This is a genomic window from Pantoea sp. FN0302 (genome assembly GCF_050113775.1).
GTDB lineage: Bacteria > Pseudomonadota > Gammaproteobacteria > Enterobacterales > Enterobacteriaceae > Mixta > Mixta alhagi.
Genome location: NZ_JBNJSM010000001.1, coordinates 1611936 through 1842621, shown reverse-complemented (window position 1 = coordinate 1842621; position 230686 = coordinate 1611936). Strand labels below are relative to the sequence as shown.

Genomic DNA, 230686 nt, shown 5'->3' with positions numbered 1-230686 from the left:
CGAACCAGTCGCGATCGTTACGACGCAGCGCAATATCCAGCGCCAGAATATCCTCGACTTCATCATGATGCGCCGCGTGATAGCGCACCGCCGCACCCGCTGCGGCAAAGCGATGCAGAAAGGCTTTCGAGCCCTCTTCATCGGTGCATTCAAAATAGTCGCCGCCGCCCTCGCGGAAAAAGTCCCTTAAAAACTGACGCGCCTCCTCCACGCCGTCGCCGGACATTTTCAGCATCAGATGATGCTCATAGCGGTCGCGCCAGATTTTCATCTTTTTCGGCAGGTGCGTCGGAAACAGCACGCTCAGCTTTTGCAGCATGCGGTCGGTAAAATGGGGGCGGAACAGCGGAATGTGGCTCAGCATCGCATCGATACGTCCCTTCAGGGTAAAGAAACGCGGCATCTTATCGGTGCCCAGCCGGTCGATCATAATAAAGGTATCTTTCCCATACTTTTCGGCGATGTCATACATATCGCGATGCATATATTCGCCCGCCACCGGCAGGTTTTTAAAATGGGCCAAAATATGGCGACGAATATCCTCCAGCGCCGCCGTATCGTTGCTGCCGATATAAAATACCTGCTGCTTTTTCTCCGCCTCGAAGGTATCCAGACGCACAGCGAACACCGCCAGCTTGCCGGCGCAGCCGGAGGCTTCATACAGGCGGCTGGCGTCGGCGTTAAAGCGCGACGGTGTGTCTGCCTCTACGTCGCGCACACGCTCGACGTAGTTGTGATCGGACGCCTGGCGCGCATCATGGCGCACATCGCTCTCGCGCCAGGTCTCATCATCCAGACGCCCCAGGATCTGCTCCGGCGTGCTGCCCAGTTCAATGCCGAGATGATTCACCAGCTTTAGCTGTCCCTGCTCATCCAGCTGAGCGTAAAGCGCCATTTCGGTATAGGCCGGGCCGCGTTTCACCAGCGCGCCGCCGGAGTTATTGCACACGCCGCCGAGAACAGAAGCGCCAATACAGGAGGAGCCGATCACTGAATGCGGCTCGCGTCCCAGCGGCTTAAGGATTTTCTCCAGCTGAAACAGCGTGCTGCCGGGAAACGCCAGCACCTGCTTGCCTTTATCCAGCAGCTGAATACGATCCATGCGCAGGGTGCTGATAATAATGATTTCGCGATCATAATCGTTGCCGTTGGGCGTTGAGCCTTCGGTCAGGCCGGTATTCGCCGCCTGCATCAGAATGATTTTATCCGCCGCGACCGCAGCCTTTAGCACACGCCACAGTTCCAGCAGCGAGCCGGGAAAAACCACCGCCAGCGCCTCGCCCTGACCAGAGCGGAAGCCTTTACGATAGCGTTCGGTTTTACGCGGATCGGTCAGCAGATGGCTACGGCCAACGATACGGCGCAGTTCATTAACCAGGGTTTGACTGGCAGATTGAGTATGAGGGTGCATATCCATTGTCCTGTTATGTGGGTCAAATTTACTGTAGCAGCTCCGACACAAAAGCGTTCAACGGCAAAACTACCTGCTATTCTCTTGCTGTTGCACGCTGTAGCTATCTTATTGCTGTAGCACTAATTACCCTTCATACTTCACGCTGCAGGTATGTTGGCTGCGCTCGCTTATCCCGGCCACTGATTTGCGTCAGCGCCCGGGGATTTACGCGCTGGCCGCCTTCCTGCAACGCCAACTATTTAGGGTACAAAACCCGTTCCGCGTTCTTGTTGAGAGCCCAATCTGATGAAATGGATTTACTCCCTGAGTCTCGCTGTTTCTCTGGCGGTGCAGCCCGCCTTCGCTGACGATCTTTTCGGTCCCCATCCTATGACGCCAGAAGCGCGCGATGCGTTTGTCACCGATCTGCTGGCGAAAATGACGCTGGATGAAAAAATTGGTCAGCTGCGGCTGATTAGCGTCGGACCGGACAACCCAAAAGAATCGATCCGCGACATGATCCAGAAAGGACAGGTCGGCGCGATATTTAATACCGTTACCCGTCCCGACATCCGCGTTATGCAGGATCAGGTAATGCAGCTTAGCCGCCTGAAAATCCCGTTATTCTTTGCCTATGACGTGGTGCATGGTCAACGCACCATTTTCCCGATTCCGTTAGGCCTGGCGGCCACCTGGGATCTGGATGCGGTCAGCCGCGTTGGTCGCGTCTCTGCCTGGGAGGCGGCAGATGATGGCCTGAATATGACCTGGGCACCGATGGTGGATGTCACGCGTGAACCGCGCTGGGGCCGTGGTTCAGAAGGCTTTGGCGAAGATACTTTCCTGACCTCTAAAATGGGCAGCACCATGGTTGAGGCGATGCAGGGTAAAAGCCCGGCGGATCGCTATTCCCTGATGACCAGCGTTAAGCATTTCGCGCTGTATGGCGCGATTGAAGGTGGCCGCGACTACAACACCGTGGATATGAGCCCGCAGCGCATGTTCCAGGACTATTTGCCGCCCTATAAGGCGTCGCTGGACGCCGGCAGCGGCGGGGTAATGGTGTCGCTGAACTCCATCAACGGCATGCCGGCCACCGCTAACCGCTGGCTGCTGAAAGATCTGCTGCGCGATCAATGGAAATTCAAAGGCATTACCATCAGCGATCATGGCGCAATTAAAGAGCTGATCAAGCATGGCGTCGCCAGCGATCCTGAAGATGCGGTACGGGTAGCGCTAAAAGCCGGTATCGATATGAGCATGGGTGATGTCTACTACAGCCAGTATCTGCCGGGGCTGGTGAAGCGCGGCGTGGTATCGCAGCAGGAGATCGACGATGCGGCGCGCCATGTGCTGAACGTGAAATATGACATGGGGCTGTTTAACGATCCCTACAGTCATTTAGGGCCGAAGGGCAGCGATCCGGCTGATACCAATGCGGAAAGCCGCCTGCATCGTGAAGATGCGCGTGAAGTGGCGCGTAAAAGTATGGTGCTGCTGAAAAACCGGCTGGAAACGCTGCCGCTGAAAAAGTCGGGCACCATTGCGCTGATCGGTCCGCTGGCGGACAGCCAGCGCGACATTATGGGCAGCTGGTCGGCAGCGGGCGTGGCGAAGCAGTCGGTAACGCTGCTGCAGGGGATGAAAAACGCCACCGCCGACAAGGCAACGCTGCTGTATGCCAAAGGCGCGAATATTACCGATCATAAAGGGATTCAGGATTTTCTGAACCTCTATGAGCAGGCGGTCAGCGTGGATAGCCGCACGCCGCAGCAGATGATTGACGAAGCGGTGGCCACGGCGAAAAAAGCGGATGTGGTGGTGGTGGCGCTGGGCGAGGCGCAGGGCATGGCGCATGAGGCCTCCAGCCGTACCGACCTGAGGCTGCCTGAGAGCCAGCAAAAGCTGCTGGCGGCGCTGAAAACCACCGGCAAACCGCTGGTGGTGGTACTGATGAACGGACGCGCGCTGGCGCTGGAGCGTGAAGATCAGCAGGCCGATGCGCTGCTGGAGACCTGGTTTAGCGGCACCGAAGGGGGCAACGCTATTGCCGACGTGCTGTTTGGCGACTATAACCCGTCAGGCAAGCTGCCGGTCTCCTTCCCGCGTTCGGTGGGGCAGATCCCGATTTATTACAATCACCTGCCAACCGGCCGTCCTTATAATTCAGCAAAACCGAACAAATATACTTCGCACTATTATGATGCGGTTAACGGGCCGCTCTATCCCTTTGGCTACGGTTTGAGCTATACCCGCTTCAGCGTCTCGCCGGTGAAGCTCTCCTCATCGACCATGCCGCATAATGGCAAGGTTGAAGCCAGCGTTACGGTAACCAATACCGGCAAACGCGACGGTGCAACGGTGGTGCAGCTCTATCTGAACGATGAAGTTGCCAGCATCAGCCGTCCGGTAAAAGAGCTGCGCGGCTTTAAGCGCATCATGTTGAAAGCAGGCGAGTCACAAACCGTGACCTTCCCGATTGATGTGGAAGCGCTGAAATTCTGGAACCAGCAGATGCAGTGGGTAGCGGAGCCAGGCAAGTTCAAAGTGATGATTGGCCTGGATTCGGTGAGAACGCAGAATGCGGAATTCACTTACCTGTAATGCAGCATCTCAGCGGTAGGGTGCTTGCAGCCTTACAGGCAACCAACGCCTGATGCAGGCATATGGCTCTGTTTAAAACCGACCCTTCAGGGTCGGTTTTTTTTACGTCTATTTGCCGCCCGCCATATCGAGAAAACTGCCGGTGACGTATGAGGCCTCATCGGACAGCAGCCAGGCGATCGCCTGCGCCACCTCTTCGGGCTGGCCGCCGCGCTTCATTGGCAAACTCTCCTTTACCCGATCAACACGCCCTGGCTCGCCGCCATCGGCGTGCATCCCGGTATAAATAAAACCAGGCCGCACGGCGTTTACCCGGATGCCCTGCGCCGCCACTTCCAGCGACAGGCCGCTGGTCAGTGTATCGATGGCGCCTTTTGAGGCGGCATAGTCGACATACTCATGGGGCGCGCCGAGCCGCGAGGCGGCAGAAGAGACGTTAACAATTGCGCCGCCCTGGCCGCCGTGACGCAGCGCCATGCGCTTTACCGCCTCGCGCGCGCAAATAAAACTGCCGCTGACGTTAGTGGCGAAAATAGAGGCGATGCGCTGCGCGTCCAGTTGCTCAATAGTGGCCTGCGGTTTGAGAATGCCGGCGTTGTTCACCAGGCCGGTCAGCATGCCAAGCTCGCGGTCAATCTGCTGAAACATCGCTACTACCTGCTCCTCGTCGGCAATATCCGCCTGAACCGCAATGGCATTGCCCCCGTCGCGCCGAATCAGCGCTACCACTTCTTCAGCCTGCGCCTGCTGGCTGCGATAGCCGATACAGATCGTGTGGCCTTTTTGCGCTAACAGCAGTGCGGTAGCGCGTCCAATACCACGATCGCCGCCGGTAATTAAAGTAATGTGTTTTTTCATTGGTTCTGTGCGATTCGCCTGTTTATCGATTCCCGGTGATAAACATCATTAATGTAATGTTCAAACTCAGCAAGGCGATAGCGATAAATATTATGACGAACGGTCTTGTCACTTCAGTTGAGTGTTGCTAACAGGGCGGTGCGGAGAGGCGCAGGCACAACGAATGAAAAAGGAATGAATGCGCATAGGACAGGATCACGATAACCGGCATAAAAAAACCGATCGGCAGCCAACCGATCGGCTTATCTGGTATCTATGCTCTGTTAAAAACGCCTAATGAGATCACTTCACGCTTAGCGCCGTCAGGCGGCGTGCTGATTAACCTGTTGTTCAGCCAGCATGGTGAGTTTTTCATCGGTCGCTTTTTCTTCATCCAGGGTATTTTTCAGGATAGAGACGACATTGTCGTAGCCCAGATTTTTCGCCAGCGCCATCAGCGAACCGTAGCTGGAGATTTCATAATGTTCGACTTTCTGAGCGGCGACAATCAGGCCTGCATCGCGCACCGGCCCTTCTTCCACTTCCTGAATAATCTCCTCGCCTTCTTTGATCAGCCCTTCCATTGCTACACAGGTAACATTTTCCATTTCCACATTGTCGAGAGACTGGATAACCTGATCAAGGCGTTCGATATGGCCTTTGGTCTCCTCGAGGTGTTGTCTAAAGCCTTCGACAAGTTGAGTTTCAGTGGCGGCCTCGGCCATTTTTGGCAGTGCCTTGGTTAACTGAACTTCAGCACTGTAAACATCGCTTAGAGTATGAACAAACAGATCGTTTAACGATTGCATAGTCATAACGCTTATCTCCCTATTAATTAGGTGTTGGTGTGCTGCGGTTGCCATAAAAGCCTGGTAGAAGGTGATAAAACAGGCAAATAATCTGCGCTTCGCTTACAAGCAGATGAAAGATAAGGATTTGTGCTCATTTGTACTTTGCTTATTAAATTTTTGGTTTATTAATCATGCGCTTGCCAGAGACGTAATTCTGCGTAAAAGAGTGTATTTGTTTATTGCAGAACGCACCGGCAGGTAAAGAAGTGATGGATATTTAATGGAATTATTACGCAGGCGCATTGAAAAGCAGGTTTTCCGGGTAAACGGCCTGTCACTTAACGAGTTCGATCTCTCTCAGCCGCCGGGCGATCCGGGGCTGTTTGGCCCTGATAGCCTGGTCTGGCCGGTGCATGGCGACTTCACCTCTATGCTGTGCGGTGGCATTGGCGCGTTGCTGTTACAGATGCTGCATCCTTCGGCGCTGGCAGGCGTCTGGGATCACTCATCCTTTCGTCAGGATATGCTGGGACGTTTGCGTCGTACCAGCCAGTTTGTCGCGGTCACTACCTTTGGCAACCGCGCCGATGCGCTTACCTTAATTGAACGGGTAAAGCGTATCCATCTACAGGTTAACGGCGTCGATGCTTACGGCAATCCTTATGCGGCCAGCGATCCTGAGCTGTTAACCTGGGTGCATGTTGCCGAGGCCAGCTGTTTTCTCGCGGGCCATCTGCGTTATAAAAACCCGGCGCTTAGCCTGACCGACCGCGATCTCTACTATGCACAGGCGGCGCGGGTTGCCGAGGCGCTGGGCGCGCAGCAGATGCCCAAAAGCGTACAGGCGGTAGAGGAGTACCTGCAGCGGATGCGCCCCCAGCTCTGCTGTGACGCGCGCACCCGCGAAGTTATCAGGCTGCTGCGCCAGGCTCCCGCGCCCAGCAGACCAGCAAAACTGGTTATGGGCACGCTGATGGAAGCGGGTATGGGTCTGCTGCCCGACTGGGCGCAGCAGATGAGCGATCTGACCCTGAGCGCGCGCCGTCAGGCCATTATCGATCGACGCATCCGCTTACTGGCACGCTTGCTACGCTGGTCGGTGCGTAACGGCGCGTTTCCGCGCGCAATGCGGCGCATGGGGCGTGATTTTTGAGATTATTACCCTTGCCGCTGTGTCGCAATAAGGGAGATCCTGCTCTATTCTCGGGGAAGCTGGATTCCTCCACGTTGCGTTGAGGCACTATGACATATTCGCAGTTGATTGCTGAGGTGACTAATCAGCAACAGACGTTAACCGCCATCATCGAACAGACCGAACGGGCCGCCTATTTTTATATCTGGCCCACCGAGCCGTTTCGCTCCCGCTTTGCGGTACGCGGCTGCTGGCTGCGTAACCTGCTGCCCGCGCCATTTGAAGAGGACAGCGCGGCCATAGAGCAGGGGATTGCGCCGCTGTTAAGCGCCGACTGTTGTCGCACGCTGGAGGCTGAGCCGCCGCTTGATCCGGCCGGTCTGCAAATCATTTGGGAACCGACCGATGATGGCGCGGCGGTCTGGTATCAGGGGCAACTGCTGGCGGTGATCCCGGGCTGGAGCCTGTATCAAAATAAACAGGTGAGTTTCTCGGCAGGCTGCATCAAGGAGAATCGCCTGACTGCGCCGCTGGGATCGGCATCAACCAACCACTATTACGCTCAGGCGCTGGCGCATCGCCAGTTCTGGCGCGACTGGCATGACGGGCATCTCTGGCAGCCGGTCGAGCACGATCTGCTGCAGTGCTACGAATCACACTACGGCCCGTCGCTTAAATATTATGCTATCGACCAGGGCAAGTGGCCGCCGATGGCGATTTCACAACATTATCATCAGGGCGTCTGGTATTTCTTCACGCTTGGTATGTGCATCCGTCCGATGCCGTGGGTAGATTTTCTCTATGAGGATCTGGCTCCGCAGTATCGCCGCACTGAACTGGCGATGGCGATCGATGCGGAAGTAATGACAGAGGATAATGCTATCCAGATGGCCAGCGCACTGGCGAATTATGCGCACTATCCCTGGAGCAGCCTGAACTGGCTGGGCGAAGGCCATACGCTGCCCTCTTCCGTTGCGCCGGTAGGCTTTGAAGGGTTTTTGCTCTCTGCCACGCTGGGTGCAGAAGGTGGACAGTTTGCCTTGCCAAAACGCGAAGGCGAGCGGGTAAATTTATTGTGGACCACGCCAGTGACGGCCGCCGAACAGGCCTTTGCTCAGGCGGATGACCAGGGCGGTATTCAACTGGTTACGCGTCTGTTGCAGTATGGCGCGAATCATATCTTCCGGCCGCGCCAGCAGGTGGTTGAACAGGAAACATGAGGGCTGCGTCTGTTGTGGTGATGCTCGCCACCGCTGGCTGTCACGACTTTCTTTGACCAGAGAGAAGATTTGTAAATTGTGATGGCGATCGCCTCAAGTAAAAAGGTTACATGCCGTTAACACGAGAAGGGCAATATGGCCCTTCCTGTTATGTGGTGTGAACATGATAAAAACAACGCAGGCACGCTTTACCGCGGCGATCGTGGCATTTTTTCTGTTATTGATGGCGATCACCGTGGTGGTCATCAATCTTTTTGTTGCTCCACAATTAAAAACCAATGAAGAGCGCCTGGTGCGCTACGAAGTTGATACGCTCGCCGCCCGGATTATCGAACAGATGAACCGGGTTCAGGCTCAGCAACGCACCATTACCGAAGCGGTTAGCGTACTGGATAGCGCCGCTATCGACAGCCTGCTGCCGGCGCTGGTTAATCAATATAATGACAGCAACGTCTTTGGCGGCGGTATCTGGCCGTTGCCGAACATGCGCGCCGCAGACCGGGAAAAATTCAGCACCTTCTTTGCCCGTGACGCCAGCAATCAGCTACAGGTAAACACCTTCTGGAACTCACCAGAGGCAGATCGCTACTATGAACAGTCGTGGTATAAAGCCGGTCTTGCTGCCAGCAAAGGAGAGTGCGCCTGGGCTAACGCCTATCAGGATGCCGCCAGCCCGCAGCCGCGTACCAACTGCGCCATGGCGATCTATCGCAACGGCGCAGCCTGGGGCGTTGCCACCATCGACGTGACGCTGGGGTTCTTTAACCATCTGGCGAAAGAGATGGGTGAGGCGATTCAAGGACGCGTACTGATCGTAGAGGCCGATGGCAAAGTCGTCGGCAACGCAGCGCTGGTTGAGGGGACGCCGAAACTGCAATATCTCAATGAGCTTTCCCTGCCAATGGCCGCGCCGCTGAAGACGCTGCTGGCCAATGCCGGGAAAGAGCCGATAGAGAGCCAGTATCAGAGCGAAGAGGGCGACCGCACACTGTTTGTTCAGCAGATCGCCGGCAGCCCCTGGTATCTGGCCAGCGATGTGCCGACCAGCCTGCTGACGCAGCAGACCCACTCAATGATGACGCGCCTGGGCATGGTTCAGATCCCGTTAGCTATTGTGCTGCTGCTGGTGCTGCTGGGCTTTATTCGCAGCATGATGAAGCGCCTGAGCCTGCTTAACGAAAATATCCTGGCCTTATCCACTGGCGGGGCGGATTTAACCCAGCGTCTGCCAGCCAGTAACAGCCCGGAATTTAACGCCGTTGCAGAGAGCTTTAACCAGTTTATTAGCTATCTGCAGGGGCTGATGCGACAGGTCGGCGACAGCGCGTTGGCTATTACTTCCGCCTCGCGCCAGATTGCCAGCGGCAACCTTGATCTCTCGGCACGTACGGAAGAGCAGTCCAGCTCTATTGTGCAAACTGCGGCGTCGATGGAAGAGTTAACCGGCACGGTGCGTCAGAATGCTGATAACGCCACCCACGCCAACCAGCTGGCGGGCGAAGCCGCGAAAGTGGCGGAGCGCGGTACCGGCGTGGTACGACAGGTGGTGACCACCATGGGCGAAATTGACGCATCCTCACGTAAGGTGGTGGATATTATCAGCGTGATTGACAGTATCGCCTTCCAGACCAATATCCTGGCGCTGAACGCAGCGGTAGAAGCGGCGCGAGCCGGTGAACAGGGGCGCGGCTTCGCGGTGGTTGCCAGCGAAGTACGTAATCTGGCGCAGCGTTCGGCCAACTCGGCGCGTGAGATTAAAAAGCTGATTGAAACGTCGGTGGCAAATATTGATGCGGGCAGCCAGCTGGTCAATGAAGCGGGCCGCACCATGGATGAACTGATGCAGGGTGTCAGCAGCGTGACGACCCTGATGAACGAAATCATGTCTTCCAGCCGTGAACAGAGCATGGGAATTGAACAGGTTAACGTGGCGATTAACCAACTGGATAACACCACGCAGCAGAACGCCTCCCTGGTTGAACAGGTTTCCGCCGCCGCTCAGGCAATGGAAGAGCAGAGCGTTCAGCTGGAGCAGGTAGTAACCCGTTTCAAACTGTAAGCGATAAATCCACAGGCTCCGCTGTGCAAGTGGGCAGCGGAGCGAAGGAGTAAGTCAGGTTACTTTTTTGTACATATTCTGATGAATACGCGGGACTTTTTTGCGGCTTAAGAGCGAGTGGTTATGCCACAATAGCTGGGATTAGTCTGAAGGAGCCCGTATGTCCGCTATTGAAGTTATTCTTGTTGATCCTCTTGATCGTCCTGTCGGCATAATGGAAAAACAGGAAGTGCATGAAAAAGGGTTACTGCATCGCGCGGTAACCGTTTATGTCTTTAACCATCAACATCAACTGTTGCTGCAACGCCGCGCCAGTGCTAAATATCACTGCGGCGGCCTGTGGAGCAATACCTGTTGCGGCCATCCTTATCCTTCGGAACCCACTCAGCATGCCGCCGAACGGCGTTTGCGGGAAGAGATGGGGCTTGATTTAACCCTGACGGCGATGTTTGAACTGAGCTATAACCTGCCGTTAAGTAACGGTTTGACCGAGCATGAATATGGGCATGTTTTTTTTGCCATTAGCGACGCCCAGCCACAGCTCAATCCTGAAGAGGCGGATGCCTGCCGCTGGCTTTCACTGGAGGCTATCCAACAGGAGATAACACACGATCCTGCCCGCTTTACTCCCTGGTTTTTATATACGTTCGCCCGCATTCCCGCGCAGCTAACGCGCTTTATTCAGCATGCGGGCCAGCTAAAGCCTGGCGCATCCAACGGATAGATCAGAGAAGCCCGTCGCCCGCACGCCGTTGCGCCATGTCAGGCCGTTTTATTTTCGCACTGCAAACATTTGCGCTACGCTTTGACAGACTCACTTTGCTGAAAAGGAAAACTGCCATGGCTTTTGCTACTGCGCGTCGCGGGATACTGCTCTTTGCCGCCCTGATGACGCTGGCTGGCACCGCACAGGCTGCCGATCCGCTGCGTGTCGGCTCGAAAATCGATACGGAAGGCTCGCTGTTGGGCAACATTATTTTGCAGGTGCTGAATAAGCATGGCGTGCCAACGGTAAATAAAATTCAGTTGGGCAATACGCAGGTGGTGCGCGGTGCGATAACCGCCGGCGAGCTGGATATTTATCCTGAATATACCGGCAACGGCGCGTTCTTTTTTAATCTGGCTGGCGATGCGGCATGGAAAAATGCGCAGGCGGGCTATGAAAAGGTCAGAGCGCTGGACGAGCAGAAAAATCAGTTGGTCTGGCTGACGCCCGCACCGGCTAACAATACCTGGACTATCGCGGTACGCGGCGATTTGGCGCAGAAAAACCAGCTTGTTTCGCTGGCCGATCTCAGCCGTTATCTTAAGCAGGGCGGCACCCTTAAGCTGGCTGCCTCTGCCGAATTTATCGAACGTGCCGATGCGCTGCCTGCTTTTGAAAAAGCGTATGGCTTTAAGCTCAGTCAGGACCAGCTACTGTCACTGGCGGGCGGCGATACGGCGGTCACCATCAAGGCGGCGGCGCAGCAAACTTCCGGCGTGAATGCGGCGATGGCCTACGGTACTGACGGACCGGTGGCGGCGTTGGGGCTGCAAACATTAAGCGATCCTCAAGGCGTCCAGCCAATCTACGCGCCCGCGCCGGTGATCCGTGCCGCAGCGCTGAAACAGTACCCGGAAATCGCCGCCTGGCTGAAACCGGTATTTAGCGCCCTGGATGAAAAAACCTTGCAGTCGCTGAACGCCAAAATTGCCGTTGAAGGGCAGGATGCGAAAAAGGTGGCCGCTGAATGGCTGCAACAGCAAAAACTGCTGTAATTCACAGCAACGAAACCATGCGGCGTTTGATCCCCCGTAATCGCGTACTGCTGCTGCTGACCGCGCTGCTGATTGCAGCGCTGTTTCTTTTACCCTTCGCCAGTTTTGCACCGAACCGGCTGGTATCGGGCCAGCCGGTGATGCTGACCGAACTGCTGCAGGGGGCGAGCTGGCTGATCCTGCTGATTCTTCCGCTTCTGTTGCTGCTGGTCTGGCAGTCGCTTAATCGTCCAACGCTGATCCTGACGCTGGCGCTGAGCGAAATTCTGCTCACCCTGCTGGTGGCGCTTGGCGGCCACGCGGCGCAAACGCTGGCCGGGCAGGGCAGCGCGCTGGCGCGTACCGGTTTCGGCAGCGGTCTGTGGGCGGCTATCGCGCTTTGCCTGCTGATTGCCGCAGACAGCGTGACGCGCCTGACGCGCAGCGTACCGTGGCGGCTGCTGTTGAATGCTCAGGTTTGGCTACCGTTGCTGGCGCTGCTGCTCGGCGGACAGCTCGATCAGCTCTCGTTGCTGAAAGAGTATGCCAACCGTCAGGAGGTGTTTGACCAGGCGCTGGCGCGTCACCTGTTGCTGCTGGCGGCGACGTTGTTGCCGGCGCTGCTTATCGGCATACCGCTGGGCCTGATCTGCTATCGCCGCGCACGCTGGCAGAGCGTGATTTTCTCCGTGCTGAATATTATCCAGACCGTGCCGTCGGTGGCGCTGTTCGGCTTGTTGATCGCGCCGCTGGCAGGGCTGGCGGCGCATTTTCCCTGGCTGGGGCGGCTTGGCGTTAGCGGCATCGGTCTTGCACCGGCGCTGATTGCGCTGGTGCTGTATGCGCTGCTGCCGCTGGTGCGTAGCCTGGTGGCGGGGCTGCAACAGGTGCCGGCGGGCGTGCGCGAAAGCGCTTGCGGCATGGGCATGTCGCAGGCGCAAATCTTCTGGCAGGTAGAGATCCCGCTGGCGTTGCCGGTGCTGCTTAGCGGCCTGCGTGTAGTGACCATTCAGACAGTTGGCCTGGCCGTTATCGCCGCCCTGATTGGCGCAGGCGGCTTCGGCGCAATTATTTTTCAGGGACTGCTCAGTAGCGCGCTGGAACTGGTGCTGCTGGGCGTGATCCCGGTTATCGCACTGGCGGTGCTGGTGGATACGCTGTTTAAAATTGTTATCTCCCTGCTGCAAAGGAACGCCTTATGATTCAGTTTAACCAGGTGAGCAAATACTTTGCCGGTAAGGCGGCGGTGGACGGCATCAATCTGCATATCGCCGCCGGAGAATTTACCGTGCTGATTGGCACCTCCGGCTCAGGTAAATCCACCACGCTGAAAATGATTAACCGGCTGATTGAGCATGATGAAGGGACAATTCTGTTTGCCGGCGAAGAGATCCGTAGCTTTAACCCGCAAACGCTGCGACGACGAATGGGGTATGCCATTCAGTCGATAGGGCTGTTTCCGCACTGGACGGTTGAAAAAAATATCGCCACCGTACCGGGATTGCTGAGGTGGCCGCAGGCGAAGAAACAGGCGCGAATAAGTGAGCTGCTGACGCTGCTTAACCTGGATGAGGGCTTGCGTCAGCGCTATCCGCATCAGCTTTCCGGTGGGCAGCAGCAGCGGGTGGGCGTAGCGCGGGCGCTGGCGGCCGATCCTGAGGTGTTACTGATGGATGAGCCGTTCGGCGCGCTTGATCCGGTCACGCGCGGCGCGCTGCAGCAGGAGATGCTGCGTATTCATCGGCTCTCCGGACGTACCATTGTGCTGGTAACGCACGATATTGATGAGGCGCTGGCGCTGGCGGATAACATTGTGCTGATGGATAACGGACGCATCGTACAGCAGGGCAGGCCGGTGGAGCTGTTAACCCGTCCCGCCAACGATTTTGTCCGTGACTTTTTTGGCCGCAGCGAGCTGGGCGTGCGCCTGCTCTCGTTGGGCAGCGCGGGCAGCGCGGCCAGGCGCGGCGAATGGCTGGAGGAGGAGTCGGTGTCGGCGGCGATCTCGTTACGTGAGGCACTCTCGCTGTTTATCGCCCGACAAACCGATAAGCTGCCGGTAACCGATGCGCAGGGCGTGCCGCTGGGCGTGCTGCACTTCAGCGATCTGTTGCGTCAGCGGGAGGGTGCATGAAACGACTAACGCGCGATCCGCTGCTGTGGCTGATTGCGCTTTTTATCGCGCTGCTGTTGCTGATGCCCTGGAGCGGGCCGCTTTTCGCCCACTGGTTCCCTGAGCTGGAGCGTCCGGTCTATCAGCAAGAGCGTTTTTTCCAGCTGGCGCTGGCGCATCTGCAACTGGTGGCGATCTCCAGCCTGGGCGCGGCGTTGACAGGGCTGGGCGCAGGCATTGCCGTGACGCGCCGTGGCGGACAGGAGTTTCGTCCGCTGGTGGAGACGCTGGCTGCCGCCGGGCAAACCTTTCCGCCAGTAGCGGTGCTGGCGGTGGCCGTGCCGGTAATCGGCTTTGGCGAGCAGCCAGCGATTATCGCGCTGATGCTGTATGGAATCTTACCCGTGCTGCAAGGCACCCTGGCCGGGATCGAATCAGTGCCCTCCAGCGTTAAAGAAGTGGCGCAGGGGGTCGGGATGAGCAACTGGCAGCGTTTAACCCGTGTAGAGCTGCCGCTGGCTGCGCCGGTAATTATCTCCGGGATGCGCACCTCGGTGATCATCAATATTGGCACCGCCGCCATCGCCTCTACGGTAGGCGCGAAAAGCCTGGGATCGCCGATTATTATCGGCCTGAGCGGGTTTAATACGGCGTATGTGATTCAGGGAGCGTTGCTGGTGGCGCTACTGGCGTTGGTGGTGGACCGGCTGTTTGAGCGCCTGCAGCGCTGCTTTAGCGGGAATGTAAGATAATGGTATAGCCCACCAGCATCAGGCCGCCGGTACCGCCGACTGCCATAATGAAAAAGAGGGTGCCAACCAGAAATTTTTGCCAGTTCATAATACTGCCTGTAACGATCAAACAAGAGAGCGGATCATAACCCGATCCGTGCCTGGCGACCAGGCAATTTACGCCATTTTTAACTCGGCCCGTGCAGGCTGATTGAGAAGCCCTGCTCATGCCAGTGAGTAAACTGCTCTGCTTGTCGGCGGGTCAGTTTTTTACCCGTCCAGACAAAAATTTGCTGACCCGGAAAGAGTTCCGGGCGGGGGTTATCCAGCGGTTCTGCCAGCACGTCGACACGCCAGCCCTGCTGGCACAAACGCCAGGCTTCCAGCCAGATACGGGTACGGTCTTCCACCCCCCAACCGAGCAGCAGCGCATCCTTTCCTGCCTTTTTACGTACGCTGCTCAGGTAAAAGGCGACATAATCGATCAGGGCGCCATCCAGCAGACTGCACATGGTTTTCGCCGTGTTTTGATCAAGCCCAAGCCGCTGACGAACCGGCACAAACACATGATCAATTAACGCATCTACAGAATGCTCACGACCGATATTGGCGATTTTAGCCCGTAGTTTCGCCGGACGAACGTGGCGTAGCACGCTCATTACCTCTTCCTGCAACGCCAGCCAGCCGTCGTGCGTATCAATATTTTCGCCTTCCAGCAGCGATTTGACTTTGCCTACCGGTACGCCGCTCTCTATCCAGCGCTTGATCTCTTCGATACGCTGAACATCTTCCTCATCAAACTGTCGATGCCCGCCTTCGGTGCGCTGTGGCTTAAGCAGCCCATAGCGACGCTGCCATGCGCGTAACGTTACAGGGTTTATACCACAGCGTTCGGCGACATCACCGATGCTGTACAGGGCCATTGACTGCCTCAACTTGCATTTTAAATACATTATCTGCGTTAACCTTAGCGGAGCTGAGTTAACGTGTACATAGTTTTTTTAGTTGTACAACTTGATCCAGACCGCAAAGCCGGTAACTCTCAGAGACACATTTCCTGTTTCTGAACGTTACGCGCCAGAGGCCAAACAGGCGCATCATTTACTGGTGGAGCAAAGATGATTGAATATCAAATTATTAATCGGCAGCAGGCGATAAACGAGCTGGAAGCATTAACCGATGTTCTGCAGGGGTGCGTCAACGCAGGTGCCAGCGTGGGATTTATCGATCCTGACGATCGACAAGTGATGAGAAATTTCTGGCAGGATAATTTTAATGGCCTCGAACAGGGCGATCGGCTGCTGCTGGTGGCGCGTCAGCAACAGCAGATTGTCGCCACGGTGATGGTGTTATGGAATATGATGCCCAACGGACGCCATCGCGCTGAAATCAGCAAGCTGCTGGTACATCCGGCGGCGCGGCGGCAGGGCATTGCGCGTGAGTTGATGGAGCGGGCGGAGCAACTGGTTAAACAGGCAGGGCGCAGCCTGATGGTGCTGGATACTCGCAGCGGCGATATCGCCAGTCTGCTTTACCTGTCGCTGGGCTGGGAAGTTGCCGGAGCTATTCCTTATTACGCGCAGTCAACGGAAGGCGCGATGGATGCCACCACCGTGATGTATAAGCGGCTGGCCTGATTTTACGCTTGGCGGCTGAACGCAACGCCGCTGCTGTGCAGCTATAAATGCCGGAAGCGCTCTTCCATATTCGCTGATAAGCGGCTGACGCCAGCGTCATACTGTGTAAAAATACAGGTTATCAACGCAGGAAGAGAGCAAGATGGCATTAACCGCAGCGTTAAAAGCGCAGATTGGCGAATGGTATAAAGCGCTGCAGCAGCAGGTTCCCGATTTTATTCCACGCGCGCCGCAGCGGCAGATGATTGCCGAAGTGGCAAAAACCCTGGCCGGTGACGATGGGCGTCATCTGGCGATCGAAGCGCCGACCGGGGTGGGCAAAACCCTTTCCTATTTGATCCCGGGCATTGCCGTTGGCCGTGCCGAAGAGAAACCGCTGGTGATCAGCACCGCGAACGTCGCGCTGCAGGATCAGATTTTTAGTAAAGATCTGCCGCTGCTGCGAAAAATAATCCCCGATCTAAAATTCACCGCCGCCTTTGGGCGCGGGCGCTATGTTTGCCCGCGTAACCTGAACGCGCTGGCGACCGACAGCGAAAAGCAGGGCGATCTGCTGCTGTTTCTCGATGACAATCTGGTGGCCAACAAAGATGAGCGCAAGCTCTGTACCAAACTGGAAAAGTCGCTGGATCGGCATCAGTGGGACGGCCTGCGCGATCACTGCGAAGAGGCGATCGACGATACGCTCTGGCAGCGCTTAAGCACCGATAAGGCTAACTGCCTGGCGCGCAACTGCCACTGGTATCGCGAATGTCCCTTTTTTGTCGCCCGGCGGGAGATCGAGCAGGCGGACGTGGTGGTGGCTAACCATGCGCTGGTGATGGCGGCGCTGGAGAGCGAATCGGTGCTGCCACCAGCGAAGCATTTGCTGCTGGTGCTGGATGAAGGCCACCATCTGCCGGAAGTAGCGCGCGATGCGCTGGAAACCAGCGCTGACATCACCGCCGCCTGGACCAGCCTGCAACTTGATCTGTTTGTGCGCCTGGTGGAAACCTGTATGGCGCAGTTTCGGCCAAAATCACCGCCGCCGCTGGCGAATCCCGAGCGGTTAAAAACCCACTGTGACGAATGGCGCGAACATCTCGCCAGCCTGACGCGTATTCTGGCGCTGTGGCTGCCGCCAGAGCCGCAGGAAGGTGAACATCGCTTTGAAATGGGGCAACTGCCGGAAGAGATGCAAACCTTATGCGCCCGCCTTTTCAAACTGAGCGACGGGCTGCGCGGGCTGGCGGAAGGGCTGTTAAACGATCTCAGCGAAAAGAGCGGACAATACGATGTGGTGCGCCTGCACCGTACGATGCTGCAGATGAACCGCGCTTTCGGCTGGTTTGAAAGCATCAGCAAACTGTGGCGGCTGGCGTCGATGGAGCAGGCCTCCGGCGCGCCGGTTTCGAAATGGGTCAGCCGCGAACTGCGGGAAGGCCAGCCACACCTCTTTTTCCACTGCGCCGGTATTCGCGTGAGTGAACAGCTGGAGAAGCTACTGTGGCGAAAAGTGCCGCATGTGGTGCTGACTTCGGCAACGCTGCAATCGCTGAACAGCTTTAACCGATTACAGGAACTTTCCGGGCTTAACGAAAAGGTGGGAGATCGCTTTGTGGCGCTCGGCTCGCCGTTTAATCATGTTGAGCAAGGCAAGCTGATTATCCCCCAGATGCGCTTTGAGCCGCTGATGGCAAATGAGGCGCAGCATATCGCTGAAATGGCTCATTTCTTTCGCCATCAGGTGAAAGCGGGCCAGCACAAAGGCATGCTGGTGCTGTTTGCCAGCAACCGCGCCATGCAGCAGTTTTTGACGCACCTGAGCGATCTGCGGCTGATGCTGCTGGTGCAGGGCGATCAGCCGCGCTACCGGCTGGTAGAGCTGCATCGCAAGCGGGTAGAGCAGGGCGAGGCGAGCGTGCTGGTGGGCCTGCAATCTTTTGCTGAAGGGCTGGATTTAAAAGGCGAGCTGCTTTCTCAGGTACATATTCACAAAATCGCTTTTCCACCGGTGGACAGTCCGGTAATTTTAACCGAAGGGGAGTGGCTGAAGAGCCTGAAGCGCTACCCGTTTGAGGTGCAAAGTCTGCCCAGCGCCTCATTTAGTCTGATCCAGCAGGTGGGGAGATTGATCCGAAGCCATCAGTGCTTTGGTGAAATTGTGATTTACGATCGGCGGCTGATCACCAAAGCATACGGTGCACGCCTGTTAAAAGCCCTGCCGGTTTTTCCCATAGAGCAGCCGCCGATGCCTGAAGGCACCATAGCACCGGTAAGCACCAGCAAACCCAGGCCCGTACCGGCGGCGCGGCGTCGAAAAAAGGAAAAGCATTAAATGTTGCAGTACAACAAACTGATTAAAGAAGTGGGCCGTGGCAAAAACCATGCGCGCGATCTGGATGAAGAGAGCGCGTATCAGCTTTATCGCGCCATGCTTAACGACGAAGTGCCGGATCTGGAGCTGGGTTCGCTGCTGATTGCGATGCGTATCAAAGGGGAAGGCGAGGCGGAAATGACCGGTTTCTATCGCGCCGTACAGGAGCGAGTGCTTTCGCTGACGCCACCGGCGGGCAAGCCGCTGCCCATCGTGATCCCCAGCTACAATGGCGCACGCCGTCAGGGCAATCTGACGCCGCTGCTGGCGCTGCTGCTCTCTCGTCTTGGCTTCCCGGTGGTGGTACATGGCGTCAGCGACGATGCCACGCGCGTGACCAGCGAGACCGTTTTCCAGGCGCTTGGCATTGCTGCCGTCAGCGATGCGCAAAACGCGCAGGCGAAACTGGAGCAGGGCGAGCCGGTGTTTATCACCGTAGACAATCTTTGTGCGCCGCTGGCCAAACAGCTGGGGCTGCGCTGGCGTCTGGGCGTGCGTAACAGCGCGCACACGCTGGCTAAGCTGATTACCCCTTTTGACGAGGCCGCAGCGCTGCGTTTCGCCAGCGTTTCCCATCCCGAATATATTCCACGCGTGGCAAAATTTTTCAGAGCGCAGGGCGGCAGGGCATTACTACTGAACGGCACGGAAGGGGAAGTTTACGCCAATCCGCTGCGCTGCCCCGCTATTAACCTGATCCACGGTGCGGCGGCGGAACCGCAAGAGCTGGTGGCGCGTCAGCCGGAGTGCACCTGCGATCTGCCGGAAAGCAAAGAGGCGACAGTCACTGCCGCCTGGATCCAGCAGGTGCTGGAAAAATCTCGTCCGGTACCGCAATCATTACGGCTGCAGATCGCCTGCTGCTATCTGGCCAGCGGTCGCAGCGCCTCGCTGGATGAGGGCCTGGCGGCGCTGGCAGCGGCGGGCTACTGAGCCGACGCTAGCGTTGATTTACCGGCAGCGGCAAATGGCTCTCAACCAGCCGCTGCCAGAAGGCGATAGCCGGTTCAATCAGCGCATCGTTAAAGTCATAGCTGGCGTTATGTAGCGCACGGGACGGCGTATCGCCATCGGCACCGATCCAGAAATAGGCGCCGGGGCAGGCTTCCAGCATGCAGGCGAAATCTTCTGACGCCATTGAGGGATCCACCTGCCAGCGTACCTGTTCCGCGCCGAACAACCCGATAGCCGCCTCGCGCACGCGTGCGGCGGGCAGAGCATGATTTTGTGTCACCGGATAGCCGGGATACCAGCAAATCGTTCCCTCAACTCCCAGCGGCTGCGGCAGAACCTCCACAAACGACCCGATAAGCCCGCGTACTTTCTCCCTGACCTCGCTTTGTAAACAGCGCACGGTACCGCGCAGCGTCACCGCCTCCGGGATCACATTAATGGCTTCTCCGCCCTGGATCTGGGTAACGCTGACCACGGACGAGGCCAGCGGTGACAGCCGGCGCGCAGGAATCGTTTGCAATGCCAGAATCAGCTGGGCCGCCGCTACAATGGGGTCGGCACCGCACTCCGGCATGGCGGCGTGACAGCTTTTGCCGGTAAGGGTTATTTCAAACGAATCGAGGGAGGCCATCATTGCGCCATCGTTGACCGCCAACGTGCCTAACGGCAGGCCAGGCCAGTTGTGCAACGCATAAACGGCGTCCATCGGAAAGCGCTGGAACAGCCCTTCCTCCACCATTTGACGTGCGCCGCCCAGATTCTCTTCGGCAGGCTGAAAAATAAAATGCACCGTGCCGCTGAAGCGGCGCGTCTGCGCCAGCCACCTCGCGCTGGCCAGCAAAATAGCGGTATGACCATCGTGACCGCAGGCGTGCATAGCGCCGGGGCGCTGCGATCGCCAGGGCTGCTCTCCTCGTTCCGTAATGGGTAAAGCATCCATATCGGCGCGCAGGCCAATCGTAGGGCCAGGACCACACTCCAGGGTGCCAATAACGCCGGTTTTGGCGATGCCGGTCGCCACTTGTAAGCCAAAACTGCGTAGCTGTTCGGCAACAAAATGGGCAGTATGCTGTTCCTGGTAGCCCAGCTCTGGCTGAGCGTGCAGCTGACGGCGCCATTGCACCGCCTCTTCAATTAACGCTGCGGGTAAACTCATAACGGTCCTCTCTTCGAGCCGCGCCTGTTTGCGCAGCGGAATAACTTCACTCTAGAAGAGAGAACCGGTGCAGTCTATCGGTTGCGACGTAAAACAGTCGTGGTTATTTAATGGCTAAATCGCGGCGCTGGGTAGTTACTTTTTGCGCGCGTCCGGGCGTTGCAGCTCAAAGCGCTGGGCTTCGCTGATGCCGTACCAGGCGCTGGGGCCACCGGCGCGCAGAACCGGTTGCGCTTTGCTGGTCTGATAAATGCCCTCTTCCAGCAGCGCATCATCAATATGTACCGCAACCACCTCGCCGAGGATCAGCCAGCTATCCAGCGGCGCGCCGTCGGCATTCTGTAACTGCAGATGCTGCGTCAGGCGGCATTCAAAGTTAACCGGACTTTCCGCCACCATCGGCGCCCTGACCAGATCGCCGCTGATGGGCGTCACGCCTGCTAACATAAACTCATCTACCTCCTGCGCCACCGAAGCGGAGCTTTCATTGGCCGCTTCCGCCAGCGGGCGCGTGACCAGATTCCAGACAAACTCTTTGGTTTCCAGAATATTGCGCAAGCTGTCTTTTTTACCGAGACTGGCGAAACCAATAATCGGCGGCTGATAGTTAAAGCTGTTAAAAAAGCTGTAGGGAGCCAGGTTGCGCACGCCAGAAGCGCTGAGTGAACTGATCCAGCCAATAGGACGCGGCGCAACGATCGCATTAAAGGGATCGTGCGGCAGACCGTGGCCCGCACGGGGTTGATAGGAGTAACGTTGACGAGACATAATTATCCTTAGAGTTAAGCGACAGCTTCATCTTAGCCGCTTCGGCGTGAAAAAATGCACGTCAATTGTTTACGGTTTTTTCCGGAGCGGGTATCTTACGCGCCGTTACCCAAGAGAGAGCCTGATGAAACAGCCCGCCACTAAAAACCAACTGCATCCCCGAAACCGTCATCGCGAGCGCTATGATTTTGCTGCGCTGAGCGCGGCCCATCCGCCGCTGCAGCCCTTTATTATCACCACGCCGCGCGGCGACAGCTCGATCGATTTTGCCGATCCGCAGGCGGTGAAAACGCTGAATCAGGCGCTGCTAAAACATTTTTATCAGATCCACAGCTGGGATATTCCGGATGGCTTTTTGTGTCCGCCGGTGCCGGGACGTGCAGATTATCTGCACTGGCTGGCCGATCTGCTGGCGCAGGATAATGCACAGCAGGTGCCGCGCGATATTAACGTGCTGGATATTGGTTGCGGCGCGAACTGCATCTATCCGCTGATTGGTTTCCGTGAGTATGGCTGGCGCTTTACCGGTTCTGAAGTGAACGCGCAGGCGATGAAGGCCGCCGGGGCGATCCTGGAAGCTAACCCAGCACTGCGTCGCGCCATTCGCCTGCGTCGTCAGCCAAACAGCGATCGGATGTTCCAGGGCATTATTCATAAAAATGAGTTCTATCACGCCGTGGTCTGTAATCCGCCGTTCCACGCCTCCAGCGAGCAGGCTGCGGAAGGCAGCGCCCGCAAGGTGCGTAATCTGGGCCTGGCGAAAGATGCGCCGCTCAATTTTGGCGGCCAGCAGGCGGAGCTGTGGTGCGAAGGCGGTGAAAAAGCCTTTATCGGTCAGATGATCAGCGAAAGCGTGAGTTATGCGCGCCAGGTAATATGGTTCACCTCACTGGTGTCACGCCGCGAGCATCTGCCTGCGCTGCGCCAGGCGTTAACCGACGCAGGCGCGCACGAGGTACGAATTGTTGATATGGCGCAGGGGCAGAAGCAGAGCCGCTTTATCGCCTGGACCTTTCAGGAGAGCGCGGCGCGGACGCGACTGATGAAGCCGCGTCCCTGAGGCACTTAGTCCGGTGCCGGCAGGCTTTTTATTGCCGCCGCGTCGGTGCTGTCGTCGCCGGATGGGACAACCTGTACCGTCTGGCGCGGCGCCTTAATGCCTGCCGCATCAAAATGTTTTTTCACCAGTTCATCCAGCGCAAAGCGCACCGTCCACTGCTTTAACGGCTGAGTGGTAATTGATACGCGCACGGTAAAGGCGCGCTCGGTTAGACCAACCAGCCCGGCAAAATTTGGCTCGCCAATAATAAAGGCGTGGATATCTTCACGCGCCATCAGTTCATTCACGGCGGAGCGCAGCGCGGCATTAGCGCGATCGCTATCTTCGCTGCGATCGACATCGTAATTCGCCACAAAGGAACCAATGCCACGGACAAAGTTGGCGAAGGTGGTGATCGAAGACCAGGGAATAATATGATACGCCCCGGTATCCTGGCGCACCCCAACCGAGCGGATCGACATACGTTCCACGGTGCCGGTTAGCGGCCCGATGGTAACCAGATCGCCGGTATTCATACCATTTTCAAACTGAATAAAAATCCCGGTAATAATATCTTTGACCAGCGTTTGCGAGCCAAAAGAGACCGCCAAACCCAGCGCGCCGGCCCCCGCCAGCAGCGGCGCGATATTAACGCCGATTTCCGATAACAATATCATGATGGTAATGGTGCTGATGACCACCGCCAGCGCGTTGCGAAACAGCGTGAGCAGCGTACGCGTGCGTGCGCTGGGCATCGGACGACCGTGAATATCAGAAGAGAGACGGCTTTCTATCAGGCTGGCCAGTAAGGTCCAGCCTACGGCAGAGAAGAGCAGGATCATAAATACCCGGATCAGCACATCCACCAGCTGTTCACCCGCGCCCACGGTAAGCCAGTACCAGAGGTCGAACAGCTGCCAGGCATTCAGCAGCAGCAACAGCACGGCGAAGACCGTGAGAATACGCGCGGCTTTCAGCATAAAGGAGATCCAGCTATTGACCCGTTTTTGTAGCTCTGGATAGTTGCGGCGCAGCTCAGGCGAAAGGGTAATGGTTTTACTGATCCAGCGCGTCAGCATGCCGGACACCACGGCACCCAGGCCGATAATTACCAGGCTGCGCAGCGTCGCCGACATCATGAATTTCAGGCTGCCGCCGGGGTTAAAGATGGAGAAGAAGAACAGCACAATAAAGTAGGCGCTGGCGATCCAGTGCCAGACAAAGGCGAAGGCGCGAATAAACAGCGTAAAAAAGGATAACGAGCGTTCGGAAAGCGCAATGAGTTCGCGCTGTATGCTGCGGCGGTTATGAAATATCAGCCACAGCGCCCAGCCGGTCATTAACCCCATAATAATGACGTTGACCAGCGCGCCGGTTTGCACATTGACCCGATTAGAGACAATCGGCACTACCACCAGTAAGCCATAGCCAATCACGCCGCTGAGCCAGCTAAGGCGGGTATGCCAGTAGCGTGCCCGCATATCGTTAAATGAAAACGGGCGTAGTTCAGGAAAGCGCGGACAGAAGATCATGCGCAGCACTGTCTTAAAGAATTCAATTAACGCAAAGGCATTCAGAAACAGGCCCTGCTGATAGGCAATGGTGCGGCTGCCCGCATTCAGATTGTTGCTAAGGATTTGTCCAACAAACAGCGCCAGCGCCAGCAGCAGCAGGTCAATCGCAAAGGCGCCGATAATGGTTAACGGCAGATGCAGCCAGCTGTCTGGCTGATTGCTTTTTTTGCGGCCCCAGCGGCCCATCTGGCGGTAAAGCGGCGTGACCAGCATGCGTATCGCCCAGTAAAAGGCGAACAGCGCCACGGCCAGCATCAGGAAGTGGTTAAACGCGTTAAAGAAGGTGGCCTTGTTAAAGGCTTTCTGCGGCGCGGAGAGGATATTGTTATAAAGACGAATAAAACTGCCGGCGAACTGTCCGCCATATTCGCGCGTGACGTCGGTAATGCTTTGCAGAACGGTTTTATCTTCCTGCTCTTCGGCGGCGTTCGGCGGCGTTAGCGCTGGCTCGTTAGTGGTGGAGGGGCTGGCGGCGGCTTCGCGCAGCTGTTTAATCAGCGCCTGACGCGACTCATCGTTTTCCAGAATGGTTGCCAGAGCAAGCCAGGCCGCTTTTTTCTCTTCGATGGTTGGTTCATGCGTTGCCGCTTCGCTGGCGGGTTTCTGAGCCTGCTGGCTGGCAACGGCGGCAGCGGGCAGCGACACGGCCTGTGCTGCCGATATCAGGCATAGCAGTAATACACACAGAACCCCCTGACGCAGACGACACCACACGACGTTTATTCCCAACATCTTTCTCCCCAATAGCAACCGGTACGGCAGAAGCGTCTGAAAAGTATAGACGCTGATGCTGAGGCAATAGTCTGAATCCTGAGGTCAGACTGGCGGAGAAAATGACTTTTATGGTTGCAGGGGAAGGGCATGCAGAGGGTTAATTCTCCCCTTTACACGGCTTAGTAGCCAGGGCAGAACCATCAGCAGATGAATTATGTAGGGTAATAACATCGTGCCTGCGCAGAGAGCCCAGGCCGATCGTAAAGACGCAAAAAACGTCATCCCTGACAGCTCGGCCCGCGCCATCCATGGCGCGGGACGCTTTACTCTTCTGCCTGGGCTCCCCGCGCCTCAGCTGCTCAGTTGTCTGACAGGCCAGACCAAGGGGGCGCTTAAGAAACGTGCTGTAAAAACTCGCGCAGACGTTCGCTGGGTGGATTAGAGATCAGCGTATCGGGCGGGCCATCTTCCGCAATGCGACCCTTATCAATAAAGATCAGTCGTGAAGCCACCTGTTGTGCAAAGCCCACTTCATGCGTCACGATAACCATCGTCATCCCTTCCTCAGCCAGATTCTGCATCACCTTTAACACCTCATGACGCAGCTCTGGATCGAGCGCTGAAGTCGGCTCATCAAACAGCATCATCTTGGGCTTAACCGCCAGCGCACGCGCAATAGCGACGCGCTGCTGCTGACCGCCCGATAGCTCGGAAGGATAGTGGTGAGCGCGCTCCGCCAGGCCAACCTTCGCCAGCAGCGTTTTCGCCAGCTGATGCGCCGCCTCTTTTTTGGTGCCGCGTACCCGGATTGGGCCGAAAGCGACATTTTCCAGTGCGGTCATCTGCGGAAACAGATGAAACTGCTGGAAAACCATGCCCGCTTCCTGACGAATCAGACGCTCATCCACTTTGGGATCGTTAACCTTTAAACCATCGACGATCAGCTCGCCGCTGGTGATCTCTTCCAGCTTGTTGATACAACGCAGCAGGGTAGACTTACCCGAGCCGGATGGGCCAATAATCACCACCACTTCGCCCTGATTAATCTTCAGATCGATATTGTGCAGCACCTGAGTTTGTCCAAAGTGCTTGGAAACGTTTTTAAATTCAATCACAGGATTTTCATCCTTTTTTCAAGGCGACGCAGCACGAAGCTCAACACCAGCGTAATAACCAAATAGATAATCGCCACCGCGCTCCAGATTTCCAGCGCGCGGAAGTTACCGGCAATAATTTCCTGCCCCTGACGGGTCAGCTCGGCAACGCCGATAACGATAAACAGCGAGGTATCCTTGATACTGACAATCCACTGATTGCCCAGCGGCGGCAGCATACGGCGCAGCGCCAGCGGCATAATCACATAGCGCAGGGTTTCCCGGCGCGACAGGCCAAGCGCCAGACCCGCTTCACGGAATCCTTTGTTAATCGACAGCACTGCGCCACGGGTAATTTCCGCAATATAGGCGCCGGAGTTGATGATAATCGTCACTACCGCCGCAGTGAAGGGATCAATACGCAGGTCAGGTATGGCCATTGGCAGGGCGAAATAGATAAACATCACCTGCACCACAATCGGCGTACCGCGAATCAGCTCAATGAAAACCAGCGCGATATTATTGGTCAGCCAGCCGCCGTAGGCGCGGGCGAAACCGGCGATAACGCCGATAACCAGGCCGCCAATCAGGCCAAGCACTGAGATCAGCAGGGTCATTTTGGCCCCTTCCAGCAGAAGGGGAATGGCTGGCCAGATCACGCTCCAGTCAAATTCCATGGTGTTTTCTCCGGAAAAAATCCGTCATTGTTGCAATAAAGAAACGCAGGGATGCGTAGGCATCCCTGACGTGGCTAACGCTTTCAGGCTTCAGGTTTATTTCGGCTCGCTGCCGAACCATTTTTTATAGATGGTATTGTAGGTGCCGTTGTCACGCAGCGTTTTCAGCGCGCCGTTAATCTTCTCGCGCAGTTCATCGCTTCCTTTCGGCAGGGCGATGCCATATTGCTGTGCTTCAAGAGAGTCGCCTACCGCTTTAAACTGTCCACGGCCTGCGGTGTTGATAAAATAGAGGATGTTTGGCGTATCGTGCAGCACGGCATCCGCACGGTTGGTGCCCAACTCCATGTAGGCGTTATCAATGTTCGGGAACTGGCGCAGATCTTTGGTTTTAATATGCTTTTTCGCATAGTCAACCGAGCCGGTACCGCTCTTCACGGCAACCACTTTGCCGTTAAGATCGTTGATGCCTTTTACTTCATCATTGTTGGCTTTCACCATCACCAGCAGACCGCTTTTGTAGTAGCCATCAGAAAAATCGATCGCTTTTTTACGCTCATCGGTAATGGTAATGCCCGCCAGTGCGAGATCGACATTACGCGTCTGCAGGGCAGGAATAATACCGCTGAAATCCATCGGCTTCAGGCTATAGGAAAGGTTGAGCTGTTTTGCGATGGCATCCCACAAATCAATGTCGAAACCGACATACTTGTCGCCCTGCTTAAACTCAAACGGGACGAACGCTGTATCGGTTGCGACAACCAGTTTTTTCTCCGCCGCGGTGGCGGAAACGGCAAACGTTAACGCTAAAGCAGCAAGGGAAAGCTTAAAAACAGACTTCATCATTTTATCCTTATTACCGATGCGGTACCTGTTGCACCGCTGTTGCTGATGGTCATATGAAAAATCTATGCCAACTTTACATAACTGGAAGAAACCAGTGCTTAACGGACAGGATAAGCCCAAAGATTCAGATAATTCTGCCAATGCACTAAAGTTGTGACCCTTTTTGGTGCATTGCCGTAATTTGGTGCAATGCCCTCAGGGATTGAGCCAGAAAAAGAGCGGAAGGTGAACCTTGAAGTGTTTATATTGTTAAATATGTCATAAATATATGTTAAAAATGCAAAAAAAAAGCGGATGGCAACCATCCGCTTCTTTGCTAAATCAATGTCAGATTATTCGATGTTTGATTCGATAAACCACAGGAATTTGTCCAGATCGCGTGACGCTGCGGTAAGAATATCCGCTGTGTCTTCATCTTTAACTTCGCCGATGGCTTTACGCACGTCGTTAGCTACCAGACCGTAGCGATCTGCCAGCGCTTTCAGATGATCCTGTACGCTATGAATATTCAGCGGGTAGCTCTGCAGCGGCGTCTTATCTACCACTACCTGTGCGGTACCCAACGCCACGCCGCCCAGCTGTACCACACGTTCTGCCATGGTATCCTGGTGGTCGGTGATCGTAGTACGGAAGCCGTCCAGCATCTCGTGTACGCCAATAAAGTTAGCGCCACGCATATTCCAGTGCGCCTGCTTAGTGATCAGCGACAGGTCGATGAATTCAACAACCAGACGATTAAGTACCTCGATGGTGGCTTTTTTCTCACTCTCTGCCACGTCATTACGGGTGTAGATCAGATCGGAAGATGTGTTTTTTACCAGTTTTGCGGTACTCATCATTAATATCCTCTAATGTCGTATGTCCTAATTAAGCACGGAATTAAGTATAGCACCGGATTTAGAGGCTGCAGGAAAGTTACTGCCTATTGAACAGATAGCGCTTATCAAACTGTTGGGTAAAGAAATTTTTTAGCGCTTTCGTCAGAGAACCAGCAAAGAAAATGGCGGGCACAAAAAGTTAATTATTTAAATTTATGAATTTAAATGTTTATTTTTCATTACTGTACAGATGGAAAATATTGATAATAAATTTTATGAAATATAACAAAATATAAACAAGCCAATATCATTACGGCGTTAAGAATATTACAAAATAATAAAAAAGCGCTTATTCAGCCTGTTAAGTCAGGCTGAATAAGAATATTCGTAATCACACTACTCTGTTATTTTTCCGCTTTCCGTTACCACGGCATGACGCGGGCGGCTGGTAATAGTAGAACCCGCCGAGGCAATGATAATTGCCAGTAACCCCATCCACTGCATCAGCGTCAGTAATTCGTTAAGAAACAGCATGCCGGAGATTGCTGCCATTGCTGGCTCCAGGCTCATCAGAGTACCGAAAGTGCGCGCAGGCAACCTTGTCAGCGCCACCATCTCCAGGGAATAGGGCAGGGCGCTGGAAAGTACCGCTACCGCAAACGCCATCGGCAGGATAGAGAGTTGCCAAATGGTGTCGGCGGCAAAGGTTAATCCCAGCGGAACAAAAATCAGCGAGCCAATAATCGATCCCATCGCCACCGTTGCCGGACCGTGATCTGCGCCAGCGCGCTGGCCAGCCAGAATATAAACTGCCCAGCAGGCGCCGGCAGCAATGGCCAGCGCTGCGCCGAGCGGATCAACATGGCTAAAGCTATGGCCCAGCGGCAGCAGCCACCAGAGCCCGAGCACTGCCAGCAAAATCCAGATAAAATCAGTCGCCCGGCGCGAACCAAACAGCGCCAGCGTCAGCGGACCGGTAAACTCCAGCGCAACCGCCACGCCAAGCGGAACAGTACGAATAGAGAGATAGAACAGATAGTTCATGGCACCCAGCGCAACGCCATACAAAATCAGCGCCTTGCGCTGCTGTGGGGAAAAGCGTAAACGCCAGGGTTTAAAGATCAGGCTAAGAATAAGCGTGCCGATACCCAGACGCAGCGCGGTAATACCGGTTGCGCCCGCGGTGGGAAACAGCGTCTTTGCCAGCGCCGCACCGCACTGTATAGAGATCATGGCGATCAGAATCACCATTATCGGCATGATAGTTTGTGAAGAAACAAGGTTTTTTTGCAAAGCGCGCAAAGACATCCTGTAATCCGCCTTAAATATCCATCAGATGTTAAAAGTCCACAGTGTACAGTCAGGCTAAAAAAAGTCATCGACGAGAGGAAATTTTGCGCTTTACGTCTAAAAGTAAGCGTGCGAAGCGGGTGATTGTTAACCAGAAAGGGCGTTTTTACGTAAAGAAACGTCAGGTTTATTTAAGAACAATCTTAATGAACCTTTTTTTGATCAGAGAATTCAGAGGGTTTTAAAGGTAAAATTCATAAGAAAAAAGAATGACATACGAAATTTCATTAACTTTCTGTTACACCAAACTATCGGTTAGACAACCATTTCGAGGCAGAGTTTCCCGCTAAGTTTTGTTATATTTTCAGCGTTGTCAGGAGAGAAGTACTATCACATTTGAGGTGGTTATGAAAAAAATTGCATGTCTTTCAGCACTGGCTTGTGTACTGGCTGTATCTGCCGGTTCCGCAATGGCTCAAAGCACCGTTACTGGCGGTTACGCTCAGAGCGATATGCAGGGCGTTGCTAATAAAGCTAACGGCTTCAACCTGAAATATCGTTACGAAGATGGCTCTAACCCGCTGGGTTGGATCGGTTCTTTCACCTACACCGAGAAAGACCGTAGCGAAGATGGCTTTTACAACAAAGGCCAGTACTACGGCATCACCGGTGGTCCGGCTTACCGTCTGAACGACTGGGCCAGCATCTACGGCGTAGTAGGTATCGGCTACGGTAAATTCCAGCAGAACGAACAGGCTGTACGTAACAAGTCCGACACCAGCGATGTTGGCTTCTCTTACGGTGCTGGTCTGCAGTTCAACCCGTATGAAAACTTCGCTATCGACGTAGGCTACGAGCAGAGCCGTATCCGCAACGTTGACGTTGGCACCTGGATCGCAGGCGTTGGCTACAGCTTCTAATCTTGCCGCTGGCAGGATAACAAAAACGGCCCTCTGAAGGGCCGTTTTTTTATGGCTGTTACCTACAGAAATATTCTTTTCAGATAAAGCCGGTATGTACAGCGAACCGCCGCGCGTTTAACCGCGCCAGATTAAACGTGGACAGTTAGCGCTTTGCGCGCATTCGCCTGTGAGACGTTCCAGCAGCATCAGGCGCAGACGAAAAGGCGATTGCGTCAGCAAGCAGAGAATACCTCTCCAGCTTATATTCGCCTGGTGCGTGCGCTGAACACACCTGCCACAGTCCAGACAGTGTTTTGTTGTGTTCATGGGAACCTCCCGATTAACGTCTGACAATTAAGAGACACAGCCCTGCGATAAACAGCAGAAAAATTAACAGCAACAGGTAAGGCTCGTTCATTTTGGCTCCTCCGCTGTTAATACTGGCTGACTACTTTATCTACAAATATAGCACTGGCTATATCCTTTAGCCAATGCTAATCAGCTAAAATTTGTGCTTCTTTGCTGATGGTTTACAATGATGCGCCAACACGCCGGCAGGGCCTGATAATGACCGGTTGAAGAATAAGAGGAAGCTGAATGAGTCGTCGCGCAAAGCCCGCTCCTGCCAGGATAAATGGGCCGTTAAAAGAAATTGAAGAACATGTCGAAGGGTTTCGACAGGTTCGCGAGGCGCATCGCCGTGAGTTGATTGATGACTATGTTGAGCTGATTTCAGATTTGATTCGCGAATTTGGCGAAGCGCGTCAGGTTGATATGGCGGCACGCCTGGGCGTATCGCAGCCTACCGTGGCGAAAATGCTGAAACGCCTCGGAAGCGTAGGCCTGGTAGAGCAGGTGCCCTATCGCGGTGTCTTTTTAACCAGCGAAGGGGAGAAGCTGGCTGAAGAGAGTCGGGCGCGTCATCATGTGGTTGAGACGTTTCTGCTGGCGTTGGGCATTAGCCCCGATACCGCACGACGCGACGCCGAAGGAATTGAACACCACGTCAGCGATGAAACCCTGACTATTTTTCGTGAGTTCTACGAGAGCCGTCAGTAACTTTCCTGCCAATACGACCAGCCAGGCGGCAATTTTCGTTGGTATCGCCTTATCCAGGGCCACCCTGACCGTATGCTTTTCTGCGGCGCGTTTTCAGCGCCGCGCTTCATTAGACGTTCCGCTACCTGTTTTTCTGCCGATCACTAATGCGGCTTCTTTCCTTTATCCCTGCCCATTTCCCACTACACTCAATTTGTCAATTAATCCTGGCATTTGTAATTTTTACTTCTACGGCTAATCTCAAATCGTAAGTTCAGGATTGGTACTGCAGGAAAATGGAACCTATGACTCATTCAAACGATACGCCGGGCAGTGATGATAAAACGCATCAGGACCCTGACGAAGGCCAGCAGGAACAAGAACAACCGCGTAAACGCCCTGGTAAAAAACCGCTGATTGTTTTAGGCGTGGTGGTCGTGGTGATGATTATCGTTGCGCTTTTCTTCTGGCTATCCACGCGAAATGAAGAGACCACAGACGATGCCTTTACCGAAGGCAATGCGGTCACCATTGCGGCCAAAACCTCCGGTTATGCGGTGAAACTGCTGGTTAACGATAACCAGCGGGTTAAAAAAGGCGATCTGCTGTTGTTGATTGACCCGCGTGATACGCAGGCGCAGCGCGATCAGGCAAAAGCACAGCTGGGACTGGCGCAGGCGCAGTTGCATCAGGCTGAAGCACAGCTGGCGCTGGCAAAAGTACAGTATCCGGCGCAGCGCGATCAGGCGCTGGCGCAGCAGGCGCAGGCCGAAGCCAATCTGCTCAATGCTCAGTCAGACTATCGTCGGTTGCGCGGCGTTGATCCACGGGCGACGTCACAACGTAATATTGATACCGCCAGCGCTCAGCTACGTTCTGCTCAGGCGCAGCTGCAAAGTGCGAAGGCACAGGTCGAAGTGGCTTCGCAGGTGGCATTACAGATTCGTCAGCAGGAGACCAATGTTGAAGCGCGACGTCGTCAGGTTGAGCAGGCACAGGCACAGCTCAATGTTGCCGAGCTGAATCTCTCTTATAGCGAAGTACGGGCGCCTTATGATGGCTTTGTGACCAAACGTAATGTACAGTCCGGATCGTTAGTGCAGGCGGGTAGCGCGCTCTTTTCACTGGTTTCGCCGGATATCTGGATAACCGCTAACTTTAAAGAGTCACAGCTTGAGCGCATGAAACCTGGTGACAGGGTCACTATTAGCGTGGATGCCTGGCCAGACATGGAGCTGGAAGGGCACGTAGACAGTATTCAGATGGGCTCCGGATCACGTTTCTCTACCTTCCCGGCGGAGAACGCCACCGGCAACTTCGTGAAAATCGTACAGCGCGTGCCGGTTAAGATTGTCATTGATAAAGGGCTTGATCCAAACAGGCCTCTGCCGCTGGGACTCTCCGTGGTGCCTAAGGTTACGGTGGAATGAGCCAGAGCCAAAGCTGGCAGCCGGCCAGTAATCCCTGGCTGGTGGCGGTAACGGTAACGCTGGCGGTATTCATGGAAATCCTGGATACCACCATCGTTAACGTGGCGCTGCCGCATATTGCCGGCACGCTCTCCTCCAGCTACGACGAATCAACCTGGGTACTCACCTCCTATCTGGTGGCCAACGGCATCGTGCTACCGATTTCCGCATTCTTTTCCCGCCTGTTTGGACGCAAACAATACTTTCTGATCTGTATTGTGATGTTCACCGTTTGCTCGTTTCTGTGCGGCATCGCCACGGAGCTGTGGCAAATTATTCTGTTCCGTATTCTGCAGGGCTTTTTTGGTGGCGGACTGCAGCCGGTACAGCAGTCGGTGCTGCTCGATTACTTTAAGGCGGAAGATCGCGGTAAGGCGTTCGGCCTCTCCTCCATTGCGATTATTGTGGCGCCGGTGATAGGGCCGACGCTGGGCGGCTGGATTACGGATAACTACAGCTGGCGCTGGGTCTTCTTTATTAACGTGCCGGTGGGCATCCTCGCTACGCTGGCGATCTATCAGCTGCTGGAAGATCCGCCGTGGGAGCGGCGCTGGGCCAAAGGTAAATTAACCATCGATTATATCGGCATCAGCCTGATTACATTGGGTCTCGGCTGCTTACAGGTCATGCTGGATCGCGGCGAGGATGAAGACTGGTTCGCCTCGCATTTTATTCAGTTTTTCGGCGTGATGACCCTGATTGGCCTGACCGGCGCGATTTACTGGCTGATGTATGCGCGTAAGCCGGTGGTGGAAATCGGTGTGTTACGCGATCGTAACTTCTGGGTTTCCGGCCTGCTGATGGCGGGTATGGCGATGATCCTGTATGGCAGCTCCGTGGTGCTGCCGCAGCTGGCGCAGCAGGATCTGGGCTATACCGCGACCTGGTCCGGTCTGGTGCTGTCGCCGGGCGCGATCCTGATCGTGCTCACCATTCCGCTGGTACTAAAGCTGATGCCGATAGTGCAAACGCGCTGGATTATCGCTTTCGGCTTTACCTGTCTGGCGGTGTCGATGTTCTACTCTTCTGGTTTAACGCCGCAGGTTGACTTCGCGACGCTGGTGCTGATGCGCAGCGCCCAGTCTATCGGCCTGGGGTTCCTGTTTGTGCCATTAACCACTATCGCCTTTGCCACCATTCCGCAGCGGCTGAATGCCGACGCCTCGGCGCTGTTCACCATGTTCCGCAACGTCGCTGGATCGATTGGCATCTCGCTCTCTACCGCAGCGATAACCGAGCGCGAACAGGTACGTAGCGCGCATCTGGTGCATAACATGACGCCACTGAATGAGCAGTTCAATATCACCGTTGAACGCTGGGCGCAGAGTATCCGCGACTTTACCTCGGCCGCTGGCGATCCGCTGACGCTGGCCACCGGTCAGCTCTATCAGGAAATGATTGTGCAGGCGCGTATCCTGGCCTATGTCGATGTATTTGTCGGGTTGGGTATTGTCGCGTTTATTTTGATTCCTTTATGTTTCCTGCTTTCGCCGGTCAAGAGCGAAGGCAGCGCAGGAGCACACTGACATGAACGTTACTCAGGGGATAATGCGTTCGCGCCCTGGCCTGCTGGCTTTATCATTGCTACTGGCGGGCTGCGCTGTGGGGCCCGATTACCAGCCGCCCCGGCCTCAAATGCCTGTGAGCTGGCGCGATCTCTCTTCAACGGCGGCGTCAAAGCCGCAGGCCCGCGCCATCGATCCCAGCTGGTGGCGCAGCTTTAACGATCCGCAGCTAAATAGCCTGATCGACCGTGCCATTGCCGGTAATCTCTCATTGCAGCAGGCGATACTGCGCATTGCCGGCGCACGCGAGCAGCTGGCGCAGGCGCGCGGCGCACTGTTGCCTGCCGTTAACGGCAATCTATCCGCAAGACGTCAGCAGCTGGGCGCGAAAGGCGTGCTGGAAGCCAACGGCGCATATGATCAGCTGGATGTGAACGCGCCGGAGTTGCGCTCCTCGCTGGATAGCCTGACGCAGCCGATTAATCTCTACCAGGGCAGTTTTGACGCCTCCTGGGAGCTGGATCTGTGGGGCAAAGTACGCCGACAGGCAGAAGCCGCCCGTGCGCAGCAGCAGGAGTCGATAGAGAGCCGCAACGATGCTCTGGTTTCGCTGCAGGCTGAAGTCGCGCGCGCTTATCTGCAGCTGCGCGGCGCTCAGTCGGTAACGCGCACGCTGCAAACCCAGATCGATGTGGCGCAGCAGACGCTGGAGCTGACGCAAAGCCAGCAGCGTAACGGCCTTGCGCCGCAGCTGGATGTGGAAAACGCCCGCGCGCAGCTTAGCTCGCTACGCGCTCAGCTGCCGCAGTATCAGGCGCAGGCGCGTCAGGCGATGAACGGGCTGGCGGTGCTGATGGGCAAACCGCCCGGCGCGCTGGATAGCGAGCTGAGCGCCGAAAAAGCGCTGCCCGCGCTGCCTGCTGCCGTGCCGGTAGGCATTCCCTCAACGCTGGCGCGTCGTCGTCCCGATATTCGTCAGGCGGAAGCTAACCTGCATGCCGCAACGGCAAATATCGGCGTGTCGGTTGCGCAGCTTTTCCCCAGCCTCTCATTAACCGGCCAGCTGGGCGTGCGCAATACGGACGCCAGCTATCTGGATAACTGGAGTAGCCACTTTTACAGCTATGGTCCGGCGCTGTCGATTCCCATCTTTCAGGGGGGCAGGCTGGTCTCCAGCGTGAAGCTTACCCGTGCCCAGCAGGCCAGCTCTGCATTAAATTATCGGCAAACGGTGCTAGCCGCGCTGCAGGATGTGGAAAATGCGCTGGTCAGCTACCGTACCGATCAGGAGCGGGCAATGCAAATGGATGAAACCGTTAGCGCCCTGCAGAGCAGCTTTGATCTGGCCAGCGACAGCTATAAAAAAGGTCTCTCTACCTTCCTTGAGGTGCTGGATGCGCAGCGTCAGCTGGCGCAGGCAAAACAGCAGGCGGAGCAGGCGCGCGTACAAAGCAGCCTGGATTTGGTCGCGCTCTATAAAGCGCTTGGCGGCGGCTGGGAAAATTATCAAAACGTCGCCTTGCCGCAATTTAACGTGTTTGGTCCGGCGACGCCCGCCGGTTAACCGCTTAACGCGCAGGGATAAAAACAAAGGGGTGTCGTCGCCTGCGTTATGCATCTCAAGCCGTCAGTACGCTACTGGCGGCTTTTTTTTTGCGCGGTTTGTACCTGGCCCGCCGCACAGCATAATTTAAAATAAAAATTTCCTTTTATTCTGAAAACGAAACGTATGCCGTTAACGCCTGTAATGGGTTTTGTGGCGATTTAACAACCATGCAAGCGGAATAGTGTGACCAGGATCAGCCTTCAGACCGAAGATTATGACTCTCTCCACAAAATTGATATTTCACTATTATTTTAAATGAAAAAAATAATCTATGTTGTGCTGTGAAAGGTTTGTGTTCTGTCAGCAGGGCGCAGATCGGATTTCCACTTCAACCAGGTTGCTGGAGTCACTATGCCAAAAGAACAATACATTACGCTGAGCAAAGCCTCCGGGCCAAACAGCAGCACGCCCGCTGAACCCTTCGTTAAAGTGATCGCGGTGGTCGCAACGCTGGGTGGATTGCTGTTTGGCTACGATACCGGGGTTATTTCGGGTGCGCTGCTGTTTATGGGCGATGAACTGCATCTCACGCCTTTCACCACCGGGCTGGTAACCAGTTCGCTGCTGTTCGGCGCCGCCTTTGGCGCGCTGCTGGCCGGGCATTTTGCCTCTGCCGCCGGACGCCGGAAAATCATTCTGGTGCTGGCCGTGATCTTCGCCATTGGCGCTCTGGGAACCTCGCTGGCACCAGACGTTAACTGGATGATCTTCTTCCGTCTGGTGCTGGGCGTTGCTGTCGGTGGCGCGGCGGCGACGGTGCCGGTTTATATTGCTGAAATCGCTCCGGCGAATAAGCGCGGTCAACTGGTAACCTTACAGGAACTGATGATCGTTTCCGGTCAGATGCTGGCCTATATCTCTAACGCCTCCTTTGACGCTATCTGGGGCGGGGCGGATACCTGGCGCTGGATGCTGGCTGTGGCTACCTTACCGGCGGTACTGCTGTGGTTCGGCATGATGTTTATGCCCGATACGCCGCGCTGGTATGCCATGAAAGGTCGCCTGGCGGAAGCGCGCCACGTGCTGGAGCGTACCCGTGCCAAAGAGGATGTTGAATGGGAACTCACCGAAATCGAGGAGACGCTACAGGAGCAGGAGAATCAGGGAAAACCACGGCTGCGCGAGCTTAAACAGCCCTGGCTGTTTAAGCTGTTTCTGATCGGTATCGGCGTGGCGGTGATCCAGCAGCTGACCGGCGTCAATACCATTATGTACTATGCGCCGACGGTATTAACCAGCGTCGGCATGAGCAACAGCGCCGCGCTGTTTGCCACTATCGCCAATGGCGTGATTTCGGTGTTGATGACTTTTGTCGGCATCTGGCTGCTGGGGAAAATCGGCCGTCGCACCATGACCATGATCGGACAGTTTGGCTGTACCGCCTGTCTGTTCTTTATCGGCGCGGTAAGCTGGCTGATGCCGGAAACCCTTAACGGCCAGCCCGATATGCTGCGTAGCTATATGGTGCTGCTGGGCATGCTGATGTTTCTTTGTTTCCAGCAGGGGGCACTGTCGCCGGTGACCTGGCTGCTGCTGTCAGAAATTTTCCCGACGCGCCTGCGCGGTATTTTTATGGGCGGCGCGGTATTCGCCATGTGGATCGCCAATTTCCTTATCTCGCTGATGTTCCCGGTGATGCTGGCATCGGTGGGGCTGGCAGGCGCTTTCTTTATCTTCGGCGCTATCGGCATCGGCGGCGCGATCTTTGTGCTTAACTGTATTCCGGAAACGCGCAACCGCAGCCTGGAGCAGATTGAGCACTATCTGCGCGACTGGCTTTCACCCGATCGTGAAACGCCTCCACTGCCTGCGCCGCTCAAACACAAGACGGAACAGCACGGTAGCTGATGGGGTTACGCAAGGCTGGCGGTATTCGCCAGCCTTTTTTTATGGCACAATGCCCGCCAAATTTCGTTATTCCCTGAAATAATTCAACAGCAGGCAGGCGACGAACCGGCGCATCTCAGGCACGGCCCGAGTCAGCGCATAGCGTTAACGCCCCTGTTATGTGAACTATAACGGGACTCTTCCCCGCATAAGTAAGGCAATCCCTGTGCTAGTTTCCAGCAACGTTACCATGCAGTTTGGCAGCAAACCGCTGTTTGAAAATATCTCCGTTAAGTTTGGCGGCGGCAACCGTTACGGTCTGATCGGCGCGAACGGTAGCGGTAAATCAACCTTTATGAAGATTCTGGGCGGCGACTTAATGCCGTCCGCCGGCAACGTCTCTTGTGACCCGAATGAGCGTATCGGTAAGCTGCGCCAGGACCAGTTCGCGTTTGAAAAATTCAGCGTGCTGGATACTGTGATTATGGGACACGATGAGCTGTGGCAGGTAAAGCAGGAGCGCGATCGTATCTATGCGCTGCCGGAAATGAGCGAAGAGGATGGCTATAAAGTCGCCGATCTGGAAGTGCTGTATGGCGAAATGGACGGATACACCGCCGAAGCGCGCGCCGGTGAGTTGCTGCTGGGCGTGGGGATCCCGCTTGAGCAGCATTACGGTCTGATGAGCGAAGTGGCACCGGGCTGGAAGCTGCGCGTACTGCTGGCGCAGGCGCTGTTCTCGAACCCGGATATTCTGCTGCTGGATGAGCCAACCAACAACCTGGATATCGATACCATCCGCTGGCTGGAGCAGGTGCTGAACGACCGCAACAGCACGATGATCATCATTTCGCATGACCGTCACTTCCTGAACATGGTCTGCACCCATATGGCGGATCTCGATTACGGCGAGCTGCGTATCTATCCTGGCAACTACGATGAATATATGACCGCCGCCACCCAGGCGCGTGAGCGTCTGCTGTCTGATAACGCCAAGAAAAAGGCGCAGATCGCCGAGCTGCAGTCATTTGTCAGCCGCTTTAGCGCCAACGCCTCTAAATCGCGTCAGGCTACTTCACGCGCCAAACAGATCGATAAAATCAAGCTGGACGAGGTCAAAGCCTCCAGCCGTCAGAACCCGTTTATCCGTTTTGAGCAGGATAAAAAGCTGTTCCGCAACGCGCTGGAAGTGGAAGCATTGACCAAAGGCTTCGACAACGGCCCGCTGTTCCGCGATCTGAATCTGCTGCTGGAAGTCGGCGAAAAGCTGGCGGTACTGGGCACCAACGGTGTGGGTAAAACCACGCTGCTGAAAACCCTGGTGGGCGATTTGCAGCCTGACAGCGGTACGGTGAAATGGTCTGAGAACGTGCGCATTGGTTATTACGCGCAGGATCACGCGGAAGAGTTTGATACCGATCTGAATGTATTTGACTGGATGAGCCAGTGGAAGCAGGAAGGCGACGATGAGCAGGCGGTGCGCAGCGTGCTGGGCCGTTTGCTCTTCGGTCAGGATGAGATCAAAAAGCCGGTGAAAGTGCTGTCGGGTGGTGAAAAGGGCCGTATGCTGTTTGGCAAGCTGATGATGGAACGCCCCAATATCCTGATTATGGATGAGCCGACTAACCACCTGGATATGGAATCGATCGAGTCGCTGAACATGGCGCTGGAGATCTATCCGGGCACGCTGATCTTTGTTTCTCACGACCGTGAATTTGTTAGCTCGCTGGCGACACGCGTGCTGGAAATTACGCCGGAGAAAGTCATCGACTTCAGCGGCAGCTATGAAGATTATCTGCGCAGCAAAGGCGTTCAGTAAGCGCTGACGCGCCAGCTGGTGTCAAAATGCCAACCCAGGGCCGCCGTAATGGCGGCCTTACTTTTATCCTGCCGTCGGCGGCATATTGCTCATCCAGACCCGGTTTTTCCCCCGACGTTTCGCCTGATAAAGGGCTTCGTCCGCCTTGTCGATAAATTCCGCAGGTAAAACCCCGGCGAACACCCGTGGCTGCCAGTGCATGCCAATGCTGATGGTGACGACCTTCTCCTCCACGCTGCTTGCCTGATGCGGCATCCTGAGCGACGCTACCGCACGCACCGCCTGCATTGCAATAAGATGTGCTTCCGGCTGTGTTTTATCCGTCAGTACCAGCATGAATTCTTCGCCACCGTAACGGGCAATCAGCTCATCATGACGCAGCGGCAGGCGGTTCAAACAATCGGCTACGTTACGCAGGCATGCATCGCCCGCCTGATGACCATAGGTATCGTTATAGGCCTTAAACGAATCGACATCGATAAGCACAATCGTTAACGGCGTATGCAGCTTTATCGCGCGCTCCATCGCTCTGGGGATAAACCAGTCCAGCTGACGGCGGTTTGCCAGCCCGGTGAGCCCATCCACCAGCGCCATGTTCTGTAGGGTGCGGTTCATATGGGTGAGCTGATCGTGCACCCGGGTTAACTCCATCTGGTTATGCAGGTTCAGGCGGATATGGTGCAGTACGATAAAGCCGAGCAGAAACAGCAACGCCAGCAGAACCAGGTTGAGCAAAACAAAGCCGATAGAATCCGCGATCCAGTCCTGTCGCACCTCCTGCAAATCGTAGCCTGCGGTCACGACCAGCGGATAATTGGTCAGCCGGGCATAGCCAAAAATGCGTGGCCTGCCGTCAACTGCCGCACGATAAATAGCGGCCCCGCTGGCGGTCGTGGTTAACAGCTGGGTAAACAACGGGCTAAGGGAAATATTGCGATTAATCAGCGCTTCGCTGTAGGGGCGAATATAGACCAGGTTAGCGTTTGCCTTCATGAGCGCCATCAGATCGCGTTCGCCCAGGTTGTAGTAATCATAAACCTGGCGGAAATAATCGAGGCGAATCGAGGCCATCACCACGCCGCGAAAGGTGCCGTCGGGATTACTCAGGCGTTCGGTCACCGGGATCACCATATTGCCGCTAACACGACTGCGCACCACGTCGCCGATATGCAGTTTGCTGTCGGGAGAACGTTGATGAAAGCGGAAATATTCCCGATCGGCGACGCTGGTTTTCGACAGCGTCGCCAGGGAGGAGGAGAGCGCGGGGTAGCCGGAAGCGTGATAAATGATAATGCTGTCCAGGGGAGGCAGAGCGGCTTTTCGCGCCATCAGCAGCTGATGCAGATTAGCGGCCTGTTGCTCAATCCCGTCCTGGTTAATGCGATCGCGCACATCCTGCAGGGTCAGGTCAATTTGCAGAAAGGTATCTTCTGCCTGACGTGCAAGCGACACCGACAGGTTACGTGCGTTTTCCTCGGTAAGGTGGAGCGTTCGTTGCCAGCTGCTCCACAGGCTCCAGCCGTTGATGGCGATTACCGCGCTGCTGATAACCAGCAGAAAGACCAGCATCATCTGACGCAGCACTGGTTTTGCAGCACGGCTTTCGCTGTCTGCTTTATTCAACGCCTGCGCCTGGGGCGCATTTCCATTTTCCATGTTTCAACTATAGCCAGGGAAAGGGAAGCTGCTGAATAACCAACTTTAATTAACCGGAAGCGGTGCCGCAAACTTCACAGGCAGGATCTTTGGCCACCTTCATTTCACGGAACTGCAGCGTCATGGCATCATACATCAGCAGCTTACCGGAGGCGGCCGCCCCGTAATGCGTTAGCAGACGAATCGCTTCCATCGCCTGCAGCGAACCGATTACGCCAACCAGCGGGGCCATCACCCCCGCTTCGACACAGCTCAGGGTATCGCTGCCGAACAGGCGACTGATACAGCGGTAGCAGGGCAGGGTTTCATCCTGCCAGCTAAAAACGCTGATCTGGCCTTCCATACGTATTGCGGCCCCCGACACCAGCGGGATCCGTCGCTGCCGACAGAGGCGATTCAGCTGTTCGCGCGTGGCGACGTTATCGCTACAGTCCAGCACTACCTGATGCTGCGCCACCAGCGCATCCAGTGCCGCATCATCCAGCCGGGCATTGACGGTGCGTAGCTGGGTCAGCGGATTAATTTGCGCCAGCCGCCGCCGGGCCGACTCGACTTTTACTTCGCCGATCTCTGCATCGCTGTGCAGCACCTGACGCTGCAGGTTAGAGAGGGAAACGACGTCAAAATCGAGCAGCGTCAGCGTGCCGATGCCCGCCGAGGCCAGATAAGGGCTGGCGGCGCAGCCCAGACCGCCCAGACCTACTACCAGCGCGCTCGATGCTTTCAGCCGCTCCTGTCCATCAAAGTCAAAGCCGCGCAGCACGATCTGCCGGTTATAACGCAGGGTTTCGCTATCGCTCAGCTCCGGCAGCATGTCAGCCTCTCAGCAGGTGATTAAATGGCTCGATCTCTACCCATTCGCCCGGCTCGACATGGCCGCGTTCGCGCTCCAGCACAATAAAGCAGTTGGCCTGGCTGAAAGAGCTGAATACGTGCGAGCCCTGATGACCGGTGGTGACCACCTGTAGTTCGCCATTTTCGCCACGGCTGACGATACCGCGCTGAAAGTCGAGGCGGCCAGGCGTTTTCTTCAGGCGCGTAGCGGCGCGAGCGCGCTGACGCGGCGGCAGAGCGGCGCGCTGCTGACCGCTCAGCTTCGCCAGCAGCGGCTGTACCAGCTGATAGAAGGTCACGGCGGCGGAAACCGGATTGCCTGGCAGGCCGCAGAACCAACTGTTGCTCAGCCGCCCAAAGGCGAAAGGTTTGCCTGGCTTAATCGCCAGCTTCCAGAAAGTGATAGCGCCCAGCTCGTCCAGCATCGCTTTGGTGTAATCTGCTTCACCTACCGAGACGCCGCCGCTGCTGATCACCACATCCGCCGCGCGATCGGCCTCGATAAAGGCGGCGCGCAGCGCCTGTGGATCGTCACGAATAATGCCGAGATCGATCACCTCGCACCCCAGCTGGTCCAGCATCAGCCGTACGGCAAAGCGGTTAGTGTCATATATTTGTCCGGCCGCCAGCGGCTGACCTGGCGGCTGTAGCTCATCGCCGGTAGAAAAAATGGCGACCCGCAGCCGACGCACCACCTCAACCTCGCCGATGCCCAGCGACGCGATCAGCGGCAGCTCCGCTGCGCCGAGGCGCACGCCCGCCGCCAGCACGCTGTCGCCCTGACGAATATCTTCTCCGGCGCGACGAATGTTTTGCCCCGCTTTAACCTCAGCGGTAAAGCGGATACGTTCGCCTTCCGTTGTGGTTTGTTCCTGCATGACCACCGCCTCCGTGCCTTCCGGCACCGGCGCGCCGGTCATAATGCGAATACAGCTGCCTGCGGGCCATTCGCCGCTAAAGGGAGCGCCGGCAAAGGCTTTGCCAGCCAGCGGCAGCGCTTCACCGCGTGCAATATCCGCCATACGCACCGCATAGCCATCCATCGCCGAGTTATCAAATGGCGGAACGTTGAGCGGTGAAATAACCGGAGCGGCGGTAATCCGCCCGGCAGCAGCGTAGACACTCAGGGTTTCGCTCTCGCTAAGCGGTGAGAGCCGATCCAGCATTTTTTGCCGGGCCTCTTCAAGGGAGATTAATCCCGCAGTAAAACTTTCCATTTGGCCTCCGGCCAGAACCTACAGATAGCGCCTATTATGGCGCGAAATGCCCTGACGATCACCCCGCCAGCGCACCAGAGGCTTATGATGTGCTTTTAGTTATGAGATATAACGCTTTGTTATTAAACCTTACCTGGCTTTACGCTTTACATCACCCCGGCGGCTACCTATAGTCAAAATTTGCCGAAAAATCATAACATCACATCCATTCAGCCGTTTCCGGCGGTTTCAGAACACAGGGTAAATAATGATGGGCAGAGCAGCCATTGCCATTCACGGCGGCGCGGGCGCGATTGCACGTTCGGCGCTGAGCGCGGAGCAGGAGCAGCGTTATCTCCAGGCGCTAAGCGAAATTGTTGCCAGCGGCCAGAGGATCCTTGCCGCTGGCGGCAGCGCGTTAGATGCGGTTACCGAAGCGGTGCGCCTGCTGGAAGAGTGTCCGCTGTTTAATGCCGGGAAAGGCAGCGTCTTTACCCATCAGGGCACGCATGAGCTGGACGCCTGCATCATGGACGGGCGCACTCAGGATGCCGGTGCAGTGGCTGGCGTAGCGCATATTCGTAATCCGATCCTGGCGGCGCGCGCGGTACTGGAGCACAGCCCGCATGTGTTGCTGTGCGGCAGCGGTGCAGAGCAGTTTGCCCAGGAACAGGGCCTGGCGCCGGTTGCGGCGGACTTCTTCTCCACGGATGAACGCTGGCAGCAGCTGGAGCGCGCCCGCGCCAGCCAGCAAACGCTGCTGGATCATGATGGAGCGGCGCAGGGATCCGCACCGCTGGATGCCGACCGCAAACTGGGTACGGTCGGCGCGGTAGCCTGCGACAGCGCGGGCAATCTCGCTGCCGCCACCTCAACCGGCGGCATGACCAATAAACGGGTCGGGCGCATTGGCGATTCGCCGTTACCGGGCGCAGGCTGTTTCAGCAATCGCCGCGTAGCGGTCTCCTGTACCGGCACCGGGGAAGTTTTTATCCGCACCCTGGCGGCTGGCGACGTCGCCGCGCTGATGGAGTATGGCGGGCTCAGCCTGCAGCAAGCCTGCGAACGGGTTATTTTCGATAAAATTCCAACGCTGGGCGGCAACGGCGGCCTGATTGCTGTCGACGCTGAGGGAAACATTGCGCTGCCGTTCAATACTGAAGGCATGTATCGCGGCTACGGTTACGCGGATCAAGGCCCGGTAGTCGCGATTTACCGGCAAGCTTAAGGAGCCAGCATGCAACAGTCATCCTCTTTACCGCTGGCCGAAGAGTGCGTGCTGGCGGTACGTAATCTTAGCGTCAGCTTTAACCAGCAGGGCCATATCATTCAGGCGGTACGTCAGCTCTCGCTGGAGGTCCGACGCGGTGAAACCCTGGCGTTGGTGGGCGAGTCCGGCTCAGGAAAATCGGTGACCTCGCTGGCGCTGATGCGTCTGATTGAGCAGAGCGGCGGCCGTCTGGATAGCGGTGAGCTGTGGCTGCGGCGGCGTGATAACGCGCTGGTGGATCTGGCGCAGCTGCGACAGTCGCAGATGCGTACCATTCGCGGCGCGGATATGGCGATGATTTTTCAGGAGCCGATGACCTCGCTGAATCCGGTGTTTACGGTTGGCGAGCAGATCGCTGAATCGGTGCGGCTTCATCAGGGCAAAAGCCACCAGCAGGCGCTGGCGGAGGCGCGGCGAATGCTCGATCTGGTACGCATTCCCGAAGCGCAAAATGTCATGACGCGCTATCCCCATCAGCTTTCCGGCGGCATGCGCCAGCGGGTGATGATCGCCATGGCGCTCTCCTGTCGTCCGGCGCTGCTGATTGCCGATGAGCCCACTACCGCACTGGATGTCACTATCCAGGCGCAGATTTTACAGCTGATCCGCGTGCTGCAAAAAGAGATGGCGATGGGGGTGATCTTTATTACCCATGACATGGGTGTAGTGGCGGAAATGGCCGACCGGGTGCAGGTCATGTACCGTGGCGCCGTGGTCGAAAGCGCCGATACCGCCACGCTGTTTAGCGCGCCGCAGCAGCCCTATACCCGTGCGCTGCTGGCAGCGGTGCCGCGTCTTGGCGCTATGCAGGGGCAGCCCCTGCCGCGTAAATTTCCGCTGCCGGGCGAGCAGGAGAACAGCGGGGCGCAGGTGGATACGGTAAAGCATCATGAAGCGCCGATCCTGGAAGTGCGTGATTTAGTCACGCGTTTTGATGTTCGCGCCGGTCTGTTGAACCGCGTGAAGTGGCGGGTGCATGCGGTAGAAAAGGTGAGCTTCAGCCTTTATGCCGGTGAAACGCTGGCGCTGGTGGGGGAGTCGGGCTGTGGTAAATCCACTACCGGCCGCTCGCTGCTGCGGCTGGTAGAGAGCCAGGGCGGCAGCATTACCTTTAACGGGCAGCGTATCGATCGGCTGAAGGCGCATCAGCTGGCGCATTTACGGCGCGATATTCAGTTTATTTTTCAGGATCCTTACGCTTCACTCGACCCGCGTCTCACCATTGGTTTTTCCATTATGGAGCCGCTGCTGATCCACAAGGTCATGTCACGCGCTGAAGCGGAAAAACGAGTCGCCTGGCTGCTGGAAAAAGTGGGGCTGCAGCCGGAACATGCTCAACGCTATCCGCATGAATTTTCCGGCGGCCAGCGCCAGCGCATCTGTATTGCCCGCGCGCTGGCACTGAATCCCAAAGTGGTGATTGCCGACGAATCGGTCTCGGCGCTGGATGTCTCTATTCAGGCGCAAATCATCAATCTGATGCTGGATTTGCAGCGCGAATTTGGTATCGCCTTTCTGTTTATTTCACACGATATGGCGGTGGTGGAACGCATCAGCCACCGTGTGGCGGTGATGTACCTGGGGCAGATTGTAGAAATCGGTCCGCGCCAGGCGGTATTTGAAAATCCCCAGCATCCCTATACGCGCAAACTGATGTCAGCGGTGCCGGTCGCCGATCCGGGCCACCGCCGCCGCGAGCGAGCGCTGCTGGCGGATGAGTTGCCCAGCCCGCTGCGCACGCCCGGCGATGAGCCGGTGGTTGCGCCATTAATCCAGGTTGGGGCAGATCATTACGTGGCCCGGCATATCATCAGCGGCGCCTGACGGCCCGGCTTTTGCATAACCCGCAAGGGACTAAGGAGAACAAGCATATGACCAAACTCACGACCCGCAGATGGCTGATAACCGCCGGCCTGCTTAGTAGTTTCGCCGCTGCGCCCGGCTGGGCAGCAAAGGATGCCGTGATCGCCGTAGGCTCTAACTTCACCACGCTCGACCCTTATGATGCCAATGACACCCTGTCGCAGGCGGTGGCGAAATCCTTCTACCAGGGGCTGTTCGGCTTTGATAAGGACATGAAGCTGGTAAACGTGCTGGCGGAAAGCTATCAGGCCAGCCCCGACGGCCTGACCTGGACCATCAAGCTACGCTCCGGTATTAAGTTTCAGGACGGCACCCTGTTCAACGCCGAGGCGGTAAAGGTGAATCTCGATCGCGCCAGCGACGAAGATAACCATCTGAAGCGTTATAACCTGTTTAAACATATCGCCACCACCGAGGTGCTCGATCCCACTACGGTGAAGATTACCCTGAAGCAGCCGTTCTCCGCCTTTATTAATATTCTGGCCCATCCGGCGGCGGCGATGATTTCCCCTACCGCGCTGAAAAAATATGGCAAAGAGATCGGCTTCCATCCGGTCGGCACCGGTCCTTATCAGTTTGTGACCTGGAACCAGACCGATTTTGTGAAGGTGAAAAAGTGGGACGGCTACTGGAAGCCGGGCTATCCGAAACTCGACAGCATCACCTGGCGACCCATCGTGGATAACAATACCCGCGCCGCGATGCTGCAAACCGGTGAAGCCAATTTTGCCTTCCCGATCCCTTATGAGCAGGCGAAACGGCTGGAGCAAAACAGCAAGCTCGATTTAGTCAGCACGCCGTCGATCATGCAGCGCTATATCAGTTTTAACGTCACGCAGAAGCCGTTCGATAACCCGAAAGTGCGCGAAGCGATTAACTACGCGATTAACCGCGAGGCGCTGAGCAAAGTCGCCTTTGCCGGTTACGCCACGCCAGCAACCGGCATCGTGCCGCCGTCGATTGCCTTTGCGCAAAGCTACCCGGCGATGGAGTACAATCCGGCGAAAGCGCGCCAGTTGCTAAAAGAGGCGGGCTACCCGGACGGTTTCAGCACCACGCTCTGGTCTTCTCACAACCACAGCACCGCGCAGAAAGTGCTGCAGTTTACTCAGCAGCAGCTGGCGCAGGTGGGCATTAAAGTCAAGGTCACGGCGATGGATGCCGGGCAGCGCGCGGCGGAAGTAGAAGGGAAAGGGCAAAAAGAGAGCGGTGTACGGATGTTCTATACCGGCTGGTCCGCCTCGACCGGTGAAGCTGACTGGGCGCTGACGCCGCTGTTTGCCACCGGCTCCTGGCCGCCAGCAATCTTTAACACCGCCTTTTACAGCAATGAACAGGTGGATAAAGATCTGAACGACGCGCTGAAAACCACCGATACGGCGAAAAAAGCGCAGCTGTATAAAGATGCGCAGGACCGTATCTGGAACGATCGCCCCTGGGCGCCGCTGGTGGTGGAAAAGCTGGTGTCGGCTCATAGCAAATCGCTGAGCGGTTTTTACATGATGCCTGACACCTCTTTTAATTTTGATGAAGCCGATCTGAAGTAATGTCCGCGCCGCCAGCCGCTGAGGCTGGCGTCTGCGACGCAGGGAAACGCATGCTGAACTATTTCCTTAAACGCCTGCTGGGATTGATACCTACGCTGCTGATCGTGGCGGTGCTGGTCTTTCTGTTTGTTCATTTACTGCCAGGGGATCCGGCGCGACTGGTGGCCGGGCCTGAAGCAGATGCCAGCGTGGTTGCGCTGGTGCGTCAGGATCTGGGACTGGATAAGCCGCTGCCGCAGCAGTTTTTGCATTTTATGGTCAACGCGCTCCAGGGGGATTTTGGCACGTCGATGGTATCGAAAAGGCCGGTATCGGAGGAGATCGCTTCACGCTTTCTGCCGACGCTGTGGCTGACATTGACCAGTATGATCTGGTCAGTAATTTTTGGCATGGGGATTGGGATTATCTCCGCCGTGTGGCGTAATCGCTGGCCGGATCGTATCGGCATGACGCTGGCGGTATCGGGCATCTCTTTTCCCGCTTTTGCGCTCGGCATGTTGCTGATGCAGGTTTTCTCCGTGGAGCTGGGCTGGCTACCGACCGTCGGCGCGGAGAGCTGGCAGCACTATATTTTGCCCTCTATTACGCTGGGCGCGGCGGTGGCGTCGATTATGGCGCGCTTTACCCGCGCCTCTTTTATTGAGGTGATGCAGGAAGACTATATGCGCACCGCACGTGCCAAAGGAGTGCGCGAGTCGAAGGTGCTGATTAAACATGGCTTGCGCAACGCCATGATTCCGGTAGTCACCATGATGGGCTTGCAGTTTGGCTTTCTGCTGGGCGGCTCGATTGTCGTGGAAGTGGTGTTTAACTGGCCAGGCCTGGGACGCCTGCTGGTGGATTCGGTGGAGATGCGCGACTATCCGGTGATACAGGCGGAGGTACTGCTGTTTTCACTGGAGTTTATCCTGATCAATCTGATCGTGGATATGTTGTATGCCGCCATTAACCCGGCGATACGGTACAAATAAGGAGCTGCGATGAAAAACTGGCGACGAGAGGCAGCTCTGAAGGCGATGCCCCTGCAACAGAGCGAGCGGGTACGTACGCCGTGGCGCGAATTCTGGCGACGCTTCCGCCATCAGCCTGTGGCGCTGGCGGCTGGCGTTTTTGTGTTATTGCTGATTGTGCTGGCAATATGCGCGCCGTGGATTGCGCCATTTGATGCTGAAAATTACTTTGATTATGACCGGCTGACAGAAGGCCCTTCCGCGATGCACTGGTTCGGCGTGGATTCCCTTGGCCGCGACATTTTTAGTCGGGTACTGGTGGGCACCCGCATTTCGCTGCTGGCGGGCTTTTTTTCCGTCGCTATCGGCGGAGCGATCGGCACCGCGCTTGGTCTGCTGGCAGGTTACTATGAGGGCTGGTGGGACCGTATTATTATGCGCATCTGCGATGTGCTGTTCGCCTTTCCGGGGATTTTGCTGGCGATTGCGGTCGTGGCGATCATGGGCAGCGGTATGTCCAACGTTATCGTGGCGGTAGCAATTTTCAGCGTGCCCGCCTTTGCCCGTCTGGTGCGCGGCAATACGCTGGTGCTGAAGCATCAAACCTTTATCGAGTCGGCACGTAGTATCGGCGCATCGGACTGGACTCTGATGGTGCGCCATATTCTGCCCGGCACGGTCTCATCGATTGTGGTCTATTTCACCATGCGCATTGGCACCTCGATTATCACCGCTGCCAGCCTGTCGTTTCTGGGGCTGGGCGCGCAGCCGCCTACGCCGGAGTGGGGCGCGATGCTCAACGAGGCGCGAGCAGATATGGTGATGACGCCGCACGTGGCGATTTTCCCCAGCCTGGCGATTTTTCTGACGGTGCTGGCCTTTAACCTGCTGGGCGATGGCCTGCGCGATGCGCTCGATCCGAAACTGAAAAGCTGAAAACTGCCCGCGACGGGCAAATTCACCCGTCGCGCCTTTCGCTGTCTACACTTACCCTTCGGACAGCAAAAAGAGAGGAAAAATGAAGCCGTTAACATGGGCAATTATTGGACCGGGCGCCATTGCGCATCAGTTTGCCGCCGCTCAGGGCGCAATGGGCAGGCAAATTTATGCGGTAGGCGCCAGAAGCCGCGAGAAAGGTGAAGCGTTTGCGCAACGCTACGGTATTGAGCGGGTATTTGATGATATTCCCCAAATGCTGGCCGATCCGCAAATAGACGCGGTCTATATCTCTACGCCACACGCCAGCCATTTCAGCTGGATGAAGCAGGCGCTGGAGCAGGGCAAGCATCTGCTGGTGGAAAAGGCGATAACCGTCAGCAGCGATGAGCTGAGTGAGATTAACCAGCTGGCGGCAGAGAAGAAGCTGATCGTAGCCGAGGCGATGACGCTGTTTCATATGCCACTGTTTCATCAGCTAAAAACGCTGATTGAAAGCGGAAAACTGGGCAAGCTGAAAATGATTCAGGTCTCTTTTGGCACCGTTAAAGAAGCCGATCCCAATAACCGTTTCTTTAATCCACAGCTGGCAGGCGGCGCGTTGCTGGATATCGGCACCTATGCGCTCTCGTTTGCCCGCTTTTTCCTGAGCGAGCAGCCGAACCAGCTGTTTACCACAGTGGCTAAATTCAGCACCGGCGTTGACGAACAGTGCGGCATTCTGCTGCAAAACAGCCAAAACGAAATGGCCACCATCTCGCTGGCGTTTCGCGCCAAAATGCCGAAGCGCGGCATTATCGCCTGCGAGCATGGTTTTATTACCGTTGATGATTTTCCGCGCGCGCAGCAGGCGCAGTTAAGCTGGGCGGATGGCACCACGGAAACCCTTGAAGCGGGGCAAAGCGGGCGTGCGCTACAGTATGAAATTCTGGCGCTGGAAAAATATGCCGCCGAAGGCGTGAATCCGCTGCACTATCTCACCAATGATGTGGTGGCCCTGATGACGGAGATTCGTCAGCGCTGGGGGATCTGTTACCCCTTTGAATCCTGATTACATTGCGGCACCGATTGAGGTAATCAAATGAAGTTAACCGCATTAGTACTGCTGTCGCTGACCTTTCCCGTGGTTGGCCTGGCGGCAGAGCCGGGCGAGGAGATTGATCAGCAGCTGTTGGCGTGTAAGCTGCATGCCAACAGCACGGCCGATAATGCGCAGTGCTACAGCAGTGCCATTCAGCAGTGGGATGGTGAGCTGAATAAGCAGTATCAGCTATTGCTTAACGCGCAGCCGCAGAGCGTCAGGCAGAAAATAACCGCAGCGCAGCGTAGCTGGTTGCACTATCGTGACAGCTATAACGCGGCGATTTCCGCCTATTATCAGCAGCAGCAGGGAACGGTATGGCCGCTGGTGGCGGCAGAATCAAAGTTAAAGGTGATCCGGGACAAAGCGATCGATTTATATAAATTGCGCGTGAGCACCGATTTAGCCGCAGAGCAGGAATAGAGCCGTTGCAGGATAAAAAAAAGCCCGCCAACAGGACGGGCCAAACACCAGGGAAACTAAATATTAACGTTAGTTAAAAGATTAGTTAACTTTGACTTTTTGGCGAATTTTTAGCTTTTTTAAGCGCCAAAGCGTGAAAATAATCACAGTTTACTCTCTGATTCCTGAAGGAGTGCATGATGTCTCGTCCATTAATCTCTCTGGTATTAAGCGGGGCGCTGCTGTTTTCAGCCTCCTCTCTGGCGGCGCAGGTTACGGTGCAGCAGCTGCAGGACAAACTCGATCACCCCTGGTCACTGGCTTTTTTACCCGATAATAAAACCATTCTGTTGACCGAGCGGTCAGGCTCACTACGCCTGTGGCAGCCGGAAAAAGGGCTGTCGCAGCCTGTTGAAGGCGTGCCGGAGGTATGGCATCAGCGTCAGGGCGGCCTGCTGGATGTGGCGCTGGCGCCCGATTTTGCTCAAAGCCGCCGCGTCTGGCTCAGCTATACCGAAGCGGATAAAAGCGGGCGCGCCGGAGCGGTGGTTGGTTACGGCAGGCTGAGCGAAGACGGGCGTCGGCTGGCGGATTTCAGGGTAGTGCTGCGTCAGCAGCCCAGGCTTTCCAGCGGTGCTAACCTTGGCACCCGTCTCGCCTTTGACCGCGAAGGGTATCTGTGGATCGCCTTTGGCGATAATTTCCAGAGCGCAACCGCGCAGGATCTGGATAAGCTCACCGGCAAGCTGGTGCGCCTGAAAGGCGATGGTACGGTACCGCAGGATAACCCTTTTGTTACGCGGCCCAATGCGCGCCCGGAAATCTGGGCCTATGGTCTGCGTAATCCACAGGGGCTGGCGCTTAACCCCTGGACGCAGGAGATGTGGGAAAGCGAGCATGGCCCTCGCGGCGGTGATGAGGTCAATATTCCGCGAAAAGGCAAAAACTATGGCTGGCCGCTGGCTACCTGGGGCGTTGACTATAGCGGCGATAAGGTGCCTGAATCAAAGGGCGGTGAAGCGCCGGGTACAGAACAGCCGGTTTACTGGTGGAAGAACTCACCCGCCATCAGCGGCATGGCCTTTTACAATAGCGCACGTTTTCAGCCCTGGAAAAATTCGCTGTTTATCGGCGCACTGAAAGAGAAAAATTTGATTCGTCTGAGTCTGAATGGCGACAAGGTGATTGAAGAAGAGCGTTTGTTGCAGGATCGCGGCGAGCGGATCCGTGATGTGCGTCAGGGACCGGACGGTTATCTCTATGTGTTGACCGATGAGAGCAATGGCAAGCTGCTGAAGGTGGGTTTGCAGCCCTGAGCCAACAGACGGGATCCAGCCTGACCCTGTGGCATGCGGGTCAGGCTGGCGGGATTATTTTTCCCAGTGTGTGACTTCCCAGCCGCGCTGCCGCGCTTCCTGCAATAGCTGAATATCAGGGTTGATAACGCAGGCGTGATCCGCCTGTTCCAGCAGCGGGAGATCGGTAATCGAATCGCTGTAGGCCCAGGTATGCTGAAAACGTTTCTCATGTTGCAGCGATCGCCAGTCAGCCAAATGAGGCGCTTTGCCTGCTCGCCCGTTTAGGGTGCTGCAAGGCTGGCCGCTGTAGCGATCGTTGATAATCTCCACGCCCACCGCCAGCGCGCCGTGTAGCCCAAGCCGCTGCGCTATGGGCGTTAACAGATGCTCGCCTCCGGCGGAGACCAGCATAATGGTGTCGCCGCGCTGCTGATGCCAGGCAAGCCGTTCACGGGCGGCGGGGTAGACGCGCGGCACAATATCACGCTGTATAAAGCGGCGAACCCAACCGCTGACGGTTAGCGTCGCCATCCCGGTTAACGGTGCCAGCGTCCTGTTCATATAGGTTTCCAGCGGGATCTCTCCCTGACGATACTGCGCCATTAATCTCTGCTCTTCAACAATTAAGCTTTCAGGCGCGTAGCCTTGCGATGCCAGCCAGCGCATCCACAGGCTGTTGCTGTTTGCACAAATCAGCGTTTCATCAAGATCGAAAAGCGCTAAATCCATGGTGATTCTCCTCGGAGCGGGTTTAATCAGATTAGCGGAATTTTGTGATCGTCTTACTTGATTTATGCAAAATCAGAATCAACCCTGGTCTGTGTGATTTGTGTTAAGGCACAGGATAAGGTTTATCTAATAAACTCTAAGAAACTTTACGATGCAGCCGTTTTAATCAGCGCGCCGACAGGTTAGCGTAAGACGCTGCGTTTCATATCCTAATGAAACTTATGATATTTTTTACAGGTTATCTGATTCCATCATGAAAAAATTGCGTCTTCACGCCGGCGTTGGTTCGCTGGCGCTCTGCGGCACGTTGTTGCTGCTTCCCGTTGTTGTTAATGCCGTACAGGCGCCTGCTGCGCCACAGGTTGAGGCTAAAGCCTGGGTACTGATGGATTACGCCAGCGGCCAGGTGCTGGCGGAGGCCAATGCCGATCAGCGTCTCGATCCCGCCAGCCTGACGAAAATTATGTCCAGCTATGTGATTGGTCAGGCGCTTAAAAGCGGCAAGATTACCCGCGACGATATGGTTACCGTAGGGCAGGATGCCTGGGCGACCGGTAATCCGGCTCTTAAGGGATCGTCGCTGATGTTTCTCAAGCCCGGCGACCGGATTCCGGTGTCGGAGCTGAATAAAGGCATAGTGATTCAGTCAGGTAACGATGCCAGTATTGCGCTGGCGGATTACGTGGCGGGCAGTCAGGATGCCTTTGTCGGGCTGATGAATAATTATGCTAACGCGCTGGGGCTGAAGAATACCCATTTCAAAACCGTTCACGGGCTGGATGCGGAAGGTCAGTACAGTACTGCGCGCGATATGGCGTTGCTGGGGCAGGCGCTGATTCGTGATGTACCGGAAGAGTATGCGTTGAATAAAGAGAAGTCGTTTACGTTCAATAACATTACCCAGCGTAACCGCAATCGTCTGCTGTGGAGCAGCAATTTGCATGTTGATGGGATTAAAACCGGTCATACGTCAGGCGCAGGCCATAATCTGGTGGCCTCGGCTACCGAAGGGGATATGCGTTTGATTTCCGTGGTTATGGGCGCGGAGACCGACAGTATCCGTTTTCGCGAAAGTGAAAAGCTGTTGACCTGGGGCTTCCGTTTTTATGAAACGGTCACGCCGGTTAAGGCCGATGCGCCTTTTACTCAGCAGCGCGTCTGGTTTGGCGATCGCAATGAGGTTGCGCTTGGCGTGGCAAAAGATGCTGCCCTGACTATCCCGAAAGGGCAAATGAAAGATTTGAAAGCCAGTTTTACCCTGAGTTCGCCGCAGCTGGAGGCACCGCTGAAAAAGCATCAGCAGGTGGGAACGATTAATTTCCAGCTGGATGGCAAGACGATTGCGCAACGGCCGCTGGTGGTACTGGAGCCGGTGCAGGAGGGCAGTTTTTTTAGCCGGATGTTTGATTTTGTGATGATGAAGCTGAACGGCTGGTTTGGTCAGTGGTTCTCGTAGGCGCGTTTGCCGCCGGCGAGAGAAGTTCAGGCCGTTCTGTGTCTGTTTGAAGTCTGAGTTTTCGGTGTCAGCACGGAAAGTCCAGATTGATAGACGCCTGCGTGAAAAGTTCAGGTCGATCGTAAAAACGCAAAATATGTCATCCCTGACAGCTCGACCCGCGCCGCCCATGGCGCGGGACGCTTTACTCTTCTGTCTGGACTTTCTGCGCCTTGTGCTCGCGATAGCTGTGGCCTGAACTTTCCACGCTTTGTGTTCCGGAGATAGTTGAGGCCTGGACTGCCGTAGAAAATAAGGAAGGCCAGCAGTGTGCTGGCCTGGCTTGTAGCGAATTAACCCAGAAGGGAAAAGACGATAGCGGAGATGGAGATCAGGCCAATAAGCGTGACAAAGATATTGCTCAGCGCACCGCTGTAGCGACGCATCGCCGGTACTTTATTGATAGCGTACATCGGCATCAGGAACAGCAGGACCGCAATAATCGGACCGCCCAGCGTTTCAATCATGCCAAGAATGCTGGGGTTCCAGGTCGCCACCAGCCAGGTGGTCAGCAGCATAAACAGGGCGGTAAAGCGGTTCAGCTTCTTCTCATCCATGCTTTTGCCGCGACTGCGCAGGCTTTTGATAATTAACCCATTGAAGCCTTCGCGCGCGCCAAGATAGTGGCCCAGAAACGATTTGGTGATCGCCACGATAGCCACAATCGGCGCCATCCACGCCATCATCGGCGTATTAAAGTGGTTAGCCAGATAGGAAAGAATCGAAATATTTTGCGCTTTGGCTTCCGCCAGGTTGGCTGGCGACAGTGACAGCACGCAGCTAAAGACGAAAAACATTACCGTCAGCACCATCATCATATGGCTGAGCGCCAGAATGCGTGAGCATTTTGCTTCAGCCTCTTCGCCATATTCCTGACGTTTAGCTACGGCAAAGGCGGAGATGATCGGCGAATGGTTAAAAGAGAAAACCATTACCGGCAGCGCCAGCCATAAGGTCATTCCCAGGCCGCTACCGCTGCCGCTTAATGAGGCGTGCTGGAAAATCGCTGTGCTCCAGTTAGGGATTAACCACAGCGCCAGCAGCATCAGCACTCCAACAAACGGGAATACCAGCATGCTCATGGTTTTCACAATCGCCTCTTTACCGAAGCGCACAATCATCATCAGGCCGACAATCAGCAGCAGAGCCAGCAGCGCGCGCGGCGGTGCCTGCATGTGCAGCTGGTGGGTCAGAAAGCTTTCTACGGTATTGGTGATCGCCACGCTGTAGACCAGCAGGATAGGGTAAATCGCGAAGAAGTAGAGCAGGGTAATGACTTTACCGGCGCCTACGCCGAAATGTTCTTCCACTACCTCGGTGATATCTTCGCCTGGCTTGCTGCCGGAAAGCACAAAGCGGCACAGGCCACGGTGCGCATAATAGGTCATTGGGAAGGCCAGCAGGGCCATGATGATCAGCGGAATTAGCCCACCAATGCCGGCATTAATCGGTAAAAAGAGGACACCCGCGCCAATGGCGGTGCCGTACAGTCCTAACATCCACATGGTATCGGTTTTACGCCAGCTGCTAACGCGTGCTGCCGTCCGCCCGTTCTGGATTGCGGTTTGCTGTGAAGCCATTACCATCTCCATGAGTAACGTATGAATATAAAACCGCCAGCGCTCAGTTAAATCCTGCGAAATTTCCGCCGTCGGCAAACAGAATGAATATTGGAATTCTCCATTTTCGCGGCACACTCTACCACCATCTAAATAAGTTAAAAGTGCCAGCAGAGCGCTATCAGGTGATAACGATCACAATACAAAGAATAAATTAGGCTTGATAAGCTGGTTGTTTAATTATTTTTAATTTAATTGTCTAAGTTTGTTGTGAAACATAGAGGATAAGGCTGAACTCTTATCTTTTTAGCGGTAGCAAATAGCGTCTCCTTTTGTCCGATTTTTAAGCGCTTAAGATTTTATTTCTATTTAAATCAATCAATTAAAATATCATTTGTTTAATATTTATCCCTTTTGCGCAACCTATTTAATTAGAAAAGGCATCTTTTGCGCAATAAGAACGGGCAAAGATACAACTGGCGATAAATAAAAAGAGATAAAAAAAGGCCTGTTAAACAGGCCTGTGAAAGAAGGTAAATTAATTGCGCACCCAGCCTTTTCTGATCGGCAGGGAAAAAAGCAGGCGATAAATCTGATGCAGTAATTTCATTAGCGGCTCGCCGTACCACGGCCAGGCCAGTTGCGAGAACAGGCAGCCCAGCAGGCCTACCAGCAGTCCGCCCAGCATATCCATCGGCCAGTGTACGCCCAGATAAATTCGTGACCAGGCGATAGCTAAGCCGATCGCCATCAGCACCATGCCAGACCAGATGCGATGCCAAAAGATAAAGGCCAGGGCAAAAGTAAAGATGGTGGTGCCGTGGTCGCTGGGGTAAGAGTCATCCGGCGCATGCGACAGAAATTGATGGCCCAGTCCAATGGCGAAAGGACGTGGATGCGGAAACAGCTGTCCCACGCACCAGGAGATCGCCAGCGCATAAAGCAGAGCGATACCGGTTTTCAATACCAATGTCCGAATGCCAAGGTGCGGCCCCCATAGCCACAGCACGGCGATCAGCAGCGGGACGATAGCGATTAAGTCTTTGGCGATAAAGATCGCCAGTTCCAGTAACCAGGCCGCTGACTGCGGCGTGGCGTTGATCCAGAGAAACAGCATCCGGTTCAACTCTTCCATCATTATTTCTTCCTCATCTTATTCATCAGGTACGTTACACACCCGTAAGTCAACAGCTGCGCCAGCCAAACCCACCAGCCTGCCCATAAATTATGAGTAAGGAAGTGCGCGCCGCGCATCATTTGCCCGTAACCCATCACTAAGCCCAGCACTACGGCTCCGCTCCAGCACAGCCAGGCAAGGCGTCGGCGCGTCGGCCAGTAAAGGAAAAACAGCGCCATTAAACTGAAGCCGCTTGAAGCATGACCACCCGGAAAACAGCGGCCAGGCCCGCTATCTGGCGGCACAACGCCAAACAGCGGCCAGGCAACGGCCTTGCCGCCGAACATCACCAGATCCCACGGACACGAATGCGCGCTGGTCGCTTTGAGCACGCCCACCACCAGCGGACCGATACCTGTCAGCAATGCCACCAGAATCCAGCGAGGCTGGCGACGCAGCAACCCGGCGATCAACAGCGTAACGCCGGTCGCGATCACCATATCCTTCAGCAGCCGGTGATTGATAAGATCCAGCCAGCGATTATCTTTCCATGGAAAGCGCTGCGTCAGTGGATCGAACCAGTAACCGGCTAGCGCATTGTCCAGAGTGCCGTCACGAGCGAGCCATAAAAACAGCAGGCCAAAAACTGCCAGTAAAACAGCGTGGATAGCGTAAAAGCGTGCGGATAAAGGGTAAAGCGCGTTAATCCTAATCGGGGGTAATGTTTCGTGTTGGTTTAACTTTGAAGAAAGTTGCATGACAGTGTCCATAGCTCATTACAGACAGGCTATAGTGCGCAGCGGCGCTTAGGAAAACATTAAGAGGCAGGGAAACAGCCATAAAAAAACCCGCTAATCATTGATTAACGGGCTCCACAATTTGGGATTTCAAAGAAAAGCAGTGGCACTTATTCAGACTGTCTCTCGCTAAAGAAGTTCGCAGCCGAATTCAAATATTTTTTAACCACCCAGCGCCGGCCAGATAATCACGATAAGCGTACCCGCCAGCGTCAGCAAAACGTTGGCGATGGCATAGGTGCCGGCATAGCCCAGCGCCGGTATATTACTGCGCGCCGTATCGCTGATGATCTCCATCGCCGGGGCACAGGTACGCGCGCCCATAATCGCTCCGAACAGCAGCGCGCGGTTCATGCGCAGCACGTAGGCACCAAACAGGTAGCAGAGCACCACCGGCAGCAGGCTGACCAGCAGCCCGCTCAGCAGCATCAGCAGACCGGTTTCGCCCAGCCCGTGGCCGAGACCGCTGCCAGCGCTCAGGCCGACGCCCGCCATAAATACCATCAGGCCAAACTCTTTAACCATGGTTAACGCGCCCTGCGGGATATAGCCGAAAGTAGGGTGGTTGGCGCGTAAAAAACCCAGCATGATGCCCGCAAACAGCAGACCGGCCGCGTTGCCAATGCCAAAGCTAAACGCACTGAATTGAAAGCTCACCATGCCAATCATCAGGCCGATAATAAAAAAGGCGCAGAAGGCCAGCAGATCGGTGACCTGACTGTGAATAGAGATAAAGCCGATGCGATCCGCCAGGCTTTTCACTCGACGGGCTTCGCCGCTTACCTGTAGCACGTCGCCTTTGTTCAGCATAATGCTTTCATCAATCGGCATTTCAATCTGGCTGCGAATAACACGGTTAAGAAAACAGCCGTGATCGGTGAGCTTCAAATGGCTCAGGCGTCGGTTCACCGCATTGTTATTCTTGACCACGATCTCTTCCGTTACGATGCGCATATCCAGCAGGTCACGATCGAAAACCTCTTTACCGTTACGGAAGCTGGGGTCGAGCCGCGCGTGGGCATCGGGATAGCCCACCAGGGAAATTTCGTCGCCCAGCTGCAGCACCGCATCGCCGTCAGGGCTGGCCAGGATACCGTTACGACGAATACGCTCAATATAGCAGCCGGTCTGACGGTAAATGCCCAGCTCACGCAGGTTTTTTCCATCCGCCCAGGCGACCAGCTCCGGACCTACGCGATAGGCGCGGATCACCGGCAGATAAACTTTGCGCTGGCTGTCGGTGTCCAGACCGCGCTCACGCGCGATTTGCTGGGCGCAGGTCGGCAGGTCCTGATGCTGCAGGCGCGGCAGATAGCGCGCGCCAAAAATCAGACTGACCAGGCCAACCAGGTAGGTCAGGGCGTAGCCAAGACTGAGGTGATCCTGCATCTGGTCAAGCAGATGGCTGTCGCTCATTGACTGTCGCAGCGTATCGCCCGCGCCCACCAGCACCGGGGTTGAGGTCATCGCGCCCGCCAGCATACCCGCCGTCAGGCCAATATCCCAGCCGAAGGCTTTGCCCAGCGCCAGCGCTAACAGCATGGCGCTGGACACCATCACCAATGCCAGCATCAGATAGTTTTTACCGTCGCGGAAAAAAATAGAAAAGAAATTGGGACCGGCTTCCACTCCCACGCAAAAAATAAAAAGCATAAAACCCAGGCTAAGCGCATCGGTATTAATTGAGAAATGCTGCTGGCCCAGTAATAGTGAAACCACTAAAACACCAATGGAATTACCCAGTTGCACTGACCCCAGGCGTAATTTGCCCAGGCACAGTCCTAAAGCCAGCACAACGAATAATAACAATATATCATTCCGACTTAACAAATCTGCGACGTTTATATTCACGTATTAACTTCTTGTTTACCAGTAACTTGTTGAAATTCATGGCATTCCAGGCTAACGTTTATTCCTGTGGCCGCTATGGTAAGCCAGACAGGTTAGCGTCTGGAAAACTGTATTCAGGAGTAAGTATAGAGTGGCATTCATTTTATTCATTTATTCAGCAGACCTCCAGCAGAAAGCCGCAGCAAAACAAAATATTTATTAACTTTTACTCGTTAATTTTTTAACAGCCTTTGGCGTGAATAGTTATTTTGACAATCCTGGTTCGCACAAATAAACGAGGAAAGATTATGCTGTTGTATAGCGTCCGTTGGCCGGGCGTCGTAATTTGTATGACGCTTTACTGCGCAACATTTTTCGTGACTCGTTATGGCGGCGCTGAAGAGACGCCAGGGCAAACCTCTGAGCAAACCGGTCTGCTGCTGTTTATGTTGCCAGGCCTGATTGCCGCGATGATCAATCGTCATACGCCGCTGGCACAGGCTTTAATGGCCGCGGTAGCCGCAACGCCCTTCTGCATGCTGATGGGCATCAGCGGCACCTTTATGCCTTTTCCGCTGCTGCAGGAGCTGGCATGGATGACCAGCGCCATCTTTTGGTGCGGCTTTGGCGCGCTGCTGGTGATGCTGTGGCGTACGCTGGCGGCTTCGCGCATTACACGCTAACCGCCATAAAAAAACCGACGCGCTCTGTAGCGGGCCGGTTTTTTTATGCCTGTAATTTACAGTGCGACGCCCAGGTTCGCTTTGCTCCAGGCGTTGAAGTCAGTGAAACCGCCGAGATGCTGCTGATCAACAAAAATCTGGGGGACGGTTTCTACCGGTTTGCCCACGGTTTTTTCCAGGTCCGCTTTGGTAATGCCTTCGGCCTGAATATCAACGTAGCGGAAATTAAAATCGTCACGCTCTGCGGTCAACTTCTCCGCCAGTTCTTTTGCACGCACACAGTAAGGGCAGCTGGGGCGACCAAAAATGACTGCAAGCATCGTTATCTCCTTTATGTCACATTTTTGTGTGAATTATGTCACACTTTTAAGCTCAGTAAACGCATCATGAACCGCAACCTTCACCATTGTAAAGAAGGCTCTGCCTGTTGGTACAATGTGCAGAGGCTATGCGCCAGAACGGGAATGACGTTTTACTATTAAGCCCCGTGCGCTTATTTTAAGCGTATCGTCCTGATGTGTCCGCCGCCATCGCGCTGATGCGCTGCCCTAAGCAGGCGATGGCGCCTGACGTTTTTGGCTGCAGTGGGGACGATACTTCATCAAAAAATTCCGGAGATTTACATGACGCCGACTATTGAACTGTTACGTACGCATCGTTCGATTCGTGCTTTTACCGATCAACCGATTAGCGATGAACAGCGTGAGGCGATTATCGCCGCTGCGCAGTCGGCTTCTACGTCCAGCTTTTTACAGTGCTCTTCTATTATCCGCATCACCGATAAAGCCTTACGGGAACAGATGGTGACGCTCAGCGGCGGTCAGCAATATGTGGCGCAGGCGGCGGAGTTTTGGGTTTTCTGCGCCGATTTCCAGCGCAATCTGCAAATTTGTCCCGAGGCGCAGCTGGGCCTGGCGGAGCAGCTATTGTTAGGCTGCGTTGATACCGCCATCATGGGCCAGAATGCGATGGTGGCCGCCGAGTCGCTGGGGCTGGGCGGCGTCTATATCGGCGGGATCCGTAATAACATTGAACAGGTCACAGAGTTGTTGGGCTTGCCGCAGCATGTGCTGCCGCTGTTTGGCATGTGTCTGGGTTGGCCGCAGCATGAACCCGATGTGAAACCGCGTATGCCCGCCACGATGCTGGTGCATGAAAACCGCTATCAGCCGCTGGATCGTCACCAGCTTGATGAGTACGATCGTCAGCTGGAGGCTTACTATCAGCAGCGTGACAGCAATCAACGCAGCGATAATTTCAGCAACCATATTCGACGCACTATCGTGCGTGAAAGCCGTCCTTTTATTCTGGATTACCTGCATAAGCAGGGTTGGGCAACGCGATAACTGGATGCGGAGACCGCTGGGTGAAAATTGCCATCCTTTCCCGTGATGCAACGCTTTACTCCTGTAAGCGGCTGCGCGAGGCCGCGCTGGCGCGCGGTCATCAGGTTGATACCATCGACCCGCTTTCCTGTTATATGAATATCAATCCCGCTTCGGCGGCGGTGCACTACCGTGGCGAACCGCTGCCGCATTACGATGCGGTGATCCCCCGTATCGGTCCGGCAACCACCTTTTACGGCACTGCGGTGCTGCGTCAGTTTGAAATGTGCGGCAGCTATCCGCTGAATGAATCGGTGGCGATTACCCGGGCGCGCGACAAGCTGCGTTCGCTGCAGCTGCTGGCGCGCCAGGGCATCGATATGCCGGTTACTGGTTTCGCCCATTCTCCCGACGATACCCACGATCTGATCGAGATGGTGGGCGGCGCGCCGCTGGTGGTAAAGCTGGTAGAGGGGACCCAGGGCATCGGCGTGGTGCTGGCAGAAACGCGTCAGGCGGCGGAAAGCGTGATTGACGCCTTTCGCGGTCTGAACGCGCATATTATGGTGCAGGAGTTTATTAAAGAGGCGCAGGGGCGTGATATTCGCTGCCTGGTGATCGGCGATGAAGTGGTGGCAGCCATTGAGCGCGAAGCGAAAGAGGGCGATTTCCGCTCTAATTTACATCGTGGCGGCCGCGCTCGCTGCGTCGAAATTACGCCGCGTGAACGGGAGATTGCGGTCAGGGCGGCGGCCACGCTTGGGCTGGACGTAGCGGGGGTGGATATTTTGCGCGCCCGGCGCGGCCCGCTGGTAATGGAAGTTAATGCCTCGCCGGGTCTGGAAGGCATTGAAAAAACTACCGGGTTGAATATCGCGGCGATGATGATTGACTGGATAGAGCAACATGCTCGCCCCGGTTTCAGTCTGAAAACCGGCGGGTAACCCGCCTTTTTGACCCTCGGACGTGGTTTTCAGGTTGCTTTTTCCGTAAGCTATTGCGCTTATTTCATCGCGGTATTATAGGGCAGTAGCATATGGATTCACTCGTCGTTCCAGACTTAGACGTATTACGACGTTGGCTGGATCAGCAGAGCATTACCTGGTTTGAATGTGACGCCTGTCAGGCGCTACATTTGCCGCACATGCAGAATTTTGATGGCGTTTTCGATGCCAAGATCGATCTGGTAGATAACGTCATTCTTTTCTCCGCCCTCGCCGAGGTTAAACCAACGGCGCTGATCCCGCTGGTAGGCGATCTTTCACAAATCAATGCCGCCTCGCTAACCGTAAAAGCCTTTCTTGATATTCAGGACGATAATTTACCCAAGCTGATTGTTTGCCAGTCGTTAATGACCAATGCGGGCATTACCTATGGCCAGTTTGTGCATTTCCTGCGCCAGAGCGAAGAGCAGATCTCAATGGTGATTATGGAAGCCTTCGCCAATAATCTGCTGATAAACGGCGAGGCTGAAGAAGACGATCTGGTGGTTCCCGGAAACCGCCTGCCGGTGCTGCACTGAGTTCTGTTCACACCCCACTTTCCCTTTTTGCACCGCTTCCCGATATTCTTACCGGGCAAGCGGCGCAATTCACATTTTTATTCTGCAGTTTGCCCTTTAATGCCAGATATTTATCGCCGTTTATGCCCTGTCTGGCGTATCACATAGATGAAACATGCATAAATAATCGATAAAAGGCGTTTTTTACTCTGAGGTATAGCCTGAAGGGCACGCTGCGGCTATGCTTGCGAGGCTGCATAAGAAGTCTCTTAAACCACACTGAGCAATACGCTTTTCCTGTTATGCCTGTGGTGAATAATGATTCATTCTCTGTTTTACACGCAGGAAGCCATCCGGTTTCTTTTGTTCTGCATCGTTGAGATTGACCCCGTTTCTGGAGGAAGGAAAACATGTTAAACAACCACAGCAAAAAATGGTTGTCTGGTGTGATAGCTGGTGCGCTGATGGCGGTTTCCGCCGGCACGATGGCGGAGCAGAAAACGCTGCATGTCTATAACTGGTCGGATTATATTTCGCCGGATACCGTACCGGGCTTTGAAAAGCAGACCGGAATTAAAGTGGTTTACGACGTTTTTGATTCCAACGAAGTGCTGGAAGGCAAACTGATGGCGGGCAGCACCGGCTATGATGTTGTGGTGCCGTCGTCCAGCTTCCTGGCGCGTCAGCTGCAGTCCGGCGTGTTTCAGGAGCTGGATAAAAGCAAACTGCCCAATTATAAAAACCTTGATCCTGAGCTGCTGAAAAAAGTTGAGCAGCATGATCCGGGCAATAAGTATGCGATCCCTTACCTCTGGGCAACCACCGGTATCGGCTACAATGTCGAAAAAGTGAAAGCGGCGCTGGGCAAAGATGCGCCAGTGGACAGCTGGGATCTGGTGCTGAAACCGGAAAATCTTGCGAAGCTGAAAAGCTGCGGCGTTTCTTTCCTGGATGCGCCAGAAGAGATTTTCGCTACCGTGCTGAACTACCTCGGCAAAGATCCCAACAGCAGCGATGCGAAAGATTATTCAGGTGCGGCGACCGATCTGCTGTTAAAGCTGCGACCCAACATCCGTTATTTCCACTCTTCTCAGTACATTAACGATCTGGCCAACGGCAATACCTGCGTGGCGATCGGCTGGGCCGGAGATATTCTGCAGGCGAAAGAGCGTGCGGCGGAAGCGAAGAACGGCGTCGATATCGCCTACAGCATTCCGAAAGAGGGCGCGCTGGCCTTCTTCGATATGATGGCGATTCCAAAAGATGCGAAAAACCTGGATGCCGCCTATCAATGGCTGAACTACATCATGGATCCGAAAGTGATTGCGCATATTTCCGACAAGATGTTCTACGCTAACGGTAACAAGGCCTCGCTGCCGCTGATTAGTGAAGAAATACGCAATAACCCAGGCATCTTCCCTGGACCGGAAACCATGTCCAAACTGTTCGTGCTGAAAGTACAGGAACCTAAACTTGATCGTGTGCGTACCCGTGCATGGACCAAAGTGAAAAGCGGTAAGTAATTCGACTAACAAGAATCATCATCGCAGGTTAACGACAACAGAGGCGCGGTATCGGCCTCTGTTGTCTCATTTGTGCGGCTGCGTGCCGCGAGTTTCCGCTAATTGCCGGAGAGAGATGTTAGTGAACGACGCGATCCCCCGTCATCCCCAAAAAACGGCAAAGGCCCTGACGCCGCTGCTGGAAATCCGTAATCTGACCAAGTCATTTGATGGACAGCACGCCGTAGACGATGTCAGTTTGACCATTTATAAAGGCGAGATTTTTGCGCTGCTTGGCGCATCAGGCTGTGGTAAATCCACCCTGCTGCGTATGCTGGCGGGATTTGAAGCACCGACTCAAGGGCAGATTCTGCTGGACGGTCAGGATCTCTCCCACGTGCCGCCTTATCAGCGCCCCATTAATATGATGTTTCAGTCCTATGCGCTCTTTCCGCATATGACGGTAGAGCAGAACATCGCCTTTGGTTTAAAGCAGGACAAGCTGTCGAAGAGCGATATCGCCGAGCGCGTGGCGGAGATGCTGGCGCTGGTGCATATGCAGGAATTCGCCAAACGCAAACCACACCAGCTTTCCGGCGGCCAGCGTCAGCGCGTGGCGCTGGCACGTAGCCTGGCAAAACGACCGAAGCTGCTGCTGCTGGATGAGCCGATGGGCGCGCTGGATAAAAAGCTGCGCGATCGTATGCAGCTTGAAGTAGTGGATATCCTGGAGCGTGTCGGCGCTACCTGCGTCATGGTAACGCACGACCAGGAAGAAGCGATGACCATGGCTGGCCGTATCGCCATTATGAATCGCGGCAAGTTTGTGCAAATCGGCGAGCCGGAAGAGATCTACGAGCATCCCACCAGTCGCTACAGCGCAGAATTTATTGGCTCCGTGAATGTGTTTGAAGGCCTGCTGCGCGAACGCCGCACGGACGGGCTGGTGATCGACAGTCCCGGACTGGTGCATCCGCTGAAAGTGGCTTCGGACGTCTCTGTGATGGATAACGTCCCGGTTTCCATCGCGCTGCGTCCGGAAAAGGTCATGCTGTGCGATCAGGTACCGGCGGACGGTTGCAACTTTGCCGTGGGTGAAGTGGTGCATATCGCCTATCTGGGCGATCTGTCGATTTATCATGTGCGGTTGCATAGCGGACAGATGATCAGCGCGCAGCTGCAAAACGCGCATCGTTTCCGCGAAGGCGCGCCGACCTGGGGCGATGAAGTGCGCCTTAGCTGGGACGCCAACAGCTGCGTCGTGCTGACAGTATAAGAGAGCCGATATGAAACAACCTGCTGCCGCTGCGCATTCCGGCAACCTGCGTCGTACGCTGACCCGGCTAAAAACCGCTCACGGGCGCAAACTGGCGATCGCGCTGCCTTATCTTTGGCTGACGCTGTTTTTCCTGCTGCCGTTTCTGATCGTATTGAAAATCAGCTTCGCTGAGATCGCGCGCGCGATCCCGCCCTACACCGAGCTGCTCTCCTGGGCGGACGATCAGCTGACGCTGGTGTTTAATCTGGCGAACTATCTGCAGCTGACGGACGATCCGCTCTATATCGAAGCCTATTTGCAGTCGCTGAAGGTGGCGGCGATCTCCACGCTAATCTGCCTGCTGGTGGGCTATCCGCTGGCCTGGGCGGTGGCGCACAGTAAACCTTCGGTGCGCAATATTTTGCTGCTGCTGGTGCTGCTGCCCTCCTGGACCTCCTTCCTGGTGCGCGTTTATGCCTGGATGGGGTTACTGAACAGCAACGGTATCCTTAACCGCTTTTTGCTGTGGCTGGGCGTGATCGATCATCCGCTGGCGATCCTCTATACCAATACCGCAGTCTATATCGGTATCGTTTACTGCTATCTGCCATTTATGGTGCTGCCGATCTACACCGCTTTGACGCGCATCGACTATTCGCTGGTTGAGGCGTCGCTCGATCTGGGCGCGCGCCCGTTAAAAACCTTTTTTAGCGTGATTGTGCCGCTGACCAAAAACGGCATCATTGCCGGTTCGATGCTGGTGTTTATTCCGGCGGTGGGGGAGTACGTGATCCCCGAACTGCTGGGCGGACCGGATAGCATCATGATTGGCCGGATCCTGTGGCAGGAGTTTTTCAATAACCGTGACTGGCCGGTCGCGTCGGCATTGGCGGTCATTATTTTGTTGATCCTGATCCTGCCGATTATCTGGTTCCATAAGCATCAAAATAAGACTCTGGGAGAAAAAGCATGAGTAATCTGCCCGCGGTTCGCTCTCCGTGGCGGCTGGTGATCCTGCTGCTCTGCTTCAGCTTCCTCTATGCGCCGATGCTGCTGCTGGTGATCTATTCCTTTAACAGTTCGCAGCTGGTTACCGTCTGGGAAAGCTTTTCGCTGCACTGGTATCAGGTGCTGTTTCAGGATAGCGCGATGATTAGCGCGGTCACGCTCAGCCTGACTATTGCTGCGCTCAGCGCCACCATGGCCGTGGTGCTGGGCACTATCGCGGCGGTGGTGATCGTGCGTTTTGGTCGTTTCAAAGGCTCAACCGGCTTCGCTTTTATGCTGACCGCGCCGCTGGTAATGCCGGATGTGATCACCGGCCTGTCTTTGCTGCTGCTGTTTGTGGCGATGGGGCATGCGATCGGCTGGCCCAGCGATCGCGGCATGCTTACCATCTGGCTGGCGCACGTCACTTTCTGTACCGCTTACGTTGCGGTGGTGATTAATTCGCGTCTGCGCGAGCTGGATCGCTCTATTGAGGAAGCGGCGATGGATCTTGGCGCAACGCCGCTGAAGGTATTTTTCGTGATCACCGTACCGATGATCGCGCCAGCGCTGGTAACCGGCTGGCTGCTGGCCTTTACGCTATCGCTGGATGACCTGGTGATTGCCAGCTTCGTTACCGGACCTGGCGCTACAACGTTGCCGATGGCGATTTTCGCTACCGTGCGGCGCGGGGTGAACCCGGAAATCAACGCGCTGGCGTCGCTGATTTTGTTTGTGGTCGGGCTGGTGGGCTTTATCGCCTGGCGCTTTATGGCCCATGAAGAAAAACAGCGGGTGCGGGATATTCAGAAAGCGAAACGTAGCTAAAATCCGAAACCTTTGCCACTATAACAACAGGCTGCACAGGCGGTTAGTCCGGTCCGGTTTTCTTTATGGAGCGGATTGCCGCCGTTTTAGTCGCCTTGTCGCAATGGGAGGAGTTCGGTGAATGTCGGAAGTGTTCAGATTCGGTAAGGCGGCAGTTCGCCCGCAGCAGGCACCGGTGCCGGTCATGATTGCCGGTCAGGCGATTATCGCCACTCGCTGTATTAGCGTGCTGTTGCTGGTTAATGAACTGGGGTATGACGGCATAGCCGATTTTATTCATCGTAGTGCCCAGGCCTGGGACTCCACGCTGATTTTTGTCGCCAGCCAGATGCTGTTTTTTATCGAACTGCGCTGCGCGCTGACGCTGATGCGTGGCTCGCGCCGTGGTCGCCTGCTCTATGCGCTCAGCCAGGCAGTTGTGCTGCTCTATTTGTGGGCCGCTTCTGTCGGCTGGATCTACCCAGAGATTTTCAGTATTAGCGGTGCCAGTAATGGAGAGATCTTTCATCGCCTGATTCTGCATAAGTCGCCCGATCTGCTGGTGCTGCTGCTGCTGTTTCTTCCCGCCAGCAGTCGGCAATTTTTCCAGCGCCGCTGAGCGCTGGGTGCTACAATCCAGCCCCGCAACTGGCACCACCATTCATTACAGGCTAAATCATGCATTGCGCACTTTACGATGCAGACCGCTGTCGTTCCTGTCAGTGGCTGACAACACCTTATTCTCAGCAGCTGCAAATGAAACAGACGCATTTGCAGGCGCTGCTGCAGGCATTTTCCGTTGACGACTGGCGGCCGCCGGTCGATTCCGCACAGCAGGCTTTTCGCAATAAAGCCAAAATGGTCGTGAGCGGCAGTGTGGAGCGTCCGGTGCTGGGCATTATGCAACCTGACGGGCCGGTGGATTTAACCGCCTGTCCGCTTTATCCCGCCAGCTTTGCTCCGGTTTTTGCGCTGTTGAAGCCGTTTATTGCGCGTGCTGGCCTGACGCCCTATAACGTGGCGCGCCGCCGTGGCGAGTTGAAATTTCTGTTGCTCAGCGAGAGTTCACTGGATGGCAAGCTGATGCTGCGCTTTGTGCTGCGTTCGACCGCCAAGCTGGAACAGCTGCGCGCGGCGCTGCCGTGGTTACAGCAACAGCTGCCGCAGCTGTCGGTGATTTCTGCTAATATCCAGCCGGTGCCAATGGCGATCCTCGAAGGAGAAGAGGAGATTGCGCTAACGGAAAATCAGCTACTGGCAGAACAACTTAATCATGTTCCGCTCTATATTCGACCGCGCAGCTTCTTTCAGACCAACCCCGGCGTAGCGGCGCGGCTGTATGATACCGCACGTCAGTGGGTCTGCGAGTTACAGGTCGCGTCGATGTGGGATCTCTTTTGCGGTGTGGGTGGCTTTGGCCTGCACTGCGCCACGCCAGAGATGCAGCTGACCGGCATTGAGATCAGCGCTGAGGCGATTGCCTGCGCACAGCGTTCAGCGCAGCAGATTGGGCTGGAAAAGGTACAGTTCGCGGCGCTGGATTCGACGCGCTTTGCCACAGGAGAAGGAGATGTGCCGGAGCTGGTGCTGGTGAATCCGCCGCGTCGTGGCATTGGCGCTGAGCTGTGTCTCTATCTGAACCGCATGGCGCCTTCATGGCTGCTCTATTCCAGCTGTAATGCCGAAAGCATGGCACAGGATATTGCGCGTCTTGAACATTACCAGATTCGGCGGATACAGCTGTTTGATATGTTTCCCCATACCGCGCATTACGAAGTGCTGACGCTGTTACAGCGGCGTCAGTAGCAGATCGGAGACGCTTTCCCGACTCCCGGGAGCGTGCAGAACCCACGGGAAAGAGCTCTCCGATCCGCATATTTTATGCTTACCGGGCAAACCACTTATCGTTAATTTTTTGCAGCGTGCCGTCTGCTTTCGCCTCTGACAGCGCGGCGTTCAGTTTGGACAGCAGCGCCTGGTTGTCGGGGCGCACCGCGATACCCAGGCCGGTACCGAAATAGTCCGGATCGGTGATGGCCTGGCCAACGGTACCCAGCTGTGGATTCGCTTTCAGCCACTCATTAACCACTGCCGTATCACCAAATACGCCGTCGAGACGGCCATTCTTCAAATCGAGAATGGCATTCTGATAGCTGTCGTAGGCCACGGTTTTTACCTCCGGATGCTTATCCTGAAGATAACGCTGATGCGTGGTACCGTTTTCCATACCGATGCGTTTCCCTTTCAGCGCCGTGATATCGGCATATTTTCCTTTCTCTGCGATCACTACCGCCGAGTTGGCATAGTAGGGCTGGGTAAAGGCGACCTGCTTGCTGCGCTCTGGCGTAATATCCATGCCGGAAATTACTGCATCATAGCGACGAAATTTCAACGCCGGGATCAGGCTATCGAAAGGGTTGTTGGTAAAAGTACACTCCGCTTTCATTTTTTCGCAGAGCGCCTGCGCCAAATCGATATCGAAGCCGACGATTTTGTTTTCGCTATTCAGGGACTCAAACGGCGGATAGGTGGCTGAAGAGGCGAAACGGATTTTTTCCGCTGCGCTTGCGTTAAGCGCTATGCCTGCCAGCGCGGCGGCCAGTAACCATTTTTTCATCGCAAATGCTCCTGTCTCTCATTATGATTTTGTGCCCAGCGGCGAGGAACAAGATGCCATTTAATGCATTGTTATGCAACATAAGTGGATAAATAATTAAAAGGTGGGTTTCCCCACCTTTTTTTATCCAGCATCGCGATGATCGGCTGTTAGTTTCGCCGCTCAAAGGCCAGCGCACGATGTTCAATCACACGCATCAGCAACGTGAGCAAACCGTTAACGCAGAGGTAAATCAGACCGGCGGCGGCAAAGACCATCACATCATAGGTGCGGCCATACAGCAGCTGCCCGTGGCCCATCACTTCCATTAGCGTAATGGTGTAAGCCAGTGAGGTGCTCTTAAATACCAACACGACCTCGTTGGAATAGGAGGAAAGGGCGCGCTTAAAGGCGTAGGGCAGCAGAATACGCAGGGTATCGCGTCGCGTCATGCCGAGCGCAGCACAGGATTGCCACTGACCAGCAGGAATAGCGCGTACCGCACCGTAAAACAGCTGGGTGGTATAGGCTGCGCTGTTTAACGACAGAGCCAGCAGGGCACAGAGCCAGGGCTCAGAAAGCAGCTGCCACAGCCAGTCAATTTTCTGCAATGCAGGAAATTGGCCTGGGCCGTAATAAATCAAAAAGATCTGCACCAGCAGCGGCGTACCGGTAAACAGCGTGATATACCCCTTCACCAGCTGGCTTACCACCGGCGTTTTCAGCGCCAGCACCATGGTAAACAACAGAGAAAGGAACAGCGCCGCCAACAGCGAAGCGATGGTCAGCGTCAGGCTGGTCTGTAGCCCTTTCAGCAGTTCTGGAAGATAGGCCAGCATCAGCTGTTCCCCCGTTCAAAACGTGTGGTGCGTAATTCGATACGCTTCAGCACCGCCTGGCTCAGCAGGGTAATAATCAGATAAATAGCCGCCGCCACCAGATACCAGGTGAATGGCTCCTGCGTGCGGGTCGCGATGCTGCGGGTTTGCAGCATCAGATCGTTGACGCTAATCAGCGAAACCAGCGCAGTATCTTTAAGCAGCACCAGCCACTGATTACCCAGCCCAGGCAGGGCGTGACGCCACATCTGCGGCATAATCAGGCGGAAGAAGATCGCTGATTTTTTCATCCCCAGCGCCTGACCCGATTCCCACTGGCCGACCGGCACCGCCTTAAGCGCGCCGCGCAGCGTTTGCGAAGCGTAGGCGGAGTAGAGGAACGACAGCGCAATCACGCCGCACAGGAAAGGGCTAACGTCAAAGTTATCGATCTGCATCTGTACCGGCAGTGATACCAGGCCCAGATTAATCACAAAGCCGTCGGAAAGCGTCAGCAGCAGTTGAGAGGCGCCGAAATAGATAAACAGCACCACCAAAATTTCCGGCAGACCACGGATCAGCGTCACCAGCGCCGTGCCAGCCCAGGCCAGCGGACGCCAGCGCACCGATTCCCAACCGGCAAACAGCATCGCCAGCACCAGGCCCACCAGTAACGCACAGACGGCAAGGCCGACGGTCATCCCGGCGGCGCTTGCAAGAGGAAAGAATTCGTTCATTTAATTACTGCTGGAACCATTTGCTGTAGATGGTTTGGTAGGTGCCGTCAGCTTTGACTTTATCCAGTGCGGCATTGAATTTTTGCTGCAGCGCGCTGTTGCCCTGACGCACTGCAATGCCCAGACCGGTGCCGAAATAGGCTTTATCTGTGACTTTCTCACCGACCGCCGTCAGGTTCTGGTTTTGTTTCAGCCACTCGTTCACCACGGCCGTGTCACCAAATACCGCATCGATACGACCATTCTTCAGGTCGAGAATCGCGTTTTGATAGCTGTCATAGGGCACAGTGGTAATTTCGCTGTGCTTGTCCATCAGGTATTTCTGGTGCGTGGTGCCATTCTGAACGCCAACGCGCTTGCCTTTCAGCGCCGCGACATCAGTAACCTTATCTTTCTGCGCAATAAACAGCGCCGAGTTATCATAGTAAGGCTTGCTGAACAGCACCTGTTTTTCACGTTCAGGGGTAATATCCATTCCGGCCATTACCGCATCGAAACGGCGGAATTTCAGGCTGGGGATCAGGCTATCAAACGCCTGATTGGTGAAGGTACAGGTGGCATTCATCTCTTTGCACAGCGCGTTAGCCAGATCGACATCAAAGCCCATAATTTTGTTGTTGCTATCGACAAACTCAAACGGAGGGTAAGAGGCTTCAGTAGCAAAGCGAATGGTTTCGGCGGCAGAGGCACTCAGGCTGATACCGGCTAACAGAGCAGCAAGAACGATTTTTTTCATCTTTATGGCCTTACTCAGTGCGAGAGATAATTTGCAAACGCCTCGGTTTGCGGCTGTGTAAATCGGCTGGCATCGCCCTGTTCAACAATATAGCCATTTTCCATATACACCACGCGGCTGGCGGTTTTACGCGCAACTTCAACCTCATGGGTAACAATGACCTGAGTGATTTTGGTTTGTGCCAGTTCACGAATAATGCTGACGATCTGTGCGGTGATTTCCGGGTCGAGCGCGGCGGTAGGTTCATCAAACAGCAGCACCGCCGGCTCCATCATCAGCGCGCGGGCAATGGCTACGCGCTGTTGCTGACCACCGGAAAGCTGCAGCGGAAAACGATCGGCGTGCGGCGTCAGGCGCAAACGCTCCAGCAGCTTATCGGCACGCTGGTGAGCCTGCTCTTTCGACAGCCCCAGCACGCGACAGGGCGCTTCGATCAGGTTCTGTTTAACCGTCAGGTGCGGCCAGAGATTATATTGCTGAAACACCATGCCCACGTTCTGTCGCAGCTCGCGGATTGCGTCATCGCCAGGCTTTTTGCTGAAATCAAAATCATGACCAGCGATGCTGAGCGTACCGGAACGCGGCATTTCAAGCAGATTAAGTACGCGCAGGAGCGAGCTTTTACCGGCGCCGCTGGGACCCAACAGCACCAGCGTTTCGCCTTCCGGACACGTTAGCTGGATATCGAACAGCGCCTGCTGGGCGCCATAAAAGCAATTTATACCGTTAAGTTGAATACTCATGCGCCAAAAATGAATAGCAATTGATGCGGCAAATATTAACGCTCACAGCATAGTTATGCAATCATTGTGCGTTAAAATTTATTAATGAATAGCGGAATGCCTAAAGCGTAGCACATGATCCTGGCATGTCGCGCAGAAGGGGTGAATAAGCAGGAAGTTTCTGGCCTGGTCGGATAACCATAGCACCGCATGCCTGCGGCGCTATGCATAAAGATTAATGATGATCGCCTGACGAGGCAGCTTTATTGTTCCAGTACCTGGCTTAAAGCACCACCGCCAGGACGCTGCCAGTTAGCCATGTAACGCACATCATCCACCGTCCAGCAGGTGCCTTCGCGTACCATCAAGATCTCATCCTGCCAGCTTACGCTTTTATCGCCTTCGCGCGTCAGCTCAACGCGTAGCGGAATATTGCGCGCATCGGTATTAGGGATGCGCGACGCGTCGGCCACTTCGGCGTGGTCAGGACCCTGTGCCAGGCTGGAAAAAAGATCGCCCTGACGCCATTCGGCTGGTTTATCGCTTTGCGCATTGGCTTTCAACAGGCTTTGATAAAGTTTTTCACTCAGGTAGGGGCGGTAGCGCGCCAGCAATTGCGTGTCCGGCAGACCCTGAGTGGGCTGAGCGGTACGGAGATCATAGAATTTTTGCGCTACCGTATCCGGTCCGCCATCCACACAAGCGGCTACGCGCGTACCGATATCTTTATAGGCAGGCTCTACGGTAGTACAGGCGCTCAGCAGCAGAACAGCCGGCAGCAGGGCGGCAAACGCTTTGTTTTTCATCTCATTTTCCTTATGGTCAACGGGTAACGCTTTGTTTTAGCATAAAGTATAGCCGTGCTTTTTAGCTGCACGGGCTAAACTATCGCTGAATCAGAAAAGGAGAAGAGCATGAAATTAACCACTACGCCAACGCTGGAAGGACAAACGATCACTGAGTATTGCGGCGTCGTCACCGGCGAGGCCATTCTTGGGGCGAATATTTTCCGCGATTTCTTTGCCGGCATCCGCGATATTGTCGGCGGTCGTTCCGGCGCATATGAAAAAGAGTTGCGTAAGGCGCGTGAGATTGCTTTTGCAGAACTGGAGGCGCAGGCGAAGGCGCTGGGTGCGAATGCGGTGGTGGGTATCGATATTGATTATGAAACCGTGGGCAAAGACAGCAGCATGCTGATGGTCAGCGTCAGCGGTACGGCGGTTAAAACGCGGTGAAAGCGTATTTAGCGCTGCTCCTGACGCTGCTGTTAGCTGGCTGTACATCGGGCCTTGAGCAGCGTCAGGGCTATAGCGTGGATACCCGGCTGGCGGCACAGGGTGCCCGGCCCCGTGTGAAGGCGATTGTGATTCATTATACGGCGGAGGATTTCTCTTCTTCGCTGACGACGCTTACTGATAAAGAGGTGAGCGTGCATTATCTGATCCCGGCTCAGCCGCCGCTGCATCGTGGTACACCGCTTATCTGGCAGCTGGTGCCGGAACATGAACTGGCGTGGCACGCAGGGCCAAGCTACTGGCGCGGCGCCACGCGTCTTAACGATACCTCTGTAGGCATTGAACTGGTCAATCCCGGTTACCGCCTGACGGCGCAGGGGCGGCAGTTTTATCCCTTTGCCCCCGCGCAAATTGCCGCGCTGCTGCCGCTGCTGCGCGATTTAATCAGTCGTTATCATATTCAGCCGCAAAACATTGTGGGACACAGCGATATTGCGCCGCAGCGCAAACAGGATCCGGGACCACGATTTCCCTGGGCGCAACTGGCCGCGCAGGGTATTGGTGCCTGGCCGGATCCGCAGCGGGTAGAAGCGCTCTTACAGGGGCACGAACGCTTGCAGCCGGTGGCGCAGGATAGGTTGCTTGGTTTGCTGGCGCGCTATGGCTATGAGGTTAACGCGGCGGTGACGCCGGCGCAGCAGCAAAAGCTGATCGCGGCATTTCAGATGCATTTCCGACCCGCCAGCTATTCCGGGCGGGCTGATGCAGAAACGTGGGCGATCGCCCAGGCGCTGGTAGAGAAATATGGGCGCTGAGGCGATCGTGGGTGACTGGCGCTTACCGGGCGACGAGAAAGGCTTTCCACTGTTTTACTACCTGTTGCAGGGCGGCGCGATCCACATCCAGGTGGGTAACCAGTCGCGTAACCGGCCCCGCCGACAGCAGAATATTGCGCGCCTGCATCCAGGCCTTTAACGGCGCAACCTGCTCTGGCGGCAGCTGTGCGAAAACCATATTGGTATGCTGGCTGACGTTAATATCCAGTTCGCCCAGCTGCTCCGCCAGCCAACGGGCGTTATCGTGATCCTCTTTAAGGCGCATCACATTATTTTCCAGCGCATAGAGTCCGGTCGCAGCCAAAATGCCCGCCTGGCGCATTCCGCCGCCGGTCATTTTACGCCAGCGCCGCGCCTGTTGAATATATTGCGCATCGCCGCACAGCAGCGAACCCACCGGTGCGCCTAATCCTTTCGACAGGCAGATCGTTAGCGTGTCGCAATAGCGGGCAAGGGATTCCAGCGGCAGATCAAGCGCCACGGCGGCATTGAAGATGCGGGCGCCATCAATGTGCAGCGCCAGCTGATGCTCGCGTGTAAAGCGCCATGCCTCGGCCAGATAACCCACGGGCAACACTTTGCCGCCAAAGGTATTTTCCAGGCTTAACAGGCGCGTGCGGGCAAAGTGAATGTCGTCAGGCTTAATAGCTGCCGCAACCTTCTCCAGCGGTAGCGAGCCATCTTCCGCGGCCTCCAGCGGCTGAGGCTGAATGCTGCCCAGTACCGCCGCGCCGCCTGCTTCATATTTATAGTTATGCGCCTGCTGACCAACAATATATTCGTCGCCGCGCTGGCAATGAGTAAGCAGGGCGACCAGATTGGCCTGCGTGCCGGTAGGCAAAAACAGTGCGGCCTGTTTGCCGCTCAGCTGTGCGGCTTCTGCCTCCAGCGCGTTTACGGTGGGGTCGTCACCGTAAACGTCGTCGCCGGTACGGGCAGAGACCATGGCCGACAGCATCGCTGGCGATGGGCGGGTAACGGTATCGCTACGTAGATCTATCACTAAGAGGCTCCTTAAAAAAACGGGCACCTGTGTGCCCGTAAAAAGTCATTAATGTTTTACCGTAGCCAGTTGGTTTTTGCCAGCTCGACGACTTCGTCGCCACGCCCGTTAATAATGGCGCGCAGCATATAGAGGCTAAAGCCTTTTGCCTGCTCCATTTTGATCTGCGGCGGCATCGCCAGCTCCTCTTTGGCAGTAATGACATCAAGCAGCACCGGACCATCATGGGCAAAGGCTTCTTCAATCGCGCTGTCCAGCTCCGAGGCTTTTTCCACCCGAATGCCTTTTACTCCACAGGCGTTGGCAATGGCGGCAAAATCGGGATTGTGCAAATCGGTGCCGTCGGTCAGGTAGCCGCCAGCCTTCATCTCCATTGCCACGAAGCCCAGCACGCTGTTATTAAATACCACCAGCTTAACCGGCAGTTTAAGCTGCGCGACGGAAATAAAGTCGCCCATTAACATACTGAAACCGCCATCGCCGCACATCGCTACCACCTGGCGCTTCCTGTCCAGCGCCTGAGCGCCCAGCGCCTGCGGCATGGCGTTAGCCATTGAGCCATGATTAAACGAGCCCAGCAGGCGGCGTTTGCCATTCATTGCCAGATAGCGTGCCGCCCATACCGTCGGCGTGCCCACATCGCAGGTAAAAATCGCATCCTCGCGTGCAAAATGGCTGAGTCGTTGCGCCAGATATTGCGGATGGATGGCCTGTTTATCATTGGGCTTCGCCAGATCGTCCAGATCTTTACGGGCGTTGGCGTAATGCTCCAGCGCGTTATCAAGAAAGGCGCAATCCTGTTTGTTTTGCAAACGCGGCAGCAGGGCTGACAGCGTCGCTTTCACGTCGCCAACCAACGCCATATCCACATGGGAGTGCGCGCCGATGCTGCCGGGATTAATATCCAGTTGAATAATCTGCGCTTTTTCAGGATAGAAGGCGCGATAGGGGAATTGTGTACCCAGCAGCAACAGCGTGTCGGCATTCATCATGGCGTGATAGCCCGATGAGAAGCCGATCAGCCCGGTCATGCCGACGCTGTAAGGGTTGTCATACTCAATATACTCTTTGCCGCGCAGGGCATGAACCACCGGCGCTTTTAGCGTAGCGGCCAATTCAACGATCTGTTGATGCGCGCCTGCGCAACCGCTGCCGCACATCAGCGTGATATTTTTTGCACTGTTTAGCAGGGCAGCCAGCTTATCCAGTTCGCGCTCTGCAGGCTGGATAACTGGCTGCTGAGGTGAATACCAGGCGGATGACGCCTGTTCCGGCGCGGGCTTCAGCGCGATATCGCCGGGCAGTACAATCACTGAAACGCCGCGATTAAGAATGGCCTTACGCATGGCGATGCCCAATACCTGCGGCAGCTGTTCCGGATTGGAGATCAGCTCGCAGTAATGGCTGCATTCCCGGAAAAGTTCCTGAGGGTGGGTTTCCTGAAAATAACCGCTGCCGATTTCGCTTGAAGGAATATGAGCGGCGATTGCCAGTACCGGCACATGATTGCGATGACAGTCAAACAGGCCGTTAATCAAATGCAGGTTGCCGGGCCCGCATGAGCCTGCGCAGACCGCCAGCTCGCCGCTGATTTGCGCCTCGGCGCCAGCGGCAAAAGCGGCCACCTCTTCATGACGTGTGGGCATCCATTCAATGGTGCCCATGCGATTCAGGCTGTCGCTCAGCCCGTTAAGGGAATCCCCGGTGACTCCCCAAATGCGTTTTACACCGGCGCTTTCCAGCGTTTTTGCCAGTAGCGCCGCAACGGTTTGCTTCATAGTGGTTCCTTACTGTGGTTGACCCATCATCCCGATGGGGAGATGTCAGACGATAAAAAGTCTAGTCAACGTCACGCAAAGCGGGGGAACCACGATGAAACCAGCTATTTCCGGGGTATCAGGCCAGCTCGATATTGCCCGCTGGCTGACAGCTACAGGCCAGTACGTAGCCTGCCGCGATCTCTTCTTCCGTCAGGCCAACCGTACTGCTGGTCTGATACTGGCCGCTGACCACGCGCGTTTTACAGCAGCCGCACACGCCAGCGCGGCAAACCGCCTCAACCGGCAGCTTATGCTGTTCCATTGCTGACAACAACGACCAGCCCGCCGGGAACGCCGCGTGCTGTAGCTGATGCGAAGCGCTGCTCAGGTGGTAACGTACGCCGTTATCCTCGACGTTATCAGGCGCGGCGGCGGTAAACTGCTCGCGCAATACATTGACTGCGCCCAGCGCGCGAGCGCTGTTTTCTGCCAGGTCCATATAGGGCTGCGGACCGCACATCATGACCGTACGCCGGGCAATATCCGGCACCTGCTGCGCCAGGATTTCTGCGGTTAGACGACCCTTCAGCATCTGCGCTTCCGGCTGCTGCTCAGCAATAATCGTCAGCTTCAGCCACGGGCGCAGCGCCTGCAGTTCAGCGGCAAAAATTACATCCTGCGGCGAACGGACGCTGTAGATCAGATGTACATCGGTTTCCGGGCGATGGCTGTGCAGCCAGCGCGCCATTGACATCACTGGCGTGATACCGCAGCCCGCTGCCAGCAGCAGATAGTGCGAAGCAGGATGCTGTTCGCAGCTGAAGCTGCCCTGCGGATCGGATAACCAGACATAGTCGCCTGGCTTCACCTGACGGGTAAGCCAGCCGGAACCTTTACCCTGCTCGATATAGCGAATCGTCAGGGTAATAAACTGGCTCTGGCCTGGGGTCGAAGACAGCGTATAAGCGCGGACTTCATCGCTGTTGCCGATGCGTACCAGCGCAAACTGGCCTGCCTGCCAGCGGTAAAAATCGTGATCGATCAGCGCCAGCGTCCAGACATCCGGCGTTTCCTGGGTAATATGGTGAACCTGCATGCGCCAGGGGCAAAGTGTGGTGGTGTTCATGGTTTACTCCTGTGGCGACAGAATTGCGGCAAGATCGTTTTCAACGGTGGTAACTGGCGTCATACCAAACTCTTTTTCCAGAATGGCAATCAGGTTATCGGTGAGAAACGCCGGTGCGGTCGGGCCGGTGCGGATATTTTTCACGCCGAGCGCCAGCAATGTCAGCAGCACCACAATCGCTTTTTGCTCGAACCAGGAGAGGATCAGCGACAGCGGCAGATCGTTAACCCCGCAGTTCAGTTTCTCCGCCAGCTTGACCGCCAGCACGATCGCGGCGTAGCTGTCATTACATTGACCCACATCCAGCAGGCGCGGCAGCCCCTCCAGCGTGCCGAAATCGAGCTTATTGAAGCGGTATTTACCACAGGCAAGCGTAAGGATCAGGCAGTCGTCCGGCACTGCCGTCGCCAAATCGGTATAGTAGCTGCGTTTGTCACGACTACCGTCACAGCCGCCAATCAGGAAGACGTGACGCAGTTTTTTCTGGGTAGCGAGTTCAATAATAGAATCACAGGCGTCCAGTAGCACGCGACGACCAAAGCCAACGGTAATTTCATGCGGAATTTCACTCCACGGGAAGCCTGCCATGGTTTGTGCCTGCGCAATCACCGGGGTGAAATCGTCGCCATCAAGATGGTTTACGCCCGGCCAGCCCACAATACTGCGCGTCCAGATACGCTGCTGATAATCACCCGGATTCGGATCGATAATACAGTTAGAGGTCATCACAATCGGGCCAGGGAAACGGGCAAACTCGCTTTGCTGGTTCTGCCAGCCGCTGCCGTAGTTACCCACCAGGTGAGGATATTTATTCAGCTCGGGATAGCCGTGCGCAGGCAGCATTTCGCCGTGGGTATAGACATTAATACCGGTGCCGACGGTTTGTTCCAGCAGCAGTTGCAGATCTTTCAGATCGTGGCCGGAAATCAGGATCGCCTTGCCCGCCACGGGACGCACGTTAACCTTAACCGGCTGCGGATCGCCGTAGGTGGTGGTTTGCGCTTCATCCAGCATCGCCATGATAGAGAAGTTCATTTTGCCGATATGCATCGCTTCCGCCAGCAGCGTCTCGATCTCGTTCGGACGCGTGCCGAGCCATGCCATGATCTGATGGTACTGATGATAGATTTCGTTATCGTAACGGCCATGCACGTGCGCATGTTCCATATAGGCGGCAGCGCCTTTCAGGCCATACAGGCAGAGCAGACGCAGGCCGACCACATCTTCATGATCGTCACCGGCATTCAGCGCAAACGCGTGAGCCTGCTGCTGTAAGACCTCGGCATCGCTGCCGTTCAGGCTCAGGTCACTTAGCGGATGCTGTGGTGCACCCAGACCCAGCACGGCACAGCGGGCTTTTAAATCATCGCGATAGCGTTGCGCCTGAATGGCGTAATCAATAATGCGACCGGAGTCAAAGTTAACGTTGGTCAGGGTGGAGAAAAAAGCGCGCGGCGCAAAACTGTCGATTTCATGATCGATAATGCTGTCGGTACGTGCGTGCAAAGCCCATGCGGAAAGGCTTTGTAACACGGCGATCAGCAAATCCTGTAAATCGGACGTTTGCGCAGTTTTACCACACATCCCCTGCGCCCAGGCGCAGCCGTTGCCCGCCGGAGTGCGAATCGTTTGCTCACATTGCACACAAAACATTCTGGTATCCCTTTATAAGATGTATTTTAAATACAACTTTAAAGAGAAGGGGCGCTGGCAGGCAAGTGCAGGCTGAAATAATTGAAGCACGATTGATCTAAAGCAAAAAGAAAAGGGGAGGCGGCCTGGTTTTATGCCGCCATTTTGCTATGCAGAAAAGAGGGCGATCAGCACTGGCGCAGCCAGGCTAAGAATGAAGCCGTGTACAATTGCCGCGGGCACAATTTCAACGCCGCCGGCACGCTGCAAAACGGGAAGGGTGAAGTCCATAGAGGTTGCACCGCACAGCCCCAGCGCGCTGGAACGATGTTGACGGATCAGCAGCGGGATCAGCATTATTGCCACCAGTTCGCGCAGCAGATCGTTAAAAAACGCCGCGCTGCCGATAACCGGTCCGAAGTTTTCCGTCATTAAAATGCCAGAGAGCGAATACCAACCGTAGCCGCTGGCCAGCGCCAGGCCGGTTGTTAAGGGCAGGCCGAGCAACAGCGCTGCCAGTATACCGCCAGCAAACGCGCTTACGCAGACCACTACCGCGACCATCATCCCGCGCCGGTTCAGCACAATTTGCCGTAGCGTCATGCCGCTGCCGCGCAGCTGCAGACCAACCAGAAACAGCAACAGCAACAGGGCATATTCACTCGCCTGAGCGGCATGATGTAAAAATGCCCAGCCCGACAGGCCCAGCAGGAAGCCCAACATCACAACGCCCAGTAGTTTCAGCGATTCCAGCGCCATGTGAAGGCGCGACGGCAGCGCCTGCTGCTGCTGATGATGATGCTGCCAGGGACGACGCTTTTCTAACAGGCGCAGCGCGATTAGATTACAGGCCAAAATAGCCATCACGCTGACGCTGGCGATACGTAAAATAGCCAGCAGGTTTGCAGCCAGATTATCTAAAAACGCCAGGCTGATGCCCATAAAAAACAGAATAACGTAGACCATCCAACTCAGCAGGTGGTTAACCAGGCGTTGCAGGGCGGGGGATTTAAGCGGTAACAAATAGCCAATAACCAGCGGCAAAAGAATAATCAGCAGTCCTGAATACATATCCTTTTAAAATCCATAAACAAATTTGAAGTACCTCACGCTAACCAAAAAAGGCAATAGGGTAAAGGCCGACGGGAAATTTGTTCGCTGCCGTTCTGACGAGCACACATCACGGGTAACGTTAAGCCATGTTTTTTCCCATAAGAGCTGTTTTATAACGTAAAAGCAAAATGGAGTGGCCTGGATTTAAAGTTGCATTTAAAATGCATCTTATAATTTCAGCAAAAGGTAAAAGCTATGTCGTTACGTACTACTTCTCTGGGCGAACTGGTTATTGCTATCCCAGGCTCAACCGCGCTGTTCCATAAATATCATCTCGATTTCTGCTGTGGCGGCAAACATACGCTGGAGGAGATGGCTGCCAAACGTCACCTGGATATTGAACAGCTTGAAACAGAATTACAGCAATTGATGCAGCAGGAAAGCAGCGAAGAAAACTGGCGTAACGCGCCGCTTGCCGACGTGATTAAACATATTATTGACCGTTACCACAACGTGCATCGTCAGCAGCTGCCCGATCTGATTATGATGGCGGAAAAGGTTGAGCGCGTGCATGGCGCAAAACCAGACTGTCCGCGTGGACTGGCCAGCACCCTGCAGGCGGTCTGGCAGCATCTCAGCGAGCATATGATGAAAGAAGAACGCGTGCTGTTTCCCATGATTGAGCAGGGAATGGGCGCGCATGCCGGCAACCCCATCGCCGTGATGGAGTTTGAACATAATGAAGCGGGCGAACAGCTGGAAATCATTAAATCTCTGACCAATAACCTCACTCCGCCCGAGGGTGCCTGCACCACCTGGCGCGCCCTGTATAGCGGCACAGACCAGTTTATTAAGGACCTGATGCAGCATATCCATCTGGAGAACAACCTGCTGTTCCCGCGGGCGCTGCGCGGCGAGTAAGGCCACACTGTCACCCGCTAAGGCCTGACGCAACGGCAGGCCTTTTCACGCTTTTTAACAGACAAACTAAAAAATTATGCGCTACAGCGGGTTAATGCCGCGAGGCACAAATGGTTTAGTGGGAAATTTTGCAGCCATTATTCTTGGCTGTGCGCTTCGGGCTACATCTGCGCCGCATTTCCTCTTTATGAGCGTTTAGCATGGTAAGCAGGGTTGAAAAATGCGTTGTCAGCCCCACCTGTATAAGGTGTCCAAAATGTTTAATAAAAATGCCAGCATCTGTCGCTGGCATTTTTTAGTCGGGTTGTACAGAATGTGTTAACACGGGTTCAGGCGTGGATACCTTCGACCGCCTCCACCGGAACAATAAGGCTGGCATGATTGCCTTTCGGTCCTTGATGAACGTCAAACTGCACCTGTTGCCCGGCTTTGAGCGTCCTGTATCCCTCCATCTGAATTGAGGAATAGTGGGCAAAGATATCATCGCCGCCGCCGATCGGGCAGATAAAGCCGAATCCTTTGGCATTGTTGAACCATTTAACGGTACCCTTCTCCATACTTCTGGTTCCCTCGCGAGACGTTTTTTTTACTAGGTAGGTGAGGTAAGGAAGCTGTAAGAGTTGTTTAAAACTCAATCAGCTTGTGCTTGTAGAATGTAGAGAAACAAGGGTAAGCGTCAAGCCATCGGCCGGTTCAGGCATTGATAAAATCGCTAAACTTTGAGGTAGTTAACGCTATTGCCAAATTTGTGATAGCGGTCGCGCCTGTAGCGCCGCGGAGAATTTTTACCCGCGCGAAGCCGGATGGCACGCGTGTTACACTGAATAATATGGCATGCGGCTTTCGTGCCAGTGCGCAACACAGATACGACGGAACATTATGGGAAACACTAACGACTGGCTTAACTTTGAACATCTTGCAGAAGAGAAACTGCGCGAAGGTCTCAAGCCGCCTTCGATGTATAAAGTTATACTCAACAATGACGATTACACTCCTATGGAATTTGTTATTGACGTTCTGCAAAAGTTCTTTTCTTATGATATTGAGCGTGCAACGCAACTGATGCTCAGAGTGCATTATCAGGGCAAAGCGATTTGCGGCGTGTTTACTGCCGAAGTGGCGGAAACCAAAGTGGCGCTGGTAAACCGCTATGCTAAAGAGCATGAGCATCCGTTGCTGTGTACGCTGGAAAAAGCCTGATCGGCGTTATGCTATTCCGGCATGAACCGTAGGGCGATAATTGGGGGAGGTGCCTAATGCTCAATCAAGAACTGGAACTCAGTTTAAACATGGCTTTCGCCAGAGCGCGTGAGCACCGTCATGAATTTATGACCGTCGAGCATCTGTTGCTGGCTTTGCTCAGCAACCCGTCGGCCAGAGAGGCACTGGAAGCCTGTACGGTGGATATAGTGGCTCTGCGCCAGGAGCTCGAAGCCTTCATCGAACAAACCACGCCGGTATTGCCGGTAACGGAAGAAGAGCGCGATACGCAACCGACGCTCAGCTTTCAACGTGTGTTGCAGCGTGCGGTTTTCCACGTTCAGTCGTCCGGACGCAGCGAAGTCTCGGGCGCAAACGTGCTGGTGGCCATTTTTAGCGAGCAGGAGTCCCAGGCGGCTTACCTGCTGCGCAAACATGAAGTCAGCCGTCTTGATGTGGTGAACTTTATTTCCCACGGGACGCGTAAAGATGAACCGGGCCAGGCGCAGGGGCCGGAGAATCAGATCAATGAAGAGCAGGCAGGCGGGGAGGAACGTATGGAAAACTTCACCACCAATCTTAACCAGCTTGCTCGCGTTGGCGGTATCGATCCGCTGATCGGCCGCGACAAGGAGCTGGAGCGTACCGTTCAGGTGCTCTGCCGTCGTCGGAAAAATAACCCGCTGCTGGTGGGTGAGTCGGGCGTGGGTAAAACCGCTATCGCTGAAGGCCTCGCCTGGCGCATCGTGCAGGGTGACGTGCCGGAAATCATCAAAGACTGCACCATCTATTCTCTGGATATTGGTTCGCTGCTGGCCGGGACGAAATACCGCGGTGATTTTGAAAAACGCTTTAAGGCGCTGCTCAAACAGCTGGAACAGGATGAAAGCAGTATTCTGTTTATCGATGAGATCCATACTATCATCGGCGCAGGTGCGGCTTCCGGCGGTCAGGTTGATGCGGCGAATTTGATCAAACCGTTGCTGTCGAGTGGACGGATCCGCGTGATGGGTTCTACAACCTATCAAGAATTCAGCAATATCTTTGAGAAAGATCGTGCGCTGGCGCGTCGTTTCCAGAAAATTGACGTTACCGAGCCGAGCGTGGATGAAACGGTGCAGATCCTTAACGGTCTGAAACCGAAGTATGAAGCGCATCACGATGTCCGTTACACCGCCAAAGCGGTACGTGCCGCCGTTGAGCTGGCTGTAAAATATATCAACGATCGTCACCTGCCGGATAAGGCAATTGATGTTATTGATGAAGCTGGCGCACGCAGCCGACTGATGCCGGTCAGCAAGCGTAAGAAAACCGTTAACGTGGCGGATATTGAGTCGGTAGTGGCGCGTATTGCCCGCATTCCGGAGAAAAGCGTTTCTGCAACCGATCGCGATACGCTGAGAAGCCTTGGCGAGCGGCTGAAAATGCTGGTGTTTGGCCAGGATAAAGCGATTGAAGCATTAACCGAGGCGATCAAAATGAGCCGCGCCGGGCTGGGACATGAACGTAAACCGGTGGGTTCATTCCTGTTTGCCGGCCCTACCGGGGTAGGTAAAACCGAAGTGACGGTGCAGCTGGCGAAGGCGCTGGGCATTGAACTGCTGCGCTTTGACATGTCCGAGTATATGGAACGTCATACCGTAAGCCGCCTGATCGGTGCGCCTCCGGGCTACGTTGGCTTTGATCAGGGTGGTTTGCTGACCGATGCGGTGATCAAGCATCCTCACGCCGTGGTGCTGTTGGATGAAATTGAGAAAGCGCATCCGGATGTCTTTAACCTGCTGCTGCAGGTAATGGACAACGGAATGCTGACCGATAACAATGGCCGCAAAGCGGATTTCCGCAACGTGGTTCTGGTAATGACCACCAACGCTGGCGTGCGTGAAACCGAGCGTAAATCCATTGGTCTTATCCATCAGGATAACAGTACCGATGCGATGGAAGAGATCAAAAAGATCTTTACGCCGGAGTTCCGTAACCGCCTTGATAACATTATCTGGTTTGATCACCTTTCTGCTGAAGTTATTCACCAGGTGGTGGACAAATTCATCGTGGAACTGCAGGCCCAGTTGGACGCCAAAGGCGTTTCACTGGAAGTCAGCGACGAAGCGCGTGAATGGCTGGCAGAGAAAGGTTATGACAAAGCGATGGGTGCACGTCCAATGGCGCGTACCGTGCAGGAAAACCTGAAAAAACCGTTGGCTAACGAACTGCTGTTTGGTTCGCTGGTGGATGGCGGATCGGTATCGGTCACGCTGGATAAAGAGAAAAATCAGCTGGCTTACCATTTTGTTAGCGCTGAGAAGCGCAAAACGGAAGGCTCAGTGCAATAAGCGCAGCAGAAAAGCAAAAGGCCGGATTAATCCGGCCTTTTTTATCAGCGTATCGTTATTAACAACAGAGCACGCATTGATGCATCGTAAAAGCAAAAGGCCACATTATCTGGCCTTTGTTAACAGTCAGGCGTTAATGTCAGATTAACGCAGAGCTTTATTAACGACTACGGAAGACAATGCGGCCTTTGCTCAGGTCGTACGGGGTCAGCTCAACAGTGACTTTGTCGCCCGTCAGAATGCGGATGTAGTTTTTGCGCATTTTACCGGAGATATGGGCGGTAACCACGTGTCCGTTTTCTAATTCCACGCGGAACATGGTGTTAGGTAACGTATCAAGTACGGTACCCTGCATTTCAATATTGTCTTCTTTGGCCATCGAATCCTCTGGGTGGACTTCCAAGTTTTGAACCGGCAAGATAATGCCGAATTCCACGAATTATGTAAAGAATTGTTGGTTATTATACCAACGCCCGCATGCACCTGTAGCGCAGCATACAAGCATAACTTTCGTCGTCTGATGACAGTGACGTTAGCGAGGGGGAATAGCGGCTAAGAATCCATTAACCGGCCACAGCCAGAAAACAGTTCTGAAGATGCGTGGTGATTCCCAGCCTGGTAATTCCGATGCGCTTACGCAATAAACGGACGACATACCAAACTTTCCTATTATACCACTATTCCTCACCGTTGCGTGTAAAACATCGGTTCAGGGGCAAAAAGCGTATCTGTACACCAGCAGGCCTCGTTCACCGACGCATTCCCCAGGCGACTCAGCGCCAGCAAATAATCGGTACGTGCAATCTCTGTAGCCCCAAGCGATGCGGTATGCGGATTTAATACCTGGCAATCGATCAGCTGGCCGCCATGTTGGGAAAAATGTTGGCAAAATACCAGCAGCGCGGTTTTTGATGCGTTTTCACTCCGGCTAAACATCGACTCGCCGCAAAAGAGCTGTCCCAGCGCCAGGCCATACATGCCGCCAACCAGTTCCCGATCGCACCAGACTTCGATCGAGTGTGCATGACCCAGATCGTACAGACGCCACCAGGCGCGTTTTACCTCCGGCGTGATCCAGGTTCCCTCGTTACGATCGCTGGCGCAACCTTCTACTACCTCAGCAAACGCACGGTTCATGGTGACGCGATAGGGCGAGCGTCGGTGAAAACGCTTCATGCTGCGGCTGCAATGAAACGCATCCGGGATTAATACCGCACGCGGATCGGGCGACCACCATAAAATAGGATCGCCTGGCGAAAACCAGGGGAAAATCCCCCGGTAGTAGGCATTGAGTAAACGTGCAGGGCTAAGGTCGCCGCCCATAGCCAGCAGGCCATTTGGTTCACGCAGCGCCATTTCCGGCGGCGGAAAGTTAAGCGATTCACGTGACAACTGAATCAGTCGCATTTCTCGAAAGCCCCGCAGTTTAAGAAGCTATGACTATAGCGTAAACCGCTGCTGAAAATGCCAGTAGCGTCCGCCTTTTGCAATTAATTCCACATGCGTTCCCTGCTCAATGATCTCACCCTGATCCATAACGTAAATCCGATCGACTTTGTCCAGCCCCTGCAGGCGATGGGTAACCATTATCACCGTTTTGTCGGCGGTAACCTGAGCCAGCAGGGCAAGAATATGCCGTTCTGTTTCCGCATCCAGACCTTCGGTGGGTTCATCAAGCAACATTATTGGCCCATTGTGCAGCAGCGCCCGGGCAATAGCCAGACGACGTAATTCACCGCCAGAAAGCTGTCGGCCGCCTTCGCCCAGCCAGGCGTTTAGCCCCTCGCCGTCCAGCAGCTTTTCCAGACCCACCTGTTCCAGTATGGCGCTCAGAGCCCGATCGCTGCTCTCCGGCGCAGCCAGTAATAAGTTATCGCGTAATGTCTGGTTAAACAGGTGAACCCGCTGACTGACCACGCTAACAGCGGCGCGTAAAGCTGGTTCGCTCCATTGACGTAGCGGGAGGCCCTGTAGCCAAATCTCACCCTGCTGCGCATCCCATGCTCGCGTTAACAGCTGTAGCAGCGTGCTTTTGCCGCAGCCGGTAGGGCCGAGCAGCGCAATGGTTTCACCGGCGTTAACCTGGAGCGACAGGCGCTGCAGGGCAGGGGAAACCGCATCCGGATATGAGAAGGTAACCTGTTCTAACGCCAGCGAGCCAGGCGCAGGAAGATCGTCGCGTTGCTCAGAGGGGAATTCCACGGCGGGCGAGCGATCGATAATCTGGCTGATACGCTCAGCAGAGGCAAAAACCTGCCCAAGATGTTGGAAGGCCATACCCACCGGTGCTAACGCTTCGAACGCCGCCAGAGTGCAAAAAACCAGCAGAGCAATCAAGGCGCCAGGCTGCGGCCAGTGGCCTACGCCGCCAGCGCTGAGCCAGAGCATCAACGTTACCGCCGCGCCGCTGATCAGCAGCAGCAGCGCTTGTGACAGGCCGGTCAGGCTGGCCTGCCTGCGCTGCGCCTGTTGCCAACGCTGTTCCACTAAATCCAGCTGCGCGCGCCAGGCTTCAACGCTGCCATACAGTGAAAGCTCTGCCTGCGCCTGCAGCCAGTGAGTCAGTTGCTGGCGATAACGTGCACGCTCGGCGGTAATGATCTCGCCGGCGGGACGTCCGGCGCGATAAAACAGCGGCGGCAGTAGCAGCAGCGTCAGCAGCATAATGGCACCCAGCGTCAACGCCAGCGAGACATCCAGCCAGCATAACCCCAGCGTCACCACGATAATCACTATCAGCGCGCCGCAGAGCGGCGAAATTAGCCTGAGATAGAGATGATCGAGCGTATCGACATCGGCAACAAAGCGGTTAAGTAAGTCGCCCTGGCGCAGGTGGGTAAGCCCTGCAGGCGAGAGCGGCATCAGTCGACGAAAAGTAAAAACACGCAGATGTTGTAGCACGCGAAATGTCCCGTCATGACTGACCAGACGTTCAAAATAGCGCGCAACGGTGCGGATGATAGCCGCGCCGCGTACGCCCGCAGCGGGCAGCATATAGTTAAAGCTGTAGAGCCCCGCCGTGCCTGCCAGCGATGAAGCCGCGAGAAACCATCCTGAAAGCGTGAGCAGTCCTGTGCTGGCTAATAACGTCACGATAGCTAATAACGCCCCCAACAACAGACGCCAGCAATGACGGCGATAGAGCCGCAGAAAAGGTTGTAGTTTCGCCATCAGGCTATATCTCCCTGACGATGGGTCAGCAGCGTGGCAAAGGGGCCCGGCTGACTGGTAAGCTGCTGCCAGCTGCCCTGTTGAATAAGTTGACCATCCCGCATCACCCAAATTTCATCCCACTGCGCCAGCTCATTTAGCTGATGCGTTACCAACAGGGTGGTTTGTTGCTGTGATGCGGCCAACAGCGCCCGCATGACATGCTGCTCACTACGCGCGTCCAGGCTGGCACCCGGTTCATCCAGCAATAACAGCTGACGAGGTTTTAGCAGCGCCCGCGCTACGGCAATCCGCTGCGCCTGTCCCACCGACAGGCCGGCAGCCTGATCGCCCATCTCGTGCTCCAGCCCCAGCGGCAGACGGCAAAGAAACTCATCAACACCAGCTAACGTCAGTATCTCCTGTAAACGTGCCGCCGATACTCTCTGACCGTTGATTATATTCTCACGAACCGTACGTTCCGGCAGATGAGGATTTTGACCTACCCAGGCCAGAAGCTGATGCCAGTCGCGACGTGGAAGATCCCGTAGCTCATAGCCGTTAATCCGTAAGGAGCCCTGATAAGGCAGGAAGCCCAGCAGCGCATTGATCAGCGAGCTTTTCCCCGCGCCGCTTTGACCCACCAGCGCTACACGTCTGCCTGGCGACAAAGAGAAATCGAGCGGGCCAGCGAGCAAGGTTCCGTTCGGGGCCATAATCATCAGCCCGCGGGCGTCGATTTGTAGCGGCCGATCGGGCGAAAATCCAGGTTTGCCCCTGGCTGACGTGACCTCTGGTTGGGAGGAGAGGAAAGCGTGCAGCGCATCGGCTGCACCCACCGCCTGAGCCTTGGCATGATAAAACGTGCCTAAATCGCGCAGCGGCTGAAAAAATTCCGGTGCCAGAATCAAGGCCAAAAAGCCGGCAAACAGAGTGATGCTGGTACCGTAGTGACCAAAATTCAGCTCGCCTAAATAGGAGAAGCCAAAATAGACGGCGACAATGGCAATAGAGACAGAAGCGAAAAATTCCAGCACCGCCGAAGAGAGAAAAGCCAGCCTGAGGACTTCCATAGTGCGCTGCCGAAAATCTTCGGAAGCGGCAGCAATGGCGCGCGTTTCCGCCGCGCCGCGATGAAACAGACGCAGCGTATCCAGGCCACGCAGCCGATCGAGAAAATCACCGCTAAGCCGCGCCAGCGCAAGAAAATTACGCCGATTTGCATCGGCGGCCCCCATTCCCACCAACGCCATAAACAGCGGAATGAGCGGAGCCGTGGCCAACAAAATCAGTCCGGCGGCCCAGTTCACCGGGAAAATCACCAGCAGGATCAGACCGGGAATAAGCACAGCTAACGTCATCTGCGGCAGATAACGCGCATAATAGTCCTGCATCTCTTCCGTCTGCTCCAGCAGCAGGCTGGCCCAGCTGCCGACCGGCTTCTCCTGTATCCAGGCGGGGCCTGACTGCTGTAAACGGTCAAGCACCTGTTTGCGCAGGGCACGTCGTATCTGTTCTCCCGCCCGATAGCCCGCCTGTTCGCGAAGCCAACTCAGCAAGGCGCGTACCGCGAAACAGAGCAGCAACAGAAATAGAGTGGAAAGCCATTGCGCACGCGGCTGCTGTTCGCTAATCAAATGATGCATCAGGGTGGCCAGCAGCCATGCCTGGGCGATGATCAGCAGGGCGCTTGCCAGGCCCAGCAGCGTAGAAAGGGTTGTCCAGGGGCGGGCACAGACACGCTGCTGGCGCAGCCAGCGGGTGAGTTGTTGTTGACGTTTCTTTTCCATCCGGGGCCGTTTCTCAAGAAGAACAGGCTGGCCGATATCGCCAGGGAATATGCCAGTAGAGGCGCAGGCAATGTAGCATGGCAGAAAGAAAAAAGGCGACAGTTGAACTGTCGCCTCAGAAAAATAAGATCAGTTAATTAACAACTTACTTATCGTTTTTAACCAGACCATCTAAATAACGTTCCGCATCCAGCGCTGCCATACAGCCCGTACCGGCAGAGGTAATTGCCTGACGATAGGTATGATCCATCACATCGCCAGCGGCAAATACGCCTGGGATGCTGGTCTGCGTGGCGTTGCCCTGCAAACCTGACTGCACTTTAATATAGCCATTTTCCAGCTCCAGCTGTCCGGCGAAAATAGCGGTATTCGGGCTGTGCCCGATAGCGATAAACAGGCCAGCGACATCCAGCTCTTCCGTGATTTCGCTGTTCTGCGCGCCACGCAGACGCACGCCGGTCACGCCCATTTGATCGCCCAGCACTTCGTCCAGCTCGCGATGGGTGTGCAGCACGATATTGCCGCTGCTGACTTTTTCCATCAGGCGATTGATCAAGATCTTCTCGGCGCGGAAAGTCTCGCGACGGTGAATCAAATGAACTTCAGAGGCGATATTAGAGAGATATAGCGCTTCTTCAACAGCGGTATTGCCGCCGCCCACGACGGCAACTTTCTGCTTACGATAGAAGAACCCGTCACAGGTCGCACAGGCGGAGACGCCTTTACCCTTGAACGCTTCTTCGGAAGGCAGGCCCAGATAACGGGCGGAAGCGCCGGTAGCGATGATCAGCGCATCGGCAGTATATTCGCCGCTGTCGCCAACCAGACGAAACGGACGATTTTGCAAATCAACCGTATGGATATGATCAAAGATGATTTCGGTATTAAATTTCAACGCATGCTCATGCATACGTTCCATTAACCGCGGACCAGTTAGATCCTCAGGATCGCCAGGCCAGTTCTCAACGTCGGTAGTGGTAGTTAGCTGGCCGCCTTTTTCCAGGCCGGTAATCATTACCGGATTCAGATTAGCGCGTGCAGCGTAGACGGCTGCGGTATAGCCCGCCGGACCAGAGCCCAGAATAAGCAATTTACTGTGTTTGGCCGTGCCCATGAGATCCTCATTAGTTAACTGGCAACATGGAGCCAGATTGTAGGGAATTTAATGACGCAAAAAAAGCGTTCTGCGATTTTGTTAACAATTGATGCAACAGGTTTCACCGATAACGCGGGGCAGGGAAGAAAGGCCGGCGTAAAAAAAGCTTCACAGCAAATAAATTGCAGGCAAAACGCCCAAAATATCCGGTTAAAAATGGCGGTACGCGCCACGGGCTGGCATGTTCTCCTGATTTTCAATGTTTTGCTTTGACAATCGCCTGCGCTTTTGCGAAAACATTGTGGGAAGCAGAGAATATTTGAGCTATGTAAACAGAGTTTCGTACCAGCTTTTGCGTACAACGCCGAATAAACTCAGTCTGTCATTCGTAATGACACATGGTGTGGACAGACAGCATGCGTCATGCGGATGGGCGCTGCAATAGCAACAGACTCTATGTCTTCACTGACGAAAGACCCTGTACATTGATTTCGTTCAGGGTATGGCAGGTAAAGGGAAGGAATGAAGAGAGACAATAATAATGGTAGACAATAAAAAACGCCCCGGAAAAGACCTCGACAGAATAGACAGAAATATCCTGAATGAACTGCAGAAGGATGGTCGTATTTCTAACGTGGAGCTTTCAAAACGCGTTGGCTTATCGCCCACGCCATGCCTTGAACGCGTACGCCGCCTGGAACGTCAGGGCTTTATTCTGGGCTATACCGCGTTGCTCAATCCTCACTATCTTGACGCATCATTGCTGGTTTTCGTTGAGATTACTCTGAATCGCGGTGCGCCGGATGTGTTTGAACAATTTAACGCCGCCGTGCAAAAACTTGAGGAAACTCAAGAGTGTCACCTTGTTTCCGGTGATTTTGACTACCTGCTGAAAACCCGCGTGCCGGACATGTCCGCCTACCGTAAACTGCTGGGTGAAACCCTGCTGCGCCTGCCGGGCGTTAACGATACGCGGACTTACGTGGTGATGGAAGAAGTCAAACAGAGTAACCGTTTGGTTATTAAGACGCGATAACACAGGACAGGTGCAAAACCTGGTGGTATTCGGTACACTCCTGTGAATTCATACAGGCACAGCGTCGGGTAGCCCGGCGCTGTTTCCTTCATAGTTTACAGGTACCTGGAGAGTTCTCTTGAGCCAGGAATATACAGAAGATAAAGAAGTGTCACTTAAGCCGCTTAGTAGTGGTCGCCGTCTGCTCGAAGCGTTGCTGATCCTTGTTGCGCTATTCGCTGTCTATTTGATGGTGGCGCTGGTTAGTTTTAATCCCTCCGATCCCAGTTGGTCTCAGACCGCCTGGCATGAACCTATCCATAATCTGGGCGGCAGCGTCGGCGCCTGGCTGGCCGATACGTTACTGTTTATTTTTGGAGTGATGGCGTACGCCATTCCGCCCGTGATCCTTGGTCTGTGCTGGATCACTTTTCAGCAGCGCGATCGCCAGGACTATATCGACTACTTTGCCGTGGGCCTGCGTCTGATAGGCGTGCTGGCGCTGGTGGTGACCACCTGTGGCCTTGCCGCGCTGAATGCTGATGACATTTGGTACTTTGCCTCCGGCGGGGTGATCGGCAGTCTGGTCAGTAACGCAATGGCGCCGTATTTGAGCGGCGCGGGCGGGACGCTGGCCTTGCTCTGCCTGTGGGCAGCGGGGTTAACCCTGTATACCGGTTGGTCCTGGCTGACGATTGCCGAGAAAATCGGTGCGGTGGTTATGGGCGTGCTGACCTTTGCCAGCAATCGCTCGCGCAATGACGAAGCCTGGCATGAAGAGGATGACTATCGTCCGGCACCCACGATTAAAAGCGCGGTTCAGCTGGATGAAGACGATGACATTCTGCTGTCGCCGCCGCGTAGATTGCACGCCGTGGAAGATGAGACGGAAGAAGAGGATCCCCTGTTTGCTAAAGCACCGGTCGCTAACAGCGCCGCGATGACCCAGGCGAACGCCGAAGCTTCTGCATCCGCTCAGCCGGTAGTTCATGCTCTGAATGAGCAGAACGATTCTGTGCCAACTCAGGCGGAACAATCAGGTCCGGCACAGCCGGTTGTGTCAGCGCGCGATAATGTCGCGCCTGTAAACGTATCTCCTGCGCCTGCCGCAGCGGCGCAAAGCGAGAGCGTAAGCGCTGCGCCGCCGCTTTATCGTTTTGAAATGCCTCAGCAGTCAATCGACGTCTTCACGCCGGGTGCAGAAGACGAGGGTCCGCAAATGGGTAACTGGCAAGAGGCGACAACCTCATCACCAGCGCCAGCTGCGGCCACAGCCGCCGCTACGCAAGCAGGCGCCGTTCCTTTTATGCCGGCCACTGCACCTGAAGAGATTAATCCGCAGATCAAACAGGGCATTGGTCCAGAGCTTCCGCGTCCGAAACCGGTTAAGTTGCCTACGCGCCGTGAACTCGCTTCCTTTGGCATTAAGCTGCCTTCCCAGCGTCTGGCAGAGGAAAAAGCGAAGCAGGAGGCCCAGCAACAGGCTCTGTCTCAGCCTGCCGATGCGCAGTCAATTGCCGAAGACGAACACCAGTTACGTGATGCGTTTATGGCACAGCAGCAGGCGCGCTATGGCGCAGACTATGCCTCTGACGAGGATGAGGGTGCATTGCAGCAAGAGGCGCTGGCGCAGCAGTTCGCGCAGCAACAGCAGCAACGTTACGCACAGCCTGAACCGGCGGTGCCTGAGGTTCAGCAAGAGGGTAACGTTCAGCAGCGATATGCGCAGCCAACGCAGCCCGATAGTACTTATCAGCCGCAGCCGCAGCAGAATACGCTACAGCCGCGCAGTGAACATCTGGCAGATACGCCTCCTCAGGAGGCTGCAACGCCGCCGCGCGATACGCCAGCCTTTACGATCGATCCTGCTGCCGCTTTCGATTTTTCACCAATGAAAGATCTGATTGATGATGGTCCAGGCGAGCCGCTGTTTACTATTGCCGCTACGCCTGAGCCAGAGACTCCGGCAGCGGAGCCACAGTGGCAGCAGCCGGCATCAGCAGAGCCGCGTTATGCCTCTCAGCCGACGGATGTCCCGGCACCGCAGGTGACGCAGCCGAGCGAACCGGTTCAGCGCCCCATTGAGCCGCCCGTTTCTCAATGGCAAAGCAGCGCGTCGTCAGCCTTTACGCCCGCGGCCGTGGAAGTAGCGCCACAGTCTGAAAGCCATGATTCGCTGACGGATAGCCTGATTCATCCTTTCCTGATGCGTCATGAGCAGCCAACCTATAAACCGACTACGCCATTGCCGACACTGGATCTGTTAACCTCGCCGCCGGCAGAAGAAGAACCGGTAGATATGTTTGCGCTGGAACAGACTGCCCGCCTGGTTGAAGCGCGGCTGGCTGACTATCGGGTAAAAGCGGAAGTGGTTGGCATTTCGCCAGGGCCGGTGATTACCCGCTTTGAACTGGATTTAGCCCCAGGCGTCAAGGCGGCACGCATTTCTAACCTGTCACGCGATCTGGCCCGTTCACTTTCTGCGGTGGCAGTGCGCGTGGTTGAGGTGATCCCGGGCAAACCTTATGTGGGTCTCGAACTGCCGAATAAGCATCGTCAGACCGTTTATCTGCGCGAAGTGCTCGACTGCGCCAGCTTCCGTGATAATCCTTCGCCGCTTTCTGTGGTACTGGGTAAAGATATTGCAGGCCAGCCGGTGGTGGCCGATCTGGCCAAAATGCCTCACCTGTTGGTGGCCGGTACTACCGGTTCTGGTAAATCGGTAGGCGTGAACGCGATGATCATCAGTATGCTTTATAAAGCGACGCCGGAGCAGGTGCGCTTTATTATGATCGATCCGAAAATGCTGGAGCTCTCGGTTTATGAAGGTATCCCACATCTGTTAACGGAAGTGGTCACCGACATGAAAGACGCGGCTAATGCGTTGCGCTGGAGCGTTGGCGAGATGGAGCGTCGCTATAAACTAATGTCTGCGCTTGGCGTACGAAATCTGGCGGGTTACAACGAGAAAATCGAGCAGGCGGAAGCGATGGGACGACCGATTCCGGATCCGTTCTGGAAGCCTGGCGACAGTATGGATACGCTGCCGCCGACGCTGGAAAAGCTGCCCTATATCGTGGTCATGGTGGATGAATTCGCCGACCTGATGATGGCGGTAGGCAAAAAAGTGGAAGAACTCATTGCGCGTCTGGCTCAGAAAGCGCGTGCAGCGGGGATTCATCTGGTGCTTGCTACGCAGCGTCCGTCGGTAGATGTGATTACCGGCCTGATTAAGGCTAATATTCCAACGCGTATCGCCTTTACCGTATCCAGTAAAATTGACTCCCGTACGATCCTTGATCAGGGCGGTGCGGAGTCCCTGCTGGGGATGGGCGATATGCTCTATATGCCGCCAAACTCCTCGATTCCGGTGCGTGTTCACGGCGCCTTTGTACGTGACCAGGAAGTGCATGCAGTGGTACAGGACTGGAAAGCGCGTGGTCGTCCGCAGTATATTGAAAGCATTACGGCGGGCGAAGAAGGCGACGGTGGCGGCCTGGGCTTAGATGGCGGCGACGAAGAGTTGGATCCGCTGTTCGATCAGGCAGTGGCCTTTGTGGTGGAAAAACGTCGGGCTTCGATTTCTGGCGTTCAGCGTCAGTTCCGTATTGGTTATAACCGCGCCGCGCGTATTATTGAGCAGATGGAGGTACAGGCTATCGTCTCTCCGCCTGGGCATAACGGTAACCGTGAGGTTCTTGCGCCGCCGCCGCACGAAATGTAATAAAACAGCGTTTGTGCTGTCAGACGCTATACGGGCCGGTAAAATCCGGCCCGTTGTTTATTTAAACATCAGAAACGGCTAACCGCGTCGCTTTCAGTATTTTCTCCTGTCAGGAAGCGAATTGTCAGTCTAATGTGTAATAAGGCCGCCTGATGCGGAATATAACGACTTAAAAAGGAATCGGTAGTCATGAAAAAATTAGTACTTGCTTGCGGTTTACTTTCAGCGTTGACCTCCGCCGGTGCGCTGGCCGATGCTTCCAGTGAATTACAGCAACGTCTGGATAAAGTCAGCAGCTTCCACGCCAGCTTTAGCCAAAAGGTTACCGACAGCAGCGGTTCGAATGTTCAGGAAGGTGAAGGGGAAATGTGGGTAAAACGTCCCAACCTGTTTAACTGGCATATGACCGCACCGGATGAGAGCGTTATTATTTCAGACGGTAAAACCCTGTGGTTTTACAATCCTTTCGTGGAGCAGGTCAGCGCTACCTGGCTGAACAGTGCCACCAGTAATACGCCGTTTATGCTGATTGCCCGTAATCAAAGCAGCGACTGGAAACAGTATAATGTGAAACAGCAGGGTGATAATTTTGAACTGACGCCGAAAACAGACGCCGGTAACCTCAAGCAGTTTATGATTAACGTTTCTGGTAACGGCACCATTAATCAGTTCAGCGCCATTGAGCAGGATGGACAGCGCAGCAGCTACGTGCTGAAAAGCCAAAATAATGGGCCGGTCAGCGCGGATAAATTTACCTTTACGCCACCGAAAGGGGTGACGGTAGACGATCAACGTCAGTGAGGTTGAGTTGAGTAATCTCTCCCTTGATTTTTCTTCCGAGCAGTTTCAACCGTTGGCCGCGCGTATGCGGCCAACCACGCTGCAACAGTATATCGGACAGCAGCATCTGTTGGCCCCGGATAAGCCGCTAACGCGCGCTATTGAAGCAGGCCATCTTCATTCAATGATCCTTTGGGGCCCGCCCGGCACCGGAAAAACCACGCTGGCTGAGCTGATTGGCCGTTACGGCAATGCCGACGTCGAACGGATTTCTGCCGTTACCTCCGGCATTAAAGAGATACGCGAAGCGATTGAACGCGCACGTCAGAATCGTCAGGCAGGGCGGCGCACCATTCTGTTTGTAGATGAGGTGCATCGGTTCAATAAAAGCCAGCAGGATGCGTTTTTACCCCATATAGAAGACGGCACCATTACCTTTATTGGCGCAACCACGGAAAATCCATCCTTTGAGTTGAATTCCGCGCTGTTATCGCGCGCGCGCGTTTATCTGCTGAAATCCCTGACGGTAGAGGATATCGAAACGGTATTGCAGCAGGCGCTAACCGATAAAGAGCGCGGGCTGGGCAAAGAGGATATCGTCCTGCCTGACTCAACCCGCCGGATGATTGCCGAACTGGTGAATGGCGATGCGCGCCGCGCGCTGAATACGCTGGAAATGATGGCGGATATGGCCGAAAGCGATGCGCAGGGCAAACGGGAATTAACGCCGCAGCTGTTAAATGAGGTATCCGGCGAACGCGCAGCGCGCTTTGATAATAAAGGCGATCGCTATTACGACCTGATTTCAGCGTTGCATAAATCAGTACGCGGCTCTGCTCCTGACGCTGCGCTCTACTGGTATGCCCGTATCATTACGGCGGGCGGCGATCCGCTCTACGTTGCGCGTCGTCTGCTGGCCATCGCTTCTGAAGATGTAGGAAATGCCGATCCACGAGCGATGCAGGTGGCGATTGCCGCATGGGATTGTTTTACCCGCGTCGGCCCGGCAGAAGGCGAACGCGCTATCGCCCAGGCGATTGTTTATCTGGCCTGCGCACCGAAAAGCAATGCGGTGTATACCGCCTTTAAGGCCGCGCTGCACGATGCGCGTGAAAAACCCGATTTTGATGTGCCGGAACATCTGCGTAATGCACCGACGAAATTAATGAAGGAGATGGGATTGGGCAAGGCGTATCGCTATGCGCACGATGAGCCGAACGCCTATGCCGCCGGCGAAGACTATTTCCCTGCTGAGATGGCGCAAACGCGTTACTACCAGCCCACCAGTCGCGGGCTGGAAGGTAAAATTGGCGAAAAGCTCGCCTGGCTTGCGGAACAGGATCAAAATAGCCCGACAAAACGCTACCGCTAACCCAGACGTTGCGGTAAGGTTAGCGCAATAGCCGGGTGGATCCTGAAGGAACGCTTTGGTTCAAAACCTTTTTTTAATCACAGTAAGCACAGGATAAGCATGCTCGATCCCAATCTGCTGCGTAACGAGCCAGACGCAGTCGCAGAAAAACTGGCACGCCGAGGATTTAAACTGGATGTGGAAACGCTGCTCTCTCTTGAAGAGCGCCGTAAAGTGTTGCAGGTAGAAACGGAAAACCTGCAGGCTGAGCGTAATGCGCGTTCCAAATCCATCGGGCAGGCTAAAGCGCGCGGGGAAGACATTGAGCCGCTGCGTCAGGAAGTTAACGCGCTGGGCGAGCGTCTGGATGCGGCTAAAGCCGAACTGGATATCTTGCAGCAACAAATCCGTGATTTTTCTCTCGCTTTACCGAATCTGCCTGCAGATGAGGTGCCGCTGGGCAAAGATGAGACTGAAAATCAGGAAATTCTGCGCTGGGGCGAGCCGCGCCAGTATGATTTCCCGGTACGTGACCACGTTGACCTTGGCGAAATGGCAAAAGGACTGGATTTCGCCGCTGCTGTTAAGCTGACCGGTTCCCGTTTTGTGGTCATGCAGGGGCAGATTGCGCGTCTGCATCGTGCGTTGGGTCAGTTCATGCTCGATCTGCATACGCAGCAGCATGGCTATACTGAAACCTATGTGCCTTATCTGGTTAACCATGCCACGTTGTTTGGTACCGGACAGCTGCCTAAATTTGGCGAAGACCTGTTTCATACCCGCCCGCTGGAAGAAGAATCAGACAGCAGCAACTATGCGCTGATCCCAACTGCCGAGGTGCCGCTGACCAACCTGGTCCGCGACGAGATCGTTGAGGAAGAGTCCCTGCCGATTAAACTCACCGCCCATACGCCTTGCTTCCGTGCTGAAGCTGGCTCCTATGGCCGTGATACGCGTGGACTGATCCGTATGCACCAGTTCGATAAAGTTGAGATGGTGCAGATTGTTCGTCCGGAAGACTCCATGCAGGCACTGGAAGAGCTGGTGGGCCATGCAGAAAAAGTGCTGCAGCTGTTGAATCTGCCTTACCGTAAAGTGCTGCTCTGCACCGGTGATATGGGTGCCAGCGCGGCGAAGACTTACGATCTGGAAGTCTGGCTGCCGGCGCAGGATACTTACCGCGAGATCTCTTCCTGCTCTAATATGTGGGATTTCCAGGCTCGCCGTATGCAGGCACGCTGCCGCAGTAAGAATGATAAGAAACCGCGTCTGGTTCACACGCTGAATGGCTCAGGCCTCGCAGTCGGTCGTACGCTGGTGGCGGTGCTGGAAAACTATCAGCAGGCTGATGGCCGTATCGAAGTACCAGAAGTGCTGCGCCCTTATATGGGCGGATTAACCATGATTGGTTAATACTTTTCGTGAACTATCAGGCCTGCCGCTAATTCCGGCGGGCTTTTTTTTATTAAAATAAATATATCGTTATCTTTTGCAGCAATAAATATAATTCCCTGATTTACAAGGGCGGCTTTCTTTTTCTGTATAAACTTTATTCTGCAAAAATCCTTTCAGGATAAAAATATTAAATCGGCCCAGGGCAAATTGTGCGGCGTGTAAATCGGGCTGATTGACTTTAAAAACAAGAGTGGCAATATTCGCGCACTTTCTCTTTTCTTCCCTGTGATTTAGCCAATGTTCACCTGGTCTCGTCCCGTTGTGCTGTTGCTCTGCGGCCTGCTGCTGCTGACAGTTTCTATTGCCGTACTTAATACTCTGGTGCCTTTGTGGCTGACACACGACAATCTGCCCACCTGGCAGGTAGGCATGGTTAGCTCATCTTATTACACAGGTAATCTTATCGGGACTTTACTGGCGGGCTGGCTGATTAAACACTATGGATTTAATCGCAGCTACTATTTTGCTTCGCTGGTTTTTGCTGTCGCCACGGTGGCGCTGGGGATGAATGAGGGCTTCTGGAGCTGGACGCTTTGGCGTCTGGTGGCAGGTATTGGCTGCGCCTGGATTTGGGTGGTAGTGGAAAGCGCATTGCTTTGTAGCGGCACGTTGCGTAATCGCGGTCAGCTGCTGGCTGCCTACATGATTGTTTACTACCTGGGCACGGTGGCCGGTCAGTTGCTGGTAAGTAAAGTCTCTACCGAATTGCTGAACGTCTTGCCCTGGATCACCGCCGTGATTGTCGCTGGCGTACTGCCGGTTATCTTTATGAAAATTACCGCTACCGCGAGTGAGGAAGATGGCGCCCCGGCCCGCATGTGGCCAATGCTCCGTCGCCGCAGTTCACGGCTTGGCATCAACGGTTGTATTATTTCCGGCATTGTACTTGGCTCGTTGTATGGCCTGATGCCGCTTTATCTTTCTCATCAGGGGATCAGCGACGCTAACGTCGGCTACTGGATGGCGTTACTGGTGAGCGCGGGCATCGTAGGGCAGTGGCCGGTAGGGCGTATGGCCGATCGTTACGGTCGTCTGCTGGTGCTGCGCGTGCAGGTGTTTATTGTGATCCTTGGCTCGATTGCCATGCTCAGCAATATGGCTATGGTTCCGGCACTGTTTATCCTGGGCGCTGCCGGTTTTACGCTTTATCCGGTAGCCATGTCATGGGCATGCGAGACGGTCAAGCACCATGAACTGGTGGCGATGAATCAGGCTCTGCTGCTGAGCTATACCATTGGCAGCCTGGCAGGGCCGAGTATGACGGCGATGCTGATGCAAAACTACTCCGATCGCTTACTGTTCGTGATGATAGCGGCCGTTGCGTTCATCTATCTGGTTATGCTGCTGCGTAAAGCAGACCATCATATTACACCTGTGGCGCAGGCATAATCAGCACAAAAAAGGGCGACGGTGAGGTCGCCCTTTTTAGTGGGTTACGGATTAATACATGACCTTATGACCGTACCCTTCCAGAATATGTTTGATGCGTTCCATCGTGTCAGCCCTGGGCGGTTTAACCCCGTCGAGCTTGTATTCTTCCCCCATGGCGATCCATTTATGCTTGCCTAACTCATGATAGGGAAGCAGTTCAATCTTCTCGACGTTTTGCATATCGCGCGTAAATTCGCCAAGGCGATGCGCGGAGTCGTCGTCATCGGTATAGCCCGGCACGATGACGTAGCGTATCCAGGTTCGGATGCCTTTTTTAGCAATATAGCGAGCAAAGTCCAGGGTGCGATGATTAGAGACGCCAACCAGAATCTGATGAACATCGTCATTAATCTGTTTCAAATCGAGCATCACCAGATCGGTCACTTCCAGCAGCTCATCAATTACCGGATCGTAACGACGTACAAAGCCGTTGGTATCAAGACAGGTATGAATGCCTTCCGCCTTACAGGCGCGGAACCAGTCGCGAACAAAAGCGGCCTGCAGTATCGCTTCACCACCTGAAGCGGTAACGCCGCCACCGGAGGCGTTAATGAAATGGCGATAAGAAAGAACATCTCTCATCAGCTCTTCTACCGTAACCTCTTTCCCGCCATGGGTATCCCAGGTATCGCGATTATGGCAGTAAAGGCAGCGCATCAGGCAGCCCTGAAAAAAAGTGATAAAGCGGATGCCTGGGCCATCAACGGTGCCACAGGATTCGAATGAGTGAATACGACCGACGGATGATGACATTGCGATGTGTTCTCCAAAGTGAACCTGCCTGGCAGGTGACGCAGTCTTTAATGGCTGCTGCGTTAAGTGAGTCTGTTTTGCCAGATGACCCCAGTATAGATCTCTGGCAAACCAGGCTGCTGGTAAAAAGGCTCCCGCAGGAGCCTTTTATTAGCACAAGGAGCGATTACAGCGACTGGGTGAAAGTACGTGTAATAACATCCTGTTGCTGTTCTTTAGTCAGCGAGTTGAAACGTACCGCATAACCTGAAACGCGAATGGTCAGCTGCGGATATTTTTCCGGATGCTCCATCGCGTCCATCAGCATTTCACGGTTCATAACGTTAACGTTAAGATGCTGACCGCCTTCAATTGCCGCTTCGTGATGGAAGTAACCATCCATCAGACCCGCCAGGTTAGTTTTACGCACATCGTCATCTTTACCCAGCGCGTTCGGTACGATAGAGAAGGTATAAGAGATACCATCTTTAGCGTAAGCAAACGGCAGCTTAGCGACAGAAGTTAGCGAGGCAACCGCGCCTTTCTGATCGCGACCATGCATTGGGTTAGCGCCAGGGCCAAAAGGTGCGCCAGCACGACGACCATCTGGAGTGTTACCGGTTTTCTTACCGTAAACCACGTTGGAAGTAATGGTCAGCACAGACTGAGTCGGTACGGCGTTGCGGTAGGTATTCAGTTTCTGAATTTTCTTCATGAAACGTTCAACCAGGTCGCAGGCCAGATCATCAACGCGCGGATCGTTGTTACCAAACTGCGGGTATTCACCTTCGATTTCAAAATCTGTTGCCAGACCATCTTCATCGCGAATCGGTTTTACTGTGGCATATTTGATAGCTGAAAGTGAGTCTGCCGCTACGGACAGGCCGGCAATACCACAGGCCATGGTGCGGTAAACGTCACGGTCATGCAGTGCCATCAGCGCAGCTTCATAGCTATATTTATCATGCATATAGTGAATGATATTCAGCGCGGTGACATACTGTTTAGCCAGCCAGTCCATAAAGTGGTCCAGACGAGCCATTACGGTATCGAAATCCAGCACATCGTCCATGATCGGCGCTTCTTTCGGGCCGACCTGCATTTTCATTTTTTCATCGACGCCGCCATTGATTGCGTACAGCAGCGTTTTGGCGAGGTTGGCGCGAGCACCGAAGAACTGCATCTGTTTACCGACAATCATCGGGCTTACACAGCAGGCGATGGCATAATCATCATTATCAAAGTCCGGACGCATCAGGTCGTCGTTTTCATACTGGACGGATGAGGTGTCGATAGAGACTTTAGCCGCATATTTTTTGAAGTTAATCGGCAGCTGTTCTGACCACAGAATGGTCATGTTCGGCTCCGGAGACGGCCCCATGGTGTACAGGGTGTTCAGGAAGCGGAAGGTGGTTTTTGTCACCAGCGTACGGCCATCCAGGCCCATACCTGCCAGGGATTCCGTTGCCCAAATCGGGTCGCCAGAGAAGAGCTCATCATATTCAGGTGTACGCAGGAAGCGCACCATACGCAGTTTCATTACCAGGTGGTCAATCAGCTCTTGTGCTTCCTGCTCGCTGAGTTTACCTGCCTGCATGTCGCGTTCGATAAAGACATCAAGGAAGGTTGAAACACGGCCAAAGGACATCGCTGCGCCGTTTTGTGATTTCACTGCAGCCAGATAGCCGAAGTAGGTCCACTGTACTGCTTCACGTGCATTGGTTGCCGGGCGAGAGATATCGCAGCCATAGCTTGCTGCCATCTCTTTCAGCTGGCCCAGCGCGCGATGCTGGTCGGCAATCTCTTCACGCAGACGAATAGTCGCTTCCAGATTAACGCCATTGATCAGATCGTCCTGCAGGGAGGTGAACTGCGCAAATTTATCCTGCATCAGATAATCGATACCGTACAGCGCGACACGACGGTAGTCGCCGATAATACGGCCACGACCATATGCGTCCGGCAGACCGGTCAGCACGCCAGATTTACGGCAGCGTAAAATTTCCGGAGTGTAAACGTCGAACACGCCCTGGTTATGGGTTTTACGGTATTCGGTAAAGATTTTTTTCAGCTGTGGGTCCAGCTCACGGTTATAGGCTTTGCAGGAACCTTCCACCATTTTGATCCCGCCAAAGGGGATAATGGCACGTTTCAGCGGAGCGTCAGTCTGTAAACCGACAATTTTTTCCAGGCTCTGATCGATATAGCCTGCATCATGTGAAGTGATGGTTGCTGCAACGCTGGTATCAAAATCAACCGGCGCATGGGTACGGTTTTCAATTTTGATGCCTTCCAGCACTTTGTTCCACAGCTGGGTAGTCGCATCGGTAGCACCGGCCAGGAAGGATTCATCTCCTTCATACGGCGTATAGTTTTTCTGAATAAAATCGCGAACGTTAACTGATTTCTGCCATTCACCTGCGGTAAAGCCTTCCCAGGCGGCAGCCAGTTTCTCATTGAGCTCGGTCATAATATACCTACCTTCTGATAAAAGTTCTTTTTTGGAGCCAACAGAAAATTCTCTGTCGGCTCGAATTCGTTATGCTGTTACTGCTAGTGCGCACCGTTGCCGCGCAGATAAATAACCCAGTAGGTTAGCCCTACCAGCAGCCCACCACCGATAATGTTGCCAATGGTGACGGGGATCAGGTTATCCATGATGAAATGGCTCAGCGTCAGGTTTGGAAACTGTGCAGCCGTTGCGCCCGTTGCCTGCCAAAACGCCGGTGATGCAAAATCATGAATAACGATTGCCATTGGAATCATGAACATATTGGCGATGCTGTGCTCGAAACCGCAGGCAACGAACATCGCGACGGGCAGGGCCATGGCAAGCATCTTGTCTGTCAGGCTGCGGCCTGAGTAGCTCATCCAGATGGCCAGGCAAACCATTAAGTTAGCCAGCGTACCGAGGCAGACAGCCTCAATGAAAGAGTGATGCATTTTATGGTCGGCGGTTTGTAAGACATTCAATCCCCACGCGCCGTTAGCCACTTCATGCTCGCCGGAAAACCAGATAAGGCCGACAAAAAACAGCGCGCCAAACAGGTTACCGATATAAACGTTTATCCAGTTGCGAGCCAGTTGACCCCAGCTAATGCGTCCGCTGGCTTTCGCCACAACAATTAAAACGGTTGAAGTAAACAGATCTGCACCGCACACCACGACCAGCATAAGCCCCAGCGAAAAACAGAGGCCGCCAACCAGTTTCGCCAGGCCATAAGGAATATCAGCCGTGCCTGTTGTTGCGGTAATATAAAAAACGAAGGCAATGGAAATAAATACGCCTGCGTTAATGGCCAAAAAAAAGGTAATTAAAGGATGTTTTGTGGCTTTATAAACGCCCGCTTCTTCAGCGACTTTCGCCATTGCCTGCGGCAATAATAAATTGAAAGGGTTGTCAGCATTCACACTAACGTACTCCCATGAAATATTGTCGTAGAGATACTAACAAAGGAGTATTTAGTGAAAATTGATTTAGATCATATTAGCCGAGTGGCTGAAAAGGATTAGTCGCAATAAATACGCGGTTTTTCTATCTATGTTGCTGATAATTAATAATAAAATTTATTTTAAATTATGCATTTAAAATTGAATTAGGCATTTAATGCACAATGCGAAATGGTTATATAAAAAAATATTACTCATTAAATGTTAGTAAGTTGAAATTTAAAATAACCGATTGGCAACATTGCGCTAACTAAAAAGCCAGCTGGGTTCATCAGCTGGCTTCGATTCCAGAAAAACAGGGCTATTTATTTCCAGTTATTACGCTTGGCCTGCTGCAACTTTTCATAAGCAGCCAGCAGAGCCTGATGAGCAGGGAACGCCTGCAGATCAAGATCAACAGGCTGCAGACCATAGAAAGGCATCTCACCGTTGATAGCGGCAGAAGCGGCTTCAACAGCCTCAGCACCATACATCCTGACAAAGGCATGATAATACTGGGTCGGGTCGCGCTCTTCTTCCTGGGAAAGCAGCAGGAGCGTTTGCAGGCAGCGATAGTAGTTAGCGCGTTCAGCAGAGAAGACTGAACCATTAAACTCCATTGTCCACTCAGTCCAGATTAACGCCTGATCAAGATCGCCGCCGGCCAGAGCCAGCATCGCTTTTAGCTCGCCGATACGCAGGGTATACCAACCATTATCTTTACCGGTAGCCAGGCCAAGCAGCTCACGGACGCGAGTAAAATCATCATGTCCTTCTTCATCTAACTGCTCGATCAGCGCCAGATAATCTGCTTGATCCCATTGACTGCCAGGCAACGCTAACACCGTTTCACGCAGGCCTGCGCCCATATTGTTATTTGCCAGCAGCAGATCTTCCGCCGGATAAATATCAGACATGCCCGGAACAATGATGCGACAGGCGTAAACATCCAGATGCTCATAATCCGCAATATAGACTTCTTTATCTTCAGCCTTGAAAATAGCCATCAGCGTCGCGAATTCTTGTTCTGTGCTGCCGTCAAAGCGCCAGTCTACAAACGGATAGTCAGACTCTTCTTTGAACAAATCCCATGAGATTGAACCGCTGGAATCGATAAAGTGCGTCTCCAGGTTGGCATGTTCCGCCACCTCTTCATCATCGAAAGTCGGCGGAGTAAAAACATCCAGATCCTTCAGGCTGCGACCCTGCAGCAGCTCTGTTACGGTACGCTCCAGCGCCACGCCAAAATCTGGATGAGCACCGAATGAAGCGAAGCAGGTGCCGTTGGTCGGATTAAATAACACAACACAAATAACCGGATATTTGCCGCCTAACGAGGCGTCATAAGCAAAAATTGGGAAACCTTCTGCTTCCAGACTATTGATGGCTTCAACAACGCCCGGATAGCGATCCAGGACATTCTGCGGGATCGCCGGCAGACTGATCGCTTCTGCAATAATGCGGTTCTTTACATAACGTTCAAACACTTCCGAGAGGCCCTGTACGCGTGCTTCATTACGCGTATTGCCCGCGGACATGCCGTTAGAGACATACAGGTTGCCAATGATATTCATCGGAATGTACACCGTCCGCTCGTCAGATTGACGGGTAAAGGGCAGGGCACAGATCCCGCGCTCGGCATTACCCGACTGCAAATCGATAAGATCGCTGGCGCTCAGCTCATTTTCCGGATCGTAAAACTCACGCAGGCGCGGATCCAAGATACCTTCCGGCAGGCTGTCATCATCCGGCAGCGGGAACCATTTTTCATTGGGATAATGAACAAACTCGCCGTTAGCAATCGTCTCGCCTAACCAAAAATCAGCGAAGAAATAGTTTGTCGACAAGCGTTCAAAATACTCACCCAACGCGGAGGCCAGCGCAGCTTTCTTACTTGCGCCTTTACCATTCGTAAAGCAAAGCGGGCAATCGCGGTCACGAATATGCACCGACCAGACGTGGGGCACGGGATTCAGCCAGGAGGCCTCTTCAATATTGAAACCAAAGTCCTGCAGCTTCTGTTGGAAGCGGGTAATGGAATCTTCCAGCGCGGCGTCTTTGCCGGGGATAAAGGTTTGAGTCATGTAGCCTACTATATGATGTTGGTTGAGCGTAAAGCGCGCAATGATACGTACTTTCCGGCGCTGGCGCTATTGGCGGACAGCGATTTCGTCGCTGCTATTATGGCAAAATTACCATTTTCTTACTGGTTCAATAATTTCACTCAGCGCGGAACCTCACAAAATATCGTGCTGCTTTGCTTTCGCCATACAAGCTGTTGCGGCAGGCCACTGGAAAATGTGATCGCGCCCGGATAAATGTTTGCAGCATGCTGAAGGCAGTGATAAAACCGATAGCCTATTCATAATCAACAGATCTGACAGTGGTGACGGGAAATGACGCAGATTTATAATTTTAGCTCCGGTCCGGCAATGCTGCCGGTAGAAGTGCTTCGCCGTGCAGAACAAGAGCTTTGCAACTGGAATGGATTGGGCACTTCCGTGATGGAGATCAGCCATCGCAGCAAGGAGTTTATTCAGGTTGCAGAAGAAGCAGAAAAAGATCTGCGCGATCTGCTGAAAATCCCCGATAACTATAAAGTTTTATTCTGTCAGGGCGGCGCACGCGCGCAGTTTGCCGCAGTGCCGATGAATCTGTTGGGCGCGGCCAAAACCGCAGACTATATCGACGGCGGCTACTGGGCGCATAGCGCTGTTCAGGAAGCACAAAAATACTGTACGCCTAACGTGATTGACGCGAAGATTCAGGTTGATGGCAAGCGCGCTTTACTGCCTATGCGCGAATGGGCATTAAGCGATGAGGCTGCGTATGTTCATTTCTGCCCAAATGAAACCATCGATGGCCTTGCCATTGATGAACAACCTGATTTTGGCGATAAAATCGTAGTGGCCGATCTCTCTTCCACCATTCTTTCTCGTCCACTGGATATCAGTCGTTACGGCGTTATCTACGCCGGAGCGCAGAAAAATATTGGCCCTGCCGGGCTGACGCTGGTCATTGTACGTGACGATCTGCTGGGCAGCGCCCAGCAGGCGCTGCCCAGCGTGCTGAATTATAAAGCGCTGGCGGACAATGATTCTATGTACAATACCCCGCCGACTTTTGCCTGGTACCTTTCTGGTCTGGTATTTAAATGGCTGAAAGAGCATGGCGGCATCAGCGAAATGGATAAAATCAACCAGGCCAAAGCCGATTTGCTGTATGGCGTTATTGACCGTAGTGATTTCTATCGCAATGACGTTGCCGTCAGCAACCGTTCACGGATGAATGTGCCTTTCCAGCTGGCTGATGCCGAGCTGGATAAACTTTTCCTTGAAGAATCTTTTGCCGCCGGGCTGCATGCTTTGAAAGGGCATCGCGTTGTCGGCGGAATGCGCGCGTCTATCTATAACGCTATGCCGCTGGAAGGCGTAAAAGTCCTCACCGATTTCATGATTGATTTCGAACGTCGGCACGGCTGATCCCGGTTTCATATTTTCTACAAACCTCGTCCTGGCACGAGGTTTTCTTGTACTGGCTTTACGGAGAGAAGTTTTCACATGCAGGAATCCCTGACACTACAACCTATAGTCCGCGTTGACGGCACGGTAAATTTGCCTGGCTCAAAAAGCGTTTCTAACCGCGCCTTACTGCTGGCTGCGCTGGCTCAGGGAACGACACGCCTGACTAATCTCCTGGACAGCGATGACGTTAAACATATGCTTAATGCGCTTGGCGCTTTAGGCGTTGGCTATAAGCTGTCAGCAGATCGTACCGTCTGTGAAGTTAACGGCGTCGGCGGGCCGCTAAAAGCGGAAAAGGCGCTGGAGCTGTTCCTGGGCAACGCCGGAACCGCTATGCGTCCACTGGCTGCGGCGCTCTGCCTGGGCAGCAATGACATTGTTCTGACCGGCGAGCCACGCATGAAAGAGCGCCCCATCGGTCACCTGGTTGATGCGCTGCGTCAGGGCGGCGCGCAAATTGATTATCTCGAGCAGAACGACTATCCGCCGGTACATATTCATGGCGGTTTCGTCGGCGGCGAAGTGAGCGTAGATGGCAGCGTCTCAAGCCAGTTTTTAACGGCTCTGCTGATGGCTGCGCCGCTGGCAGCGCAGGACACCCATATTGTGATCAAAGGCGAGCTGGTATCCAAACCCTATATTGATATTACGCTGCATCTGATGAATACCTTTGGCGTCAGGGTAGAAAACAGTAATTACCAACGCTTCTCGATTCGTGGGCAGCAGCGTTATATCTCACCCGGCAACTATCTGGTGGAAGGCGATGCCTCTTCTGCCTCTTACTTTCTTGCCGCCGCCGCGATAAAAGGCGGTACGGTGCGCGTTACCGGCGTGGGGCGTAATAGCGTACAGGGCGATATCCGTTTTGCTGACGTGCTGGAAAAAATGGGCGCTAAAATCGAGTGGGGTGATGATTATATTGCCTGTACACGTGATAAATTACAGGCTGTGGATCTGGATATGAACCATATCCCCGATGCGGCAATGACCATTGCTACTGCGGCGTTATTTGCTGAGGGCACAACGGTATTACGCAATATCTATAACTGGCGGGTGAAAGAAACCGATCGGTTATCTGCGATGGCTACCGAACTACGTAAAGTCGGCGCTGAAGTAGAAGAGGGCCATGACTTTATCCGTATTACACCTCCGCAACATCTTACTTCAGCACACATCGGCACCTATAACGATCACCGCATGGCGATGTGTTTCTCGCTGGTAGCGCTCTCTGATACTGCCGTTACCATCCTTGATCCAAAATGTACGGCAAAAACTTTTCCGGACTACTTTGAACGTCTGGCGGCTATCAGCACCTTAGCCTGAAAAAAGGCCGTCAGCGCAGATTTAAGCGGTGGCGGCTGAACCGTTACGTTATTTTATCTGTGAGCGGAAGTTCCTAAAAAGAAGATTATTTGGTGCCTGTCTGTCCTTAAAGATAACGTTCTTAATGATTGCAGCGTATAATATGCCGCGACTTATGAATGCAGGTAGCAATAAGAACGACCAGCAGCGACAGGAGAATAAAATGACGGCAACAGCCCCGGTAATTACCATTGATGGTCCAAGCGGCGCGGGCAAAGGCACGCTCTGCAAGGCAATGGCTGAGGCGCTGCAGTGGCATCTGCTTGATTCTGGTGCTATTTATCGCGTATTAGCGTTGGCAGCGCTTCATCATCAGGTAGATATCGAATCAGAAGAGGCGCTGGTGCCTATCGCCGCGCATTTAGATGTGCGCTTTATCTCTACCGATGGGGAAATGGCGGTCATTCTGGAAGGCGAAGATGTAACGGGTGAAATCCGTACGCAGGAAGTGAGCAATACGGCCTCGAAAGTGGCGGCCTTTCCTCGGGTACGTGAGGCGTTATTGCGTCGTCAACGTGCGTTTCGCGATGCGCCAGGCCTGATTGCCGACGGTCGTGATATGGGCACGGTGGTTTTCCCCGATGCGCCAGTAAAAATTTTTCTGGACGCCAGCTCCGAAGAGCGTGCACACCGTCGTATGCTACAGTTGCAGGAGAAGGGCTTTAGTGTTAACTTTGAACGCCTTTTAGCCGAGATAAAGGAGCGCGACGAGCGCGACCGTAACCGAGCTATTGCGCCGCTGGTACCCGCGCAAGATGCGCTAGTGTTGGATTCAACCAGCATGAGTATTGAGCAGGTGATTGATACCGCGCTCAATTATGCCCGTGAAAAACTGGCATTATCGTAGGCTGGCGGCTGAACAGATGTAATAACCTGGTGATAAGGAACGTCATCAGGCATGTTAAACAACCCCATCCGGCAGGAAGTCAGGTGGACGTTAAATTTACCTATCTAAAGATTAAATATGACTGAATCTTTTGCTCAACTGTTTGAAGAATCCCTGAAAGAAATCGAAACCCGCCCGGGTTCCATCGTTCGCGGTGTTGTTGTTGCTATCGACAAAGATATCGTACTGGTTGACGCCGGTCTGAAATCTGAGTCCGCCATTCCGGCTGAGCAGTTCAAGAACGCCCAGGGCGAGATTGAAATCCAGGTTGGTGACGAAGTTGACGTTGCTCTGGATGCAGTAGAAGACGGCTTCGGTGAAACCCTGCTGTCTCGTGAGAAAGCGAAGCGTCACGAAGCATGGCTGATGCTGGAAAAAGCTTACGAAGAAGCTGCAACTGTAACTGGCGTGATCAACGGCAAAGTCAAGGGCGGCTTCACTGTTGAGCTGAACGGTATTCGTGCGTTCCTGCCAGGTTCTCTGGTTGACGTGCGTCCAGTGCGCGATACGCTGCACCTGGAAGGCAAAGAGCTTGAGTTCAAAGTAATCAAGCTGGATCAGAAGCGCAACAACGTTGTTGTTTCTCGTCGTGCCGTTATCGAATCTGAAAACAGCGCAGAACGCGACCAGCTGCTGGAAAACCTGCAGGAAGGCATGGAAGTCAAAGGTATCGTTAAGAACCTCACTGACTACGGCGCCTTCGTTGACCTGGGCGGCGTTGACGGCCTGCTGCACATCACTGACATGGCGTGGAAACGCGTTAAGCATCCGAGCGAAATCGTCAATGTTGGCGACGAAATCACCGTTAAGGTGCTGAAGTTCGATCGCGAGCGTACCCGTGTGTCTCTGGGCCTGAAACAGCTGGGCGAAGATCCGTGGGTAGCTATCGCTAAACGTTATCCGGAAGGGACTAAACTGACCGGTCGCGTGACCAACCTGACTGACTACGGCTGCTTCGTTGAAATCGAAGAAGGCGTTGAAGGCCTGGTACACGTGTCTGAAATGGACTGGACCAACAAAAACATCCACCCGTCCAAAGTTGTTAACGTTGGCGACGTGGTAGAAGTGATGGTTCTGGATATCGACGAAGAACGTCGTCGTATCTCTCTGGGCCTGAAACAGTGCAAATCCAACCCATGGCAGCAGTTTGCGGAAACCCATAACAAGGGCGACCGTGTTGAAGGTAAAATCAAGTCAATCACTGACTTCGGTATCTTCATCGGCCTGGAAGGCGGCATCGACGGTCTGGTTCACCTGTCTGACATCTCCTGGAACGCGACTGGTGAAGAAGCGGTTCGTGAGTACAAAAAAGGTGACGAAATCGCCGCTGTTGTTCTGCAGGTTGACGCAGAGCGCGAGCGTATCTCCCTGGGCGTTAAGCAGCTGGCAGAAGACCCGTTCAACAACTACATCTCTCTGAACAAGAAAGGTGCAATTGTTACTGGTAAAGTAACTGCAGTTGACGCTAAAGGTGCTACAGTTGAATTAGCAGACGGCGTTGAAGGCTACCTGCGCGCTTCTGAAGCTTCTCGCGACCGTATCGAAGACGCAACTCAGGTTTTGAATGTTGGTGATGACGTTGAAGCGAAATTCACTGGCGTTGATCGTAAAAACCGTGTTGTAAGCCTGTCTGTACGTGCTAAAGACGAAGCTGACGAAAAAGATGCTATCGCTACTGTTAACAACAAACAGGAAGAGAGCAACTTCTCTAACGCTATGGCTGAAGCATTCAAAGCAGCTAAAGGCGAATAATCGTCTTCAGGCTCCGGGTCGCCTTTGGGCGCCCGGTTCCTGTAGCAAGCTGTCAGACCATTCCCACAGGGATTAACCGGAGGATTAATGACCAAGTCAGAACTTATTGAAAGACTTGCGGCCCAGCAAACTCATATCCCGGCGAAAGCCGTAGAGGATGCGGTAAAAGAGATGCTTGAGCATATGGCCACTACGTTGGCTCAGGGTGAACGCATCGAAATCCGGGGGTTTGGCAGTTTCTCTTTGCATTACCGTGCGCCGCGCGTTGGCCGCAATCCTAAAACTGGTGATAAAGTGGAACTGGAAGGTAAATACGTTCCCCATTTTAAACCCGGTAAAGAATTGCGCGATCGTGCGAACATTTACGGCTAAAGTAAAATGACGATATATAAAAAAACGACACGTTGTGTCGTTTTTTTTGCTTTCGATTCAGTGAATGCGCGCATGTTCACAGCGAGCCGACAACCTTTGTAAACCCAGGAATTTCTTTGCGTCATTGCTTTCAGCAATGCCAGCTTTCCGCTGTGCGTAGCCTGTCAATTCGGCATACTCATCCTTCGTTTATAAGGATGAAACCATGCCATATTCTCTCCATGTGCTGGCTTTATTAGCCACGCTCGCGACATTGCCCCTGCTGTTTTTGACGCAGTTGCCGGAACATAACAGCCTGGTCTGTATGCTAATTGCAGCGCTGGCGTTTTTCATGCTGCCGCAGCGGGCGTTACGCTATATGGCAACCGCTGGGATATTAATGGTCTGGGCATTACTGGCCGCGCGCCAGGCCACGGAACCGCTCGCTAAATTAACTGAAGGGATCATTAAGGTACCCGCAGAGATCGCTCAGGTTCGGCATGATAAGGCACAGCTAAAGGTAAAAATAGTTGAGTATGATAATCAGCGGATATTTCCCCCGGTTTATGCCAGCGTAACAGCAGATAAGTTTCAGCAGAAATGGTGTATGGGGCAACGTTGGGAAATGACGCTGCGTCTGCGCCCGGTACATGCGCGCTTAAACGAAGGGGGTTTTGACGCCCAGCGATTCGCTCTGGCTAATCATACGCCGCTACAGGGCAGACTGCTGGCTGCCAGATTGCTCAGTAGCGACTGTTCATGGCGTCAGCGCCTGATGAACCATGCTCAGCAGCAATATCAGCATCTGCCCTGGCACGGTGTAATGACTGCCTTGCTCTTTGGCGATCGGGAAGAGGTTAATGCTGACACCCGCGCTCTGTTGAGGGATACCGGAATTGCGCATCTAATGGCCATTTCCGGTATGCATATCAGTCTGGCTGCCTCGCTGGGATGGCTGGCGGCCAGAGCCTTACAATATTTGTTGCCGACATGGCGCATAGGCTATGCGTTGCCGCTATCGTTCAGCCTGTGCGTCGCCGCAATCTACTGTTGGCTGGCAGGCAATAGCCCACCGGCTATAAGGGCCATGAGTGCGTTAACACTATGGACGCTGGTGCGCTTTCAGGCGATCAACTGCAGCAGCTGGCAAATTTGGCTGATCTGCGTGGGCGGGATCCTGTTTGTTGATCCCATGGCGGTTCTGTCGGACAGCTTTTGGCTTTCGGCCGTGGCGGTAGCCATTTTGCTGTTTTGGTTTCAGTGGTTTCCATTGCCTGCCCGCTGGCGCTGGCGCAAGCGCTGGATGCTTCTGCAACTCATGCATTTGCAGTTGGGGATGTTGCTGTTACTGGTCCCCATTCAGATTTATATCTTTCATGGCGTAAGTTTGTCCTCTCTGCCAGCTAATCTGCTGGCTATACCCGTGGTCTCTTTTATCACGGTGCCGGCCTTGTTGTTGGCGATGGTGATGCCCGCCAGCTGGCTTGCCTTTCCGCTTTGGTGGATGGCCGATCGCTCTCTTGCGCTAACCTTTTATCTCTTAACCCTTTTGCCGGAGGGATGGCTATGGCTGGGGAAAAAGGCGCTGATCGCCAGCTTTATCATCTGGCTACTTTTTATCGCTTTTCGTCTGGGATGGTGGCGACGCGCGCCGGCGGCGTTAATTGCTACCTGCTGTCTGCCCGCGCTGTGGCATATCACCCGTGTTGAGCCTGAGTGGCGGCTGGATATGCTCGACATTGGTCATGGCCTGGCAATTGTTATCTCGCAAAATGGACACGCGCTGGTGTATGACACCGGCAATCGCTGGCCTGGAGGAAGCGCCGCCCGGCAAACTCTGTTGCCATGGTTAAACTGGCACGGTCTGTCGGTGGATGAAATCATTATCAGCCATCAGCACCTCGATCATATGGGGGGATTAGCTGATATGCAGCAGGCCTGGCCTGGGGCAGTGGTACGTAGCGCGCTTACCTTGCCAGGACATCAACCCTGTATTGCGGGAACGCGCTGGCAATGGCAGCAGTTGACTTTTGATGTACTGTGGCCGCTGGCGACAAGCGAGCATGGCAATAATAATGACTCTTGTGTGGTGCGGATTGATGATGGACGCTACCGGGTACTGTTGACGGGCGACGTGGAAGCGGCTGCGGAAAAAGCGCTACTGCGACGCGATCGTCTGGCGCTACAGGCCGATATTATTCAGGTGCCGCATCATGGCAGCAAGACCTCATCGACCGCAGCGCTGTTACGCAATGTTAAGGGAAGCGTGGCGCTTGCTTCGGTGGCGCGTTATAACACCTGGCGTTTGCCTTCGGTTCAGGTTATCGGGCGCTATCGTAAAAATGGCTATTACTGGCGCGATACTTCGCGTTCCGGGCAGCTTAGCGTGGGTTTTTATCATGATGGATGGCAAGTCAAGGGGTTAAGAGAACAAATAATGCCCCGCTGGTATCATCAGTGGTTTGGCGTACAGAGCGAATCCAGGTAAAATGAGCGGCTATTTCAAACAATGCTGGTTAAATAATGCATCAAGATAAAGATCTCTCAACATGGCAGACTTTTCGTCGCCTTTGGCCGATGATCGCACCGCATAAAGCGGGACTGATTGCGGCAGCCGTAGCGCTTATCATCAACGCGGCAGGCGATACCCTTATGCTGTCATTGCTGAAACCTTTACTGGATGAAGGCTTTGGTAAGGCCGATGAATCGGTCTTAATGTGGATGCCGTTGGCGGTAATCGGCCTGATGTTGATTCGCGGCGTCTCGAGTTATATTTCAAGCTACTGTATTTCATGGGTTTCCGGCAATGTTGTCATGAATATGCGTCGTCGCTTATTCAATCATATGATGGGAATGCCGGTCTCCTTTTTCGATCAGCAGTCCACCGGGACACTGCTGTCGCGTATAACCTATGATTCTGAACAGGTTGCCTCTTCTTCTTCCAGCGCTCTGGTTACCGTAGTACGCGAAGGCGCGTCGATTATCGGCCTGTTTATCATGATGTTTTACTACAGCTGGCAGCTGTCGCTGATCCTGATTGTGCTCGCACCGATTGTTTCTATAGCGATTCGTACCGTCTCCAAACGTTTTCGCAGCATCAGTAAAAATATGCAGAACACCATGGGGCAGGTAACCACCAGCGCTGAGCAGATGCTGAAAGGGCACAAAGAAGTACTGATTTTCGGTGGTCAGGATGTGGAAGCGGAGCGTTTTGATAAAGTCAGCAACCGCATGCGTCATCAGGGAATGAAGCTGGTTTCTGCTTCATCTATTTCCGACCCTATCATTCAGCTGATCGCTTCTCTGGCGCTGGCTTTTGTGCTTTATGCCGCCAGCTTCCCCAGCGTAATGGATACCCTGACGGCAGGCACCATCACCGTGGTCTTTTCTTCAATGATTGCGCTGATGCGTCCGTTAAAGTCATTAACCAATGTGAATGCTCAGTTTCAACGCGGCATGGCCGCCTGTCAGACGCTGTTCTCTATTCTTGATAGCGAGCAGGAAGTGGATACCGGCAAGCGTGAAGTTGAACGAGCGAAAGGGGATATCGAATTCCGTAACGTTACGTTCTGCTACCCAGGTCGCGATCTTCCGGCACTGCGTAATATCAATCTGACCATCCCGGCAGGTAAAACCGTGGCGCTGGTCGGACGTTCCGGCTCGGGTAAATCGACCATCGCCAGCCTGCTGACGCGTTTTTACGATATCCAGCAGGGGGAGATCCTGATGGATGGTCACGATCTGCGTGAATATACTCTGCGCTCTCTGCGTAATCAGGTTGCGCTGGTCTCGCAAAATGTTCATCTGTTTAACGATACCATTGCTAACAACATCGCCTACGCGCGAAACGACGTCTATAACCGCCAGGAGATCGAAAAGGCCGCTGAAATGGCACATGCCATGGACTTTATCCGCAAAATGGATAACGGCCTGGATACCGTTATTGGTGAGAACGGCGTTCTGCTTTCCGGCGGACAGCGTCAGCGTATCGCCATAGCTCGCGCGCTGCTGCGTGACAGCCCGATCCTGATTCTTGACGAGGCGACTTCGGCACTGGATACCGAATCTGAACGTGCTATCCAGACCGCGCTGGATGAACTGCAGAAAAACCGTACTTCGCTGGTTATCGCGCACCGCCTCTCCACTATCGAAAAAGCTGATGAAATCGTGGTGGTTGAGGATGGACAGATTATTGAGCGCGGCACGCATGATGAATTGCTTAGCCAGCGGGGCGCCTATGCGCAGCTGCATAAGATGCAGTTTGGTCAATGATTGAGCGTATCTGGAGCGGTCGCTCGGCGCTCTATTTGCTGCTGTTGCCGTTCAGCCTGCTGTATGGGCTGATCGCCAGCCTTATCCGGCTGAGCTATCGCCTTGGCCTGCGTCACGCCTGGCGTGCGCCGGTTCCGGTGGTAGTGGTGGGGAATCTCACTGCAGGCGGTAACGGTAAAACGCCGGTGGTTATCTGGCTGGTGGAGCAACTGCAGCAGCGGGGGCTGCGCGTCGGCGTAGTCTCACGTGGCTATGGCGGCAAGGCCGAGCGTTATCCGCTACTGCTGAACGCTGCAACCTCGACGCTGGAAGCGGGCGATGAGCCAGTACTGATCGCTCAGCGTACCGGTGCCCCGGTTGCCGTCGCGCCGGTACGCAGTGATGCGGTTAAAGCCTTGCTCGCCGCCGGTCCGCTGGATCTGATCGTGACTGATGATGGTTTACAGCATTATGCGCTGGCACGCGATATGGAAATTGTTGTGGTCGATGGCGAAAGGCGCTTCGGCAACGGCTGGTGGTTACCTGCCGGCCCGATGCGTGAGCGCGCCAGCCGGTTGCAACAGGTGGATGCCGTGATTATTAACGGTGGAGAGGCCAGGCAAGGCGAGCTGTCAATGACGCTTCAGCCGGGCGAAGCGATAAACCTGAAGACCGGGGCCAGCCGTCAGGCAGCAGCCTTATCGCCGGTGGTGGCGATGGCGGGTATCGGACATCCGCCGCGCTTTTTCTCTACGCTGCGTCAGCATGGGGTTGAGGTTATCCAGGCCATCCCTTTTGCCGATCATCAGGCCTACAGCGAAGCGAGCCTGACAGCGCTGACTCCGAACAATGAACCCTTGATCATGACGGAAAAGGATGCGGTAAAGTGCCGGGCTTTCGCTCATGAGAACTGGTGGTATTTGCCGGTTAGAGCGCATTTCTCCACGACGGCAGAGCCACTACTGCAAAAAATTATCGCGCTGTGCCGTTAGCGGTTTAACAGCGTTGAGCAGAGCCACTAAACTGGTGCTATCCGAATGAAAGGAAAAGCTGATGGCACCCGTTTCTCTTTCCCGTCAGACTGCCCGTAACCTGCATCTTGCTGCGCAAGGGTTGCTGCATCCACCTGCACGTCAGGCCACCTACAACGATTTGCTGGCAATAATTCGGCGCATGTCGCTGCTGCAAATCGATACCATTCATGTCGTCGCGCGTAGTCCTTATCTGGTCCTGTTTAGCCGCCTGGGCGATTATCCTGCCATCTGGCTGGAGCAGGCTCTGGCTTCCGGCAGTCTGTTTGAATACTGGGCGCATGAAGCCTGTTTTATTCCTGCTGAAGATTACCCCTTATTGCGCCACCGAATGCTGCAACCAGAAAAAATGGGCTGGAAATACAGCGCTGAATGGATGAGGCAACATGCTGATGAAGTGGCGAACCTGCTTCAACATATCGCCACCCACGGCCCGGTACGTTCTGCTGATTTTGCCACGACGCCCGGACATCAGCCAGGCTGGTGGGCGTGGAAGCCGCATAAGCGACATCTGGAAAATCTGTTTACCGCCGGGGAGCTGATGGTTACTGGCCGACAAAATTTTCAGCGTATTTATGATCTGCGGCAACGGGTGCTACCGGAATGGGATGATGCATTGCATATGCTTAGCGAAAAAGATGCCCGGGAACAGATGTTACGCAACAGCGCCCGGAGCCTGGGGCTGTTTCGCGCCGAGTGGTTACCGGACTATTACCGCCTGAAACGCGTTGCGTTAAAAGAGCTGATGCCACGCTGGCAGGAAGAGGGCTTTGTCGTCGCGGTAACGGTGGAAGATATGGGCGAGATGTGGCTGCATCATGAGAGTGCGGCATTATTAGAAAAGCCGCTGAAAGCCACCCATACGGCTATTCTCTCTCCTTTTGATCCTGTGGTCTGGGATCGACGCCGCGCACTGGCGCTATTTGATTTTAATTATCGGCTGGAGTGCTATACGCCTGAAGCAAAGCGCCTTTATGGTTATTTTACCTTGCCGTTACTGCATCGTGGCGCACTCAAGGCCCGGCTGGATGCGAAAATGTTACGCCGCGAGCGTTGCTTACAGATTAAGAACGTATGGCTGGAAGACAAAACCCGGGTTGGCGCAGGCCTGGTGAATGACATGCGTAAAGCTATCGATCGCTTTGCCCGCTGGCAGGGCGCTGAGCAGGTCAGAATAGAAAAAGGGCCCGATAAGCTGTTACAGCTCATGGGAACCCACTGGCCGCTAACGACGCAAGCGTGACATTATCGCCCATTCAGCGGCTGTGTTATGCTTGCCATCCTGAGGCTTCGGTGCATTACGGAGGAAACATGGATCACCGTTTACTTGAAATCGTTGCTTGTCCGGTCTGTAACGGCAAGCTCTACTACAACAAAGAGCAGCAGGAACTTATCTGCAAACCAGATGGCCTGGCATATCCGGTGCGCGACGGCATTCCGGTGCTGCTGGAAAACGAAGCCCGTACGCTCTCTGCAGATGAGATACATCCATGAGTTTTGTCGCCATCATTCCGGCTCGTTTTGCATCAACACGTTTACCCGGTAAACCGCTGGTTGATATTCACGGTAAACCGATGGTGGTGCATGTGATGGAGCGAGCGCTGCAGTCGGGCGCCGATCGCGTTATTGTTGCCACCGATCATCCCGACGTGGCGGCGGCAGTTACCGCGGCAGGCGGCGAAGTTTGCCTGACGCGGCCCGATCATCAATCGGGTACCGAGCGGCTGGCTGAAGTGATCGAACAGTATCAGTTTGCCGATGACACCATCATTGTTAACGTGCAGGGCGATGAGCCATTGATTCCGCCTGAAATTATCCGTCAGGTTGCTGAAAATCTGGCTGAGTCCGAGGCGGGCATGGCAACGCTGGCGGTGCCAATTACCGATGCTGAGGAAGCCTTTAATCCCAATGCGGTGAAAGTAGTCCGCGATGCGCGGGGATATGCGCTCTATTTTTCTCGCGCTACCATTCCCTGGGATCGTGAGCGCTTTGCACAGTCGCGTGACACTATTGGCGGCAGCCTGCTGCGTCATATCGGTATTTATGCTTACCGGGCCGGTTTTATTCGTCGCTACGTAAGCTGGGAGCCCAGCGAACTGGAACAGATCGAACTGCTGGAGCAGCTGCGCGTACTCTGGTATGGCGAAAAGATCCATGTCGATGTCGCAGCGACAACGCCAGCCGCAGGCGTTGACACGGCTGAAGATCTGGCTCGCGTTCGTGAGGCGTTACGCTAAACAGACGTTGCCAGCGAAGGGAGTCTCCTTCAGGTTTCTCCCTTTGTTTTGCCTTTCCTCCCTGTCACACTGACACGGGCGTTTCCGCTCTCTACTCCCGCTTATCCGCTAAAGGCGCAGCCTGCGATATCGTGCCATCCGCGGCGGTTTTCCCATTCAGACTCTGCCACAGCGCGCCCAGCCTTTCATAGACCGCACGTTCGCTATGACTTAGCCACAGCGGCGCAGGCAACGCTTTCTCCCACCAGTTAAGCGGCGAATCGATTGCCATCTGATTTGCCGGTGCGGCAATTGGCATCAGGCCCTGATGATGGAAAAACGTCATGGCGCGCGGCATATGATTGGCAGAAGTCACTAACAGAAAAGGGCGCTGTGCCACGATCTGTTTCACCGCCAGCGCCTCCTCGTCCGTATCCCGTGGCTGGTCGAGTTGAATGATATCCGCCGACGGCACTCCCAAAGAGCGCGCGACCCGGGCGGCGACTTCGGCATTGCTGACGGGATTGGATAACGCGGGCGCGCCGGTAAAAATCATCTTAGCGCCAGGGTGCATTCGCCATTGCCTTACGCCCTCAGTTACACGGGGCAGGCTGTTGCCAATCAGATTGGAGCTCGGCGCCCAGGCTGGATTCCAGGTATAGCCGCCGCCAAGCACCACAATAAACGCCACGGGATCGGTTTGATTATAGGTGGGATAACGCTGCTCCAGCGGACGCAGCAAACTATCCGCTATCGGCTGCAGGCTCAGAGAAAAAAGCATAATCCATGCGGCGGAAACAAGCGTTTTCCCGCTTTTTTGCCAGCGTGAGAACCAAAGCAGCAAAAGCCCGACCGCCATTAACAAAAGCAGCAAAGGCAAGGGCAGCAACAGGCCGCCAACTATTTTTTTTAGGGTAAAAAGCATGAATACCGATTCCTTTTGTCCGAAAAAACATCATCTGATAGCCAGACTCTGCATCAAAGGTTCATTCTGCGGCGGGGTATGACAAAATAGGCGCCCTGAAACAGCAATCCCCGGAGCTGAGGCATGCAGGATCGTAACTTTGACGATATTGCCCTTAAATTTGCGCAAAACATTTACGGTACCACCAAAGGGCGTATTCGTCAGGCTATCCTGTGGCAGGAGTTGGATGTGTTGCTGGAGATGCTACCGGCGCGATCGCTGAACATTCTGGACGTTGGCGGCGGTCAGGGACAAATTGCCTGCGGACTGGCCGCGCGCGGTCATCAGGTATTGCTGTGCGACATATCCGGTGAAATGCTGCAGCGTGCCCGCGAACATGCGCAGCAGCAGGATGTGCTGGATAACATGCAATTCAAACAAATTAGCGCGCAGCAGGTGGCGCAATGCTTGGATAAGCCAGCGGATCTGGTATTGTTTCACGCTGTGTTGGAATGGGTCGCCGAGCCTGAAGCGATTCTGGCTACGCTGTATGAAGCGCTGGCACCGGGCGGCATATTATCGTTGATGTTTTACAACCTGCACGGGCAGATATTAAGTACGGCGGCGCATGGCAATTTTGGCTGGCTGGAAGTAGGCATGAAGAAAGGCAAAAAGAAAACGCTTTCGCCTGATTATCCGCGCGATCCCCAACAGGTCTATCAGTGGCTGCAATCCTGCGGCTTCATTATTGAACGCCGCGCCGGCATTCGGGTATTTCACGATTACATGCACGATAAACAACGACGAATAGATGAATTTGATCGGCTGTTGGCATTAGAAACCCAATATTGCCGCCAGGAACCCTTTATCAGCCTGGGGCGGTATATCCATGTCACGGCGCGCAAACCCGGCCCGAAGGACCTACTATGAGTGATTTTTCCCAGACTGTCCCGGAGCTGGTCTCCTGGGCGCGGAAAAACGATTTTTCCGTTTCGTTACCCACCGAACGTCTGGCGTTTCTGCTGGCTATCGCCACGCTAAACAGCGAGCGCATGGATGGGGAAATGAGCGAGGGCGAATTGATCGATGCGTTTCGTCACGTCAGTAACGCTTTTGAGCAAAGCCATGAAACCGTAGTGGTACGCGCCAATAATGCGATAAACGATATGGTGCGCCAGCGCCTGCTTAATCGCTTTACCAGCGAACTGGCGGATGGCAACGCTATCTATCGTCTGACGCCGCTGGCGATCGGTATTACCGATTACTATATCCGCCAGCGTGAATTTTCCACTCTGCGTCTCTCTATGCAGCTTTCGATTGTTGCCCAGGAGTTGAAGCGGGCGGCGGATGCAGCGGAAGAGGATGGCGACGAATTTCACTGGCACCGCAACGTTTTCGCGCCGCTGAAATACTCGGTGGCGGAGATTTTCGACAGCATCGATTTAACCCAGCGCCTGATGGATGAGCAACAGCAGTCGGTTAAAAACGATATCGCCGCGCTGCTAAATCAGGACTGGCGCGCCGCTATCTCCAGTTGTGAACTGCTGCTTTCGGAAACGTCTGGCACGCTGCGCGAGCTGCAGGATACGCTGGAAGCTGCGGGCGATAAGCTGCAGGCAAATCTGCTGCGCATTCAGGATGCTACGCTCAGCAGCCCGGATCTTGGTTTTGTCGATAAGCTGGTGTTCGATCTGCAGAATAAACTCGATCGTATTATTAGCTGGGGCCAGCAGGCGATTGACCTGTGGATCGGCTATGACCGTCACGTCCATAAGTTTATCCGTACCGCTATCGATATGGATAAAAACCGTGTCTTTGCGCAGCGCTTGCGTCAGTCGGTACAGAACTATTTTGATCAGCCCTGGGCGCTGACCTATGCCAATGCCGATCGCCTGTTTGATATGCGTGACGAAGAGCTGACGCTGCGTGACGAAGAGGTCACCGGCGAGCTGCCTTCGGAACTGGAGTATGAAGAATTTAATGAAATCCGTGAGCAGCTTGCAGCGATGATTGAAGAAGCGCTGCAGATTTACAAAACGGAAAACAGACCGCTTAACCTCGGTGAGGTCATGCGGGATTATCTGGCACAGTACCCACGGGCCCGTCATTTTGACGTGGCGCGCATTGTCGTCGACCAGGCGGTGCGTTTAGGCGTGGCGGAAGCTGATTTTTCCGGGTTGCCGGCGCAATGGCAGCCCATTAATGATTACGGAGCCAAGGTGCAGGCACATGTCATCGACAAATATTGAACAAGTGATGCCAGTTAAAATGGCTCAGGCACTGGCGAATCCGCTTTTTCCCGCGCTGGACAGCCAGCTGCGTGCGGGGCGACATATCGGCATTGAAGAGCTGGACAACCATGCCTTTTTAATGGATTACCAGGAATACCTTGAAGAGTTTTATGCGCGCTATAACGTTGAACTGGTGCGTGCGCCGGAAGGTTTTTTCTATTTACGTCCGCGTTCTACCACGCTGATCCCACGTTCAGTACTTTCTGAGCTGGATATGCTGGTGGGAAAAATTCTCTGTTATCTCTATCTCAGCCCGGAACGCCTGGCGAACGAGGGGATTTTTACCCAGCAGGAACTCTATGACGAACTGGTGAGCCTGGCGGATGAAGGGAAGCTGCTAAAGGTTGTGAATCAGCGTTCCACCGGGTCGGATCTCGATCGTCAGAAGCTGCAGGAAAAAATGCGCGCGTCGCTTAATCGTCTGCGCCGTCTTGGCATGGTGTGGTTCATGGGCAACGACAGCAGTAAATTTCGCATTATGGAATCCGTTTTTCGCTTTGGCGCCGATGTTCGCAGCGGCGACGATCCGCGCGAAGCGCAGCTGCGTATGATTCGCACCGGCGAAGCCATGACGCTGGAAACCACGGAAAACAGCGAAGAAGAAGCGGATAGCCAGCAGCGCCAGGCAGACATGGCAGAGGATGAAGAGGAATGATTGAACGCGGAAAGTTTCGCTCGCTCACGCTGATTAACTGGAACGGTTTTTTTGCGCGTACTTTTGAGCTTGATAACCTGGTCACCACGCTTTCAGGCGGAAACGGCGCCGGTAAATCCACCACCATGGCGGCTTTTATTACGGCCATGATCCCCGACTTGACGCTGCTTCATTTCCGTAATACCACCGAGGCGGGCTCTACCAGCGGATCGCGTGACAAAGGTCTGCACGGTAAGCTGCGTCCGGGCGTCTGCTACTCCGTACTGGACGTGGTCAATTCACGTCACCAGCGCGTGGTGGTCGGGGTGCGTCTGCAGCAGGTTGCCGGACGTGATAAAAAAGTGGATATTCGTCCATTTAGTATTCACGGTCTGCCCACTGCTACGCATCCCACTGAAATGCTTACAGAAACGGTTGGCACGCGTCAGGCGCGCGTCCTGCCGCTGAACGAGCTGAAAGATCGCGTTGAGGCAATGGAAGGGGTGCAGTTTAAACAGTACAACTCCATTACCGATTACCACAGCCTGATGTTTGAACTGGGCATTGTGGCGCGTCGCCTGCGCTCCGCCAGCGATCGCAGCAAGTTTTATCGTCTGATTGAGGCTTCGCTGTATGGCGGGATCTCCAGCGCCATCACCCGTTCGCTGCGCGATTATCTGCTGCCGGAAAACAGCGGCGTGCGTAAAGCGTTTCAGGATATGGAAGCGGCGCTGCGGGAAAACCGCATGACGCTGGAAGCGATTCGCGTTACGCAGTCCGATCGTGACCTGTTTAAGCACCTGATTTCTGAAGCCACCAACTATGTGGCGGCGGACTATATGCGTCACGCCAATGAACGCCGTACCCATCTGGATGGCGCGCTGGTGCTGCGTAATGATCTTTTCGCCAGCCGTAAACAGCTGGCCGCTGAACAGTATCGTCATGTGGAAATGGCGCGTGAGCTGGCGGAGCACAGCGCTGCTGAAAGCGACCTGGAAACCGATTATCAGGCAGCCAGCGATCACCTGAACCTGGTGCAGACGGCGGTGCGCCAACAGGAAAAAATCGAACGCTACGAAGCCGATATTGATGAGCTAACCTACCGTCTGGAAGAGCAGAATGAGGTAGTGGCCGAAGCGCGTGAAGTGCAGGAAGAGAACGAAGCGCGTCGGGAAGCGGCTGAGCTGGAAGTTGATGAGCTGAAAAGCCAGCTGGCAGACTACCAGCAGGCGCTGGATGTCCAGCAAACGCGTGCGATTCAGTATCAGCAAGCGCTGCAGGCGTTACAACGCGCGCAGGAAATTTGCCGTCTGCCTGAACTCACCATCGATAATGCGGAAAGCTGGCAGGAAACCTTCCAGGCGCGTGAGCAGGAAGCCACGGAAAATCTGCTGATGCTTGAGCAGAAAATGAGCGTGGCCGAAGCGGCGCACAGCCAGTTCGAGCAGGCCTTTGAACTGGTTTGCAAAATTGCCGGGCCGGTCAGCCGTAGTGAAGCCTGGCAAACCGGACGGGAACTGCTGCGCGACGCGGCTAACCAGCGTCATCAGGCTGAGCAGCTGCCATCGCTGCGGATGCGCTTGTCGGAAATGGAACAGCGCCTGCGCGAGCAGTATGAAGCGGAGCGTTTGCTGAACGAATTTTGCAAGCGTCAGGGCCAGCAGTATGAGGCGCATGAGCTGGAAGCGCTGCAGCATGAGCTGGAAGCGCGAATTGAACAGCTGTCGCAGAGCGTAGCCGATGCCGGCGAGCAGCGCATGATGATGCGCCAGGAGCTGGAACAGCTGCGTGAACGCATTAGCCAGCTAACGGCCCGTGCGCCACACTGGCTGGCAGCACAGGAGATCCTGACTCAGCTTAGCGAACAGACCGGGCAGCCGCTGGAAAACAGCCAGCAGGTTACCGAGTTTATGCAGCAGCTGCTGGAGCGTGAGCGTGAAACCACGGTCGAGCGCGATGAGGTGGCGGCGCGTAAGCGTGAAGCGGAGCAGCAGATTGAGCGCTTAAGCCAGCCCGGCGGTTCTGAAGATCCGCGGCTGAATGCGCTGGCCGAGCGTTTCGGCGGCGTGCTGCTGTCAGAGATCTATGACGACGTCACCCTGGAAGATGCGCCTTACTTCTCGGCGCTGTATGGTCCGTCGCGTCATGCCATCGTGGTGCCTGACCTCTCGCTGGTACGCGAGCAGCTGGATGGTCTGGAAGAGTGCCCGGAAGATCTCTACCTGATCGAAGGGGATCCGCAATCTTTTGACGACAGCGTTTTCAGCACCGAAGAGCTGGAAAAAGCCGTAGTGGTCAAGGTGGCAGAGCGCCAGTGGCGTTACTCCCGCTTCCCTAAAGTGCCGCTGTTCGGTCGCGCCGCACGAGAGAAGCAGCTGGAGCTGCTGCATGCTGAACGCGAGCAACTGGCAGAGACCTACGCCACGCTCTCTTTTGACGTGCAGAAAACCCAGCGTTTGCATCAATCCTTTAGCCGCTTTATCGGCAGTCACCTGGCGGTGGCTTTTGAAGAGGATCCTGAAGCGCAAATCCGTCAGCTTAATGCGCGCCGTAGTGAAATCGAACGCGCCCTCAATGCGCACGAAAGCGAAAATCAGCAGCAGCGTCAGCAGTTTGAGCAGGCAAAAGAGGGCGTTGCACAGCTGAACCGCCTGTTACCGCGTGTAAATCTGCTGCTTGATGAGACGTTGGCGGATCGCTGCGAAGAACTGCGTGAACTGATGAGTGAAGCGCAGGAGGCGGCGCGCTTTGTACAACAGCATGGCAATCATCTGGCTCGTCTTGAGCCGCTGTTGTCGGTGCTGCAGAGCGATCCGCAGCAGCATGAACAGTTAAAAGCAGACTATCAGCAGGCGCAGCAGACGCAGCGTGAAGCGCGCCAGCAGGCGTTTGCTATTACCGAGGTAGTACAGCGTCGCGCCCATTTCGGCTATGCAGACTCTGCCGGTATGCTTACCGGAACCAGCGATCTGAATGAAAAACTGCGTCAGCGTCTGGAGCAGGCGGAAGCGGAACGTGCGCGAGCGCGTGAGCAGCTGCGTGAGCATCAGGCGAAGCTAACGCAGTATTCACAGGTTCTGGCCTCGTTAAAAAGCGCCTGGGATGCCAAGCGCGATATGCTGAAAGAGCTGCAGCAGGAGATGCAGGATATTGGCGTCCAGGCCGATACCAGCGCCGAGGAGCGCGCCAGAATCCGCCGTGATGAGCTGCACAATGCCCTTAGCCATAACCGTTCGCGGCGCAACCAGCTGGAAAAACAGCTAACGTTCTGTGAAGCGGAAATGGACGGCCTGCAGAAAAAACTGCGTCGTCTGGAGCGCGATTACCATATCAGCCGCGAGCAAGTGGTCAGCGCCAAAGCGGGTTGGTGCGCGGTGATGCGCATGGTGAAAGATAACGGCGTTGAGCGACGTCTGCATCGCCGTGAACTGGCCTATCTGGGCGGCGATGAGCTGCGTTCAATGTCGGATAAAGCGCTGGGCGCGCTGCGTCTGGCGGTTGCCGATAATGAACATCTGCGAGACGTGCTGCGTCTTTCTGAAGATCCAAAACGTCCTGAGCGTAAGATTCAGTTCTTTATCGCCGTTTATCAGCATCTGCGCGAGCGTATCCGCCAGGATATTATTCGTACCGACGATCCGGTTGAAGCGATCGAGCAGATGGAAATTGAGCTTAGCCGTCTGACTGAAGAGTTGACCGCGCGTGAACAGATGCTGGCTATCAGTTCGCGTAGCGTGGCCAATATTATTCGCAAGACGATTCAGCGCGAACAGAACCGTATTCGCCAGCTTAACCAGGGCCTGCAAAGCGTGAGCTTTGGTCAGGTGCGTAGCGTGCGCCTGAATGTTAACGTGCGCGAAAGCCATGCGACGCTGCTGGATGTCCTCTCTGAACAGCATGAGCAGCATCAGGATCTGTTTAACAGCAACCGGCTGACCTTCTCCGAGGCGCTGGCCAAACTCTGGCAGCGACTCAATCCACAGATCGATATGGGACAGCGCACGGCGCAAACCATCGGCGAAGAGCTACTGGATTATCGCAACTATCTGGAAATGGAAGTTGAGGTTAACCGTGGTTCAGATGGCTGGCTGCGTGCTGAAAGCGGCGCGCTGTCAACCGGTGAAGCGATCGGTACCGGGATGTCAATTCTGGTTATGGTAGTGCAGAGCTGGGAAGAAGAGGCGCGTCGTCTGCGCGGCAAAGATATCAGCCCGTGTCGCTTGTTGTTCCTTGATGAAGCCGCGCGCCTTGATGCCAAATCGATCGCGACGCTGTTTGAACTTTGCGAACGTCTGGAGATGCAGCTGATTATCGCCGCCCCGGAAAACATCAGCCCGGAAAAAGGTACCACCTATAAACTGGTGCGTAAGGTTTTCAACAATACGGAACATGTGCATGTGGTTGGCCTGAGAGGTTTCTCTGCCGATCCGCTGCCAGGCGCGACGATGTCTCGGACGGAGCAGGACCAGTCGGAGGATGAAAAAACGCAGGTATAAATGTAGTAAAACGGTTGCCTCGCGTTTAATCTAGCCAACGGCATTTGCTCTATGAGACAAATGCCGTTGTTCGTTTATATACTTATTATAATAATTAACAGTCCTGAGGGTGTGTTAACCTCGGACCAAAGCAGGCAGGGGGCAAGGATGTTGCTGGCAAAATATCAAGCACTGAAGAAAACAACGCTGGCTTGGGCAGTTGCAATCAGCCTGGTACAGGTATCAACCGCTGCGGCGGCAATTATTACGGCCGTGCCGGTAGAAAGAGCCGGTGAATCCATGAGCGCGGCGGCAGGACAACAGCAAATGTTGGCCGCATTGCCGCAGGGCGTTAAGCCTTTTTACACCGGCTCGCTGGCATCTCTATATGCTGCCCGCCAGATGCAGCCTGTCTGGCAGGAAAAAGAAGCGGTGCAGCACTTCCAGCAGCAGCTGGCGGAAGTGGCAATTTCCGGGGTTCAGCCGCAGTTTACCCGCTGGGTAGAGCTGTTAACCGATCCTGAAATCACCGGTATGGCGCGCGATATTGTTTTATCGGACGCGATGCTGGGCTACCTGCAATTTGTTGCTAACGTGCCGAAGCAGGGTGAAAGCTGGCTCTATAGCCGCGTGCCTTACAAAATGGCGCTGCCGCCGCTTTCGGTTACCAACCAGTGGCTGGCGGCGGTTGACGCCGGGCAGTTGACTCACTTCGTAAACTCGTTAGTTCCGCAGCATCCTCAATATACCCCAATGCATAACGCGTTGAAGCAGTTACTGGCGGATAACCATCCCTGGCCGCAGCTAAAAGATAAACAGACGCTGCGTCCCGGGCAGATCAGCGATGATGTTCCGGCGTTAAAAGAGATCCTGCAGCGTACCGGCATGCTGGCGGCGCAGCATGACGCGCCAGCGCCGAATGAGGATGCGGAAGCCGCCAATCCCCCACAGAGCGATCGGCTGGCTGTGGTAAGCCCTTCTGCAACACCTGTGGCTGATATGCCAGCGTCCACGCCGGATGCGCCGGGCAGTGTCGCCTCTTCACAACCGGTGGCGACAAACGACAATATTTATGGTCCCACGCTGATTGAGGCGGTAAAGCGTTTTCAGCGTTGGCAGGGCCTGCAAGCAGACGGGGCAATTGGTCCGCGCACGCGCGAATGGCTTAATGTGTCGCCGCAGCTGCGAGCCTCGCTGTTGGCGCTGAACATCCAGCGTTTGCGCCTGCTGCCGGATGATATGCGTAATGGCATCATGGTGAATATCGCCAACTATTCGCTGGTCTATTACGCGGACGGCAATGAAATCCTATCGTCCCGCGTGATTGTAGGGCGCCCCGACCGTAAAACGCCGCTGATGCGCAGCGCGTTAAATAATGTGGTGCTAAATCCGCCGTGGAATGTGCCTACTACGCTGGTACGCCAGGATATTATTCCCAAAGTTAAACGCGATCCCTCTTATCTTTATCAGCATGGCTATACCTTGCTTTCCGGCTGGAGCAATGATGCGGAGGTTATCGATCCCAGCATGATTGACTGGAGTATGGTCTCAGCAGCCACATTCCCCTATCGCATACGTCAGGCACCGGGCGCGCATAATTCGCTGGGACGTTTTAAATTTAATATGCCCAGCTCTGATGCTATCTATTTGCATGACACGCCAAACCATAATCTTTTCCAGAAAGATATTCGCGCGCTGAGTTCTGGCTGCGTGCGGGTAAATAAGGCTTCGGAATTAGCCAGTTTACTGTTGCAGAATGCAGGCTGGGATAAGGCGCGTATATCCAGTAGCTTACAGCAGGGCGATACGCGCTATGTTCCTGTTCGCCATCATGTCCCGGTAAATCTCTTTTATCTCACAGCCTGGGTAGCGGATGACGGAAAGACACAGTTCCGCACAGATATTTACAATTACGATACCCCTGCGCAGTCAGGCACGCGTATTCTGGCGCAGGCGGGCCAACTCCTGCTTTAATTATTGATTCAGTAAACTTTTTCCCGACTGTCGGTTGTTTCTGGCGGTCGGGTTATCGCCTGCAATCTCGTTTATTCTCACATTACTGCCGTTTACTACCTTGACGTCATTCGGAGTGGCGGTTAAGGTGCGGGCTTGTGTACTTTTTGCACGGTTCGCTTTCTTTTCTCAGGTAAACGCAATTTATGGCTAATTTTGATCCACAACGTCGTAAGCTGCTGGTTTTAGGTGGTGCAGCAGCAGGGCTTGCGCTACTTCCAGGCTCAGCTCTTGCCTCTGTTTCGACTTCCCGTCCTCGTATCCTTACGCTGAACAATCTTCATACCGGTGAAACGCTGAAAACCGAGTTTTTTAATGGGCAAAGTTACGATCAGGATGAGCTGGCGCGGTTGAATCACTTTTTCCGCGATTATCGGGCAAACAAAGTTAAAAACATCGATCCCAGGCTGTTTGATCAGCTTTATCGATTACAGACAATGTTGGAAAATCGTAAACCCATTCAGCTTATTTCGGGTTATCGCTCTTTAGCCACCAATAATATGCTGCGCGGCAAAAGCAAGCGCAGTGGGGTAGCAAAACATAGCTATCATACCCTTGGCCAGGCGATGGATTTTCATATTGAAGGGATTTCTCTGAGTAATATACGCAAAGCGGCGCTAAAAATGCGCGCTGGTGGTGTAGGATATTATCCACGTAGTAACTTTGTGCATATTGATACCGGGCCGGTGCGCCACTGGTAATGCAGTGAACCCCGCCAGCTGTGCGGGTCATGGAGCTTTATGGATTATCATATTATTACCGTAACGGCATTTGCGCAGAACTGCTCGTTAATTTGGTGCAGTGAAACGCATGAGGCTGCGCTGGTCGATCCCGGCGGCGATGCGGAAATCATTAAACAACAGGTTGAAGCGAAGAAGGTCACGATAACCACCATATTGCTTACTCATGGTCATCTGGATCATGTAGGGGCTGCCGCTGAGCTGGCCGCTTATTATGGCGTAGAAATTATCGGGCCGCACAAACTCGATGCCTTCTGGCTGGAAGCTCTGCCAACGCAAAGCCAAATGTTTGGTCTTGCGGAATGCGCGCCGCTTACGCCCGATCGCTGGCTGGAAGAAGGGGAGATGGTACAGGTTGGCAATGCGACGCTGGAAGTTTTGCACTGCCCTGGCCATACACCCGGTCATATTGTTTTTTACCACCGTGCCGGGCGGTTATTGATATCCGGCGACGTTATTTTTAACGGCGGCGTAGGTCGTACAGATTTCCCACAGGGGAGCCACCAGGCGCTGATTGATTCCATTAAAAATAAGCTGCTGCCGCTTGGCGATAATATCACCTTCATTCCCGGTCATGGGCCAATATCCACTTTAGGCCGTGAGCGTATCAGTAATCCTTTTTTAATCTGAATAATCAAAATGGGCCCGCAGGCCCATTTTTTACGTCATCGTTTTATAAAACCGCAACGATTGCTTCGCACAGGGCGGCCATATTATCTGGCGTCATGCCAGCTACGTTAACACGTCCTGAATTCACTGCATAAACGCCAAACTCTTCACGCAGGCGAATCACCTGATCTTTACTCAGCCCGCTAAAAGAGAACATCCCGTTCTGATGAGTAATAAAGCTGAAATCGCGGTTAGCGCCTTTTTCCTGGAGCGTATTCACAAACAGTTGACGCATGCGGTGAATGCGCTGGCGCATATCCGTTAATTCCTGCTCCCAAATCGCACGCAGCGCATCATTACCAAGAATGGTGGCAACAACGGCGGCACCATGCGCCGGAGGATTAGAATAGTTTGCGCGGATAGTATATTTAACCTGGCTGAAAGCGGTATCGGCTACGCTGGCATCTGCTGCGACCAGCGTAAAGGCACCCACGCGCTCATTATAAAGACCAAAGTTTTTGGAATATGAACTGGCGACGATGAGTTCTTCATGACAGGCAGCAAAAATTCGCAGGCCTTCTGCATCTTCTTCCAGACCACGCGCAAAGCCCTGATAGGCAAAATCAAACAGCGGCAGCCAGCCGCTTGCCTTTGACAGCTGCGCCAGCTGGGCCCACTGTTCTGCGGTAGGATCAATACCCGTTGGGTTGTGGCAGCAGCCGTGAAACAGCACTACATCTCCTGCTTTAGCACCACGCAGGCTTGCCAGCATCGCGTCAAAATCGAGCTGATGGCTCTCTGCATCATAATAATCATATTCGCATACTTCGAGACCGGCAGCACTGAAGACGTTTTTATGGTTTGGCCAGCTGGGATTGCTGATCCAGACGCGTTTTGCGCTGGTTTGCGTCGCTAAAAAATCGGCGGCTACGCGCAGGGCACCGGTTCCGCCTGGCGTCTGGGCGGTGCGGGCGCGTTTTGCGCTAACAATGGTGCTCTCCTGTCCAAACAGCAGTGTCTGGGTGCAGCGGGCAAAGTCAGCCAGCCCATCAATGCTGAGATAGTTTTTCGTGGTTTCGTTTTCCAGCAGGTACTGCTCGGCTTTTTTAACGCTGGTTAATACCGGCGTTTGCCCGGTTTCATCTTTATAGACACCGATGCCAAGGTTGATTTTATTCGGGCGGTCATCGTTGCGGAAAAGATCGGCTAAACCAAGAATAGGATCGGCGGGTGCAGCAGTGATATTTTCAAACATGTGAGAGGTCCGTAAGCTTCAAGAAAAGCGAAATGAGACCTCAGGTTAACGCCAGAAAGTTGAAAAGCCAACCGTTTGCGAGAAAAAGAATAGTGAATAAGATGGCTGAAAAAAGGGCAAATAAAAACGGGGCCTTTGGCCCCGTTTTTTAACCTTAGCAGCGCAATATGCTCTGCGGCAGGCTGACTTAGAACTGGTAAACCAGGCCCAGTGCTACGATATCATCTGAATTCACACCCAGTGCGTTGTTGTCATCAATCTGGTTGATACGGTAGTCAACGTAGGTAGACATGTTTTTGTTGAAGTAGTAGGTTGCGCCCACATCAATATATTTAATCAGGTCAACGTCACCAACGCCTTCAATGTCTTTGCCTTTAGTCTGCACATAAGCCAGTGAGGGACGCAGGCCGAAATCAAACTGATACTGTGCAACCAGCTCGATATCCTGAGTTTTATTCGCGAAGCCAGATACGGCGCCGACGCCAGCAATGTTACCTGAAGAGATACGAGTAGCGTTACGGCCTTCACCGTAGCTTGCTGCCAGGTAAATATTATTCGCGTCATATTTCAGTGCGGTGCCCCAGAACTCTGCGCGGTCGCCGCTACCCAGCAGTCCAGCAGTATTCTGCGCATTGGTACGATCCTGAGAGCTGTAAGCACCTACAATGCCAACACCGATCGGAGAAACATAAGAGGTTGAGAAGCCGTAGCCGTCGCCGTTAGAGCGCAGCACGTTGTTTTCACGCTCGTTTTTACCCTGATACTGAACCGCGAAATTCCAGCCATCAACCAGACCAAAGAAGTTGCTGTTACGGTAAGTTGCTACACCGCCAGTACGGCCGGTCATGGTATCGGACTGGGCAAAGTCACCACCGAACTCAGGCAGGATATCAGTCCATGCCATCGCGTCGTAAGCAACGCCGTAGTTACGGCCGTAATCGAAAGAACCGTAGTTACCGAATTTCAGACCGGCAAAGCCCAGACGGGTTTTATTACCTACCTGTGCGTCAGAAGAGCCTTCAGAATTATCGGCACGGAACTCATATTCCCACTGACCGAAACCGGTCATCAGGTCATTAATCTGGGTCTCACCCTTAAAGCCCATACGAACGTAAGTATCATCGCCATCATTATCTGCATCGTCAGAGAATTTATGCAGACCTACTGCTTTACCGTACAGATCCAGCTTGTTACCGTCTTTATTATAAATTTCCGCTGCGTTGGCTGCACCGGCAGCTAACAGAGCAGGGATAACTACTGCCAGAATGTTGCGCTTCATCATTTTTTATTACCCTCATTGGAGTTATTTGGACACCTGCCACTGCCGTCAAGAATTATTTACAAAGGCTTGATCAGAGTTTGGTGTCTTCCTGTGTCTGCAGGCATCTTTCCATTCGCCGCCAGGTAATTCTACCTCGAAAATGCTACTAAACCCTAATAGTGGTTTCAGAAAGAAAATATGTATTTCAAAATGTAAAATCAATGGAACTTTGTGAGATACCTCAAAATTTACAAAAATAAAAAAAGGCTGACAAAGTCAGCCTTTATATATATATGAATTTCTTATGTTTAATGACAGTTTTTAGAAGCTGGCATTACGCGGTGTGCGTGGGAAAGGAATAACATCCCTTACATTTTGTACGCCGGTGACATAAGCGATCAAACGTTCAAAGCCTAAGCCAAAACCAGAGTGGGGCACGGTGCCATAACGACGCAGGTCGCGATACCACCAATAATCTTCTTTATTCAGGCCCATTTCACTGAGACGCTGGTCCAGCACATCCAGACGCTCTTCACGCTGTGAACCACCGATAATTTCACCAATGCCTGGCGCCAGCACATCCATCGCCGCCACGGTTTTACCATCTTCATTAAGGCGCATATAAAAAGCCTTAATGTCTTTAGGATAGTTTTTCACCACAACCGGCGCCTGGAAGTGTTTTTCCGCCAGATAGCGTTCATGTTCGGAAGAGAGGTCGATACCCCACTCAACCGGGTTTTCAAACGTCTGACCGCTGGCCAGCAGAATATCGATAGCATCGGTGTAATCGACGCGGGCGAAATCTGCCGTGACGAATTTCTCCAGGCGGCTAACGGCTTCCTTATCAACGCGCTCGGCAAAGAACGCCATATCGTCCGCTCGCTCGCTTAACACCGCTTTAAAGACATACTTCAGCATCGCTTCTGCCAGATCCGCTGCATCGTCGAGCGAAGCAAACGCAATTTCCGGCTCCAGCATCCAGAATTCCGCCAGGTGGCGACTGGTATTGGAGTTTTCGGCACGGAAGGTTGGGCCAAAGGTGTAGATTTTTGATAAGGCGCAGGCGTAGGTTTCGCCATTCAGCTGCCCGGAAACCGTCAGGAACGCTTCCTTACCGAAGAAATCTTCACTGAAATCAACTTTGCCCTGCGCATCACGCGGCAGGTTCTCTAAATCCAGCGTAGAGACACGGAACATTTCACCGGCACCTTCGGTATCGGATGCGGTGATCAGCGGCGTGGAAACCCAGAAGTAACCATTTTCATGGAAAAAGCGGTGCAGCGCCTGAGCCAGCGTATGGCGCACACGCGCAACGGCGCCAATGAGATTGGTACGCGGACGCAGGTGAGCAACTTCGCGCAGATACTCAATACTGTGACGTTTTGCCGCCATCGGATAGGTATCGGGATCTTCTACCCAGCCAACCACCTCAATAGCCGTCGCCTGAATCTCAAAACTCTGTCCCTGGCCCGGAGATTCAACTACGTTGCCCGTGACGATAACGGAACAACCGGTTGTTAAACGCAGCACTTCGCTCTGGTAATTAGGCAGAGAATTATTGACGACAGCCTGAACGGGATTAAAGCAGGAGCCGTCATACACGGCGACAAAGGAAATACCGGCTTTTGAATCTCTTCGGGTACGTACCCAACCGCGCACGGTGACTTCTTCGCCAACCGCAACCTGGCCGAGCAGTACGTCCGCTACAGGCACAACGCTCATAAAGTTCTCTCTTTATTAGTTCGAAAATAAACAGGTTAACCCCGAATTTAGGGTTAATCTATGTTACTTGCCGTCCGGCAGGACACAAGCAGAATTCACCGTCAGGCAACAGTTTTCTTTTTATTTCACGAATTAATGAATATTAGAGAAGAAAATAATCGCCAGCGCGCTGAAAAATCGCGCTGGCCATAAGCGTTAGCTGGCTTTTTTCACCAGGGGAAGATCGAAGGCTTTACGCAATGCGCGCACAAAGGCTTTATCCTGGCAGATAGTTTTGCCCGGGCTGTCGGAAAGTTTAGCCACCGGTTTGCCATTGCATTCCACCAGCTTGATCACAATATTAAGCGGCTTAACGCCGGGAATATCGCAGGTGAGGCGGGTGCCAATACCGAAAACAACATTGGTGCGCTGACCAAAGTGGCGATAGAGATCCACCGCTTTGGTGAAGTCGAGGTTATCGGAAAACACCAGCGTTTTGGTTTGCGGATCGATATTCAGCTTTTGATAATGCGCCAGCGCCTTTTCACCCCATTCCACCGGATCGCCTGAGTCATGACGCAGACCCTGATAGCGATGGGCAAAGCCGGGTCCAAAATCACGCAGAAAAGCATCCATGGTGATGCAATCGGTCAGGGCAATGCCGAGCCTGTCGTCATACTCATCCAGCCAGGCCTGTAACGCCGCGCGTTGACTGTTAGCTAATACCGGACTGATTTGCTGATGCGCCTGGAACCACTCGTGCGCCTGGGTACCTACCGGCGTAATCGCCAGCTGACGAGCAATATCATAATTGCTGGAGCCGATAAGCCACGGGAAATCGCGCTGCAGCGTACTGACAATAGCCAACTGCACATCGCGCGAGAAACGACGTCGGGTGCCGAAATCCATCAGGCGGAAGCGCGACATATCGATATTCTGCGTGAGCTGCTTAAAGCTGCTGATTTTTTCCAGCAGGCGATCCACGGCCATTTCCGGCGTCGCCTGCGGCGAACGATGACGATGAACCACTTCGCTAATCAGCGCCAGCAGCGGAACTTCCCACATAATCACTTCGCGCCACGGGCCGCTGATACGAATATCCAGCTTGCCCGCATGATTACGTACTTTTACCTGTTCCGGGTTATAGCGAAAGGTTTTCAACCAGTCCAGGTAATCCGTTTTAAAAAAGGGCAGGCCAGCAAGCCAGACGTATTCATCATCAGAAAGCGCCAACTGGCTCATCAACGCGATCTGAGCGCTAATTTCATCGGCATAGATACCTAACAGATCGTCGCCCCGGCAACGGAATTCTGCGGTAACGGTCACGTCGTGATAACGATGAAACACAGCCTGTTGCATATGAAGCTTGTAGGCATCGGTATCAAGCAGCGTGGTTAAAATCGGGGAAGCGTATCGTGTCATGGTGCGTTTCAGCATCCTCTCGCGCGGGGCGTTTCCGTAGGTGTATACAGGTCGCAAAGATAAAAAGTATAACCTGCCAGCAGATTAATAGAAGCCGATCACAGCATAAAACCCGGTGGGAGGTCGAGAGGAAACGTGCCATTGTAAACAGGATGTAGCATTAACTGCGAAAAGCTGGGTTTCAACATGGCAAGCCAGGCGCAACCGGAATAGACTTAGCGGGTTAAACCATTGTTGATACGAGAAGAGTTTATGACGCAAAAGCCGCAAGTAAAGTACCGCCATGACTACCGGGCTCCAGATTACACCATCACAGATATTGACCTGACCTTTAATCTGGACGCCAGCGTGACCCGTGTCACCGCTGTCAGCAGGGTTAAACGCCTTGGCGCGAATCAGGCCGAGCTGCGTCTGGACGGTGGCGAGTTAACGCTGGTCTCGCTGAGGGTTGATGATCAGCCGTGGGAGGCTTACCGCCTGGAAGAGGGCGCGTTGGTGCTCACTGGCCTGCCGGATAATTTCACGCTGCACATCGTCAACGATATTCACCCGGATAAAAACAGCGCGCTGGAGGGATTGTATCAATCCGGCGAGGCGCTTTGTACGCAGTGCGAGGCGGAAGGTTTCCGTCATATTACCTGGTATCTGGATCGTCCCGATGTGCTGGCGCGTTTCACCACGACGCTGATTGCCGATCGGGCGCGTTATCCGTTCCTGCTGTCAAACGGCAACCGCGTTGATGCCGGACAGATGGATGATGGACGCCACTGGATTAAGTGGCAGGATCCTTTCCCTAAACCCTGTTATCTGTTTGCGCTGGTTGCCGGCGATTTCGACGTGCTGCGCGATAGCTTTACTACCCGCTCTGGCCGCGATGTCGCACTGGAGATCTACGTGGATCGCGGTAACCTCGACCGTGCAGACTGGGCGATGACCTCGCTGAAAAACAGCATGAAATGGGACGAAGAGCGCTTTGGCCTGGAGTATGACCTTGACGTCTTTATGATCGTCGCGGTGGATTTCTTTAATATGGGCGCAATGGAGAATAAAGGTCTGAATATCTTTAACTCCAAATATGTGCTGGCAAAAGCGGAAACCGCAACCGACAAAGATTACCTTGGCATTGAAGCGGTGATCGGCCACGAATATTTCCATAACTGGACCGGTAACCGCGTCACCTGCCGTGACTGGTTCCAGCTCAGCCTGAAAGAGGGGTTGACGGTATTCCGTGACCAGGAGTTCAGCTCCGATCTCGGCTCGCGTGCGGTTAACCGCATTGATAACGTGCGCATTATGCGTGGCGCGCAGTTTGCTGAGGACGCCAGTCCGATGGCGCATCCGATTCGTCCCGAGCGGGTTATTGAAATGAACAATTTCTATACGCTTACGGTGTATGAAAAGGGTTCGGAAGTGATCCGCATGCTGCATACGCTGCTGGGCGAAGAGAATTTCCAGAAAGGGATGCAGCTCTATTTTGAGCGCCACGACGGCAGCGCTGCCACCTGTGACGACTTTGTACAGGCGATGGAGGATGCTTCCCACATCGATCTGACGCAGTTCCGCCGCTGGTACAGCCAGTCCGGTACGCCGGTGCTGAGCGTGCGTGACGACTATAATCCGGAGCTGGAGCAATATACGCTGCACGTTACGCAAACGACGCCGCCAACAGCCGATCAGCAAGAGAAGCTGCCGCTGCATATTCCGCTCGATATTGAGCTGTATGATGATCGGGGCGAGCCGATTCCGCTTCAGCACAACGGTGAGCCCGTTCATCATGTTCTGAACGTGACGGAAGAGTTCCAGACCTTTATTTTCGATAAGGTCTGGCACCAGCCGGTGCCTTCGCTGCTGCGTGAGTTCTCCGCGCCGGTTAAGCTGGATTACAACTGGAGCGATGCTCAGTTAACCTTTCTGATGCGCCATGCGCGTAACGATTTTTCGCGCTGGGACGCCGCGCAAAGCCTGCTGGCGACCTATATCAAGCTCAACGTGGCGCGTTTCCAGCAAGGGCAGGCGTTATCATTGCCGCTGCACGTGGCTGATGCTTTCCGCGCGGTGCTGCTGGATGAACATAGCGATCCGGCGCTGATGGCGTTGATCCTCACCTTACCGAGCGAAAATGAAATTGCTGCCCTGTTCGATACTATCGATCCGGAAGCTAACGCTGCGGTGCGGGATGCGCTGATGCGTACGCTGGCCGTTGAACTGGCTGATGAGTGGCTGGCTGTCTATAACGCGTATCAAACGCCGGAGTATCGTGTCGAACATGCGGATATTGGCAAACGTGCGCTGAAAAATGTCTGCCTGAGCTATCTGGCGCTGGGCGACGCGACACTGGCAAACCGTCTGGTCCAGGCGCAGTATCAGCAGGCTAATAATATGACCGATGCGCTGGCGGCGCTTTCAGCGGCGGTTATGGCGCAGCTTGACTGTCGTAATGAGATGCTGAGCGCATGGGATGAGCGCTGGCATAAGGATGGCCTGGTAATGGATAAGTGGTTTACGCTGCAGGCCACCAGTCCGTCGCTGGATGTGCTGACGCGCGTGCGTGCGTTGCTGAATCATCGCTCCTTCAGCATGGGCAATCCAAACCGCGTGCGTTCTCTGATTGGCGCTTTCGCCTCGGCTAACCCGGCGGCTTTCCATGCCAGGGACGGAAGCGGCTATCGCTTCCTGGTAGAGATGCTGACCGATCTCAATAGTCGTAACCCTCAGGTGGCGGCGCGAATGATTGAGCCGCTGATTCGTCTGAAACGTTACGATGACGATCGTCAGCGTATGATGCGCGAAGCGCTGGAGCAACTGCGCGATCTGGACAATCTCTCTGGCGATCTCTATGAGAAAATCAGTAAGGCGTTAAGCGCTTAATCACCTTAAAGGGCGACGAACTCAGCGTGAGTTGAGCACTGGCAGAGCATAAAGATGTACAAAGCGCGGTTTAAGGCATCCTTACAAAAACGTTCCGCTGCCGGTCGCCCGGCACTTGAGTCAGGAAAACTTTTCAGGGCAGCCATAGCTGCCCTTTTTAATGCCTGCCGTCACCGTTGATGAGTTACCAGCAGAACGGTGAAGCTCTGCTGACATCAGAGTTTTCAGTCAGCGCCTGCAATGTATAGCCACTCCTTATAATCATTAGTTATCGATTAAAAAGTATTGAGAACGAATAGTTGCATCCTGACAGCGCGTGCGGCGGCTTTTAAATGATTTATCCGGCAATAAAAAGCTGTTTTTGCGCTAAGGCAGAACAGCGAGGGGAAAAGGCGTGCTAAAGGAGCGCTGGTTTAACAATTCTGGCTTTTTATGGTGGTTATACCGGATAATACCGCCCCGTTTGCCACCGGGAATTCAGGAGAGTCCATGTTTTACCCCCTCGCACGTAAAGCTTTGTTCCGTCTCGACGCTGAGCACGCCCATGAACTGACGCTACAGCAGCTACGCCGCATCGGCGGTACGCCGCTGGAAGGGCTGATTCGCCAGCGCTTGCCTGCACGTCCCGTTAAATGTATGGGGCTGACTTTCAAAAATGCGCTTGGCCTGGCAGCCGGGCTGGATAAAAACGGCGAGTGTATTAATGCGTTCGGCGCGATGGGCTTCGGTTTTGTTGAGGTGGGAACGGTCACGCCTCGTCCGCAGCCGGGTAACGACAAGCCGCGTCTGTTCCGCCTGATTGAAGCGGAAGGGATTATTAACCGCATGGGATTTAATAATCTGGGCGTGGATCAGCTGGTTGAAAACGTTAAGCGCGCCAACTTTAATGGCATAGTGGGCATTAATATCGGCAAAAATAAAGATACACCGGTAGAGCAGGGCAAAGATGATTATTTGGCCTGTATGGAAAAAGTCTACCCTCACGCCGGTTATATTGCCGTTAATATCTCCTCGCCGAATACGCCGGGTTTAAGAACCCTGCAATATGGTGAGGCGCTGGACGACTTACTGATGGCAATAAAATCACAGCAGAAGATTCTGGAAAAGCGCCATCTGAAATATGTGCCGGTTGCGGTAAAAATTGCGCCCGATCTTTCGGAAGAGGAATTGGTGCAGATTGCCGATAGCCTGGTTCGTCATCAAATTGACGGCGTCATCGCCACAAATACCACGCTGGATCGTTCGCTGGTGAATGGATTGAAATATAGCGAAGAGGCGGGTGGTCTTAGTGGGCGTCCGGTGCAGCAGCGTAGCACCGAAGTGATTCGCCGTCTGGCGCAGGAGCTGCAGGACAAATTGCCGATTATTGGCGTAGGCGGTATCGACTCACTGATGGCAGCGCGTGAAAAAATAGCTGCCGGCGCAACGCTGGTACAAATTTATTCCGGCTTTATTTATAAAGGCCCGGATTTGGTAAAAGAGATTGTGACTCATCTCTGACCTTTTTTGAAGAATCTGGCCGGGGGCTTTTAATCTGTTCCCGGCTGGTTTATATTTTGTCTATTCCTTGTTCGTTTCAGGAAATATTATTCGCGGCAGGTTAATTCTTTTTTATGTTTTGAGCGCTGTCAGTTCAATTGATATCGCGCAATAAAGTAGCCTGTTTTTGCAACCCTCAACTGTAGTAAGGCAAACCATGAAGATAAAACCTGACGACAAATGGCGTTGGTTTTTCGATGCAGAGCAGGATCGTATGATGCTCGACCTGGCGGATGGTATGCTGTTTCGCTCCCGTTTTTCCCGCAAAATGTTGACGCCGGATGCCTTTAGCGAGGCGGTTTTTAATGTTGACGATGCGGCGCAGTTATTATCCTGGCAGGAGATCTGCCGCGAAACTTCGCTCAGCGAAGAGCAGTGTGATGAGCTGCTGCTGAATGCATTGGTCGCCTGGCGCTTTATGAAACCGCTGATGCCGAAAAGCTGGCATTTTCGCGTTTGCCAGCGTCAAACCTGGCAGCCCGGCGTTAGCGACCTGGTAACGGTCACGCTGGAGGAGAACGGCGAAGAGGCGAGGATGTTAGTTATCGAGGCGGGAGAGAACGCCGCGCTTTGCGTGCTGGCTCAGCCCGAACTGCAGATCGCGGGTAAAACCATGGTGCTGGGCGATGCGATTAAAATTATGCATGACCGCCTGCAACCGTGGCAGGCGGAACAGGCGCAGCGTTACGCATGGGCCGGCTAACTGACCCGGTGCCTTAAGCCAGCTCGATATCGCCGTCCGGAATACAGCTGCAGCTTAAAACGGTGCCGTCGTTACGCACCGCATCCTGCTTTAACGCTTTCACTTTGCCAGAAATCAGCTGCATTTTACAACTGCCGCACAGACCGGCGCGACAGGAGTAGGGAATGCGGTGACCCTGCATTTCCAGCTGTTCCAGTAGCAGCTGCTGATTGTTTCCGCTAAACCGGTTGCCGCGATAGTTAATGGTGACCTGTTGCTCCGCTTCCTGTTTTATCGCCAGCGTTTCCACAACCCGACCTGCGCCATAGCGGCGCGCCGGCTGCGTTGCGATCGTTTCCAGCGTATCGCCGACGCGTATTACGCCGCTATTGCAGGCCAGCAAATTCAGGCCAAAGTCGACATCGCCGCTGCCATCCTGTGCGCTGCGGAAGGCTTGCAGCGTTTTAAGCGGTTCGCCGTCAGGATGTTTTAGCCCGCGTTCAGGGCTGATGGTGGTAAAGATACAGCGGCTACAGGGCTTGACGACCTCAAATTCCACTTCGCCGATACGTAAGCGCTGCCAGCTATCCTCTTCCCAGGCGCGCGCGCCGGTAACCACCAGATTCGGGCGAAACTGCTCCAGCCGAACGCTGGCCGGGCAACGCTGCTGCAGATCGTAGAGCGAGGCCTCGTTCATCAGCAAGAAAGGATAACCGTCGGCAAAGCCCAGCGGCACCTGTGGCTGACGCTTAACCCGACGCGTCATTTCCGGACCGGTCCAGCGCAGTTGTACCGGGATGGGGAAAAAACCGCTCAGCCACGCATTGATCGGCTGCGGGGCGATACGGGCGGTAAAATGATTGCCCCAGACTTCGGTTTCAGCCTCCTGCGGCTGGAAGTCGGCAAAGCGCAGGGCGGCGCTGCTGTTATCGGGCGCCTGAAGCCACAGCCCGTCAGCAATGAGCGCCGGAGTAAACTGCACCAGCTGAGGATACTGGCGGGCAGTGATAAAAGTGCCATCCTGCGTCGTCAACATAAACAGGCGATCAAAAGCCAGCCCGCTCTCCTGAACCAGTGCATGCGAAAGCTGTAGCCCCCGCATCGATTTAACCGGATGAATAAACAGGCGTGACAGGACGATCATAAGGCTCTCCATGCTGTGCTGTTGCGGCGCCCGGCCACGACAACAGGAATCTGCGGCTAAAGGAAGCTAACTTTATGACATGCGGCGGTGATTAGCTATAATGCGCAGCAATTTTCCCAATACTGTAAGTGACGATATGAATTCTCTGTTTGCCAGTACGGCGCGTGGGCTCGAAGAGCTATTAAAGAGTGAACTGGAAACGCTGGGGGCGCAGAACCTGCAGGTTGTCCAGGGCGGCGTACATTTTCAGGGAGACGATCGTTTGATGTACCGCAGTCTGCTGTGGAGCCGGCTGGCATCGCGTATTCTGCTGCCGCTGAGCGAATGCGCGGTATACAGCGATCTCGATCTCTACCTCGGCGCGCAGGCGATTGACTGGACTAACCTGATTGACGGAACTTTTGCCGTGCATTTCAGCGGCACCAACGAAGCGATTCGTAACAGCCAGTTTGGCGCATTGAAAGTAAAGGATGCGATTGTCGATAGCTTCACCCGTAAAAATCTTCCGCGCCCGGATGTCGATCGCGAGCAGCCGGATGTGCGGATTAATGTCTGGCTGAATAAAGATACCGCCAGCATCGCGCTCGATCTCAGCGGCGAAGGCATGCATCAGCGCGGCTACCGCCAGCAAACCGGCCTCGCGCCGATGAAAGAAAACCTGGCGGCGGCCACGGTGCTGCGTTCCGGCTGGCAGCCAGGCGCGCCGCTGCTCGATCCAATGTGCGGCTCCGGCACGCTGCTGATCGAGGCGGCGCTGATCGCCAGCGATCGCGCGCCGGGCCTGAATCGCCGCCACTGGGGTTTTCACGGCTGGAAAGCGCATCAGCCTGAGCTGTGGCGCGAGCTGATTGACGAAGCGCAAACCCGCGCCCGCCAGGGAGTTGCGCAAACTACGTCACGCTTCTTTGGTTACGATAACGATGAGCGTGTGCTGGAGCGCGCGCGCGGCAACGCCCGTCGTGCTGGCGTGGCCGATCTGTTCACTTTTGCCGTACAGGATGTTGCGCAGCTCAGCAATCCGCTGCCGCAGGGGCCAGCCGGTACCGTTATCAGCAACCCGCCGTATGGTGAACGTCTGGAAAGCGAGCCGGCGCTGATCGCTCTGCACAGCCTACTGGGACGCGTAATGAAAAGCCAGTTTGGCGGCTGGAATCTCTCGCTGTTTAGCGCCTCGCCCGACCTGCTGAGCTGTTTACAGCTACGCGCCGATCGCCAGTTCAAAGCGAAAAACGGTCCGCTGGACTGCGTACAGAAAAATTATCAGCTGGCGGTCATCAGCGGTGATGGCGTTCCGGCTCAGATGGCGGAAGATTACGCCAACCGCCTGCGCAAAAACATGAAGAAACTGGATAAATGGGCGCGTCAGGAGGGCATTGAGTGCTATCGCCTGTATGACGCCGATTTGCCGGAATATAACGTGGCCGTGGATCGCTATGCTGACTGGGTGGTGATCCAGGAGTATGCGCCGCCGAAAACCATTGATGCCATGAAGGCGCGCCAGCGTCTGTTTGATGTGATTAGCGCCACGCTGACGGTGCTGGAGCTGCCGGCGAACCGTTTGGTGCTGAAAACCCGTGAAAAGCAGAAAGGCAAAAGCCAGTATCAGAAGCTGGGTGAAAAAGGCGAATATTTTGAAGTGCGCGAGTTTAACGCCCGCTTCCTGGTGAACCTCACCGACTATCTTGATACCGGCCTGTTTATCGATCACCGTCTTGCCCGTCGTATGCTGGGGCAAATGAGCAAAGGCAAAGATTTCCTCAACCTGTTTGCCTATACCGGCAGCGCCAGCGTCCATGCCGGACTTGGCGGCGCACGTTCCACCACGACCGTGGATATGTCCCGTACCTATCTGGAGTGGGCGGAACGTAATATGCGTCTGAATGGTCTGAGCGGCCGTCAGCACCGGCTGATGCAGGCGGATTGCCTGAGCTGGCTGCGTGAGAGCAACGAACAGTTTGATCTGATCTTTATCGATCCGCCGACCTTCTCCAACTCCAAACGCATGGAAGAGAGTTTTGACGTTCAGCGCGATCATTTGCAGCTGATGCGCGATCTCAAACGCCTGCTGCGCGCGGGCGGCACCATAATGTTCTCGAACAACAAACGCGGTTTTAAAATGGATCATCCGGGGCTGGCCACGCTCGGCCTGCATGCACAGGAGATCACCGCGAAAACACAGTCGCAGGATTTTGCCCGCAACCGTCATATTCACAACTGCTGGCTGATTACGCACGCCGGTAAGGAATAAGCTGTATGTCACTGATTAGTATTCACAATGCCTACCTTTCGTTCAGCGATGCGCCGTTGCTGAATTATGCCGAGCTGCATATCGAAGAGAACGAACGCGTCTGTCTGGTCGGGCGCAACGGCGCCGGTAAATCCACGCTGATGAAAATCATTAACGGCGAGCAACCGCTGGATGATGGTCGGATTATTTACGAGCAGGATCTGGTGGTGGCGCGTCTGCAACAGGATCCGCCGCGCAATATCGCCGGCACGGTATATGATTTTGTGGCTGAAGGCGTGGCCGAGCAGGCTGAGCATCTGAAAGCCTATCACGCGATTTCGCATGTGGTGATGGAAGATCCGAGCGAGAAAAACCTAAATGAGATGGCACGCCTGCAGTCGCTGCTGGATCACCATAATCTGTGGCAGCTGGAATCGCGCATTAACGATGTGCTGCAACAGATTGGCCTGGAGCCGGAGGTTGAGCTGTCGTCGCTTTCCGGCGGCTGGCTGCGTAAAGCTGCGCTGGGACGTGCGCTGGTGAGTAATCCGCGCGTGTTGATGCTGGATGAGCCAACCAACCACCTGGATATTGAAACCATTGACTGGCTGGAAAATTTCCTGAAAACCTTCCAGGGCAGCATCGTCTTTATTTCGCATGACCGTTCTTTTATCCGCAATATGGCAACGCGTATTGTCGATCTCGATCGCGGCAAACTGGTCTCCTGGCCAGGCGACTATGACAAATATCTGGAAGGGAAAGAGGAAGCGCTGCGCGTTGAAGAGATGCAAAACGCTGAATTTGACCGCAAGCTGGCACAGGAAGAAGTCTGGATCCGCCAGGGTATCAAAGCGCGTCGTACCCGTAACGAAGGTCGCGTTCGCGCTCTGAAAGCGCTGCGTCGCGAGCGTTCAGAACGTCGTGAGGTGATGGGCAAAGCGCAGATGCAGGTTGAAGAAGCGTCGCGCTCCGGCAAAATCGTCTTTGAACTGGAAAACGTCAATTACAGCATTGGCGACCGCACGCTGGTCAGAGACTTTAGCGCGCAGGTGCAGCGTGGCGATAAGATTGCGCTGATTGGTCCTAACGGCTGCGGTAAAACCACGTTACTGAAGCTGATGCTGGGACAGCTCAAGGCGGACAGCGGTCGCGTGCACGGCGGCAGCAAACTGGAAGTGGCCTATTTCGATCAGCACCGTGCCATCCTGGATCCGGATCGCACCGTGATGGATAACCTTGCGGAAGGCAAGCAGGAAGTGATGGTAAACGGTAAGCCGCGTCATGTTCTGGGCTACCTGCAGGAGTTCCTGTTCCATCCGAAGCGGGCGATGACGCCGGTCAGGGCGCTTTCCGGCGGAGAGCGTAACCGCCTGCTGCTGGCGCGTCTGTTCCTGAAGCCCAGCAACCTGTTGATTCTCGATGAGCCAACTAACGACCTGGATGTTGAAACGCTGGAGCTGCTGGAGGAGCTGATTGATGGCTATCAGGGCACCGTGCTGCTGGTCAGCCACGATCGTCAGTTTGTAGATAATACCGTTACCGAATGCTGGATCTTTGAAGGCAATGGCGATATCGGCACCTTTGTCGGCGGCTATCATGATGCGCAACAGCAGCGCGCCGCTTCACGTCAGAGTCGCGCTGCGCCGGTGAAAACCGTGGCGGCAGCAGAGAAGCCAGTAAAAAACCAGACGGTTAAAAACGAAGTAAAAGCGTCCGGCACTAAATTAAGCTATAAGCTGCAGCGTGAACTGGATCAGCTGCCGCAACAGCTGGAAGCGCTGGAAAAGCAGATAGAGCAGCTGCAACTGCAGATGGCGGATGCTAACTTTTTCACCCAGCCGCATGAGAAAACGCAGCCGGTGGTGACAGCGCTGGCAGAAGCGGAACAGCAGCTGGAAACCGCGTTTGAACGCTGGGAATATCTTGAATCGCTGAAAAACGGCGGCTGAAACCGGGAGTAGGGTATGTGTTCAGCTGAACACCCGCAACACTGGATGCTTTGTCCACAGTGTGACCTGATGACGCAGTTGCCATCGGTTGCCATTGGTCAGAAAGCCAGCTGTCCACGCTGTCATACTACGCTAACCGCTAACTGGAGCGAGCCGCGCAAGCGGCCCTCCGGCTATGCGCTGGCTGCGCTGTTTATGTTGCTGCTGGCAAACCTGTTTCCTTTCGTCAATATGCACGTGTCGGGCCTGAGCAGTGAAATCACCCTGATGGAAATTCCACAGGTCATGGTCTCAGAGCACTACGCCAGTCTCGCCACGCTGTTTATGCTGTTTGTTCAGGCGGTGCCGGCCTTTTGCATGGTTGCGATCCTGCTGCTGGTGAATCGGCTACCGTTGCCGCAGCGTCTGCAAATTGCTACCGCCCGCATTCTGTTTCAGCTCAGAAGCTGGGGGATGGCGGAAATCTTCCTCGCAGGCGTGCTGGTTAGCTTTGTGAAGCTGATGGCTTACGGCGATATTGGTATCGGCAGCAGCTTTTTACCCTGGTGTTTATTCTGTCTGCTGCAGCTGCGTGCCTTTCAGTGTGTCGATCGGCGCTGGCTGTGGCGTCAGATAGCGCCTGAACCGCCGCTGCCAGCTGCGCCGCAGGCGGGCATCAGCGGTCTGAAACAGGGGCTGCGATCCTGTCCGTGCTGTACAGCGGTACTGCCGGTCGATCGTTATCTCTGTCCACGCTGCGGCACAACAGGCCACGCGCGTCGGCGGCACAGTCTGCAATGGACGCTGGCGCTGCTGTTCACCTCTATTATGATCTACATCCCCGCCAATATCCTGCCGATTATGGTCACCGAAGCGCTCGGCGACAGGATGAACTCCAATATTATGGGCGGGGTGATCCTGCTCTGGAGCGATGGCTCTTATCCGGTGGCGCTGGTAATTTTTATCGCCAGTATTATGGTGCCGTCGTTGAAAATGTTGGCGATTGGCTGGCTGTGCTGGGATGCGCGGGGGCATGGCAGGCGAGACAGCGAAAAAATGCACCTGATTTATGAGGTGGTGGAGTTTGTGGGGCGTTGGTCAATGATCGACGTTTTTGTGATTGCGGTACTTTCCGCGCTGGTGCGTATCGGACAGTTAATGAATATCTATCCTGCGCCAGGCGCACTCTTGTTTGCGGCGGTGGTCATTCTGACCATGTTTGCCGCCATGACGTTTGATCCGCGTCTGACGTGGGATCGTGAACCAGAAAATAATCTGAAGGAGCCGAGCCTTGACGGAAAATAATCACGGCGTTGCGAAGGTCGATCAGATCAAGCGCTGGTCACCGGTGTGGATCATTCCTCTTGTTACCGTGCTGATTGGCGCCTGGATCCTGTTTTATCATTTCAGCCATCAGGGACCAGAAGTGACGCTGATTACCACCAATGCCGAAGGCATCGTAGGCGGTAAAACGGCCATTAAAAGCCGCAGCGTTGATGTGGGCGTGGTGGAGAGCGCGGTATTAACTGACGATTTGCATCATGTAGAAATCAAAGCCCGCCTTAACGCGGGAATGGAGAAGCTGCTGCATGGTGACAGCGCCTTCTGGGTAGTGAAGCCGCAGGTAGGACGCGAAGGCATCACCGGGCTGGGCACGTTATTATCTGGCGCTTATATTGAACTGCAGCCCGGCAGCAAAGGTGAAAAGCCAGAACAATATAAACTGCTGGATTCGCCGCCGCTGGCGCCGCCAGATGCGAAAGGTATCCGTATTGTGCTCGACAGCACCAAGGCGGGCCAGCTCACTCCTGGCGATCCGGTCCTGTTCCGCGGCTATCGCGTGGGTTCAGTGGAAACCAGCAGCTTTGATGCGGATAAACGCGCAATGCAGTATCAGCTGTTTGTCGCCGCGCCCTACGATCGCCTGGTTACCTCAAATGTGCGTTTCTGGAAAGACAGCGGCATCGCCGTAGAGATGTCCGCCTCCGGCATGCGTGTGGAGATGGGCTCATTAACCACGCTGTTCAGCGGCGGCGTCAGTTTTGACGTGCCTGACGGCTGGGAGCTGGGTGTACCGGCAGAAAACAAAGCGGAATACCATCTGTATGATGATCAGCGCAGCATCCAGGACTCGCTGTATACCACGCATCTGGATTTCCTGATGTTCTTTAGCGATTCGATTCGTGGGCTGCAGCCAGGTGCGCCGGTAGAGTTCCGCGGCATCCGTCTGGGAACAGTGGCGCAGGTGCCTTATACCGTTCCGGGCTGGAATCAGTCGCTGAATACGGATTACCGTATTCCGGTTCTGGTGCGTATTGAACCCGATCGCTTTGTTAACCGCCTGGGCGGTGACTTTGATATTCGCCAGCATCTGCGCGACGGCAAAAAACGCGGCCTGCGTGCTTCGTTGAAAACCGGCAACCTGCTTTCCGGCTCGTTGTATATCGATCTCGATTTCTATGACAACGCGCCGCAGTATAAAGGCCCGGAAAAAGTTGCCGGACTGGAGATCATTCCTACCGTTAGCGGCGGTCTGAGTCAGATTCAGCAGAAGCTTATGGATGCGCTGGATAAGATTAATAATCTGCCGCTGAATCCTATGATTAATCAGGCCACCGGCACGCTGAAAGAGAGCCAGCGTACCCTGCGCGAGCTGCAAAAGACGCTGGACAACGTGAATAAAATCACCGCCAGCCCGTCGATGCAGCAGCTGCCGCAGGATATGCAGCAAACGCTGCGCGAGCTGAACCGCAGTATGAAAGGTTTACAGCCCGGCTCTCCGGCCTACAACAAGCTGGTTGGCGATATGCAACGACTGGATCAGGTGCTGCGTGAGCTGCAGCCGGTGCTGAAAACGCTCAATCAAAAGAGCAATGCGCTGGTATTTGAAGCTAAACCGGGCGAAGACCCACAGCCGAAGAGGGCGAAACAATGATGAAATGGATGCCATTGCTGGTGCTGGCGCTGAGCGCCTGCAGCAGTAACACGCAAACCACCCTGTATCAGCTGCCGGCGGCAACGCAGGCGGTTGCGCCGGTTAGCCAGAGCGCGTTGATGGTAAATAATGCGTTGCCGATCTGGATCGAGCGCGTTTCGGTGCCTGATTATCTGGCAGGCAATGGCGTGGTTTATCAGATCAGCGACGTTAAATATGTTGTCGCCACCAGCAATCTGTGGGCCAGTCCGCTCGATCAGCAACTACAGCAAACGCTGGTAACCAACCTGAGTAATGCTTTGCCGGGCAGGCTGATCTCCACCACGCCGCTGGGTGAGCAGCACGATACGTTGAACGTTAATGTCACTGCCTTCCACGGACGTTATGATGGCCAGGCGATCATTAGCGGCAGCTGGACGCTGGAGCATAACGGGCAGATTACGCGTCAGAACTTTAATCTGACGCTGCCGCAGCAGGAAGATGGCTATGATGCGATGGTCAGAACCCTGGCGCAGGGATGGCAACAGCAAGCGCAGCGTATGGCGACAGCGTTGAGTGCCATAAGAAATAATTAATTTTTCTTAACAGTGAATTCCGGTTCGGCAGCGCATAGCGCGTTCGCTGGCCGGGATTTTTTATTGCAGATCATTCCCTTATCCCACCCGCAGATTTTCACCGCAGAAAAACCTTTAAAAATAGCCTGCCTGTATGACAATGGCGTGAAATTTGCGCATTGATCTTTTTCAGCGATAGGGGTAGAAAAGAAAAGTGGTTGCGCACTTTGTGACCATTGTTTTCTTTCCACCAGTTCCACCATACCTGAATGAGGGAAATGAGGCATGAAGAGACAGAAACGAGACCGCCTGGAACGAGCACATTCACGAGGCTATCAGGCTGGCATCACCGGGCGTTCAAAAGAAATGTGTCCTTATCAAATGATTGAGGCTCGGTCTCACTGGTTGGGAGGTTGGCGAAAAGCCATGGAGGACAGGGCGGTTAGCGTAAGTGCCATGATGGTCTGACGGCCTGTCATAAAAAGGATAACCTCCGCATTTGCGGAGGTTTTTAATTCACTGCATCAAAAAGCGTTGGTATCTTTAAACAGACCCACTTTCAGATCGCTGGCGGTATAGATAACGTTACCGTCAACCAGCACTTCGCCATCGGCCACGCCCATCACCAGTTTACGGTTGATAACGCGCTTGAAGTGAATACGATAGGTCACTTTTTTCGCCGTAGGCAGAACCTGACCGGTGAATTTCACTTCGCCTACGCCCAGCGCACGGCCTTTGCCTTCTGCACCCAGCCAGCCAAGATAGAAACCAACCAGCTGCCACATCGCATCCAGGCCCAGACAGCCCGGCATCACCGGATCGCCAATAAAGTGACAGGCGAAAAACCAGAGATCAGGATTGATATCCAGCTCGGCTTCAACATAACCTTTGTCGTAGTTGCCGCCTTCTTCGCTCATTTTGACCACGCGGTCCATCATCAGCATATTGCCAGACGGCAGCGGCGGGCCTTCAGCACCAAACAGCTCGCCGCGACCAGAGGCAATCAGGTCTTCTTTTGTATAGGATTCGCGTTTATCTACCATGTTTCAATAAGCCTTTTTTTAGTGAATCACGAACATTAGCTAACAGGTGTAAGCTGAACAACTCCGATCAGCTGTGGTTAAACCAGTTTAGCCAACGTAGAGGCCAGGGACGCTGGCGCGCCTCCTGCTGATTAAATTCTGTGATGCGCGCCTGGATAGTTTGCAACAGGCAGGGAGCATCATCTTTTTTCCACGGAACGCCGGTGAGCAACGGCAGCGCTTCATCCACCTCACTGACGGCCCAGATATGAAACTCTCCCGCCTGTACCGCATCAACAATTTGCTGTTGCAGGCAGAGATGACGCACATTGGCGGCAGGGATAATTACGCCCTGCTGACCGGTTAAGCCTCGCTGCTGGCAGATCTCGAAAAAGCCTTCGATTTTTTCATTCAGGCCGCCTACCGGCTGCACATGACCGAACTGATCCACCGAGCCGGTTACCGCAATTTGCTGATTAATAGGCTCCCCGGCCAGCGCGCTGACCAGCGCGCACAGTTCGGCAAGAGAGGCGCTGTCGCCATCTACTTCCGAATAGGACTGCTCAAATACCAGCGAAGCGGAGAAGGGCAGTTGCTGATCCAGCTCCAGTTCTGCAATCAAAAACGCCTGCATAATCATCATGCCTTTAGCATGAATGTTGCCGCCCAGCTCAGCCTTGCGCTCAACGTCAGTAAACTCGCCATCGCCCACGTGTACCACGCAGCTGATACGCGAAGGCTCGCCGAACGCGCGCGGATGTCCGGGAAACTCAATGACCGACAGGCCGTTGATTTGCCCTACCACGGCGCCTTCTGTTTCAATAAGAACCTGATCAAGAAGAATCTCATCACGCATACGATCGGGCAGGAAACTTTCGCGCCACAGGCGTGCGTCCAGAGCGGCCTGAAGCGCGGCGGCATCCAGCTGCTCACCATATAAGGCAGCATCGCGCAGCTGGCGACCAAGCCAGGCCGGGCAGAGCGGAAGTGTTTCGCGGTCGCCGCTATAGCGCACGGCCTCCTGCAGCAGGGCTGGCCAGAAGTCAGCGGCAATTGGCGGTAAGCCCGCCTGCCGCGCCAGCGCGGTTACCCAGCGACACCATAACGCCATATCTTCTTCTTCGTCGAGCTGCAGGCTCTCTTCATATTCGCTGTAGATTGCCAGCGCCGCCAGCTCAGGCTCCATCTCCTGAAAGTCAGCCAGGGCGTCACGATCGCCGCACAGCACCAGTTTTAACTGCAACGGCATTGAGGGGATGGTCACCGGCAGCGGGCGCGATTCATCAGGCGATAGCCAGTCGAAACGCTGCTGGGCAATGGTCTGCTTCAGCCGCAGCCACAGCAGCGGTTGGGCCAGCAGAGCGCGCAACGAAAGCATTAAGATGCCACCGTTAGCCCGATGGATCAGACCCGGCTGCAGGCTGATGCGTTGGGAAAAAATACGTACGCAGCCAAACAGCTGCTCAGACTCGATCCAGTCGGCGAAATGTACGCCGCCGCGACTGGCGAAGGGATCATCTGCTGATTTGGCAGGCTGCCAGGTTATCTGTTCGTCATTAATCAGATAGTTACCGCCGTAAAGCGCTTCCGTCTGGCTACTGTTATGCTGTAATGTCTGCGCCAGCAATGACAGATTCTCACTGTTTTCCGCACAGCGTATCAGCATCAGTGAAAAAGGCGCGCTGCTGTTATGCAGCAGGCTGGCTGCATCAAACAGACGAGGCTGAACGTCGGGGAGAATATCGCCGATATTATCGCTAAAGACGCGGGAAAAAAGAGGCTGGAAGCTTTCGGCATCAGGCTGTAGCGCCTGCCATGCAAGTCGGTTGCTGGTCAAAGTAATCGTATTTGTCTGAATAAATGAAAAGCGCGATTATACAGCTTTTCAGGCTGTTACGCACGGCAGAGATTAGACTGATTCTCAGCAGAGTAGCGGAGTCGCCGCTGCGCCTTTCTCTGCCGCAAGTCGTAAAAAAGCTGTTATTCTTAGTTTGTTACCTGCTCATGATGAGATTCCGATGAAATATCAGCAGCTGGAAAATCTTGAAAGCGGATGGAAATGGAAATACCTGGTAAAAAAATACCGGGAAGGGGAGCCGATCACCCGTTACATTGAAATCAGCGCCGCACAGGAAGCCGTCAGGGCTTTGCTGGCCATGGAAAACCATCCGGTAGAGGTGTTGAAATGGATTGAGCAACATATTAATCCGGCGCTGGAAAACCGTATGAAGCAGACGATTCGTGCGCGCCGTAAACGTCACTTTAATGCCGAGCATCAGCACACGCGTAAGAAATCGATCGATTTAGAATATCTGGTGTGGCAACGGCTGGCGGGGCTGGCGCAGCGTCGCAACAGCACCTTATCGGATACTATCGTACAGTTGATTGAGGATGCTGAGCGAAAAGAAAAATATGCCAGCCAGATGTCGACGCTACGTCAGGATCTGCAGGCTATTTTAGGCAAAGACGATGTGAGCTAATGCGGGAAAAGGAAAAATAAGCGTTTTTTCCATTAAGCAGCCAATAAAAAACCCCGCCGGAGCGGGGTTTTTCTTAACGTATTACTTAAGCCTGCGGCTGGGTAACAACGTCTTTCAAACCTTTAACTTCGATTTCTACGCGACGATCCGGACCCAGGCAGTCGATCAGGGCGTTACGGCCTTTCACGCTGTCACAGGTGTTGCCGGTAACCGGATTAGATTCACCCATGCCACGTGCAGAGATCTTGTCAGACGGGATACCTTTAGATACCAGGTAGTCAACCACAGACTGAGCGCGTTTTTCAGACAGCTTCTGGTTGTACTGCTCAGAACCGATACGGTCAGTGTAGCCCAGAACAACAACGGAACCGTCTTTCGGATCCATTGAGCTCAGCTGAGAGTACAGCTGATCCAGCGCCTGCTGGCCTTCGCCTTTCAGGGTTGCTTTGTTGAAGGTGAACAGCACGTCTGATTTCAGCGTGAAGTGTTTGGTTTCAACAACCGGAGCCGGAGCAGGAGTCGGCGCTACAACCGGAGCTGCTGCATCGTCCTGACCGAAACGGTAAGACAGACCTAAGCTCAGCATGGCGTTGTCAGGACGAGTACCAACGGTACCTGCGTCACCGATGTTGTTAACCCACTGGTAGTCCAGACGGGTAGCCCAGTTTTTGTTCAGTGCGTATTCAACACCAACGGCTGCCAGCGGAGAAACGCCGGTGTCGTGGTCGTTACGGCTGATGTTGGTACCCACAACGTGCTGAGTAGAATCAGCGCGCCATACCATACCACCCAGACGGGTATAAACGTCCAGGTCATCCATGATCGGGTAGCTCAGTTTCGCTGCCAGCTGGATGCCCTGTGCTTTAAATGCGCCGTTAACTACGTTGCCTTTGTTAGGCATGCGGCCAAGCCAGTCATAACCCAGTTCGAAGCCCAGGTACGGGTTAGCCTGATAACCAACGAATGCACCAGCGCCCAGCTGGCTTTCGTGAGTCGGGCCATCGTTGTTCACGTAGTTGTTACCGTAGTAACCAGTATCGTGATACTGAGACCAGCCCAGTTTGGCACCGGTATACCAGGTGTCATCTTTCGGTGCGGCCTGCGCTACGGTAGCGAAGCCAGCCAGTGCCACTGCAATTGCGATAGCTGTCTTTTTCATTTTTTGCGCCTCGTTATCATCCAAATAGGCAAGGAGCTTAAATTAAGCTCTTGGTTGTAATCCTTCGCCGGGTCCTTTTGCTCGATTATTACTCTACCGGAAAACGGAGGTTATTGAGCACCCTGGCGAGATAAAGTCTACAACGTGGCGAGAAACTTACAAGTAAGATGTGAAGGCGCTCGGCAAAAAAAGGGCGTTTCAGACATAAATTTTAACAATAGTCACCCGTTTTAACGAGCTAAAAAAGGTTATTTAGCGCGGCAAAAGCGAGGCTTAGCCGCGTGAGAGTAGAATCAGCGGGTTATCAAAAGAAAGTGAGAATTTTTAGCTGAGATTTATCTTATATTTACTTAATGATACAAAGTTGAGTGAATTTTCAGCCGATTTTTTTGTCCGCTGGGACAAGTAGCGCCAGTTTGGGGTCGCATTATGAGTCCAAGAGCCTGCCCTGCGGAGGCTGCTTCTTCAAGCCGACGACGATCGTTTTCGCTTATATCATTAGTAAACCAGCCCAAAACCACACTGTAATTCCCTGTTTGCAGCGCTTTTATCATCGCCTCAACCGTACTGAACGCTTGATGATAAGGAAGCTGCATCATCTTATTCAGCGGCAGTCCCGAAGCCTTAAGCCACTGCCGGCTGATCTTTTGCGGCGGCGTTAGCCAAAGCTGCCAGCGCGACTGCGTACCCAACTGCTGTAATAGCGGCAGGAGTAACAGCTGCGTTAGCCCTGGCTGAGCTTCGCTATAGCTTAGCTCGCTGATCCAACCGGTTGTTAAGACTGACGATACGGCAACGCGAGAATGACCAGGCAAAGCAGAACGAGCAACAGAAGACTTCAGTAAATGAGTACGCATGATTATCAGCTCATGTGGTTACTGTATGGATATACAGTAATGTGCTGAGCGCTGAAGATCAACCTCATTTTTTGAAAACGTCTCGCACTTTTCACATGCAAATGAATGCAAGCTCATTTAGTAATTGAACCATTAATTAGAATTGCCTATGTTTTAGCTGATGGAAAACAGTAGGTTAGTTTAGGTTTCTTAAGGAAAAGGAGCAGCATATGGATTCTTACCAACGGATAATTCAATCAAAACAGCAGCTGGCGGCATTAGGCAATATTACCGTGCGCTCGCAATTTGGCGGCTATAGCCTGGCCGTGGAAAAAGTGGTGTTCGCCTTGATTACCGATGGTGAACTCTATCTGCGAGCCAGCGAAACGCTAACGCGCTATCTCCGTACGCAATCGTTAACGCCGTTGGTTATCGATAAACGCGGCATCGCAGTAGAATTACGTTATTACCATATTGATGAAACGCTATGGAACAACCGGCCGTTGTTGATCAGACTGTCAAAATCGGCGCTGGCGCTGGCGCAGCAGCAAAAAAGTGCGCGCCAAAATAATGTACGCCTTAAAGATCTGCCTAATCTGGGCATTCGCATGGAAATGCTGTTGCGCGAGATCGGCATCAACAGCGTATATGCACTGCGCGAGGCGGGAGCAAAGCGGTGCTGGCTACGCTTAAGGATGCGTAACCAGCACCTGGGGCTGAACTGTTTAATGGCTCTGCAGGGCGCGATTTCTGGTCATCATCAGGCGGCCCTGCCCGCAGAGATAAAAGAAGAGCTGCGTAACTGGTTTAATTGCGCCGTGCATGTGGAAAAAGCACGACAAAACTAACCGGCGGAACGGGAGGCCAGCTGCTTTTTCAGGCGAGCAATTTCGGGCAACAGCGCAATCAACAAACCGATTTGTTGTAATACCAGCTGCGCCTGTGAATCCGCCTCGCTGTCAAACCCCCCAATACGGGTAGCAAGCTCACCCATCATCCGCTGCGCTTGCTGCTCGCTGACGATATCTATCTGTAATACATCATCAACATAGCAGACGGCATCATCCAGTAGCGCCAGCAGCTCTGGCTGCGTTATTTTTTCACGATGCGCGCCTAATGCGGAGATGTAGCTTAAAAAAGAGTGATTCAGGCAGAGCAGACGAAATGCCGCTTCACGCAGCTGCGGATCCGGGCGCATTTCGGTTGAAAGGTTGGAAACCACCGAGGCCAGCTCGGCATCACCGTTATGCGCGTCGCGACGCGCAATACGGTAGGCCAGGCGGTTATCTTTCCCCTGGTGATACTGTTCCAGAATTGCATCCAGATATCGGCAGTTAGCCGTTAAGGTTTTTTCCGCCACCGCCGGCAGGCGTCGGAAACGCCAGTCTGGCCAGATAAAACTGACCGCCAGCCAGGCGATGCCACAGCCCAACAGCGTGTCGACAATACGGGGAACCGCCACATCGAAGCCTTCGCCCAGCAAATTAAAGCAGAGCAGTACCAGCAGCGTGATGAACATAGTGGCATGCGCATACTGTACCTGGCGGAAAGCAAAAAACAGCACGCCTGACAGCACAATCAGCAGCAGCTGCCCATCCACAGAAGGCACCAGCCATAAAACCGGCAAACCAATAGCGATGCCGGTTAAGGTGCCAATAATGCGCAGCGCCAGGCGGCGGCGCGTTGCGTTATAGCCGGGCTGGCAAACAAACAGGCTGGTCAACAGGATCCAGTAGCCACGCTCCAGACCGGTCAACTGAATAAAGGCGTAGCCAACGCACAGCACCAGCGACATCCGCACGGCATGACGAAAAAGCGGTGATTCTGGCGTTAAATGACGACTAATGCGCAGACGAATATCGCTCCAGCCGGTTAATCCCTCGCTGGAGAGGTGCGTATCGCTGCCGTCCCGATGCGCCTGCTCCAGCGCTTGTTCTGATTCTATCGTCGCCAGCTGGGCATCAATTGCTTTTAAATTGCGCAGTAAATATCGCAGCGCTTTTTGTCGCGCTTTATCTTGCGTTGTATCAGGCAGCCGATCCAGCGCCGCCTGCAGATGATTAAAAGCGCGCTCAAAACGCATATCATGCTGATAGCTGCGCTGCAGCAGAATCGCATCGGAAAGCTGACGACAGGCGCGCGCCTGCATGGTCAACAAACGCTGAAAACGAAACAGGATTTCGCTGTAGCGCCACTCCTGACGCAGGGCATGGTATTGCACATGAGAAGAGCTGGCGCGTTCATGAATATCCTGCGCGACAAAATAGTAATGCAATGTTCGCCGTGTACCGCGTTGCCCGCGATCGCCGCGTAACCGACTCTGAATTGAGGTTTTCGTCTCATTAAGCACGGCCACCAGCTTGCTGTTAGCCATCGCCACTTCAACCAGCCCGCCGTCGTCGTTTTCTTCCGTATCGGGATCAAACAGGCTGGCCTTGGCGTCCAGGTAATTAGCCAGCATGCTGTAGCTGCGCGCCATGTTCTCCTGTAACGGACGAATAGGAAACAGCAGGTGTCCTGTCAGCGTTAGCAGGTTATACCAGACAGCGCCCAGCAGCAGCAGGATCGGCTGGAGATACCACTGCGAAAAGAGACCCGCGCCAAGCATGGTGTAAATAGCAATCAGCAGCGCGCCAAAGGCGATAGTGGCATAGCGCTGGCCAAGCGCGCCCAGCAAAATAAAACCCCAGGTAGAAATCGCCAGGCCGAGAATAAATAGCCAGGGCCAGGGGAAAAGTAACTCTACCGAAACCGAAGCGATGCAAAAACAGAGCAGCGTGATAAACAGATTGCGCAATCGGCCAGTAAAGCGGTCATCAAGATCGGCCAGCGCGGCGGCGACCACGCCCAGCGTAAGCGGTAATGTCCAGACAACCTGCTGGATCCACCAGGGAAAGGCGGCCGCGCCCGCCAGCGCCAGAAAAATGCGGGTCAGATAAAGCCCGGTACTGTTCGCCGTATAACGACGCAAACCCGCAGTTAACGCAATCATGACATGGCGACCTTACTGATAGCGACGACGCGCATTAGCTTCACGTGCTGCACGCGCTTCTTCAGTGGAGACAACGCGGCGACCAACCGGCCATAGCGCAATCGCCGCCAGCTTAAAGTTGGCAATACCTACCGGAATGCCAATGATGCTGATGCATTGTGTAATGCCGAGCACAATGTGGGAAAGGCACAGCCACCAGCCAAAGAAGATAAACCAAAAAATATTCAGCAACGTGCCGCCGGTATTCAGCAGCGTGTTGCTTTGTTCAGGACGTAATTCATCTACATGAACCGCCTCATTACCATAAGGTAGCAGGGAAAGTTTCGTTATCTCCCAGCAGGAGCGTGTCAGCGGCAGGGTAAAGATCAAAACGATACTTACAAGGGTAGCGAACAACCAGCACAGTGTGGTAAAGAAGCCACCTAATACAAAATTAAGGATATTCAAAACGGTACGCATAACAGGCTTCCTTCAAAAACAGAATTTATCCAGCATAACTGCGCTTGATTGTAACCTGTTTTAACCCTGGAGCGGTAAACTACGGCTCGGTAGACTAAACAGCAAACCGTATCCATCCACCTTTGGTTATAACGCATGGAACTAAAAGCAACGTCGCTCGGCAAACATCTGGCGCAGCACCCGTACAATCGGGTACGGCTATTAAGCGCCGGGGTAGAAGTCAGCGGTGAAAAACATGAGTATCTGATCCCGTTTAACCAGCTGCTGGAAATTAAATGCAAACGCGGCCTGATCTGGGGAGAGCTGGAGTTTACCCTACCGGATGAAAAAGTAGTGCGTCTTCATGGTACGGAGTGGCAGGAAACGCAGCGCTTTTATCACTATCTTATGCAGGCATGGCAGGGCTGGAGCGAAGAGATGAGCGCAATCAGCGCCGGAGTGCTGGAGACGCTGGTGGCAGCCTTACCGCAGCAGGAAACGCAGGCTCGCTGGTTAAAGCAGCGTGAGCTGGCTGAACTGCAGCAGCAAATCGAAGAAACCTTTTCCGCTTTACCGCTGCCTTCCTCACGGCTGGAGAATTTCGATAACTGTCGGACGCTTTACCGGCAGTGCCGGGAGTGGCTATGCCGTGGCGAAGCAGAACGGGCGAGGCGTAACGACGTCTGGACTCAACGGATGCTGGAAGAGCATGCCGATTTTTTCGCTACAGTAGAGTCAGCCCCGCTCAATCTTGCGCAGGCGCGTGCGGTGGTGAATGGTGAAGAGACGCTGCTGGTGCTGGCGGGTGCCGGCAGCGGTAAAACAGCGGTTCTGGTAGCGCGGGCGGGCTGGCTGCTGCGTCAGCAACAGGCTCAGCCGCAGCAGATTTTGCTGCTGGCGTTCGGGCGTCAGGCTGCGGAAGAGATGAACGAGCGCATCAGGAGCCGACTGCATATTGAAGAGCCGGAGGCGCGCACCTTTCACTCGCTGGCGCTGCATATCATCCGCGAGAGCAGCAGTAAAATGCCGCTAATCTCCCGCCTTGAAACCGATAGCGAGGCAAGACGCCAGCTTCTGGTTGAAATCTGGCAACAACAGTGCGCGGAAAAGAAATCCCACGCTAATGGCTGGCGGCAGTGGCTGACGGAAGAGCTGGAGTGGGCAGTGCCGGAAGGCGATTTCTGGCAAGACCATGCGCTGGCGCAGCGGTTGGCAAGCCGTCTGGAAAGCTGGCTTGGCCTGATGCGTATGCATGGCGGTGCCCAGGCGGCAATGATTGCTGATGCGCCAGACGCGATACGCGATCTCTTCGCTAAACGCGTTAAGCTGATGGCGCCACTGTTGAAAGCGTGGAAAAGCGCGCTGAAAGAAGAGGGCGCGGTCGATTTCTCCGGGCTGATTCATCAGGCGATCAACCTGGTAGAGAAAGGGCGGTTTATCAGTCCCTGGAAACATATCCTGGTGGATGAGTTTCAGGATATTTCGCCGCAGCGGGCGTTATTACTGGCCGCTTTGCGCAAACAGAATCGGCAAACCAGCTTGTTTGCCGTAGGCGACGACTGGCAGGCGATCTACCGCTTTAACGGAGCGGAAATGACGCTGACCACCTCATTTCATCATTACTTTGGCCAGGGGGATAGCTGCATGCTGGATACCACCTGGCGTTTTAACGATCGTATTGGTGACATCGCCAACCGCTTCGTGCAGGAAAATCCTCATCAGCTTGCCAAACCGCTTAACAGCCTGACAAAAGGTACCAGGAAAGCTATTTCGCTGCTGCCTGATGACCGGCTGGAAGATTTGCTGAATAAAATGAGCGGCTACGCCCTGCCAGAAGAGCGGGTATTGCTGCTGGCTCGTTATCATCATCTGCAACCCGCATTGCTGGCAAAAGCCAAAACCCGCTGGCCTAAGCTCAGGCTGGATTTTATGACGATTCACGCCAGCAAAGGGCAGCAGGCGGATTATGTGATCCTGTTGGGATTGCAGGCGGGAAGTGACGGTTTCCCGGCACCGACGCGTGAGTCGGTAATCGAAGAGGGGCTGCTGCCTCAGCCTGAAGATTTTCCTGATGCGGAAGAGCGACGCCTGGCTTATGTGGCAATAACGCGAGCGAAACAGCAGGTCTGGCTGCTTTATAATCGTCAGCAGCCGTCGGTATTCGTCGAAGATTTTAAACGACTGGGCGTGCCGCTGCTGCGTAAGCCCTAGAGAGGGCAAGCCCGGTGCGCTTATTTAAGGCGCGCCTGCAGATAGTTTTGATAATCGGGAATCTGAATGGTAACCGCCTGATTAAATAACGGTGACTGGATCAGGAAGTCAGCGGTGGAACGGTTAGTGGCCGTTGGGATATTCCAGACGGTGGCAAGACGCAGCAGCGCTTTTACATCTGGATCGTGCGGCACGGCGTTCAGCGGATCCCAGAAGAAGATCAACAGATCGATTTTACCTTCGGCGATTAGCGCGCCTACCTGCTGATCGCCGCCCATTGGGCCACTGAGCATGGCATTAACCTCAAGGCCGGTAGCCCGCTGGATCAAATTGCCCGTGGTGCCGGTGGCATAGAGCCTGTGTGCATCCAGCAGCGTTTTGTGCTGGCTGACCCACTCCAGCAGTGCGGTTTTACAATGATCGTGTGCCACCAGGGCAATGGTTTTCGCTTCGGCAAGAATACGGCTGGTTTGCTCCATTGATGCATCCTGTTGAGAATAAGGTAAAAATAGGGAAACAAACCCAGAGTTTACCGCTGCGGAGCGGTAAACATCAACTTGGCCGTAGCGCTTTCATCCAGCTTACCAGGCGCTGGCGCGTGGCGCTGTCGACCTGATGAAACCAGAGTTGCAGCATACGCTCTGCGGGCATATTGGCGCCTACCACATCAACCGGGAATTTGTCCTGTTGCATGCTTAATGGCGGTTGCTGAGCAAAACGGGGAACGGATGCCACCTGACCGTTGCGGTTATAGGCTATCAGCGCTTTTTCCAGATCGGTCTGATGTCCCTGCAGCAGGGGAAGGCGATCGCGGCGGCTTTCAACCGTCTGACCTTTTTCGTCTACCAGGATAAACGCGCTGTTTTTATCAAACTGGCGACGATCGCGCAGGTTTTCCAGCGCGGGAAGCCGAATAGAAATGGATTTGGCTTTGGCGACAAATGTCACGATCAAAGGGGCGGAAATATAGCTACGCTTTACGTTGCCATGAGAAGTGTCGAGTACTTTTTCAACGCGGAACAGAAGCTGATGCTCCCCATTGTCCAGCTCCAGTCCTTCAGCTCCCTTGAGCAGCGAGCCTGAAATTTTGCGTCCGTCCAGTACCAGTAGATCGATATTGGGATCGAGCCTGAGCGTAGTCGCGTAACAGGACGTTGCGAACAACAACGCAAACATACCTGAACAGATCAAACGCAGCTTCATTATTTCTCCAGAAGGCGCACGGGAATCCCGGCAGTGAATGTATCAAATTCTTACATTATGGCAGTGTGTTAACATTTTAACATATTATTTTGTGCCCTGAATCGCTAAATGTGCAGATGAATGCCAGCAATTCATTACCGAACCGTAAATAACCTAAAATGGGTCAAACCATTGTATCAGGAGTCATTCATGAACGATCAAATGATTGCCGACGTGCTGCGTTCTACCCGTACTATTGCGTTAGTGGGGGCCAGCGATAAACCAACCCGTGCCAGCTATGGCGTGATGGCCTGGCTGTTACAGCAGGGCTATCAGGTTATTCCGGTCAGCCCAAAGCTGGCAGGCCAGACATTACTGGGACAAAAAGTATATGCCACGCTGGCAGACATTCCTGTGCCGGTTGACATGGTGGATGTGTTCCGTAATTCAGAGGCGGCGTGGGGCGTGGCGCAGGAGGCGATTGCTATCGGTGCGAAGACGCTCTGGCTGCAGCAGGGGGTGATCAATGAACAGGCTGCGGTACTGGCTGGAGAAGCAGGGCTAAACGTGATCATGGACCGCTGTCCAAAAATTGAGATCCCGCGGCTGGGGTTACTGAAAAATCAGGCGAACTGATCGCGCAGCGTAGAGAAAATGAGATGCCTGGCGCGCCAGGCATAATATTAGTGACGTAAGCGAGGGGATAAAAGCTGTTGACGAACTGACTCGGCCAGTTCATCCAGCGAAGGCTGTTCGGGATGAACGGTTTGCGCTTCGCCTGCAAGCTGTGCTTCGGCCAGATAGGTATGAATCGGCTCACCGTCATCGTCTTCGGTAACGACATGATACCAGGGCGCCGTACGTAACATCTCATTTGCGCCCACATCATCAATATCAGGGTCGTCTAACGAATACTCGGGATCGACATCAACCACCACGCCCAGAAAGCCCAGCATCTTATGACGCACCTGCTGACCAATTCCAAATTTACTGGCAATCATCAATACCTCCTGACAAACATTGCCTTTAACCACAAATATGGGGATAAAAGCATCGTTTTCAAGTTACAGCACGCGGCAGGCAAATCCCTTCAGATAGAGACCTTCAGGATAGCTGGCGATAACCGGGTGATCCGCCGCCTGACGGAACTGCTCTATAAATTGTACATCACGATGAGCGTCAACGGCGGCGTCAGCGATAATTTTCTGAAATAAATCAGTTGCCATCAGTCCTGAACAGGAGAAGGTCATCAGCATGCCGCCCGGATTCAGCAGCTGCATCGCCAGCATATTAATGTCTTTATAGCCACGACATGCGCCTGCCAGCTGATTTTTGTTTTCAACAAACTTAGGCGGATCCATCACGATAAGATCAAATTTTTCGCCGTTATCGCGATAGCGGCGCAACAGTTTAAACACATCATCGCGCAGGAATTGCGCCTTACTGACATCCAGCCCGTTCAGTTCTACGTTCTGACGCGCCACATCCAGCGCCGCCTGCGACGTATCCACGCTGATAACCTCACTACAGCCACCAAGCAGAGCAGAAACAGCGAAGCCGCCGGTATAGGAGAAGCAGTTAAGCACGCGTTTATCTTGCGCATAGCGCCGGGTAGCAAAGCGACTGTCGCGCTGATCCAGATAGTAGCCGGTCTTGTGGCCGGTACGAATATCTACCAGCAGCTTCATGCCATGTTCGCTAATCGACAGCAGATCGGGCGGTAATGCCCCACAAACTGGCCCCTGGGTCAGCTCCAGTCCTTCTTTCTTGCGTACGGCCACATCGGAGCGGTCGTAGATGTTACAGTCGGGATAGCACTGCTGCAGCGCGGAAATAATTGCTGGGCGCTGATACTCCGCACCGGCAGAAAGCAGTTGCAACACCAAAAAGGAGCCAAAACGATCGATCGTCACGCCCGGCATGCCGTCAGACTCACCGGCGATCAAACGGTAGCTGTCCAGGCCATCCCGTACCGCCAGCCAGTCACGCAGCTGCTGGGCTGCCTGCAGGCGGCGGACAAAAAAAGCGATATCGACAGATTCGTCCTGCTGCCAGCTCCAGACACGTGCGCGGATTTGCGAATCGGGTGAAAAGGCTGCGCGGGCCAGCCATTTACCCTGGCTGTCACAAACGTCAATGGTTTCACCGCGCTGGGCTTTACCTTCCATACGCGCAACGGCGCCGGAAAAAACCCAGGGATGACGACGGAGCAGGGACTTTTCACGTCCCTTAGCGAGAATCAATCGAACGGTCATATTTTGCTATGCTTACCAACGGAAAATGAAGCGACATTGTCCGGTGGTTACCGGCAAAATGCAATCAGCGGACATCAGGGGAGCGCGCAATGACGCAACAATGTATTAAAGCCTGGGTTCATGGTCAGGTGCAGGGCGTAGGGTTTCGCTACAGCACCCAGATGCAGGCGCAGCAGCTTGGATTAACCGGCTATGCGCGCAATCTGGATGACGGCAGCGTGGAAGTGCTTGCCTGTGGCGCAAGCGAGGCTCTGGAACAGCTGGTGGCCTGGTTAAAGGCTGGTGGGCCACGCAGCGCGCGCGTCGATCGCGTATTAACAGAGCCGCATCATGCGGGTGAGCGCCCGCAGCGCTTTACCATAGGCTAATCAGAGCGGGGCAGGGGCTGCTTCGCTTAAGCGTCACAGGCATTTAACCGGCCTGGGCAGGCCGGCTATTTTGGTCGCCTGCTTTGCCGGGCCATCGGGAAACAGACGAAACAGATAGCGGCTGTTGCCTTTTTCCTCGCCGTACTTCTGCGCCATCGCTTTTACCAGCATTCTTACTGCCGGAGAGGTATTGTAGGTCAGATAAAACTCACGAACAAAATGCACCACTTCCCAGTGCGCTTCGCTCATTGTAATCGCTTCTTCAGCTGCGATATGCAGCGCCAGCGCTTCGCTCCAGTCCGCAGAATTCAGCAGATAGCCCTGAGCGTCGCGCGCAATTTCTTTACCTTCAAACAGCACAATATGGCCTCACTTGTTTAACCGGTGGCTATCTTAGCAAACTTAACGGCGGCAAAAAATAAGGCCCCGCCGGTGGGCGAGGCCTTAATCAGGCATGCAAAACGATACGCGGAGGGCGTTTAGTTATTACGTGAGAAGCCAAGAATGCTCAGCAGGCTGATAAAAATATTGTACAGCGAGACATAGAGGCTAATGGTGGCGCGAATATAGTTGGTTTCACCGCCGTGAATAATATTGCTGGTTTCCCACAGGATCGCACCAGTAGAAAACAGAATAAACAGGGCGCTGATAGCCAGCTGCAGAGCCGGCAACTGCAGGAACAGGTTAGCAACCACCGCAACCAGCAGCACTACAAATCCCGCCATCATCATGCCGCCAAGGAAAGACATATCCTTGCGCGTTGTCAGCACATAGGCGGAGCAACAGAAAAACACCAGAGCGGTACCGCCCAGCGCCAGCGCAATGGCATCGCCCATGCCTGCCGACAGGAAGGAGTTCAGGATCGGGCCCAGGCTATAGCCGAGAAAGCCAGTAAAGGCGAAAGCGGCCACAATACCGGCCGGACTATTGGCCAGGCGGTAGGTTAAAAACATCAAGCCATAAAAACCCACCAGCATCAGAATCAGGCCAGGCGCAGGCAGGTTCAGTAAGGTACTGGCGGTTGCGGTCGCGGCAGAAAAGGCCAGCGTCAGCCCCAGCAGGAAATAGGTATTACGCAAAACTTTATGAGTACTCAGCAACGATGTGCCGGTACCAGAGCGGGAAACAATACGATCCATAATGCACCTCATACAGGGGTAACAATCTTAGCGCAGAGCATACGAAGCGCGGCGGAAAGGGAAAAGGCGCTTTACCCTTCTTTACGCGTGAAGCCGCTGTTTTTGTGAACCAAATGGTGATTAAGCCAGCAAATAAAAAGGGTTTGGCTGTTTTTCAGGCGAACAGCAAGCCTGACTATTTACATTGCGCTGAGGGGTGTTTATAGTTCGCCTCATTGCGGAGGGGTGGCCGAGCGGCTTAAGGCAGCGGTCTTGAAAACCGCCGATGGGAAACCATCCGAGAGTTCGAATCTCTCCTCCTCCGCCACTGAATTACAACGGGTCAGCAGCAATGCTGGCCCGTTTTCGTTTGTGCCGTAAGCGGTTTTGCTTATGTTTTCAGCGCGACGCTGCGAAAATAATCAGTCAGATCTTTTTTGCATAAAAGAGGCTTGCACAAGCAGAATCAAGCCGTTAGACTTCGTCGCACAATATGACACGTCGCAACGCAGTTGTGGATTGTCTTGCGGAGGGGTGGCCGAGTGGCTTAAGGCAGCGGTCTTGAAAACCGCCGATGGGAAACCATCCGAGAGTTCGAATCTCTCCTCCTCCGCCAAATTTTAAGAGCCAGCACAGCGTGCTGGCTTTTTTTATGCCTGCAATCCCTGTCTGCAAGAGCAAAGCCAGCTAAATCTTGTTCACGCCCGGCTAATTTGTCAGAATTCGCCTTTTTTCTTTTATCTTGTCGACGCCAGCGGGCGCAAACGGATGCCTTTCCAAAACATTTCGTTACTTTTCAATTAGCTAAACAGATTAAAGCGCAGTGTCGCACGTCTGCTATAGTCCTGATACGATATAAAGCCTGCTTCCGACTGCTGTGCATTATGGCGTCGGGCGTAATGCTATACCCATTATTGGCGCTGACGCCCCAGCGGTCAGCGGTCAGCCAGTCATCATCAGATCGAATGGAACAGTAACAATGATCAAAAAACTCAGTCTTTGCGCATTGTCGGTTATTGCGGCGTTACCCTTAGGATTTTCTGCCCACGCCGCTGACGGCGATCTGCAACTCCAGCAGGTATTAATGATTAGCCGTCATAACCTGCGGGCTCCGCTGGCTGATAACGGCAGTCTGCTGGCGCAGGCGACCAAAAAAGCCTGGCCGCAGTGGGATGTGGCGGGCGGCGAGCTGACCACCAAAGGCGGCGTGCTGGAGGTCTATATGGGGCGTTATACGCGCGAGTGGCTGGCGCAGCAGGGACTGATGAAAAACGATGCCTGTCCGGCTTCCAGCGAGGTATTTGCCTATGCCAACAGCTTGCAACGTACCGTCGCGACAGCACAATATTTTGTTACCGGCGCGTTTCCCGGCTGCGACGTTACCGTAACGCATCAGGATGAAATGGGTACTATGGATCCCGTATTCAGCCCGGTCATCAGTAACGACAGCGAAGAGTTCAACAAGAAAGCGCTGGCGGCCCTGAATGCGCAAGGTGAAAAGCTGAGCCTTAAGCCCGCCTTCCAGCGTCTGGAAAAAATTGTCGATTATAAAAACTCACCGGCCTGCAACGGCAAAAAGCAGTGCACGCTGAGCAGCGATAACCAAAACAAATTCAGCGCGGAAAATGGCAAAGAACCTAACGTTGCCGGTCCGCTGAAAGTGGGTAATTCGCTGGTGGACGCCTTTACCCTGCAATATTATCAGGGCTTCCCGCTGGAGCAGGTCGCCTGGGGACAGATTAAAACCCCAGAACAGTGGCAGGAGCTGGCGGCGATTAAAAACGGCTATCAGGATGCGCTGTTTACCTCGCCGGAAATTGCCCGGGAAGTAGCAGCGCCGCTGATTGATTACATTCGCAGCCAGCTGGTGGATCAGGATAAAGCCTCTGCGCCAAAAGTAACGCTGATGGTGGGTCATGACTCAAATATCGCTTCGCTGCTGGCAGCGCTGGATACCAAAGCCTATACGCTGCCGGGACAGTATGAGAAAACGCCGATTGGCGGCCAGGTTGTTTTTGAGCGCTGGCACGATGCGAAAGCAGATAAAGATCTGGTGAAAATTGAATATGTTTACCAGACCGCCGAGCAGTTACGTGATGCCGAAGCGCTTAGCCTGAAAAACCCGCCAAAACGCGTAACGCTGCAGCTTAACGGCTGCCAGACGGATGCGAACGGTTTCTGTTCATGGGAGCAGTTCAGCAATGCATTGAATGCAGCATTGCAGGGCACCGCGCTGCAGCCTGCTGCTGTAAAACCGGCACCAGAGGCCAAAACAGCACAGGATAATGCAGCGGCAGCTAAACCGGCCGCCGATAAGCCAGCGGCTGATAAACCTGCTGCAGCCAAACCTGCTGCCGGTAAGTCAGTTGCGGACAAAGCTGCCGCGGATAAACCCGCAGCCAACAAAGCCGCAGTGGATGCACCGGTGAATAAAGCGGACGCCGCTAAAGCTGACCAGCAGGCAAAAGCTACGGAAAAACAGGCCGCTGGGGAGGACGATGCCGCGAAAGCTGCGGCAGAGAAAGCGCAGGCGGATGCAGAGAAAGCGAAGGCCGCTGCGGCTAAAGCCAAAGCGGATGCTGAGCAGGCTGCAAAAGATAAAGCGGCAAGCGAGAAAGCCGAATCTGCTGCACAGCCAAAAGCTGAACCACAGCCAAAAGCCGCTGATGAGAAAGCGCAGCAGGCACCGACAACACAGGCAGGATCTGCCAGCTGATCCCAGACAGAGAATAAAAAGGGAGCCTCAGGCTCCCTTTTTTATGGATCCGTCCGCTTACTGACCGGAAACCACTACCAGTTTCTGATTCACGAACTCTTTAATGCCCAAATCGGACAGCTCACGTCCATAGCCGGAACGTTTAACGCCGCCGAAAGGCAGCTCTGCAGCGGTATCGCTGGCGGAATTGATAAACACCATGCCGGTTTCGATGCGCGCAGCCATACGCTTACCGCGCGCGATATCGCCGGTAAACACGGCACCGCCGAGGCCGTAATGGGAATCATTGGCCAGCTGTACCGCCTCGTCGTCGTTCTCAACCACATAAACCTGCGCCACCGGACCGAAAAATTCGGTGAAATAGGCGGGATTGTCACGTGTGATATTGGTCAGAATAGTGGGTTGATAGAAACAGCCGGGGCCGGATAGCGCCTCGCCGCCGTAATGCAGCGTCGCGCCTTTAGCGACCGCCTCCTCAACCTGTTTAATCAGCGTATCGCGCGCGCTGGTAGAGGAAAGCGGACCAAGCGTGCTGTTTTCATCCAGCGGATCGCCGATTTTCACTGCTTTGAAGGCCTCAGTGAATTTTTCCAGGAAACGATCGGCAACGCTGCGCTGAACGATAAAGCGTTTCGCCGCGGTACAGACCTGACCGGCATTGCTCAAACGCGCCTGGACGCCTTGTTTAACCGCTTCTTCTAAATCGCAGTCGTCCAGCACCACAAACACATCATTGCCGCCCAGTTCAAGAGTGGTTTTCTTTAGATATTTGCCGGCCTGCTGTGCGACGGCGCTGCCTGCGCGCTCAGAACCAGTCAACGCGGCGCCCTGAACGCGATCGTCGGCGATCAGTTCAGCCACTTTCTCGCTGGAGATAAAAAGGTTAGTCCAGGCGCCTTTTGGCGCACCTGCTTCCAGCACCAGCTGCTCAAAGATGCTGGCGCAGTGCGGGACAATCGCCGCATGTTTTGCCAGTACCGGATTACCAGCCGCCAGATTGGGTGCCAGCACGCGCATGAGCTGATAGTAAGGGAAGTTCCACGGCTCGACAGCGACCAGAACGCCAAGCGGATGATGTTCAACCCATGCTTCACCCAAATCAGTGGGATAGGGCACCGGCTGTAAAAATTTTTCGGCATGCTCTGCATAATAGCGGGCGATTTGCGCGCAAATCTGCACTTCGCCACGGCTCTGTTTCAGCAATTTACCCATTTCAAGACTGGCGATTTTAGCCAACTCTTCTGCACGACTGTCGATCAGGTCTGCCAGTTTATGTAATACCTGGATACGCGGCTGGATATCGCCCTTCGACCAGGCTGACTGATAAAGCTGCGCGGCAGTTGCCAGCGCGTCTTCAACATACTCATCGCTATGCGCAGGCCAGGTTTTAGTGACTTCATTGGTCGCAGGGTTAACAGACTGGTAGGTAGACATAGAGGACTCCTTTCGCGGAATAAAAATAAAAAGGGCGGGAAATTCCCGCCCGCAGATATCATGGCGGACTAAACGTTTTTACGTTCCACTACCACATCGTCCCAGGTCAGGACATCTGCATCGGTTTTATCGAAGGCGCGAAACAGCACGTCGTCATTACCCTGCTGGCGCCAAATCTCTTCCGCCAGTTTTTCATCGTAATTTGCGACTTCAAAAATTGCCTCAGCAATCTCAGGTGAGGTATGGCGCAGGCTTGCCCATTCGCCAACATGATGTGCTTTGGATTGTTGCGTTGCCATAATGTTCTCCTGTGTTGATTGAGACTATCCGTTGATTTTTACCGCCAGCCGGGCGACATGCTCGCCCTGAAAGCGAGCAATAGTTAGCTCTTCTGCCGTTGGTTGCCGAGAGCCATCACCGCCGGCATAGGTAGACGCGCCATAAGGCGTGCCGCCGCGAACCTGACTGATATCAAACATCTCTTTAGTGCCGTAGCCGATAGGCACAAGCACCATGCCGTGGTGCGCCAGCGTGGTCCAGGTGGAGGTAATGGTCTGCTCCTGACCGCCGCCGGTGCCGGTTGAGGTAAATACGCTGGCCAGCTTGCCGTAAAGCGCACCAGAGGCCCACAGCCCGCCAGTGCGATCGAGAAAAGTACGCATCTGACCAGACATATTGCCAAAACGGGTAGGGGTGCCGAACAAAATAGCATCGTACTGCGGCAGTTCTTCTGGGGTCGCTTCCGGCGCATCCTGCTGCGTTTTACCGCCAACCTGAGCAAAGCGTTCAGCATCCATGGTTTCAGGTATGCGTTTGACGGTTATCTCAGCGCCGCTAACGCGGCTTGCGCCTTCGGCAACGGCCTGCGCCATGGTTTCAACGTGACCATACATGGAATAATACAGCACCAGAATTTTTGCCATTGTTCAGCTCCCTGTGGAATAGTTTCGATCTCTACGGCGGTCAGCCGGGCGCGTTTATTTTTTCGGGTTAGCAGGCTTTTTATCACCTGATTCCGGCGCCTGTTTTGGATCGTCTTTACTCTGCTGGGATTGTTTCTGTGACATAACGTTCTCCTGTAGCAATGAAAGATAACTTCAGTAACAGAGTATAGAAGAACTCCACAAGCTTGCCTGGAAGCCGTTAGCACCATTGACCCGATGTGGTGAGACAAGCACACTGGCAGCCTTCGTTGTAAGGAATGGATAAATATCTTGGGCCGGTTATCTCGCTACAAATGGACGCTTACGCTGCAGGAAGGCATCCTGATTTTTATTACCATGATCTGGGGCGGCACCTTTATGGTGGTGCATCATGCGATGACCATGAGCGGCCCTTTCTTTTTCGTCGGCGTGCGTTTCGCCACCGCAACGCTGCTCCTGCTGCTCTTTTCATGGCGCACGCTGGGCGGCTTTACGCGGCATGAACTGCTGGCGGGGTTCTGGATCGGCATCGCGATTGGTTGCGGCTATGGCTTACAAACCTGGGGCATGCAAACCATCTCTGGCAGTCAGTCTGCCTTTATTACCGCGTTATATGTGCCGCTGGTGCCGCTACTACAGTGGGTCTTTCTGGGCAAAATGCCTGGCCTGATGGCGTGGTGTGGTGTAGCGCTGGCTTTTATCGGACTGCTACTGGTGGCGGGACCAGAGAGCGGTGGCTTGACGCTGAATCGAGGCGAAATCGCGACGTTGCTTAGTACGCTGGCGATTGCGGCGGAAATTATTCTGATCGGTGCCAGCGCAGGCAAAGTCGATATTCGCCGCGTCACCATTGTGCAGCTGGGCGTGGCATCTCTGTTTTCTTTTCTGATGATGCAGCCCAACGGTGAAAGCGTGCCCGCTATGTCAACCTGGCTTTGGGGCAGTGCGCTGGGACTGGGACTCGCCAGCGCGCTGATTCAGGTAACGATGAACTGGGCACAGCGCAGCGTTTCACCCACGCGAGCCACGGTTATCTATGCCGGCGAGCCGGTATGGGCGGGCGTAGTGGGGCGTATTGCTGGCGAACGGCTGCCCGGCACGGCGCTGCTGGGCGGCGCATTAATTGTGCTGGGCGTGCTGGTGAGTGAATGTAAACTGAAAAGGCGGGCAAAAAGCCAACCCGCCGTGGAAGAGTAGAAGCTAACGATTCTGCCGCAGGATCTCCGCCTCGCTAAAGGACGAACTGCGGCGATAACGCAGGATGGCATGCAGCATAATTGCCCCGAAGGTGGCGGTGCCGATTCCGCCGAGCGTAAAGGCACCGATTTTCAGCGAGAAGTCGCCTGCGCCCAGCACCAGCGTAACCGCAACCATAATCAAATTGCCGTTCTTGCTCAGATCAACCTGATTCTGCAGCCAAATGCGCGCGCCCGCTACGGCGATCAGACCGAACACCACGATTGAGGCTCCGCCAATGACCGGCGCGGGAAGGGTATGGATCAGCGCGCCAAATTTTGGTGAGAAGCCAAGGAACAAGGCAATTAACGCCGCGGCCACAAAAGCCAGCGTGGAGTAAACGCGCGTAACCGCCATCACGCCGATGTTTTCTGCATAGGTGGTGACGCCGCTACCGCCAACGCTGCCGGAAAGCAGGGTTGCCAGCCCGTCGCCGATGAAGGCGCGTCCGATATAGGGGTCGAGGTTACGTCCGGTCATGCTCGCCACTGCTTTGATATGCCCAAGATTTTCCGCCACCAAAATAACCGCCACCGGCGCGATCATGGTGATAGCTGACACTGAAAAAACCGGCGCGGTAAGCTGCGGAAAACCAAACCATGGCGCGCTGGCAATCGGATTAAAATCAACCGGCTTGCCGAGACCAAACCCGTTGGTCAACAACGCATAGAGCGCCCAGGCAATAATAAGCCCTGCCAGGATCAGCAGACGCTGTACCATGCCACGGGTAAACACCGCTACCGTGCCGATACAGAGAATGGTCAGCACCGCCATCCAGCTGTCAAATACCGACGCGGAGACGCTGCGCACCGCTACAGGCGCCAGATTCAGCCCGATCGCCATCACCACCGCGCCGGTGACCACCGGCGGCATAAGCCGTTCAATCCAGCGCGTGCCCGCTTTGACCACCACCATGCCAATCAAGGTATAAAGCAGACCGCAGGCGATAATGCCTCCCAGCGCGACGCCTAAATGCGGATTAAGGCCCTGCCCGTTAAAGCCGGTAACGGCAATCACTACGCCAACAAAGGCGGCGCTGGAGCCGAGGTAGCTAGGCACTCGCCCGCCGGTCACCAGAAAAAACAGCAGAGTGCCAATGCCGGACATCATGATGGCGAGATTGGGGTCCAGCCCCATGAGGAGCGGCATTAACACGGTTGCGCCAAACATTGCCACCGCATGTTGCAGGCCGAGGATCACTGTCTGCCCCAGTGGCAGCGTCTCATCCGGGGCGATAACGCCATCTTCGCTTATCGCCGTTTTTTTATGCCATTGAGGAAACCAGGAATGCGCCATTATTTTCTCCTGCAGGGGAAAAGGGATGAGCCGCCGCAGCGGGGTTAACGGGCTTCCTGCCGTAACAGATGGTGATAGCCGCGATCGAAATAGATCAAGCCGGCGCCATGTTGATTACAAACCAGCGCCTGCGCTTCGCAAAACAGGATATCGTGCGTACCGACGCTAATCGTCTGGCTGATGCGGCAGTCGAAAGAGGCCACGGCCCCGTTCAGTATCGGTGCGCCAGTGAGCAGCGTGGACCATTCTGCGGCAATAAAACGCTCCGCCATCGGCGTTTTACCGCCGAACAGGTTCGACAGCGCCTCATGTTCCGCCGCAAGGATATTTACGCACAGCACCTGGTTTTGCATAAACGAGGGCCATACCGAGGCGGAGCGGTTCAGGCAAACCAGCAGCGTCGGCGGCGAATCCGTGACGCTGCAAACGGCCGATGCGGTAAAACCGGCGCGGCCACCGGGCCCATCCGTAGTGATGATATTGACGGCAGCACCGAGGCGTGCCATCGCGTTACGAAAATCCTGTTTCTCCACGGCGGAAAGCGCAGGGGATAAAGCGGTATGCGACATGATCACTCCTTATGTGGTAAGCGGTTTAGCTGCGCAGCGTTTCTGGCAGCGCATCGGATGTGGGTTGCATGGTGTCAGGCGTAGCCTCAAGCCATGCCAGCAGCAGCGCGTTGAAGGCCGGGCTATCGGTCACGCTCATCGCATGTCCGCCCCAGTTCATTTGCCGGAACGTGGCGTTGGGCAGCGCCTCGCACAGCTGCTGTGAGCAGATCCAGGGCACCAGCAGGTCATCGCGGCTGCACAGCGCCAGCACTGGTTGGGTGATGGCGGCGGCAAACGAACGAAAGTCGGCGCTCATCAGCGCATGCAGGCGCAGCAGCAGGTTTTCCATGCCCTGAAAATGGGCGCAGTGCAGCGCATCTTCCGCCTCAATACGTGCCTGATGGGCGGAAAGCCAGTCGGCAGGATAGAGAAACAGCGGCTGCGCCCGCACCCAGGCTTCAACGCCTGCGTTAAGCAACAGATCCTGACGAACACGAAAACAGCGGCGCGTATGTGCATCAAGGCTAAGCCAGCCGTTCACTACCACAATGCGTTTGACGCGTGTGGGATAGTCCAGCGCCAGCTGTAGCCCAATCAGGCCACCCAGCGCATGTCCCAACAGATCGAAACGCTCAATGCCTGCCAGCCGCAAACTTTCTGCCAGCTCGGCGGCCATATCCTGCAGGCTGTAGCCTTCAGGCAGCCGGTCAGCATTGCGGCCGGTGCCGCGCTGGTCGTAACTCACGACCCGATAGCGTCCACGTAGCGCGTTTAACTGCGGTAGCCAAAAGCTGCCCAGCCCGCCTAAGCCAGCCGCAAGTACCAGCACCGGTGCGTAGTCTCCGCGCAGGCCCGTAATATCCAGATGCATTGGCGCCTCACTTAGCGATATGCGCAGTGGAGGCGATTTCTACCAGCGCCTCTGGTTTTACCAGCCCGCACTGAATACAGAAACGGGCCGGTTTATCGCCCGGAAAGTATTCGGCATACGCCTGATTTATGGTGGCGTAGTGGCTCCAGTCGGTAAGGAAAATCGCATTAAAGGTCACATCTTCCAGGGTGCCGCCTGCCGTTTCGATCACGCTTTTAATGGTTTCCAGGACGTGACGCGTCTGCGCGGCGGGATCGCCCACATGAACCACATTGTTTTCGCGATCGAAGGGCAGCGTACCTGAGACATACACCACGCCGTCCGCCAGCGTGCCGGGCACAAAAGGGGCGATAGGGGTTCCACTGCCGGGTGGAATAATCACATGTTTAGGCATGACGATAGCTCCTGTGGGTGCAATGGTTCAGGCCGGGCGCTTAAGCGCTGGTTCAGCCAGCGTGGCGCAAAAGGTATTCACATCGGAAACCCAGCCGAAAAAAGTCTCAATGTTAAAAATCGCTGCCTGTTGGGCAAAAGCTGGGCCTGCCTGATAAGTCGCGTCTTCCAGAACGATGCCGAAATATTCCAGGAAAAAGCCGTCGCGCAGCGTCGATTCCACACAAACATTGGTGGCGATGCCGGTGAAAACCAGGTGGCGGATGTTGCGACTGCGCAGCATGCCGTCAAGCGGGGTGTGGTAAAAGCCGCTATAGCGCGGCTTGGGCAGCACAATATCGCCCGGCTGCGGCTGAAGACGATCCACCAGCGCATAGTCCCACCCGCCTTTGGCCAGCAGTTTGCCCTGTAGCTGCGGCTGTTTGCGCATGGTTTTTAATGCGTTGGATTTATGGTAATTAGGCGAGCCGGCATCCCCGGCTTCAACGTACTGCGGGTCCCAGCCATTCTGAAACCAGATAATCTGAATGCCGGCGGCGCGCGCGGCCTGTACGGCGACGGCAATATTTTCAATTACCGACTGGGTGGCGGAAACGTCAAAGCCCGCCAGGTCAAGGTAGCCGCCAGGCGTGGCGTAGGCATTCTGCATATCCACCACAATCAGCGCCGTTTGCGCTGGCGGGAGAGCAATGTTTTCAGGACGGGCGGGCAGCGTAACGGTCGCCTGCTGGCTGACGCTGCTACAAATAACCGTGTTCATCAGGCTACCTCCTGCGCTGCGGCGATAACGTGTGTCCGGCAGGCTAACAACGGCTGAATATGCTCGCCAAAGGCCTCAATGCCCTGCAGAAAATCATCAAAGGTCAACAACACGCCCTGCGTCCCCTCAACGGCAGCGACCTCATCCAGCATACGCGCAACGCTGGCATACGAACCCACCAGCGTGCCCATATTGATATTCACTGCGGAGGTGGGGTCGGCCATCTGGCGCACGTTGGTATCGCTGCCGGAACGCTTGTCCTGCTGGCTTTGAGTGGTAAGCCAGGCCAGGGCTTCCTCATCCGCGCCCGCCTTATAGTGTTCCCATTTTGCGCGCGCCGCCTCGTCCGTTTCATCGGCGATAATCATAAACAGCACAAACGAACCGACGTCGCGCCCGGCGGTCTCTGCAGCGGCTTTCATGCGGGCTGCCGTTGGCGCAAAGGCGGCCGGGGTATTAACCCCTTTGCCAAAGCAGAAGTTATAGTCAGCGTGCTGGGCGGAAAAGGCCATTCCGGCGTCGCTTTGACCGGCGCAGATCACCTTCATCGCTTTTTGCGGGCGAGGACTCAGGCGACAGTCATTCATGGTAAAAAATTCGCCTTTCAAATCGGATTTGCCGCTGCCCCAGAGGTCACGTAACACCGTAACGTATTCGGTCAGATAGTCGTAACGGCGCGAGAAATAGTCATCGCCCGGCCACAGTCCCATCTGTTCATACTCTGGCTTCTGCCAACCGGTAACCAGGTTAACGCCAAAACGTCCCTCCGCAACCGAGTCGATAGTTGCGGCCATGCGCGCCACAATAGCGGGCGGCAAAGTGAGAGTGGCAGCGGTGGCATAGATTTCGATGCGCGTGGTCACAGCGGCCAGCGCCGCCATCAGGGTGAAGGACTCCAGGTTATGATCCCAGAACTCAGTTTTACCGCCAAAACCGCGCAGTTTGATCATTGATAAAGCAAAATCGAAATGGTAATGCTCCGCTTTCTGCACAATCGCTTTGTTCAGCGCAAAGGTCGGCATGTACTGCGGCGCATGACTGGAAATCAGCCAGCCGTTATTACCTACCGGGATAAAAACGCCAATTTTCATATGAAGCCCTCGTGGAAGTGGTTTAACCAACGTGCGCTGCGGGGCTTCCTGCCTTTCCTGTTCCGGCGGCGCGTAAGGCAACTAAAGCAAGAGGTGTGCCATATTTTTAACTAATTGATATCAAACTGGAATTAACAAGTGCAGCAACGGAAGCAGCCAGGCGATGCGCTAAAACAGACCATTTGGTCAAAACCTGCTGCACAGAAATCAGGCAAGGCACTATCTGCTATCAGCAGGTAATGAGATCGGTTAATTACTTCTTAACTGAACCGACCAGCTGCTAAGATGCAGCGCGGGCATTGTTCAGAAAAAGGATCAGGGTGAAAGTGGTAAATAAGGCACCAACACGCCGTTCACAGGCAGCAGCGGCAAAGCGTTCAGCAATTCTTAACGCGGCGCTGGAATACTTCTCGCAGTTTGGTATGCATGGCACCCGCCTCGATAAAGTGGCCGAGCGCGCCGGTATATCAAAAACCAATCTGCTTTACTATTTTCCCTCTAAAGAAGCGCTCTATATCGCGGTACTGAAAGAGATCCTTGATGTCTGGTTAGCGCCGCTGCGTGCGCTGCGTGAAGATCACGAGCCGCTGGCAGCGATTCGCCACTATATCCAGCTGAAAATGGAGGTATCGCGCGATCATCCCCAGGCTTCGCGACTGTTCTGTCTGGAAATGCTGCAGGGCGCGCCGCTGCTGAAAGCCGAGCTTGAGAGCGACCTTAAAGCGTTGATAGATGAAAAATCGCAGGTGATTGAAAACTGGGTGGCGCAAAAGCGGCTGGCGCCGGTAGAGCCGCAGCATTTGGTGTTTATGCTGTGGGCCACCACACAACACTATGCAGATTTTGCCGTTCAGGTAGAGGCGATAACCGGTCAGACGCTGAATGACGAAGAGTTTTTTAACCAGGCGGTGCGCAACGTGCAGCATATGGTGATTGAAGGCATTCGCGTGCGCTGAGAGGTGATTAAAAAACTTTACCTTCAGCGAAACGGAATTACGCCAGGCTTATAGCGTTAGGTTGCAACCCAGGAGCAAGCATGGATTCCGTTTCGCAATTGGTTTTGGGCGCCTCGGTAGGCATGGCGGTCATGGGGCGCAAAGCGCCGCTCTGGAAGTCGGCGCTGGTAGGCGGATTTTGCGGCACCTTGCCCGATCTGGATGTTTTTCTCGATCACGGTGATGCAATCCGCAATATGACTCTGCATCGCACCGAAAGCCATGCGCTGGTCTGGTTAACGTTGCTTTCACCGTTGCTGGCGTGGCTGCTTGCCGGCGTGGTCAAACAGCGCTTTCAGTGGATCCAGTGGTGGCCTGCTGTCTGGCTGGCGTTGATCACCCACCCGTTGCTCGATCTGATGACCGTATATGGCACCCAGCTGGGGCTGCCCTTTACCGATTACCCCTGGGCTATTGGCAGCATTTATATTGTCGATCCGCTGTATACGCTGCCGCTGATAATTTGCCTGATTGTTGCCCTGTGGCGTCGCGAACCGCGCTGGAGCCGCGCCGGTTTGGCGCTCAGTACAGGCTATCTGTTATGGAGCATGGCGGCGCAGGGAATTGCGCTTTATCAGGTGGCTCCGCAGGTGGCGCATCAGCTGGGCGTTAAGCCTCATTTACTGGTAACGCCCACCGCTTTTAATACGCTGGTATGGCGCGTAGTCGCCGTCACGCCCGAGCACTACTACGAGGGCTACTGGTCGCTGCTGGCGCCGCATCGACCGCTGCAGCTCAGCATGCACGATCGTGGCGCTGCGCTCTACCAACAGCTGAAAGGAGATGCGCATGTTGAGCGTGTCGCCTGGTTTAGCCATGGTTTTTTTGCCATGCAGCAGCGCGACGGCAAACTGTTTATCAGTGATTTGCGTATGGGCGAAGCGCCAGATTTCACCTTTACTTTTGATCTGGGCGCTCCGCAGGCGCGTAACCCTCATCCTTCACGGCTCGCTTCGTCAAGACCCTCACTAACGCAAACGTGGCGGCACTTTCGTCAGCGTCTGTAACGAAAAGGGGCGAACTTGCGTTCGCCCCTGAGCTGACAAGCTGTCAGTATCAGAACGTCACTCTGGCAGCAGGCCGGTGTTAACGCACCGCTGCCTTACGGCTACGCAGCCACCAGCCGATGCCCAGCAGAATAAACCACAGCGGCGTAACCATCAGCGCCTGGCGCGTATCTTCCTGTAGCGTCAGCAGAACAATGACAAACACGAAGAAAGCCATACATATCCAGCACATCAGCTTGCCCAGCGGCATTTTAAAGCGCGACTGCTGATGACGCTGCGGATATTTTTTACGATAGGCGAGGTAAGAGCAGAGGATGATGCTCCAGACAAACATAAAAAGAATGGCCGAAACGGTAGTGACCATGGTAAACACGGTCATGACATTCGGAATCAGGTAAATCAGCGCCACGCCAATCAGCAGACAGAGGCAGGAGAAAAGCAGACCTGCAGTCGGTACCGCGCGTGCTGAGAGACGACCAAAGGCGCGATGCGCCACACCCTGTTCTGCAAGGCCGTAGAGCATCCGGCTGGTGGAGAAAATGCCGCTGTTAGCCGAGGAGGCGGCAGAGGTTAATACCACAAAGTTCACGATGCTGGCCGCCGCTGGCAGGCCAATCAACATAAACATTTCTACAAATGGACTGCGGTCGGCGACTACGTGTGTCCAGGGCGTTACCGCCATAATCACCATTAGCGCCAGCACATAAAACATAATAACGCGAATCGGAATGGCATTAATTGCCCGTGGCAATACCTTATGCGGGTCGTGCGTTTCAGCTGCGGCGGTGCCTACCAGTTCAATGCCGACAAAAGCAAATACAGCAATCTGGAAACCGGCAAAGAAGCCGCTTAATCCTTTCGGGAACATACCGCCTTCATTCCAGATATTCGACAGCGAAGCCGTGCCGCCGCCCGGAGAAGGGTAATGCATCGCCACCAGGACAATGCCGGTAACAATCAACGCAACGATGGCCACGATTTTGATAATGGCAAACCAGAACTCCAGCTCGCCAAACAGCTTAACCGTAACAATGTTAAGCGCCAGAAAGGCCACAACACAAAGCAGGGCGCTCATCCAGATAGAGAAATCGGGGAACCAGAGCTGGAAATAGGAGCTGATGGCGACCACGTCGGCTATGCCGGTCACCACCCAGCAGAACCAGTAGGTCCATCCGGTAAAATAACCGGCCCACGGGCCAAGCAGGTCAGCGGCGAAATCGCTGAAAGATTTATATTCAAGATTGGAGAGCAATAGCTCGCCCATCGCGCGCATCACAAAGAACAGCATAAAACCGATGATCATATAGACAAAAATGATCGACGGTCCCGCCAGACTGATGGTTTTACCAGACCCCATAAACAGGCCGGTTCCGATGGCACCGCCAATAGCAATCAGCTGAATATGACGGTTATGAAGACTACGCCGGAGCTTATCCGGGCTTTCTGCGTTTTGCAGCGTATCTTTGGTTTGATCTGTCATGAAGTGGTTCCTGTCTGTGATGTCGTGCGGCTCTGCTGGCCGATAGTTATCAGGCTTACCGGCAGGTAAGTTGGCATAAGATAGTGTAATTAACCGATTATCAGCTAATGGTTTTTGCCAATCCTGCAGAATTTGAGGCCCGAAGTTGGCATCATTTATTTACAAACAGCGAAAAGGTACAACTTTTATGCAGTACTGCCGCAAAAAACCACAAAATGCGTAACTTTCACAGTAAAAACTGGACCACAGGCTACAATTAACAGGCAAGCGTAGCGGCTAATCGGGGGAGGGGCGGGTGAAAACCATGGCGATAGTGCTGATTATAATTCTGGCCGCGCTGGCAAGCATGCCCTGGCTACAGCGCCATCTGCCATCGCACTGGGATCCTTTTAAGCCGCTGGAGGTCACCGATGCGCCAGGGCCAATTACGCGCTACAAGCTTCAGCGCCTGCGCAATGATCCTGCGGCCTGTCTGTCGGTATTGCAGCGTGCCCGTGAGGCAGGATTCATCAGCTTTACTCAGCCTCCTGCGATGAAGGGAGCCTGCCCGCTGGAAAAGCCGATTCGGATACAGCGGTTTGCCAGGGTAACACTGAGCAGCAGCTTTTTGGCCAGCTGTCCGTTGGCGGTAAGCAGTACAATGTTTGTGATTCAGGCAAATCAAATAGCGCTAACAAGCCCGCTTAAATCGCCGTTGGGACGTATCGAGCATGTAGGAAGCTACGCCTGCCGCAATATTTATCACCGTGCGCAGGGCAGGTTGAGTGAACATGCGACCGCTGATGCATGGGATATAACGGCGTTTCACCTGGCAAACGGTACGCGAATCAGCGTGGGAAGAGACTGGCACAGAACGGGCGAAGCGTCGGCGCTTCTGCATCGCTGGTTCGACAGCAGCTGCGCCTGGTTTGGCAACGCGCTGGGGCCAAATTATAACGCGGCGCATGACAGCCATTTCCATTTAGGGATGCGAGGCTACATGCTTTGTCGCTAACTGGCTGCTGCCTATAAAGAATTATTTGAAAAACGGACTATTTAACGCTTTTTCTATGGTATCTAATGGTATAAAGCCTTACGAAAAAGGTTAGCGGCATTTAATAGAGATCAGATAATTTTTTATAAAAGATTATTAGTGATGAATTAAGAAGAGCTTAAGTAAAAGCGGAGATTTTAGAATAATTACGGTGTTAACAATCAGCCTGTGTTATGAGTTTTGCTATAATGCTGTTTCAAAAGAATATTATTGTCGCTTTTTTCTTATGAAAAGAATTTCACATCCGTCACGATTTTTCACATCAACGTGGCTTAAATTGCAAGGGGATTGAATAGTTTTAAGAAAAATCTTATTCTTATCTTTATGCACAAAGTATTGAGTTTGCGCAAGATTGATAAATATAACTTTACTAAATTATAAGGATTCAAAGCGTGTAGCTTAAGCAATTATATCACATTTTCTTAACGTATCATAAATGCAGCGCGATCTTATCCGCAACCGCTTAAGCCAATATAATTAAAATAATTTTTCGAGAGCATTTAATTTTTTGTTACATCGGTGGCAGTTTGACTTAAACCATGGCGCGAGTAGCCTTCGCGTACCGGTGAGGCTTTAATGACGTTCGATGATTACTTCGCCTGGCGCAAGGAGGTCGAGGCACTGTTTTTTTTACTGAATAACACTGATGAGCTAACGGATATATTACAGCAGCAGGTTAAAGCGTTGGGATTGGAGCAATTTGCTTTACTTATCCGCCATCCTGTTCCCTTTACGCGCCCTAAAACGTTTCTTTTTACTACCTATCCAAAGGGTTGGGTAAAGCAATACGAAAATGAAAATTATTATGCAATCGATCCTATTCTTGATCTTTGCCAGCTGCCGGGGAAATTTATACTGTGGCAAGATGCCATATCGGAATGCACGGAATTATTCTGGCAAGAGGCAAAATCCCATGGGCTGACTTCAGGCGTTTCCTGTTCGCTTATGGCGCTTAATCGAGCGCTCGGTATATTATCTGCGTCTTCTAAAAAGGCGCTGAATATGTTGACATTACAGCCAGAACAACAATTAAGACTACAGTATCTTTTGGATCTGTCATTACAAACTTTACAGCGTTTAGACGATGTCTCAATGCGCATTTTAGATATAACCTTAAGCCAGCGTGAACTGGAAATATTAAAATGGACGGCGGAGGGCAAAACGGCTGTAGAAATTTCACTGATTCTGGCTATCTCGCCCCATACGGTAAATTTTCATCAAAAAAATTTGCAGAAACGATTCAATGCACCGAATAAAACCCAGGTAGCCAGCTATGCAGCGGCAATGGGTTTATTGTGAGCGCTAGCGCAACTACTAAATTTAGTAGTTTCATAAGGTTAACCAGTTGTCTACCCTTCGGCCTGGGTTTCAGCTGGGCTAGCGCCGTATGAATACGGCTTAAACGAGGGAGTGCGACAGGGGAATATGATGAAGATTATCCAAACCCAGCTAAAGGATATGCCATCCTCGTTATTGGCGGAATTGGGCAGTTATCGCTATAGCGTATTTGCACGCGGTGAAGGGTGGTCGATACCTTCCCGGCTCAGCACGCCGGGGCAGGAGTATGATCGCTTTGACCGTTCTGATGTCAGCTGGCTTATCGCCTGGCACGCGCGTATGGGCATTTGCGGCTGCGCGCGTTTGATGCAGTGGCAGGAACCGGGTAACGTTGAAGGCATCAGCGTCCCGTTCGATCGTAAAGAAGCAGTATGGGAAATGTCGCGTTTTTCAGCCAGACTGGATGTGGATGCTGAATTACCGCTAACCATTCTCTGGCATGCTGTGCAATTGGCAGAGCTGGCAGGCATCGATTATCTTGTCAGTGCCGCTACGCCGATGTTGGAGCAGATGTTTGAACAACATAAAGTAGGATTCGAACCGCTTACGCCGGGCTTGATTCAATCTGAAGATAACCTTTTTGCGGTTAAGATTCCGGTTAAGCAGCCCGATTTAGCGGAAAAGTATCGTGGCGCACGTCGTTTTAGCCCGGAAGAGGTTTTGCCTTCGTTGGGCGTCTCCATAAACTGGCAATCGGGACGCTAATGCCAACGTGTCCATAGGGTGATCAGTAACCATGCGGCCAGCACCCAGCATAGCACGGCGCTGGCCAACGCAACAGGTAGCCGCATTGCACCGATGAAAAACCATAACGAGAGGAGATAAAACAAGTAGGGCAGAATGGCCCACATGCCAAAAACAAGCGTGGTACGTAACGCGCTTACCCCTTTATCGGTTGCCACCAGATAATGGGCGATCAGTGCAAAAGTAGGGAACAGAGGCAACAAGCCCGCGATATAGTAATTTTTACTCTTCGCCAGTATGCCGATCGCGACCACCACCAGTGCGCCGATTAACGCTTTTAACAGCAAACCCATTGTTCACTCCACGGCAAAATCCATAACATGCGTGAATAACAGCATCAAATCAATGGGTTTGAAGTTTTTAGCGACGGTATCCAGCTTTGATTTGGCCAATGGTATCAGCGAAAGTTTCAGCCTGCTTTGGATCGTCTAACTGAGCTATAAGCCGTTCCATATTGATAATCACTTTACCTGCATCGGCCTGCCCCATGCCTTTCAGCATCATCGTGACCATCGCCTTCAGGCAGGCAACTTCATTCGCCAACTTCTCTGCTTCATGCGAGGTGTTAAAATCGTTATAACCCATAGCTACTCCTTGATAAAATGGTACAAACATTTGAACTACTGCTCAAATCAGCGATAGCAGGAAAGTATAACATAAATTATGAGACTGTTTTCTCAGTTGAGCATGCAGGGTAAACAATAAAATGTTGTTCAGAACGCAGAGGTAAATAAAAAATCTGCACTATTTAGCCTGGATGGAAATGGTCAAAAGAGCCTTATTTCGTCACGCAAAAGTGCTCAGTGGTTTTAATTTAACTCATTGTATATAAAGCATTTTAAAATTTTAAATGATTTTCTGCTTATTTTTTAACGGATTTAACGCTTTATTATCGGTAGGGGGAAATAGTTGCGCTGCGGGTAGAATAACGGTGGGCTGAGCGAGCAATTAACCGCCCAAAAAAACGCTGAATTATGTTCAAACCTGTCACGAAAGAGAGTAACATTAAGCCGGTTAATTAAAGTGTCGCCCATAAACATCACCATTCCGGAGAAATCCTCTTTTGATCAGCATTCTTCTTGTGGATGACCACGAACTGGTACGCGCAGGGATCCGTCGCATACTGGAAGATATCAAAGGTATTCAGGTAACCGGCGAGGCATGCTGCGGTGAGGATGCTGTTAAGTGGTGTCGAACCAACCAGGTTGATGTAATCCTGATGGATATGAACATGCCGGGCATCGGCGGCCTGGAGGCGACGCGCAAGATCGTACGATTTAACCCCGATGCTAAAATTATTATGTTGACTATCCATACGGAAAATCCGCTGCCGGCAAAAGTGATGCAGGCGGGCGCTTCCGGCTACCTCAGTAAAGGAGCCGCGCCGCAGGAGGTCATCAGTGCGATTCGTTCGGTTCACTCGGGCCAACGTTATATCGCCTCTGATATAGCGCAGCAGATGGCGCTGAGCCAGATTGAACCAGAAAAGGGAGAATCTCCTTTCAGCTGTTTGTCGGAACGGGAATTGCAGATTATGCTGATGATTACCAAAGGGCAGAAAGTCACAGATATTTCTGAACAGCTTAATCTGAGCCCGAAAACCGTTAACAGCTACCGCTATCGTATGTTTAGTAAACTGAATATTAATGGCGACGTAGAGTTGACGCATCTGGCCATCCGACATGGCCTGTTTAATGCGGAGTCGTTGATCAGTAGTGAGTGAAGTTTTTGATGCAAAATCCTTTCTGAAAACCGTCACCAGCCAGCCGGGCGTCTACCGGATGTATGACAGTGGCGGTACGGTTATTTACGTCGGTAAAGCAAAAGATCTGAAAAAGCGCCTCAGTAGCTATTTCCGCAGCAATCTTGCCAGCCGTAAAACCGAAGCGTTAGTGGCCAATATCGATCATATTGATGTCACCGTCACCCACACTGAAACAGAAGCGCTGCTGCTTGAACATAACTACATCAAGCTTTATCAGCCGCGCTACAACGTGCTGCTGCGTGACGATAAGTCCTATCCCTATATCTTCTTAAGTGGCGATCCTCATCCCCGGCTGGCTATCCATCGCGGCGCTAAACATGCAAAGGGCGAATATTTCGGTCCATTCCCCAATGGCTATGCGGTGCGTGAAACCCTGGCGCTGCTGCAAAAAATATTCCCGGTGCGGCAGTGTGAAAACAGCGTTTATCGCAACCGCACGCGCCCCTGTCTGCAATATCAGATTGGGCGTTGTCTGGGGCCTTGCGTCGCAGGTCTGGTCAGCGAAGAGGAATATGCTCAGCAAACCGAGTATGTGCGGCTGTTTCTCGCCGGTAAAGATGACCAGGTGCTAAACATGCTGGTCAGCCGTATGGAACAGGCCAGCCAGGCGTTGCGCTTTGAAGAAGCTGCCCGTCTGCGCGATCAGATTCAGGCGGTGCGGCGGGTTACCGAAAAGCAATTTGTTTCCAATCAGGGCGATGACCTTGATGTCATTGGCGTCTCTTACGATGCCGGTATGGCTTGTCTGCATGTGCTTTTTATTCGCCAGGGCAAGGTATTAGGCAGCCGCAGCTATTTCCCAAAAATTCCCGGCGGCACCGAGCTGGCGGAAGTGGTGCAAACCTTTGTGGGTCAGTTCTATCTGCAGGGCAGCGAGTCGCGTACCTTACCGGGTGAAATCCTGCTGGATTTTAATCTGACGCAACGCGAGCTGCTGGCAGATTCTCTTAGTGAGCTGGCAGGACGCCGTATTCATATTCAGAGTAAGCCGCGTGGCGATCGCGCTCGCTATCTGAAACTGGCGCGTACCAACGCCGCGACAGCGTTGGTAACAAAACTCACCCAGCAATCAACGATCCATCAGCGGCTGGCGGCGTTAGCCGGGGTGCTTAAATTACCGCGTATCAACCGTATGGAATGCTTTGATATCAGCCATACCATGGGCGAACAAACGGTCGCCTCCTGCGTGGTTTTCGACAGTAACGGGCCGGTGCGTGCTGAATATCGCCGCTATAATATCAGCGGCATCACGCCGGGAGATGACTATGCGGCGATGAATCAGGTGCTGCGTCGACGTTACGGTAAAGAGCTGGAGCCGGAAAAGGTGCCGGACGTGATCCTGATTGACGGCGGTAAAGGGCAGCTGGGGCAGGCGAAGCAGGTTTTCTCCGAGCTGGAAGTCAGCTGGGATAAACATCATCCGCTTTTACTGGGCGTGGCCAAAGGCAGCGATCGTAAGGCCGGTCTGGAAACGCTCTTCCTGGAGCCTGAAGGCGAGGGATTCTCCTTACCGCCTGACTCACCGGCGCTGCATGTTATTCAGCATATTCGCGATGATTCCCATAATCATGCGATAACCGGGCATCGCAATAAGCGGGCAAAGGTCAAAAATACCAGCTCGCTGGAAAGTATCGAAGGCGTTGGGCCCAAACGGCGTCAGCAGCTGTTAAAATATATGGGCGGCCTACAGCCATTGATGAACGCCTCGGTTGAAGAAATCGCCAAAGTGCCTGGCATTTCTCACGCCCTGGCGGAGAAAATTTTTTACTCGTTAAAACACTAACATTGAATCCCTTGTGGCAATGTAGCACCATACGGGTAAACCCTACTCATGCCAGACAGTTAGCGTACCTTATGCAATTGAATATACCGACGTGGCTCACCCTGTTTCGTGTTGTGCTGATCCCTTTTTTTGTGCTGGCATTCTATCTGCCATTTCATTGGGGGCCGATGGTTTGCGCTATCATTTTTGTGATAGCAGCAATTACTGACTGGTTTGATGGTTTTCTGGCCCGCCGCTGGAAGCAATCGACCCGCTTCGGCGCCTTTCTCGATCCGGTAGCGGATAAGGTGATGGTCGCGATGGCGTTGGTGCTGGTGGCTGAACAGTTTCACGCCTGGTGGATTACCTTGCCGGCGGCGACCATGATTGCCCGCGAAATTATTATCTCTGCATTGCGCGAGTGGATGGCGGAAATTGGTAAGCGCAGCAGCGTTGCCGTTTCCTGGATCGGTAAAGTCAAAACCATGGCCCAGATGCTGGCATTGGTTGCGCTGCTGTGGCATCCCAATCAGCTGGTTTCAGCGGTCGGCGTGGTGGCGCTCTATATTGCTGCAGTGCTGACTTTCTGGTCGATGTTTCAATATTTAAGCGCGGCGCGCAACGATCTGTTTGAACACTGATCGATATGGTGCAAAAAACAGCAAATGACTAGCGCATAAAGATAATCTGGTTGACTCAGATGTTCAGCGCAGTAGAATGCAGCGCATCGGACGGTAATAGATTTGCCGAATGAGGAAAAAATCAGTGCTTTGTTGCTGATGAATGCGGGAATAGCTCAGTTGGTAGAGCACGACCTTGCCAAGGTCGGGGTCGCGAGTTCGAGTCTCGTTTCCCGCTCCAGATTTTAAATTGTAGAAAGCATTTTCTGCAATTCTCCGAAAAGGGCCGTAAGGCCCTTTTTTCGTTACAAAACCACACACACTCACTCTTCTCTTCTTTTGGGCCGACAGCGTCTGATCCCTTTGTACTTCTGCAAAATAATACTCATTTTTAATATGATTTACGATTTACCCCTGCCAGAACAAAAGAGTATCGTTTAAACATTATTCTTATTAAAGCAACGGAGAGTCGGCAGTCTTTTTCTGGATACGCGTGCTTTATAAAAAATCCTTTTATAAGTTTTACCTGATGTGAATAGTCTGCGCCTGTTTAGCGCATATTAACAGCTGTGGTTTGATTTACTGTTAGCAAATGGAATATTGCACATAAAATTTAATGGCGGCCATTAAATTTGCGCCTGAAAGAGGTGATAAGTAACTGAAGCGGCGGACATCTGTTGTTTCATTCTATGCACCAGTTCTTTCAGCATGGAAAACAATGATAGTTATAACAGGTAAAAGAATATGAGAAATAGAAAAATCGGGCATGCGCGCGTCAAATATCATCCTGTAGCGGCATGTATTTTGCTTTCCTTAGCCAGCGTGACGCAAGCGGCTAATAACAGAAATATGACCTCTTCAGTTGTAAAGGGTGTAACGGTCATTGATATCAACAAAGCGAACGATCGCGGCATTTCACATAACCTATATGACAAATTTAATGTTGATAAAAAAGGGTTGATCTTAAACAACAGCCAGAATGCCATCAGCACCAGGCTGGCTGGAGAGATAAAAGGGAACAGCAACCTGAGCTCAGGTGCAGCGAAAGTTATTCTTAACGAGGTTATTTCTAAAAATCATAGTGCCTTACAGGGTTGGCTGGAGGTGGCAGGAAATAAAGCGCATGTCATCGTTGCTAATCCAAACGGTATCAGTTGCCAGGGATGTGGCTTTATTAACGCAGAAAAAGTTACTGTCACCACCGGCAAACCAGATATGCAGAACGGTATGCTAAAAGGATACCAGGTAAATGGCGGCAGCGTTACGCTTTCACATCTGGAAAGTGCCTCGCCAACTGAAATATTAGCGCGATCCATTGTAGTCAATGACAAACTCTATGCTGAGGAGCTGTCAATGGTAGCCGGCAACAATTATGTTGACATAAATGGCAAAATTACCGGTACGGTGAAGGCTCAGGGAAGACGGCAGGGCTATGGAATTGACGTTGCCACTATTGGCGGAATGTACGCCAATAAAATAAGCCTGATCAGCAGCGAAAAAGGCGTGGGGGTACGCAATAGCGGCATTATTGCCGGAACGGAGAATATACAAATTGATAGCAGCGGTAAACTTGTTAACAGCCATGGCCAAATAAAATCAGCTGGACTGATTAACATCAAAGCACAGCAAGGGCTGGAAAATATCACCGGAAAAATAAATAGCGAGAATACTATTCATATAGATACTAATAAAAGCATCATCAATAATAACCAGGCGGGTCATATCGCCGCCAGGAAAGATATCTATATTGACAGCGGCACTTTTAATAACGTCAATGGGAAAATATCTGCTGGCGGCACGCTGGGCGTAAACACCCATAATAAAATCATGACCAATACAGGGAAAGGCAATTCCGTGGGTATTCATGCCGGGGCCGTGGCCCTGCAAACGGGCATGCTGGATAATATCAATGGCCTGATCAAAGGCGGCTATGTCGGCGTTGGGGCGAACAGAGTTAATAATACTTCTGGCACCATCGAAGCTACAGGTGACATGGACATCAGCAGTAACGGGAATATTGAAAACCGGCAGGGCCTTCTGCGTTCTACTGTAGGGCATATCCATCTTGATGCGGTCAGGGGCAGCATCAATAACGGCAGTACGCGCACAGCAGACACTTTTAGTCAGGATTCCCAGGGTATCATCGCTGGTGAAGGCGGGATTCAGATCAAAGCCGATGTGCTGAACAGTCGCACCGGTCAAATCGCCTCAAAAGGTAATATCGCTATAACTACCACCTCTGCTGTTGACAACTTCCAGGGAAAGTTAAACAGCAGCAAAGAACTTTACATTAAAGCCGCATCTCTGCTGAATGGCCAGGCGGGGATAAGCACCTCGGGCAATATTCATATTGATCTCTCGGAAGATTTTTACAACAGTATCGGCATTATCAGTGCTGGCGAAGGCAATATCGAGCTACAGGCGAGGCGCGTTAGTAACAAAGGAGGATTGTTCGTTGGTCAGGATATGAATATCAATGCCAAAACCTCAGTGGATAACAGCGCCGCGCTAATGGTTGCTAATAAAAACATGACGATAACGGCCGCTGACATGCTGGATAACAGCAAAGCTCAGGATTTTGCTGATTTTTATGGCGTTTATTTAGCAATGCCCAACCAAAAGGGTGGTCTGATTGGCAGAGAAAGCATCACCATTAACACTGGTCGCGTAAACAATGATAGTGGCCGTATTGTTTCGGAGTTGGGTCAGTTAACCATCCAGGCCAGGGATCATATTAACAACACCTACGGCCACATCATGGCAGCTTCAGGACTTTCGTTGCTGAAAACACAGGCTATCTATAATGATTATGCCACGATAAACAGCGGCGGCAGCCTGACTGTTGATAGCGGTTTTCTCTCTAATTACAGTTCAGGCAGCATTGCTGATAATAATGCAACCGGCATCATTTCCGCCGATAAAGATTTGCAGGTTAACCTGGGCAGCACTTTTACTAACTACGGCTGGATAAATGGCAACCAGAATGCTTCCGTTACGGTGCAAGGTATCCTTTCTAACCGTAATACCCTTAGCGCCGCGCAGGATTTAAAAATCACCACAAAAAGCCGACTGTATAATTATAAAGATATGGCGGCCGGTAACCAACTCATACTCAAAAGCGAGTCTGATGTAAAAAACAGTTCGGGCAGTAATATTCAGGGAGCATCAACTACAACGATTGATATCAAAGGGGACCTGTATAATGAAGGTAACATTGTCAGCAATGATCAGTTAACCATCAGGGCAGGCAGAAACCTCTATAATTATAGTAATATATTAACGGATGGGCAGGCTGCTGTCAGCGTAAAAAATATTTCTAATAGCGGAAGCAATGCTTATCTGGGCGGCTTTGCAGGGCTGGAGCTGAAAGCGGGCGTTATTTCAAATAGCGGTAATTTTATTGGGTTGTAATTAAGGCATGCAATAAAGGCGGCAGGGTTTGCCGCTTTTATGTATTGAGTTGATTAATGAACAAGAAAGTTGTAGCCCTGTTTTTTTTCAGTTTGTGTCATTTTCCTGTTGTAGCGCAGAACAATGTGAGTCAGTTGATTAAGGAGCAGCAAAATAATGATAATACGGTTCGTCAGCAAAGCCGGATAACAAAAAAAGATATCTTTTCAACCGTTGGGGATAAAAAAACAGGTAAAATCGATTTTCCTGATGAAACTCTCTGTTTCAGGATAAAGAAAATTATCATAAATAATGATTTTCTTGAAAAGTCAGCGGCGGGGAAACTCAAAAAAAACATTGAAGGACGCTGCCTGGGAAAGCGAGGCGTAATTAAACTGGCTCATAATATTCAGGACGGGTTTATCAATGCGGGTTATATTACCACCCGCGTTGATATTCCGCCGCAGGATTTATCCTCTGGCGTATTGACACTAAATATTCTGCCGGGAAAAATTGAAACCATAAGCGTTGAAAACCACTCTGTAGCCCGGGTTATTTTACCCTTTGCTGAAGAAGATATTCTTAACATCAGGGACATAGAGCAGGGACTGGAGAATTTACAGCGAATACCGGGGACAGAAGTGAAAATAAACATCGAGCCAGGGGAGCGAGATGGATACAGTCGCGTCATCATCTATAGCAACCGCCAACAAAAATGGAATTTCCGCGCCTCCGCTAATAACTGGGGTGATAAAAGTACCGGGAAAAATTTAGCCAGCGTATCAGGCTATGTCTGGAATCTGGCGCATCTGAACGATATCTTTTATCTCTCAGGCACCCGAAGCGTATCAGGAGGATATAACAGTATTAGCAGCTATTATTCTTTTCCGTTGGGTTACTGGGAGTATGAATTTTTTTACAGCTATAGCGCGTCCCACCAGAAAATCGATCTTGATACGCTGAATCCTGATTATAGCGGGAAGAATCACTATGCCAGCGTTAAAGCCTCCAGAACGATCTATCGTGACAGAGATAAGAAAGTTACTGCATTTATGGAGGTTTTAAGAAGAAAATCTGATTATCAACTGGGCGATATCACACTGACGCTGCAAAAACGTGATATGAGCAACGGCCGCCTGGGTATTAACTATAAACAGAATTATGCCGCCGCCATGCTGAACAGCACCCTGGCATATCAACGTTTTACCCGTGGGGCTGGGGGGGATCTCTCACCCGATATGGCGGCGGGCGATGTCAGCTCAAGGAGTCAGTTACTCAGCCTGGATATTAATTACCTGAAACCGTTGGAATATCGCGCTTTGCAGGGGTTTTATGAGCTAAATGTGGGGATGCAGTATACGCCCGAAGCTTTAGTATTACAGGATCAGTTCTCTATTGGTAATCGCTGGAGCGTCAGAGGGTTTGAAAACAGCACCGGACTTTACGGTGATAAGGGATTTTACCTGCAAAACACCCTTAATATTCTTACCGGTTTAAGCGGCGCTGAATATTATTGCGGTCTCGATTATGGCGAAGCGGCAATGTCTCATTCGTTTCAACAGCAGAATAAGACCCAAAGATTAATGGGCGCGACAACAGGTTTAAAAGGCAGCGTTAAATCGTTGGGCTATGATCTATCGCTCTCTGTTCCACTGCTTAGCCCAGCGCAACTGCAAACCGATAAATTCACAATAAATGTTAACTTATTTTATCAACTATGATGCACGCAGGAATTAGGCTTTTTGTTGGCACTGATATTGTTGAAGTAGAAAGAATCAGGAGAGCAATATCGGGATGGAAAATGGATTTTCTTCAACGGGTTTTTACCCGGGCGGAAATAAATAAAATCAATGCAGAAAACCCAGACTATGAAAGGGCGGCTGGTTTTTGGGCGGCAAAAGAGTCAATGGTAAAAGCGCTGGGTATCGGTTTTCGTCAAGGGATCCGTTTTCATGATATTGAGGTCGAACATAATCAATACGGTTGCCCACAAATCATACTGCATGGCTCAGCAAAAACACTATTCAATGAAAAAGGCCGCGCACAAATCTCTTTAACGATATCGCATTGTAGAACATATGCTATTGCCGTTGTTGCTGTGGTTACACATAATTAATCTGACAGAGCGTGGATATGTATAGGTATAACGATCTTTGCAATAAGAGCGTATTGGTAACGGGAGCCAGCGGTGATATTGGGCTGGCTATCTGTATCCAGTTTCTACAGCAACAGTGCCAGGTCTATGCGCTGTATAATTCGCACGGCGATGAGCTGGCGGAATTGAAAAAGCGTCATCCTCAGGGTGAGCAGCTTCATATTCAACAATGTGATTTAGCCGATGCCGAAGCGGTAAAACAACTCTGTCTCTGGCTGGCGAACACGGCAGGCAACATTGATGTTCTGGTGAATAACGCGGGTATAGTTAAAGACAGCCTGTTTGCCGCTATGAGTTTTGAAGCATTCACTAGCGTGATAGAGACGAACCTGTTGAGCCTCTTCAGGCTGACCAAAGAGGCGCTGATGCTGCTGAGGGCCTCTGAGAAACCGGTAATTATCAACGTCGCTTCGATCGCGGCGCTGGTGCCCAGCCCTGGGCAGATTAACTATAGTGCGTCAAAAAGCGGCATTCTTGGCTTTACGCGCACGCTGGCTGCTGAAATGGCACCAAGGGGCGTTCGTGTCAATGCGGTAGCGCCAGGTATGATTGAATCCAGAATGGTTAAAAAAGTCTCGCGTACGGTTGTCAGAGAGGTAATTAATACCATTCCGCTGAAACGTCTGGGGCGCTGTGAAGAGGTCGCCAACGCGATTGTCTACTTAAGTTCCTCCGCATCAAGTTATATTGTGGGGCAGACGCTGGTTATAGATGGCGGTCTGGTGATGCGGTGATCTATGAATAAACTATTTATTCCGCCGCACATTTTTCTGGAAATGGGCAGCTGGCGGCAGCCTTTGCTAATGGTTGACCGAATCAGTAACTATCAATATGGCGAAAAAGGTTTTATTCAGGTTATCAAGCATGTCACCTATAATGAACCCTATATCCCAGGGCATTTTCCCGATAATCCCATTATGCCCGGTGCGATTATTTCTGAAATTTTTGGTCAGGCCAGCGAATATCTCTCTTTTTTGACCGATATATGCGAGATATATCAGGAACGTTACGGGATTAGTCTGCGATCGTTGCGAGATATTTGTAGCAAGATAGAAGATGACGACTTTCTTGAGGTTGTTCGGGTGCGCCGTGCTCAGGTGCAGGGCGTGCTGGCCGCACAGAATATTAAATTTAAAGGTATCGCGTATCCAGGGGATACGCTTGAAGTAACCAGCCAGTTAGCCTTTTCAGATAATAACGGCTTTAAGCACTATTCCGTTTGCGCTCATATTGGAAAAAAAGAGATCAGCAAAGGAACCATAATTAACTATCGCGAAGTGAAATAATAAAAACAGGGAGTCTCATCATGGATACGATGCGAGAGAATATAGCAGAGCGCAAAGCGATCCTGCTCACCATCAAAACAGAGTTAATTCAGCGGTTAAATATTCAGCGGGAACCCGGACAGATAGATGATGACACCGCGCTGTTTGGCAACGGTCTGAAACTTGATTCGGTGGATGCCACAGAAATTTTGGTGTTGCTGGATAAAGTTTTCAATGTTCAGGTGAGCGAAGGCGACGATCCTGCTTATATGCGCACCATTAATAATCTTGCCTCTTTTATTCTTCAAAAGAACAGAGCTGCCGAGCGTCCATAACAAAAAGCGACCAGGGAAAAGACGATGAACGTGCTTCATGATGTGCATTTGGCTCACCAGGCGAAAATGGGCCAATACAATAATAAAACGCTGCCTGCTTCTTATTACGCGCCTGCCGTTGAGTATCAGGCCGTGAGAGAAAATGCGTTGTTGGTTGATTACTCACATATGTCCATTGTCAGCGTAACAGGCGAAGATGCCTGGGCACTGGTTAATTACTGCGTGTCCGCCGATGTCGCCACCCTGCGTGATGAGCAGGCACTCTATTCGCTGATACTCAATGAAGCCGGTTTTTTGCGTGGCGATGTTTATATTCTTTGCGCGGAAGAGGGCTATTATCTGTTAACAGAGAACATGACCTCCACGGAAGTGGTTGCCTGTTTACAGCAGGCGTTAGGGAAAGCTGAGGAGCTGGATATCCAGGAGACGCCGGAAATCCACGTGCTGGATGATGCCGGGTGGGGCGCGATGCTGCTGGAAGGGCCTTATGCCTGGGAAATACTGGCGGAACGGTATGGTTTTGATGTCGTCGGGCTGCCTTATCATGAATTTATGCAGACCTCAGAGGAACTGATACTTCTCCGCTGCGGTAAACATGGCGAATATGCTTATTTAATGGTGGGCGAGCAGGCCGCGCTGGCGGAGCTGTGGTTGAAACTGCTGGAAACCGGTGAGAAATTTCAGCTGAAAGCGGGCGGCCTGGATTATCAGCATATCGTCAGGGTTGAAAATCCCTGCTGGGATGTGCTGGACGCTTCACGTAATCCCGTTGAGCTGCAGCTGCAATGGGCCATTGAATACGGTAAAGAGGATTTTATCGGTAAATCGGCGGTTGAAGCGATATCGCACAATGGCGTTACGCGTAAGCTTGTCGGCATTATTCCGCTGGCTCCGGGCGCAGAAATTAGCGCGAATGATAAGGTGCTGGTTGATAAAAAAGTGGTGGGTGAAATTATAAAAAGCGTTTATTCGCCCGCCCGCCACTCATTTATTGCCCTGGCGATGATCGACGCAGCCTGGGCTTACTCTGATATTCCGGGATTCATCCTGCAAACCGCGCACGGCGATATCGCAGCCATGACGCACAATCTGCCTTTCCTCTACAACCTCAGTATGCGGGTAAGCCCAACGGAACACAGTTTTATTGATGCCACGAAACCGCGCCACGCCGAATAACAGGCAAAAGAGCAGCATTAAACTTTAACGCAGGCAGGTTGGCTGGATGCTGAGGCATTCACGCTTCGCCAGGGGTAACGGCGATAGTTGCAGCAGGGATGATGATGAAGAACAGAAAAAGAGTGGTTATCACCGGTATGGGGATTTTGTCACCGCTGGCGGATAATATTGCTGACTTTCGTCAGGCATTATTTAACAGACAATGCGCGGTGGCCGACAGCCAGCGCTTCTCCCGGTGGTTTAACCATGCCCGCGCTGCAGAAATTCTCCATTGCGAGGATTTTCCGGAGCTTCCGCACGAGATTGTCCAGTCGCTCGATAACGCAGCGCTCTGGGCCTATAAGGTGGGCAAAGATGCGCTGGCACAGGCCGGGCTGATAAATCAGAGGGCTATACTTGAAGAAGCCGGGTTAGTTATTGGCGTCTCATCGGCCGGCACCGAGGCTTTTATACCGCTGTTTGAGCGGCGCATGCAGGATTTTTCGCTGGCAAAAGCCATTTTCTCCGGCGGCTTCTCTGCCTGCTGCTCCAGCGTTTCCAGCCTGCTGGGGTTGAAGGGCGGCGTTGAGCTGGTAGCCACGGCCTGCACTGCCAGCCCGAATGCCATCGGCATGGCATTTGACGCTATCCAGAATGGGAAAAGCCCGGTCATGCTGGCCGCAGGTACCGAGCCAATCTATTTGCCTACCTTCGCCGGGTTTTATGCGCTTAACGTGATGCATACAGAATCCTGTACCCCTTTTTCCGGCACGCCGGGAATGTCCATCGGTGAAGGCGCTGGTGCTCTGGTGCTGGAAGAGTACCAGCATGCCGTTGACCGTGGCGCAACGCTCTATGGGGAAATCCTTTCATACGCCACCTCGTGCGATGCGTATCATGAAACCGGCCCGGATCCGCGTGCGAGCGGAGCCGTACGGGTGATGATAAAAGCGCTGGATAATGCTGCTGTTGCGCCGCAGCAGGTTGATTATGTCAACCTTCACGGTACCGGAACCGAAGCTAACGATCGCATTGAGACGCTGGCGATGAAAAAAGTGTTCCCGCAGAGCGCCAGCCTGCCTGTTAGCGCCACCAAATCCTATTTTGGTCATACGATTGGCGCGGCGGGCGTGGTGGAGTTAATCGCCTGCCTGGTGACGCTGCCCGCGCAGAAAATTTTGCCAACGCTCAATTTCGGCTCGCCCCGTGCTAACTGCGATCTGGATTATGTGGCCAACCACTTTCGCCAGAAAGCGGTCAATATATTCGTTAAAAACAACTATGCTTTTGGCGGCAATAATTGCAGCCTGGTGATCAGTACGCAGCCCGCATCGGTGCCCGTCAGCGCCTATCAGGAGAAGCGCGTGGCGATTTCAGGCATAGGCGCGGTGACCGCGCTGGGGCATACCATCAACGAAATGCTGGAAGCAATCTGGTCATACCAAAAGCCGGTCGCGCTGCAGCCGGTGGTGTTTCATCCGGATACACTGGCGGAAGTCAGGGAGCTGCTTGATGTCCTGCGCGCTACCCGGCAGTTCGAAACCGTGCTGGGGCGCAGTCTCGCAGAGATCGCGCCGCTTTTGCCGGAGCATGCCCGGAACTTTAAAACCTTTCAGATTACCGGGCTGGATGCACGCAAACATCTGCGCCGTTACGATCGGCGCAAGGCGACGCGCGGCGGAACCTTTGCGCTGATTGCGCTCGCAGCGGCATTAACCAGCGCCAGGCGTAAAATCAAAAAAGAGGGTGACGAGACCGGCCTGATTATGGGCATGTCGCGTGGTCCGCAGGAGACAACCTGGAAATACCTGCAAAGCCTGCAGCCCGATCCGCGTAAGGTGCGCACCTCTGAGTTTCCCGGCTCGTTAATGAATTCCATCGCCACCTTTTGTGGCATCTCGGAAGGCATCAAGGGCTATACCACTACGCTGGCTACTGGTGAAAACGCCGCGCTGGGCGCATTGACCTATGGCTATGAAATCATTCGCCAGCAGCTGCAGTCGCAGGTGATTATTGGCGGTGCGGATGAACACTTTCCCTCTATGGCGCTGTATATGGATGCCCTTACGCAAAAGCTGCATATGACCGCAGAGGCGCAGGATTATCAGATTTATGCTAAAGCGCCGCAGGGGTTTGTTCCGGGTGAGGGGGCCTGCATGCTGCTGCTGGAAGCGCCAGAGGCCGCCGGGGCGAGAGGCGCAGACGTTCTGGCGGAGATTGTGGGTTATGGCAAGTCATGCAGCAACAGCTATTTTGCGGCGGATCGGCTCAGCGAGAAAGCGCAGGCGATGATGCTGGCGATCGGCCGGGCGCTGCGGCATGCCGGGCTGACGGCCAACGATATCGATCTGGTCTGCGGCACCAGCAACGGCAGCCAGCAACATTCCCAGGTAGAAACAGAGGCGATCTGGCAGACCTTCTGCCAGGAAAAGCCGCAGGTACCGGTAGTGAACTATAACGCTTTCTTTGGCTTTGTAGCCTCCTGCGCCGGTCTGCTGAATCTGGCGGTGCTGATTGACTGCTTCAGGCAGCAGCGGGTTCCTGCGATTCCCCATACCGAGCGGTTCTGCGATGAGCGCCTTAATTTTGTTCGTGAACCACAGACGATGCCGCTTCAGCATGCTCTGCTGCTGGGGGCCAACGAAGCCGGAAATTACTATGCAATAGTCATCAAAGGAGCACAGCCTGGATAACGCAGCGATTATTGCCGGCCACAGTCTCTGTTTGCCGTTCGCCAGAAGCAGCCATCAACTGATCGCCCATTTGCGACAGGGGAAGCAGGTGGAGACCTGCGGCTGGTTTGCTTCCGATGAGCAGGCGATAAAAGGTGGATTCAAAAGCAACAGGCATTTTGCGCGTCTGCCGCCGGGCGCAGAAAGCCTGTGTGAACGGCTGTCGCGACTGGTTGACGACGCCGTTGAACAGGCTTGCCTGGATAAACGCTGCCTGAGCGGAGAAAAGGTCAGGGTTTATCTGGCGGGCGTGGGGCCAAGAGTGGATGCGAAGGCCTATAAATCTTTCTATGACTGTAACGATATCGAGGATATCAAGCTGACAACATCGGTAGCACAGCTACAGATAGCCAATATGTCGCAGGATGGGCTGGCGTATCAGCTGGCGCAAAAATACCGTCTGAAATATCTGCCGCCTAATCTTAACTGCGCCAGCAACGCCTCACTGGCGGCGGTACATATTGGTTGTCAGGCGATAGAAAAAGGAGAAATCGATCTGGTGCTGGTGATCAGCTGCTCAGAGATTAAAACACAGGATTTTTGGTTCCTTGAGAACCAGCAGATGCTGAATGGTGGTGTGGTACAGCCCTTTGGCGCACAAAGTAAAAGCGTGCTGGTTGCTGAAGGCTTATGCATCATGCTGCTGGAGAGTCGTCGTCATCGGGTTGCCCGGCAGATGGCGGCTGGCGTGCGGTTACGCTCGGTTTATAGCCAGATTGGTGCCAACAGAAATCATGATGCGGCTTATCTGACCGCCAGTCTGCACCGGCTGATGAAAAAAGCATTGCTTCACGCAGGCGTTGCGCTTAACGAACTGTGCGCGATCATTCCCCATGGCAATGGCGCTGCAGCCAGTGATAAAGCCGAGGCGCAGGCGCTCGCGCTGTTATTGAACGACGTTCCGGTGCCCATACTGGCCTATAAAGGACAGACGGGCTATACCGCCACTGGCTCCGGCATCGTTGATTTAATCATTGCTTACTATGCGTTAACCCGGCGGGAGCTGATCCCGGCACGAAAGAACGATGCCATTATCAAAGAGCTGGCGCCGTATCTGCTTGTTGGCGCAGAAGTGGTAAAGCACCGACAGCAGCATCTGTTAAAAACAGGCGTGAGTGTGGATGGGGCGCTGATCGCGGTAGTGGCGTCGGATGAGCGCCAGGAAGCCAGCAATGAGTAACTGCTATTTGTCTTCATTTGCGGTGATCGAGCCGGACGATCGCTTTTATCGCTATCATCCGAGCTGGTTAAACGTCTGGGAATCGCACCTTTATAACCGGGCAATAAAAGCCACCAACGCGCAGGGATGGTTTTTTAAGCGGTTTGGCTGTGATAAAGCGCTCTACGCCCGCGAGATGATCCGCAAGCCAGCCTGCATTGATTATATCGAAGCCACAGAGCAGGCGGCCGACCAGGCGTTACAACAGCTAGCGGCTAAAGAACGCATGCGTTTAAGGAAGTCGCGCACCGCCTTTATTTGTGTTGATGCATGGGGCGAGTCAGGGCTATTTGAAAATATAACCAGCGCTCTGCATGTGACCATGCTTGATAGCCTGCCGAAAAACTTGTTGAAGAAATTTTCAGTAAAAGAGTTCACCTGCAAAGTGCGGGGTGAACAGCACGCCTTTATGCAGGCGCTGAGAATGGCGCAGGATTACCTTAGCTGGGATATCTTCGATTTTGTCGTGATCAGTGCTGCATATCGCGCCATTCCGCCGTTAGTTTTTTCCACGGCGGAAAACACGGCGCAGGGAGAAAACCCTGATATAAAAATGAATTTTTCCGTGGAGCGTGCAGGCTGTTTTATTTTCAGTCAGCAGGAAAGCGCTTTTCAGGTAGCGTGCGGCAGCTATATCTTTCCCGACAGTAACCTCTTAACTCTGGACAGATTATGTGATGACGCCGATATCGAACGGCTGGCCATTGCCGGATTAAGTTATACCCTGCCTGAACGGGGTAGTGCGAATAAACCAGGCGCATCGGCAGCGGAAATTATTCGCCTGAGCGAAAAGTATGGCGACAGCGGCTGCCTTTCGCCAGCGCTGAGCTGGCTTTACCTTGAGCGGCACCGCTGCCGATCGGGAAAAATGCGCACGGTCATGCCTGGCGCAATGGGCAGCTATCACTATTTCGACACCCGATATCAGCCTTAAGGGAGCAGGGATGACCAGTAATGTCAGGGAATTGCCAGCGATATCGTTAAGCGAGGTGAATAAAAGCTATGGCCGTAATGAAAGTAAAGTTGATGCGTTGAAAGCGGTAAATATGGAGATTGCGCACGGCGATTTTGTGGCGCTGTGCGGTCCTTCAGGCAGCGGGAAAAGCACGCTGCTGAACATATTATCTGGTATCGATCGGCCAACCAGCGGAACGGTGATATTTTTCGGCAAGATGCTTGATTCGCTAAACGAAAAACAGCTTTCCATTATCAAAAGCCAGCAGTTGGGCTTTATTTTTCAGTTTTTCAATCTGATGCCGGTGCTGACCGCGCTGGATAATGTCTGTTATCCGCTGCTGCTGAATGGTCGCTATCGGAAAAAAGAGGCCAGAGAACGTGCCCTGGATTATCTCAACAGCGTTGGGCTGGTTCACCTGGCGCATCGTAAACCGGCACAGCTTTCGGGAGGACAGCAACAACGGGTTGCCATTGCCAGGGCGCTGGCTCATCAGCCGAAGCTGGTGGTAGCGGATGAGCCCACAGGCAACCTCGATTCCACCACCGGTGGGGCGATTTTAGATCTGCTAACAAAAATCAATCAGGAAACGGGCACCACTTTTATTATCTCAACGCACTCGGCGCAGCTGAAAGAGCGGGCCGGGCGTATTATCGAAATCAGGGATGGGCAAATTGATGAGGGTTAGCGGCTGGCTACGCTGCGCTATTTTGCTGGCGAGCTTAACGATGCAGGCCGTAAGCGCCGTTGCGCCACCGATGGTGGCAAGGATTATCCAGCACTCGTTTCCGGAGAGCCGGGAATCGCTGCAGGTTTTAACGGAAGCGCTGTTTACGGAATATCAACAGCAAAAAAATATTACCTCATTAATTTTCTACTCCTACGGCATGCTAAAGCTGGCGGAGCAGCTGGCTGTAGAAAACGATGTGATTAAGGCTGCGGAATATGCCAGAACGGGCTTTTTTTATCTGGACGAAGCCGCTGAGCTGTATGAAAACGACCCGCGCGTACGTTATTTAAGGGCCAGAATCGACGCCTTTCTGCCCGCCGCCTCTGGCCGCTGTGTTATTGCTCTCAGCGACACGCAGTTTATCCAGCAATCAAGCGTAACGTTCGAAAGCGATATTCTGGATAACGTTAAATATATGCGCTATCGCGCCTTACACAGCTGTGGAGAAATCAATCAGGCAGCGGCTTTGCTGGCCCGGTTAAAGCAGGCAGGCACGCATTTAAAATCTCTCTCGTTAGCGCTGAATGCCGCGCCTGAATGGGAAATAAGCGAAGCCACGCAGATCGTTCTTCCTTTAGCCGGGGATAAATAGATGATCGCTACCGGAAGCCTTATCGCCGCAGCGCTTATTAGCGGTTTTGTTGTTTACTGTCTTTTGTGCAGCAGAGAGATCGCCCTGTTTGCGCTGTTGAATCTTTTCAGGCATAAACGGCGTTCATTTTCCACTCTGATGGCGATCGTTATCGGCGGCGTAGCCATTTTTAGCTGGGGCGGCTTTATTCATCACGCTTTCTGGATCCTGAAAGAGCAAACGGTCCGTATGAATGTGGGCCATATCCAGCTTTATAATCCGCTCTGGTTTCAGACATCGAATAAAAACCTGAGCCTTATTAACGATTATCAAACGCTGAAAGCAGAAATAGAAAGCCATCCCGACCTGGCTGCGTATATTGCCACGCTTTCCGGGCAGCTGGAGTTTACCGGCATCATTTCACATTATGAAAATGAAACCTCAAGCTATTTTTCTGGAGTGGGCATCGAGCCTGTACCGGCGCTTAAACTGGGCGCTTTCGAGAGGATGCTATCCGGGAGTGATTTATCGCGCGTCAGAAAAGAGGAGATGACGCTGGGCAACGGTCTGGCAACCACGCTTAACGCGCATTACGCGGACTGGCTGGATTTAATGGTGGTGAATAGCCGCGGCGGGCAGGGAGCGATCTCATTAAAACTGCGCGGCATTTTTTCCTCCGGCATCAAAGATTACGATGATGTAGCCATAAAGGTTCCGCTGGTTACCGCTCAGCGCATGATGGATACCCGTGGCGTCAGTAAAGTTTTAATTTTGTTGAAAGATGATGCCGATCTTCCGCTGTTCAGGGCGAAGCTTCAGCAATTTATCAATGAGAAAAACCTGCCGTTAACCATTCGCAGCTGGAAAGAGATATCGCTGTTTTATCAACAGGTGGAAAGCTTGCTCTCCGGGATCTATCTCTTTATTCAGGTAATGGTGGCGGTCATTGTTATTTTTATGATTAGCAATGCGATGGCAATGAATATCGTGGAGCGCACCCGTGAGATCACCACCTTACGCGCCATTGGCCTTAAACCCACTCATATTATCCGCCTGTTTTTGCTGGAAGGAATAGTTATTGGTGTTCTGGGCGGCGCAGGCAGCCTTCTGGCGGGCTTTGCCCTGGCCGGGATCGTTAACCTGCAGGGCATTGCCATGCCGCCTTCGCCCGGGCAAACCCACGGTTACACCGCGTTTATCAAGACGGACAGCGTTGAGCTGTGGGCCGTTACGTTTTTATTGCCGGTGCTGACCTCGGCGCTGGCCACTATTTTGCCCTCGCTCCGGGCATCCCGTTTAAATATCGCGGACGCGTTTAAATTCAGCTAAAGGAAGAACGATGAAAAGGGCAGGGAAAGCCTTGGTTCTGTTTTTTGCCAGCGCAGCAGCCGCGGCCTCGCCGCAGGCGCTGGAAATCATTCGGCTGGCGGATGAAGTGCGCTCGCCCAACAAGCCTTTTCGCTACAGGGTAACCATACAGGAATATCAATCGGGGCAGCAGCAGCCTGTCAGCAAACAGATCCTGGATATCTCGATGCGCTTTATTAAGCCGGAAAAGGGCGGGCAGGCGGATGCGCGCGCTCTGGTGCGCTTTGTCTGGCCACCGCGCGACAGGGGAAAGATGATGCTGTCGGACTGGTATGAACTGTGGTTTTATACGCCGGAGCTGCGTCGGCCGATCCCCATTTTGCCTCAGCAGAGGCTGCTGGGGCAAATCTCCAATGGCGATGTCATCGTGACGAACTTTGAGTATGCCTATCATGCCGAACTGTTGGGGGAGGCACCCTGTGGAGAAACCCATTGCTACCGGCTGGCGCTAAAGCGAAAGTCTCCCGCCGCGACCTGGCCGAAGATCATTTACTGGGTGGAAAAAGGTGGTGATTACCGGCCCTGGAAAGCAGCCTACTATTCACTGGATGATAAGCTGGTTAAGCAGGTTCTTTATCAGAACTATCTGCCGGTGTTAGGTAAAGCAAGGCCGACCAGGATCGTGGTGGAAGATTTGCGCCACGGCAAGAGATATTCCGTAATGGAGTACAGCGATATTCGGCTGGAATCGCTTCCTCTTTCTCACTTCACCAAAGAGTATATTCAGCGGAGTGGCAACTGATGGCGCGGGTTATCAGGTTGCTGCTGCTATTTTTCCCGCTACGCCTTTTAGCGGAGTGCCTGCCAGAGGCGGATATTCAGCTTTATGCCCAGCAGGCGTGGCGGCACAGGGAAACGGCTCGTTGGCAAATAGATCAGAAAAATCCTTACCGGGATAACAGTGGCGTCAGTGATATGGCCATCAGATACGATAACCGCTGCGAGCTTAAGGCGAACATGCTTAGTGCGGATTTATCGCTGGTGGGGATGGCTTATTACCCGTGGCAAACGCCTGGCGCTTTTGAAACAGAGAAAAATCACACGCGGTTAATGTTGCACCGGCTGAGTTTCGCTTATCAACCGTCAGAAACGCTGCTTTTTACGCTGGGTAAATTCAGCGCGAAACCGGGACGGTTTTATTTAAAGTCGCCGGCAGATTTGCTGCATACTTACTATTCAGGTTTTAAACCAGGCAGAATTTACGATCCCGTTCTGCAGGCGATCTACGCCGAATCCTTTTGGGGCATTCAGTTATCCGCTGATGCACTTCATTATGCCTGGTCGGTAACGGTTGTGCCACAGCTAACGCAGATTAGGCGACGCTATGAATCTTCCGGCGACTGGTCTGCACTTGAGCGATCCAACGCCAGCGCGCGCTATCTGCTCTCTTACAGCGATTACCGGCTACCTGATCATACGCTTTCGGTGAGTTTGCGCGCTGGCGAAAGCAGAACGCTGGCCGTGGCGGACAGCTTTCATCCTGCGCCGCAGTGGATGTTTAACGCTGAACTGGCCTGGCATGGTAATCAACAGTGGCGTCATTTTGCTGAGCAGCGCGCGGCACAGGTACAAAATTATCTCTTTCCCTCTGCGCTTTTTCAGCGTGGCCGTCAGAGCGGCATAGAACTGGCATTGTCAGGGCAATACACCACGCAGAGCTTCAGCCATTTTGGTGTGGAGTATTATTTCCAGAGCGAAGGCTATTCCCGCCAGCAGTGGCGCAACCAGATAAACTTCATTCGCTACCTGAATCAGCGTACGAGGTTTGCTCCCATCGATCGCGCTCATGATGCGTATAAATATTTAATGGCAGCGGAAATAGATAACATTGCCAATAAAGGCAATCTACAGGGAAAGCATTATCTGAACAGCTATGCCACGCTAATCACCGCCGATAGCGCCAACCTGCGCGCATACAGCATCGTTAATCTTTTAGATAAAAGCATAATGCTGGGGTTGCATTTTAATCAGCCGCTGGCGCAAGAAAATATCGATTTTTACAGCGGCGTCTATAGCACGCAGGGAAGCAGCAATAGTGAGTTTGGCCTGTTTGGCAAAATGGTGGGCGTTTATTGCGGATTTAAATATTATTTTTAAGAGATGAACATGGATAGTAATCATCAACACCGAACGGTGGCCCTGCTTTTTGCCGGGCAGGGGAATCCGGCTATTGGTATGGGAGCCGAGCTTTGGGACGTTAATGCGCATACCCGCAAAATTTGGGACTGCGCCAGTGATATTTCAGGCATTGATATTCGGCATATTTGTTTAAAAGGTCCGCTAAATAAGCTGGTACACACCTCAGCACAGCAGCTTGCTGTTACGGCAGTCAATATCAGCTTATATACGCTACTACGGGAAAAAGGGATAAATATTTCTGCATCCTGTGGGCATAGCGTAGGTGAATACAGCGCCTTGTATGCCGCAGGCGCAATAACGCTGGAGGCGCTGTTTTCTCTTATTCAATTTCGCGCAGCTACCATGCATGAGCTAAGCAAAAAACATAAAGGCTCCATGCTGGCAGTGAGAGGAATGAACTATCTGGCTGTACGCGATCTGATTGCGGCTTATGGCGCTGAACTGGATATCAGCTGTGATAACAGCTGCCGACAACAGGTGATTGGAGGCCCAACCTCTGCGCTAAGCGACTTTACGCGTCGTGCCTGCTGCCAGAGCGTTAAGTTAGCGGTAAGCGGAGCCTGGCACACTCGCCTGATGCAGGAGGGCGTTCAGCCAATGCGGGATTTTCTGGCCAGGGTAACTATTCAGCCGCCGCAACATAACGTATTGATGAATGTCAGCGGTCAGGCGGAATCGCATCCCGGAACCATTCGGGAGAACCTGGCGCTGCATTTAACCCATACCGTAAAGTGGACTGCGAGCATGGCGCGGCTTTTAAGCGCGGAGAACTCACCGTTACTCATTGACATCAGTCATAAGGCCTGGCTGGTACCATTGCTAAGCGATTATGCCGATTTCTCGCCGGAGCGGCTATTCCATTGCAGAACATTCCTGTCAGGTCAGTGAGACTATTATGATCCCCGATTATGCAGTTTTTATCCGCTATCAGGACAGAAGGTTAATCCCGTTTGTTTACTTTATCCTGTTGATGCTGTTAGGTTTTTTATGGAAAAATAACGCCTGCTCGCTTACCCAGCAGGAGGCGGGCGCTGTTAGCGCTATTCTGGCCATTGTACTGTTCCATCTTATTTATGATTTAAAAGCATACTGGATGTACAAAGGCGCAATCAAAAATGTCGATCTCACCTGCTTTAACGGTAAAACCCCCTCCCGGACGGAAAGGTTTTTATCCCGTCCGCTGGTGGCGTGCGCCTTCAGCGCGCTGGCCTGCTGGCTGCTGGTCAAAGGCGGATTCGCGCTGCTGGGAGATCGGTATGCCGTTTTAGGCTTGTATAGTTTGCTGCCTTTACTGGTTTATTGGATGTTCAGAGGCGTGCGGTCGGTTTATATCAGACAACTGGCTAATTTTACGCCACAAAAGGCGCAACATCGTAGGCTTTATCACTATGTAAGCTATTTCATGCTGATAAATAGCGCGTTGAATATGTTGACCGTCAGCCCGCTGAAAAATAATCCCGACTTTTCCCTGAACCACGGATGGCAGTCGCCTACGCTTATGGTGGCGATGTTTATCCTCTGTCTGGTGGTGTTAACCCTCAGTTTGCTTTTTGCCCGCCTGTCAAAAAAGTATATTTTTCTCGGTAAGTTGCTCATGCAGGAAATTGACTTTTCCTTTTCCACTGCGGTGCCCTGCGCGGCGCTGCAGGCAAAACCGCTGGCAGTGCGGGTAACTGTTTTTGCTGCCTTACAGCTACTGTGGATAATTTTCATTAATGCGCTATTGGCCTGGCTGGCCTGGAGCCTGCCGTTTAGCCTTTACTTTTTCGTTTGCTATCTGCCAGCAAGCGGCTGCTATTTTTTGCATCTCTACTGGCGATGGCATACAGACTACCTAACCGCCTGTGATATGTATCTGCGCTGTATTGAGATCGATAAGCGGGCCACGCTCTGGTAATTCGCGTCTGGGCTATCCACGGATTCATCACAGAACTGTCGCTACGGCAAAAATCGGTCTATAACTTATAGCGGTCCGCTAACGGATGGCGGGCTGCTGGTGACGCTTTAATCGCGAAGGATAAAAACAGAACAGAAAGCGTCGATGATTCATACAGCCTTGTGTTTTATGGAAAAGCTTCTTAAAAAATTTAACTTTGGGGGGTTGCCAACCGCGGGAAGTTAGTCCATAATGCCGTCCATCTGATGAGGGAACGCGAAAAAACTTCTCGAATCAATGAGTTAGCATCTGAGCATAGATGCAGCTTCAGTTAAGAATTAGATGGTTCGAATTCGGACGATCAAACGGAATAAAGGCGCGTTGGCAGAGTGGCCATGCAGCGGATTGCAAATCCGTCCACCTCGGTTCGACTCCGGGACGCGCCTCCACTTTACACCCTGCCCGGGTGGTGAAATCGGTAGACACAAGGGATTTAAAATCCCTCGGCTGTATGGCTGTGCGGGTTCAAGTCCCGCCCCGGGCACCATAATGAATACCGAATAAAATCAAAGCAATAAGCAGTAATGTCGTAACCGCCCAAGGGCGGTTTTTTTGTTTTTGTCTTCGGTTTCCTGATATCAACCTCTGTCATGATTCCCTTATTCTGCCTGCCAACTATCGGGTAATCAGCCAGCCCGGGCATGGGCATAGGCATAGGCACCAAATCCTAATGCAGGATAATAACACCACACCAGCATTTAGTTACAACATACTATTATGATGCTTAAAGTTGCAGCAGGCACCGAGCCATTAATGGCCAGGCAGGAGAAAGCAGCAACTGCAGAGCGGTTTTTGATAAACCACAAAGGGATGCAGACAAAAAAGCGCATAATAGCGCCTCACTTACTTCGCAATATCACCACTTACTATGTTAATTCGTCAGGATGAGGCCAGAACCTTTATTACCGACAGCCGTCTGGCCGCAACGCTTGCACTGGTTGCCGGCGCGTTAAATACCGCTGCCTTTGAGGCGGTGGGTTTTTTCTCTGCCAATATGACCGGCAATGTCTCATCACTCTCCGAGCGACTGGCGCGCGCTGAGCTGCCGATCGCGCTGTTCTTTTTTGAGATTGTTTGTCTGTTTATTCTCGGCTCCACCTTTTCAACCCTGCTGATTAATCATGGCCGTCGCCACAGCATTAGCGCCGTTTACGTCATTAATATTCTGCTGGAGGGGATGCTGTTGCTGCTGCTGGGCGTTACGGAGATCTTTTTCCCGCAGGTAGCAGGCGGCCTCCTGATGATCCTCAGCCTGAGCTTTTTAATGGGGCTGCAAAATGCGGTGGTTACGCGGATTTCCAACGCACGTGTGCGTACAACCCATGTTTCCGGAACGGCAACCGATATTGGCATAGAGTTAGCTATGCTGTTGGATATTTTGCGGCGTCGGGAATCTACAGAGTACACCCCAGTCTATCTGCAACGGCTGATGCTGCATGGCTCAACCATAACGGCCTTTCTGGTGGGTGGCGTAGGCGGGGTTTGGCTCTACAGAATGATGGGAAACGGCTTCCTGTTGGTGATTGGCCTGTTTTTAACGCTGCTGGCGCTGGGCTATCTTTTTAAAGCCCGCCGGATTACGGCGGGCAAATAAAAACGTAACGGGCCGTTTGGGTTATAGCGTGCCGCTCAGACGACGATGAAAATCGCTGCTGCGCGTATCCAGCCCAACGATTTTTACCCGCGCATCATAGCGCTGGTAGCGGTTTTCAATCGCATCGAGCGCCGCCACGCTGGAGGCATCCCAAATCTGCGCATGTGTTAAATCAATGGTGACATCCTGCGGGTCGTGCGCATAGTCGAAATGCTCAAACAGGTCGTTGCTGCTGCCAAAAAACAGCGGGCCGCGCACCACATAGCGCACCGATTCACCGTCGGCGCTGAGCTGCCGCTCCGCATGGATAACGTGCGCGACGCGACGGGCAAACAGCAAAATAGCGAAAACAACGCCGCCAACCACGCCTATGGCCAGGTTACCGGTCCAGACGGTCATGACAACTGTCAGCACCATGATTGCCGTTTCCGACAGGGGAATGCGTTTCAGGGTAGCGGGCTGCAGGCTGTGCCAGTTAATGGTTTTCAGCGCAACGATCATCATAATGCCCGCCAGCACCACCATTGGGATCTGCGCCATCAGCGCGCTGAGTCCGGTGACCAGCAGCAGCAGAACCAGAGCGGCTGCCACAGTAGAGATACGTGTGCGCGCCTTGCCTAATTCCACATTAACGATGGTCTGGCCAATCATGGCGCAGCCGGCAATGCCGCCGTAAAAGCCTGCAAAGATATTGCCGATACCCAGTCCCCAACATTCACGACGTTTGCTGGATGGCGTATCGGTAAGATCGTCAACCAGTTTCGCCGTCAACAAGGATTCCATAATGCCTACCAGCGCAATGCTCAGCGCCGTCGGCCAGACAATTTGCAGCGTCGCCAGATTAAGCGGCACGGCCAGCTGATTCAGTCCTGGCAGACCAGCCTGCATCGGACCTTCATCGCCAACGTTTGGTACATGCAGTCCACAGTAAACGGCAATGGCGGTAATCACCACGATCGCGACCAGCGGGGAAGGGACACTCTTTAATACGCGCGGCAGCAACAGCACGATAATCAGCGTCAGGGCAAACAGCAGCCACACCGGCAGCGACTGACCCCAAACGTGCGGTACCTGAGCAAAGAAAATGAGTACGCCCAGCGCGTTAACAAAGCCCAGCATCACCGAACGGGGAATATAGCGCATCATTCGCGCCAGCCCGGCGATTCCGAACAGGATCTGTATTACGCCGCCCATCAGCACGGCAGGCATAATGTATTCCACGCCGTGCGCACGCACCATCGGGCCAATGACCAGCGCAACCGAACCGGCGGCGGCGGTCACCATCGCCGGACGACCGCCCAGCAGAGACAGCGTAAGCGCCAGCACCACCGAGGCAATCAGGCTGACCTTAGGATCAACGCCGGCAATCACGGAAAATGAGATAACTTCAGGAATCAACGCCAGCGCGGTAATTACGCCAGCCAGGCATTCGCGCGTGAATAATTTGGGCGAGCGTAACACGCGGGCAACGGTTAGCTCGCTGGCGGCATGCTTTTCAGCGTTCGCCTCGGAAGAGGTGGTCATAATAATGCAGGCTCTTATTGTCTTAATGTCAGATGCAGCAGTGTGCATCATGGATCTGAAAGGTTTGAGTTGCCCATACAGGGCAAGAGGCGCATGTTACCTGTAATTGTCTGTTGATACCAGTTTCAGACCGGATTTCCCTCTGCAGGAAAGTGCCGGTCTGAGACGCAATGACATCACTACTCTGGCCGCTTTAACTGGCGATATAGCCAACTAAAGAGGTTAATAACCGATAATATCGTCTTCCGTTTTGTTAACCACCAGCTCCAGAACACGACGATAAACATCCAACATAACCACATCGCTCTCCAGCTCAAGACGCTGGATAAGGCGTGAGATAATCGCTTTATTGGTTACGGGCTGTCCTGCCTGCAGAATCTCAGCCACGACGGCACCCAGAACTTCGCCTTCGTTAACGGCGCCCTGCTCCTGCAGGTTAAAATAGTCGGTAATATCCTTGTCGGTTTGCGAGGTAGTCGTCTGCATGTTCGTCCTCTTTAACGCGGCTGGTAGCGCGTCAAGGCTTAAGGGATCGGTCAGAAATGACCGGGTTCTAATGTTTATGGTCAAAAACCAATGATGTCGTGAGCAGAATGCAATACATCCTTCAGGCGAAAAAAAACCTCTGAAGGTGGAAATCCGAGTTAAACACCTTCAGAGGCGACGCAAATGCATCATTCGTTACAGAGCATGATTTAGCTCAGCGAAGGTAAAGCTATACAAAAAAAGCAAAGCTGTACAAACAATGATTAAACAAAAAGTGCTATTGCTTAATAATCAAATAATTAAAAAGATAAATAATTATACAAAAGCTATACAAAATCGCGATAAAAACGTTTCGCTTGTAACATTTATTCTAAAGGTAACTTTAAAACCAGGCTGTAGGCAGTGAATGGGCGTTTTTTGCCGTTCTCGGGAATGCCATTTTTTGCACCATAATAAGCCGGCAAGATTCTTCACAACCCCTTTCTCCAGCGCCTATACTTACCAATGGTTATATACATAGAAGTCTAATCATTAGGTGCCTATATTTTGGATTCCTCTCAGCGCTTTCCTCGTCTGCTGCAGCTCACGGCGCACGCCTGGCGACTGGCTATCGACCGCCGACTAAAAGAGAGCGGCCTCAGCATGAATAGCTGGCTGGCTATTGCCACGCTGGCCAGTGAAAGTGAACCCATGACGCAGAAAGCGCTGGCGCAGGTGCTGGGGCTGGAAGAGGCCAGCATGGTGCCGCTAATCGACCGGCTGGTGGCGCAACGGCTGATAGAGCGTCTGCAGCCAGAAGAAGATCGACGTAAGCGCCTGCTTATTGTCACTGCCGAAGGCTGGGCGGTTTTTGAAAAAGTCAAAGTAGAAGCAGATCGTTTACGCGGCGAGCTGTTAACGGATATCGATCGCGACGAGTTAGCGATAGCCCAGCGTGTACTGCAGCAATTGCTGGATAAGACAGGAACGCTCTGACGTGGCGAAATCGAATCCTTATGCTCCGCGCCAGTGGCAGCCACATGAAAAGCCAATGCTGCCCGGTTCACCTTCAACACCGATTCATCCCACCAAAAAACGTATCGCTTTTGGGCTGGTTGGCCTGCTGATTACCCTGACGGGCGCGCTGAGCAATGCGCTGGTAACGGCTAATCTGACCAACCTTCAGGGCACCTTTGGCGCTTATTCTAACGAGATCGCCTGGCTCCCGGCGGTTTACGTAATGGGAAATATCTCTATTAACCTGCTGCTGGTGAAGTTTCGCCAGCAGTTTGGCCTGCGTATCTTTACCGAAGCTTTTTTGCTGCTGTATGTGCTGGTGGCCTTTTTTCACCTGTTCGTTAACGATCTCAGCTCGGCGATCATTGTCCGTACCGCGCACGGTATGGTGGCGGCCGCGCTAAGTTCTCTGGGCATTTACTATCAGATTCAGGCGTGGCCGGCAAAGCATCGCCTTAAGGCGTTAGCGATCGGCATCAGCGCCTCACAGTTGGCCATTCCACTGGCACGGCTATTCTCTTCTGAGCTGCTGCAACTGGAGGAGTGGCGCGGGCTTTATCTGTTTGAGCTGGGGCTGGCGATGGTGGCGCTGGGGTGCGTACTGATGCTGAAGCTGCCGCCAAGCGATCGCAGCAAGGTGTTTGAAAAAATGGATTTCGTCACCTTCATTTTAATGGCACCGGGGATGGCGCTGCTGTGTGGTGTGCTGTCACTGGGACGCATCGAATGGTGGTTCAGTACGCCGTGGCTCGGTATCTGCCTGGCACTGGCTGTGGTACTGATCATCAGCGCGGTGGTGGTAGAGCATAACCGTAAAAATCCCCTGATCAATACGCGCTGGCTGGGCAGCGGAGCCATTATCCGGTTGGGTATCGTAATGATCATGATGCGCGTGGTGCTGGCGGAACAGAACAGCGGAGCCATCGGCTTTTTGCAGCAGGTTGGCCTGCAGAACGATCAGCTGCGTGGCCTGGCGCTGGCGATTATTGCTGGCGTGGTGCTGGGGATCACTGCCAGCGCGCTGACCTTGAAACCTGCACACTTCAGCTGGCCGATCGTCACCTCGTTGCTGATCATGATGATTGCGTCGTTTATGGACAGCCACTCTAATCCGCTGACGCGTCCGCACAATATGTATTTCAGCCAGTTTCTGCTGGGCTTCAGCAGCGCTTTCTTTATGGCGCCTGCCATGTTGCTGGGCATCGGCAGCGTGGTAACTCAGCCGAAAAACCTGGTGAGCTTCGTGGTGCTGTTCGGCATGAGTCAAAATTTAGGCGGTTTGATTGGCGCTGCCATGCTCGGCACCTTTCAGGTATGGCGGGAAAAATATCACTCCAGCCTGCTGGGTGACCAGCTTTCACTGCTCGATCCCAACGTAACCGAGCGCCTTAGTCAGTACAGCGCGCTGTTTAATAGCCAGCTGGGCGACAGTGCACTACTTAGCGCGCAGGCGGTAGCGCAGTTGCAAAGCGTCTCCACGCTGCAGGCCAACGTACTGGCGTGGAACGATACCTATTTACTGACCGCCGGGATGGCCTTTTGTACCCTGGTCTGGGTGCTTTATCGCCTGACGCGCCAGCGTATTATCACCCGACGTCAGCAGCAGCGTGAGGCCGCCGCTGCTCAATCAATTTCGGCAACATCAGCCAGCATGGAGAAACAATGAGCCAGCAGGAAGAAGTCAAAGCCGCCGAGCGCGAGCGTAATAATAAATTTCGGATCCTCTCCATTGCCGTTGGCAGCGGTATAGCTCTGGTTGGCGTACTGGTTATCCTTTACGCCTGGCAGCTATGGCCCTTTACCAGCGCGGTGCAGAGCACGGAAAATGCCTATGTACGAGGGCAGATCACCTTTATCAGCCCGCAGGTCAGTGGCTATATCACCGCCGTTAATGTGCAGGATCTACAGCCGGTTCATAAGGGTGACGTGCTGATGACCATTGACGATCGTATCTATCGTCAGCGGGTTGAACAGGCGAAAGCGCAGCTGGCGATGAAGCAGGCGGCGTTAGCCAATAATCAGCAGCAGCGGCTCAGCGCCGAAGCGGTGATCGTACGTAACCAGGCGGCGCTGGAAAATGCCCGTGCACAGGCGGCAAAAAGCGGCTTCGATTTAAAACGCGTGGAAAACCTGGTGGCAGACGGCTCGTTGTCAATTCGTGAGCGTGACGCGGCGCGTGCGGCGAATAGCGCGGCGGTAACCGCCGTGCAGCAGGCGAAGGCGACGCTGGAAGTGTCACGTCAGGATCGGCAAACGGTAATCGTTAACCGCGCCTCGCTGGAGGCGGATGTCGCCAATGCGCAGGCGACGTTACAGCTGGCACAGATCGATTTAGACAACACGCGCATTATTGCGCCGGAAGAGGGGCAGCTGGGGCAGATCTCAGTGCGGCGCGGCGCCTATGTCTCTGCGGGTACGCGGCTCACGTCGCTGGTGCCGGCGAAAAAATGGGTGATCGCCAACATGAAAGAGACGCAGATGGCGCACGTACGCCCCGGTTTGCCGGTTACCTTTACCGTGGATGCTTTGAACGGCGCTGAGTTTCACGGCGTGGTGGAATTTATCTCTCCGGCTGCAGGCTCGGAGTTCAGCGCAATCTCACCGGATAACGCGACCGGCAACTTTGTGAAAATAGCGCAGCGTATTCCGGTACGTATCAGGATCACGGATGATACGCAGGCGCGGCTGCGTCCCGGGATGTCGGTAGAGGTGAATATCGACACCTCCGGCGCAGAGGAGCCACGGTCATGATGCGCTGGAAACCGCAGGCGCTGGCGCTAATGATCCCATTGTTAATCGGCTGTGCCCGTGACGTTGACAAGGCACCGTCGTCGTTGCCGATCCCGCCGCAGTGGCGTTATCAGGTGGGGCCGTCCGCCGCGCCGGAAGCGAACTGGTGGCGAACCTTTGCCGATTCCAATCTGAACCGGCTGGTGGAACAGGCCCTGCGCAATAATCCCGATATTCTGACCGCCCGTTCGCGCGTGGATCAGTATCGGGCGCAACTGCGCGCCGCCGCCGGAGATAATTTTCCCACGCTGGATGTCGGCGTAGGCGCAACGCGTGCGCGCTCGCTGTCGGCCGTTACCGGGCAACCGCGCGAGGGCAACGTTTATCAGGGATTGCTGCAGGCAAACTATGACGTGGATCTGTGGGGATCGCGCAGTAGCAGTATCAATGCCGCTCGTGCGTCGCTGGCGGCGCAGCAGGCCGCTGCGGCTGCGGCTGAACTGACCATCGCCACCTCGGTCGCCTCCGGCTATATTTCCTTGCTGGCGCTGGACGAGCAGCTGCGCGTGACCCAGGCGACGCTGGCAACGCGAGAAAACTCGCTCAATCTGGCGCAGCGTCAGTTCGCCGCAGGTTATACCTCGCGGCTGGAGTGGATGCAGGCAGCATCGGAATATCAGGCGGCCAAAGCGCAAATTCCCCAGCTTGAACATCAAATCCATCAGCAGGAAAACGCGCTGAGTATTTTAGTTGGCATGAATCCGCGTCGCATTGCTCGCCAGTCAAACTTTACGCAGGTGATGCCGCAGCGGTTACCGTCGCTGTTACCATCAGAGTTGCTGCAGCGTCGACCAGATATTGTTCAGGCCCAGCGGCTGCTGCTGGCGGCGGACCAGACGCTGGTCTCTTCTCAGGCCCAATTGCTGCCCTCGCTTAATCTGACTGCCTCTGGCACCCTGCAATCCTCGGTGCTGCATCAACTGGTGGATAATCCGTTCCGTCTGTGGAGCATTGGCGGCAGCGTGCTGGCACCCTTGCTGAATCGGGAGGCGCTAACGGCACAGGTAGATGTTTCGATGGCATCGCGCAATCAGGCGCTGTACGGCTATGAGAAAGTAGTGCGAAACGCTTTTAGTGAAGTAAATGATGCGCTGGATGCGATTCAGCAGACCCAGGCGCAGCTGCAGGAGGTAGAAAAGCAGCAGGAGATCGCCGCCGACACGCTACGTATTGCCCGCAACCGCTATCAAAACGGCTACGCTTCCTATCTTGACGAGCTGGATGCACAGCGTACGCTATTCAGCGCGCAGCTGAACGTGGTTCAGTTGAAAAGCAATCTGCTACTGGCGCAAATCGATCTTTATCGGGCGTTGGGCGGCGGCTGGCAACCTTAAGAGCCTGCTTAGCGCGCCGGAACGCTAAGATTCGGCGCGCTAAGCAGGCGGTTACGATTTCAATCAGCCGTGCTACACTGTAAAACCGCATGGCAGAAACAGAGCGGTATCTTGTTTATCGATGATGTCCGCTGTGATGATGACAAAAAATGAATGAAATTTTGCCGCCTGAGCCTCCAGAAAGAGATGAACTGCCGCAACTCGACGATGCGCAATTTGCCATTGTAGTCCTGTTATTAACCTCTTTTACTCTGATATTCTTTGTTCTCATTGTGACCCTATGGATGTCATAATTGCACACTGCAAAAGATCCGATGGTTAAATAAGGAGATCAGTGATGGAGAACCGTGACGATAAACTTATCGCGTTAATTGGTTTACTCGCTGCCAGTCTGATCGGCATCGTGGTTATCTTTACCACGACCTGGCTGACCGACATTCGTCGTCCCTCATCCGACGCGTTTGAAGTGCAGACCTGCACCATGCCGCCTGCAGAACCCGCCGCTCAGCCCGCCGAAGCTTCCCCGACGCCTTAACCTTTTGCACGATTTTGTAATTTGATTTGCTGGCTGCGTAACGCCAGCGCCAGCGGCTCATAGAGCGTGCGGCTGCCATTGGGATCGGGCAGGCCAAACAGCGGGCCGGGCGAGCGACGGTCGTCTGCCCAGGCCGGATACTCCACTATCGGATAGAGGGAAATGCCTTCCACGGCCACTCCCTGTTCCAGCGCCAGTTCCACTTCATCAGCAACAATGTTCAGCCAGTTGGCCCGTGCTTCGCCTTCCGCACCGGTTTCCGCTAACAGCATTGGGCGCTGATAACGTTGCCAGACCTCCTCAAGCAGCAGATGCAGCGGACGCCAGGCGGCGTGCGTTGCGTTTAAAGGCGAACCGTTACTGAACCACTGATTATCGGGATAGTAGTTCAGACCGATAATATCCAGCGTCTCCGGGCTGCCGCCCAGCTCCGGGCATTGCTTGCCGCATAGCATATCCCAGGCGTCAAACTGTGAAAGGTGCTGACGCTGCGCCTCTTCACGCGCCGCCGCGCTGTGGTCAACGGGTGCAACATGCACCAGCGGATCCGTCAGAACAAAGCGCGCCTGCGGATAGATCTCGCGTATCGCGGCGATCGCCGCCAGGCTGGCGCGCACCAGCTGTTTCTTCAGGGCCGGGCCGCGTCCGCTGGCGTAGGGGTTAAGCCAGGCCACTTCCGCGCCCGCCCACGACCAAAAGGAGATCTGATTGATCGGGGTGAAAAAGGGTTGCTCAATACCCTCGTTGCGCATCACTTCCGCCATGGCGCGGGCAAAACGGGCGAAGGCATCAACAAAGCCGGATGACCAGATATCGAGATGATCCGGATAACCAAAGTGCGCCACTTCCCAGATCACCTGAATTCCGTGCTGGTTGGCGGCATGCACCATCGGCAGAAAAGAGGACCAGTCATATTCGCCAGGCGTTTTTTCGATCAGGTACCAGCGTGCGCCGTCGCGTGCGGTCAGCAAACGGTGCTCCACCAGCGCGGCATAATCTTTATGGATCAGCATATCGTGGCCGCTGCTGATAATCATATCCAGACGTTTACCCTCTCTGCGGCAGGCGGTTGAGCAGGGGAAGCTGCCCTGAAAAAAGCTGTGGAACAGAGACGGCTGGTGGCGCTGCGATGGCACGGTTGATGAGGTAACTCGCATGCGGTTCTTCTCCTGTAAAAAAGGCAGGCGCGGAACGTTTCGCTAAGTCTAGACTAAATGGCATCCCCGACCCGATTTTCACCATTGATATTGCGAGGAGAAAACATGCATAGCCGGCTACGTATTATTCAGGGCGATATTACGCGTCAGCAGGTAGACGTGATTGTTAACGCTGCAAACAGCAGCTTACTGGGCGGCGGCGGGGTTGACGGCGCAATTCATCGCGCAGCGGGACCGGCGTTGTTGGCCGAGTGTCGCCAGCTGGCAGCGAGTCGGGGCGGCTGCCCGACCGGAGAGGCGGTGCTGACCGGAGCCGGCAACTTACCGGCGCGTGCAGTGATTCATACCGTGGGCCCGGTCTGGCGTGGTGGTGGCCAGGGCGAAGCGGAGCTGCTGGCCAGCGCCTATAATAATAGTTTGCAGCTGGCTGCAGAGCATCGCTTCGCTACCATCGCCTTTCCCGCCATCAGCACCGGCATTTATGGCTACCCGAAAGCGGCGGCGGCGGCGATCGCCTTGCGAACAATTAGCCAGTTTTTGCAGCAGCACGACTATCCTCAGCAGGTCTGGGTGGTCTGTTTTGACGAAGAAAGTTATCGTCTTTATCGCCAGCATTCAGAACAGGTCGATGACGGTGGAGCTGCGGCCGGTGAATAATAACAATCAGGTTTAGAAAAAAGGAAAAATAATGGCTGAAGCGCTTTACCCGCAGGATAACGTGACGCCTGCAGACAGCCGTACCCGCCTCGCCAGGGCAGTTAAACCCCGTACCGTTCAACATCCACAGCACAGCGGTATCCATTCATTGAGCGACGGACTGGATGCCTTCGCCGCCCGTTATCAGCTGTTATCGATGGCGGAAGAACGCATCGATATTCAGTACTATATCTGGCAAAACGATATGTCCGGGCGGCTGCTGTTCAGCGCGCTGCTGGAGGCCGCTGACCGGGGCGTCCAGGTCCGTTTGCTGCTGGATGACAACAACACCATGGGACTGGACAAAACGCTGAGCGAATTGAATCGTCATCCCAATATCGAGATCCGCTTGTTTAATCCGTTCTCGTTTCGCACTCTGCGGGCGCTGGGTTATCTCAGCGACTTTGCCCGCCTGAACCGACGCATGCACAACAAAAGCCTGACCGTTGATGACATGGTTACCATTGTCGGCGGGCGTAATATTGGTGATGAATACTTTGGCGCAGGCAAACAGCCGCTGTTTTCCGATCTTGATGTTATGGCGATCGGGCCAGTGGTGGAAGAGGTGGCGGCTGACTTTGAACGCTACTGGCAAAGCAAGGCGGTGACCGCTTTTTCCGCAGTGGTGGATGAGGCGCCGGACGATTCCCGCGCGGAGGTGACGCTCCCAGAGGCCTGGCGTGACAGCGAACAGGTGCAGCGCTATATGCAGCGCCTGCAGTCATGCGGCTATATGTCGCAGCTGGACAGCGGCGAATTAAAGATGACCTGGGCACCGGCGCGTCTGTTGAGCGACGACCCGCGTAAAGGGCTGGGCAAAGCGCGGCGCGCCACGCTGCTGCCGCAGCGGATGATCGAAATCATTGGTCGCCCGCAACACCAGTTCGATATTATTTCCGCCTATTTTGTTCCGACGCGCGCGGGCGTCGCGCAGCTGCTGGCGCTGGTGCGCAGCGGCGTTAAAATCGCTATCCTCACCAACTCGCTGGCGGCTAACGATGTATCGGTGGTGCATGCCGGCTACGCCAAATGGCGTAAAAAGCTGCTGCGTCATGGTGTTAAACTGTATGAACTAAAGCCGCAGGCCGATAGCGAAGAGAAGCCGCACGATCGCGGACTTACCGGCAACTCCGGTTCCAGCCTGCATGCCAAAACCTTCAGCGTCGATAACCAGAAGGTGTTTATCGGCTCCTTTAACTTCGATCCGCGTTCGGCAGTGCTGAATACCGAAATGGGGCTGCTGATCGAGAGCGAAACGCTGGCCAGCAATATTCATCAGCGATTTGTCGAGGAGATGCGCGAGCGCGCCTGGACGCTGCGGCTGGATAAATGGGGACGAGTTAACTGGGTGGAATATGAAGGTGAACCGGAGGAAATCGTGCATAAGCATGAGCCGAAAACCCGTTTTTACCAGCGCCTGCTGGTGCGCCTGGTCTGGCGTCTGCCGGTAGAGTGGTTGCTATAGCGGGCATCCATGCCCGTCTGTAACTCAGGGGCGGGCTTTTCGCCCGGAAAACAGGAAGCGCAGCAGCGGAATGCGCAGATGAATTTCATACAGCACAAAGGCGATGCCGAAGACAAACAACAGGCCAGCAATAAAACCCAGCGCATTATTATGAATATGCGGCGTAATAAAGATGCCGTACAGTAGCGTCAGCGGATGATGCACCAGATAAATAAACAGAGAAGCATTTACCAGCCAGGTAATGCGCGCCGAATGGGCATTCAGGAAGCGATGCCCAAAGGAAAATACTACGTTGACCATCCACAGACCCATTAGCATTGACACCACCGCATCGATTTCATACATCCAGCCTTCGCCGCTGCTGTAGCGCTGGTTGGCCATATAGGCGAAGAATGCCAGCGCCGAGCCGATCAGCGTCCACGGATTAAAGCGCACAAAGCGCGCCTTCAGCGCCGGATTGCGCCAGGCCAGCGCGCCAAGCCAGAAGAAAGGCAGATAAAACAGGGTTTGCATAACGGCAAAGTTGAAAAGCCCATCGGTCAGCAGCGCAGGCTGAAAGATAAAAATCAGACGGCGAAAAGCGCCCCAGCACAGGCTGTAAAACAGCACGGCCAGAGTAAGTATCAGCCAGCCGGGCGCGGTGGTCTGGTTTTGCTCCGCCGCATGCAGGCGGCGAAACAGCACCAGCCCCAGCGAGGTGAAAATAACCAGCACCAGCAGAAACCACAGGTGGGAGGTGAGCTCCCAGACCAGGGTGTTATATTTTTCATACGCGGAAAACTGCGGCCAGCCGGTGATCTTACCCGTCCACTCTTTTAGTATAAAAAACTGGGGCAGGGTAATTAGCGGAATGGCGCTGAGCATCGGAATGCCAACGCGTTCCACGCGCACTTTCCACCATTCGCGCGGGGCATAACGCAACCAGAGCATAAAAGAAAAGTAACCAGATATGACGAAAAACACCTGCATGCGGAAAGCATGAATAAAGTCATTGAACACGGTTAACCACAGCGACGGTTCCGCGCTGTTAACAGACCACTGGTGGCTGGAATAAATAAGTGAAACATGAAAAGGAACGCCAAGAAGCATCAGCCAGGCGCGAATAGAATCAAAAAAATATTCACGCTGATGAGATTTAGTACGCATAGTTATCCAGTTTTAGTACGTTTTATATACCGGCTCGCCCTGAACGTGACAAAAGTAAGCGCTTTACTTTACCGGAACGGGAATCCATATAATATCAGCCGATTCTGTAACAGACGATCAACGCAGAGAAAAGCCCTGAGAGCAGAGAATACAGGAACAAAACGGCGGGTATACTGTCGGAAAACCGAATAATCCATTAATATGGATGGGATTGATTTAAGCACACGAAAGGGGGGGATGTGCTGATTACTAACAAAAATAAATCGGGACTGAAAAAAACGCGCTGGGTCAGTGCGGCAGTTCTGTTTGCCTTGTATACCAACACCGGTTGGGCTTTTAGCATTGATGATGTCGCCAAAGAGGCAAAGTCGTTAGCGGGAAAAAGTTTTGAAGCGCCGAAGAGCAATTTGCCCTCTCAGTTTCGTGACATGAAATATGCTGACTATCAACAGATTCAGTTTAATCACGATAAAGCCTATTGGCATAAACTGAAAACGCCATTCAAGCTGGAGTTTTATCATCAGGGCATGTATTTCGATACCCCGGTAAAACTGCATGAAGTCACCGCCAACACGGTACGGGAAATCAAATACAGCCCGGAATATTTTAATTTTGGCAATGTTCAGCACGATCCGGAAACCATTAAGAACCTGGGTTTTGCGGGTTTTAAAGTGCTTTATCCGTTAAACGCCAAAGATAAAGATGACGAAATCACCAGTTTCCTCGGTGCCAGCTATTTCCGCGTGATTGGCGGCGGCCAGGTTTATGGCCTCTCGTCGCGTGGGCTGGCGATCGATACCGCGCTGCCTTCTGGTGAAGAGTTCCCACGTTTTCGCGAATTCTGGATTGAACGTCCGAAACCGCAGGATAAACAGCTGGTAATCTATGCGCTGCTGGATTCTCCGCGTGCTACCGGTGCTTACCGCTTTGTACTGCGTCCAGGTAAAGACACCAATGTGGATGTGCAGTCAAAAGTCTATCTGCGCGACAAAGTGGGCAAGCTGGGCGTTGCGCCGCTGACCAGCATGTTCCTCTATGGTCCGAATCAGCCTTCTCCGATAGTCAACTATCGTCCTTCTCTGCATGATTCCAACGGTCTGTCAATTCATGCCGGTAACGGCGAATGGATCTGGCGTCCGCTGAACAATCCGAAACATCTGGCGGTAAGCACTTTTACCGTGGAAAGCCCGAAAGGTTTTGGCCTGCTACAACGCGGACGCGAGTTCAATCAGTATCAGGATCTCGACGATCGTTACGATCTGCGCCCAAGCGGCTGGATCGAGCCGCAGGGCGACTGGGGTAAAGGTCGCGTAGAGCTGGTTGAGATCCCAACAGCGGATGAAACCAACGATAATATCGTTGCCTTCTGGACGCCGGAGAATCTGCCGGAGCCGGGCAAGGAAATGAACTTTAAATATCGTTTGCATTTTACCCGTGATGAAGACCAGCTGCATTCGCCAGATACCGCATGGGTGAAAAACACGCTGCGTTCTACCGGCGATGTAAAACAGTCAAACCTGGTGCGCCAGCCAGACGGCACCCTCGCTTTTGTGGTGGACTTTGTCGGTCAGGATATGAGTGCGATGCCGGATAACACGCCGGTTACGCCTCAGGTTAGCATCGGCAATAACGGTGAGATTGTTGAACAGAGCGTGCGCTATAACCCGGTGAACAAAGGCTGGCGTTTAATGCTGCGCATTCGCGTTAAAGACAATAAGCAGCCGACCGAAATGCGTGCCGCACTGGTTAACGGTGATAAAACGCTGACGGAAACATGGAGCTATCAGTTGCCTGCCAATGAATAAATCAATCCTAACTCCCGCTGACTATATCGACGCGCTGCCGCTGTCGCCAGACGGCAAAGCGGCGCTGGCGACAAATCTGCCCGCCCCGGAGGCGGGCGGTGAGGTTTACAGCACACTGCATCAGCAGCTGGGCCAGAATGGCCCGGCCGAAGCGCGAGCCGACGACGCGCCGCTGAGCTCGGTAAAGTCACGTATTGAAATGAGCTGGCCGGACTCGCTGGATGAGGGCAAACAGTTCAGCGAGGATTATCTCGGACGTACCACGCTGAAGGCGATGCCGCCGGTAAAGCGTTCGCTGATGTTCCCGGAAGCCTGGCGGACTAACCCGCTGGCGCGCGCCTGGGATTCGCTGCGCGGACGCAAATCCACCCCGCGCTACGCCTCGGCGGAAGAACAGCGTCAGGAAGACAAATGGCGTCACGTCGGCTCCATTCGTCGTTATATTCTGTTGATCCTGACGATTTTCCAGACGGTGATCGCCACCTGGTATATGAAGACCATTCTGCCTTACCAGGGCTGGGCGCTGATCGACCCAATGGATATGCTCAACCAGAACTGGCAGCAATCGCTGCTGCAACTGCTGCCTTATGTGTTGCAGACCGGGATTCTGTTCCTGTTCGCCATTCTGTTCTGTTGGGTCTCCGCCGGTTTCTGGACGGCGCTGATGGGCTTTCTGCAGCTGCTGATTGGCCGCGATAAGTACAGTATCTCGTATACGCTTACCGGTAATGAGCCGATCGATCCCACTCATCGCACCGCGTTGATTATGCCAATCTGTAACGAAGACGTGGAACGCGTCTTTGCCGGTTTGCGCGCCACCTGGGAATCGGTCGTGCGCAGCGGAGAGAGTCAGCATTTTGATGTCTATATTCTTAGCGACAGCTATGATGCGGATATCGCCGTGGCGGAACAGAAAGCCTGGATGGAGCTGGTTCGTGACGTGGGCGGGGCAGGGAAGATCTTTTATCGCCGCCGCCGCCGCCGCGTGAAGCGTAAAAGCGGCAACATCGATGACTTCTGCCGCCGCTGGGGCAGCCAGTACAGCTATATGGTGGTGCTGGATGCGGATAGCGTAATGAGCGGTGAATGTCTGACCGGCCTGGTACGCATGATGGAAGCGAACCCGAATGCCGGTATCATCCAGTCTTCACCAAAGGCATCCGGGATGGATACGCTCTATGCGCGTTGCCAGCAGTTTGCCACGCGCGTTTACGGGCCGCTGTTTACCGCCGGACTGCACTTCTGGCAGCTGGGCGAGTCGCACTATTGGGGGCATAACGCCATTATCCGCGTGAAGCCCTTTATCGAGCACTGTGCGCTGGCACCGCTGCCGGGCGAAGGCTCGTTTGCCGGGTCGATTCTCTCCCATGACTTTGTCGAGGCTGCGCTAATGCGTCGCGCCGGCTGGGGCGTGTGGATTGCCTACGATCTGCCTGGCTCGTATGAAGAGCTGCCGCCTAACCTGCTGGATGAGCTGAAGCGTGACCGTCGCTGGTGTCACGGCAACCTGATGAACTTCAGGCTGTTCCTGGTTAAAGGCATGCACCCGGTGCACCGCGCGGTGTTCCTGACCGGCGTGATGTCTTATCTTTCCGCGCCGCTGTGGTTCCTGTTCCTCGCGCTCTCTACTGCCTTGCAGGTGGTGCATACGCTGATGGAGCCGCAGTACTTCCTGCAACCGCGCCAGCTCTTCCCGGTGTGGCCGCAGTGGCGTCCGGAGCTGGCTATTGCGCTGTTCTCTACCACGCTGGTGCTGCTGTTCCTGCCGAAGCTGCTGAGCGTAGTGCTGATCTGGTTTAAAGGCGCGAAAGGCTATGGCGGCGCGCTGCGTCTGCTGGCCTCAATGCTGCTGGAAATGCTGTTCTCGGTGTTGCTGGCGCCGGTGCGTATGCTGTTCCATACGGTATTTGTGGTCAGCGCCTTCCTGGGTTGGGAAGTGGTGTGGAACTCACCGCAGCGTGACGATGATGCTACGCCCTGGAGCGAAGCGTTCCGTCGTCATGGTTCACAGATGCTGCTGGGTATCGTCTGGGCGGTGGGCATGGGCTGGCTGGATCTGAACTTCCTCTGGTGGCTGTCGCCGATTGTGTTCTCGCTGATCCTGTCGCCGTTTGTGTCGGTAATTTCCAGCCGCACCAGCAATGGACTGGCGACCCGCCGCGCGAAGCTGTTCCTGATCCCGGAAGAGTATGCGCCGCCGAAAGAGCTGGTAGATACCGATACCTATCTGCAGCTGAACCGCGAACGTGCGCTGAAGCAGGGCTTTATGCATGCGCTGTTTCATCCGTCGTTTAACGCGCTGGCGACCGCGCTGGCGACCTCGCGTCACCTGAAAAGCGATCTGCTGGACTATGCGCGCGACCGTCGGGTAGAGCATGCCTTAAGCGATGCGCCGTCGAAGCTGAGCCGCGATGAGCGCCTGGCGCTGATTAGCGATCCGGTAACGCTGGCGCGCCTGCATTATCGTCTGTGGCAGGATGCAGAAAAGTACCATGAGTGGCAGGACTACTACCGTACGCTGCAGCTGAATCCGCTGGCGCTAACGCCTGCGAAATAAGCGGGATGCCTGGCCTGTTTTGCGGGCCAGCGCAGCCATAGTGTGATGAGCATATTGCAAGAGCGGCCTTCGGGCCGCTTTTTTATTCCCGGCTGGCAGTAGGCTATTTTTAAACAGAGGGCGGACAAACGCCGGACAGCCAATATCAGGCCGACTCAAAGAGAGGTAAAGGATTGAAAAAAGGATTACGTAGCGCAGCATTGCTGACGCTGGTGTTGCTGTTAACCGGCTGCGGCAGCATTATCAGCCGCACCGTACCCGGACAGGGGCACGGCAATCAATATTATCCTGGCGTACAGTGGGACGTGCGCGACACGCCGTGGCGTTTTCTCACCATTCTCGACGTGCCGCTGTCGGCCCTGCTGGATACGCTGCTGTTACCGGTCGATGCGCAGCACGGGCCCTATGAATAAAAACAGGGTTACCAGCGGTCTGATTCGTTATTGCTGCCGCTGTCTTCCCATTCCTGGGCTACCGCTTCGCCTTCTTCGGTATCCAGCGGCGCTTCCAGCTGGAATTCACCTTCATCCCATTCGTGCAGCGTGTTTTCCGGCATCCATTCCTGGCGCAGCTCCACCTCATCGAAGTCACCCTCGAAAATAGCCTGCGCAGCTTCACCGGTGCGGAGAGGCAGCAACTCGCCGTCATCGCTTTCATCAGCGAGAAACTCCGCCTGCCACATGATTTCGCCATCCTGCATCACATATTTTTGCAGATTGAATTGCCCTACTGAAACCTCATCTTCATCCAGCTCTGGGTTATTCGCCAGGAACTCTTCACGGGCGCTATCGATAGCTTCTTCCAGTGTGCTAAACATGCTCATTAGTCTCTCCTAATCTCCTCAAGGATGGTTTCAGGAAAGAATAGACGAAGTTTCAGCACTCATAGCGTCAGCGCTAAAAAAACTGTCTGGATGAGCGGAAATCAGACCCTTTCGCTCCGTAGCGGAACGAAAGGGAAAAGAAGGGGTTAGTAAAGTTTCTCTTTGCCAGGCGGACGCGTTTTAAAACGACGGTGCAGCCACATA

202 protein-coding genes and 5 tRNA genes (2 of these 207 only partly in view) are annotated in these 230686 nt (G+C 53.9%); 127 read left to right on the top strand and 80 right to left on the bottom strand.

Annotation, left to right across the window (positions count from 1 at the left end; translation table 11 throughout):
* A protein-coding gene (gene dld, locus ACQE32_RS08580) for a D-lactate dehydrogenase (protein WP_426974175.1) crosses the window boundary here: on the bottom strand, positions 1 to 1411 show its 5' portion. 329 nt of this gene lie to the left of the window's left edge; only the first 1411 of its 1740 coding nucleotides appear in the window; it begins with the start codon at positions 1409 to 1411; its stop codon lies beyond the left edge, outside the window.
* A gap of 288 nt (positions 1412 to 1699) precedes the next feature.
* On the opposite strand from dld, the gene bglX reads away from it, so the two are divergent.
* On the top strand, positions 1700 to 3997 hold the full coding sequence (bglX, locus tag ACQE32_RS08575; RefSeq protein ID WP_427021636.1) for a beta-glucosidase BglX: 2298 nt from the start codon (positions 1700 to 1702) through the stop codon (positions 3995 to 3997).
* A gap of 108 nt (positions 3998 to 4105) precedes the next feature.
* Here bglX and ACQE32_RS08570 read toward each other — a convergent pair whose 3' ends face one another.
* The gene (locus tag ACQE32_RS08570; protein ID WP_426981054.1) at positions 4106 to 4855 is read right to left on the bottom strand and encodes an SDR family oxidoreductase; all 750 of its coding nucleotides are present in this window, start codon (positions 4853 to 4855) and stop codon (positions 4106 to 4108) included.
* 302 nt (positions 4856 to 5157) lie between these two features.
* Entirely contained in the window at positions 5158 to 5649 is a 492-nt protein-coding gene (locus ACQE32_RS08565; RefSeq protein ID WP_250652201.1) for a ferritin-like domain-containing protein, read from the bottom strand.
* A gap of 256 nt (positions 5650 to 5905) precedes the next feature.
* Between ACQE32_RS08565 and ACQE32_RS08560 the strand changes: the two genes are divergently transcribed.
* The 8 genes from ACQE32_RS08560 to ACQE32_RS08525 all read left to right on the top strand — a co-directional run bounded on the left by ACQE32_RS08560 (position 5906) and on the right by ACQE32_RS08525 (position 14641).
* Positions 5906 to 6778 (top strand): oxygenase MpaB family protein, encoded by an 873-nt coding sequence (locus ACQE32_RS08560; protein ID WP_427021635.1) that lies wholly within the window; start codon positions 5906 to 5908, stop codon positions 6776 to 6778.
* An 89-nt stretch (positions 6779 to 6867) separates the two neighbouring features.
* A complete protein-coding gene (locus tag ACQE32_RS08555; RefSeq protein WP_426974179.1) occupies positions 6868 to 7977 on the top strand; it encodes a suppressor of fused domain protein in 1110 nt (369 codons plus the stop codon).
* Positions 7978 to 8140: 163 nt separating this feature from the next.
* The gene (locus ACQE32_RS08550) at positions 8141 to 10036 is read left to right on the top strand and encodes a methyl-accepting chemotaxis protein (RefSeq protein WP_426974180.1); all 1896 of its coding nucleotides are present in this window, start codon (positions 8141 to 8143) and stop codon (positions 10034 to 10036) included.
* A gap of 160 nt (positions 10037 to 10196) precedes the next feature.
* Positions 10197 to 10760: an isopentenyl-diphosphate Delta-isomerase gene (gene idi / locus ACQE32_RS08545; RefSeq protein ID WP_426974181.1), complete on the top strand. Its 564-nt coding sequence runs from the start codon at positions 10197 to 10199 to the stop codon at positions 10758 to 10760.
* Between the two features lie 116 nt (positions 10761 to 10876).
* Positions 10877 to 11797, top strand: coding sequence for a glycine betaine ABC transporter substrate-binding protein OsmF (gene osmF, locus ACQE32_RS08540; RefSeq protein ID WP_426974182.1), 921 nt, complete (start codon positions 10877 to 10879; stop codon positions 11795 to 11797).
* A 17-nt stretch (positions 11798 to 11814) separates the two neighbouring features.
* Positions 11815 to 12978 carry an ABC transporter permease gene (locus ACQE32_RS08535; protein ID WP_426974370.1) on the top strand — a complete coding sequence of 388 codons (1164 nt, stop codon included), beginning with the start codon at positions 11815 to 11817 and terminating at the stop codon, positions 12976 to 12978.
* Positions 12975 to 13910: an ABC transporter ATP-binding protein gene (locus ACQE32_RS08530; RefSeq protein ID WP_426981057.1), complete on the top strand. Its 936-nt coding sequence runs from the start codon at positions 12975 to 12977 to the stop codon at positions 13908 to 13910. Before ACQE32_RS08535 ends, ACQE32_RS08530 begins: the two co-directional genes overlap by 4 nt.
* Positions 13907 to 14641, top strand: coding sequence for an ABC transporter permease (locus tag ACQE32_RS08525; protein WP_426981058.1), 735 nt, complete (start codon positions 13907 to 13909; stop codon positions 14639 to 14641). Before ACQE32_RS08530 ends, ACQE32_RS08525 begins: the two co-directional genes overlap by 4 nt.
* A gap of 167 nt (positions 14642 to 14808) precedes the next feature.
* Here the strand turns inward: ACQE32_RS08525 and ACQE32_RS08520 are convergent, their stop codons facing one another.
* A complete protein-coding gene (locus tag ACQE32_RS08520; protein ID WP_426974185.1) occupies positions 14809 to 15543 on the bottom strand; it encodes a MerR family transcriptional regulator in 735 nt (244 codons plus the stop codon).
* Positions 15544 to 15738: 195 nt separating this feature from the next.
* Between ACQE32_RS08520 and ACQE32_RS08515 the strand changes: the two genes are divergently transcribed.
* The 3 genes from ACQE32_RS08515 (at position 15739) to ybiB (ending at position 19546) form a co-directional block, all read left to right on the top strand.
* On the top strand, positions 15739 to 16257 hold the full coding sequence (locus ACQE32_RS08515; protein ID WP_426974186.1) for an N-acetyltransferase family protein: 519 nt from the start codon (positions 15739 to 15741) through the stop codon (positions 16255 to 16257).
* A 142-nt stretch (positions 16258 to 16399) separates the two neighbouring features.
* Positions 16400 to 18574 (top strand): ATP-dependent DNA helicase DinG, encoded by a 2175-nt coding sequence (gene dinG / locus ACQE32_RS08510; RefSeq protein WP_426974187.1) that lies wholly within the window; start codon positions 16400 to 16402, stop codon positions 18572 to 18574.
* 3 nt (positions 18575 to 18577) lie between these two features.
* Positions 18578 to 19546, top strand: a complete 969-nt coding sequence (gene ybiB / locus ACQE32_RS08505) for a DNA-binding protein YbiB (RefSeq protein ID WP_427021759.1) — start codon at positions 18578 to 18580, stop codon at positions 19544 to 19546.
* Between the two features lie 7 nt (positions 19547 to 19553).
* Here the strand turns inward: ybiB and ACQE32_RS08500 are convergent, their stop codons facing one another.
* Both ACQE32_RS08500 and ACQE32_RS08495 read right to left on the bottom strand, forming a co-directional pair.
* The gene (locus tag ACQE32_RS08500) at positions 19554 to 20723 is read right to left on the bottom strand and encodes a M20 aminoacylase family protein (protein ID WP_426974188.1); all 1170 of its coding nucleotides are present in this window, start codon (positions 20721 to 20723) and stop codon (positions 19554 to 19556) included.
* Positions 20724 to 20858: 135 nt separating this feature from the next.
* Positions 20859 to 21491: a flavin reductase family protein gene (locus ACQE32_RS08495; protein ID WP_426974189.1), complete on the bottom strand. Its 633-nt coding sequence runs from the start codon at positions 21489 to 21491 to the stop codon at positions 20859 to 20861.
* Between the two features lie 124 nt (positions 21492 to 21615).
* On the opposite strand from ACQE32_RS08495, the gene rlmF reads away from it, so the two are divergent.
* Entirely contained in the window at positions 21616 to 22551 is a 936-nt protein-coding gene (gene rlmF / locus ACQE32_RS08490; RefSeq protein WP_426974190.1) for a 23S rRNA (adenine(1618)-N(6))-methyltransferase RlmF, read from the top strand.
* A gap of 5 nt (positions 22552 to 22556) precedes the next feature.
* Here the strand turns inward: rlmF and ybiO are convergent, their stop codons facing one another.
* From ybiO to rhtA, 6 genes are all read right to left on the bottom strand, one after another.
* Positions 22557 to 24836 (bottom strand): mechanosensitive channel protein, encoded by a 2280-nt coding sequence (ybiO, locus tag ACQE32_RS08485; protein WP_427021634.1) that lies wholly within the window; start codon positions 24834 to 24836, stop codon positions 22557 to 22559.
* Between the two features lie 374 nt (positions 24837 to 25210).
* Positions 25211 to 25933 carry a glutamine ABC transporter ATP-binding protein GlnQ gene (gene glnQ / locus ACQE32_RS08480; protein WP_426974192.1) on the bottom strand — a complete coding sequence of 241 codons (723 nt, stop codon included), beginning with the start codon at positions 25931 to 25933 and terminating at the stop codon, positions 25211 to 25213.
* On the bottom strand, positions 25930 to 26589 hold the full coding sequence (gene glnP, locus ACQE32_RS08475; protein WP_085067490.1) for a glutamine ABC transporter permease GlnP: 660 nt from the start codon (positions 26587 to 26589) through the stop codon (positions 25930 to 25932). The genes glnQ and glnP overlap by 4 nt, the downstream gene beginning before the upstream one ends.
* Positions 26590 to 26685: 96 nt before the next feature.
* Positions 26686 to 27432, bottom strand: a complete 747-nt coding sequence (glnH, locus tag ACQE32_RS08470; protein ID WP_085067489.1) for a glutamine ABC transporter substrate-binding protein GlnH — start codon at positions 27430 to 27432, stop codon at positions 26686 to 26688.
* 335 nt (positions 27433 to 27767) lie between these two features.
* Positions 27768 to 28271 carry a DNA starvation/stationary phase protection protein Dps gene (gene dps / locus ACQE32_RS08465; protein WP_085067488.1) on the bottom strand — a complete coding sequence of 168 codons (504 nt, stop codon included), beginning with the start codon at positions 28269 to 28271 and terminating at the stop codon, positions 27768 to 27770.
* Between the two features lie 378 nt (positions 28272 to 28649).
* Positions 28650 to 29561 carry a threonine/homoserine exporter RhtA gene (rhtA, locus tag ACQE32_RS08460; RefSeq protein WP_426974193.1) on the bottom strand — a complete coding sequence of 304 codons (912 nt, stop codon included), beginning with the start codon at positions 29559 to 29561 and terminating at the stop codon, positions 28650 to 28652.
* Positions 29562 to 29950: 389 nt separating this feature from the next.
* On the opposite strand from rhtA, the gene ompX reads away from it, so the two are divergent.
* From ompX to ACQE32_RS08425, 7 genes are all read left to right on the top strand, one after another.
* Positions 29951 to 30463: an outer membrane protein OmpX gene (ompX, locus tag ACQE32_RS08455; RefSeq protein WP_426974194.1), complete on the top strand. Its 513-nt coding sequence runs from the start codon at positions 29951 to 29953 to the stop codon at positions 30461 to 30463.
* A 579-nt stretch (positions 30464 to 31042) separates the two neighbouring features.
* Entirely contained in the window at positions 31043 to 31504 is a 462-nt protein-coding gene (mntR, locus tag ACQE32_RS08450; RefSeq protein WP_426974195.1) for a manganese-binding transcriptional regulator MntR, read from the top strand.
* Between the two features lie 284 nt (positions 31505 to 31788).
* On the top strand, positions 31789 to 32913 hold the full coding sequence (locus ACQE32_RS08445) for an HlyD family secretion protein (protein ID WP_426974196.1): 1125 nt from the start codon (positions 31789 to 31791) through the stop codon (positions 32911 to 32913).
* A complete protein-coding gene (locus tag ACQE32_RS08440; protein WP_250652217.1) occupies positions 32910 to 34478 on the top strand; it encodes a DHA2 family efflux MFS transporter permease subunit in 1569 nt (522 codons plus the stop codon). Before ACQE32_RS08445 ends, ACQE32_RS08440 begins: the two co-directional genes overlap by 4 nt.
* 1 nt (position 34479) lies before the next feature.
* Positions 34480 to 36021: an efflux transporter outer membrane subunit gene (locus tag ACQE32_RS08435; RefSeq protein WP_427021633.1), complete on the top strand. Its 1542-nt coding sequence runs from the start codon at positions 34480 to 34482 to the stop codon at positions 36019 to 36021.
* A gap of 393 nt (positions 36022 to 36414) precedes the next feature.
* Positions 36415 to 37911 carry a sugar porter family MFS transporter gene (locus tag ACQE32_RS08430; protein WP_426974198.1) on the top strand — a complete coding sequence of 499 codons (1497 nt, stop codon included), beginning with the start codon at positions 36415 to 36417 and terminating at the stop codon, positions 37909 to 37911.
* A 205-nt stretch (positions 37912 to 38116) separates the two neighbouring features.
* A complete protein-coding gene (locus ACQE32_RS08425) occupies positions 38117 to 39709 on the top strand; it encodes an ABC-F family ATPase (protein ID WP_426981060.1) in 1593 nt (530 codons plus the stop codon).
* A gap of 63 nt (positions 39710 to 39772) precedes the next feature.
* Here the strand turns inward: ACQE32_RS08425 and ACQE32_RS08420 are convergent, their stop codons facing one another.
* From ACQE32_RS08420 to moeA, 3 genes are read right to left on the bottom strand one after another with little or no spacing between them, the layout of a single operon-like run.
* Entirely contained in the window at positions 39773 to 41365 is a 1593-nt protein-coding gene (locus ACQE32_RS08420) for a sensor domain-containing diguanylate cyclase (protein WP_426974200.1), read from the bottom strand.
* Positions 41366 to 41414: 49 nt separating this feature from the next.
* Complete coding sequence (gene moeB, locus ACQE32_RS08415; protein ID WP_426974201.1) at positions 41415 to 42179, bottom strand: molybdopterin-synthase adenylyltransferase MoeB; 765 nt, start codon at positions 42177 to 42179, stop codon at positions 41415 to 41417.
* A gap of 1 nt (position 42180) precedes the next feature.
* Complete coding sequence (gene moeA / locus ACQE32_RS08410; RefSeq protein ID WP_426974202.1) at positions 42181 to 43416, bottom strand: molybdopterin molybdotransferase MoeA; 1236 nt, start codon at positions 43414 to 43416, stop codon at positions 42181 to 42183.
* A 250-nt stretch (positions 43417 to 43666) separates the two neighbouring features.
* Here moeA and ACQE32_RS08405 point away from each other — a divergent pair, with 250 nt between their 5' ends.
* The 8 genes from ACQE32_RS08405 (at position 43667) to ACQE32_RS08370 (ending at position 52760) form a co-directional block, all read left to right on the top strand.
* A complete protein-coding gene (locus ACQE32_RS08405) occupies positions 43667 to 44623 on the top strand; it encodes an isoaspartyl peptidase/L-asparaginase family protein (protein ID WP_426974372.1) in 957 nt (318 codons plus the stop codon).
* 9 nt (positions 44624 to 44632) lie between these two features.
* Positions 44633 to 46489, top strand: coding sequence for a glutathione ABC transporter ATP-binding protein GsiA (gene gsiA / locus ACQE32_RS08400; protein ID WP_427021632.1), 1857 nt, complete (start codon positions 44633 to 44635; stop codon positions 46487 to 46489).
* A gap of 47 nt (positions 46490 to 46536) precedes the next feature.
* Positions 46537 to 48075, top strand: a complete 1539-nt coding sequence (gene gsiB, locus ACQE32_RS08395; RefSeq protein ID WP_427021631.1) for a glutathione ABC transporter substrate-binding protein GsiB — start codon at positions 46537 to 46539, stop codon at positions 48073 to 48075.
* A gap of 50 nt (positions 48076 to 48125) precedes the next feature.
* Positions 48126 to 49046: a glutathione ABC transporter permease GsiC gene (gene gsiC / locus ACQE32_RS08390; protein WP_085067474.1), complete on the top strand. Its 921-nt coding sequence runs from the start codon at positions 48126 to 48128 to the stop codon at positions 49044 to 49046.
* A 9-nt stretch (positions 49047 to 49055) separates the two neighbouring features.
* Complete coding sequence (gsiD, locus tag ACQE32_RS08385; protein ID WP_427021630.1) at positions 49056 to 49961, top strand: glutathione ABC transporter permease GsiD; 906 nt, start codon at positions 49056 to 49058, stop codon at positions 49959 to 49961.
* Between the two features lie 82 nt (positions 49962 to 50043).
* On the top strand, positions 50044 to 51012 hold the full coding sequence (locus ACQE32_RS08380; protein WP_427021629.1) for a Gfo/Idh/MocA family protein: 969 nt from the start codon (positions 50044 to 50046) through the stop codon (positions 51010 to 51012).
* Between the two features lie 30 nt (positions 51013 to 51042).
* The gene (locus ACQE32_RS08375; protein WP_250652227.1) at positions 51043 to 51465 is read left to right on the top strand and encodes a lysozyme inhibitor LprI family protein; all 423 of its coding nucleotides are present in this window, start codon (positions 51043 to 51045) and stop codon (positions 51463 to 51465) included.
* A 179-nt stretch (positions 51466 to 51644) separates the two neighbouring features.
* Positions 51645 to 52760: a PQQ-dependent sugar dehydrogenase gene (locus tag ACQE32_RS08370; protein ID WP_427021628.1), complete on the top strand. Its 1116-nt coding sequence runs from the start codon at positions 51645 to 51647 to the stop codon at positions 52758 to 52760.
* 54 nt (positions 52761 to 52814) lie between these two features.
* Here ACQE32_RS08370 and ACQE32_RS08365 read toward each other — a convergent pair whose 3' ends face one another.
* Positions 52815 to 53471 (bottom strand): HAD family hydrolase, encoded by a 657-nt coding sequence (locus ACQE32_RS08365; protein WP_426981067.1) that lies wholly within the window; start codon positions 53469 to 53471, stop codon positions 52815 to 52817.
* A 253-nt stretch (positions 53472 to 53724) separates the two neighbouring features.
* On the opposite strand from ACQE32_RS08365, the gene ACQE32_RS08360 reads away from it, so the two are divergent.
* Positions 53725 to 54927, top strand: coding sequence for a serine hydrolase (locus tag ACQE32_RS08360; protein ID WP_427021627.1), 1203 nt, complete (start codon positions 53725 to 53727; stop codon positions 54925 to 54927).
* Positions 54928 to 55259: 332 nt separating this feature from the next.
* Here ACQE32_RS08360 and ACQE32_RS08355 read toward each other — a convergent pair whose 3' ends face one another.
* The 4 genes from ACQE32_RS08355 to ACQE32_RS08340 form a co-directional block, all read right to left on the bottom strand.
* Entirely contained in the window at positions 55260 to 56546 is a 1287-nt protein-coding gene (locus ACQE32_RS08355) for an HAAAP family serine/threonine permease (RefSeq protein ID WP_426974209.1), read from the bottom strand.
* Between the two features lie 517 nt (positions 56547 to 57063).
* A complete protein-coding gene (gene ybjG / locus ACQE32_RS08350; protein ID WP_426974373.1) occupies positions 57064 to 57660 on the bottom strand; it encodes an undecaprenyl-diphosphate phosphatase in 597 nt (198 codons plus the stop codon).
* Between the two features lie 2 nt (positions 57661 to 57662).
* A complete protein-coding gene (locus ACQE32_RS08345) occupies positions 57663 to 58400 on the bottom strand; it encodes a phosphatase PAP2 family protein (protein ID WP_426981068.1) in 738 nt (245 codons plus the stop codon).
* A 201-nt stretch (positions 58401 to 58601) separates the two neighbouring features.
* Positions 58602 to 60290: an aspartate:alanine antiporter gene (locus tag ACQE32_RS08340; RefSeq protein ID WP_250652232.1), complete on the bottom strand. Its 1689-nt coding sequence runs from the start codon at positions 60288 to 60290 to the stop codon at positions 58602 to 58604.
* Positions 60291 to 60577: 287 nt separating this feature from the next.
* Between ACQE32_RS08340 and ybjM the strand changes: the two genes are divergently transcribed.
* Positions 60578 to 60952 (top strand): inner membrane protein YbjM, encoded by a 375-nt coding sequence (ybjM, locus tag ACQE32_RS08335; protein WP_426974211.1) that lies wholly within the window; start codon positions 60578 to 60580, stop codon positions 60950 to 60952.
* A 56-nt stretch (positions 60953 to 61008) separates the two neighbouring features.
* Here ybjM and ACQE32_RS08330 read toward each other — a convergent pair whose 3' ends face one another.
* Positions 61009 to 61272, bottom strand: a complete 264-nt coding sequence (locus ACQE32_RS08330; RefSeq protein WP_085067463.1) for a GrxA family glutaredoxin — start codon at positions 61270 to 61272, stop codon at positions 61009 to 61011.
* 303 nt (positions 61273 to 61575) lie between these two features.
* Between ACQE32_RS08330 and nfsA the strand changes: the two genes are divergently transcribed.
* The 9 genes from nfsA (at position 61576) to rlmC (ending at position 70138) form a co-directional block, all read left to right on the top strand.
* Positions 61576 to 62298, top strand: a complete 723-nt coding sequence (gene nfsA, locus ACQE32_RS08325) for an oxygen-insensitive NADPH nitroreductase (RefSeq protein ID WP_250652234.1) — start codon at positions 61576 to 61578, stop codon at positions 62296 to 62298.
* A gap of 20 nt (positions 62299 to 62318) precedes the next feature.
* A complete protein-coding gene (gene rimK / locus ACQE32_RS08320; protein ID WP_427021626.1) occupies positions 62319 to 63221 on the top strand; it encodes a 30S ribosomal protein S6--L-glutamate ligase in 903 nt (300 codons plus the stop codon).
* 92 nt (positions 63222 to 63313) lie between these two features.
* Positions 63314 to 63799, top strand: a complete 486-nt coding sequence (locus ACQE32_RS08315) for a YbjN domain-containing protein (RefSeq protein ID WP_426974213.1) — start codon at positions 63314 to 63316, stop codon at positions 63797 to 63799.
* A gap of 389 nt (positions 63800 to 64188) precedes the next feature.
* A complete protein-coding gene (potF, locus tag ACQE32_RS08310) occupies positions 64189 to 65301 on the top strand; it encodes a spermidine/putrescine ABC transporter substrate-binding protein PotF (protein ID WP_426974214.1) in 1113 nt (370 codons plus the stop codon).
* A gap of 121 nt (positions 65302 to 65422) precedes the next feature.
* On the top strand, positions 65423 to 66556 hold the full coding sequence (gene potG, locus ACQE32_RS08305) for a putrescine ABC transporter ATP-binding subunit PotG (protein ID WP_250652693.1): 1134 nt from the start codon (positions 65423 to 65425) through the stop codon (positions 66554 to 66556).
* A gap of 10 nt (positions 66557 to 66566) precedes the next feature.
* A complete protein-coding gene (potH, locus tag ACQE32_RS08300; protein WP_426974215.1) occupies positions 66567 to 67511 on the top strand; it encodes a putrescine ABC transporter permease PotH in 945 nt (314 codons plus the stop codon).
* Positions 67508 to 68353: a putrescine ABC transporter permease PotI gene (potI, locus tag ACQE32_RS08295; RefSeq protein WP_085067456.1), complete on the top strand. Its 846-nt coding sequence runs from the start codon at positions 67508 to 67510 to the stop codon at positions 68351 to 68353. Before potH ends, potI begins: the two co-directional genes overlap by 4 nt.
* 121 nt (positions 68354 to 68474) lie before the next feature.
* On the top strand, positions 68475 to 68951 hold the full coding sequence (locus ACQE32_RS08290) for a YbjO family protein (protein ID WP_427021625.1): 477 nt from the start codon (positions 68475 to 68477) through the stop codon (positions 68949 to 68951).
* Positions 68952 to 69010: 59 nt separating this feature from the next.
* Complete coding sequence (gene rlmC, locus ACQE32_RS08285; protein WP_426974216.1) at positions 69011 to 70138, top strand: 23S rRNA (uracil(747)-C(5))-methyltransferase RlmC; 1128 nt, start codon at positions 69011 to 69013, stop codon at positions 70136 to 70138.
* 79 nt (positions 70139 to 70217) lie between these two features.
* On the opposite strand, the gene ACQE32_RS08280 is transcribed toward rlmC, so the two are convergent.
* The 6 genes from ACQE32_RS08280 to ACQE32_RS08255 all read right to left on the bottom strand — a co-directional run bounded on the left by ACQE32_RS08280 (position 70218) and on the right by ACQE32_RS08255 (position 74747).
* Positions 70218 to 70949, bottom strand: a complete 732-nt coding sequence (locus ACQE32_RS08280; RefSeq protein ID WP_426974217.1) for an arginine ABC transporter substrate-binding protein — start codon at positions 70947 to 70949, stop codon at positions 70218 to 70220.
* 149 nt (positions 70950 to 71098) lie between these two features.
* Positions 71099 to 71767: an arginine ABC transporter permease ArtM gene (gene artM, locus ACQE32_RS08275; RefSeq protein ID WP_085067452.1), complete on the bottom strand. Its 669-nt coding sequence runs from the start codon at positions 71765 to 71767 to the stop codon at positions 71099 to 71101.
* Entirely contained in the window at positions 71767 to 72483 is a 717-nt protein-coding gene (gene artQ, locus ACQE32_RS08270; RefSeq protein WP_085067451.1) for an arginine ABC transporter permease ArtQ, read from the bottom strand. Before artQ ends, artM begins: the two co-directional genes overlap by 1 nt.
* A gap of 4 nt (positions 72484 to 72487) precedes the next feature.
* A complete protein-coding gene (gene artJ, locus ACQE32_RS08265; protein ID WP_085067450.1) occupies positions 72488 to 73219 on the bottom strand; it encodes an arginine ABC transporter substrate-binding protein in 732 nt (243 codons plus the stop codon).
* 14 nt (positions 73220 to 73233) lie between these two features.
* Entirely contained in the window at positions 73234 to 73962 is a 729-nt protein-coding gene (gene artP / locus ACQE32_RS08260; protein ID WP_157130124.1) for an arginine ABC transporter ATP-binding protein ArtP, read from the bottom strand.
* Between the two features lie 242 nt (positions 73963 to 74204).
* Complete coding sequence (locus tag ACQE32_RS08255) at positions 74205 to 74747, bottom strand: lipoprotein (RefSeq protein ID WP_426974219.1); 543 nt, start codon at positions 74745 to 74747, stop codon at positions 74205 to 74207.
* Positions 74748 to 74855: 108 nt separating this feature from the next.
* Here ACQE32_RS08255 and ACQE32_RS08250 point away from each other — a divergent pair, with 108 nt between their 5' ends.
* Both ACQE32_RS08250 and ACQE32_RS08245 read left to right on the top strand, forming a co-directional pair.
* The gene (locus tag ACQE32_RS08250; protein ID WP_085067447.1) at positions 74856 to 75176 is read left to right on the top strand and encodes a heavy metal-binding domain-containing protein; all 321 of its coding nucleotides are present in this window, start codon (positions 74856 to 74858) and stop codon (positions 75174 to 75176) included.
* Positions 75173 to 75991 (top strand): N-acetylmuramoyl-L-alanine amidase, encoded by an 819-nt coding sequence (locus ACQE32_RS08245; protein ID WP_426974220.1) that lies wholly within the window; start codon positions 75173 to 75175, stop codon positions 75989 to 75991. Before ACQE32_RS08250 ends, ACQE32_RS08245 begins: the two co-directional genes overlap by 4 nt.
* A gap of 22 nt (positions 75992 to 76013) precedes the next feature.
* Here ACQE32_RS08245 and ltaE read toward each other — a convergent pair whose 3' ends face one another.
* From ltaE to ACQE32_RS08220, 5 genes are all read right to left on the bottom strand, one after another.
* Positions 76014 to 77015, bottom strand: coding sequence for a low-specificity L-threonine aldolase (gene ltaE / locus ACQE32_RS08240; RefSeq protein ID WP_427021624.1), 1002 nt, complete (start codon positions 77013 to 77015; stop codon positions 76014 to 76016).
* A gap of 56 nt (positions 77016 to 77071) precedes the next feature.
* On the bottom strand, positions 77072 to 78793 hold the full coding sequence (gene poxB, locus ACQE32_RS08235; RefSeq protein WP_427021623.1) for a ubiquinone-dependent pyruvate dehydrogenase: 1722 nt from the start codon (positions 78791 to 78793) through the stop codon (positions 77072 to 77074).
* 118 nt (positions 78794 to 78911) lie between these two features.
* Positions 78912 to 79901, bottom strand: a complete 990-nt coding sequence (gene hcr, locus ACQE32_RS08230; RefSeq protein WP_426974223.1) for an NADH oxidoreductase — start codon at positions 79899 to 79901, stop codon at positions 78912 to 78914.
* A 3-nt stretch (positions 79902 to 79904) separates the two neighbouring features.
* Positions 79905 to 81554 (bottom strand): hydroxylamine reductase, encoded by a 1650-nt coding sequence (hcp, locus tag ACQE32_RS08225; protein WP_426974224.1) that lies wholly within the window; start codon positions 81552 to 81554, stop codon positions 79905 to 79907.
* Between the two features lie 147 nt (positions 81555 to 81701).
* Entirely contained in the window at positions 81702 to 82604 is a 903-nt protein-coding gene (locus ACQE32_RS08220; RefSeq protein WP_426974225.1) for a lysine exporter LysO family protein, read from the bottom strand.
* Between the two features lie 237 nt (positions 82605 to 82841).
* Here ACQE32_RS08220 and ytfE point away from each other — a divergent pair, with 237 nt between their 5' ends.
* Positions 82842 to 83507 carry an iron-sulfur cluster repair protein YtfE gene (gene ytfE, locus ACQE32_RS08215; protein ID WP_426974226.1) on the top strand — a complete coding sequence of 222 codons (666 nt, stop codon included), beginning with the start codon at positions 82842 to 82844 and terminating at the stop codon, positions 83505 to 83507.
* Between the two features lie 329 nt (positions 83508 to 83836).
* Here ytfE and cspD read toward each other — a convergent pair whose 3' ends face one another.
* The gene (gene cspD, locus ACQE32_RS08210) at positions 83837 to 84064 is read right to left on the bottom strand and encodes a cold shock-like protein CspD (protein ID WP_085067439.1); all 228 of its coding nucleotides are present in this window, start codon (positions 84062 to 84064) and stop codon (positions 83837 to 83839) included.
* Between the two features lie 322 nt (positions 84065 to 84386).
* On the opposite strand from cspD, the gene clpS reads away from it, so the two are divergent.
* Positions 84387 to 84707, top strand: coding sequence for an ATP-dependent Clp protease adapter ClpS (gene clpS / locus ACQE32_RS08205; RefSeq protein WP_085067438.1), 321 nt, complete (start codon positions 84387 to 84389; stop codon positions 84705 to 84707).
* A gap of 56 nt (positions 84708 to 84763) precedes the next feature.
* The gene (clpA, locus tag ACQE32_RS08200; protein WP_250652249.1) at positions 84764 to 87040 is read left to right on the top strand and encodes an ATP-dependent Clp protease ATP-binding subunit ClpA; all 2277 of its coding nucleotides are present in this window, start codon (positions 84764 to 84766) and stop codon (positions 87038 to 87040) included.
* Positions 87041 to 87200: 160 nt separating this feature from the next.
* Here the strand turns inward: clpA and infA are convergent, their stop codons facing one another.
* The 5 genes from infA to trxB all read right to left on the bottom strand — a co-directional run bounded on the left by infA (position 87201) and on the right by trxB (position 93094).
* Positions 87201 to 87419 carry a translation initiation factor IF-1 gene (infA, locus tag ACQE32_RS08195; protein ID WP_002211347.1) on the bottom strand — a complete coding sequence of 73 codons (219 nt, stop codon included), beginning with the start codon at positions 87417 to 87419 and terminating at the stop codon, positions 87201 to 87203.
* 305 nt (positions 87420 to 87724) lie between these two features.
* Positions 87725 to 88447, bottom strand: coding sequence for a leucyl/phenylalanyl-tRNA--protein transferase (aat, locus tag ACQE32_RS08190; protein WP_426974227.1), 723 nt, complete (start codon positions 88445 to 88447; stop codon positions 87725 to 87727).
* 33 nt (positions 88448 to 88480) lie between these two features.
* The gene (gene cydC, locus ACQE32_RS08185) at positions 88481 to 90211 is read right to left on the bottom strand and encodes a heme ABC transporter ATP-binding protein/permease CydC (protein WP_427021622.1); all 1731 of its coding nucleotides are present in this window, start codon (positions 90209 to 90211) and stop codon (positions 88481 to 88483) included.
* On the bottom strand, positions 90211 to 91980 hold the full coding sequence (cydD, locus tag ACQE32_RS08180) for a heme ABC transporter permease/ATP-binding protein CydD (protein ID WP_426974229.1): 1770 nt from the start codon (positions 91978 to 91980) through the stop codon (positions 90211 to 90213). Before cydD ends, cydC begins: the two co-directional genes overlap by 1 nt.
* A gap of 145 nt (positions 91981 to 92125) precedes the next feature.
* The gene (gene trxB / locus ACQE32_RS08175) at positions 92126 to 93094 is read right to left on the bottom strand and encodes a thioredoxin-disulfide reductase (RefSeq protein ID WP_426974230.1); all 969 of its coding nucleotides are present in this window, start codon (positions 93092 to 93094) and stop codon (positions 92126 to 92128) included.
* A 51-nt stretch (positions 93095 to 93145) separates the two neighbouring features.
* Here trxB and ACQE32_RS08170 point away from each other — a divergent pair, with 51 nt between their 5' ends.
* The 7 genes from ACQE32_RS08170 to ACQE32_RS08140 all read left to right on the top strand — a co-directional run bounded on the left by ACQE32_RS08170 (position 93146) and on the right by ACQE32_RS08140 (position 102790).
* Positions 93146 to 93349, top strand: a complete 204-nt coding sequence (locus ACQE32_RS08170; protein ID WP_427021621.1) for a hypothetical protein — start codon at positions 93146 to 93148, stop codon at positions 93347 to 93349.
* 268 nt (positions 93350 to 93617) lie between these two features.
* Positions 93618 to 94112, top strand: a complete 495-nt coding sequence (gene lrp / locus ACQE32_RS08165) for a leucine-responsive transcriptional regulator Lrp (RefSeq protein ID WP_017347019.1) — start codon at positions 93618 to 93620, stop codon at positions 94110 to 94112.
* Positions 94113 to 94230: 118 nt separating this feature from the next.
* Positions 94231 to 97815, top strand: coding sequence for a DNA translocase FtsK 4TM domain-containing protein (locus tag ACQE32_RS08160; protein ID WP_427021620.1), 3585 nt, complete (start codon positions 94231 to 94233; stop codon positions 97813 to 97815).
* Between the two features lie 189 nt (positions 97816 to 98004).
* Entirely contained in the window at positions 98005 to 98616 is a 612-nt protein-coding gene (lolA, locus tag ACQE32_RS08155; protein ID WP_085067430.1) for an outer membrane lipoprotein chaperone LolA, read from the top strand.
* A 7-nt stretch (positions 98617 to 98623) separates the two neighbouring features.
* Positions 98624 to 99967 carry a replication-associated recombination protein A gene (locus ACQE32_RS08150; RefSeq protein ID WP_427021619.1) on the top strand — a complete coding sequence of 448 codons (1344 nt, stop codon included), beginning with the start codon at positions 98624 to 98626 and terminating at the stop codon, positions 99965 to 99967.
* A gap of 99 nt (positions 99968 to 100066) precedes the next feature.
* On the top strand, positions 100067 to 101359 hold the full coding sequence (gene serS / locus ACQE32_RS08145; RefSeq protein ID WP_085067428.1) for a serine--tRNA ligase: 1293 nt from the start codon (positions 100067 to 100069) through the stop codon (positions 101357 to 101359).
* Between the two features lie 279 nt (positions 101360 to 101638).
* Positions 101639 to 102790 (top strand): MFS transporter, encoded by a 1152-nt coding sequence (locus ACQE32_RS08140; RefSeq protein ID WP_426974231.1) that lies wholly within the window; start codon positions 101639 to 101641, stop codon positions 102788 to 102790.
* Positions 102791 to 102841: 51 nt separating this feature from the next.
* Here ACQE32_RS08140 and pflA read toward each other — a convergent pair whose 3' ends face one another.
* The 4 genes from pflA to ycaO all read right to left on the bottom strand — a co-directional run bounded on the left by pflA (position 102842) and on the right by ycaO (position 109077).
* Positions 102842 to 103585 carry a pyruvate formate lyase 1-activating protein gene (gene pflA / locus ACQE32_RS08135; protein WP_426974232.1) on the bottom strand — a complete coding sequence of 248 codons (744 nt, stop codon included), beginning with the start codon at positions 103583 to 103585 and terminating at the stop codon, positions 102842 to 102844.
* A gap of 166 nt (positions 103586 to 103751) precedes the next feature.
* Complete coding sequence (gene pflB, locus ACQE32_RS08130; protein WP_250652259.1) at positions 103752 to 106034, bottom strand: formate C-acetyltransferase; 2283 nt, start codon at positions 106032 to 106034, stop codon at positions 103752 to 103754.
* A gap of 83 nt (positions 106035 to 106117) precedes the next feature.
* Positions 106118 to 106975, bottom strand: a complete 858-nt coding sequence (focA, locus tag ACQE32_RS08125) for a formate transporter FocA (RefSeq protein WP_426974233.1) — start codon at positions 106973 to 106975, stop codon at positions 106118 to 106120.
* Positions 106976 to 107319: 344 nt separating this feature from the next.
* A complete protein-coding gene (gene ycaO / locus ACQE32_RS08120) occupies positions 107320 to 109077 on the bottom strand; it encodes a 30S ribosomal protein S12 methylthiotransferase accessory factor YcaO (RefSeq protein WP_426974234.1) in 1758 nt (585 codons plus the stop codon).
* On the opposite strand from ycaO, the gene ACQE32_RS08115 reads away from it, so the two are divergent.
* The 12 genes from ACQE32_RS08115 to kdsB all read left to right on the top strand — a co-directional run bounded on the left by ACQE32_RS08115 (position 109069) and on the right by kdsB (position 122387).
* The gene (locus ACQE32_RS08115; protein ID WP_426981085.1) at positions 109069 to 109311 is read left to right on the top strand and encodes a hypothetical protein; all 243 of its coding nucleotides are present in this window, start codon (positions 109069 to 109071) and stop codon (positions 109309 to 109311) included. The genes ycaO and ACQE32_RS08115 overlap by 9 nt on opposite strands.
* 78 nt (positions 109312 to 109389) lie before the next feature.
* A complete protein-coding gene (gene serC / locus ACQE32_RS08110; protein WP_426981086.1) occupies positions 109390 to 110475 on the top strand; it encodes a 3-phosphoserine/phosphohydroxythreonine transaminase in 1086 nt (361 codons plus the stop codon).
* 78 nt (positions 110476 to 110553) lie between these two features.
* Complete coding sequence (aroA, locus tag ACQE32_RS08105) at positions 110554 to 111840, top strand: 3-phosphoshikimate 1-carboxyvinyltransferase (RefSeq protein ID WP_426974237.1); 1287 nt, start codon at positions 110554 to 110556, stop codon at positions 111838 to 111840.
* A gap of 202 nt (positions 111841 to 112042) precedes the next feature.
* A complete protein-coding gene (gene cmk, locus ACQE32_RS08100; RefSeq protein WP_085067419.1) occupies positions 112043 to 112726 on the top strand; it encodes a (d)CMP kinase in 684 nt (227 codons plus the stop codon).
* A gap of 117 nt (positions 112727 to 112843) precedes the next feature.
* A complete protein-coding gene (rpsA, locus tag ACQE32_RS08095) occupies positions 112844 to 114517 on the top strand; it encodes a 30S ribosomal protein S1 (protein WP_085067418.1) in 1674 nt (557 codons plus the stop codon).
* Between the two features lie 87 nt (positions 114518 to 114604).
* Positions 114605 to 114889 (top strand): integration host factor subunit beta, encoded by a 285-nt coding sequence (ihfB, locus tag ACQE32_RS08090; RefSeq protein WP_038627039.1) that lies wholly within the window; start codon positions 114605 to 114607, stop codon positions 114887 to 114889.
* A gap of 205 nt (positions 114890 to 115094) precedes the next feature.
* Positions 115095 to 117356 (top strand): ComEC family protein, encoded by a 2262-nt coding sequence (locus ACQE32_RS08085; protein ID WP_427021618.1) that lies wholly within the window; start codon positions 115095 to 115097, stop codon positions 117354 to 117356.
* Positions 117357 to 117391: 35 nt separating this feature from the next.
* A complete protein-coding gene (gene msbA / locus ACQE32_RS08080) occupies positions 117392 to 119140 on the top strand; it encodes a lipid A ABC transporter ATP-binding protein/permease MsbA (protein WP_427021617.1) in 1749 nt (582 codons plus the stop codon).
* Positions 119137 to 120111, top strand: a complete 975-nt coding sequence (gene lpxK, locus ACQE32_RS08075; RefSeq protein WP_250652267.1) for a tetraacyldisaccharide 4'-kinase — start codon at positions 119137 to 119139, stop codon at positions 120109 to 120111. The genes msbA and lpxK overlap by 4 nt, the downstream gene beginning before the upstream one ends.
* 61 nt (positions 120112 to 120172) lie before the next feature.
* Positions 120173 to 121393: a winged helix-turn-helix domain-containing protein gene (locus tag ACQE32_RS08070; RefSeq protein WP_426974240.1), complete on the top strand. Its 1221-nt coding sequence runs from the start codon at positions 120173 to 120175 to the stop codon at positions 121391 to 121393.
* Between the two features lie 68 nt (positions 121394 to 121461).
* Positions 121462 to 121644, top strand: coding sequence for a Trm112 family protein (locus tag ACQE32_RS08065; RefSeq protein WP_038627028.1), 183 nt, complete (start codon positions 121462 to 121464; stop codon positions 121642 to 121644).
* Positions 121641 to 122387, top strand: a complete 747-nt coding sequence (gene kdsB / locus ACQE32_RS08060) for a 3-deoxy-manno-octulosonate cytidylyltransferase (protein ID WP_250652269.1) — start codon at positions 121641 to 121643, stop codon at positions 122385 to 122387. The genes ACQE32_RS08065 and kdsB overlap by 4 nt, the downstream gene beginning before the upstream one ends.
* Positions 122388 to 122478: 91 nt before the next feature.
* Here kdsB and elyC read toward each other — a convergent pair whose 3' ends face one another.
* The gene (gene elyC, locus ACQE32_RS08055; RefSeq protein ID WP_427021616.1) at positions 122479 to 123291 is read right to left on the bottom strand and encodes an envelope biogenesis factor ElyC; all 813 of its coding nucleotides are present in this window, start codon (positions 123289 to 123291) and stop codon (positions 122479 to 122481) included.
* 123 nt (positions 123292 to 123414) lie between these two features.
* Between elyC and cmoM the strand changes: the two genes are divergently transcribed.
* From cmoM to ACQE32_RS08020, 7 genes are all read left to right on the top strand, one after another.
* Positions 123415 to 124200 carry a tRNA uridine 5-oxyacetic acid(34) methyltransferase CmoM gene (cmoM, locus tag ACQE32_RS08050; protein WP_426981091.1) on the top strand — a complete coding sequence of 262 codons (786 nt, stop codon included), beginning with the start codon at positions 123415 to 123417 and terminating at the stop codon, positions 124198 to 124200.
* Positions 124197 to 125519, top strand: a complete 1323-nt coding sequence (gene mukF, locus ACQE32_RS08045; protein ID WP_085067411.1) for a chromosome partition protein MukF — start codon at positions 124197 to 124199, stop codon at positions 125517 to 125519. The genes cmoM and mukF overlap by 4 nt, the downstream gene beginning before the upstream one ends.
* Positions 125500 to 126216 (top strand): chromosome partition protein MukE, encoded by a 717-nt coding sequence (gene mukE, locus ACQE32_RS08040; protein ID WP_085067410.1) that lies wholly within the window; start codon positions 125500 to 125502, stop codon positions 126214 to 126216. Before mukF ends, mukE begins: the two co-directional genes overlap by 20 nt.
* Entirely contained in the window at positions 126213 to 130691 is a 4479-nt protein-coding gene (mukB, locus tag ACQE32_RS08035; RefSeq protein ID WP_427021615.1) for a chromosome partition protein MukB, read from the top strand. The genes mukE and mukB overlap by 4 nt, the downstream gene beginning before the upstream one ends.
* Before the next feature lie 147 nt (positions 130692 to 130838).
* Positions 130839 to 132644 carry a L,D-transpeptidase gene (gene ldtD, locus ACQE32_RS08030; protein WP_426974243.1) on the top strand — a complete coding sequence of 602 codons (1806 nt, stop codon included), beginning with the start codon at positions 130839 to 130841 and terminating at the stop codon, positions 132642 to 132644.
* Positions 132645 to 132829: 185 nt separating this feature from the next.
* The gene (locus ACQE32_RS08025; protein WP_426974244.1) at positions 132830 to 133384 is read left to right on the top strand and encodes a DUF882 domain-containing protein; all 555 of its coding nucleotides are present in this window, start codon (positions 132830 to 132832) and stop codon (positions 133382 to 133384) included.
* 39 nt (positions 133385 to 133423) lie between these two features.
* Positions 133424 to 134053, top strand: a complete 630-nt coding sequence (locus ACQE32_RS08020) for an MBL fold metallo-hydrolase (RefSeq protein WP_427021614.1) — start codon at positions 133424 to 133426, stop codon at positions 134051 to 134053.
* 43 nt (positions 134054 to 134096) lie between these two features.
* On the opposite strand, the gene ACQE32_RS08015 is transcribed toward ACQE32_RS08020, so the two are convergent.
* The 4 genes from ACQE32_RS08015 to pncB form a co-directional block, all read right to left on the bottom strand.
* A complete protein-coding gene (locus ACQE32_RS08015; protein ID WP_426974246.1) occupies positions 134097 to 135287 on the bottom strand; it encodes an amino acid aminotransferase in 1191 nt (396 codons plus the stop codon).
* A 187-nt stretch (positions 135288 to 135474) separates the two neighbouring features.
* Positions 135475 to 136569, bottom strand: coding sequence for a porin OmpF (gene ompF, locus ACQE32_RS08010; protein WP_426981093.1), 1095 nt, complete (start codon positions 136567 to 136569; stop codon positions 135475 to 135477).
* A 300-nt stretch (positions 136570 to 136869) separates the two neighbouring features.
* Positions 136870 to 138270, bottom strand: a complete 1401-nt coding sequence (asnS, locus tag ACQE32_RS08005) for an asparagine--tRNA ligase (RefSeq protein WP_426974248.1) — start codon at positions 138268 to 138270, stop codon at positions 136870 to 136872.
* Positions 138271 to 138465: 195 nt separating this feature from the next.
* Positions 138466 to 139671 (bottom strand): nicotinate phosphoribosyltransferase, encoded by a 1206-nt coding sequence (pncB, locus tag ACQE32_RS08000; protein WP_427021613.1) that lies wholly within the window; start codon positions 139669 to 139671, stop codon positions 138466 to 138468.
* Positions 139672 to 139923: 252 nt separating this feature from the next.
* Here pncB and pepN point away from each other — a divergent pair, with 252 nt between their 5' ends.
* The 3 genes from pepN to ACQE32_RS07985 all read left to right on the top strand — a co-directional run bounded on the left by pepN (position 139924) and on the right by ACQE32_RS07985 (position 144781).
* The gene (gene pepN / locus ACQE32_RS07995; RefSeq protein ID WP_427021612.1) at positions 139924 to 142539 is read left to right on the top strand and encodes an aminopeptidase N; all 2616 of its coding nucleotides are present in this window, start codon (positions 139924 to 139926) and stop codon (positions 142537 to 142539) included.
* A 489-nt stretch (positions 142540 to 143028) separates the two neighbouring features.
* Positions 143029 to 144039 (top strand): quinone-dependent dihydroorotate dehydrogenase, encoded by a 1011-nt coding sequence (gene pyrD, locus ACQE32_RS07990; protein ID WP_427021611.1) that lies wholly within the window; start codon positions 143029 to 143031, stop codon positions 144037 to 144039.
* A gap of 196 nt (positions 144040 to 144235) precedes the next feature.
* Positions 144236 to 144781, top strand: coding sequence for a cell division protein ZapC (locus ACQE32_RS07985; protein WP_250652285.1), 546 nt, complete (start codon positions 144236 to 144238; stop codon positions 144779 to 144781).
* Positions 144782 to 144794: 13 nt separating this feature from the next.
* Here the strand turns inward: ACQE32_RS07985 and ACQE32_RS07980 are convergent, their stop codons facing one another.
* Complete coding sequence (locus ACQE32_RS07980; protein ID WP_427021610.1) at positions 144795 to 145904, bottom strand: YcbX family protein; 1110 nt, start codon at positions 145902 to 145904, stop codon at positions 144795 to 144797.
* A 136-nt stretch (positions 145905 to 146040) separates the two neighbouring features.
* Between ACQE32_RS07980 and rlmKL the strand changes: the two genes are divergently transcribed.
* The 5 genes from rlmKL to pqiC are packed head-to-tail and all read left to right on the top strand — an operon-like array spanning position 146041 to position 153569.
* Positions 146041 to 148152, top strand: a complete 2112-nt coding sequence (gene rlmKL / locus ACQE32_RS07975) for a bifunctional 23S rRNA (guanine(2069)-N(7))-methyltransferase RlmK/23S rRNA (guanine(2445)-N(2))-methyltransferase RlmL (RefSeq protein ID WP_426974253.1) — start codon at positions 146041 to 146043, stop codon at positions 148150 to 148152.
* Positions 148153 to 148157: 5 nt separating this feature from the next.
* Positions 148158 to 150080 carry an ABC transporter ATP-binding protein gene (locus tag ACQE32_RS07970; protein WP_426974254.1) on the top strand — a complete coding sequence of 641 codons (1923 nt, stop codon included), beginning with the start codon at positions 148158 to 148160 and terminating at the stop codon, positions 150078 to 150080.
* A 15-nt stretch (positions 150081 to 150095) separates the two neighbouring features.
* Positions 150096 to 151364, top strand: a complete 1269-nt coding sequence (gene pqiA / locus ACQE32_RS07965; protein ID WP_427021609.1) for a membrane integrity-associated transporter subunit PqiA — start codon at positions 150096 to 150098, stop codon at positions 151362 to 151364.
* Complete coding sequence (gene pqiB / locus ACQE32_RS07960) at positions 151351 to 152994, top strand: intermembrane transport protein PqiB (RefSeq protein ID WP_426974256.1); 1644 nt, start codon at positions 151351 to 151353, stop codon at positions 152992 to 152994. The genes pqiA and pqiB overlap by 14 nt, the downstream gene beginning before the upstream one ends.
* On the top strand, positions 152991 to 153569 hold the full coding sequence (gene pqiC / locus ACQE32_RS07955; RefSeq protein WP_427021608.1) for a membrane integrity-associated transporter subunit PqiC: 579 nt from the start codon (positions 152991 to 152993) through the stop codon (positions 153567 to 153569). Before pqiB ends, pqiC begins: the two co-directional genes overlap by 4 nt.
* Here the strand turns inward: pqiC and ACQE32_RS07950 are convergent.
* Complete coding sequence (locus tag ACQE32_RS07950; RefSeq protein WP_427021607.1) at positions 153566 to 153799, bottom strand: hypothetical protein; 234 nt, start codon at positions 153797 to 153799, stop codon at positions 153566 to 153568. The two genes, pqiC and ACQE32_RS07950, sit on opposite strands and share 4 nt — an antisense overlap.
* 34 nt (positions 153800 to 153833) lie before the next feature.
* Here ACQE32_RS07950 and rmf point away from each other — a divergent pair, with 34 nt between their 5' ends.
* On the top strand, positions 153834 to 154016 hold the full coding sequence (gene rmf / locus ACQE32_RS07945) for a ribosome modulation factor (protein ID WP_427021606.1): 183 nt from the start codon (positions 153834 to 153836) through the stop codon (positions 154014 to 154016).
* A 56-nt stretch (positions 154017 to 154072) separates the two neighbouring features.
* Here the strand turns inward: rmf and fabA are convergent, their stop codons facing one another.
* Positions 154073 to 154591 carry a bifunctional 3-hydroxydecanoyl-ACP dehydratase/trans-2-decenoyl-ACP isomerase gene (gene fabA / locus ACQE32_RS07940; protein WP_427021605.1) on the bottom strand — a complete coding sequence of 173 codons (519 nt, stop codon included), beginning with the start codon at positions 154589 to 154591 and terminating at the stop codon, positions 154073 to 154075.
* 67 nt (positions 154592 to 154658) lie between these two features.
* Positions 154659 to 156407, bottom strand: a complete 1749-nt coding sequence (locus ACQE32_RS07935; protein WP_426974259.1) for an AAA family ATPase — start codon at positions 156405 to 156407, stop codon at positions 154659 to 154661.
* 181 nt (positions 156408 to 156588) lie between these two features.
* Between ACQE32_RS07935 and matP the strand changes: the two genes are divergently transcribed.
* Positions 156589 to 157050: a macrodomain Ter protein MatP gene (gene matP / locus ACQE32_RS07930; RefSeq protein ID WP_085072194.1), complete on the top strand. Its 462-nt coding sequence runs from the start codon at positions 156589 to 156591 to the stop codon at positions 157048 to 157050.
* 85 nt (positions 157051 to 157135) lie between these two features.
* On the opposite strand, the gene ompA is transcribed toward matP, so the two are convergent.
* Together ompA and sulA are read right to left on the bottom strand one after the other, a co-directional pair.
* Positions 157136 to 158209: a porin OmpA gene (gene ompA / locus ACQE32_RS07925; protein ID WP_426981104.1), complete on the bottom strand. Its 1074-nt coding sequence runs from the start codon at positions 158207 to 158209 to the stop codon at positions 157136 to 157138.
* Positions 158210 to 158559: 350 nt separating this feature from the next.
* Positions 158560 to 159066, bottom strand: a complete 507-nt coding sequence (gene sulA / locus ACQE32_RS07920) for an SOS-induced cell division inhibitor SulA (protein ID WP_427021604.1) — start codon at positions 159064 to 159066, stop codon at positions 158560 to 158562.
* A 209-nt stretch (positions 159067 to 159275) separates the two neighbouring features.
* Between sulA and ACQE32_RS07915 the strand changes: the two genes are divergently transcribed.
* The gene (locus tag ACQE32_RS07915; RefSeq protein WP_427021603.1) at positions 159276 to 159893 is read left to right on the top strand and encodes a TfoX/Sxy family DNA transformation protein; all 618 of its coding nucleotides are present in this window, start codon (positions 159276 to 159278) and stop codon (positions 159891 to 159893) included.
* Here the strand turns inward: ACQE32_RS07915 and yccS are convergent.
* Positions 159890 to 162037: a YccS family putative transporter gene (gene yccS / locus ACQE32_RS07910; protein WP_426974263.1), complete on the bottom strand. Its 2148-nt coding sequence runs from the start codon at positions 162035 to 162037 to the stop codon at positions 159890 to 159892. The two genes, ACQE32_RS07915 and yccS, sit on opposite strands and share 4 nt — an antisense overlap.
* Before the next feature lie 12 nt (positions 162038 to 162049).
* Positions 162050 to 162496, bottom strand: a complete 447-nt coding sequence (locus ACQE32_RS07905; protein WP_426974264.1) for a YccF domain-containing protein — start codon at positions 162494 to 162496, stop codon at positions 162050 to 162052.
* 135 nt (positions 162497 to 162631) lie between these two features.
* On the opposite strand from ACQE32_RS07905, the gene helD reads away from it, so the two are divergent.
* Positions 162632 to 164686, top strand: a complete 2055-nt coding sequence (gene helD, locus ACQE32_RS07900; protein ID WP_427021602.1) for a DNA helicase IV — start codon at positions 162632 to 162634, stop codon at positions 164684 to 164686.
* A gap of 20 nt (positions 164687 to 164706) precedes the next feature.
* On the opposite strand, the gene ACQE32_RS07895 is transcribed toward helD, so the two are convergent.
* Complete coding sequence (locus ACQE32_RS07895; RefSeq protein WP_085072187.1) at positions 164707 to 165165, bottom strand: methylglyoxal synthase; 459 nt, start codon at positions 165163 to 165165, stop codon at positions 164707 to 164709.
* Between the two features lie 73 nt (positions 165166 to 165238).
* Complete coding sequence (locus ACQE32_RS07890; RefSeq protein ID WP_426974266.1) at positions 165239 to 165889, bottom strand: DUF2057 family protein; 651 nt, start codon at positions 165887 to 165889, stop codon at positions 165239 to 165241.
* Between the two features lie 189 nt (positions 165890 to 166078).
* Here ACQE32_RS07890 and ACQE32_RS07885 point away from each other — a divergent pair, with 189 nt between their 5' ends.
* Positions 166079 to 166504: a CoA-binding protein gene (locus ACQE32_RS07885; RefSeq protein WP_426974267.1), complete on the top strand. Its 426-nt coding sequence runs from the start codon at positions 166079 to 166081 to the stop codon at positions 166502 to 166504.
* A gap of 47 nt (positions 166505 to 166551) precedes the next feature.
* Here the strand turns inward: ACQE32_RS07885 and hspQ are convergent, their stop codons facing one another.
* Both hspQ and rlmI read right to left on the bottom strand, forming a co-directional pair.
* On the bottom strand, positions 166552 to 166869 hold the full coding sequence (hspQ, locus tag ACQE32_RS07880; RefSeq protein WP_085072184.1) for a heat shock protein HspQ: 318 nt from the start codon (positions 166867 to 166869) through the stop codon (positions 166552 to 166554).
* Between the two features lie 63 nt (positions 166870 to 166932).
* On the bottom strand, positions 166933 to 168123 hold the full coding sequence (rlmI, locus tag ACQE32_RS07875; RefSeq protein WP_426981109.1) for a 23S rRNA (cytosine(1962)-C(5))-methyltransferase RlmI: 1191 nt from the start codon (positions 168121 to 168123) through the stop codon (positions 166933 to 166935).
* 89 nt (positions 168124 to 168212) lie between these two features.
* On the opposite strand from rlmI, the gene yccX reads away from it, so the two are divergent.
* Entirely contained in the window at positions 168213 to 168491 is a 279-nt protein-coding gene (yccX, locus tag ACQE32_RS07870) for an acylphosphatase (RefSeq protein WP_427021601.1), read from the top strand.
* A gap of 33 nt (positions 168492 to 168524) precedes the next feature.
* On the opposite strand, the gene ACQE32_RS07865 is transcribed toward yccX, so the two are convergent.
* Both ACQE32_RS07865 and yccA read right to left on the bottom strand, forming a co-directional pair.
* Positions 168525 to 168851, bottom strand: a complete 327-nt coding sequence (locus ACQE32_RS07865; protein WP_426974270.1) for a TusE/DsrC/DsvC family sulfur relay protein — start codon at positions 168849 to 168851, stop codon at positions 168525 to 168527.
* 119 nt (positions 168852 to 168970) lie between these two features.
* Positions 168971 to 169630 carry an FtsH protease modulator YccA gene (gene yccA, locus ACQE32_RS07860; protein ID WP_085072180.1) on the bottom strand — a complete coding sequence of 220 codons (660 nt, stop codon included), beginning with the start codon at positions 169628 to 169630 and terminating at the stop codon, positions 168971 to 168973.
* A gap of 219 nt (positions 169631 to 169849) precedes the next feature.
* On the opposite strand from yccA, the gene ACQE32_RS07855 reads away from it, so the two are divergent.
* From ACQE32_RS07855 to agp, 3 genes are all read left to right on the top strand, one after another.
* Positions 169850 to 169937 (top strand) — tRNA-Ser (locus ACQE32_RS07855).
* A 200-nt stretch (positions 169938 to 170137) separates the two neighbouring features.
* Positions 170138 to 170225, top strand: a tRNA-Ser gene (locus ACQE32_RS07850).
* Positions 170226 to 170588: 363 nt separating this feature from the next.
* Positions 170589 to 172325 carry a bifunctional glucose-1-phosphatase/inositol phosphatase gene (gene agp, locus ACQE32_RS07845; protein ID WP_427021600.1) on the top strand — a complete coding sequence of 579 codons (1737 nt, stop codon included), beginning with the start codon at positions 170589 to 170591 and terminating at the stop codon, positions 172323 to 172325.
* 57 nt (positions 172326 to 172382) lie between these two features.
* Here the strand turns inward: agp and ACQE32_RS07840 are convergent, their stop codons facing one another.
* The 4 genes from ACQE32_RS07840 to ACQE32_RS07825 form a co-directional block, all read right to left on the bottom strand.
* A complete protein-coding gene (locus ACQE32_RS07840) occupies positions 172383 to 173759 on the bottom strand; it encodes an NAD-dependent succinate-semialdehyde dehydrogenase (RefSeq protein WP_427021599.1) in 1377 nt (458 codons plus the stop codon).
* 68 nt (positions 173760 to 173827) lie between these two features.
* Positions 173828 to 174058, bottom strand: a complete 231-nt coding sequence (locus ACQE32_RS07835) for a YccJ family protein (RefSeq protein ID WP_085072177.1) — start codon at positions 174056 to 174058, stop codon at positions 173828 to 173830.
* Positions 174059 to 174082: 24 nt separating this feature from the next.
* Positions 174083 to 174682, bottom strand: a complete 600-nt coding sequence (wrbA, locus tag ACQE32_RS07830) for an NAD(P)H:quinone oxidoreductase (RefSeq protein WP_427021598.1) — start codon at positions 174680 to 174682, stop codon at positions 174083 to 174085.
* A 54-nt stretch (positions 174683 to 174736) separates the two neighbouring features.
* Positions 174737 to 174826 (bottom strand): hypothetical protein, encoded by a 90-nt coding sequence (locus tag ACQE32_RS07825; RefSeq protein ID WP_237172438.1) that lies wholly within the window; start codon positions 174824 to 174826, stop codon positions 174737 to 174739.
* 144 nt (positions 174827 to 174970) lie between these two features.
* Here ACQE32_RS07825 and ACQE32_RS07820 point away from each other — a divergent pair, with 144 nt between their 5' ends.
* Positions 174971 to 175879 (top strand): DMT family transporter, encoded by a 909-nt coding sequence (locus ACQE32_RS07820; RefSeq protein WP_426974375.1) that lies wholly within the window; start codon positions 174971 to 174973, stop codon positions 175877 to 175879.
* Between the two features lie 3 nt (positions 175880 to 175882).
* On the opposite strand, the gene rutG is transcribed toward ACQE32_RS07820, so the two are convergent.
* From rutG to rutA, 6 genes are read right to left on the bottom strand one after another with little or no spacing between them, the layout of a single operon-like run.
* Positions 175883 to 177214 carry a pyrimidine utilization transport protein G gene (gene rutG, locus ACQE32_RS07815; RefSeq protein WP_426974274.1) on the bottom strand — a complete coding sequence of 444 codons (1332 nt, stop codon included), beginning with the start codon at positions 177212 to 177214 and terminating at the stop codon, positions 175883 to 175885.
* Positions 177215 to 177258: 44 nt separating this feature from the next.
* Positions 177259 to 177783, bottom strand: a complete 525-nt coding sequence (rutF, locus tag ACQE32_RS07810; protein ID WP_426974275.1) for an NADH-dependent FMN reductase RutF — start codon at positions 177781 to 177783, stop codon at positions 177259 to 177261.
* A gap of 25 nt (positions 177784 to 177808) precedes the next feature.
* On the bottom strand, positions 177809 to 178636 hold the full coding sequence (gene rutD / locus ACQE32_RS07805; RefSeq protein WP_426974276.1) for a pyrimidine utilization protein D: 828 nt from the start codon (positions 178634 to 178636) through the stop codon (positions 177809 to 177811).
* A 7-nt stretch (positions 178637 to 178643) separates the two neighbouring features.
* Entirely contained in the window at positions 178644 to 179030 is a 387-nt protein-coding gene (gene rutC, locus ACQE32_RS07800; RefSeq protein WP_426974277.1) for a pyrimidine utilization protein C, read from the bottom strand.
* Positions 179031 to 179057: 27 nt separating this feature from the next.
* Positions 179058 to 179789, bottom strand: a complete 732-nt coding sequence (gene rutB, locus ACQE32_RS07795) for a pyrimidine utilization protein B (protein WP_426974278.1) — start codon at positions 179787 to 179789, stop codon at positions 179058 to 179060.
* Entirely contained in the window at positions 179789 to 180880 is a 1092-nt protein-coding gene (gene rutA, locus ACQE32_RS07790; protein WP_426974279.1) for a pyrimidine utilization protein A, read from the bottom strand. Before rutA ends, rutB begins: the two co-directional genes overlap by 1 nt.
* A gap of 320 nt (positions 180881 to 181200) precedes the next feature.
* On the opposite strand from rutA, the gene rutR reads away from it, so the two are divergent.
* Together rutR and ACQE32_RS07780 are read left to right on the top strand one after the other, a co-directional pair.
* Positions 181201 to 181836 carry an HTH-type transcriptional regulator RutR gene (gene rutR, locus ACQE32_RS07785; RefSeq protein ID WP_426974280.1) on the top strand — a complete coding sequence of 212 codons (636 nt, stop codon included), beginning with the start codon at positions 181201 to 181203 and terminating at the stop codon, positions 181834 to 181836.
* A gap of 80 nt (positions 181837 to 181916) precedes the next feature.
* Positions 181917 to 182882, top strand: a complete 966-nt coding sequence (locus tag ACQE32_RS07780) for a metal-dependent hydrolase (RefSeq protein ID WP_427021597.1) — start codon at positions 181917 to 181919, stop codon at positions 182880 to 182882.
* A 79-nt stretch (positions 182883 to 182961) separates the two neighbouring features.
* Here the strand turns inward: ACQE32_RS07780 and cycA are convergent, their stop codons facing one another.
* Entirely contained in the window at positions 182962 to 184362 is a 1401-nt protein-coding gene (gene cycA, locus ACQE32_RS07775; protein ID WP_426974282.1) for a D-serine/D-alanine/glycine transporter, read from the bottom strand.
* Positions 184363 to 184657: 295 nt separating this feature from the next.
* Between cycA and ACQE32_RS07770 the strand changes: the two genes are divergently transcribed.
* The 3 genes from ACQE32_RS07770 (at position 184658) to ACQE32_RS07760 (ending at position 187438) form a co-directional block, all read left to right on the top strand.
* Entirely contained in the window at positions 184658 to 185356 is a 699-nt protein-coding gene (locus ACQE32_RS07770; protein WP_427021596.1) for an extensin family protein, read from the top strand.
* Between the two features lie 615 nt (positions 185357 to 185971).
* Positions 185972 to 186694, top strand: coding sequence for a transcriptional regulator SdiA (sdiA, locus tag ACQE32_RS07765; RefSeq protein WP_426974284.1), 723 nt, complete (start codon positions 185972 to 185974; stop codon positions 186692 to 186694).
* A gap of 129 nt (positions 186695 to 186823) precedes the next feature.
* A complete protein-coding gene (locus tag ACQE32_RS07760) occupies positions 186824 to 187438 on the top strand; it encodes an acyl-homoserine-lactone synthase (protein ID WP_426974376.1) in 615 nt (204 codons plus the stop codon).
* Here ACQE32_RS07760 and ACQE32_RS07755 read toward each other — a convergent pair.
* Together ACQE32_RS07755 and ACQE32_RS07750 are read right to left on the bottom strand one after the other, a co-directional pair.
* Positions 187435 to 187770 carry a GlpM family protein gene (locus ACQE32_RS07755; RefSeq protein WP_250652315.1) on the bottom strand — a complete coding sequence of 112 codons (336 nt, stop codon included), beginning with the start codon at positions 187768 to 187770 and terminating at the stop codon, positions 187435 to 187437. The two genes, ACQE32_RS07760 and ACQE32_RS07755, sit on opposite strands and share 4 nt — an antisense overlap.
* A gap of 67 nt (positions 187771 to 187837) precedes the next feature.
* Positions 187838 to 188062 carry a DUF2594 family protein gene (locus ACQE32_RS07750; protein ID WP_085072161.1) on the bottom strand — a complete coding sequence of 75 codons (225 nt, stop codon included), beginning with the start codon at positions 188060 to 188062 and terminating at the stop codon, positions 187838 to 187840.
* A gap of 478 nt (positions 188063 to 188540) precedes the next feature.
* Between ACQE32_RS07750 and uvrY the strand changes: the two genes are divergently transcribed.
* The 24 genes from uvrY to ACQE32_RS07630 all read left to right on the top strand — a co-directional run bounded on the left by uvrY (position 188541) and on the right by ACQE32_RS07630 (position 213168).
* A complete protein-coding gene (gene uvrY / locus ACQE32_RS07745; protein ID WP_426981122.1) occupies positions 188541 to 189200 on the top strand; it encodes a UvrY/SirA/GacA family response regulator transcription factor in 660 nt (219 codons plus the stop codon).
* On the top strand, positions 189193 to 191025 hold the full coding sequence (gene uvrC / locus ACQE32_RS07740) for an excinuclease ABC subunit UvrC (protein WP_427021595.1): 1833 nt from the start codon (positions 189193 to 189195) through the stop codon (positions 191023 to 191025). Before uvrY ends, uvrC begins: the two co-directional genes overlap by 8 nt.
* Before the next feature lie 71 nt (positions 191026 to 191096).
* Positions 191097 to 191645: a CDP-diacylglycerol--glycerol-3-phosphate 3-phosphatidyltransferase gene (gene pgsA, locus ACQE32_RS07735; protein ID WP_426981125.1), complete on the top strand. Its 549-nt coding sequence runs from the start codon at positions 191097 to 191099 to the stop codon at positions 191643 to 191645.
* A gap of 144 nt (positions 191646 to 191789) precedes the next feature.
* A tRNA-Gly gene (locus ACQE32_RS07730) sits at positions 191790 to 191865 on the top strand.
* Positions 191866 to 192368: 503 nt separating this feature from the next.
* The gene (locus tag ACQE32_RS07725; RefSeq protein ID WP_427021594.1) at positions 192369 to 195035 is read left to right on the top strand and encodes a filamentous hemagglutinin N-terminal domain-containing protein; all 2667 of its coding nucleotides are present in this window, start codon (positions 192369 to 192371) and stop codon (positions 195033 to 195035) included.
* Between the two features lie 56 nt (positions 195036 to 195091).
* Positions 195092 to 196735 (top strand): ShlB/FhaC/HecB family hemolysin secretion/activation protein, encoded by a 1644-nt coding sequence (locus ACQE32_RS07720; protein WP_427021593.1) that lies wholly within the window; start codon positions 195092 to 195094, stop codon positions 196733 to 196735.
* The gene (gene acpS / locus ACQE32_RS07715) at positions 196735 to 197130 is read left to right on the top strand and encodes a holo-ACP synthase (RefSeq protein ID WP_427021758.1); all 396 of its coding nucleotides are present in this window, start codon (positions 196735 to 196737) and stop codon (positions 197128 to 197130) included. The genes ACQE32_RS07720 and acpS overlap by 1 nt, the downstream gene beginning before the upstream one ends.
* Positions 197131 to 197147: 17 nt before the next feature.
* Complete coding sequence (locus ACQE32_RS07710) at positions 197148 to 197903, top strand: SDR family oxidoreductase (protein ID WP_426974289.1); 756 nt, start codon at positions 197148 to 197150, stop codon at positions 197901 to 197903.
* 3 nt (positions 197904 to 197906) lie between these two features.
* Entirely contained in the window at positions 197907 to 198455 is a 549-nt protein-coding gene (locus ACQE32_RS07705) for a 3-hydroxyacyl-ACP dehydratase FabZ family protein (RefSeq protein ID WP_427021592.1), read from the top strand.
* Between the two features lie 20 nt (positions 198456 to 198475).
* Entirely contained in the window at positions 198476 to 198769 is a 294-nt protein-coding gene (locus tag ACQE32_RS07700) for an acyl carrier protein (RefSeq protein ID WP_426974291.1), read from the top strand.
* A 24-nt stretch (positions 198770 to 198793) separates the two neighbouring features.
* Positions 198794 to 199945, top strand: coding sequence for an aminomethyltransferase family protein (locus ACQE32_RS07695; RefSeq protein ID WP_426981129.1), 1152 nt, complete (start codon positions 198794 to 198796; stop codon positions 199943 to 199945).
* Positions 199946 to 200046: 101 nt separating this feature from the next.
* Positions 200047 to 202617, top strand: a complete 2571-nt coding sequence (locus ACQE32_RS07690; RefSeq protein ID WP_427021591.1) for a beta-ketoacyl synthase N-terminal-like domain-containing protein — start codon at positions 200047 to 200049, stop codon at positions 202615 to 202617.
* Positions 202610 to 203836 (top strand): beta-ketoacyl synthase N-terminal-like domain-containing protein, encoded by a 1227-nt coding sequence (locus ACQE32_RS07685; protein WP_427021757.1) that lies wholly within the window; start codon positions 202610 to 202612, stop codon positions 203834 to 203836. Before ACQE32_RS07690 ends, ACQE32_RS07685 begins: the two co-directional genes overlap by 8 nt.
* On the top strand, positions 203829 to 204809 hold the full coding sequence (locus tag ACQE32_RS07680) for an ATP-binding protein (RefSeq protein ID WP_426974294.1): 981 nt from the start codon (positions 203829 to 203831) through the stop codon (positions 204807 to 204809). Before ACQE32_RS07685 ends, ACQE32_RS07680 begins: the two co-directional genes overlap by 8 nt.
* A 10-nt stretch (positions 204810 to 204819) precedes the next feature.
* Positions 204820 to 205518 (top strand): ABC transporter ATP-binding protein, encoded by a 699-nt coding sequence (locus tag ACQE32_RS07675; protein ID WP_427021590.1) that lies wholly within the window; start codon positions 204820 to 204822, stop codon positions 205516 to 205518.
* Positions 205505 to 206152 carry a hypothetical protein gene (locus ACQE32_RS07670; protein WP_427021589.1) on the top strand — a complete coding sequence of 216 codons (648 nt, stop codon included), beginning with the start codon at positions 205505 to 205507 and terminating at the stop codon, positions 206150 to 206152. The genes ACQE32_RS07675 and ACQE32_RS07670 overlap by 14 nt, the downstream gene beginning before the upstream one ends.
* Positions 206153 to 207460, top strand: coding sequence for an ABC transporter permease (locus ACQE32_RS07665; RefSeq protein ID WP_427021588.1), 1308 nt, complete (start codon positions 206153 to 206155; stop codon positions 207458 to 207460).
* Between the two features lie 10 nt (positions 207461 to 207470).
* On the top strand, positions 207471 to 208241 hold the full coding sequence (locus ACQE32_RS07660; protein WP_426981136.1) for an outer membrane lipoprotein-sorting protein: 771 nt from the start codon (positions 207471 to 207473) through the stop codon (positions 208239 to 208241).
* Positions 208241 to 209596, top strand: coding sequence for a hypothetical protein (locus tag ACQE32_RS07655; RefSeq protein WP_427021587.1), 1356 nt, complete (start codon positions 208241 to 208243; stop codon positions 209594 to 209596). Before ACQE32_RS07660 ends, ACQE32_RS07655 begins: the two co-directional genes overlap by 1 nt.
* Before the next feature lie 9 nt (positions 209597 to 209605).
* Positions 209606 to 210526: an ACP S-malonyltransferase gene (locus tag ACQE32_RS07650; RefSeq protein ID WP_427021586.1), complete on the top strand. Its 921-nt coding sequence runs from the start codon at positions 209606 to 209608 to the stop codon at positions 210524 to 210526.
* A 7-nt stretch (positions 210527 to 210533) separates the two neighbouring features.
* Complete coding sequence (locus ACQE32_RS07645; RefSeq protein ID WP_427021585.1) at positions 210534 to 211535, top strand: hypothetical protein; 1002 nt, start codon at positions 210534 to 210536, stop codon at positions 211533 to 211535.
* A gap of 354 nt (positions 211536 to 211889) precedes the next feature.
* Positions 211890 to 211963, top strand: a tRNA-Cys gene (locus tag ACQE32_RS07640).
* An 11-nt stretch (positions 211964 to 211974) separates the two neighbouring features.
* Positions 211975 to 212061: transfer RNA gene (locus tag ACQE32_RS07635), tRNA-Leu, on the top strand.
* Positions 212062 to 212442: 381 nt separating this feature from the next.
* Positions 212443 to 213168, top strand: coding sequence for a YoaK family protein (locus ACQE32_RS07630; protein WP_426974303.1), 726 nt, complete (start codon positions 212443 to 212445; stop codon positions 213166 to 213168).
* Between the two features lie 21 nt (positions 213169 to 213189).
* On the opposite strand, the gene ACQE32_RS07625 is transcribed toward ACQE32_RS07630, so the two are convergent.
* Both ACQE32_RS07625 and ACQE32_RS07620 read right to left on the bottom strand, forming a co-directional pair.
* Positions 213190 to 214692: a SulP family inorganic anion transporter gene (locus tag ACQE32_RS07625; protein ID WP_426974304.1), complete on the bottom strand. Its 1503-nt coding sequence runs from the start codon at positions 214690 to 214692 to the stop codon at positions 213190 to 213192.
* Between the two features lie 222 nt (positions 214693 to 214914).
* Positions 214915 to 215178, bottom strand: a complete 264-nt coding sequence (locus ACQE32_RS07620) for a biofilm/acid-resistance regulator YmgB/AriR (protein ID WP_426974305.1) — start codon at positions 215176 to 215178, stop codon at positions 214915 to 214917.
* A gap of 543 nt (positions 215179 to 215721) precedes the next feature.
* Here ACQE32_RS07620 and ACQE32_RS07615 point away from each other — a divergent pair.
* From ACQE32_RS07615 to ACQE32_RS07595, 5 genes are all read left to right on the top strand, one after another.
* Positions 215722 to 216153: a MarR family winged helix-turn-helix transcriptional regulator gene (locus tag ACQE32_RS07615; protein WP_426974379.1), complete on the top strand. Its 432-nt coding sequence runs from the start codon at positions 215722 to 215724 to the stop codon at positions 216151 to 216153.
* A gap of 1 nt (position 216154) precedes the next feature.
* Positions 216155 to 217840, top strand: coding sequence for an MFS transporter (locus ACQE32_RS07610; protein ID WP_426974306.1), 1686 nt, complete (start codon positions 216155 to 216157; stop codon positions 217838 to 217840).
* Entirely contained in the window at positions 217837 to 218925 is a 1089-nt protein-coding gene (locus tag ACQE32_RS07605) for an HlyD family secretion protein (RefSeq protein WP_427021584.1), read from the top strand. The genes ACQE32_RS07610 and ACQE32_RS07605 overlap by 4 nt, the downstream gene beginning before the upstream one ends.
* Entirely contained in the window at positions 218925 to 220298 is a 1374-nt protein-coding gene (locus ACQE32_RS07600) for an efflux transporter outer membrane subunit (RefSeq protein WP_426974380.1), read from the top strand. The genes ACQE32_RS07605 and ACQE32_RS07600 overlap by 1 nt, the downstream gene beginning before the upstream one ends.
* Before the next feature lie 337 nt (positions 220299 to 220635).
* Positions 220636 to 220833 carry a hypothetical protein gene (locus ACQE32_RS07595; protein ID WP_426974308.1) on the top strand — a complete coding sequence of 66 codons (198 nt, stop codon included), beginning with the start codon at positions 220636 to 220638 and terminating at the stop codon, positions 220831 to 220833.
* Here the strand turns inward: ACQE32_RS07595 and ACQE32_RS07590 are convergent.
* Positions 220830 to 221990 (bottom strand): beta-glucosidase, encoded by a 1161-nt coding sequence (locus tag ACQE32_RS07590; protein ID WP_426974309.1) that lies wholly within the window; start codon positions 221988 to 221990, stop codon positions 220830 to 220832. The genes ACQE32_RS07595 and ACQE32_RS07590 overlap by 4 nt on opposite strands.
* A 105-nt stretch (positions 221991 to 222095) precedes the next feature.
* Between ACQE32_RS07590 and ACQE32_RS07585 the strand changes: the two genes are divergently transcribed.
* Together ACQE32_RS07585 and ACQE32_RS07580 are read left to right on the top strand one after the other, a co-directional pair.
* The gene (locus ACQE32_RS07585) at positions 222096 to 222647 is read left to right on the top strand and encodes an O-acetyl-ADP-ribose deacetylase (protein WP_426974310.1); all 552 of its coding nucleotides are present in this window, start codon (positions 222096 to 222098) and stop codon (positions 222645 to 222647) included.
* Positions 222648 to 222678: 31 nt separating this feature from the next.
* On the top strand, positions 222679 to 224151 hold the full coding sequence (locus tag ACQE32_RS07580) for a phospholipase D-like domain-containing protein (RefSeq protein ID WP_427021583.1): 1473 nt from the start codon (positions 222679 to 222681) through the stop codon (positions 224149 to 224151).
* Positions 224152 to 224175: 24 nt separating this feature from the next.
* Here ACQE32_RS07580 and mdoC read toward each other — a convergent pair whose 3' ends face one another.
* Positions 224176 to 225297: a glucans biosynthesis protein MdoC gene (gene mdoC, locus ACQE32_RS07575; protein WP_427021582.1), complete on the bottom strand. Its 1122-nt coding sequence runs from the start codon at positions 225295 to 225297 to the stop codon at positions 224176 to 224178.
* 269 nt (positions 225298 to 225566) lie between these two features.
* Here mdoC and mdoG point away from each other — a divergent pair, with 269 nt between their 5' ends.
* The 3 genes from mdoG (at position 225567) to ACQE32_RS07560 (ending at position 230072) form a co-directional block, all read left to right on the top strand.
* Positions 225567 to 227102, top strand: coding sequence for a glucans biosynthesis protein MdoG (mdoG, locus tag ACQE32_RS07570; protein ID WP_426981192.1), 1536 nt, complete (start codon positions 225567 to 225569; stop codon positions 227100 to 227102).
* Positions 227095 to 229659 carry a glucans biosynthesis glucosyltransferase MdoH gene (mdoH, locus tag ACQE32_RS07565; protein WP_426974313.1) on the top strand — a complete coding sequence of 855 codons (2565 nt, stop codon included), beginning with the start codon at positions 227095 to 227097 and terminating at the stop codon, positions 229657 to 229659. The genes mdoG and mdoH overlap by 8 nt, the downstream gene beginning before the upstream one ends.
* Positions 229660 to 229832: 173 nt before the next feature.
* Positions 229833 to 230072, top strand: a complete 240-nt coding sequence (locus ACQE32_RS07560) for a YceK/YidQ family lipoprotein (protein ID WP_085072143.1) — start codon at positions 229833 to 229835, stop codon at positions 230070 to 230072.
* Between the two features lie 8 nt (positions 230073 to 230080).
* Here ACQE32_RS07560 and ACQE32_RS07555 read toward each other — a convergent pair whose 3' ends face one another.
* The gene (locus ACQE32_RS07555; RefSeq protein ID WP_085072142.1) at positions 230081 to 230482 is read right to left on the bottom strand and encodes a MysB family protein; all 402 of its coding nucleotides are present in this window, start codon (positions 230480 to 230482) and stop codon (positions 230081 to 230083) included.
* Between the two features lie 146 nt (positions 230483 to 230628).
* Positions 230629 to 230686: the 3' portion of a Kdo(2)-lipid IV(A) acyltransferase gene (locus tag ACQE32_RS07550; protein ID WP_426974314.1), read on the bottom strand. 863 nt of this gene lie beyond the right edge of the window; only the last 58 of its 921 coding nucleotides appear in the window; its start codon lies beyond the right edge, outside the window — the gene reads right to left on this strand; the stop codon is at positions 230629 to 230631.

What these genes read in the sequence shown, in the direction of transcription:
- bglX (WP_427021636.1), top strand. Translation starts at nt 1,700, where the DNA reads ATGAAATGGATTTACTCCCTGAGTCTCGCTGTTTCTCTGGCGGTGCAG.
- ACQE32_RS08570 (WP_426981054.1), bottom strand. Translation starts at nt 4,855, where the DNA reads ATGAAAAAACACATTACTTTAATTACCGGCGGCGATCGTGGTATTGGA.
- ACQE32_RS08565 (WP_250652201.1), bottom strand. Translation starts at nt 5,649, where the DNA reads ATGACTATGCAATCGTTAAACGATCTGTTTGTTCATACTCTAAGCGAT.
- ACQE32_RS08560 (WP_427021635.1), top strand. Translation starts at nt 5,906, where the DNA reads ATGGAATTATTACGCAGGCGCATTGAAAAGCAGGTTTTCCGGGTAAAC.
- ACQE32_RS08555 (WP_426974179.1), top strand. Translation starts at nt 6,868, where the DNA reads ATGACATATTCGCAGTTGATTGCTGAGGTGACTAATCAGCAACAGACG.
- ACQE32_RS08550 (WP_426974180.1), top strand. Translation starts at nt 8,141, where the DNA reads ATGATAAAAACAACGCAGGCACGCTTTACCGCGGCGATCGTGGCATTT.
- idi (WP_426974181.1), top strand. Translation starts at nt 10,197, where the DNA reads ATGTCCGCTATTGAAGTTATTCTTGTTGATCCTCTTGATCGTCCTGTC.
- osmF (WP_426974182.1), top strand. Translation starts at nt 10,877, where the DNA reads ATGGCTTTTGCTACTGCGCGTCGCGGGATACTGCTCTTTGCCGCCCTG.
- ACQE32_RS08535 (WP_426974370.1), top strand. Translation starts at nt 11,815, where the DNA reads ATGCGGCGTTTGATCCCCCGTAATCGCGTACTGCTGCTGCTGACCGCG.
- ACQE32_RS08530 (WP_426981057.1), top strand. Translation starts at nt 12,975, where the DNA reads ATGATTCAGTTTAACCAGGTGAGCAAATACTTTGCCGGTAAGGCGGCG.
- ACQE32_RS08525 (WP_426981058.1), top strand. Translation starts at nt 13,907, where the DNA reads ATGAAACGACTAACGCGCGATCCGCTGCTGTGGCTGATTGCGCTTTTT.
- ACQE32_RS08520 (WP_426974185.1), bottom strand. Translation starts at nt 15,543, where the DNA reads ATGGCCCTGTACAGCATCGGTGATGTCGCCGAACGCTGTGGTATAAAC.
- ACQE32_RS08515 (WP_426974186.1), top strand. Translation starts at nt 15,739, where the DNA reads ATGATTGAATATCAAATTATTAATCGGCAGCAGGCGATAAACGAGCTG.
- dinG (WP_426974187.1), top strand. Translation starts at nt 16,400, where the DNA reads ATGGCATTAACCGCAGCGTTAAAAGCGCAGATTGGCGAATGGTATAAA.
- ACQE32_RS08500 (WP_426974188.1), bottom strand. Translation starts at nt 20,723, where the DNA reads ATGAGTTTACCCGCAGCGTTAATTGAAGAGGCGGTGCAATGGCGCCGT.
- ACQE32_RS08495 (WP_426974189.1), bottom strand. Translation starts at nt 21,491, where the DNA reads ATGTCTCGTCAACGTTACTCCTATCAACCCCGTGCGGGCCACGGTCTG.
- rlmF (WP_426974190.1), top strand. Translation starts at nt 21,616, where the DNA reads ATGAAACAGCCCGCCACTAAAAACCAACTGCATCCCCGAAACCGTCAT.
- ybiO (WP_427021634.1), bottom strand. Translation starts at nt 24,836, where the DNA reads ATGTTGGGAATAAACGTCGTGTGGTGTCGTCTGCGTCAGGGGGTTCTG.
- glnP (WP_085067490.1), bottom strand. Translation starts at nt 26,589, where the DNA reads ATGGAATTTGACTGGAGCGTGATCTGGCCAGCCATTCCCCTTCTGCTG.
- glnH (WP_085067489.1), bottom strand. Translation starts at nt 27,432, where the DNA reads ATGAAGTCTGTTTTTAAGCTTTCCCTTGCTGCTTTAGCGTTAACGTTT.
- dps (WP_085067488.1), bottom strand. Translation starts at nt 28,271, where the DNA reads ATGAGTACCGCAAAACTGGTAAAAAACACATCTTCCGATCTGATCTAC.
- rhtA (WP_426974193.1), bottom strand. Translation starts at nt 29,561, where the DNA reads ATGTCTTTGCGCGCTTTGCAAAAAAACCTTGTTTCTTCACAAACTATC.
- ompX (WP_426974194.1), top strand. Translation starts at nt 29,951, where the DNA reads ATGAAAAAAATTGCATGTCTTTCAGCACTGGCTTGTGTACTGGCTGTA.
- mntR (WP_426974195.1), top strand. Translation starts at nt 31,043, where the DNA reads ATGAGTCGTCGCGCAAAGCCCGCTCCTGCCAGGATAAATGGGCCGTTA.
- ACQE32_RS08445 (WP_426974196.1), top strand. Translation starts at nt 31,789, where the DNA reads ATGACTCATTCAAACGATACGCCGGGCAGTGATGATAAAACGCATCAG.
- ACQE32_RS08440 (WP_250652217.1), top strand. Translation starts at nt 32,910, where the DNA reads ATGAGCCAGAGCCAAAGCTGGCAGCCGGCCAGTAATCCCTGGCTGGTG.
- ACQE32_RS08435 (WP_427021633.1), top strand. Translation starts at nt 34,480, where the DNA reads ATGAACGTTACTCAGGGGATAATGCGTTCGCGCCCTGGCCTGCTGGCT.
- ACQE32_RS08430 (WP_426974198.1), top strand. Translation starts at nt 36,415, where the DNA reads ATGCCAAAAGAACAATACATTACGCTGAGCAAAGCCTCCGGGCCAAAC.
- ACQE32_RS08420 (WP_426974200.1), bottom strand. Translation starts at nt 41,365, where the DNA reads ATGGAAAATGGAAATGCGCCCCAGGCGCAGGCGTTGAATAAAGCAGAC.
- moeB (WP_426974201.1), bottom strand. Translation starts at nt 42,179, where the DNA reads ATGCTGCCGGAGCTGAGCGATAGCGAAACCCTGCGTTATAACCGGCAG.
- moeA (WP_426974202.1), bottom strand. Translation starts at nt 43,416, where the DNA reads ATGGAAAGTTTTACTGCGGGATTAATCTCCCTTGAAGAGGCCCGGCAA.
- ACQE32_RS08405 (WP_426974372.1), top strand. Translation starts at nt 43,667, where the DNA reads ATGGGCAGAGCAGCCATTGCCATTCACGGCGGCGCGGGCGCGATTGCA.
- gsiA (WP_427021632.1), top strand. Translation starts at nt 44,633, where the DNA reads ATGCAACAGTCATCCTCTTTACCGCTGGCCGAAGAGTGCGTGCTGGCG.
- gsiB (WP_427021631.1), top strand. Translation starts at nt 46,537, where the DNA reads ATGACCAAACTCACGACCCGCAGATGGCTGATAACCGCCGGCCTGCTT.
- gsiC (WP_085067474.1), top strand. Translation starts at nt 48,126, where the DNA reads ATGCTGAACTATTTCCTTAAACGCCTGCTGGGATTGATACCTACGCTG.
- gsiD (WP_427021630.1), top strand. Translation starts at nt 49,056, where the DNA reads ATGAAAAACTGGCGACGAGAGGCAGCTCTGAAGGCGATGCCCCTGCAA.
- ACQE32_RS08380 (WP_427021629.1), top strand. Translation starts at nt 50,044, where the DNA reads ATGAAGCCGTTAACATGGGCAATTATTGGACCGGGCGCCATTGCGCAT.
- ACQE32_RS08375 (WP_250652227.1), top strand. Translation starts at nt 51,043, where the DNA reads ATGAAGTTAACCGCATTAGTACTGCTGTCGCTGACCTTTCCCGTGGTT.
- ACQE32_RS08370 (WP_427021628.1), top strand. Translation starts at nt 51,645, where the DNA reads ATGTCTCGTCCATTAATCTCTCTGGTATTAAGCGGGGCGCTGCTGTTT.
- ACQE32_RS08365 (WP_426981067.1), bottom strand. Translation starts at nt 53,471, where the DNA reads ATGGATTTAGCGCTTTTCGATCTTGATGAAACGCTGATTTGTGCAAAC.
- ACQE32_RS08360 (WP_427021627.1), top strand. Translation starts at nt 53,725, where the DNA reads ATGAAAAAATTGCGTCTTCACGCCGGCGTTGGTTCGCTGGCGCTCTGC.
- ACQE32_RS08355 (WP_426974209.1), bottom strand. Translation starts at nt 56,546, where the DNA reads ATGGCTTCACAGCAAACCGCAATCCAGAACGGGCGGACGGCAGCACGC.
- ybjG (WP_426974373.1), bottom strand. Translation starts at nt 57,660, where the DNA reads ATGGAAGAGTTGAACCGGATGCTGTTTCTCTGGATCAACGCCACGCCG.
- ACQE32_RS08345 (WP_426981068.1), bottom strand. Translation starts at nt 58,400, where the DNA reads ATGCAACTTTCTTCAAAGTTAAACCAACACGAAACATTACCCCCGATT.
- ybjM (WP_426974211.1), top strand. Translation starts at nt 60,578, where the DNA reads ATGCTGTTGTATAGCGTCCGTTGGCCGGGCGTCGTAATTTGTATGACG.
- ACQE32_RS08330 (WP_085067463.1), bottom strand. Translation starts at nt 61,272, where the DNA reads ATGCTTGCAGTCATTTTTGGTCGCCCCAGCTGCCCTTACTGTGTGCGT.
- nfsA (WP_250652234.1), top strand. Translation starts at nt 61,576, where the DNA reads ATGACGCCGACTATTGAACTGTTACGTACGCATCGTTCGATTCGTGCT.
- ACQE32_RS08315 (WP_426974213.1), top strand. Translation starts at nt 63,314, where the DNA reads ATGGATTCACTCGTCGTTCCAGACTTAGACGTATTACGACGTTGGCTG.
- potF (WP_426974214.1), top strand. Translation starts at nt 64,189, where the DNA reads ATGTTAAACAACCACAGCAAAAAATGGTTGTCTGGTGTGATAGCTGGT.
- potH (WP_426974215.1), top strand. Translation starts at nt 66,567, where the DNA reads ATGAAACAACCTGCTGCCGCTGCGCATTCCGGCAACCTGCGTCGTACG.
- potI (WP_085067456.1), top strand. Translation starts at nt 67,508, where the DNA reads ATGAGTAATCTGCCCGCGGTTCGCTCTCCGTGGCGGCTGGTGATCCTG.
- ACQE32_RS08290 (WP_427021625.1), top strand. Translation starts at nt 68,475, where the DNA reads ATGTCGGAAGTGTTCAGATTCGGTAAGGCGGCAGTTCGCCCGCAGCAG.
- rlmC (WP_426974216.1), top strand. Translation starts at nt 69,011, where the DNA reads ATGCATTGCGCACTTTACGATGCAGACCGCTGTCGTTCCTGTCAGTGG.
- ACQE32_RS08280 (WP_426974217.1), bottom strand. Translation starts at nt 70,949, where the DNA reads ATGAAAAAATGGTTACTGGCCGCCGCGCTGGCAGGCATAGCGCTTAAC.
- artM (WP_085067452.1), bottom strand. Translation starts at nt 71,767, where the DNA reads ATGCTGGCCTATCTTCCAGAACTGCTGAAAGGGCTACAGACCAGCCTG.
- artQ (WP_085067451.1), bottom strand. Translation starts at nt 72,483, where the DNA reads ATGAACGAATTCTTTCCTCTTGCAAGCGCCGCCGGGATGACCGTCGGC.
- artJ (WP_085067450.1), bottom strand. Translation starts at nt 73,219, where the DNA reads ATGAAAAAAATCGTTCTTGCTGCTCTGTTAGCCGGTATCAGCCTGAGT.
- artP (WP_157130124.1), bottom strand. Translation starts at nt 73,962, where the DNA reads ATGAGTATTCAACTTAACGGTATAAATTGCTTTTATGGCGCCCAGCAG.
- ACQE32_RS08255 (WP_426974219.1), bottom strand. Translation starts at nt 74,747, where the DNA reads ATGAAAAACAAAGCGTTTGCCGCCCTGCTGCCGGCTGTTCTGCTGCTG.
- ACQE32_RS08250 (WP_085067447.1), top strand. Translation starts at nt 74,856, where the DNA reads ATGAAATTAACCACTACGCCAACGCTGGAAGGACAAACGATCACTGAG.
- poxB (WP_427021623.1), bottom strand. Translation starts at nt 78,793, where the DNA reads ATGAAGCAAACCGTTGCGGCGCTACTGGCAAAAACGCTGGAAAGCGCC.
- hcr (WP_426974223.1), bottom strand. Translation starts at nt 79,901, where the DNA reads ATGAACACCACCACACTTTGCCCCTGGCGCATGCAGGTTCACCATATT.
- hcp (WP_426974224.1), bottom strand. Translation starts at nt 81,554, where the DNA reads ATGTTTTGTGTGCAATGTGAGCAAACGATTCGCACTCCGGCGGGCAAC.
- ACQE32_RS08220 (WP_426974225.1), bottom strand. Translation starts at nt 82,604, where the DNA reads ATGTATTCAGGACTGCTGATTATTCTTTTGCCGCTGGTTATTGGCTAT.
- ytfE (WP_426974226.1), top strand. Translation starts at nt 82,842, where the DNA reads ATGTCGTTACGTACTACTTCTCTGGGCGAACTGGTTATTGCTATCCCA.
- cspD (WP_085067439.1), bottom strand. Translation starts at nt 84,064, where the DNA reads ATGGAGAAGGGTACCGTTAAATGGTTCAACAATGCCAAAGGATTCGGC.
- clpS (WP_085067438.1), top strand. Translation starts at nt 84,387, where the DNA reads ATGGGAAACACTAACGACTGGCTTAACTTTGAACATCTTGCAGAAGAG.
- clpA (WP_250652249.1), top strand. Translation starts at nt 84,764, where the DNA reads ATGCTCAATCAAGAACTGGAACTCAGTTTAAACATGGCTTTCGCCAGA.
- infA (WP_002211347.1), bottom strand. Translation starts at nt 87,419, where the DNA reads ATGGCCAAAGAAGACAATATTGAAATGCAGGGTACCGTACTTGATACG.
- aat (WP_426974227.1), bottom strand. Translation starts at nt 88,447, where the DNA reads ATGCGACTGATTCAGTTGTCACGTGAATCGCTTAACTTTCCGCCGCCG.
- cydC (WP_427021622.1), bottom strand. Translation starts at nt 90,211, where the DNA reads ATGGCGAAACTACAACCTTTTCTGCGGCTCTATCGCCGTCATTGCTGG.
- cydD (WP_426974229.1), bottom strand. Translation starts at nt 91,980, where the DNA reads ATGGAAAAGAAACGTCAACAACAACTCACCCGCTGGCTGCGCCAGCAG.
- trxB (WP_426974230.1), bottom strand. Translation starts at nt 93,094, where the DNA reads ATGGGCACGGCCAAACACAGTAAATTGCTTATTCTGGGCTCTGGTCCG.
- ACQE32_RS08170 (WP_427021621.1), top strand. Translation starts at nt 93,146, where the DNA reads ATGACGCAAAAAAAGCGTTCTGCGATTTTGTTAACAATTGATGCAACA.
- lrp (WP_017347019.1), top strand. Translation starts at nt 93,618, where the DNA reads ATGGTAGACAATAAAAAACGCCCCGGAAAAGACCTCGACAGAATAGAC.
- lolA (WP_085067430.1), top strand. Translation starts at nt 98,005, where the DNA reads ATGAAAAAATTAGTACTTGCTTGCGGTTTACTTTCAGCGTTGACCTCC.
- serS (WP_085067428.1), top strand. Translation starts at nt 100,067, where the DNA reads ATGCTCGATCCCAATCTGCTGCGTAACGAGCCAGACGCAGTCGCAGAA.
- ACQE32_RS08140 (WP_426974231.1), top strand. Translation starts at nt 101,639, where the DNA reads ATGTTCACCTGGTCTCGTCCCGTTGTGCTGTTGCTCTGCGGCCTGCTG.
- pflA (WP_426974232.1), bottom strand. Translation starts at nt 103,585, where the DNA reads ATGTCATCATCCGTCGGTCGTATTCACTCATTCGAATCCTGTGGCACC.
- pflB (WP_250652259.1), bottom strand. Translation starts at nt 106,034, where the DNA reads ATGACCGAGCTCAATGAGAAACTGGCTGCCGCCTGGGAAGGCTTTACC.
- ycaO (WP_426974234.1), bottom strand. Translation starts at nt 109,077, where the DNA reads ATGACTCAAACCTTTATCCCCGGCAAAGACGCCGCGCTGGAAGATTCC.
- serC (WP_426981086.1), top strand. Translation starts at nt 109,390, where the DNA reads ATGACGCAGATTTATAATTTTAGCTCCGGTCCGGCAATGCTGCCGGTA.
- aroA (WP_426974237.1), top strand. Translation starts at nt 110,554, where the DNA reads ATGCAGGAATCCCTGACACTACAACCTATAGTCCGCGTTGACGGCACG.
- cmk (WP_085067419.1), top strand. Translation starts at nt 112,043, where the DNA reads ATGACGGCAACAGCCCCGGTAATTACCATTGATGGTCCAAGCGGCGCG.
- rpsA (WP_085067418.1), top strand. Translation starts at nt 112,844, where the DNA reads ATGACTGAATCTTTTGCTCAACTGTTTGAAGAATCCCTGAAAGAAATC.
- ihfB (WP_038627039.1), top strand. Translation starts at nt 114,605, where the DNA reads ATGACCAAGTCAGAACTTATTGAAAGACTTGCGGCCCAGCAAACTCAT.
- ACQE32_RS08085 (WP_427021618.1), top strand. Translation starts at nt 115,095, where the DNA reads ATGCCATATTCTCTCCATGTGCTGGCTTTATTAGCCACGCTCGCGACA.
- msbA (WP_427021617.1), top strand. Translation starts at nt 117,392, where the DNA reads ATGCATCAAGATAAAGATCTCTCAACATGGCAGACTTTTCGTCGCCTT.
- lpxK (WP_250652267.1), top strand. Translation starts at nt 119,137, where the DNA reads ATGATTGAGCGTATCTGGAGCGGTCGCTCGGCGCTCTATTTGCTGCTG.
- ACQE32_RS08070 (WP_426974240.1), top strand. Translation starts at nt 120,173, where the DNA reads ATGGCACCCGTTTCTCTTTCCCGTCAGACTGCCCGTAACCTGCATCTT.
- ACQE32_RS08065 (WP_038627028.1), top strand. Translation starts at nt 121,462, where the DNA reads ATGGATCACCGTTTACTTGAAATCGTTGCTTGTCCGGTCTGTAACGGC.
- kdsB (WP_250652269.1), top strand. Translation starts at nt 121,641, where the DNA reads ATGAGTTTTGTCGCCATCATTCCGGCTCGTTTTGCATCAACACGTTTA.
- elyC (WP_427021616.1), bottom strand. Translation starts at nt 123,291, where the DNA reads ATGCTTTTTACCCTAAAAAAAATAGTTGGCGGCCTGTTGCTGCCCTTG.
- cmoM (WP_426981091.1), top strand. Translation starts at nt 123,415, where the DNA reads ATGCAGGATCGTAACTTTGACGATATTGCCCTTAAATTTGCGCAAAAC.
- mukF (WP_085067411.1), top strand. Translation starts at nt 124,197, where the DNA reads ATGAGTGATTTTTCCCAGACTGTCCCGGAGCTGGTCTCCTGGGCGCGG.
- mukE (WP_085067410.1), top strand. Translation starts at nt 125,500, where the DNA reads ATGTCATCGACAAATATTGAACAAGTGATGCCAGTTAAAATGGCTCAG.
- mukB (WP_427021615.1), top strand. Translation starts at nt 126,213, where the DNA reads ATGATTGAACGCGGAAAGTTTCGCTCGCTCACGCTGATTAACTGGAAC.
- ldtD (WP_426974243.1), top strand. Translation starts at nt 130,839, where the DNA reads ATGTTGCTGGCAAAATATCAAGCACTGAAGAAAACAACGCTGGCTTGG.
- ACQE32_RS08025 (WP_426974244.1), top strand. Translation starts at nt 132,830, where the DNA reads ATGGCTAATTTTGATCCACAACGTCGTAAGCTGCTGGTTTTAGGTGGT.
- ACQE32_RS08020 (WP_427021614.1), top strand. Translation starts at nt 133,424, where the DNA reads ATGGATTATCATATTATTACCGTAACGGCATTTGCGCAGAACTGCTCG.
- ACQE32_RS08015 (WP_426974246.1), bottom strand. Translation starts at nt 135,287, where the DNA reads ATGTTTGAAAATATCACTGCTGCACCCGCCGATCCTATTCTTGGTTTA.
- ompF (WP_426981093.1), bottom strand. Translation starts at nt 136,569, where the DNA reads ATGATGAAGCGCAACATTCTGGCAGTAGTTATCCCTGCTCTGTTAGCT.
- asnS (WP_426974248.1), bottom strand. Translation starts at nt 138,270, where the DNA reads ATGAGCGTTGTGCCTGTAGCGGACGTACTGCTCGGCCAGGTTGCGGTT.
- pncB (WP_427021613.1), bottom strand. Translation starts at nt 139,671, where the DNA reads ATGACACGATACGCTTCCCCGATTTTAACCACGCTGCTTGATACCGAT.
- pepN (WP_427021612.1), top strand. Translation starts at nt 139,924, where the DNA reads ATGACGCAAAAGCCGCAAGTAAAGTACCGCCATGACTACCGGGCTCCA.
- pyrD (WP_427021611.1), top strand. Translation starts at nt 143,029, where the DNA reads ATGTTTTACCCCCTCGCACGTAAAGCTTTGTTCCGTCTCGACGCTGAG.
- ACQE32_RS07985 (WP_250652285.1), top strand. Translation starts at nt 144,236, where the DNA reads ATGAAGATAAAACCTGACGACAAATGGCGTTGGTTTTTCGATGCAGAG.
- ACQE32_RS07980 (WP_427021610.1), bottom strand. Translation starts at nt 145,904, where the DNA reads ATGATCGTCCTGTCACGCCTGTTTATTCATCCGGTTAAATCGATGCGG.
- rlmKL (WP_426974253.1), top strand. Translation starts at nt 146,041, where the DNA reads ATGAATTCTCTGTTTGCCAGTACGGCGCGTGGGCTCGAAGAGCTATTA.
- ACQE32_RS07970 (WP_426974254.1), top strand. Translation starts at nt 148,158, where the DNA reads ATGTCACTGATTAGTATTCACAATGCCTACCTTTCGTTCAGCGATGCG.
- pqiA (WP_427021609.1), top strand. Translation starts at nt 150,096, where the DNA reads ATGTGTTCAGCTGAACACCCGCAACACTGGATGCTTTGTCCACAGTGT.
- pqiC (WP_427021608.1), top strand. Translation starts at nt 152,991, where the DNA reads ATGATGAAATGGATGCCATTGCTGGTGCTGGCGCTGAGCGCCTGCAGC.
- rmf (WP_427021606.1), top strand. Translation starts at nt 153,834, where the DNA reads ATGAAGAGACAGAAACGAGACCGCCTGGAACGAGCACATTCACGAGGC.
- fabA (WP_427021605.1), bottom strand. Translation starts at nt 154,591, where the DNA reads ATGGTAGATAAACGCGAATCCTATACAAAAGAAGACCTGATTGCCTCT.
- matP (WP_085072194.1), top strand. Translation starts at nt 156,589, where the DNA reads ATGAAATATCAGCAGCTGGAAAATCTTGAAAGCGGATGGAAATGGAAA.
- ompA (WP_426981104.1), bottom strand. Translation starts at nt 158,209, where the DNA reads ATGAAAAAGACAGCTATCGCAATTGCAGTGGCACTGGCTGGCTTCGCT.
- sulA (WP_427021604.1), bottom strand. Translation starts at nt 159,066, where the DNA reads ATGCGTACTCATTTACTGAAGTCTTCTGTTGCTCGTTCTGCTTTGCCT.
- ACQE32_RS07915 (WP_427021603.1), top strand. Translation starts at nt 159,276, where the DNA reads ATGGATTCTTACCAACGGATAATTCAATCAAAACAGCAGCTGGCGGCA.
- yccS (WP_426974263.1), bottom strand. Translation starts at nt 162,037, where the DNA reads ATGATTGCGTTAACTGCGGGTTTGCGTCGTTATACGGCGAACAGTACC.
- ACQE32_RS07905 (WP_426974264.1), bottom strand. Translation starts at nt 162,496, where the DNA reads ATGCGTACCGTTTTGAATATCCTTAATTTTGTATTAGGTGGCTTCTTT.
- helD (WP_427021602.1), top strand. Translation starts at nt 162,632, where the DNA reads ATGGAACTAAAAGCAACGTCGCTCGGCAAACATCTGGCGCAGCACCCG.
- ACQE32_RS07895 (WP_085072187.1), bottom strand. Translation starts at nt 165,165, where the DNA reads ATGGAGCAAACCAGCCGTATTCTTGCCGAAGCGAAAACCATTGCCCTG.
- ACQE32_RS07890 (WP_426974266.1), bottom strand. Translation starts at nt 165,889, where the DNA reads ATGAAGCTGCGTTTGATCTGTTCAGGTATGTTTGCGTTGTTGTTCGCA.
- ACQE32_RS07885 (WP_426974267.1), top strand. Translation starts at nt 166,079, where the DNA reads ATGAACGATCAAATGATTGCCGACGTGCTGCGTTCTACCCGTACTATT.
- hspQ (WP_085072184.1), bottom strand. Translation starts at nt 166,869, where the DNA reads ATGATTGCCAGTAAATTTGGAATTGGTCAGCAGGTGCGTCATAAGATG.
- rlmI (WP_426981109.1), bottom strand. Translation starts at nt 168,123, where the DNA reads ATGACCGTTCGATTGATTCTCGCTAAGGGACGTGAAAAGTCCCTGCTC.
- yccX (WP_427021601.1), top strand. Translation starts at nt 168,213, where the DNA reads ATGACGCAACAATGTATTAAAGCCTGGGTTCATGGTCAGGTGCAGGGC.
- yccA (WP_085072180.1), bottom strand. Translation starts at nt 169,630, where the DNA reads ATGGATCGTATTGTTTCCCGCTCTGGTACCGGCACATCGTTGCTGAGT.
- agp (WP_427021600.1), top strand. Translation starts at nt 170,589, where the DNA reads ATGATCAAAAAACTCAGTCTTTGCGCATTGTCGGTTATTGCGGCGTTA.
- ACQE32_RS07840 (WP_427021599.1), bottom strand. Translation starts at nt 173,759, where the DNA reads ATGTCTACCTACCAGTCTGTTAACCCTGCGACCAATGAAGTCACTAAA.
- ACQE32_RS07835 (WP_085072177.1), bottom strand. Translation starts at nt 174,058, where the DNA reads ATGGCAACGCAACAATCCAAAGCACATCATGTTGGCGAATGGGCAAGC.
- wrbA (WP_427021598.1), bottom strand. Translation starts at nt 174,682, where the DNA reads ATGGCAAAAATTCTGGTGCTGTATTATTCCATGTATGGTCACGTTGAA.
- ACQE32_RS07825 (WP_237172438.1), bottom strand. Translation starts at nt 174,826, where the DNA reads ATGTCACAGAAACAATCCCAGCAGAGTAAAGACGATCCAAAACAGGCG.
- rutG (WP_426974274.1), bottom strand. Translation starts at nt 177,214, where the DNA reads ATGGCGCATTCCTGGTTTCCTCAATGGCATAAAAAAACGGCGATAAGC.
- rutF (WP_426974275.1), bottom strand. Translation starts at nt 177,783, where the DNA reads ATGTCGCATACCGCTTTATCCCCTGCGCTTTCCGCCGTGGAGAAACAG.
- rutD (WP_426974276.1), bottom strand. Translation starts at nt 178,636, where the DNA reads ATGCATCTGGATATTACGGGCCTGCGCGGAGACTACGCACCGGTGCTG.
- rutC (WP_426974277.1), bottom strand. Translation starts at nt 179,030, where the DNA reads ATGCCTAAACATGTGATTATTCCACCCGGCAGTGGAACCCCTATCGCC.
- rutB (WP_426974278.1), bottom strand. Translation starts at nt 179,789, where the DNA reads ATGAACACGGTTATTTGTAGCAGCGTCAGCCAGCAGGCGACCGTTACG.
- rutA (WP_426974279.1), bottom strand. Translation starts at nt 180,880, where the DNA reads ATGAAAATTGGCGTTTTTATCCCGGTAGGTAATAACGGCTGGCTGATT.
- ACQE32_RS07780 (WP_427021597.1), top strand. Translation starts at nt 181,917, where the DNA reads ATGGATTCCGTTTCGCAATTGGTTTTGGGCGCCTCGGTAGGCATGGCG.
- cycA (WP_426974282.1), bottom strand. Translation starts at nt 184,362, where the DNA reads ATGACAGATCAAACCAAAGATACGCTGCAAAACGCAGAAAGCCCGGAT.
- sdiA (WP_426974284.1), top strand. Translation starts at nt 185,972, where the DNA reads ATGACGTTCGATGATTACTTCGCCTGGCGCAAGGAGGTCGAGGCACTG.
- ACQE32_RS07760 (WP_426974376.1), top strand. Translation starts at nt 186,824, where the DNA reads ATGAAGATTATCCAAACCCAGCTAAAGGATATGCCATCCTCGTTATTG.
- ACQE32_RS07755 (WP_250652315.1), bottom strand. Translation starts at nt 187,770, where the DNA reads ATGGGTTTGCTGTTAAAAGCGTTAATCGGCGCACTGGTGGTGGTCGCG.
- ACQE32_RS07750 (WP_085072161.1), bottom strand. Translation starts at nt 188,062, where the DNA reads ATGGGTTATAACGATTTTAACACCTCGCATGAAGCAGAGAAGTTGGCG.
- pgsA (WP_426981125.1), top strand. Translation starts at nt 191,097, where the DNA reads ATGCAATTGAATATACCGACGTGGCTCACCCTGTTTCGTGTTGTGCTG.
- ACQE32_RS07725 (WP_427021594.1), top strand. Translation starts at nt 192,369, where the DNA reads ATGAGAAATAGAAAAATCGGGCATGCGCGCGTCAAATATCATCCTGTA.
- ACQE32_RS07720 (WP_427021593.1), top strand. Translation starts at nt 195,092, where the DNA reads ATGAACAAGAAAGTTGTAGCCCTGTTTTTTTTCAGTTTGTGTCATTTT.
- acpS (WP_427021758.1), top strand. Translation starts at nt 196,735, where the DNA reads ATGCACGCAGGAATTAGGCTTTTTGTTGGCACTGATATTGTTGAAGTA.
- ACQE32_RS07710 (WP_426974289.1), top strand. Translation starts at nt 197,148, where the DNA reads ATGTATAGGTATAACGATCTTTGCAATAAGAGCGTATTGGTAACGGGA.
- ACQE32_RS07705 (WP_427021592.1), top strand. Translation starts at nt 197,907, where the DNA reads ATGAATAAACTATTTATTCCGCCGCACATTTTTCTGGAAATGGGCAGC.
- ACQE32_RS07700 (WP_426974291.1), top strand. Translation starts at nt 198,476, where the DNA reads ATGGATACGATGCGAGAGAATATAGCAGAGCGCAAAGCGATCCTGCTC.
- ACQE32_RS07695 (WP_426981129.1), top strand. Translation starts at nt 198,794, where the DNA reads ATGAACGTGCTTCATGATGTGCATTTGGCTCACCAGGCGAAAATGGGC.
- ACQE32_RS07690 (WP_427021591.1), top strand. Translation starts at nt 200,047, where the DNA reads ATGATGAAGAACAGAAAAAGAGTGGTTATCACCGGTATGGGGATTTTG.
- ACQE32_RS07680 (WP_426974294.1), top strand. Translation starts at nt 203,829, where the DNA reads ATGAGTAACTGCTATTTGTCTTCATTTGCGGTGATCGAGCCGGACGAT.
- ACQE32_RS07675 (WP_427021590.1), top strand. Translation starts at nt 204,820, where the DNA reads ATGACCAGTAATGTCAGGGAATTGCCAGCGATATCGTTAAGCGAGGTG.
- ACQE32_RS07665 (WP_427021588.1), top strand. Translation starts at nt 206,153, where the DNA reads ATGATCGCTACCGGAAGCCTTATCGCCGCAGCGCTTATTAGCGGTTTT.
- ACQE32_RS07660 (WP_426981136.1), top strand. Translation starts at nt 207,471, where the DNA reads ATGAAAAGGGCAGGGAAAGCCTTGGTTCTGTTTTTTGCCAGCGCAGCA.
- ACQE32_RS07655 (WP_427021587.1), top strand. Translation starts at nt 208,241, where the DNA reads ATGGCGCGGGTTATCAGGTTGCTGCTGCTATTTTTCCCGCTACGCCTT.
- ACQE32_RS07650 (WP_427021586.1), top strand. Translation starts at nt 209,606, where the DNA reads ATGGATAGTAATCATCAACACCGAACGGTGGCCCTGCTTTTTGCCGGG.
- ACQE32_RS07645 (WP_427021585.1), top strand. Translation starts at nt 210,534, where the DNA reads ATGATCCCCGATTATGCAGTTTTTATCCGCTATCAGGACAGAAGGTTA.
- ACQE32_RS07630 (WP_426974303.1), top strand. Translation starts at nt 212,443, where the DNA reads ATGTTAATTCGTCAGGATGAGGCCAGAACCTTTATTACCGACAGCCGT.
- ACQE32_RS07625 (WP_426974304.1), bottom strand. Translation starts at nt 214,692, where the DNA reads ATGACCACCTCTTCCGAGGCGAACGCTGAAAAGCATGCCGCCAGCGAG.
- ACQE32_RS07620 (WP_426974305.1), bottom strand. Translation starts at nt 215,178, where the DNA reads ATGCAGACGACTACCTCGCAAACCGACAAGGATATTACCGACTATTTT.
- ACQE32_RS07605 (WP_427021584.1), top strand. Translation starts at nt 217,837, where the DNA reads ATGAGCCAGCAGGAAGAAGTCAAAGCCGCCGAGCGCGAGCGTAATAAT.
- ACQE32_RS07600 (WP_426974380.1), top strand. Translation starts at nt 218,925, where the DNA reads ATGCGCTGGAAACCGCAGGCGCTGGCGCTAATGATCCCATTGTTAATC.
- ACQE32_RS07595 (WP_426974308.1), top strand. Translation starts at nt 220,636, where the DNA reads ATGGAGAACCGTGACGATAAACTTATCGCGTTAATTGGTTTACTCGCT.
- ACQE32_RS07590 (WP_426974309.1), bottom strand. Translation starts at nt 221,990, where the DNA reads ATGCGAGTTACCTCATCAACCGTGCCATCGCAGCGCCACCAGCCGTCT.
- ACQE32_RS07585 (WP_426974310.1), top strand. Translation starts at nt 222,096, where the DNA reads ATGCATAGCCGGCTACGTATTATTCAGGGCGATATTACGCGTCAGCAG.
- ACQE32_RS07580 (WP_427021583.1), top strand. Translation starts at nt 222,679, where the DNA reads ATGGCTGAAGCGCTTTACCCGCAGGATAACGTGACGCCTGCAGACAGC.
- mdoC (WP_427021582.1), bottom strand. Translation starts at nt 225,297, where the DNA reads ATGCGTACTAAATCTCATCAGCGTGAATATTTTTTTGATTCTATTCGC.
- mdoH (WP_426974313.1), top strand. Translation starts at nt 227,095, where the DNA reads ATGAATAAATCAATCCTAACTCCCGCTGACTATATCGACGCGCTGCCG.
- ACQE32_RS07555 (WP_085072142.1), bottom strand. Translation starts at nt 230,482, where the DNA reads ATGAGCATGTTTAGCACACTGGAAGAAGCTATCGATAGCGCCCGTGAA.